Origin of the sequence: Zobellia uliginosa (assembly GCF_900156625.1) — a bacterium.
GTDB lineage: Bacteria > Bacteroidota > Bacteroidia > Flavobacteriales > Flavobacteriaceae > Zobellia > Zobellia uliginosa.
Genome location: NZ_FTOB01000001.1, coordinates 749,731 through 980,416 on the forward strand (window position 1 = coordinate 749,731; position 230,686 = coordinate 980,416).

General features: G+C 43.6%; 196 protein-coding genes and 1 tRNA gene (2 of these 197 running past the window's edge). 86 read left to right on the forward strand and 111 right to left on the reverse strand.

What is annotated here, in order from left to right:
• A protein-coding gene (gene aat / locus BW980_RS03115) for a leucyl/phenylalanyl-tRNA--protein transferase (RefSeq protein ID WP_076453465.1) crosses the window boundary here: on the forward strand, positions 1-577 show its 3' portion. It extends 104 nt beyond the left edge of the window; only the last 577 of its 681 coding nucleotides appear in the window; its start codon lies beyond the left edge, outside the window; the stop codon is at positions 575-577.
• Here the strand turns inward: aat and BW980_RS03120 are convergent.
• Genes BW980_RS03120 through BW980_RS03130 form a run of 3 tightly spaced genes read right to left on the reverse strand, consistent with a single transcriptional unit; the run spans position 548 to position 2,401 of the window.
• Positions 548-1,228 carry a DUF2490 domain-containing protein gene (locus BW980_RS03120; protein WP_083690329.1) on the reverse strand — a complete coding sequence of 227 codons (681 nt, stop codon included), beginning with the start codon at positions 1,226-1,228 and terminating at the stop codon, positions 548-550. The two genes, aat and BW980_RS03120, sit on opposite strands and share 30 nt — an antisense overlap.
• On the reverse strand, positions 1,215-1,805 hold the full coding sequence (locus BW980_RS03125; protein ID WP_076453466.1) for a hypothetical protein: 591 nt from the start codon (positions 1,803-1,805) through the stop codon (positions 1,215-1,217). Before BW980_RS03125 ends, BW980_RS03120 begins: the two co-directional genes overlap by 14 nt.
• 32 nt (positions 1,806-1,837) lie before the next feature.
• The gene (locus BW980_RS03130) at positions 1,838-2,401 is read right to left on the reverse strand and encodes a DNA-3-methyladenine glycosylase I (protein ID WP_076453467.1); all 564 of its coding nucleotides are present in this window, start codon (positions 2,399-2,401) and stop codon (positions 1,838-1,840) included.
• Positions 2,402-2,720: 319 nt separating this feature from the next.
• Between BW980_RS03130 and BW980_RS03135 the strand changes: the two genes are divergently transcribed.
• Positions 2,721-3,347 carry a thioredoxin family protein gene (locus tag BW980_RS03135; protein ID WP_076453468.1) on the forward strand — a complete coding sequence of 209 codons (627 nt, stop codon included), beginning with the start codon at positions 2,721-2,723 and terminating at the stop codon, positions 3,345-3,347.
• Here the strand turns inward: BW980_RS03135 and BW980_RS03140 are convergent.
• The 5 genes from BW980_RS03140 to BW980_RS03160 form a co-directional block, all read right to left on the reverse strand.
• Complete coding sequence (locus BW980_RS03140; RefSeq protein ID WP_317042172.1) at positions 3,324-4,007, reverse strand: energy transducer TonB; 684 nt, start codon at positions 4,005-4,007, stop codon at positions 3,324-3,326. The two genes, BW980_RS03135 and BW980_RS03140, sit on opposite strands and share 24 nt — an antisense overlap.
• 117 nt (positions 4,008-4,124) lie before the next feature.
• The gene (truB, locus tag BW980_RS03145; RefSeq protein WP_076453470.1) at positions 4,125-4,838 is read right to left on the reverse strand and encodes a tRNA pseudouridine(55) synthase TruB; all 714 of its coding nucleotides are present in this window, start codon (positions 4,836-4,838) and stop codon (positions 4,125-4,127) included.
• Positions 4,839-4,879: 41 nt separating this feature from the next.
• Complete coding sequence (locus BW980_RS03150; RefSeq protein ID WP_076453471.1) at positions 4,880-5,674, reverse strand: undecaprenyl-diphosphate phosphatase; 795 nt, start codon at positions 5,672-5,674, stop codon at positions 4,880-4,882.
• A gap of 1 nt (position 5,675) precedes the next feature.
• A complete protein-coding gene (locus tag BW980_RS03155) occupies positions 5,676-5,945 on the reverse strand; it encodes a DUF3098 domain-containing protein (RefSeq protein ID WP_076453472.1) in 270 nt (89 codons plus the stop codon).
• Between the two features lie 88 nt (positions 5,946-6,033).
• Complete coding sequence (locus BW980_RS03160) at positions 6,034-6,912, reverse strand: cell division protein FtsX (RefSeq protein ID WP_076453473.1); 879 nt, start codon at positions 6,910-6,912, stop codon at positions 6,034-6,036.
• Between the two features lie 80 nt (positions 6,913-6,992).
• Between BW980_RS03160 and BW980_RS03165 the strand changes: the two genes are divergently transcribed.
• The 3 genes from BW980_RS03165 (at position 6,993) to BW980_RS03175 (ending at position 11,210) form a co-directional block, all read left to right on the forward strand.
• Complete coding sequence (locus BW980_RS03165) at positions 6,993-10,022, forward strand: leucine--tRNA ligase (protein WP_076453474.1); 3,030 nt, start codon at positions 6,993-6,995, stop codon at positions 10,020-10,022.
• Positions 10,023-10,049: 27 nt separating this feature from the next.
• Positions 10,050-10,304, forward strand: coding sequence for a SemiSWEET family sugar transporter (locus tag BW980_RS03170; RefSeq protein WP_076453475.1), 255 nt, complete (start codon positions 10,050-10,052; stop codon positions 10,302-10,304).
• A gap of 210 nt (positions 10,305-10,514) precedes the next feature.
• A complete protein-coding gene (locus BW980_RS03175) occupies positions 10,515-11,210 on the forward strand; it encodes a zinc metallopeptidase (RefSeq protein ID WP_013992682.1) in 696 nt (231 codons plus the stop codon).
• 76 nt (positions 11,211-11,286) lie between these two features.
• On the opposite strand, the gene BW980_RS03180 is transcribed toward BW980_RS03175, so the two are convergent.
• The 4 genes from BW980_RS03180 to BW980_RS03195 all read right to left on the reverse strand — a co-directional run bounded on the left by BW980_RS03180 (position 11,287) and on the right by BW980_RS03195 (position 14,220).
• The gene (locus tag BW980_RS03180) at positions 11,287-11,799 is read right to left on the reverse strand and encodes a ferritin (protein WP_076453476.1); all 513 of its coding nucleotides are present in this window, start codon (positions 11,797-11,799) and stop codon (positions 11,287-11,289) included.
• Positions 11,800-11,906: 107 nt separating this feature from the next.
• Complete coding sequence (locus tag BW980_RS03185; protein WP_076453477.1) at positions 11,907-12,233, reverse strand: hypothetical protein; 327 nt, start codon at positions 12,231-12,233, stop codon at positions 11,907-11,909.
• Positions 12,234-12,273: 40 nt separating this feature from the next.
• Positions 12,274-12,744 (reverse strand): Lrp/AsnC ligand binding domain-containing protein, encoded by a 471-nt coding sequence (locus BW980_RS03190; RefSeq protein ID WP_076453478.1) that lies wholly within the window; start codon positions 12,742-12,744, stop codon positions 12,274-12,276.
• Positions 12,745-12,840: 96 nt separating this feature from the next.
• On the reverse strand, positions 12,841-14,220 hold the full coding sequence (locus BW980_RS03195; RefSeq protein ID WP_076453479.1) for a saccharopine dehydrogenase family protein: 1,380 nt from the start codon (positions 14,218-14,220) through the stop codon (positions 12,841-12,843).
• Between the two features lie 81 nt (positions 14,221-14,301).
• On the opposite strand from BW980_RS03195, the gene BW980_RS03200 reads away from it, so the two are divergent.
• Complete coding sequence (locus tag BW980_RS03200) at positions 14,302-14,688, forward strand: DUF423 domain-containing protein (protein ID WP_076453480.1); 387 nt, start codon at positions 14,302-14,304, stop codon at positions 14,686-14,688.
• A gap of 85 nt (positions 14,689-14,773) precedes the next feature.
• Positions 14,774-16,372, forward strand: a complete 1,599-nt coding sequence (gene pckA, locus BW980_RS03205; RefSeq protein ID WP_076453481.1) for a phosphoenolpyruvate carboxykinase (ATP) — start codon at positions 14,774-14,776, stop codon at positions 16,370-16,372.
• Positions 16,373-16,454: 82 nt separating this feature from the next.
• On the opposite strand, the gene BW980_RS03210 is transcribed toward pckA, so the two are convergent.
• The 3 genes from BW980_RS03210 to BW980_RS03220 are packed head-to-tail and all read right to left on the reverse strand — an operon-like array spanning position 16,455 to position 19,532.
• A complete protein-coding gene (locus tag BW980_RS03210) occupies positions 16,455-17,201 on the reverse strand; it encodes a uroporphyrinogen-III synthase (RefSeq protein WP_076453482.1) in 747 nt (248 codons plus the stop codon).
• A 6-nt stretch (positions 17,202-17,207) separates the two neighbouring features.
• Positions 17,208-17,864 (reverse strand): DUF4271 domain-containing protein, encoded by a 657-nt coding sequence (locus tag BW980_RS03215; protein ID WP_076453483.1) that lies wholly within the window; start codon positions 17,862-17,864, stop codon positions 17,208-17,210.
• Positions 17,865-19,532 carry an ArnT family glycosyltransferase gene (locus BW980_RS03220; RefSeq protein WP_076453484.1) on the reverse strand — a complete coding sequence of 556 codons (1,668 nt, stop codon included), beginning with the start codon at positions 19,530-19,532 and terminating at the stop codon, positions 17,865-17,867. It abuts the gene before it with no gap.
• Between the two features lie 162 nt (positions 19,533-19,694).
• Between BW980_RS03220 and BW980_RS03225 the strand changes: the two genes are divergently transcribed.
• Genes BW980_RS03225 through BW980_RS03235 form a run of 3 tightly spaced genes read left to right on the forward strand, consistent with a single transcriptional unit; the run spans position 19,695 to position 22,183 of the window.
• Positions 19,695-20,423: a polyprenol monophosphomannose synthase gene (locus BW980_RS03225; protein ID WP_076453485.1), complete on the forward strand. Its 729-nt coding sequence runs from the start codon at positions 19,695-19,697 to the stop codon at positions 20,421-20,423.
• Position 20,424: 1 nt separating this feature from the next.
• On the forward strand, positions 20,425-21,759 hold the full coding sequence (locus BW980_RS03230) for a dihydroorotase (RefSeq protein ID WP_076453486.1): 1,335 nt from the start codon (positions 20,425-20,427) through the stop codon (positions 21,757-21,759).
• 1 nt (position 21,760) lies between these two features.
• On the forward strand, positions 21,761-22,183 hold the full coding sequence (locus BW980_RS03235; protein WP_076453487.1) for a DUF4296 domain-containing protein: 423 nt from the start codon (positions 21,761-21,763) through the stop codon (positions 22,181-22,183).
• On the opposite strand, the gene BW980_RS03240 is transcribed toward BW980_RS03235, so the two are convergent.
• Positions 22,164-23,171 (reverse strand): NAD-dependent epimerase/dehydratase family protein, encoded by a 1,008-nt coding sequence (locus BW980_RS03240; RefSeq protein ID WP_076453488.1) that lies wholly within the window; start codon positions 23,169-23,171, stop codon positions 22,164-22,166. The genes BW980_RS03235 and BW980_RS03240 overlap by 20 nt on opposite strands.
• A gap of 104 nt (positions 23,172-23,275) precedes the next feature.
• Between BW980_RS03240 and tyrS the strand changes: the two genes are divergently transcribed.
• Together tyrS and BW980_RS03250 are read left to right on the forward strand one after the other, a co-directional pair.
• Positions 23,276-24,571 (forward strand): tyrosine--tRNA ligase, encoded by a 1,296-nt coding sequence (gene tyrS / locus BW980_RS03245; RefSeq protein ID WP_076453489.1) that lies wholly within the window; start codon positions 23,276-23,278, stop codon positions 24,569-24,571.
• Between the two features lie 86 nt (positions 24,572-24,657).
• The gene (locus BW980_RS03250) at positions 24,658-25,188 is read left to right on the forward strand and encodes a hypothetical protein (RefSeq protein WP_076453490.1); all 531 of its coding nucleotides are present in this window, start codon (positions 24,658-24,660) and stop codon (positions 25,186-25,188) included.
• Here BW980_RS03250 and BW980_RS03255 read toward each other — a convergent pair.
• Positions 25,185-26,162, reverse strand: a complete 978-nt coding sequence (locus BW980_RS03255; protein WP_076453491.1) for a LuxE/PaaK family acyltransferase — start codon at positions 26,160-26,162, stop codon at positions 25,185-25,187. The genes BW980_RS03250 and BW980_RS03255 overlap by 4 nt on opposite strands.
• 269 nt (positions 26,163-26,431) lie before the next feature.
• On the opposite strand from BW980_RS03255, the gene BW980_RS03260 reads away from it, so the two are divergent.
• Positions 26,432-26,863, forward strand: coding sequence for an FKBP-type peptidyl-prolyl cis-trans isomerase (locus BW980_RS03260; protein WP_076453492.1), 432 nt, complete (start codon positions 26,432-26,434; stop codon positions 26,861-26,863).
• 97 nt (positions 26,864-26,960) lie between these two features.
• Here BW980_RS03260 and BW980_RS03265 read toward each other — a convergent pair whose 3' ends face one another.
• From BW980_RS03265 to BW980_RS03280, 4 genes are all read right to left on the reverse strand, one after another.
• Positions 26,961-27,284 carry a T9SS type A sorting domain-containing protein gene (locus BW980_RS03265; protein WP_013992664.1) on the reverse strand — a complete coding sequence of 108 codons (324 nt, stop codon included), beginning with the start codon at positions 27,282-27,284 and terminating at the stop codon, positions 26,961-26,963.
• Positions 27,285-27,475: 191 nt separating this feature from the next.
• Complete coding sequence (locus BW980_RS03270) at positions 27,476-27,784, reverse strand: T9SS type A sorting domain-containing protein (protein WP_076453493.1); 309 nt, start codon at positions 27,782-27,784, stop codon at positions 27,476-27,478.
• 251 nt (positions 27,785-28,035) lie between these two features.
• The gene (locus BW980_RS22485) at positions 28,036-30,267 is read right to left on the reverse strand and encodes a hypothetical protein (protein WP_175609840.1); all 2,232 of its coding nucleotides are present in this window, start codon (positions 30,265-30,267) and stop codon (positions 28,036-28,038) included.
• Positions 30,268-30,317: 50 nt separating this feature from the next.
• Positions 30,318-33,161: a TonB-dependent receptor gene (locus tag BW980_RS03280; protein ID WP_076453495.1), complete on the reverse strand. Its 2,844-nt coding sequence runs from the start codon at positions 33,159-33,161 to the stop codon at positions 30,318-30,320.
• Positions 33,162-33,339: 178 nt separating this feature from the next.
• Here BW980_RS03280 and BW980_RS03285 point away from each other — a divergent pair, with 178 nt between their 5' ends.
• The 5 genes from BW980_RS03285 to BW980_RS03305 all read left to right on the forward strand — a co-directional run bounded on the left by BW980_RS03285 (position 33,340) and on the right by BW980_RS03305 (position 36,896).
• On the forward strand, positions 33,340-34,026 hold the full coding sequence (locus tag BW980_RS03285) for a response regulator transcription factor (RefSeq protein WP_076453496.1): 687 nt from the start codon (positions 33,340-33,342) through the stop codon (positions 34,024-34,026).
• Between the two features lie 137 nt (positions 34,027-34,163).
• Entirely contained in the window at positions 34,164-35,240 is a 1,077-nt protein-coding gene (locus BW980_RS03290; RefSeq protein WP_076453497.1) for a sensor histidine kinase, read from the forward strand.
• A 10-nt stretch (positions 35,241-35,250) separates the two neighbouring features.
• Complete coding sequence (trmB, locus tag BW980_RS03295; protein WP_076453498.1) at positions 35,251-35,919, forward strand: tRNA (guanosine(46)-N7)-methyltransferase TrmB; 669 nt, start codon at positions 35,251-35,253, stop codon at positions 35,917-35,919.
• 3 nt (positions 35,920-35,922) lie between these two features.
• Positions 35,923-36,552: a LysE family translocator gene (locus tag BW980_RS03300; RefSeq protein WP_076453499.1), complete on the forward strand. Its 630-nt coding sequence runs from the start codon at positions 35,923-35,925 to the stop codon at positions 36,550-36,552.
• On the forward strand, positions 36,552-36,896 hold the full coding sequence (locus BW980_RS03305; RefSeq protein ID WP_076453500.1) for an MGMT family protein: 345 nt from the start codon (positions 36,552-36,554) through the stop codon (positions 36,894-36,896). Before BW980_RS03300 ends, BW980_RS03305 begins: the two co-directional genes overlap by 1 nt.
• A 2-nt stretch (positions 36,897-36,898) precedes the next feature.
• Here the strand turns inward: BW980_RS03305 and BW980_RS03310 are convergent, their stop codons facing one another.
• Together BW980_RS03310 and BW980_RS03315 are read right to left on the reverse strand one after the other, a co-directional pair.
• Positions 36,899-38,245, reverse strand: a complete 1,347-nt coding sequence (locus BW980_RS03310; protein ID WP_076453501.1) for a sensor histidine kinase — start codon at positions 38,243-38,245, stop codon at positions 36,899-36,901.
• A 12-nt stretch (positions 38,246-38,257) separates the two neighbouring features.
• Entirely contained in the window at positions 38,258-39,625 is a 1,368-nt protein-coding gene (locus tag BW980_RS03315) for a sigma-54-dependent transcriptional regulator (protein WP_076453502.1), read from the reverse strand.
• 292 nt (positions 39,626-39,917) lie between these two features.
• Here BW980_RS03315 and BW980_RS03320 point away from each other — a divergent pair, with 292 nt between their 5' ends.
• The 11 genes from BW980_RS03320 to BW980_RS03365 all read left to right on the forward strand — a co-directional run bounded on the left by BW980_RS03320 (position 39,918) and on the right by BW980_RS03365 (position 51,757).
• Entirely contained in the window at positions 39,918-41,228 is a 1,311-nt protein-coding gene (locus BW980_RS03320; RefSeq protein WP_245799925.1) for a TolC family protein, read from the forward strand.
• A gap of 38 nt (positions 41,229-41,266) precedes the next feature.
• Entirely contained in the window at positions 41,267-42,517 is a 1,251-nt protein-coding gene (locus tag BW980_RS03325) for an efflux RND transporter periplasmic adaptor subunit (RefSeq protein ID WP_076453504.1), read from the forward strand.
• 66 nt (positions 42,518-42,583) lie between these two features.
• Positions 42,584-43,279 (forward strand): ABC transporter ATP-binding protein, encoded by a 696-nt coding sequence (locus tag BW980_RS03330; protein WP_076453505.1) that lies wholly within the window; start codon positions 42,584-42,586, stop codon positions 43,277-43,279.
• Between the two features lie 74 nt (positions 43,280-43,353).
• Entirely contained in the window at positions 43,354-45,789 is a 2,436-nt protein-coding gene (locus tag BW980_RS03335; RefSeq protein WP_076453506.1) for an ABC transporter permease, read from the forward strand.
• A 33-nt stretch (positions 45,790-45,822) separates the two neighbouring features.
• Entirely contained in the window at positions 45,823-48,222 is a 2,400-nt protein-coding gene (locus BW980_RS03340; RefSeq protein ID WP_076453507.1) for an ABC transporter permease, read from the forward strand.
• 259 nt (positions 48,223-48,481) lie between these two features.
• Positions 48,482-49,621, forward strand: a complete 1,140-nt coding sequence (locus BW980_RS03345; RefSeq protein WP_076453508.1) for an Mrp/NBP35 family ATP-binding protein — start codon at positions 48,482-48,484, stop codon at positions 49,619-49,621.
• 1 nt (position 49,622) lies between these two features.
• Positions 49,623-49,862: a NifU family protein gene (locus tag BW980_RS03350; protein WP_013992654.1), complete on the forward strand. Its 240-nt coding sequence runs from the start codon at positions 49,623-49,625 to the stop codon at positions 49,860-49,862.
• A gap of 71 nt (positions 49,863-49,933) precedes the next feature.
• Positions 49,934-50,992 carry an NAD(P)/FAD-dependent oxidoreductase gene (locus BW980_RS03355; protein WP_076453509.1) on the forward strand — a complete coding sequence of 353 codons (1,059 nt, stop codon included), beginning with the start codon at positions 49,934-49,936 and terminating at the stop codon, positions 50,990-50,992.
• A 43-nt stretch (positions 50,993-51,035) separates the two neighbouring features.
• Positions 51,036-51,221, forward strand: coding sequence for a four helix bundle protein (locus BW980_RS22885; RefSeq protein ID WP_083690330.1), 186 nt, complete (start codon positions 51,036-51,038; stop codon positions 51,219-51,221).
• A 43-nt stretch (positions 51,222-51,264) separates the two neighbouring features.
• Positions 51,265-51,330, forward strand: coding sequence for a hypothetical protein (locus tag BW980_RS23000; RefSeq protein ID WP_394333488.1), 66 nt, complete (start codon positions 51,265-51,267; stop codon positions 51,328-51,330).
• Positions 51,331-51,427: 97 nt separating this feature from the next.
• Complete coding sequence (locus BW980_RS03365) at positions 51,428-51,757, forward strand: 2Fe-2S iron-sulfur cluster-binding protein (RefSeq protein WP_013992651.1); 330 nt, start codon at positions 51,428-51,430, stop codon at positions 51,755-51,757.
• Here the strand turns inward: BW980_RS03365 and BW980_RS03370 are convergent.
• The gene (locus tag BW980_RS03370) at positions 51,754-53,490 is read right to left on the reverse strand and encodes an ABC transporter ATP-binding protein (RefSeq protein WP_076453510.1); all 1,737 of its coding nucleotides are present in this window, start codon (positions 53,488-53,490) and stop codon (positions 51,754-51,756) included. The genes BW980_RS03365 and BW980_RS03370 overlap by 4 nt on opposite strands.
• A gap of 343 nt (positions 53,491-53,833) precedes the next feature.
• Between BW980_RS03370 and BW980_RS03375 the strand changes: the two genes are divergently transcribed.
• Together BW980_RS03375 and BW980_RS03380 are read left to right on the forward strand one after the other, a co-directional pair.
• A complete protein-coding gene (locus tag BW980_RS03375) occupies positions 53,834-54,088 on the forward strand; it encodes a hypothetical protein (RefSeq protein ID WP_076453511.1) in 255 nt (84 codons plus the stop codon).
• A gap of 45 nt (positions 54,089-54,133) precedes the next feature.
• Positions 54,134-56,314 carry an acylase gene (locus BW980_RS03380; RefSeq protein ID WP_076453512.1) on the forward strand — a complete coding sequence of 727 codons (2,181 nt, stop codon included), beginning with the start codon at positions 54,134-54,136 and terminating at the stop codon, positions 56,312-56,314.
• Positions 56,315-56,316: 2 nt separating this feature from the next.
• Here the strand turns inward: BW980_RS03380 and BW980_RS03385 are convergent, their stop codons facing one another.
• From BW980_RS03385 to BW980_RS03455, 15 genes are all read right to left on the reverse strand, one after another.
• A complete protein-coding gene (locus BW980_RS03385) occupies positions 56,317-56,970 on the reverse strand; it encodes a hypothetical protein (protein WP_076453513.1) in 654 nt (217 codons plus the stop codon).
• Between the two features lie 61 nt (positions 56,971-57,031).
• Positions 57,032-57,787, reverse strand: coding sequence for an SGNH/GDSL hydrolase family protein (locus BW980_RS03390; protein ID WP_076453514.1), 756 nt, complete (start codon positions 57,785-57,787; stop codon positions 57,032-57,034).
• 15 nt (positions 57,788-57,802) lie between these two features.
• On the reverse strand, positions 57,803-59,119 hold the full coding sequence (locus BW980_RS03395) for a gluconate:H+ symporter (protein ID WP_076453515.1): 1,317 nt from the start codon (positions 59,117-59,119) through the stop codon (positions 57,803-57,805).
• Positions 59,120-59,221: 102 nt separating this feature from the next.
• Positions 59,222-59,623, reverse strand: a complete 402-nt coding sequence (locus BW980_RS03400; RefSeq protein WP_076453516.1) for an ACT domain-containing protein — start codon at positions 59,621-59,623, stop codon at positions 59,222-59,224.
• A gap of 218 nt (positions 59,624-59,841) precedes the next feature.
• A complete protein-coding gene (locus BW980_RS03405) occupies positions 59,842-60,045 on the reverse strand; it encodes a (4Fe-4S)-binding protein (RefSeq protein WP_076453517.1) in 204 nt (67 codons plus the stop codon).
• Positions 60,046-60,050: 5 nt separating this feature from the next.
• Complete coding sequence (locus BW980_RS03410) at positions 60,051-60,929, reverse strand: pirin family protein (protein ID WP_076453518.1); 879 nt, start codon at positions 60,927-60,929, stop codon at positions 60,051-60,053.
• Between the two features lie 68 nt (positions 60,930-60,997).
• The gene (locus BW980_RS03415; protein ID WP_076453519.1) at positions 60,998-61,591 is read right to left on the reverse strand and encodes a Crp/Fnr family transcriptional regulator; all 594 of its coding nucleotides are present in this window, start codon (positions 61,589-61,591) and stop codon (positions 60,998-61,000) included.
• 78 nt (positions 61,592-61,669) lie between these two features.
• Entirely contained in the window at positions 61,670-62,803 is a 1,134-nt protein-coding gene (locus BW980_RS03420) for a PAS domain-containing sensor histidine kinase (protein ID WP_076453520.1), read from the reverse strand.
• Between the two features lie 307 nt (positions 62,804-63,110).
• Positions 63,111-63,494: a DUF3037 domain-containing protein gene (locus BW980_RS03425; protein WP_076453521.1), complete on the reverse strand. Its 384-nt coding sequence runs from the start codon at positions 63,492-63,494 to the stop codon at positions 63,111-63,113.
• Entirely contained in the window at positions 63,484-64,263 is a 780-nt protein-coding gene (locus BW980_RS03430) for a HipA family kinase (RefSeq protein WP_076453522.1), read from the reverse strand. Before BW980_RS03430 ends, BW980_RS03425 begins: the two co-directional genes overlap by 11 nt.
• Positions 64,264-64,334: 71 nt before the next feature.
• A complete protein-coding gene (locus BW980_RS03435) occupies positions 64,335-65,213 on the reverse strand; it encodes an endo alpha-1,4 polygalactosaminidase (RefSeq protein ID WP_083690332.1) in 879 nt (292 codons plus the stop codon).
• A 70-nt stretch (positions 65,214-65,283) separates the two neighbouring features.
• Positions 65,284-65,688: an OsmC family protein gene (locus BW980_RS03440; protein WP_076453524.1), complete on the reverse strand. Its 405-nt coding sequence runs from the start codon at positions 65,686-65,688 to the stop codon at positions 65,284-65,286.
• Positions 65,689-65,790: 102 nt separating this feature from the next.
• Entirely contained in the window at positions 65,791-67,215 is a 1,425-nt protein-coding gene (locus BW980_RS03445; protein WP_076453525.1) for a DUF1593 domain-containing protein, read from the reverse strand.
• Between the two features lie 152 nt (positions 67,216-67,367).
• Entirely contained in the window at positions 67,368-68,018 is a 651-nt protein-coding gene (locus BW980_RS03450; protein WP_076453526.1) for a hypothetical protein, read from the reverse strand.
• 45 nt (positions 68,019-68,063) lie between these two features.
• Positions 68,064-68,969, reverse strand: a complete 906-nt coding sequence (locus tag BW980_RS03455) for a metallophosphoesterase family protein (RefSeq protein ID WP_076453527.1) — start codon at positions 68,967-68,969, stop codon at positions 68,064-68,066.
• A gap of 116 nt (positions 68,970-69,085) precedes the next feature.
• Here BW980_RS03455 and BW980_RS03460 point away from each other — a divergent pair, with 116 nt between their 5' ends.
• Complete coding sequence (locus BW980_RS03460; RefSeq protein WP_076453528.1) at positions 69,086-71,464, forward strand: GAF domain-containing protein; 2,379 nt, start codon at positions 69,086-69,088, stop codon at positions 71,462-71,464.
• Here the strand turns inward: BW980_RS03460 and BW980_RS03465 are convergent.
• Positions 71,461-72,663: a Pycsar system effector family protein gene (locus BW980_RS03465; protein WP_076453529.1), complete on the reverse strand. Its 1,203-nt coding sequence runs from the start codon at positions 72,661-72,663 to the stop codon at positions 71,461-71,463. The genes BW980_RS03460 and BW980_RS03465 overlap by 4 nt on opposite strands.
• A 39-nt stretch (positions 72,664-72,702) precedes the next feature.
• Between BW980_RS03465 and BW980_RS03470 the strand changes: the two genes are divergently transcribed.
• Entirely contained in the window at positions 72,703-76,428 is a 3,726-nt protein-coding gene (locus tag BW980_RS03470; RefSeq protein WP_076453790.1) for a metallophosphoesterase, read from the forward strand.
• 7 nt (positions 76,429-76,435) lie between these two features.
• Here BW980_RS03470 and BW980_RS03475 read toward each other — a convergent pair whose 3' ends face one another.
• Genes BW980_RS03475 through BW980_RS03500 form a run of 6 tightly spaced genes read right to left on the reverse strand, consistent with a single transcriptional unit; the run spans position 76,436 to position 89,598 of the window.
• A complete protein-coding gene (locus tag BW980_RS03475; RefSeq protein ID WP_076453791.1) occupies positions 76,436-77,302 on the reverse strand; it encodes a hypothetical protein in 867 nt (288 codons plus the stop codon).
• Between the two features lie 38 nt (positions 77,303-77,340).
• Positions 77,341-78,240 carry a GyrI-like domain-containing protein gene (locus tag BW980_RS03480; protein ID WP_076453530.1) on the reverse strand — a complete coding sequence of 300 codons (900 nt, stop codon included), beginning with the start codon at positions 78,238-78,240 and terminating at the stop codon, positions 77,341-77,343.
• Between the two features lie 7 nt (positions 78,241-78,247).
• Positions 78,248-79,600: a phosphatase PAP2 family protein gene (locus BW980_RS03485; protein ID WP_076453531.1), complete on the reverse strand. Its 1,353-nt coding sequence runs from the start codon at positions 79,598-79,600 to the stop codon at positions 78,248-78,250.
• Positions 79,601-79,607: 7 nt separating this feature from the next.
• Positions 79,608-82,913: a VCBS repeat-containing protein gene (locus BW980_RS03490; RefSeq protein WP_083690333.1), complete on the reverse strand. Its 3,306-nt coding sequence runs from the start codon at positions 82,911-82,913 to the stop codon at positions 79,608-79,610.
• Entirely contained in the window at positions 82,914-86,273 is a 3,360-nt protein-coding gene (locus tag BW980_RS03495) for a VCBS repeat-containing protein (protein WP_076453532.1), read from the reverse strand. It lies immediately after the preceding gene.
• 1 nt (position 86,274) lies between these two features.
• Positions 86,275-89,598 (reverse strand): VCBS repeat-containing protein, encoded by a 3,324-nt coding sequence (locus tag BW980_RS03500; protein ID WP_076453793.1) that lies wholly within the window; start codon positions 89,596-89,598, stop codon positions 86,275-86,277.
• A 172-nt stretch (positions 89,599-89,770) separates the two neighbouring features.
• On the opposite strand from BW980_RS03500, the gene BW980_RS03505 reads away from it, so the two are divergent.
• Positions 89,771-91,423, forward strand: coding sequence for a solute:sodium symporter family transporter (locus tag BW980_RS03505; protein ID WP_076453533.1), 1,653 nt, complete (start codon positions 89,771-89,773; stop codon positions 91,421-91,423).
• Positions 91,424-91,537: 114 nt separating this feature from the next.
• Here BW980_RS03505 and dinB read toward each other — a convergent pair whose 3' ends face one another.
• From dinB to BW980_RS03520, 3 genes are all read right to left on the reverse strand, one after another.
• Positions 91,538-92,755, reverse strand: coding sequence for a DNA polymerase IV (gene dinB / locus BW980_RS03510; RefSeq protein ID WP_076453534.1), 1,218 nt, complete (start codon positions 92,753-92,755; stop codon positions 91,538-91,540).
• Entirely contained in the window at positions 92,748-95,726 is a 2,979-nt protein-coding gene (locus BW980_RS03515) for a DNA polymerase III subunit alpha (RefSeq protein WP_076453535.1), read from the reverse strand. Before BW980_RS03515 ends, dinB begins: the two co-directional genes overlap by 8 nt.
• A gap of 276 nt (positions 95,727-96,002) precedes the next feature.
• Positions 96,003-98,849, reverse strand: coding sequence for a glycoside hydrolase family 2 protein (locus BW980_RS03520; protein WP_076453536.1), 2,847 nt, complete (start codon positions 98,847-98,849; stop codon positions 96,003-96,005).
• Between the two features lie 211 nt (positions 98,850-99,060).
• Between BW980_RS03520 and BW980_RS03525 the strand changes: the two genes are divergently transcribed.
• A complete protein-coding gene (locus tag BW980_RS03525; protein ID WP_083690334.1) occupies positions 99,061-100,212 on the forward strand; it encodes a hypothetical protein in 1,152 nt (383 codons plus the stop codon).
• A gap of 108 nt (positions 100,213-100,320) precedes the next feature.
• On the opposite strand, the gene BW980_RS03530 is transcribed toward BW980_RS03525, so the two are convergent.
• Together BW980_RS03530 and BW980_RS03535 are read right to left on the reverse strand one after the other, a co-directional pair.
• Positions 100,321-101,895 carry a RagB/SusD family nutrient uptake outer membrane protein gene (locus BW980_RS03530; RefSeq protein WP_076453537.1) on the reverse strand — a complete coding sequence of 525 codons (1,575 nt, stop codon included), beginning with the start codon at positions 101,893-101,895 and terminating at the stop codon, positions 100,321-100,323.
• Between the two features lie 10 nt (positions 101,896-101,905).
• Positions 101,906-105,034, reverse strand: a complete 3,129-nt coding sequence (locus tag BW980_RS03535) for a SusC/RagA family TonB-linked outer membrane protein (protein WP_076453538.1) — start codon at positions 105,032-105,034, stop codon at positions 101,906-101,908.
• A 346-nt stretch (positions 105,035-105,380) separates the two neighbouring features.
• Between BW980_RS03535 and BW980_RS03540 the strand changes: the two genes are divergently transcribed.
• From BW980_RS03540 to BW980_RS03570, 7 genes are all read left to right on the forward strand, one after another.
• Positions 105,381-106,415, forward strand: coding sequence for a LacI family DNA-binding transcriptional regulator (locus BW980_RS03540; RefSeq protein ID WP_076453539.1), 1,035 nt, complete (start codon positions 105,381-105,383; stop codon positions 106,413-106,415).
• A gap of 75 nt (positions 106,416-106,490) precedes the next feature.
• The gene (gene pgmB / locus BW980_RS03545; RefSeq protein WP_076453540.1) at positions 106,491-107,153 is read left to right on the forward strand and encodes a beta-phosphoglucomutase; all 663 of its coding nucleotides are present in this window, start codon (positions 106,491-106,493) and stop codon (positions 107,151-107,153) included.
• Positions 107,154-107,188: 35 nt separating this feature from the next.
• The gene (locus BW980_RS03550; RefSeq protein ID WP_076453541.1) at positions 107,189-109,492 is read left to right on the forward strand and encodes a glycoside hydrolase family 65 protein; all 2,304 of its coding nucleotides are present in this window, start codon (positions 107,189-107,191) and stop codon (positions 109,490-109,492) included.
• 3 nt (positions 109,493-109,495) lie between these two features.
• Complete coding sequence (locus BW980_RS03555; RefSeq protein WP_076453542.1) at positions 109,496-111,274, forward strand: alpha-amylase family protein; 1,779 nt, start codon at positions 109,496-109,498, stop codon at positions 111,272-111,274.
• A 60-nt stretch (positions 111,275-111,334) separates the two neighbouring features.
• Complete coding sequence (locus tag BW980_RS03560; RefSeq protein ID WP_076453543.1) at positions 111,335-112,030, forward strand: glycerophosphodiester phosphodiesterase; 696 nt, start codon at positions 111,335-111,337, stop codon at positions 112,028-112,030.
• Positions 112,030-113,316 (forward strand): BaiN/RdsA family NAD(P)/FAD-dependent oxidoreductase, encoded by a 1,287-nt coding sequence (locus BW980_RS03565; RefSeq protein WP_076453544.1) that lies wholly within the window; start codon positions 112,030-112,032, stop codon positions 113,314-113,316. Before BW980_RS03560 ends, BW980_RS03565 begins: the two co-directional genes overlap by 1 nt.
• The gene (locus tag BW980_RS03570) at positions 113,313-113,852 is read left to right on the forward strand and encodes a DUF1697 domain-containing protein (RefSeq protein WP_076453545.1); all 540 of its coding nucleotides are present in this window, start codon (positions 113,313-113,315) and stop codon (positions 113,850-113,852) included. Before BW980_RS03565 ends, BW980_RS03570 begins: the two co-directional genes overlap by 4 nt.
• Before the next feature lie 7 nt (positions 113,853-113,859).
• Here BW980_RS03570 and BW980_RS03575 read toward each other — a convergent pair whose 3' ends face one another.
• A complete protein-coding gene (locus BW980_RS03575) occupies positions 113,860-114,333 on the reverse strand; it encodes a TspO/MBR family protein (protein ID WP_076453546.1) in 474 nt (157 codons plus the stop codon).
• Positions 114,334-114,425: 92 nt separating this feature from the next.
• On the opposite strand from BW980_RS03575, the gene BW980_RS03580 reads away from it, so the two are divergent.
• From BW980_RS03580 to BW980_RS03600, 5 genes are all read left to right on the forward strand, one after another.
• The gene (locus tag BW980_RS03580; RefSeq protein ID WP_076453547.1) at positions 114,426-115,511 is read left to right on the forward strand and encodes a diphosphomevalonate decarboxylase; all 1,086 of its coding nucleotides are present in this window, start codon (positions 114,426-114,428) and stop codon (positions 115,509-115,511) included.
• Positions 115,512-115,793: 282 nt separating this feature from the next.
• Positions 115,794-116,732 (forward strand): mevalonate kinase family protein, encoded by a 939-nt coding sequence (locus tag BW980_RS03585; protein WP_076453548.1) that lies wholly within the window; start codon positions 115,794-115,796, stop codon positions 116,730-116,732.
• Between the two features lie 12 nt (positions 116,733-116,744).
• Positions 116,745-117,650 (forward strand): geranylgeranylglycerol-phosphate geranylgeranyltransferase, encoded by a 906-nt coding sequence (locus tag BW980_RS03590; protein ID WP_076453549.1) that lies wholly within the window; start codon positions 116,745-116,747, stop codon positions 117,648-117,650.
• Entirely contained in the window at positions 117,650-118,600 is a 951-nt protein-coding gene (locus BW980_RS03595; RefSeq protein ID WP_076453550.1) for a carbon-nitrogen hydrolase family protein, read from the forward strand. Before BW980_RS03590 ends, BW980_RS03595 begins: the two co-directional genes overlap by 1 nt.
• 25 nt (positions 118,601-118,625) lie before the next feature.
• The gene (locus BW980_RS03600; RefSeq protein ID WP_046287369.1) at positions 118,626-119,471 is read left to right on the forward strand and encodes a pseudouridine synthase; all 846 of its coding nucleotides are present in this window, start codon (positions 118,626-118,628) and stop codon (positions 119,469-119,471) included.
• Positions 119,472-119,665: 194 nt separating this feature from the next.
• Here BW980_RS03600 and BW980_RS03605 read toward each other — a convergent pair whose 3' ends face one another.
• From BW980_RS03605 to BW980_RS03700, 20 genes are all read right to left on the reverse strand, one after another.
• Positions 119,666-121,270 (reverse strand): M1 family metallopeptidase, encoded by a 1,605-nt coding sequence (locus BW980_RS03605; RefSeq protein ID WP_245799928.1) that lies wholly within the window; start codon positions 121,268-121,270, stop codon positions 119,666-119,668.
• A gap of 31 nt (positions 121,271-121,301) precedes the next feature.
• Complete coding sequence (gene argH, locus BW980_RS03610; RefSeq protein ID WP_076453552.1) at positions 121,302-122,582, reverse strand: argininosuccinate lyase; 1,281 nt, start codon at positions 122,580-122,582, stop codon at positions 121,302-121,304.
• Between the two features lie 149 nt (positions 122,583-122,731).
• Positions 122,732-122,968, reverse strand: a complete 237-nt coding sequence (locus tag BW980_RS03615; RefSeq protein ID WP_317042174.1) for a four helix bundle protein — start codon at positions 122,966-122,968, stop codon at positions 122,732-122,734.
• A gap of 30 nt (positions 122,969-122,998) precedes the next feature.
• Positions 122,999-124,063, reverse strand: coding sequence for a M20 family metallo-hydrolase (locus tag BW980_RS03620; protein WP_076453553.1), 1,065 nt, complete (start codon positions 124,061-124,063; stop codon positions 122,999-123,001).
• A gap of 2 nt (positions 124,064-124,065) precedes the next feature.
• A complete protein-coding gene (gene argB / locus BW980_RS03625) occupies positions 124,066-124,839 on the reverse strand; it encodes an acetylglutamate kinase (RefSeq protein ID WP_076453554.1) in 774 nt (257 codons plus the stop codon).
• A 4-nt stretch (positions 124,840-124,843) separates the two neighbouring features.
• Complete coding sequence (locus BW980_RS03630; protein ID WP_076453555.1) at positions 124,844-125,779, reverse strand: N-acetylornithine carbamoyltransferase; 936 nt, start codon at positions 125,777-125,779, stop codon at positions 124,844-124,846.
• A 58-nt stretch (positions 125,780-125,837) separates the two neighbouring features.
• Positions 125,838-126,614 (reverse strand): glutamate 5-kinase, encoded by a 777-nt coding sequence (proB, locus tag BW980_RS03635; RefSeq protein WP_076453556.1) that lies wholly within the window; start codon positions 126,612-126,614, stop codon positions 125,838-125,840.
• 63 nt (positions 126,615-126,677) lie between these two features.
• A complete protein-coding gene (locus BW980_RS03640) occupies positions 126,678-127,877 on the reverse strand; it encodes a glutamate-5-semialdehyde dehydrogenase (RefSeq protein ID WP_076453557.1) in 1,200 nt (399 codons plus the stop codon).
• Entirely contained in the window at positions 127,877-129,001 is a 1,125-nt protein-coding gene (locus BW980_RS03645) for an aspartate aminotransferase family protein (protein ID WP_076453558.1), read from the reverse strand. The genes BW980_RS03640 and BW980_RS03645 overlap by 1 nt, the downstream gene beginning before the upstream one ends.
• Before the next feature lie 54 nt (positions 129,002-129,055).
• A complete protein-coding gene (proC, locus tag BW980_RS03650) occupies positions 129,056-129,856 on the reverse strand; it encodes a pyrroline-5-carboxylate reductase (RefSeq protein ID WP_076453795.1) in 801 nt (266 codons plus the stop codon).
• Between the two features lie 71 nt (positions 129,857-129,927).
• Positions 129,928-130,902: an N-acetyl-gamma-glutamyl-phosphate reductase gene (argC, locus tag BW980_RS03655; protein ID WP_076453559.1), complete on the reverse strand. Its 975-nt coding sequence runs from the start codon at positions 130,900-130,902 to the stop codon at positions 129,928-129,930.
• Positions 130,895-132,085, reverse strand: coding sequence for an argininosuccinate synthase (gene argG / locus BW980_RS03660; protein WP_076453560.1), 1,191 nt, complete (start codon positions 132,083-132,085; stop codon positions 130,895-130,897). Before argG ends, argC begins: the two co-directional genes overlap by 8 nt.
• 54 nt (positions 132,086-132,139) lie before the next feature.
• Positions 132,140-132,760, reverse strand: a complete 621-nt coding sequence (locus tag BW980_RS03665; protein ID WP_076453561.1) for a GNAT family N-acetyltransferase — start codon at positions 132,758-132,760, stop codon at positions 132,140-132,142.
• 218 nt (positions 132,761-132,978) lie between these two features.
• On the reverse strand, positions 132,979-134,316 hold the full coding sequence (locus BW980_RS03670; RefSeq protein WP_317042175.1) for an MptA/MptB family glycosyltransferase: 1,338 nt from the start codon (positions 134,314-134,316) through the stop codon (positions 132,979-132,981).
• Positions 134,317-134,407: 91 nt separating this feature from the next.
• Positions 134,408-135,892 (reverse strand): cellulose synthase family protein, encoded by a 1,485-nt coding sequence (locus tag BW980_RS03675; protein WP_076453563.1) that lies wholly within the window; start codon positions 135,890-135,892, stop codon positions 134,408-134,410.
• Position 135,893: 1 nt separating this feature from the next.
• Positions 135,894-136,589, reverse strand: coding sequence for a glycosyltransferase family 2 protein (locus BW980_RS03680; RefSeq protein ID WP_013992589.1), 696 nt, complete (start codon positions 136,587-136,589; stop codon positions 135,894-135,896).
• A gap of 9 nt (positions 136,590-136,598) precedes the next feature.
• Positions 136,599-138,998: an alpha-L-rhamnosidase-related protein gene (locus tag BW980_RS03685; protein ID WP_076453564.1), complete on the reverse strand. Its 2,400-nt coding sequence runs from the start codon at positions 138,996-138,998 to the stop codon at positions 136,599-136,601.
• Positions 138,995-139,456 (reverse strand): toxin-antitoxin system YwqK family antitoxin, encoded by a 462-nt coding sequence (locus BW980_RS03690; protein ID WP_245799930.1) that lies wholly within the window; start codon positions 139,454-139,456, stop codon positions 138,995-138,997. The genes BW980_RS03685 and BW980_RS03690 overlap by 4 nt, the downstream gene beginning before the upstream one ends.
• Positions 139,457-139,570: 114 nt before the next feature.
• On the reverse strand, positions 139,571-141,151 hold the full coding sequence (locus BW980_RS03695) for a 4Fe-4S binding protein (protein WP_076453566.1): 1,581 nt from the start codon (positions 141,149-141,151) through the stop codon (positions 139,571-139,573).
• A 13-nt stretch (positions 141,152-141,164) separates the two neighbouring features.
• On the reverse strand, positions 141,165-142,511 hold the full coding sequence (locus tag BW980_RS03700; protein ID WP_076453567.1) for an NAD(P)/FAD-dependent oxidoreductase: 1,347 nt from the start codon (positions 142,509-142,511) through the stop codon (positions 141,165-141,167).
• Positions 142,512-142,744: 233 nt separating this feature from the next.
• Between BW980_RS03700 and BW980_RS03705 the strand changes: the two genes are divergently transcribed.
• The 5 genes from BW980_RS03705 to BW980_RS03725 all read left to right on the forward strand — a co-directional run bounded on the left by BW980_RS03705 (position 142,745) and on the right by BW980_RS03725 (position 147,501).
• Positions 142,745-143,464: a DUF547 domain-containing protein gene (locus tag BW980_RS03705; protein WP_076453568.1), complete on the forward strand. Its 720-nt coding sequence runs from the start codon at positions 142,745-142,747 to the stop codon at positions 143,462-143,464.
• Positions 143,465-143,497: 33 nt separating this feature from the next.
• Positions 143,498-144,385 (forward strand): hypothetical protein, encoded by an 888-nt coding sequence (locus BW980_RS03710; RefSeq protein WP_076453569.1) that lies wholly within the window; start codon positions 143,498-143,500, stop codon positions 144,383-144,385.
• A 46-nt stretch (positions 144,386-144,431) separates the two neighbouring features.
• A complete protein-coding gene (locus tag BW980_RS03715) occupies positions 144,432-145,433 on the forward strand; it encodes a glycoside hydrolase family 113 (RefSeq protein WP_076453570.1) in 1,002 nt (333 codons plus the stop codon).
• A gap of 1 nt (position 145,434) precedes the next feature.
• Positions 145,435-146,154, forward strand: a complete 720-nt coding sequence (locus BW980_RS03720; protein ID WP_083690336.1) for a hypothetical protein — start codon at positions 145,435-145,437, stop codon at positions 146,152-146,154.
• An 81-nt stretch (positions 146,155-146,235) separates the two neighbouring features.
• Positions 146,236-147,501: a POTRA domain-containing protein gene (locus BW980_RS03725; protein WP_076453572.1), complete on the forward strand. Its 1,266-nt coding sequence runs from the start codon at positions 146,236-146,238 to the stop codon at positions 147,499-147,501.
• On the opposite strand, the gene def is transcribed toward BW980_RS03725, so the two are convergent.
• The 3 genes from def to BW980_RS03740 form a co-directional block, all read right to left on the reverse strand.
• Complete coding sequence (gene def / locus BW980_RS03730; protein ID WP_076453573.1) at positions 147,502-148,032, reverse strand: peptide deformylase; 531 nt, start codon at positions 148,030-148,032, stop codon at positions 147,502-147,504.
• Between the two features lie 103 nt (positions 148,033-148,135).
• Positions 148,136-148,942: a DUF6503 family protein gene (locus tag BW980_RS03735; protein ID WP_076453574.1), complete on the reverse strand. Its 807-nt coding sequence runs from the start codon at positions 148,940-148,942 to the stop codon at positions 148,136-148,138.
• A gap of 8 nt (positions 148,943-148,950) precedes the next feature.
• The gene (locus BW980_RS03740; protein WP_076453575.1) at positions 148,951-149,598 is read right to left on the reverse strand and encodes a VOC family protein; all 648 of its coding nucleotides are present in this window, start codon (positions 149,596-149,598) and stop codon (positions 148,951-148,953) included.
• A gap of 135 nt (positions 149,599-149,733) precedes the next feature.
• On the opposite strand from BW980_RS03740, the gene BW980_RS03745 reads away from it, so the two are divergent.
• The 5 genes from BW980_RS03745 (at position 149,734) to BW980_RS03765 (ending at position 154,133) form a co-directional block, all read left to right on the forward strand.
• Positions 149,734-150,480, forward strand: coding sequence for an SDR family NAD(P)-dependent oxidoreductase (locus BW980_RS03745; RefSeq protein ID WP_076453576.1), 747 nt, complete (start codon positions 149,734-149,736; stop codon positions 150,478-150,480).
• Positions 150,481-150,499: 19 nt separating this feature from the next.
• Positions 150,500-150,880: a carboxymuconolactone decarboxylase family protein gene (locus BW980_RS03750; protein ID WP_245799932.1), complete on the forward strand. Its 381-nt coding sequence runs from the start codon at positions 150,500-150,502 to the stop codon at positions 150,878-150,880.
• Between the two features lie 2 nt (positions 150,881-150,882).
• Positions 150,883-151,926 carry a flavin monoamine oxidase family protein gene (locus BW980_RS03755; RefSeq protein ID WP_076453578.1) on the forward strand — a complete coding sequence of 348 codons (1,044 nt, stop codon included), beginning with the start codon at positions 150,883-150,885 and terminating at the stop codon, positions 151,924-151,926.
• 60 nt (positions 151,927-151,986) lie between these two features.
• Positions 151,987-152,868: a helix-turn-helix domain-containing protein gene (locus BW980_RS03760; protein WP_076453579.1), complete on the forward strand. Its 882-nt coding sequence runs from the start codon at positions 151,987-151,989 to the stop codon at positions 152,866-152,868.
• Positions 152,869-153,059: 191 nt separating this feature from the next.
• Positions 153,060-154,133, forward strand: a complete 1,074-nt coding sequence (locus BW980_RS03765; RefSeq protein WP_083690337.1) for an N-acetylmuramoyl-L-alanine amidase family protein — start codon at positions 153,060-153,062, stop codon at positions 154,131-154,133.
• Here the strand turns inward: BW980_RS03765 and BW980_RS03770 are convergent.
• The 8 genes from BW980_RS03770 to BW980_RS03805 form a co-directional block, all read right to left on the reverse strand.
• Entirely contained in the window at positions 154,130-154,834 is a 705-nt protein-coding gene (locus BW980_RS03770; protein WP_076453580.1) for a TIGR04283 family arsenosugar biosynthesis glycosyltransferase, read from the reverse strand. The two genes, BW980_RS03765 and BW980_RS03770, sit on opposite strands and share 4 nt — an antisense overlap.
• The gene (locus BW980_RS03775) at positions 154,821-155,591 is read right to left on the reverse strand and encodes a DUF547 domain-containing protein (RefSeq protein ID WP_076453581.1); all 771 of its coding nucleotides are present in this window, start codon (positions 155,589-155,591) and stop codon (positions 154,821-154,823) included. The genes BW980_RS03770 and BW980_RS03775 overlap by 14 nt, the downstream gene beginning before the upstream one ends.
• 89 nt (positions 155,592-155,680) lie before the next feature.
• Positions 155,681-156,496, reverse strand: a complete 816-nt coding sequence (locus tag BW980_RS03780; protein ID WP_076453582.1) for a purine-nucleoside phosphorylase — start codon at positions 156,494-156,496, stop codon at positions 155,681-155,683.
• Positions 156,493-157,170 (reverse strand): TIGR04282 family arsenosugar biosynthesis glycosyltransferase, encoded by a 678-nt coding sequence (locus BW980_RS03785; protein ID WP_317042176.1) that lies wholly within the window; start codon positions 157,168-157,170, stop codon positions 156,493-156,495. The genes BW980_RS03780 and BW980_RS03785 overlap by 4 nt, the downstream gene beginning before the upstream one ends.
• 59 nt (positions 157,171-157,229) lie before the next feature.
• Positions 157,230-157,727 carry a rhodanese-like domain-containing protein gene (locus tag BW980_RS03790; protein WP_076453583.1) on the reverse strand — a complete coding sequence of 166 codons (498 nt, stop codon included), beginning with the start codon at positions 157,725-157,727 and terminating at the stop codon, positions 157,230-157,232.
• A gap of 66 nt (positions 157,728-157,793) precedes the next feature.
• Positions 157,794-159,098: an ADP-ribosylglycohydrolase family protein gene (locus BW980_RS03795; protein WP_076453584.1), complete on the reverse strand. Its 1,305-nt coding sequence runs from the start codon at positions 159,096-159,098 to the stop codon at positions 157,794-157,796.
• Complete coding sequence (locus BW980_RS03800) at positions 159,095-160,069, reverse strand: phosphotransferase (protein WP_076453798.1); 975 nt, start codon at positions 160,067-160,069, stop codon at positions 159,095-159,097. The genes BW980_RS03795 and BW980_RS03800 overlap by 4 nt, the downstream gene beginning before the upstream one ends.
• A 66-nt stretch (positions 160,070-160,135) precedes the next feature.
• Positions 160,136-160,208 (reverse strand) — tRNA-Phe (locus tag BW980_RS03805).
• A gap of 102 nt (positions 160,209-160,310) precedes the next feature.
• On the opposite strand from BW980_RS03805, the gene BW980_RS03810 reads away from it, so the two are divergent.
• The 6 genes from BW980_RS03810 to BW980_RS03840 all read left to right on the forward strand — a co-directional run bounded on the left by BW980_RS03810 (position 160,311) and on the right by BW980_RS03840 (position 168,230).
• Complete coding sequence (locus tag BW980_RS03810) at positions 160,311-161,039, forward strand: type III pantothenate kinase (protein WP_076453799.1); 729 nt, start codon at positions 160,311-160,313, stop codon at positions 161,037-161,039.
• Positions 161,039-162,325, forward strand: coding sequence for a BamG family beta-barrel-assembly machinery protein (locus tag BW980_RS03815; RefSeq protein WP_076453585.1), 1,287 nt, complete (start codon positions 161,039-161,041; stop codon positions 162,323-162,325). Before BW980_RS03810 ends, BW980_RS03815 begins: the two co-directional genes overlap by 1 nt.
• Positions 162,326-162,568: 243 nt before the next feature.
• On the forward strand, positions 162,569-163,942 hold the full coding sequence (locus tag BW980_RS03820; protein WP_076453586.1) for a tetratricopeptide repeat protein: 1,374 nt from the start codon (positions 162,569-162,571) through the stop codon (positions 163,940-163,942).
• A gap of 4 nt (positions 163,943-163,946) precedes the next feature.
• Positions 163,947-164,555 (forward strand): LPS export ABC transporter periplasmic protein LptC, encoded by a 609-nt coding sequence (lptC, locus tag BW980_RS03825; RefSeq protein ID WP_076453587.1) that lies wholly within the window; start codon positions 163,947-163,949, stop codon positions 164,553-164,555.
• Positions 164,556-164,753: 198 nt separating this feature from the next.
• A complete protein-coding gene (locus BW980_RS03835) occupies positions 164,754-166,043 on the forward strand; it encodes a hemolysin family protein (RefSeq protein WP_076453588.1) in 1,290 nt (429 codons plus the stop codon).
• Positions 166,044-166,112: 69 nt separating this feature from the next.
• Positions 166,113-168,230 (forward strand): peptidylprolyl isomerase, encoded by a 2,118-nt coding sequence (locus tag BW980_RS03840; RefSeq protein ID WP_076453589.1) that lies wholly within the window; start codon positions 166,113-166,115, stop codon positions 168,228-168,230.
• Positions 168,231-168,288: 58 nt separating this feature from the next.
• Here BW980_RS03840 and BW980_RS03845 read toward each other — a convergent pair whose 3' ends face one another.
• Together BW980_RS03845 and BW980_RS03850 are read right to left on the reverse strand one after the other, a co-directional pair.
• Positions 168,289-169,203: a GYDIA family GHMP kinase gene (locus BW980_RS03845; RefSeq protein ID WP_076453590.1), complete on the reverse strand. Its 915-nt coding sequence runs from the start codon at positions 169,201-169,203 to the stop codon at positions 168,289-168,291.
• Positions 169,200-170,564 carry a hydroxymethylglutaryl-CoA reductase, degradative gene (locus tag BW980_RS03850; protein ID WP_262508137.1) on the reverse strand — a complete coding sequence of 455 codons (1,365 nt, stop codon included), beginning with the start codon at positions 170,562-170,564 and terminating at the stop codon, positions 169,200-169,202. The genes BW980_RS03845 and BW980_RS03850 overlap by 4 nt, the downstream gene beginning before the upstream one ends.
• A 111-nt stretch (positions 170,565-170,675) precedes the next feature.
• On the opposite strand from BW980_RS03850, the gene BW980_RS03855 reads away from it, so the two are divergent.
• Together BW980_RS03855 and BW980_RS03860 are read left to right on the forward strand one after the other, a co-directional pair.
• The gene (locus BW980_RS03855) at positions 170,676-172,856 is read left to right on the forward strand and encodes a S9 family peptidase (protein WP_076453592.1); all 2,181 of its coding nucleotides are present in this window, start codon (positions 170,676-170,678) and stop codon (positions 172,854-172,856) included.
• 128 nt (positions 172,857-172,984) lie between these two features.
• Positions 172,985-174,355, forward strand: a complete 1,371-nt coding sequence (locus BW980_RS03860; RefSeq protein ID WP_076453593.1) for a peptide MFS transporter — start codon at positions 172,985-172,987, stop codon at positions 174,353-174,355.
• 21 nt (positions 174,356-174,376) lie between these two features.
• On the opposite strand, the gene BW980_RS03865 is transcribed toward BW980_RS03860, so the two are convergent.
• The 5 genes from BW980_RS03865 to surE all read right to left on the reverse strand — a co-directional run bounded on the left by BW980_RS03865 (position 174,377) and on the right by surE (position 179,340).
• Positions 174,377-176,395, reverse strand: a complete 2,019-nt coding sequence (locus BW980_RS03865; RefSeq protein WP_076453594.1) for a ComEC/Rec2 family competence protein — start codon at positions 176,393-176,395, stop codon at positions 174,377-174,379.
• A 10-nt stretch (positions 176,396-176,405) separates the two neighbouring features.
• Positions 176,406-176,960, reverse strand: a complete 555-nt coding sequence (locus BW980_RS03870) for a C40 family peptidase (protein ID WP_076453800.1) — start codon at positions 176,958-176,960, stop codon at positions 176,406-176,408.
• Positions 176,961-177,006: 46 nt separating this feature from the next.
• On the reverse strand, positions 177,007-178,119 hold the full coding sequence (lpxB, locus tag BW980_RS03875) for a lipid-A-disaccharide synthase (protein WP_076453595.1): 1,113 nt from the start codon (positions 178,117-178,119) through the stop codon (positions 177,007-177,009).
• A gap of 92 nt (positions 178,120-178,211) precedes the next feature.
• Entirely contained in the window at positions 178,212-178,496 is a 285-nt protein-coding gene (locus tag BW980_RS03880; RefSeq protein ID WP_013992551.1) for a hypothetical protein, read from the reverse strand.
• Between the two features lie 64 nt (positions 178,497-178,560).
• Entirely contained in the window at positions 178,561-179,340 is a 780-nt protein-coding gene (surE, locus tag BW980_RS03885; RefSeq protein WP_076453596.1) for a 5'/3'-nucleotidase SurE, read from the reverse strand.
• Between the two features lie 198 nt (positions 179,341-179,538).
• Here surE and BW980_RS03890 point away from each other — a divergent pair, with 198 nt between their 5' ends.
• Entirely contained in the window at positions 179,539-181,662 is a 2,124-nt protein-coding gene (locus BW980_RS03890) for a carboxy terminal-processing peptidase (RefSeq protein ID WP_076453597.1), read from the forward strand.
• 106 nt (positions 181,663-181,768) lie between these two features.
• Here the strand turns inward: BW980_RS03890 and BW980_RS03895 are convergent, their stop codons facing one another.
• From BW980_RS03895 to msrB, 5 genes are all read right to left on the reverse strand, one after another.
• Positions 181,769-183,109, reverse strand: a complete 1,341-nt coding sequence (locus BW980_RS03895; protein ID WP_076453598.1) for a polysaccharide lyase family 7 protein — start codon at positions 183,107-183,109, stop codon at positions 181,769-181,771.
• A 327-nt stretch (positions 183,110-183,436) separates the two neighbouring features.
• Positions 183,437-183,925 (reverse strand): peptide-methionine (S)-S-oxide reductase, encoded by a 489-nt coding sequence (locus BW980_RS03900; RefSeq protein WP_076453801.1) that lies wholly within the window; start codon positions 183,923-183,925, stop codon positions 183,437-183,439.
• Positions 183,926-184,051: 126 nt separating this feature from the next.
• Complete coding sequence (locus BW980_RS03905) at positions 184,052-184,465, reverse strand: DoxX family protein (RefSeq protein WP_076453599.1); 414 nt, start codon at positions 184,463-184,465, stop codon at positions 184,052-184,054.
• 106 nt (positions 184,466-184,571) lie between these two features.
• Positions 184,572-185,129, reverse strand: a complete 558-nt coding sequence (gene msrA, locus BW980_RS03910) for a peptide-methionine (S)-S-oxide reductase MsrA (RefSeq protein WP_076453600.1) — start codon at positions 185,127-185,129, stop codon at positions 184,572-184,574.
• Positions 185,126-185,584: a peptide-methionine (R)-S-oxide reductase MsrB gene (gene msrB / locus BW980_RS03915; protein WP_076453601.1), complete on the reverse strand. Its 459-nt coding sequence runs from the start codon at positions 185,582-185,584 to the stop codon at positions 185,126-185,128. Before msrB ends, msrA begins: the two co-directional genes overlap by 4 nt.
• A gap of 262 nt (positions 185,585-185,846) precedes the next feature.
• Between msrB and BW980_RS03920 the strand changes: the two genes are divergently transcribed.
• Complete coding sequence (locus BW980_RS03920; RefSeq protein ID WP_076453802.1) at positions 185,847-186,653, forward strand: DNA/RNA non-specific endonuclease; 807 nt, start codon at positions 185,847-185,849, stop codon at positions 186,651-186,653.
• 47 nt (positions 186,654-186,700) lie between these two features.
• Here BW980_RS03920 and rodA read toward each other — a convergent pair whose 3' ends face one another.
• From rodA to BW980_RS03960, 8 genes are all read right to left on the reverse strand, one after another.
• A complete protein-coding gene (gene rodA, locus BW980_RS03925; RefSeq protein WP_076453602.1) occupies positions 186,701-187,984 on the reverse strand; it encodes a rod shape-determining protein RodA in 1,284 nt (427 codons plus the stop codon).
• On the reverse strand, positions 187,974-189,842 hold the full coding sequence (mrdA, locus tag BW980_RS03930; RefSeq protein WP_076453603.1) for a penicillin-binding protein 2: 1,869 nt from the start codon (positions 189,840-189,842) through the stop codon (positions 187,974-187,976). Before mrdA ends, rodA begins: the two co-directional genes overlap by 11 nt.
• Before the next feature lie 46 nt (positions 189,843-189,888).
• Entirely contained in the window at positions 189,889-190,398 is a 510-nt protein-coding gene (locus tag BW980_RS03935) for a rod shape-determining protein MreD (protein ID WP_076453604.1), read from the reverse strand.
• Positions 190,388-191,209 (reverse strand): rod shape-determining protein MreC, encoded by an 822-nt coding sequence (gene mreC / locus BW980_RS03940; RefSeq protein ID WP_076453605.1) that lies wholly within the window; start codon positions 191,207-191,209, stop codon positions 190,388-190,390. Before mreC ends, BW980_RS03935 begins: the two co-directional genes overlap by 11 nt.
• A gap of 86 nt (positions 191,210-191,295) precedes the next feature.
• Positions 191,296-192,324 (reverse strand): rod shape-determining protein, encoded by a 1,029-nt coding sequence (locus tag BW980_RS03945; RefSeq protein WP_076453606.1) that lies wholly within the window; start codon positions 192,322-192,324, stop codon positions 191,296-191,298.
• A 67-nt stretch (positions 192,325-192,391) separates the two neighbouring features.
• Positions 192,392-193,921 carry a bifunctional phosphoribosylaminoimidazolecarboxamide formyltransferase/IMP cyclohydrolase gene (gene purH, locus BW980_RS03950; protein WP_076453607.1) on the reverse strand — a complete coding sequence of 510 codons (1,530 nt, stop codon included), beginning with the start codon at positions 193,919-193,921 and terminating at the stop codon, positions 192,392-192,394.
• A gap of 173 nt (positions 193,922-194,094) precedes the next feature.
• Entirely contained in the window at positions 194,095-194,553 is a 459-nt protein-coding gene (locus tag BW980_RS03955; protein WP_076453608.1) for a GAF domain-containing protein, read from the reverse strand.
• Positions 194,554-194,656: 103 nt separating this feature from the next.
• Positions 194,657-195,733: a hypothetical protein gene (locus tag BW980_RS03960; protein WP_076453609.1), complete on the reverse strand. Its 1,077-nt coding sequence runs from the start codon at positions 195,731-195,733 to the stop codon at positions 194,657-194,659.
• A 239-nt stretch (positions 195,734-195,972) separates the two neighbouring features.
• Here BW980_RS03960 and BW980_RS03965 point away from each other — a divergent pair, with 239 nt between their 5' ends.
• From BW980_RS03965 to BW980_RS03985, 5 genes are all read left to right on the forward strand, one after another.
• A complete protein-coding gene (locus BW980_RS03965) occupies positions 195,973-196,386 on the forward strand; it encodes an HYC_CC_PP family protein (protein ID WP_076453610.1) in 414 nt (137 codons plus the stop codon).
• A gap of 97 nt (positions 196,387-196,483) precedes the next feature.
• Entirely contained in the window at positions 196,484-197,050 is a 567-nt protein-coding gene (locus tag BW980_RS03970) for a helix-turn-helix domain-containing protein (RefSeq protein WP_076453611.1), read from the forward strand.
• A 72-nt stretch (positions 197,051-197,122) separates the two neighbouring features.
• Positions 197,123-199,618: a heavy metal translocating P-type ATPase gene (locus BW980_RS03975; RefSeq protein WP_076453612.1), complete on the forward strand. Its 2,496-nt coding sequence runs from the start codon at positions 197,123-197,125 to the stop codon at positions 199,616-199,618.
• 17 nt (positions 199,619-199,635) lie between these two features.
• Positions 199,636-201,873 (forward strand): TonB-dependent receptor, encoded by a 2,238-nt coding sequence (locus BW980_RS03980; protein ID WP_076453613.1) that lies wholly within the window; start codon positions 199,636-199,638, stop codon positions 201,871-201,873.
• A gap of 24 nt (positions 201,874-201,897) precedes the next feature.
• Entirely contained in the window at positions 201,898-202,254 is a 357-nt protein-coding gene (locus BW980_RS03985) for a heavy-metal-associated domain-containing protein (RefSeq protein WP_076453614.1), read from the forward strand.
• A 422-nt stretch (positions 202,255-202,676) separates the two neighbouring features.
• On the opposite strand, the gene groL is transcribed toward BW980_RS03985, so the two are convergent.
• From groL to miaB, 7 genes are all read right to left on the reverse strand, one after another.
• Complete coding sequence (groL, locus tag BW980_RS03990) at positions 202,677-204,311, reverse strand: chaperonin GroEL (RefSeq protein WP_076453615.1); 1,635 nt, start codon at positions 204,309-204,311, stop codon at positions 202,677-202,679.
• Between the two features lie 105 nt (positions 204,312-204,416).
• On the reverse strand, positions 204,417-204,695 hold the full coding sequence (locus BW980_RS03995) for a co-chaperone GroES (protein WP_013992527.1): 279 nt from the start codon (positions 204,693-204,695) through the stop codon (positions 204,417-204,419).
• Positions 204,696-204,840: 145 nt separating this feature from the next.
• The gene (gene secG, locus BW980_RS04000) at positions 204,841-205,203 is read right to left on the reverse strand and encodes a preprotein translocase subunit SecG (protein ID WP_013992526.1); all 363 of its coding nucleotides are present in this window, start codon (positions 205,201-205,203) and stop codon (positions 204,841-204,843) included.
• Between the two features lie 7 nt (positions 205,204-205,210).
• On the reverse strand, positions 205,211-206,131 hold the full coding sequence (locus BW980_RS04005) for a hypothetical protein (protein WP_076453616.1): 921 nt from the start codon (positions 206,129-206,131) through the stop codon (positions 205,211-205,213).
• A 64-nt stretch (positions 206,132-206,195) separates the two neighbouring features.
• Positions 206,196-206,714: an LptE family protein gene (locus tag BW980_RS04010; RefSeq protein WP_013992524.1), complete on the reverse strand. Its 519-nt coding sequence runs from the start codon at positions 206,712-206,714 to the stop codon at positions 206,196-206,198.
• 46 nt (positions 206,715-206,760) lie between these two features.
• On the reverse strand, positions 206,761-208,029 hold the full coding sequence (locus tag BW980_RS04015) for a sigma-54 interaction domain-containing protein (RefSeq protein WP_076453617.1): 1,269 nt from the start codon (positions 208,027-208,029) through the stop codon (positions 206,761-206,763).
• Positions 208,030-208,058: 29 nt separating this feature from the next.
• Positions 208,059-209,504 carry a tRNA (N6-isopentenyl adenosine(37)-C2)-methylthiotransferase MiaB gene (gene miaB, locus BW980_RS04020; protein ID WP_076453618.1) on the reverse strand — a complete coding sequence of 482 codons (1,446 nt, stop codon included), beginning with the start codon at positions 209,502-209,504 and terminating at the stop codon, positions 208,059-208,061.
• A gap of 142 nt (positions 209,505-209,646) precedes the next feature.
• On the opposite strand from miaB, the gene BW980_RS04025 reads away from it, so the two are divergent.
• From BW980_RS04025 to BW980_RS04065, 9 genes are all read left to right on the forward strand, one after another.
• Positions 209,647-210,375, forward strand: a complete 729-nt coding sequence (locus BW980_RS04025) for a hypothetical protein (protein WP_076453619.1) — start codon at positions 209,647-209,649, stop codon at positions 210,373-210,375.
• 113 nt (positions 210,376-210,488) lie between these two features.
• Complete coding sequence (locus tag BW980_RS04030; protein WP_076453620.1) at positions 210,489-211,787, forward strand: LVIVD repeat-containing protein; 1,299 nt, start codon at positions 210,489-210,491, stop codon at positions 211,785-211,787.
• 121 nt (positions 211,788-211,908) lie between these two features.
• Positions 211,909-214,401 (forward strand): type I DNA topoisomerase, encoded by a 2,493-nt coding sequence (gene topA, locus BW980_RS04035; protein WP_076453621.1) that lies wholly within the window; start codon positions 211,909-211,911, stop codon positions 214,399-214,401.
• Positions 214,402-214,512: 111 nt separating this feature from the next.
• Entirely contained in the window at positions 214,513-215,670 is a 1,158-nt protein-coding gene (locus tag BW980_RS04040) for a formimidoylglutamase (RefSeq protein ID WP_076453622.1), read from the forward strand.
• Between the two features lie 123 nt (positions 215,671-215,793).
• Positions 215,794-217,149 (forward strand): T9SS ring complex lipoprotein PorK/GldK, encoded by a 1,356-nt coding sequence (porK, locus tag BW980_RS04045; protein WP_076453623.1) that lies wholly within the window; start codon positions 215,794-215,796, stop codon positions 217,147-217,149.
• A gap of 145 nt (positions 217,150-217,294) precedes the next feature.
• Positions 217,295-217,951: a type IX secretion system motor protein PorL/GldL gene (gene porL / locus BW980_RS04050; RefSeq protein WP_013992516.1), complete on the forward strand. Its 657-nt coding sequence runs from the start codon at positions 217,295-217,297 to the stop codon at positions 217,949-217,951.
• A gap of 56 nt (positions 217,952-218,007) precedes the next feature.
• Entirely contained in the window at positions 218,008-219,567 is a 1,560-nt protein-coding gene (gene porM / locus BW980_RS04055; RefSeq protein ID WP_076453624.1) for a type IX secretion system motor protein PorM/GldM, read from the forward strand.
• Between the two features lie 59 nt (positions 219,568-219,626).
• Entirely contained in the window at positions 219,627-220,529 is a 903-nt protein-coding gene (porN, locus tag BW980_RS04060; RefSeq protein ID WP_013992514.1) for a type IX secretion system ring subunit PorN/GldN, read from the forward strand.
• 89 nt (positions 220,530-220,618) lie between these two features.
• On the forward strand, positions 220,619-221,671 hold the full coding sequence (locus tag BW980_RS04065) for an NAD(P)/FAD-dependent oxidoreductase (protein ID WP_076453625.1): 1,053 nt from the start codon (positions 220,619-220,621) through the stop codon (positions 221,669-221,671).
• Here the strand turns inward: BW980_RS04065 and BW980_RS04070 are convergent.
• A complete protein-coding gene (locus BW980_RS04070; RefSeq protein ID WP_076453626.1) occupies positions 221,649-222,065 on the reverse strand; it encodes a DUF983 domain-containing protein in 417 nt (138 codons plus the stop codon). The two genes, BW980_RS04065 and BW980_RS04070, sit on opposite strands and share 23 nt — an antisense overlap.
• A 136-nt stretch (positions 222,066-222,201) precedes the next feature.
• Here BW980_RS04070 and BW980_RS04075 point away from each other — a divergent pair, with 136 nt between their 5' ends.
• The 5 genes from BW980_RS04075 to BW980_RS04095 all read left to right on the forward strand — a co-directional run.
• Positions 222,202-224,112 (forward strand): ABC-F family ATP-binding cassette domain-containing protein, encoded by a 1,911-nt coding sequence (locus tag BW980_RS04075; RefSeq protein ID WP_076453627.1) that lies wholly within the window; start codon positions 222,202-222,204, stop codon positions 224,110-224,112.
• Between the two features lie 175 nt (positions 224,113-224,287).
• Positions 224,288-225,160 carry a leucine-rich repeat domain-containing protein gene (locus BW980_RS04080; RefSeq protein WP_076453803.1) on the forward strand — a complete coding sequence of 291 codons (873 nt, stop codon included), beginning with the start codon at positions 224,288-224,290 and terminating at the stop codon, positions 225,158-225,160.
• Between the two features lie 175 nt (positions 225,161-225,335).
• Positions 225,336-226,472: an efflux RND transporter periplasmic adaptor subunit gene (locus BW980_RS04085; RefSeq protein ID WP_076453628.1), complete on the forward strand. Its 1,137-nt coding sequence runs from the start codon at positions 225,336-225,338 to the stop codon at positions 226,470-226,472.
• A complete protein-coding gene (locus tag BW980_RS04090; RefSeq protein WP_076453629.1) occupies positions 226,472-229,783 on the forward strand; it encodes an efflux RND transporter permease subunit in 3,312 nt (1,103 codons plus the stop codon). The genes BW980_RS04085 and BW980_RS04090 overlap by 1 nt, the downstream gene beginning before the upstream one ends.
• On the forward strand, positions 229,780-230,686 hold the 5' portion of the coding sequence (locus BW980_RS04095) for a TolC family protein (RefSeq protein ID WP_076453630.1). Its footprint extends 458 nt past the window's final position; 907 of the gene's 1,365 nt are visible here — the first part of the coding sequence; the start codon lies at positions 229,780-229,782; its stop codon lies beyond the right edge, outside the window. Before BW980_RS04090 ends, BW980_RS04095 begins: the two co-directional genes overlap by 4 nt.

Below are 230,686 nucleotides of genomic sequence, written 5' to 3' on the forward strand. Positions count from 1 at the left end.
CGATCTGTCGGTCGAACGTTTGCTGTTGGCCTACAAAAGCGGCATCTTTCCGTGGTTCAATAATGATGCGCTATTGCTGTGGTGGAGTCCCGACCCTAGAATGGTACTTCACCCAAAGGATGTGAAAATCTCTAAAAGCATGCGTAAAGTATTACGCGACGGCCGGTTTAAGTTGACCAAAAACCAGTCTTTTGAAGCGGTCATCGAAGCCTGTTCCAGCATAGAAAGAGAAGATCAAGACGGCACGTGGATAACCGATAAGATGAAAAGGGCCTATCTGAAAATGCATGAAAAAGGATATGCCATCTCATACGAAGTCTGGGAAAACGATAGGCTTGTGGGTGGACTCTACGGGGTGGACCTAGGGACTATTTTTTGCGGTGAAAGCATGTTTAGCAAGGTAAGCAATGCCTCAAGGTTTGCCTTCATCAAAATGGCTCAGGAACTGGAAGCTAAAAAGTATAGGCTCATCGATTGCCAGATCTATACGTCCCATCTTGAGAGTTTGGGGGGGCAAGAAATCCCCCGTTCTGAATTCATTCAAATTCTAGAGGCTGAAAATAAGCGAGGTGAGTAAGAAGAAGATGTGTTCCGTGGTATGTGTATAGTCTTCCGCGCGGTACTCGGCACCGATTTCCAGTTTTGTTCCCTGTCCGAGCAACCAGCCCACATGCGATGTCAGGCGTTGGTCGTACTCGGGTTTATCGCCCTTGGCCACACTGAGAAGCGCTTCCGCGGAAGCTGAAAAATAGGGGTCCCCTACCGCAAGTTCTTCGCCTTTTAACGGAAAGTCGATGGCAAGGCGATATCGGAATCGATGAATGGTCAACGAGGGACTGATGCGCTGTTCGGCCCGAAAACGGCTGCCCATATTAAGGGTTTCGTTCCTATGCGAATATTTGTATTGCTCCACTATCCTTAGTTCGTTCTCTTCCGGCTCGTCGAATGATTCCCTAAACCGGTACTGTACCCCAAGGGCCAAACCTTGTTTGGAATCGACCTTAAAAGAGGAAAAGTGAACAAGGTCAATCTGTCTGATACGGTACGAAAAATCATCTTCGTAAATATAGGCGCGCTGGGCCACCTTAAAACTATGCGAGTAGTGGGTGTTCACCTTATATTTTAACGAAATATCGGGCTGAAAGTAGCCTGTGAGATTCTCTTGGCAGTAAGCCAAACTGCCCATCAATACCCCGAAAACGATAAAGAACCTTTTAATATAGTACATGGTCGTAATTTGGAGGTAGGGCCTTTTTGATCAGTTCCAATTTACCTTCGGCATTAAAGATGATTTCAAATTTTTCAACGTTCTTACCACTTTTCTTGCCTTTGACGGCAAATTTGTAGGTAATGGAGGGGAGCATCAGGTTTTGAAAGGCATCTTTTAGACTTTGGTCTATGTCATTACCTTTGGTAAGATATTGTTGATGAATTTTTTGTACGCGGTATTTTTCGAAATTCTTTTCGAGATAAGCGATGATTTGGGAATAGGAATCGTTGGGAATGTCTACCGGCTTTATTTCAAATTCAATGCCTTCGATCTTGCTGTCGTTGTTGAATTTTATACCGTAGCGCAAACGGTCTTTTTTAAACTTGACCTTGTAGCTGACCTCGTTGCTGTCTATTTCCTTGTAAAAACGCATTTGCCTGGCATCTTCCACTTTTTTTTCAATGGTCAATAGCGGCTTTTCCGGAAATTGCGATTTTCGGATGCGGTGTTCCCGTTCGCTCTTGACTTGGGCAAGGAGTGAAGCTGAACTAAAGGCCAAAATAAATACTAAAAGGAAAATAGACTTAACATTCATATTGCTATACTTTCTGTAAGGTTCATTTTTAACTACACCTGCCCATACCTAAAACATGAGATTTCATGGTCGTTGACCATACCTACGGCCTGCATAAAGGCATAGGTTACGGTACTGCCCACAAATTTGAAACCTCGTTTTTTCAGGTCTTTGCTCAGGGCATCCGAAATTTCTGTGGTGGCAGGGGCGTTTTTGTAATTTTCTACCCTGTTCTTTATGGGGCTATGGTTTACAAACCCCCAAACATAAGTGCTAAAACTCCCAAATTCATCTTGTACCTTCATAAACGCCAAAGCATTGGAAACTGTTGCACCTACCTTTAATTTGTTTCTGATGATACCGGCATCGTTCAGCAAGGCCTGGATCTTATTTTCTTCGTACCGCGCTATTTTCCGGTAATCGAAATTATCGAAGGCCTTTCTGAAATTTTCGCGCTTCCTTAAAATGGTAATCCAGCTCAATCCGGCCTGAAAGGTTTCCAAGACCAAAAACTCGAAAAGGGTATCGTCGTCCTTTACCGGTGCCCCCCATTCTATGTCATGGTAGGCCTCGTAAAGGGCGTCGCCTTTGCACCAACCGCATCTTTGTTTTTCCATTTTGTTTTTTGAATCGCGAAAATACGCCTTTATGAACAAAAGGTTATACTTGTGTTACTTTCAATCGATGTTTTACAGTCCAATATTAAGAAATTATGAATCAAGGTTTGTGTGCTAATGGTTTTTTTGGTGGAAGGCGCCCTTTGGATCAATGCATTGAAAGTGCGTTTTAGTAATGTAAATCGAACTTTGTCTTTTTTGAGGCCCCGTTCAGCTGGGGAGATGTAAGTTCTTGTGGGAAAGTGCTACCAATGTTACCCAAGTTACGCATGCTGTACCGACGGAGTGTTAACTTTGTAATGAATTAAAGAAGATTGAAATGGCAATACCTACAACATTGAACAATACCCAGCAATTACTTGAAAAAGCCTTGTCGCAAGCAATTTCTTACGACGATTATCGTGCCATGGTTGGCCAATTGGCCTTAGAGGGGAAGTCTACCGGACCGAACCAGACCGAAGCCTTGGCCAATTATACCATGCTTAACGATAGGCGGATGAAACGTTTTGATAAGACCGTTAAACTCAGTGATGAACATGTTGCTCAAATTGCCAAGCTCGATAAAAACTTGCAACTGATCGTTTTGACTGAAAGTTGGTGTGGGGATGCGGCCCCGGCCTTGCCCGTTATCAATAAGGTGGCCCAGTTGAGCGAACATATCGATTTCAAAGTGGTTTTGAGGGATGAGCATATAGACCTTATGAACCAGTTTTTGACCAATGGCGGAATGTCTATCCCTAAATTGATTTTTTGGGACCGTGAAAACCAAGAAGTACTTGCTGATTGGGGACCCCGACCTGAGCCTGCCGCAAAATTGGTGGCCGACCATAAGGCAAAACACGGAACGCTGTTACCTGAAATCAAAGAGGAAATACAGCAGTGGTACAATAAAGATAAGGGGCAAACAATGTTGAAAGAGCTCTTAGCGCGCCTTCCCTTGAAATAGGTAGGTGATCGTGCCTTTTTGTATGGACTTTTCACCAGAGCTGAATTTCGCCTTTAAAGCGTAGGCTATGGCGTTGTCTATAAGACAACCGTTAGTGGTTCCGGAGCTTTTGGCGTTGTAATCGGCATCGACAACATTACCTGTGGCATCTACTTGAATGTTTATGACCACTTTTCCTCCTTCTATACAGGTGTATATGGGAGGGGGTAATTTGTAGTAGCTGCGGTTTACCAAAGAATAGGAAACCGAAGTTCGGCGTTTGGCCAAGTTATTGGTGAATTCTTTCTTTTGGGCTTCTTTTTCGCCTAATAGCTGCTTGGCTTCCTCGCGCTTCTTTTTTAGTTCCTTTACGCGTTCGGCATATTCGGAATCGGAAAGCATGCCCGTTGGGTCGTCGTTATTCTCGGCGGCCAATTTTTCCTCCATCAACTCCTCAAGGGTTTTCAAGGGTTCTGGGTTGCCGTAGCTGGGCTTTGCCGCTTCGTTATACGCCATATGGCTTTTAAGGGGGTCCGATTTTTCAATTTCCTCCTTTAGCTCTTCCTTTTTTTCGAGAAGTTCTTCAATGTCTTCTTCCAGCATCATTTCCACCACGTACTCGTCCTGCTCCTTTTCTTGCCCTAAATGAATGTTGTACAAGGCCAACACGATTATGGACATCGAAAAGATGGTGATAAGAAACGATAAGTGTTTACGGTTCAAGGTCATGGTGGTATAACCACAATTTTAAAAAAATATTTTAATTATTCGTTGAACGGAAAGGCTAAGGTGTTCTTTTTACGATTTTGTCGTTTTTCCCAGTAGATTTTCCGCAAAAACATTAGGGTCTGTGGCTGTATTTACGTTGTATCCTCCTATTTTGGTTCTTCTGAGTTCAGATAAATGGCCTCCGCTCCCTAATGCTTGTCCCAAATCGTGTGCCAAGGATCTAATGTAGGTGCCTTTACTGCAAACAATCCTGAATTTTAGCTCGGGCAGTTTCATTTCGGTGATTTCAAAAGTTGAAACGTTTACGGTCCTTGTTTTTATTTCCACATCCTTTCCTTCTCGGGCATATTCGTAAAGGCGTTTACCGTCTTTTTTTAGGGCTGAAAATACAGGGGGGCGTTGCTCGATATCGCCTATAAACTGTGAGAGGGTCTCGTTGAGCAAGGCTTCGGTGATATGTTCGGTAGGGTAGGTTTGGTCGACTTCGGTTTCCAGATCGTACGAAGGGGTCGTGGCGCCGAGGGTAATGGTGCCTGTATATTCCTTTACCTGGCCTTGAAGCTCCGGTATTTTCTTGGTGAACTTTCCGCAGCAAATAATGAGTAGTCCCGTGGCTAAAGGGTCTAAGGTTCCCGCATGGCCGATTTTAAACTTCTTGAGCTTGAATTTTGAGCGAATGGCCCATTTTAATTTGTTTACGGCTTGAAAAGACGACCATCCTAGCGGCTTGTCTATAAGCAATATTTGTCCGTCAAGAAAGTCTTCTTTGCTACGCGAATCCATGTAAAAAATATTAATCCCTTTTTAGCGAAACTGAAATCGCTCTAACTCATAAAACCGTAGGCAATGGCGATCAGACCTACAACAAAGCAGTAAATGGCGAAGTAAGAAAGCTTGCTCTTCTTGACCAATTGGATCATCCAGGTACAGGCGGCGAGACCGGCTACAAAGGCAGCGATAAAACCTGCGCCCATGGCAACATTGTTTCCGCCGTCAAAGTTAAGGTCACCGCTCATAAGGTCTTTTGCTATTTTTCCAAAAATCAGGGGTACGACCATCAAGAACGAAAAACGGGCCGCCTTGGTCTTGTCTACGCCCAGAAGTACCGATGTGGAGATGGTGGCACCACTTCTTGATATACCCGGCAACATGGCTATGGCCTGTGAGATACCTACGATCAGTGCGTTGCCGAAACTAACTTTTTTATCCGTGTCCTTGGCCTTGTCGGCAAAATATAAAAGAACGGCCGTTATCAATAGCATAAAGCCTACGAAGCGAACGTTGCCCCCGAAAAAGGCTTCCAGTTGTTCTTCAAAGAAGAGACCCACGAAAACGGCGGGCAACATAGATATGATAATCTTTACCGAGAATTGGGCTTCTTCGTTCCATTTAAAACTAAAAAGACCGCTGATGATTTCCCATATGTCTTTCCTGAAAACCACAATGGTACTCAAGGCGGTGGCAAAGTGTAGTACCACGGTAAACAATAGGCTTTCTTCGGGTACGGAATGGTCGCCCAAAATGGCTTTTCCCAATTCTAAATGTCCACTTGATGATACAGGTAAAAATTCGGTCAATCCTTGAATGATACCGAGAATGATGGCGTCTAGCGTCTCCAAATTAGTCTTTCTTCTTGTGCGGATTCAACAATATGGCGTATATCTCAATACCCAGGCCTATGAGGACAAGGGTCGGGGCCAGACGGATTCTCCTAAAACTGTAGATGTCTTCGTTGAATACATTGGGGTCGTCACTACCGCCACCGCTCATGAGTATAAAGCCTATGGCTATAAATGCAAGACCGACGAAAAAGAAGGTGTAGTTCTTTTTCTGAAAAATAAATTCTTGCGTGACCTGTTTGCCTGTCTGTTCTTTTTGTTTCTTACCCATGCTGCAAATTTAACGAAGTTCTATTTAAAAAAGTTTATGGTCGTAAAGGTTTATTGTATCAAGGGCGTTTCTGCTAGTATTGGCGGGCCTAATAATAGAGTTCATCGGTTCTGAGGTTCAAGAACCGTTGTGTTGCGAAAAAGGTGCTGATCAGTGATATGAAAATACCCAAGACAAAAATTGCCGTATAGAGCAAGCCCAGTTGTTCCATATCCTTAAAGAGTTCCAGTTCCGGAAAGTTTTGGTCTAAATAATACAAGACTCCGGTCAAGGCCAAAAGCGCGGTTAGGGCGCCGAACATGCCCAGTTTGATGTTCATCCATATAAAAGGACGGCGAATAAAGGTCTTGGTGGCCCCTACCATTTGCATGGTCTTGATGATAAAGCGTTTCGAGTAAATACTCAATCGTATAGAGCTGTTGATGAGTAAGATGGCGATAAAGGTAAGCGCGCCACTGGCGATCAAGATCCAAAAACTGATCCGTTTTACGTTTTCGCTCAAAAGGCCGACCAAGGGCTTGTCGTAACTTACTTCTTCAATATAGGCTTTTTGGGCAAGGGTGGTGGCCAATGAATCGATTTCTTGGGGGGTGACATAATCGGCCCGTAATTGTAGGTCGATGGAGTTTTTAAGCGGATTGTACCCTAAGAAATCCTGAAAATCCTCGCCTATTTCCTCACTGTGCTGTTCGGCAGCCTCTTCTTTTGAGACAAATACCGCACTTTTGGTATGTTCGGCCTGTAAAAGGTTTTTTTGTAATTGGTCTATTTCCGACTCTTTGGCTTCATCCTTTAGGAAAATGGAAATGGTAATCTGTTCTTTAAAATGATCGGCCATCTTCTTGGTGTTAATGACCAGAAGACCCAAAATTCCCAATAAAAATAGCACCAATGCAATGCTCAATACCACCGAAAAATAAGATGATATCAATTTTTGTTTCTGATATTGTTCAAAAGACTTACCCATAATCGCGTATACGGGCGTAAATTTAGGAAAGTAAATTGAATAAACTTATTTTTGCGCCACATTGAAAAGAAAGATATCAGATGCACTACGATTTTAGGAAAATAGAGAAAGATTGGCAAGACTTTTGGGCCAAGAACGAAACCTTCAAGGCCGAGAACAATTCCGATAAACCAAAGTACTATGTGTTGGACATGTTTCCTTACCCTTCAGGTGCCGGATTACATGTGGGGCATCCGCTCGGGTACATCGCCAGCGATATCTATGCACGCTATAAAAGGCATAAAGGTTTTAATGTCTTGCACCCGCAAGGCTACGATTCTTTTGGTTTGCCGGCGGAGCAGTACGCCATCCAGACCGGACAGCATCCGGCCATTACTACGGAAGCCAATATAAAAACCTATAGGAGGCAACTGGATCAGTTGGGCTTTTCTTTTGATTGGAGCCGTGAGGTACGTACTTCCGATCCCCAGTATTACAAATGGACGCAGTGGATCTTTATTCAGTTGTTCAATTCGTGGTACAACAAAACTTCCGACAAGGCGGAAGCTATCGATAGTTTGGTTGCCATCTTCGAAGCGGAAGGAAATGTGAATGTGCAAGCGGTTTGTGACGAAGATATAGCGCAGTTTTCGGCGGCCGATTGGAAGGCCTTTTCAGCTAAGGAAAAACAAGAAATTTTATTAAAATACCGCCTGACCTATTTGGCGGAAAGCGAGGTCAACTGGTGTCCTGCCCTAGGTACGGTCTTGGCCAACGACGAGATTGTCAATGGGGTTTCCGAACGCGGGGGGCATCCGGTAGTCCGTAAAAAAATGACCCAGTGGAGCATGCGTATCACGGCCTATGCCCAGCGTTTGCTCGATGGCTTAAATACGGTAGATTGGCCGCAGCCCCTGAAAGATTCACAGACCAACTGGATCGGTAGAAGTGAAGGTGCCGAGGTGGAGTTCGCCTTAAAAGGATCGGAACATAAGATAGCCGTATTTACGACCCGCCCCGATACTATTTTTGGGGTGAGTTTTATGACCTTGGCCCCAGAACACGAACTGGTCACCAAGATAACCACGCCCGAACAGAAGGCGGAGGTAGAGGCCTATATAGAAGCTACAGCCAAACGTAGCGAACGTGAACGTATGGCCGATGTAAAAACCATTTCGGGTGTCTTTACCGGAGCCTATGCCGAGCATCCGTTTACCAAAGAGCCGATTCCGGTTTGGATCGGTGACTATGTATTGGCCGGATATGGTACGGGAGCCGTAATGTCAGTGCCTTGTGGAGATCAAAGGGATTACGATTTTGCCAAGCATTTCAATATTCCCATCCCAAATATTTTTGAAGGGGTCGATATATCGGAGGAAGCCTTTGCCGATAAGGCGACCACCGTTATCGCCAATTCCGATTTCTTGAACGGCTTGGGCTATAAGGAGGCTACTTCAAAGGCCATTGCCGAATTGGAAAAATTGGGTGTGGGAACAGGTAAGGTCAACTACCGCCTGCGCGATGCCGTTTTTAGCCGTCAGCGCTATTGGGGCGAGCCCTTTCCTGTGTATTATGTAGATGGAATGCCGCAAATGATCGCTGCTGAATATTTGCCCATAAAATTACCGGAAGTCGATAAATATTTACCTACCGAAACCGGGGAGCCGCCTTTGGGCAATGCTGCCGTCTGGGCTTGGGATACGGAGAAGAATGAGGTTGTTGCGAATGATAAGATTGATAATAAGACCGTTTTTCCTCTTGAGTTGAATACCATGCCGGGCTGGGCGGGAAGCTCACAGTACTTTAACCGTTACATGGATCCACATAATGAAAATGAAATTTTCTCCAAGGAAGCCATTGACTATTGGCAAGATGTGGACTTGTACATTGGGGGAAGCGAACATGCTACGGGGCATTTGCTATATAGCCGTTTCTGGCAGAAGTTTATGTTTGACCTAGGTTTGGTGCCTAAAGATGAGTTTGCTAAAAAGCTGATCAATCAGGGGATGATTACTGGTACTAGTGCTTTTGTTTATAAGGTTGCATATGAGGTGAGTACAATTGTTGATGGAGGTTATGATGAAAAGGAGATAAGTGATTTTCAATCAAAAGTTATAAGTGATAACCCAGTATTTGTTTCTAAAAATGTTAGAGACAAAATTGTAAGTTGCGACAAGGCTGAGTTCAAAAACTTAACTGAGTCCGTAAAACAGGTGACAAATAGGATTGGAGAAAAGTTGACTGAGAAGTTTCCTAAAACACAAGTCGAAATCCGTTTGTGGACAGGGCGGAGTTTTGACATGCCTCTACATGCAGATGTATCATTCGTTAACGCTTCGGATGAATTAGATGTCGAAGCATTTAAAAATTGGCGAGAAGAATATAAGAATGCTCAGTTTATAACTGAAGAAGATGGAACTTTCAAAGTATCTCGCGAAGTCGAAAAAATGTCCAAGTCCAAATACAACGTGGTCAACCCCGATGCCATTTGTGAGGAGTACGGGGCCGATTCATTGCGTCTGTACGAAATGTTCTTGGGGCCCTTGGAGCAATCCAAGCCTTGGAATACTGCAGGTATCACGGGGGTACACAGCTTCTTGAAAAAACTATGGCGTTTGTACCATTCGGGCCCTGAAGGTGCCTTTGAGGTGTCGGAAGCCGAACCGTCAAAAGACAGTTACAAGACCCTGCACAAGACCATTAAAAAAGTTGAGGAAGATATCGAGAACTTTAGTTTCAATACCTCGGTGTCTACCTTTATGATCGCAGTAAACGAATTGAGTTCGCAGAAATGCAACAGCCGTGCGGTGTTGGAACCCATGGCAATTTTAGTATCGCCCTACGCGCCCCATATTGCCGAGGAACTTTGGAGTAAATTAGGTCATGAGGGTTCGATCGCTACGGTAGCCTTTCCGAAATTCGAAGAAAAATACCTAGTGGAAAGCAGTAAGGAATACCCGGTTTCCTTCAATGGAAAAATGCGTTTTAAACTAGAGCTTCCGCTAGACTTGAGCAAAGATGAAATTGAGGCGGCGGTAATGGCCCATGAAAAAACACAGCAGCAATTGCAAGGGCGTACGCCTAAAAAAGTGATCGTGGTGCCCGGTAAAATTGTTAATATCGTAGGCTAAGCTATACGGCCATCAACTTGGTGTAATATGGACTATATTGAAATTCTCGGGTTGGTGGCCGCTATTCTGACCACGGCCGGCTATGTGCCCCAGGTCTACAAAACCTGGGTAGACAAATCTACCAAAGACATTTCGCTTACGACCTATCTGGTGCTCTTTGTAGGGGTAGTACTGTGGCTGATCTACGGTTTGATGATCAGTAGCCTACCTGTTACCTTGGCCAATGCCGTAACGGCCTGCCTCCTTTTTTTAATGCTCGTTTTAAAGTTCAAGTACAAATAGGCCAAAGACATTTTGGCAGAATTTATTTAGCAAAACCTTGTCAATTTCTTTTGGCGGGGTTTTTGCTTTTGATAAGCTAGCGGATTGCAGAGGGTCTGCGTTCGTGTGGATTATGAAAAGCCGCACTTCATGTGTACGGGAAGTGAGACGGTATTTGAAATGAAGAGTTTTTGATTATCTTTAAATTTAATTTAAAAAAGGAATATAGTTATGATGGGATATTATATTTTGATAGGAGCCATAGCTTTAGTAAGCTGGTTGGTGAGCAGTAAGCTCAAGAGCAAGTTTAAGTATTATTCCAAGGTGCATTTGAGCAATGGAATGAGCGGTGCCGAGATTGCCGAAAAAATGTTGGCCGACCATGGTATTCGCGATGTTAAGGTTGTTTCTACCGCCGGTATGCTTACCGATCATTACAACCCAAAGAACAAAACGGTAAATCTAAGTGAGGGTGTGTATAACCAAAGAAATGCAGCTTCTGCAGCGGTAGCGGCGCATGAATGTGGACATGCCGTGCAACATGCGCAGGCATATGAATGGTTGACCATGCGTTCTAAATTGGTGCCTGTAGTAAGCGTTACCTCAGGAATGTCTATGTGGGTCGTTTTTGGCGGTCTGATGCTTGGTGCTGCCGCAGGTGTTGGTCTTGGGTACTGGATCGCGGTTGCCGGATTGGTTATGATGGGCATGGCCACCCTGTTCAGTTTTATCACCCTACCTGTAGAATACGATGCCAGTAACCGTGCCCTGGCCTGGTTGAAGGCAAAGAACATAGTGACCCCGCAAGAATACAAGGGCTCAGAGGATGCCTTAAAGTGGGCTGCAAGAACCTACTTGGTTGCGGCTATCGGTTCTTTGGCCACCTTGGTCTATTGGGGAATGCAAGTACTTGGCGGAAGGGATTAATTCAAGAAACCATAAGCATATAAAAAAGGCTGTCTAACTTGTTAGACAGCCTTTTTCTTGAGTTAGCCTGAGTGTGTTATGCTGCTTTGATGCGTTCGTCGATCAGCTTCAAGGCAATACCGTCGCGGCCCATCAGTTCAAATAGGTCTAAGATGTCGCGTATGGATTTTTCTTCTTCCAATTGTTCGGTAACGAACCACTGCATAAAGTTTTCAACGCCAAAATCGCTATTCTTCCTAGCGGAGGCAACTATTCGGTTGATCGATTTACTTACTTCTATTTCTTGGGTCAAGGCCGTTTCGAAAACTTCCTCCAAAGAAGAGAAATCATGGTTGATATTCGCTACTTCAGGTGAAATGGCATTTCCGCCACAATCGTTGACGAACTTGAAAATCTTCATCATATGCTCCCTTTCCTCGGCCGCTTGTTGGTACATAAAGTCCGCACTGCCTGTATAACCCCGTTGATCGCACCAAGAGGCCATGGCCAAATAAGAGGCAGATGCTTTTCCCTCCATTTGTATTTGGGCGTTAAGCATATCCATGCTTTCCACCTTTATACTCATCTGTTGTCTCGCTATATCTTTCATTGTCTTTTTCTTTATCTGTCTAACGTAAAGTTATCACAAAAGTATGTACAGTGCTAGTGGGTTAACCAATTTATAACTGGTTTTAGACTGGTTAAAAATAGAAAGGTTTAAATTTTAGAGGTAAGGGAAGGTGTTTGGGCGGCAATACCGAGTACAAAAAAGACATCGCTAAGTAAGGCCTTAAGGTCGAGAATTTCCAAGGTGTTCAACACGAAAAGGTGTTCTCTGTTGCAAAGGGTCAGAATCTCTAGTCCATGGGGGTTGACCTCTTCGTCAAAGTGATGTTCAATGGTGATTCCCCACACTTTTTGACGTAGCGATAAGAGCTGGCAAAACGATAAACGCACCAACTTCTGACCGAGGTCTATATAAAAGCATCTCTCCTTGTCCGATTGGAAAAATGTATAGTATTGTGATGAATGAATGCGTTCCATTGAAGACAAAAATAATCCTTATTTAGATTTAATACAAATATTAGATCTGAATTTGTCGATCAATTTGCTGGGCCAAGGAAATAAAGGTTTCGGTACGCGATACCCCTTCTATTTGTTGAATTTCCTTGTTCAGTACGTGCATCAGGTGTTCGTTATCTTTACAGAGCACTTTTATAAGAATAGACCAGTTACCCGTGGTGTAGTGGCATTCGAGTACTTCGGGAATCTTTTCGAGTTGTTTTACCGCAACAGGGTTGCTCATGGCCTTGTCGAGATATATACCAATATAGGCCATGGTGGTGTAGCCCATGACCTTGGGGTTGATTATAAATTTTGAACCGGCCAGTAATCCCGATGACTCTAATTTTCGAAGGCGTTGGTGAATCGCCGCCCCAGATATGCCAATGTTTCGGGCAATCTCCAGAATGGGCTTTCTCGCATCTTCCATCAAGTACCTTAGAATCTTTTTGTCGATACCGTCAATTTTTACTTTATCGTTACTTGGTTTCATGGGTAGAGTTTCAATTTGATGGTAAAAGTAGCTATTATTGTTTTAATTTTATACTGATAGAAAATGCCGTTTTAGATGGAGTCTAAATGAGGGTGTCTAATCTTCATTGGACACGGAATCAGGATTATAGCCTAGGTATGGCACTTTGTATTCCTTAAAATAGATCCCATACGATTTGAGTTCTTCTAGTATGGGTTCGTATACTTCTTTTTTGATGGGTATTTGCACGCCGGGGCTACTTATCTTTTTATTCAGGATGGCCAAGGTGGCAATGGCTACGGGTAGTCCTACCGTCTTGGCCATGGCCGTATGGGTGCGGTTCTCACCAATGACGACCATATTGGCATCGATTTGGTATTTGTGGCCTTGTAGTTCGTAACCTATTTTGTGGTACATAACGATCATGTCCTTATCATCGTCGTTGAGGTTCCAGCTTTTTTCTAGTATGTATTGAAGAATTTGGGCCGGACTGGCATGTTTTAAAGGAATGGATTTTTGGTCGTTTAAAAGGTCGAGCTCCAAGAGCTTTTCCCACATAATGTCGTCTTGATCGATTTTAAGGTAGTGCCTAAGTTTTAGTTCTACAGAATCTGTTGGGGAATACGGTAGAAATAGGTTGGTAAACTCGCGGTAAGACATGTTTTCGGAGTTCTCAATGGTATAACTATCGTCGGTCATGCCCAGTTGCACGAACATGTTCCAGGCTTTTGAAAATCCCACTCGGCGCATCGTACCCCGATAGAGGGTGAGTACATCTTGAAGACCATAGGCTTCCCTGTAATTTAAGGAGTTGCGATTGGCGTAGCCTTCAAAACGGCCATAGCCTTCGATGTCGAAAAATTCGGTGCGACGAAACAGTTTATGGTAGGGAAGATATTTGTAGGTGCCTTCCTGAATAAACTTTGCCGCGCCACCTTGACCTGCAAGGACGACGTTTCGTGGATTCCAGGTGAACTTGTAATTCCATAGGTTGTCGTCACTTTCAGGGGCGACCAATCCCCCACAAAACGACTCAAAAAGCAATATTTTTCCACCTTGGTGCCTTATTCTGTCAATAATCTGCATGGCGCTCATGTGGTCGATACCGGGATCGAGGCCTATTTCGTTCATAAATACCAGTCCCTTCTTCTTTACCTCTGCCTCCAAGTCCTTTAGGCTATCGCTTACATAGGAAGCCGTAACCAAGTGCTTGTTCAGCGCCAAACAATCAACGGCAACCTTACTGTGCAAGAATGCGGGAAGCATAGAGACCACAATGTCGCTTTCGCCTATGGCTTTTTTTCTTGCGGCTTCGTTCTGTATGTCGAGTTGAATTACCGTACAGTTTTTATGGTCTTTGACGGTTTTGGAAATGGACTCTGGATTGAGGTCGCCAATGGTAAGGTAAAGTTGCTCTTCATTCGATTTTTCGAGAAAATAGTCCAGAAGATAGGAGGTAGATTTACCTGCTCCGATAACAAGTATATTTCGCGACATTTAGTTTTGTACTTTTAATTGGTGTAACGAGAGACTAAGGTAGTGATTGTTATATTTATAAAAAAATACATCGTATAAGTTATGAACAAAACAATATTTCTAACTGGAATCGTCTTAGGGGCTATGGCTGTCATTTTGGGTGCTTTTGGTGCTCATGGCTTGGAAAAATTAGTGGATGCCGATGCGATTCAAACTTTTGAGACCGGGGTAAGATACCAAATGTACCATGCCTTGCTTTTGTTGGTTTTGGGTAATATAAAAGCATTGCCCGAAGCTAGTAAAAAGTTGATTTTTTATTTTGTGTTAGCGGGAATTTTTTGTTTTTCTTTCTCTATTTACCTGTTGGCGATGAACAGTCTGACCGATTTTGATTTTCGGGTAATCGGTCTGGTAACCCCATTGGGCGGCACCTTGCTTATTATAGGTTGGGGCCTATTTGGATATCGGGTTTATAAATATTTAAACTAATAAATTCTCATTTTTAGGTATATAAAGTTATTATTTTGATAATTTTATACCCTAAAACGAACTCTGAATTAACAATTCACAAAAAATGAGAAAATCTATTTCTTTAAAATCGTACGGTATCACGCACGATAATCTGCATTATCAGCTGTCTCCTTTCGAGCTGCACGCCATTGCTCTTGAGAAGAAGATGGGAAAGGAGGCCTCTTCTGGGGCCTTGGCGGTAAATACCGGGGAGTTTACCGGTAGGTCACCTAAGGATCGGTTTATCGTAAAAGATAAGATCACCGAAAAAAAAGTATGGTGGGGAGATATCAACCTTCCCTTTGAGCCCTCTAAGTTCGATGCGCTTTATGACAAGGTAATTGCCTATCTGAACGAAAGGGAGTTGTACGTGCGCGATTGTTATGCCTGTGCCGATCCCAATTATCGAATGGATATTAGGGTTATCAATGAGCACCCTTGGGCGAATCAATTTGCCTATAATATGTTCATCAGGCCTACGGAGGAGGAATTGCGAAATTTTGACCCGGAGTGGACGGTAATAAATGCCCCAGACTTTAAGGCCGATGCCGAAATAGATGGAACGCGACAACACAATTTTGCGATTTTGAACTTTACCCGAAAAATTGTGCTTATCGGGGGTACGGGTTATACCGGCGAAATAAAAAAAGGGATTTTCTCTGCGCTGAACTTTATACTTCCTGTGGAGAAGAAAACCTTGCCGATGCACTGCTCCGCTAATGTGGGCAAAGATGGCGATACGGCTATATTCTTTGGGCTTTCTGGTACGGGAAAAACAACTTTGTCTACCGATGCGTCACGAAAACTTATCGGTGACGATGAGCACGGTTGGAACAATGAAAATGCCGTTTTTAATTTTGAGGGCGGTTGCTATGCCAAGGTCATCAACCTTTCGCAAGAGAACGAGCCTGAAATCTTTGGTGCCATAAAGAAAGGTGCAATTCTCGAAAATGTGGTGATGGATGAGGCCGGTAATGTCGATTTTGCCGATACTTCCATAACACAAAATACAAGGGTGAGCTATCCTATCTACCATATTGAGAATGTGCAACGACCTTCCATGGGTAAGAATCCCAAGAATATATTCTTCCTTACGGCCGATGCGTTTGGCGTATTGCCTCCCATATCGAAATTGACCCCTAGTCAAGCGGCCTATCATTTTATTTCGGGCTATACGGCCAAGGTTGCGGGCACCGAAGCAGGGGTAGTCGAGCCTGTTCCTTCTTTTTCAGCTTGTTTCGGAGCGCCGTTTATGCCCTTGCATCCGGCCAAATACGCCGAAATGCTAAGTGCGAAAATGAAAGAGGCCGGAGTGAACGTTTGGTTGGTCAATACGGGTTGGACAGGAGGTCCTTACGGAGTAGGTACGCGTATGAAGCTAAAGTATACCCGGGCAATGATCAATGCCGTGCTCAATGGTGACTTGGGGCTGTATACCTATGATGACTACCATATCCATTCGGTGTTTGGTGTTGCACAGCCTAGGGAATGCCCAGGAGTGCCTACCAGTGTGTTGAGCCCGCGTACGACATGGAACGATGACGAAGCTTATTATACTACGGCCTTTAAGTTGACGAATGCCTTTAGGGAAAACTTTAAAAAGTTTGAATCTTATGCCAGCGAGGAAATCCGAAGGGGTGGACCGCAGCGCTATGGGTTTTAAATATTGACCGAAAAGGCTGGAAATATAGAAAGCCCCCTGTTCACGAACAGGGGGTTTTTATGTGTCGTTGAATCAAGAAATCTTATTTCTTGTTTACCGTAGTGATGTACTTTTGAAGGGCCATGGTCATAGACGGAGTTTCAGGCGTTGGAGCCTTGATGTCTATACGTAGGCCGGCTTCGGTAGCGGCATTTATGGTCGAGTTGCCGAATACGGCAATGCGCGTATCGTTTTGCTCAAAATCGGGGAAATTCTGTAGCAAGGATTCAATGCCCGATGGGCTAAAGAATACCAAGATATCATAGTATACATCGCGAAGGTCCGATAGGTCGCTTATCACGGTCTTGTAAAAAATACCACGCTTCCATTCAATGTCCAATCCGTCCAAAATTTCTGGAATGATGGGTTTTAGGGCATCGGAGGAAGGTAAAAGGAATTTTTCGCCCTTGTACTTTTTGAACAAAGGAACCAAATCGGCAAAATTGCGCTTGCCGACGTAGATTTTACGCTTCCGGTATACTACGTATTTTTGTAAATAGTACGCTACGGCTTCCGACTGGCAAAAATACTTCATAGAGTCGGGTACCTTAAAGCGCATTTCTTCGGCAATGCGGAAGAAATGGTCAACGGCGTTGCGGCTGGTCAAGATGATAGCCGTATAGTTTTTGAGATCTATTTTTTGCTGGCGCACATCTTTAGCGTCCACACCCTCAACATGAATAAAAGGCCTAAAGTCTACTTTGACTTTTTCCTTGTCAATCAGTTTCGAATACGGTGAGTTTTCCATCTTCGGTTCTGGTTGCGAGACCAAAATCGTCTTTACTTTCATATAAACCTATTGTTTAAGATAACTGCCAATGATAACAAATGGGGAAATTTCGAGAGCGCAAAGGTACAAAATAAAATAGAAAAAGTAGTTGGTGATGAATTTTTGATGATTCCTTAATACTGTAACCCACCCGATTACATTGATTAAGAGAACCAACAATATGGCGACATACACCACAATTTTCGAGCCCTGCGCAACGTAGGCCAATATAACGTTGGCCAAAAACATGATAATACCACTATAATTTAGGTACGATAATTTTTTAAAAATAAGTTCACCTATGGTCTTTATGGAGCCAAAAATGAAGCCGTTTCCTAGCTGTAAGATGATTTTTACGACAATAAAGCCTAAAAGACACGCTAAAATAATGGGATACATAAATGGGTAAACGTCGTCGGTGCCTTCCCTTAAAATCTGTCTGGCCAAGAAAATGAACAAGGCAAAGTTGATGACCTGAAAAATGGTGAAAAAGATATGAAACCAGTTCATCAGTTTTTCTTTTTTGCTGTACATGAAAATGTACTTGTTGTTGAAGGGCAGTATAATAAAATTCAAGAACCGACTATAGAACAAACCCTTGGCCAAGACTAAGAATAAGATACTGCCGATAAGTATTATCGTAATCCAGTCGGCTGTTCCCGCGGTGCGTAGTATCGGTTCCATTTATTTGATTTTGGTGTTTTTTCCGTTGATGCCGTAATTCATTCCGTTATCCATAATACCTATTCTAACGTATTTTGGATCTTTTAATTTTTTCGGCTTTGGAAATTTAAAGGTGTAGGTGATCGTATCCTTTGCCCCGATACTCGTTAGGTTGGGGTCATTGAGTTTTGGGCTAATAGGCAAGCGGTCTATAACAATCTTAAAATCGGTCATATACGCTACATTAAAACGGAGCTTGCCCAGGTCGATATCAAAATCGTAGGGATTGTACAGTTGAAAGGTCTGTTCTTTTTCAAGGTTGAAATCGATTGGACCATCGAGCAAGGTTTTTAGCTTCCTGAACGATTCAAAGTTGTCGATGTATTTACCGTAGATTTTACTGCCATTACTTTTTGTGAAAGTAAGGTCGGCATTCGAGGCACGACCAGAAAGGTAAAGTACTTTTTGGTGTTGTACCTTCGATTCGGAATCGTCTATGGAATATTGGTTTCGGCGATAACTTTCGTTGTTGAGCGAATAGGTAGTATTGCCCGAATAAAAAGCGAACATAGGGGCTTTTCTGTAAGAGTTTTCAAAGACCAAGGGCATGTCGCCTACGGCTGCCCGTACGTCTTCGGCCAAGGCTATGTTCCCATGGGTTTCATAATAAATGGGCGACATGGGTTCGTATACCAGTCCTACCCTAAGGTATAAGATCAGGGCGATGTTTGTCAGCCCCATTCTGTAGATCCATTTTTTCGCCACCTCGTTTTCCATCATAAAACGGAATACGATTATGACAAGCGGAATGGATACAACAATGATCCATTGGGTCTGTATTCTTCGGTTAAAGCTTGAGATAAAGAAGAAAATAAGTACCCCGTAAACGAGAAACAACAGGGCCCTTGTAAATTTGTCGTTGGCCTTGGTCTTAAAAAGGGCCCAATACACCCATGGAAAGGTGAGGCCGAAGAGCGCCAGTAAGTTTACAAAATAGCCGAGGGTGTATTTGTTGAAATTATAAGGGTCGTTAGGACGGTCGAAAAGATGGTAGTTAATGGTAACGAACTCATTTTCGTAAAGCCAAATGAAATGGGGGGTATAGCATAATAGGGCTATGAAGACCGAGAGCCACGCATATTTGTTGAAGACCAGTTTCAGGTTAGACAACAGAATAAAGATGATGACCAAGGCGGCATGGTATTTACTGTACATCAAGCCGGCCATGGCAATACCCATAGCAATGCCCCATAATAGCCCGGGCTTTTCCAGGAATTTTTTATAGAGGTAGAGCAAGAGTGCCGTAAAGAACAACAATGGGGTGTCGGGCAGTGTAAAAAAACCATAGGCGTTCAAAAGCGTCATCGAGTAGACAAGTACAAAGTAATGCACTACGTATTGGTTTTTTTTCGGGTGGTCTATGGTGTTCCATAAAATCAGTAATGTGGCGGTAGACAGTACGCAACTCATAAAACGAACCCCAAGCTCGCCATCAAAGAAAAAACTACTGATCTTAATGAGCAGGGCCACTAGGGGTGGGTGGTCAAAATAGCCCCAAGACATCTTTTTTGCGAAATGCCAATAATAGGCCTCGTCAAAAATGAGCGGTGTAAAATACGACTGAAGCAGGTTGATCAGAAAACCAATTCCTAGTATGATTAAAAATATTCGGGGTAGTTTAGTCTTCATTCTTGGTCGGGATCTCGGGTTTAGGCTTGGCCTGTCACAATTAACAACGCTCAAAATTACGAATTCTGATAGATAGCCAACCTTTAAAAATATCACAATTCGATAGTTGTCATTTTTCGGTGACTTTTAAAATGCTATTTTTGTCAAAACTCAATCGTATCCGTGTCAGACAGTCTAGTTATAATCCCCACCTACAATGAGATAGAGAATATTGAAGCTATAATTCGGGCTGTCTTTGTTCTCAATAAGAAATTTCATGTTTTGATAGTTGATGACAACTCTCCCGACGGGACATCTGCAAAGGTAGAGGAGTTACAGCACGAATTTCCGGAACAACTCTTCCTAGAAGTGCGTAAAGAGAAATCGGGTTTGGGTACGGCCTATATTCATGGGTTCAAATGGGCCATTGAAAGAAAATACGATTATATTTTTGAGATGGATGCCGATTTTTCACACAATCCCGAAGACCTACCAAGGTTGTACAGGGCTTGTGCCAATGGGGCCGATGTGGTGGTAGGTTCCCGGTATAAAAAAGGAGTGAACGTAGTCGATTGGCCGCTTCAGCGTGTGTTGCTGTCCTATGGAGCTTCATTTTATGTAAAGATGATTACCGGAATGCGCATACATGATCCTACGGCAGGTTTTGTGGTCTATAGGCGTCATGTCTTGGAAAATATCAATTTAGATTCCGTTCGCTTTGTAGGTTATGCTTTTCAGATAGAAATGAAATTCAGGGCCTATTTAAAGAATTATAAGATAGAAGAGGTCTCTATTATTTTTAGGGATAGGGTCAGGGGTAAATCAAAAATGTCGGGCTCTATTATAAAAGAGGCCATCTTTGGTGTTTTCATGATGAAAATACGGAGCATGTTTCAAAAATCCAGGTTTTAGTATGGGAAAAGTGTTGATAAAGAATGCCAGAATCGTAAACGAAAACTCGATTTTTGAAGGAGACCTTTTGATAAAGGGCGACTTGATAGAGAAGATAGCCGTCAATATCTCAGATGATACAGCCGAAGTAATCGATGTTCAGGGCAGGTACCTTTTACCGGGAGTAATCGACGACCAGGTGCATTTTAGGGAGCCGGGCCTTACCCATAAGGGCGACATTGCCTCAGAAAGTAGGGCGGCCATAGCCGGAGGTATTACCACTTATATGGAACAGCCCAATACAACACCTCAGACGACGACCATTGAAAAGCTCGAAGAGAAATTTGAAATGGGCGCCCGGTCTAGCTTTGCCAATTATTCTTTTCTCTTTGGGGGTACCAATGACAACTTGGAAGAATTAAAGCGATTGGATAAAAATGCCTGTTCGGGAGTGAAACTCTTTTTGGGGTCTTCTACAGGTAATATGTTGGTCGATGACGAAGAGGTCATAGAGAAGATTTTTAAGAACACCGAAATGGTGATTTCCGCCCATTGCGAAGATGAGGGGACTATAAAAAGAAACCTCGCCGAGTATAAGGCGAAGTACGGAGAAGATATTCCCGTAAAATACCATCCTAAGATCCGTAGTGTAGAGGCTTGCTACCTCTCGTCTTCGAAAGCCATAGCACTGGCCGAGAAAACGGGGGCAAGACTGCATGTATTTCATTTGTCTACCGGAAAGGAAACGGATCTTTTTAGAAATGATATCCCGCTAGAGCAGAAAAAGATAACGGCCGAAGTATGTGTGCACCACCTTTGGTTTTCCGAAGAGGATTATGACACCAAGGGCACCTTGATCAAGTGGAATCCGGCCGTAAAGGCCGCAGAGGATAGAGACCGCTTGTGGAAGGCCTTGCTGGATGATCGTATAGATGTGATCGCTACCGACCATGCCCCTCATTTGTTGGGCGAAAAAGATAATGTGTATACCAAAGCCCCTTCGGGCGGTCCTTTGGTGCAACATGCGCTTCCCGCCCTGTTGGAAAAGGTTAGGGAAAAGGTGATTTCACTGGAAAAGGTAGTACAGAAAATGAGCCATAACCCGGCCATACTTTTTCAAATTGAGAAACGAGGTTTTATCAGGGAAGGGTATTTTGCCGATTTGGTAGTGGTAGATCTAAATGCGCCTTATCAAGTGACCAAGGAGAACATCGCTTACAAGTGTAAATGGTCGCCTTTTGAAGGTACTACGTTTAAATCGACCGTTACGCATACCTTTGTAAACGGTCATTTGGCCTATGAAAATGGAAATTTCTCTGCCGAACGCAGGGCAAAGCGACTAACCTTCAATAGATAATATGAGATTTTTAGCAATAGCCTTGATGTTTTTGGTTTTGGTCTCGTGCAACGAAACACTTTTAGAAAAGCCGGAGAACCTCATTCCTCAAGAAAAAATGGTTGAGATACTCCAAGACCTGGCTATTGTCAATGCCGCCAAGACGACCAATTTGGAAGTGCTTAGGGAAAACGGCATTGAGCCGATGGACTATATCTTTCAAAAATACGACATTGACAGTTTGCAATTCGTGGAAAGCGACCGTTACTACGCTTCACTTCCCGTAGAATACGAGGAAATCTATAAAAAGGTAGAGACCAACCTTGAGAAAAAAAGCAAGGAGCTGGAAGAGCAGAAAAAACTGAACGACAGTATTCGGGTAGCCAAGGAAAAACTCGAAAGGGAAAAAGCAAAGGCCAAAAAGGCTAAAGACACTCTTCAGTAAACCGCTTACAGCAAAACGATATAGCTTCGTCTATGGGTTCGAACTCAAAACCAAGGTCGGTCTTGATTTTTTGGTTGTCGTATATTTCCCGGTTTTTTAAGGAGCGGATGGAGTTTTTTGTTATCCGGCGCCCATTTTGAAGGAACAGGTTTTTAAGCCAGTCGAACCATCTTCCTATTTCAAGTTGCCAATATTTTAATTGGGTAGTGGGGGGCTTGATACCCAATTCAGATGTAATCTTTGTAAGGATTTCTTTGAACGTCAGGTTCTCGGCCACGGCAATATAGCGTTCATTGCTGATTTCGGAATCCATTAACGCCACCATCATTTTAACCACATCGTACACGGTTATAAAGCCTGTACCCCCAGGGGGGTAAAAACGATATCCTTTTTGGGCGACGGTAAAAAGGTCGCCACTGCCACTGTTCCAAAATCCCGGGCCTATAATTACTCCCGGATTTACCATTGCCACCGATAATCCTTCTTGTGAGCCGCGCCAGACCTCCATTTCCGCAGCCTGTTTTGTGAGTCCGTATACATTGGCCTCTCGTGAGGTCCACGGGTTGTCTTCGTTGGCCATGGCATTGCCCATGCTTTTGCCAATAGCCCCGATCGTACTGGTGTAGCACAGTTTTTTGATCTTGTGGGCAATACAGAGGTTGACCACATTGGCCGTGCCCTCGGTGTTTATTTTTTCGAGGATGTCGAATTTTTTCGGATCGAAGGAAATAAGGGCAGCGGTATGGTAGACATGGCTGACCTGGTCAAAGGCATTTTCAAGGGCGGGAATGTCGGTAATATCGGCCTCGACCCATTCTATTTTATTGAAAAGGGCTTGGGCATCGTCGGTATAATAGGCAAAGACCTTGGCCACGCGCTCAAGATTACTGCCCTTTCTATATATGGCCCGAACGGAATTGCCGTTCTGCACCAATTTCAATAAAAGATGTGAGCCTACTAACCCCGTTCCGCCCGTTACCAATACCATGCCTCAAAGTTAGCAAATCGCCGGGAATAATTTCCGCTATTATTCGGGGGTTGGCCGATGATTTACTTTTATATTTGTAGCTCAATTTTCAGAACAGAAAGAACATGACTTCAAACTTTGTAGAAGAATTAAAATGGAGAGGCATGTTGCACGATGCGATGCCCGGAACGGAAGAACACCTGATGAATGAAATGCAATCGGCCTATGTGGGTATAGACCCGACCGCAGATTCTTTGCACATCGGTCATTTGGTAGGGGTAATGATGCTCCGCCATTTTCAGTTGGCCGGCCATAAGCCTTATGCCCTTATTGGCGGTGCCACGGGTATGATCGGTGATCCTTCCGGAAAATCGGCAGAGCGTAATCTGTTGGATGAGGCTACCCTTCGACATAATCAAGAAGCCATAAAAGGGCAGTTGTCGCGATTTTTAGATTTTGATGGCGATGCCGAGAATGCCGCCATTTTGGTCAATAATTACGACTGGATGAAAGATTTTACCTTTTTGGATTTTATCAGGGATGTTGGAAAACACATTACCGTGAACTATATGATGGCCAAAGATTCCGTAAAAAAACGACTTTCGGCCGAATCTAAAGAAGGAATGTCCTTTACCGAGTTCACTTATCAAATGGTACAGGGCTACGATTTTCTATACCTCTATCAAAACTATAATTGCACCTTGCAAATGGGAGGTAGCGATCAGTGGGGGAACATTACCACAGGTACTGAGCTGATTCGAAGAATAGGAAATGGAAAAGGCTATGCCTTGACCTGTCCGTTGATTACCAAGGCCGATGGAACCAAGTTCGGTAAGACCGAAGGCGGTAATATTTGGTTGGATGCGGAGCGGACGTCCCCCTATAAGTTTTATCAATATTGGTTGAACACTTCAGATGTCGATACCGAGAAATACATCAAGATATTTACTTTTCTTAGTAAGGACGAAATAGAAGCATTGATTCAGGAGCATCAGGAAGCCCCACATATGAGGGTCTTGCAGAAACGCTTGGCCGATGAAATCACCGTGATGGTGCATTCCCAGGAAGATTTGGGAAATGCCCAAAAAGCAAGTAATATCCTTTTTGGAAAGTCGACTTCGGAAGACCTTAAAAACCTGGACGAAAAGACTTTTTTAGATGTTTTTGACGGTGTGCCACAGGCTGAAATTTCGAAGTCTGAGCTCACTCCCGGATTGGATATGATCGGGGCATTGGCCGATAAGACCGGATTCTTGGCTTCCAACAGCGAAGCCCGTAGGGAGCTGAAACAGAATTCCATTTCCGTAAACAAGGAAAAAGTAAAGGCCGATTACCAGATTACCGAAAACGATCTGATCAATGGTAAATTTGTACTCTTGCAACGGGGCAAAAAGAACTATTTTGTTTTGGTAGTGAACTGATCGGGCAATGTTAATTGTCAGATAATTAGAATAAAAGGGGTTTAAATGCGTTATCGAACAGTAACGTTTTTTAAACCCCTTATTTGATGCGTATTTTTATATTGGTTCTCGCCGTCTTTGTAACGCTCGTTTCTTGTGATAAGTTAGATGAACTCACTAAGTTCGATCTAGAATATAAAAGTCAGGTAACCATCCCTTCTACGACGGGTGTGGACCTTCCGTTCGACATGTTCACGCCGGACATGGAAACCAATTCAGATTCGCAGTTTGAGGTAAACGATACCCGTAAAGACCTTATCGAAGAAATTAAATTGACCCAGTTACAGTTGGTGATCACCTCGCCTGACGATAGTGATTTTAGTTTTCTTGAGTCCTTGGTAGTTTATATTTCCGCAGAGGGCCTAGATGAGATTAAAATAGCTTCAAAAGAGGTTGTCGATGAAAATGTAGGTGCTGTTTTAGATGTAGATGTGCTTGATGTAGACTTGAAAGAATACATTAAAAAAGACAAGTTCAACCTTCGTTTGAAAACGGTAACGGATGAATTGATCAGTACGGATCATGAAATTGACGTGAATTCTACTTTCTTTGTAGATGCCAAGATTTTAGGGCTTTAAAGCACCATTAGATTGCATCCCCTTACATCGGAATGGTCAAACCGGCCGAGCACCTCAAAGCTGCCGTTTGCGTAGGTTTTTCCTAGGTCTTGTGTTGCGATAAAGGCGCAAGAATCTATATTGGCCAAATCGATGACGTTTATGCCTCCCGTTTTTTTATGCCCTTGATAGGTCAATGGATCTTCGGTATCGCGTATTAGTATTTTCATCCAAGGTGGGGTCTCGAAAATACCGTTTCCCTTAGAGTAGCCCTGTGACAGTAGTTCGGTCATTCCGTATTCGGAATGTATGGACTGAACACCGAATCCTTTTTTTAGGATGTGGTGCAATTCTTCGCGGATCAATTCTTTTCTACGTCCTTTCATCCCTCCAGTTTCCATAACAATGGTATGGTTAAGCCGAAGCGAGTGGCGCTCTGTCATATCGAGAAGGGCAAAAGACACTCCTATCAATAGGACTTTCTGGCCGCTGGCATCTAGGGCGAACAATTTTTCCCGCAGGCCATCAAGGTCATGAAGGTAGAAGCCGCTGTCAGGGTGTTTGCTCTTTTGTATCATATCGTCTACCATGTAGATGAGCGAGGATCCTTCACGCTCAAGATAAGAAGGCAGTAGGGCCAATACGCAATAGTCTTCTACGTTTCCGTAAAACAGGTCAAAAGCTCTTCGAAAACTCTGCTCGTAAAGGGCAATCCGGTTTACGAAATGCTGGCTGGTTTGGCTTCCGGTGGTGCCACTACTTGTAAAAATGGCTTCCGGGTGTTTTTTTCCGGAAATAATCTCCTTCGATTTGAAGAAGGAAATGGGAAGGAAGGGAATTTCGCTTATATCCCTGACGTTCTTGGTAGATTTTCCCAAATACGAACAAAATTCACGATACACCTCATTTTGGTCATATTGATGCCTAAAGACTTTCAGGGCCTGTACATCAAATTCGCCTTGTGATTTGATATTGAAGATTTGCTTACCGTCCATAATTGAAAATACTTTGGCAAAAGTAGCGATATCCTTTGCCGTATAAAATAAACGATATGGGTAAAAGTGGATAATTTTGTTTACAAAGGCTAGGCGCTTAAAACCAATTTCTTTAAATGTTAATTATTTTAACGAATGCAGGGAATTGTGTTAATGTTTTCTAAATACCTAGTGGGCTGGGGTTAAAGATTTTGTAGCCGTTTTTATACCTGTACCTTTACCGAAATAGTTAAAAATGGCATTTTGCTGTTTTTTTTTAAAATGATAATATGAGTCAAGTTAAAGAGAACGATAAAGTAAAGGTACATTATACGGGCAAGTTGGCCACTGGAGAAGTTTTTGACAGCTCTGTGGAAAGGGGAGAGCCTATTGAGTTTACCCTAGGTCAAGGCCAGTTGATACCAGGTTTTGAAAAGGGACTTATTGATATGAAGGTCAATGAGAAGAAAACCGTTAACATCCCTAAGGAGGAAGCTTACGGTTTGCCTAGAACCGAGTTGATACAAGAAGTGCCTAAAAGTCAATTGCCTCAAGATATTGAGCCAAAAGTGGGAATGGGACTTGTTTCTCAGACGCAAAGTGGGCAAGAGATCAATTTGGTCGTAACCGATGTAAAGGAAGAGACTATTGTAGTGGATGGGAACCATCCATTGGCCGGTAAAGATTTGATATTCGATATAGAAGTGGTCGAAATCTTGTAAGCTGTACATTATCCCTTGTTTGAGGGTAATGCAAAACATAATATTTGTTTTTTCAATTTGATTGAAGAGCTCCTGAAAGGGAGCTTTTTCTTTGGGATTACTTTATCACCAACTTTCTGTTGCTCGTCTTTTTGTTTTCGGTTACTTGTAAAACGTAAACGCCAGGAACCAAGCCGGATATGTTCAGGTTGCTTCTTGATATTTTTTCAGAGAGTACAATTTCCCCGAACACGTCGTAGACCCTTACCTGTTTTAAATGGTTGTCTCTGGTTATGACATTGACAACATCGGTGAAGGCCGGATTGGGGTATATTTTAAAGCCTGGGATTTCTTCGCTTTTCTGATTTTGAAAATCGAAAGCATCTTGGGCGGACGCACCAAGGGTGAATACACACATAAGTATGAAGTAGGTTATACGCATAATTATTGATTTGGGATCAACGGTTCAAAGGTAGCTAATGAAGGTTGTAGGTCGGCTAAAATGTTGTGAAAATAGACGAACTGTATGGTGAACGGTAAAGGGAGGTCCGTTCGTCGCAATTTTTAGGCCGTTTATCGAAAGAAGGTAGTTTGTTGCTCAAACGGAGAAAACAGGGGTGAAATCGCTATTAATTACTTGACTATCAGTTTTCTTGTCGCTACTCTGTTGTTTTGGTAAACCCGTAGGACGTATACGCCGGCATCAAGCTCGGAAAGATTGAGTTCGGTACCGCTAATCTGTGTTTGTAGCACCTGGGTTCCTAAAACATCATATATGGCAATCTGCTTGGGCGTACTTTCTGAGGTGCTAATATATACCTTACCGTTCGTGACGGGGTTGGGGTAAAGTTTAAACCCTTTAATATCACCATTACCTTTGGTGTCTTGGCCATAGGAAAAGGAGATGCATAAAAAAGTAATTACCAAGTAAAAGTGCTTCATATGATTATGTGAGCAAATAGTATACCACAAATATACGAAATCTTTAGTTTGATCGTTGTTTGATTTTATATTTTGTAGGAATATATGTATGAATGGTAAAAGGGAAAGAAGAACGGAGTGTTCTTTGCCCCTGGTTGAATTGGTAGATTTATAGCGATTTGTTCTTTAGAAGAAATGTGCTAGTGTGGTTTTGTAAAAGAAAAGCACCCCGTGAAAACGAGGTGCTTGCTTTTTTTAATAAGGAAATCGAATTACAAACCAACGGTCCAGCCGGCCGCCCATTCAGGCTCTCCCGCTTTGTTGCCTGCACCGGTCGCATCTCCTTCTGTATAGAAGTCCGTGTTGGCACCAGCATAATTCGTAGCGCTGAACTCGGCAGCAGGGCTGGCAAATTCAATAGTCGTAATTGAAAGCGCATCTGAATCAATCCTAGCGTTGGCTTCGGTATCGGTATCTTTTACGTTGATACCTAAATCAACACCCTCTGTGTAGAAGTTCTCAATCGTAAAGCTACCGCCACCTTCTTTAAAGAAAAGGGCTCCTTCGCTTACGGGGCCTACAACAGTTATGTTTTTCAAGGTAGTAGTGGTAACCGGAGTGGCATTACCATCGTCACCATTGTTAGAACCTTCAATACCGGCTTTGGCACCATCCTTAATGTACCAATTTGTTCCGTTACCTGTCCATCCATCCGCAAAATCGATTGAATCGTCACCACTTCCTATAGAAACAAGGTTTACACCGTCAACGGCTCCACCGAAAAATTCGATACCGTCGTCACCGCCCTTATAAGACTCAACGTTTTCGAAAGTAGTACCTGAACCCACACCGAATAAGGAAACCCCGTTAAACTCTTTGTCGTTAGAGAAAGTAGCACCGGTATATTCAACTCTCAAGTAAGTAATGCTACCTGAGTTGTCTTCGGCATTGGCACCACCGTAAGTAAGGTCACCTACCTCTGTAGTAACGTCAACACCTTTGTTGGTAGGGGCGTCACCGGCAATAACCAAACCACCCCAGTCACCTTGGGCAGGGTTCTCGGCACCTGATGTCATTACAACAGGATTGGTAGCGGTTCCGTTAATGTTTATTTTGGCACCTCTTTCAACACCGATAAAAGCTGCCGTACCACCAGTTGCAGTAATAGTTGTACCGGCAGGAATCGTAAGCGAACCTCCTTCTTTAACAACAAATCCACTTGTCAAAAGATACTCTACGTTGGCGTCTAACTCAACATCACCGGTTACTTCACCGGCTAGGTTTAATTGAGAGGCAGCTGCACTATTGCTTAGGCCGGTAGTCCAACCAGCGGCCCAGTCAGGAGCGGCAGCACCGTTACCCGCACCTGTAGCTACACCTTCTACGTAGAAGTCGGTATTGGTGCCGGCATAATTTGTAGCAGCGAATTCTGCGGGAGTATCGGCGAATTGAATGTTAGAGATCATCAGATCGTCACCATCGATCCTTGCATTGGCCTCGGTATCGGTATCCTTTACGTTGATACCTAAATCGGCACCGCTCACAAAGAAGTTCTCAACGGTAAAGTTACCACCGCCTTCTTTGAAGAAAAGGGCACCTTCACTTACAGGGCCTACAACAGTTATGTTTTTCAAGGTAGTAGTGGTAACCGGAGTGGCATTACCATCGTCACCATTGTTAGAACCTTCAATACCTGCTTTTGCACCTTCGGCAATGTACCAGTTTGTACCGTTACCTGTCCATCCATCCGCAAAATCGATTGAATCGTCACCACTTCCTATAGAAACAAGGTTTACACCGTTAACGGCTCCACCGAAAAATTCGATACCGTCATCACCGCCCATGTAAGACTGAACGTTCTCGAATTTAGTGCCTGAACCCACACCGAATAAAGAAACCCCGTTAAACTCTTTGTCGTTAGAGAAAGTCGCACCAGTGTACTCAACCCTCAAGTAAGTAATACTACCTGAATTATCGGCAGCGTTGGCGCCACCGTAAGTAAGGTCACCTACCTCTGTAGTAACGTCAACACCTTTATTGGTAGGGGCGTCACCGGCAATAACCAAACCACCCCAATCACCTTGGGCAGGGTTTGCGGCACCTGAAGTCAGTACTACAGGGGCGGCAGCTGTACCGTTAATGTTTATTTTGGCGCCTCTTTCAACACCGATAAAAGCGGCAGTACCACCTGCAGCTTTGATAGTTGTACCGGCAGGAATCGTTAAGGTAGCTCCTGACTTCACTATGTAAGCACCTGTAAGGTTATAGGCGGTAGCGGCGTCCAATTCTGTATCTTCGGTAATATCTCCTTCCAAATCTTCGGACGTTCCGGTTGTGCTACAGGGCTCACAAGAACCACCACAATCAATATCGGTTTCATCCCCATTCTTTATCCCATCACTACAAGTGGGGTCATTTGTTGGTAGATTGTCATCATCGCTACAAGACACGACGAGGGTCATGGTAGCTAGACTTAGCATTAAAGAGAAAATTGTTTTTTTCATCATCAAAGGTTTAAATAGTTAGGGTAATAGGTTATAATCAGTATTTCTGTTTAAAAACTAAATGTTAGCGTAAGGGATAGATCCGACCCTCTTTTGTAGGAAAGGTCTGTTACCGGGCCATCTTCCAAAAATCCGGGGACCGCAGGGTTTACCGTATCTAATTTTCCTTCTGCATTTTCAGTAACCCTTTCAATAAGTGGATTCAATAGGTTTTTGGCACTGATGCCAATGCTGAAGTGTTCGTTCAGTTGCATAGATGAGATAAAATCAAGTGTTACGAAGCCTTTATCCATCAAATGTCCACGTCCGGTACTGCCAAGTGCATAAAGCCTTTCTGAAAAATAGTTTGCGGCTATGGTGGCATTAAGGTCTTTGTTGTTCTTAAGTTCTTTGTAGAAACTAAGATCCCCGTTTACAATGATGTCCGAAGCACCTTGTAATGGGGCTTCCGTATTGGTAAAGGCCGCGGCTAAACTGGTTTCGCTGGCCACTTTTTCCGATTGTAATTTCTGGTTGGTGTTCAGGTAAGAGATATTACCGCCAAGACTTAATCTTTCTTCAAGAAAATCATCGGCAGTTTCAATCTCATTTTCAAATAGGTTTACCCTAGCTTCCAATTCCACACCAAAAGCGGTAGCGCTATCTCCCGTGTTCGCATAACTCAAATCGTTAGCTGCGGAAACTACAAGGAAAGTGTTGATAGGGTTTTCTATGTACTTGGCAAATACGCCAAAAGAAAGAATCTCGCTCGAAGTAGGGAAAAGCTCCCACCTTAAATCAAAATTGTAATTGGTAGAGTTTTGTAAATCGGGATTACCGTAAGAATCTTGGGTAATGTCTTCTTGGAACAAGAAAGGCGCCCTTTCCTTAAACTGTGGTAAGGTGTATGTTTTACTTGTTGCAAACCTTAAGTTCTGCTTCTCGTTCAATTCGTATTTCAGGGCCAACGAAGGCAGAAACTCAAACGTATCCAATTTACTTGAATCTTCCCCAAAGGTGGTATTCCAATTTATGTCTTGGGTTATTTGCTCTCCTCTAAGGCCGGCAAATAAAGTAAGTTTAGGATTGAACTTGTACTCTAAAGTAAGGAAGGCCGCATTAATTTGCTGTTCCCCGCCAAATGTTTGTGGGTTCAATGCCCCTGGAATAGAAGCACCTCCTCTAAATGTTCCAATTTGATAAAGTCCGGAACTCAATGGGTTTTGCTCAAAGTACTCATCAATTTGTCTGATATCGACCTCGGGTTGGTCATTAGGTCTTAAAAAACGATAGTTGAATTGCGTTGCGTCAAAATCGACCGATTTGAACCTGCCATTGTAGCCAAGGGTCAATTTTCCGTCAAAGCCATCGTCTTCGTTCTCCTTGAATTTGTAGGTAGCGGACAAGTTTGCCGCAATTTCCTCTTCATCCAACTCTTGAAAAAAGCGATGGTTTTCAGAAGCCGCCGAAACCAAGGCAAAAGACTTAGGGCCGTCAGGTTTGTAGTTTCTTACGGGCAACACCGTATTTTGACGCCTGTCCGGAACTAGGTTTTTTACGTAGTTGTAAGCTCCTCCCCAGTTCACATCAATATTCTCAGAAAGATTATGCTCTCCCAATAATTGATGTACATATAAGGTGGTTCTTTCAAAAGTGGCACGCTGTATAAAACCGCCACCTTCCGGTGCATCATCTTCCCTATCTAAAATCCCGAAAAACTCTTGTTGTTTTTGACTTGAGTTGTTTAAGACCAACAGGTTGTACTTAATGTTATGCTCGTTGTTGATTCTATAACCTACGTTACCCATTAGGGTCGTAGCCGTAGAATAATCGAAAGTGGTAAAGTCAAAAGCCGAGTTCGGAAGACCGTTACCTACGTTGGGCTGACCGTTATTGATTCCTTCGTTATAGCTATGCTTGTTACTAAAAGACGCTACCCCAAAAATGCTCAATCTAGATTCTTCACCTATAGTATAAGAGTCACCCCCTTTAAGTGAAAAGCTTGAATTGACCGGTGTGCCTACGGTTTCCCTGTTCCAACTGGTATCGAAAGTATCGGAAAATGGATTGTTGGGAATATCCGCGTTATAGAATCCTGAAAAGTCGGGACCGTCGTTCAAATAGAAATCTTCAATGCCCAAGGCTTCGGTGTTTCCGCCAACAGAGGCGCTGACATCAAAAAAACCGTCTCCGTTGTAATTTCTGGAAACGATATTGACGTTTGCCCCGCCGAAGTCTCCGTAATTGGCGGCATTATACGTCTTGTCGATTCCGATAGATTCAATAATACTTGACGTAAAAACACCTAGGTCGATGTTCTTTTTAGAAGTGTTGTTGGAAGGCAACGGAAGACCGTTCAAGGTGGTGATGTTGAATCGATCTCCTAAACCTCTTACATAGACGTTTCCGGAGCCTTCTTCCTTAGAGATTCCGGTTACTTTGGTAACGGCAGTGGCGGCATCACTAACACCTTTACGGGCCAATTCTTGGGCGCCAATAGAAGTTTCAAGGGTGATGGCTTTTTTCTGGTCAAGTAAAAGCGCGGCTTCAGAGTCTTTTCTTGAAACCGTAGTTACGACGACCTCGCTTAGTTCGAATCCGCCTCCGGCACTCATAGGTACGTTAATTGTGGTTACCTTTCCGGCTACAATGGTTACATCGGGGATGTCTACGGTCTCATATCCCAAATAACTATAGGATACAGTGTAGGTGCCCGGCTCAAGATTTGCTATCTCATAAAGGCCGTCAAAATCTGATGTGGTACCTATGGTGGTACCTTTTATAACAACATTGGCAAAGGGTAATGGGTCGTCATTTAACTCTTTATCAGTAAGTTTGCCAATGACGCTTCCCGTATCTTGGGCACAGAGGTGAAATGTGAAAAGGAAAAGGGTAATACAGTATATTAGTCTCATTATCTAGTTTTATAACGCCGCAAATAACGCTACGTGAAGTAAAAGTCGAGTTATGTGCATGTTAAACCTTTATTGCGATAAGGTTAGCCTAATGTTACTATATTAAATCAACGTTAAGAGGCCCCAGAATGTCGGTATTATATTTACTTTTGACGAAATAACCATCTTTACACACCTTATGAAAAAGAAAGACATTAAGATATTATTGGTAGACGACGAGCCGGACATTCTAGAAATTGTCGGCTACAATCTTACTACCGAAGGCTATCAAGTCTTTACGGCCAAGAATGGAGTTGAAGGCGTAGCCATGGCAAAGAAGAAGCAGCCCCATTTGATAATACTGGATGTGATGATGCCCGAGATGGACGGTATAGAGGCTTGTGAGACGATTAGAAACACGGCCGGACTGGAGAACTCTATCATAACCTTTCTTACGGCACGCGGCGAAGACTATTCGCAAGTGGCCGGTTTCGATGCCGGGGCCGACGATTATATTACCAAGCCCATTAGACCGAAAGTTCTGGTCAGCAAGGTGAAGGCTCTTTTAAGAAGGTTAAAGGAAGAAAGTGCCCCGCAGGATGATATTGTTAAGGTGGGCAATATTGTCATCAATAGGGAAGAATACAAAATAATGAACGATGGCGAAGAGATTGTTCTGCCCAGAAAGGAATTTGAACTTTTGGCCTTGTTGACCTCAAAACCCAATAAGGTTTTTAAAAGGGAGGTCATACTAGATAGGGTCTGGGGCAATGAAGTCGTGGTCGGGGGACGTACGATCGACGTGCATATTAGAAAGCTTCGTGAGAAAATCGGGGAGCATCATTTCAAGACCGTAAAAGGTGTAGGCTACAAGTTTGTGCTCTAATAAAATCTACATCGTTAAGTAATACGTCTTTTTTATAGTAATTTTGGGCCGTTCTCCCCTTGATTAGGTTTTGAACGCCGAAAAATGCCCTGAAATGACGTATAAAGTTTCCGTAGCGAATATTAAACACTTTTTTTATGCCTCCTAGATTAAGAAGGTCATACCGCTTTGCGCTACGGTCTTCTTTTATGATTACCGTAATCTTTGTTTTGCTGTTGGCGTTGTTTTTGCTCCTCTTCAATGCTTTTAATTGGGTAGTCATTATCGTTACCTCTTTTTTATTGTTTCCTATTAGTTTTACCGTTTTACAGGTGCGGATAGAAAAATTTATTTACCGCCGGATAAAGAAAATTTACGATGATGTAGCTATGTTGGAGACGTCGTCAATTGTCTCCGGTCCTATTACCACCGACATGAAAACCCTTACCGAGGAAATCGGGAAATTTGCCAAAGACAAACGTATAGAGATCGATACCCTTAAAATTAGGGAGGAGTACCGAAAAGATTTTCTTGGCAACGTATCGCATGAGCTTAAAACACCGCTGTTTACCGTTCAAGGTTATATAGAAACCCTTTTAGATGGGGCGATAGACGATAAAAATGTACGCCGAAAGTACCTTCAAAGGGCCAGTAAGGGGGTGGATCGGCTTATCTATATCGTGAAAGACCTTGACCTTATTACCAAATTGGAGGTAGGCGACCTTAATCTGAAGAGGGAGCCTTTTGATATTATTGAGCTCATTCAAAATGTCTTCGACCTTTTGGAAATGAAATCGGCCAAAAAGAAAATCATACTTACTTTTGATATGGAGTATGACGAGCCTATTATAGTATTCGCCGATAAGGAAAAAATACAGCAAGTTGTAACCAATTTTCTTGTAAACTCCATAAAATACGGACATACCAACGGTACTACCGAGGTAAGTGTGGAAAACCTGATCAAGAACAAGGTGATCGTAAGGGTGACCGATAACGGCGAAGGTATTCCCAAACAACACATACCCCGCCTTTTTGAACGTTTCTATAGGGTGGATAAAAGCGGTAGCCGCAGCGAAGGTGGTTCAGGTTTGGGCCTTGCTATTGTAAAGCATATTGTTGAGGCACACGGGGAAAAGATATATGTGGAAAGTGAAATGGGTGTAGGTTCGGAATTTTCTTTTACTTTGGAAAAAGCAAAAGAGAAACACCTGGCCAAAGCCTCACCAAAAATTTAATTTTATACCATTGGGAAGTAAAAACAAACTGAAGCGCTTTAAGGAAAACGAGACCTTTTCAAATGTCATTCAACCTAGTAGGGAGGCCGTAAAACAAGGTTTCGAGTTAAGGGGCAAGTGGAACGATTTTTTTAAGAACGACAACCCTATTGTATTGGAACTGGGCTGTGGTAAGGGCGAATATACCGTGGGCTTGGCCAAGCAGGATCCCAATAAGAATTTTGTAGGTATCGATATCAAGGGGGCAAGGTTGTGGCGTGGGGCCAAGACGGCACTCGAGGATGATCTCAAGAACGTAGCCTTTTTAAGAACACAGATCGAATTGGTAGACGAACTCTTTGCCAAAGATGAGGTTTCCGAAATCTGGATAACCTTTCCCGATCCCCAAATAAAGTACAAACGCACCAAGCATCGCATGACCAACCAAAGTTTCTTGGCCAAATACAAGAAAATATTACGTCCTGACGGACTAATGCACTTAAAGACCGATAGTGAGTTTATGCATGGTTATACCTTGGGACTCTTGCATGGTTTAGGACTGACGGTGAATTACGCCAACCATGACGTATACAAGAATGAAGGAAGCCCAAAAGAGGTTTTGGAACTTCAAACTTTCTATGAAAAACAGTATCTTGAAAAAGGAAAACCCATAACCTATATCCAATTTAAGGTTCACTAGGCCATGTTGCATCTTTTGATTCTATTTTTTGCTACTTTTTCGGCGGCCTTTGTAGCGACGGTACCACCTGGGCTGTTGAACATGAATGCGGCAAAGGTAAGTGTGGAAAAAGGTAAGCTGAACGGAATTATTTTTTGCTTAGGGGTGGCGACCGTAGTCATTCTTCAGGCTACCGTTGCGGTCTATATTTCAAGGTTTTTGCATAAAAATCCCGAAGTAATAGATGTGCTTTTAAGAATTGCCCTTGCGGTCTTCGGCTTTTTTATGGTGTATTTTTTTATCGCAGGGCGAAAAAACAAAAAGAAGGCGCCGAAAATTGTAAAGGTCAGCAAGAAGAACAGTTTTTTTAAAGGAATGTTGTTGGCCGCATTGAACCTATTGACCATACCCTATTATAGCGGACTCAATATCATGTGGAACGCCTCCGGCTGGATCAAATTTCAGGCTTGGGATATCCTTGTATTCATTTTGGCGGCAGGTAGCGGAACCTTTACGGTACTCTATATGTACGCGGTGTACTTCAATAAACTTGAGCATAAATCGAACCGGTTTTCAAAGAATAGTAACTATATTATCAGCGCGCTCATGTTGGTCTTGTTGATTATAACTATTTTAAGAATCGTATTTCGGTAATGAATCCTGACAATAAAAATTTCTTTCAGAAAGTATATGAAGTGGCCCGGCTCATACCCGAGGGGCGCGTGACGTCTTATGGGGCCATTGCCAAATATCTAGGGGCCGCCCGTAGTGCGCGAATGGTCGGTTGGGCCATGAACGGAGCCGGTAGTATGCCGGAAATACCCGCTCATAGGGTGGTCAATAAAATCGGGTTGCTTACAGGGAAACACCATTTCGACGGTACCAACCTTATGCAGCAGTTGCTCGAAAATGAAGGGATAACCGTAGTTGACAACCAAATTGTCGACTTTGAAAAGCACTTTTGGGATCCCTTCAAGGAGTTGGGTGGCCCGGCTTAGGGCTAGTTGAAGGTGAGCGTGAAAACCGTGTTCTCTTTTGAATTAACTTGAATGGTACCTCGATGTAGGCGCATGATCTGTTTTGATAGACTAAGGCCTATTCCCGTACCTGTATTTTTGGTGGTAAAGAAGGGCACGAAAACTTCATTGATCAGCGCTTCAGGTATTCCTGCGCCATTGTCAATAACCTGAACGAATTTCTTATCTTTTGAATTAAGGCCAGCTTTGAATATGATTTTGCCATTGGGGTTGTCGGCAATGGATTGTTGGGCGTTTTTACCTAGGTTTAATAATACCTGAACCATCTGTTTTACATCTACGTAAAGTTCTAAATCGTCGGGGAGTACGTTGGTTTCTATGGTGATATTTTCGTGTTCCGATTTATTTTCCAATAGAAGGCTTACTTTATCGAGTAGGGTCTCGGCGGGTATAAGTTCTCTTTCCGGTTCCGGTACGCTTAAGAACTTGCGGTACGACTGTACAAATGTCATAAGGTCGCTACCTTGGTCTTTAATGACTTCCAGTCCTTTTACCGTACTGCGTAAATGTTCTTCCGACAATTCCCCGATATCCAATAAGGTTTCCTCTTTTTTATAGTACTTGAGAATCGATTCGGAAATTGAGGTAATCGGGGTTATGGCATTCATGATTTCATGGGTGAGTACCCGAATCAATTTTACCCAAGAGTCCGTCTCTTTTTCTTCCAGCTCTTTTTGTATATCCTGTACTATGACCAGCAGCAGCGCTTGGCCGTCTACACTTATGGAGCTTGCTTTTAGCGCCAGTTCCCTTTTTTCCCTTTCATTGACAAGTTGGTATACATTGCTTTCAAAGGGCTTCAATCTTGAGAACAGCTCATATAGTTTTTCGTCTATTTGGTTCAACTGCTTCACATGGTTCAAGGGGTGATAGTTGAACAGCGTTTCTATAGTAGGGTTGGCGAAGAGAATATGGCCTTGGGGGTTAACGGTCATAATACCTATGTCGGCCTGTTTTAATATTTCTTGATAGAACTGTTCTTGGGCCTGTTTTTTTATATGGATATTTTGAATGGCAGAATTGAGTGTATTTAAGCTTTGGTTCAGTTCTTTTAATGATTTAACACTGAGTTTTTCGGGGAAACGAAGCGTAAAGTCTTCATTTTTGATCGCATCGAAGAAATAAGCGATTTTACGATTGGTCTGGTTGACAAAATGGATTAAGGAAAAGGTTTGTAAAATGAGTAGGAGGAAGAAGAGACCTGAAAAAATATATCGTTCCGAAAAAAATAAAAATCCTAGGCCAAGGGCAGTGACTGTAAGTAGTACAATGCGCAAGACCAATTGAATATAAATGTGTTTGCTTACCATTTTAAATACGGCTTACTTTCCTATTTTCTTTAGTTTGTTGTAGAGTGTTTGTCTAGATATGCCTAACTGTTCCGCTGCGGCACTATAATTGCCTTCGTTTTGTTCTAGGGCATTGTTGATCATCAAAATTTCCATTTGCTCCAATGTGGCAGGAACATTGGTGTCGACCATTGGGCTTGGTTTATTGCTTAGTAAAAAATCTTCGGGCTTGAGTACGTTTGCTTCCGATAAGATTACGGCACGCTCTATGGTGTGTAGCAATTCCCGTATGTTGCCCGGCCAGCGGTATGCCATTAGTTTTTCCTGTGCCGCTTGATTGATTCGTAGGCGGGGCTTTCCGTATTTCGCGGCAAACTTGTTTAAATAAAAATCGGCCAAGACAAGAATATCGGTATCTCTGTCTCGGAGCGAGGGTACTTCAATTCGAATGGTATTGATGCGGTAGAGTAGGTCTTCCCTAAAAAGTCCATCGGCAACCATTCTGTCCAAATCTTCGTTAGTGGCACAGATAAGCCGTATATCTACGGGGATGGGTTTATTGGAGCCGACCCTGATTATAGTCCGATTCTGAATGGCTGACAGTAGTTTGGCCTGTGCTTGTAAAGATAGGTTCCCTATTTCATCTAAAAATAGGGTGCCCCCATGAGCCGCTTCAAATTTACCCACCCTATCTTCTTTGGCGTCGGTAAACGAGCCTTTGGTATGGCCAAAAAGCTCACTTTCGAACAAATTTTCGGATATAGAACCCATGTCCACCGAGATAAAGACCTCGTTACTGCGATTTGAAAGCTTATGTAGCTCACGCGCAATTAATTCTTTCCCTGTGCCGTTTTCACCGGTTACCAATACGTTTGCATCGGTTTTGGCAACTTTTGAAGCCAACTTGAGTACGGCGTTCAATGCCTTTGAATTACCGATAATATAGTTCTTGTTCTGGTTGATGACCTGTTTTAACTGACTTTCTTTCTTTTTGAGTTGGGTAACTTCTTTCTTTGATTTTCTGAGTTCATAGGCGGCCTTGACCGTAGCCAATAGTTTATCGTTGTTCCAAGGTTTAAGGATGAAATCGGAGGCCCCTTCCTTTAGGGCCTTAACGGCAAGATCTACAGCTCCATAGGCGGTCATCATAACCACCGAGGTTTGCGGTGCTCGTTTTTGTAGCTCTCTCAGCCAATACAGGCCTTCGTTTCCGGTATTGACGCCGGCAGAAAAATTCATATCCAATAATACGATATCTATCCCCGATAGATTGGGGAAAGACGGGATTTGATTTGGGTTTGAAATGGCTTCTATATGTTTGTATTCAAACTGCAATAGAATTTCCAGAGCACTTAACAAGCTCTTGTTGTCATCAACAATTAAAATTCTTGCGTCTACCATAAATAGGTGTTTTTGTCCGGTCCGTTCCGGAAATATTCAAAAATTATTGGAACAACGGTCCCGTTGGGTATAGTTAAAACTACAATTAGAATTTTAAAAACTATATGCACTGTCAAAATTTTAGACAATAGTTGTACAAATATTTTACAATACAATTCGTGTTACATGAAAAAATAAAATGTAATTTGCTGATAATGAGTTATTTGTTATTTCGGCATGAGGATCGCTTTAAGTTTGGCACACTTAAAAAATTATGATTCACATATTTAGATTTTTAGTTATAATTATTCTTATGATTACCGCAAAGATGGCGGGCCAAGAAGTATATACGTTGGATGAGTGCGTCACCTATGCCTTAAAGCATAATTTACAAATGAGGGATTATGACCTTAATGCATTATCTGGCCGTGAATCTTATCGGCAATCTATTCGCGACCTTTTGCCTTCGCTCATTGGGTCTTCCAACTATGTAATCAATTTTGGCCGTAGTACGGATCCCTTTACAAATGATGTGGTTACCACTGATTTTTTTTCCAATAGGTATACCCTAGAGACTTCGGTAGATCTTTATAGGGGGTTTCAAAAGCAGAACACTATCAGGGCCACCAAATTATTGTATAAGGCGACACAAGAAGAAGCTTTGCAGCAACGTTACTTGTTGGCATTTAGGGTTATGCAAGCCTTTTATGATATTAAGTTCTTTAAGGGCTTGGTGGCAATCTCAAAGGAACAGGTGGCGGTATCGCAGGCCAATTACGATCTGGTAGTAAAACAGATTGAATTGGGGATGAAGGCGGGTGCTGACCTTTACGAAGCCGAGTCGTTGTTACTATCCGATAAGTTGAACCTTACACAAAGCGAAAATCGGTTGGTCTCGGCCAAACTTCAATTGATACAAGAAATGAATCTAGAGGGTGCAAACGATATTGAGATTCGTCCAAATCTAGAATTTGAAAGTGCGTTGTACGATGAATCCCTTGTACAATCCGATAGTATTTATGGTAGGGCTAAAGAGTTTTTGCCCTTACTAAAGGCACAGGAATTGAGGGTGAAGGCGGCAAAAAAACAATTGGCGGCCGAAAGGGGCGCTTTGTTTCCTTCTTTGTCTTTGTTTGCGGGTACGGCTACTGGTTATTTTGAGACTACCCGTGATAGCTTGGCAAATACGATACCCTTTCGTGATCAGTTTCGCGACAATACTTCACAATTTGTTGGATTTAGCCTTAATGTGCCTATTAGTAATATTTGGGCTGCCCGTGGGCGTATTAAGCAACAAAAAATTGAACGATTAAGAGCGGAAAACAATATGGAAATCCAACATCAGGTCGTGTTTGAGACCATTCGGCAATTGGTTCAGGAATACCGATCGCTCGAGATTCAACGAGAGCAGAGTTCCCAAAAGGTCAAGGCCCAAGAATTGGCGTTCACCATCGCTCAAAAACGGTATGAAAAAGGGTTGATCAATGCCCTTGAGCTATTTACGGCAAAGAATCTTTTTGCCAGTGCCCAAAACGAGAACCTTCAAGTTAGCCTTCGTTCCGAAATAAATAGAAGCACCTTAAATTTTTACAAAGGCCTGCCCGTGTTCAATATTGGTCAATGAAGCATAAAACAAATTAACAAGTATAATTTTAGAGTAGGATGGATATACAATTGGAAAAGAAAAATGGATTACGCCCTAAACATTACGGTTACATAGCCTTAGGGGTGTTGTTGCTTTTTGTAGGCTACCAAATAATATTTGCGAGTTCGGTATCTACCTTTCGTGTAGATAAGGAAAAACTTTCCTTGGCAACCGTTTCCCAAGGGAAGTTTGACGATTATATCACCATAAGTGGTAATGTGGCCCCTATAGCGACTATCTATATGGATGCCTATGAAGGGGGAAGGGTTGAGGAAAAACTAATAGAGGAGGGTTCTATGGTCAAAAAGGGGGATATCATTCTAAGGCTTGATAATATTAATTTATACGAGCAAATACTGCAAAGCGAGAGTGGATTGGCCCTTAAGCAAAACGATTTACGGTCTACTAAGCTAACCTTTGACTCTAGACAAGTTGAAGGAAGAAGGTCCTTAGCTACTGCTGCGACTGAACTACAACGGTTAAAGCGCAATTTTGAACAAAACCGTGCCCTGTATGAAGAGGAGTTGATCTCTAAGGAAGAATACTTGACTTCAAAAGAGAACTTTGAACTTTCGCAAAAGCAGTACGATATCATCAAAGTACAGACTGAAAACGATGATCAGGTTCGAAAAACTTCCTTGCCCGTCTTGGAGGCCGATTTAAACCGCATGCAAAAAACGTTGGGGATGGTCTATCAGCGATTGGATCACTTGAACGTACGTGCGCCCGCCGATGGTCAATTGGGCTTTCTTGATGCGGAAATAGGTCAGAATATTGCTCAAGGGCAGCGTATCGGCCAAATTAATGTGCTGACGGATTATAAAATCGAGGCCCATATTGATGAACATTATATCGACCGGGTAAAAAGAGATTTGGTGGCTGAATTGCAACGTAACGGAAAACATTTTCCGTTGAGGGTGAGAAAGGTATACCCCGAAGTACGCAACGGCAGGTTCAAGGTCGATTTGGTATTTATTGCCGAGAAACCGGAGACCATACGTACAGGCCAGAGTTACAATATACGGCTACAATTGGGTGAGTCTAACGATGCTTTGCTCTTGCCCAAAGGAAGCTTTTTTCAGAGTACGGGCGGTCAGTGGGCTTTCGTTGTAGCGGCCAATGGCGACGAAGCTAACAAGCGAAATATAAGGATCGGAAAACAAAATTCGCAGTATTATGAAGTTCTAGAAGGGCTTGAAGCCGGTGAGAAGGTAATCACGAGTAACTACGATGCTTTTGGTGAAGCGGAAAAAATAGTTTTGAAATAAGTATAAACTGTCACTTTTGACCGAATTGCTAGTCTTATAATATAAACATAGAAATCAATCAAAAACATGATACAAATACAGAAATTAAAAAAGAGCTTCAGAACGGAAGAAGTAGAGACCTTGGCGCTAAATAAGGTGAGCCTAAAAGTTGAGGATGGTGAGTTCGTGGCCATCATGGGCCCATCAGGCTGTGGTAAATCTACACTATTGAATATTATAGGAATGCTCGACAACCCGACGGAAGGCACCTATAACTTTGCAGGCCATGAAGTAAGCCGGCTTAAGGAACGCCAACGTACCGAACTGAGAAAGGGTAATCTGGGCTTCGTGTTTCAGAGCTTTAACCTTATCGATGAGTTGACGGTCTATGAAAATGTAGAACTGCCCCTAATTTATTTAAAGATGGCAAAGGCGGAACGAAGGCACAAGGTGCACGAAGTTTTGGAACGGATGAAAATTGCCCATAGGGAAAGACACTTTCCACAGCAATTATCGGGAGGCCAACAGCAACGTGTGGCTATTTCAAGGGCGGTGGTAACCAATCCAAAACTGATCCTAGCCGATGAACCTACAGGAAACTTAGATTCAAAAAACGGCATAGAGGTCATGAACCTATTGACCGAATTGAACCAGGAAGGTACGACCATAGTAATGGTGACACACTCTGACCGAGACTCACATTACGCCCATAGGGTTGTGAATCTATTTGACGGTCAAATTGTTACGGAAAGTCAAAATAGGGCCATAGGGGCCATCATGTAGCGGAGTTTATTCATCAATCAAAGTATATCAAAAGGTCCCCTAATCAAGGACAACCAATTATAAATACGAAAATCATGTTCAAAACATACCTTAAAATAGCATGGAGAAGCCTTAAGAAACAAGCATTTTTTACTTCGTTGAACATATTTGGTCTTGCCATCGGTATGGCCGGTGCATTGCTCATATCGTTGTACATATATGAGGAATTGAGCTATGATAAAATGTTTCCTGATGCTGAACGGATCCATCGTGTAAACAATGATATAAAATTTGGCGGAGACGAACGTCAATTTGCCGTTACCCCTGCCCCTATGGCTGAAGCCCTCAAATCCGACTTTTCCGAAATTGAGGTGGTAACGCGCTTTAGAACACGTGGTAGCGCCCTTGTGCGCAAGGCCAATGATCTGGCAAACGTAAAGGAAGAACATACCACCTATGTCGACCCCTCTTTTTTTGAAATGTTCGGTGTAACGTTGTTGGCGGGTGATGTAGGTACTGCCTTGAAAGACCCGAATACCTTGGTCTTGACCAGAACGGCCGCCGAAAAGCATTTTTCCATTGACAATGCGGTGGGGCAAAATATGGTGCTTAACAATGAGGAAAACTATACCATTGTCGGGGTTATCGAAGATTTTCCACAAAATTCCTTTCTGAGAGGGTATACCGTTTTTGAGGCAATGGCCGGATACGAAGATGCCGTAGTGGGCAATTGGGGAAGCAATAATTACCAGACCTTCATCAAATTACTTCCTACGGTCAATGCAGACCAAATTCAAGAACAGTTGCGCGGCTTTTTGGGTAAATATGTTATTCCCGGTGTCCAACAATTTATGCCCGGGATCACCGAAGAGCAATTCAAGGCGGCAGGCAACCATTTGATATATAGTACTATTCCTTTGACCGATATTCATTTGAATTCGCATAGGGTGGCGGAAATGAGTGCGAACAACGACATACAGAGCATATATATCCTTTCTTTTATAGCTGTTTTTCTTTTGGTCTTGGCCAGTGTCAATTTTATGAACCTCTCTACCGCCCATTCACTGAAAAGGGCAAAGGAGGTTGGGGTTAGAAAGACTCTGGGATCCAATAAAAGGGACTTGGTACGTCAGTTTTTGGTGGAATCGGGGTTGGTGTCTTTTCTGGCCTTGGTTTTAGCCTTGGTTTTGGCCCGTGTAGCCTTACCTTTTTTTAATACCCTTGCCGATAAAAATATTTCAATACCTTTTCAAAATCCCGTTTTTTGGTTGATTTTGTTGGCTTCAGGTATTGTCTTAGGATTGTTTTCAGGAAGTTACCCTGCTTTTTTTATGTCGCGATTTATGCCCGCAACGGTGCTGAAGGGAAGTGGCGAACGCAGTGTGGGGGGAGGTAAAATCAGAAACTCCCTTGTGGTATTCCAGTTTGCCATTTCGGTTTTTTTGATCGTTAGTACCTTGGTGGTATACCAACAGTTAAAGTATATACAAGGCAAAGATTTGGGCTTCTCAAAAGATCAGGTCTTGATCGTAAATGACGTTTATACGGCAGGAGACAAGGTGTCGTCACTCAAAGAACAGGTGAAACAATTGAGTTTTGTCGAAAATGTGACGTTGAGCAGTTATTTTCCTACTCCCTCGTCCCGTAGTGATACCACTTTTCTTCCTGATTCGGGTGAAACCAGTGTGGAATCTTCCATTAATATGCAAACCTGGGACGTCGATTACGATTATGTTTCCACTATGGATTTTGAATTGGTGGCAGGCCGAGATTTTGATAGGTCCTATGGCAATGACTCTACGGCCATCATTTTAAACGAAACGGCTACAAGAATAATGAATTTGAGTCCGCAAGAGGCCCTAGGCAAGCGCTATACCCCAGATTTTGATTCTGATACTCCAACGTATTATACCGTTGTTGGGGTGTTAAAAGATTTCCATATAGCTTCACTAAAAGAAGATATCGATGCCGTAAGCTTGCACTTGGGAGGTGAGGCCTATGCCATGGCAGTAAAAATTAAGCCTGGCGATTTTACCAATGCAATTGCACAAATTGAAGGAATCTGGAATACTATCGTACCCGGTGAGCCATTTGATTATTACTTTATGGAAGACGCCTTTAACGACATCTACGCAAGCGAACAAAGGTTGGGCGATATCTTTATCATCTTTACGGTACTTTCCCTTTTGATTGCCTGCTTGGGACTCTTTGGCCTTGCGGCCTTCAATGCCCAAAAACGCACCAAGGAAATAGGGATTCGCAAGGTTTTGGGGGCTAGTGTGGGCCAGGTCGCCTATGGCTTGACCGTGGACTTTTTAAAATTGGTCGGACTAGCTATTCTAGTGGCCTTGCCTTTGGGCTGGTATGCCATGAACCGGTGGCTCGAAGATTTTTCATATCGCATAGACATTCCGTGGTGGGTCTTTGGGCTAGCAGCATTTCTGGCCGTTTTGATATCGGTGATAACCGTGAGCTATCAAAGTATAAGGGCGGCCATAGCAAACCCTGTAACAAGTTTACGTACCGAGTGAAATAAGGACGCTGAACATCAAAAAACGAAAACCATGTTTAAAAACTATCTGAAAATTGCTTGGCGTAACCTCTTGAAAAATAAGGGGTATTCCGTTATTAACATTGGAGGTCTGGCATTGGGTATGGCCGTAACGCTTATCATTGGGCTCTGGGTGTACGATGAGCTTTCGTACGACGATTATTTTAGCAAGAAAGACCGCATCGCTCAAGTGTTCCAATCGCAGACCTTCAACGGGGAGACCAGCACCGGCCCCGCTATACCACGGCCCCTGGAAATGGCACTTCGAGATGGGTACGCCGATAATTTCAAGCATTTGGTCATGTCGTCTTGGAGCAACCCCGTCTATCTTAATTACAAGGAGAAAAGCCTTTCTAAAATCGGAAACTTCATGCAGAAGGAAGCCCCTGAACTTTTGGGCCTTAAAATTCTGAAAGGAGAGAAAAACGGTTTGCGAAAGGTTAACTCGATTATGCTTTCGGAGTCTTTGGCCCATGCCCTTTTCGGGGATGAAGACCCCATAGGAAAGGTCATAAGGGCCAATAGCCAGTACGATATGGAAGTATCGGCCGTCTACGAAGATATACCTCAAAACAATTCGTTCAGTGAGATGGAATATATAATGCCATGGGAAAAATACCTTTCCCTGTTCGAGTGGATCAAGAATGCGGAAGACCAATGGGGTAACAATTCGTTTCAAATGTTCGTTCAGATTGCCGATAATGCCAGTATGGCTCAGGTGACGTCGAAAATCAATGACGTTAAAAAGAACGTTAGTGAAGCGGAGGCCGAATACAACCCCCAGTTGTTCTTGCTGCCGATGAAGGACTGGTACCTGAGTAGTAGCTTTGAGAACGGAAAACAGGTGGGCGGACGTATCAAGTACGTGTGGATGTTCAGTGTCATCGGAGCCTTTGTACTGCTTTTGGCCTGTATTAATTTTATGAACTTGAGCACCGCCCGCTCCGAAAAGCGTGCTAAGGAAGTGGGAATACGAAAGTCTATTGGATCGCAGCGCAGTCAGTTGGTATATCAATTTTTGAGCGAATCTTTTTTGGTGGTCTTGTTCGCTTTTGCCATTGCCGTACTTATTGTTTTGTTGTCCTTGGACGGGTTTAACGATTTATCGCGAAAAGAAGTCGTTTTTCCTTGGGGCAATCCGCTTTTCTGGTTGTTTTCCTTGTTCTTCGTACTGGTTACCTCGCTATTGGCGGGAAGCTATCCTGCTCTCTATCTGTCATCGTTCAAAGCTGTGGACGTGCTAAAGGGTACATTTATGGCGGGTCGGTATGCAGGGCTTCCCAGAAAGATTTTAGTAGTACTACAGTTTACGGTTTCGGTTGCCTTTATTATAGGAACGGTCATCGTTATGCAACAGATCAATCATGCCAAGAACCGTCCCGTAGGATATGATAAGAAGGGCTTGGTGCAGATACCGGTTATGAGCCAAGACTTTACGGGTAAGTACGATTTAATGCGAAACGAGTTTTTAGCTTCCGGTGCGGTGGTCGAAATGTCAGGGTCGAGCAGCCCAACGACCGAAGTATGGTCGAACAGGGCCGGTTTTAATTGGGAGGGCAAACCGGAAGGCTTTCAGGAAGATTTGGCCTGGACGCAAGTAACCCCCGAATACGCAAAGTCGTTGAACCTTGAAATTCTTAAGGGACGGGATTTTTCGAGGGAATTTGCTTCTGATTCCAATGCCGTTCTTATCAATGAAACGGCAATGAAATACATGGGGCTTACCGATCCGATAGGAAAGTTCATTACAGATGACGCTATTGAAGACCCCTTTCCTCCCCTAAAAATAATCGGTGTGGTACAGGACATGATTACACAATCGCCATACGAACCCGTAAAACAAGGTATTTATGCCTATGATAAACATGGCAACACCAGTTTTTACAATTTACGGCTCAATCCCGAAAAGAGTGCCGGCGAAAATATTTCGATTATAGAAAGCGTCTTTAAAACACATTTTCCGGCCATCCCTTTTCAGTACGATTTCGTCGATTCGGAATACGCGGAGAAATTTGCCGCCGAAGAACGCATCGGTGCGCTTTCGGCCATTTTTACGGCACTGGCCATATTGATCAGTTGTTTGGGACTATTCGGGCTTACTTCTTTTGTGGCTGAGCAACGCCGAAAGGAAATAGGGGTTAGAAAGGTATTGGGCGCCTCGGTTTTTAATGTTTGGAACATGCTTTCAAAAGACTTTTTAAAGCTTGTGGCGATTTCTTGTTTTATAGCCGTTCCCATTTCTTACTATGTCATGAACGGTTGGTTGCAAGGTTATCCGTATCGGGTGATTTTGGAATGGTGGATTTTCCTCTTGGCCGTAGTAGGGGCCCTCGCCATAACCATTCTTACCGTAAGTTTTCAGGCAATCAAAGCGGCGAATTCGAACCCGGTAAAAAGTCTGAGAATGGAGTGAATGGTGGGTAGTATGCAATAAGAAAGTGTGAATTCCTTCAACCAATTTGTCCTAATTTTTGAAAAATTAGGACAAATTGAAAAAAACGGCTTCTTTTCTGCTCTGATCCAGATAATAAGCTAAGCCGAAAAATCGCCTCTCCCCCTAAATAGGAAAGCCCTAATCAAGAATACCTATCGCCCCATATTACATTTCAATACAAACACTTTAGTTTCTTGCCCTTATGACCTATCTTTGTTCTTTAGAATGAGTTTATATAATGAAGATTGATAAAAAGGAAGTTTTAAAGGCACTAGAGAACATTACCGTACCCGGTGAGGGGCAAAATATGGTAGAAAGCGGTGCGGTTAAGAATATTCAAATTTTTGGTGATGAGGTTGAGGTAGATATTACCATTGGTAATCCTAGCCTACAGGCACGTAAGAAGACCGAAGTGGAAATCTTGAAGGTCATACACCAGAAGGTGTACGAAAAGGCCAAGATCAAGGTGAACATAAAGGTAGATGCCCCGGCAAAGCCAAAGACGAACGAAATAAAGGGGAAGCCCATACCCGGTATACAGAACATTATTGGAGTCGCCTCGGGCAAAGGTGGGGTAGGTAAATCTACCGTCACGGCCAATTTAGCGGTGACCTTGGCAAAAATGGGTTTTAAGGTAGGGGTTTTAGATGCCGATATTTATGGGCCTTCGATGCCTATTATGTTCGACGTGGCCCTTGAGAAACCCTTGGCGGTCAATGTTGATGGTAAATCAAAAATGAAACCGGTAGAGAGCTACGGCGTAAAACTGTTGTCTATCGGGTTTTTTACCCAGCCCGACCAAGCGGTCATCTGGCGTGGTCCTATGGCGGCAAAAGCATTGAATCAAATGATATTCGATGCACATTGGGGCGATCTTGATTTTATGCTGATCGACCTTCCGCCCGGAACCGGGGATATCCACTTGAGCATCATGCAGGCCATGCCCGTAACCGGTGCCGTAGTGGTCAGTACACCACAGAACGTGGCCCTGGCCGATGCCAGAAAAGGTGTGGCCATGTTTCAACAAGATTCTATAAACGTTCCCGTATTGGGAATTGTGGAGAATATGGCTTATTTTACACCTGAGGAGCTTCCCGATAATAAGTACTATATTTTTGGTAAGGAAGGGGCGAAAAATCTGTCTGAAGATTTAGGCGTACCTTTCTTAGGGGAAATACCCTTGGTGCAGAGTATACGCGAAGCAGGTGATATAGGAAGACCGGCGGCAATGCAAACGGCCACGGCCGTAGAGGAAGCTTTTGAAGAACTGACCAAGAACGTGGTTCAAGAGGTTGTGGGCAGAAATAAGAGCCTGCCTCCAACGGAAGCAATTAAGATAACTACAATGGCGGGCTGTTCCGCTGTTAAGAAAAAGTAATATGACATCGGAAGAACTAAGGCAGAATGTAGAAAAAGCGCTTGAAGAAATTCGCCCTTTTTTACAAAGTGACGGCGGAGATATATCGTTAATCTCTATAGATAACGAAAATTCCGTAAAAGTAAAGCTCGAAGGGGCGTGTGTGGGGTGTAGTGTCAATCAGATGACTTTGAAGAGCGGTGTTGAAATGACCATTAAAAAATATGCCCCACAAATCGAAGAGGTGATAAATGTTGCCTAAGAGGCTGACCTTTGTCATGTGCTTACCCATCTTTTAATCTTAATTTCGTCCGAACTTTAATGTAAAACTCAATGATCAAAACAGACATATTGATTATTGGAGCTGGCCCAACTGGGCTTTTTGCCGTTTTTGAGGCAGGCCTGTTACAGCTCAAATGTCATTTAATCGATGCGCTACCTCAAGCAGGTGGACAATGTTCCGAGATTTATCCTAAAAAACCGATTTACGATATACCTGGTTTTCCAGAAGTATTGGCTGGCGATCTGGTCAACAATCTAATGGAGCAGATCAAACCCTTTGAACCTGGTTTTACCTTGGGCGAAAGGGCACAGACCATCGAAAAATTGGAAGATGGTACCTTTATCGTAACAACGAACAAAGGAACTGAACACCATGCCCCTATTGTTGCCATTGCAGGTGGACTTGGTAGTTTTGAACCCCGAAAACCATTGCTTGAAAATCTGAAAAAATACGAAGATAACGGTGTGGCCTATATCATAAAAGATCCCGAGGTATACCGCGATAAAAGGGTGGTTATTGCCGGAGGAGGCGATTCCGCACTTGACTGGAGTATCTTTTTGGCCGATGTGGCCTCGGAAGTTACGCTTGTACATCGTAGAAACGAGTTTAGGGGAGCACTTGATTCGGTGGAAAAAGTACAGCAGCTTAAGAATGAAGGTAAAATCAACCTGATTACGCCTGCGGAGATAACGGGTCTTATAGGGGAAGATAAACTGGAAGCCGTTACTATTAGAAAAACAACAGATTCAAGTGAGGATGTTACCTTGGAAGTTGATAATTTTGTACCCTTGTTCGGACTTTCTCCCAAATTGGGGCCGATTGCCGATTGGGGTCTTGAAATCGAGCGGAATGCCATAAAGGTAGATACCTTCGATTATCAGACCAACGTGCCGGGAATTTATGCCATTGGCGATGTAAATACGTATCCCGGTAAGTTGAAACTGATTCTTTGTGGCTTTCATGAAGCGACCCTCATGTGTCAAAGTGCTTATCAGCGTATTTATCCTGATAAGAAGTATGTAATGAAATATACGACCGTAGGCGGCGTAACCGGTTTTGATGGAAGTAAAAAGGAGGCGCCAAAGGCGGTTGTTAAAAGTATAAATTAAGGACTTAGGTGTTAGGAAAATATAACTAGCGTAACTGAAATAAATGGCTGTTAAAAAATTTGAGGATCTATTGGTGTGGCAAAAAGCACAAGATTTTGCAGTAGCGATTTATCAAAATTTTTCGGATTCTAGAGATTACTCCTTTAAAGACCAAATCCTAAGAGCTTCCATTTCTATTTCCAATAATATAGCTGAAGGTTTTGACCGAAGTACGAACCCTGTTCATTAGATTTTTATATTTTGCAACAAACTCAAATAGTGAGGTAAGGTCAATGCTATATTTATCAAAAAGACTGAATTTTTTGGACTCTGAAGAGACATCTAAATTAATTGAATAATCAAACGAAATTTCAAAAATGCTTTTCGGGCTCATACAATCAATGACCCAAAGCAAATCAACTAACTCCTAACTACTTACTACTAATTCCCTTATCAATGAGTGACATAAAAATAAAAATAACCGACCGTGATGGTGTAACCCATGAGGTAGACGCCCCAACCGATATGAACATGAACCTTATGGAAGTCGTACGTTCGTACGAATTGGCCCCAGAGGGAACCATTGGTATCTGTGGAGGAATGGCCATGTGTGCTTCTTGTCAATGCTACGTGCAGTCTGACCATCAGCTTCCTGAGAAATCGGATGACGAAGATGCTATGTTGGCCGAAGCTTTCAATGTGGAAGACAACAGTCGTTTGGGCTGTCAGATCCATATGACTCCTGATCTGGATGGTTTAGTAGTGGAATTGGCTCCTGAGAGTTAGATTCTTGCCTGATAGGTAAATAGGTTAAAGTACCGGCCTTCTTTGGCAATCAGCTCGTCGTGGGTGCCTTCTTCGGCAATTCTACCGTTTTCTATAACCAAAATCTGGTCGGCCTTGCGAATCGTGCTCAATCTGTGGGCGATTACAAAGGTCGTCCGCCCTTCGGTCAAGGTAGCCAAACTCTTTTGGATCAAGGCTTCACTTTCAGTGTCTAAGTTAGAGGTCGCCTCGTCTAGGATCAAGATTTTAGGGTCGGCCAAAACGGCTCGGGCTATGGCAATACGCTGGCGTTGCCCTCCCGATAGTTTTACGCCCCGCTCCCCGATCAAGGTGTCGAGTCCGTCTTCGAACCTGTCGGTAAACTCGTTAACGTAGGCAGCTTCCACCGCTTGTTGTAATTGCTTCTCTGTAGCCTTGGGCCGTGGGAAAAGAATGTTCTCGCGTATGGTGCCCTCAAAAAGAAAATCGTCTTGTAAGACTACACCTAGATGCTGTCTAAAACTGTTTAGATTGACTTGTGCCAGGTCTTTTCCGTCAATGGTGATTTTACCCGATTGGGGGTTAAGGAAAGTAGCGGCCAAGCCGGCTATGGTAGATTTTCCGGAGCCTGAGCTTCCTACCAATGCGACCACGTTACCCGGTTTTACCTCAAAACTGATATTGTGCAACACTTCCTTGTCTTCTTCATAGGCAAAGGAAACATCGTCGAAAACAATATTTCCCTGAATTTCATCGAGAACAATGGTCCGGTTTTCTTCATCGGATTCCGGTACCATGTTCATTAGTTCCTCGGTACGGTCTAAGCCGGCCAAGGCCTCGGTAAGCTGGCTTCCGATGTTGCTCATCTGCACAATAGGGGCCACCATCAAGCCTAATAAAAAGGTGAAGGTCAAGAATTCACCTATGGTCAGCTCGTCCATCATGATCTTATAGCCGCCAATACCCATTATACCTGTTGTGGCAATACCTAAAAGAAAGGTAGATGAACTGGTCATAAAGGCCGTGGCGGTCAAACTCTTTTTTACGTTCTGGAAAAGTCGGTCGACCCCCTTTTCGAAAATTTTGTTTTCTTGTTCTTCGGCATTGAAACCCTTGATAACACGAACGCCTCCCAAGGTTTCGGTAAGCCTCCCCGTAACTTCGGCATTTATCTTTCCTCGATTTCTAAAAATAGGACGAATGATCTTAAAGGCCTTTAGGGCGATCAGGGCGAAAATAGCCAAGGGTACCAAGGTGAAGATGGTCATGGTCCAACTGATGCGCAGAAGCAATATAAGTGATACTACGGCCGTGATGGTGCCGCCTACGAGTTGCACCAGACCCGTGCCGATCAAGTTTCGAACGCCCTCGACATCGCTCATGATACGTGAGACCAAGGCACCTGATTTGGCGTTGTCGAAAAAACTAATAGGGAGGGAGAGTACTTTTTTCTGCACTTGTGCCCTGAGTTCCGAAATGAGGAATTGGGCCTGTACACTCAATATCTTGGTCAATAAGAAAGAGGTGACCGCCTGCACCAGTATAGCCAATGCTACCGCACCAACTAGCAATTTTAAGAAGTCAAGGTCTTTGTTGGGGATAATGTCGTCCATTAAATACTTTAAGGACATAGGGGCTACAAAACTTGCCGCCTTACTGATGACAATGAGTACTAGGCCAATAAATACGAGGTTTCGTCTAGGCCAAATAATGGTTTTGAACGCGGTAAGGATACTGACTTTTTTTTCTGACATATAGTGCTGGATAATACAGGTGCAAGTTACTTTAAATATAAAGAATCAGGAGAGGTGTTGTTTTGAAATAGGTCATATACCTTGATAAAGGATTTATATTTGGCTTGGGTATTGTATAACGCATGGGGAAAAAAGCCTTTGCACTTGTTTTTTTCTGGGTTATCTATTCGTTACCGCATAAATATTTACCGATGCCCAAGTTTTTGGCCTGAACCAAAAGCTAGTCGATTTTGAAAGGAAAATGCCCCCGAGGTTTCGGTCGACTTTGAAAATGAAAATGCCGAAAGTAAACGTCATGGGGAAATTATTGGTTATATTTTCTTAGGTCCGTTTACCACGATTTTTGTGGCGGTCGGCGGCTTCTTATTTCATTGGGGCTATAGGGGTTGTTGAAAGTCTGCTCGTTCGGTTCTGGGGGCTTGTATCCTTTTTGGGAATAGCCGCTTGTATCGCCTTTGTAAAAATACAACTACGGGGTAAGGTAGATTTTGACCTATCATGGATTAAAAATGACAAGACCTATTACAGAAAAACATTCTCTTCAACGGGAACCCATTCCTTTGGCTCCGGCAGTAGTGGAACCGGTGGAAGCTGGTAAAACTAAGTGCAAAAGTGTAACTTCATACCTCGTAAAACCATTTCGATGAAACGTATTCTATATTTTCTTGCTTTTATACTGATTTTTGCCTGTAAGTCTGAAACCAATGACACTTCAGAATTGGAACAATGGAAGATACGGGCATCTAATGTCGAAATTATCAGGGATGATTTTGGGGTGCCTCATATCTATGGTAAAACGGATGCCGATGCCGTTTTTGGCCTCTTGTACGCCCAATGCGAAGACGACTTTAACAGGGTAGAGCAAAACTATATATGGGCTACCGGAAGATTGGCAGAGGTAGAGGGGGAAGAAGCCATTTACAGCGATCTAAGGGCCCAATTGTTTATGACCGAGGAAGAGGCCAAGGCCAATTATAAAAAAAGTCCCCAATGGTTGCAAGCGCTTTGTGATGCCTTTGCGGACGGGATAAATTATTATTTGTACACCCACCCAGAGGTAAAACCAAAATTACTGGATCGTTTTGAGCCTTGGATGCCCATGTATTTTAGTGAAGGTAGTATTGGTGGCGACATTGAAAGAATAGCTACCAAAAAAATAAAGGCTTTTTACGAAAGTGGTATGGAGCTGCCGGAAATGGAGCTTTTGGAAATGAAGAAAAAAGAAGAAATGGAAGAGCCCCAGGGTTCTAACGGCATTGCCATTTCAGGAGAATTAACGCAATCGGGCAATACCATGTTGCTCATAAATCCACATACTTCGTTTTATTTTAGGGGCGAGGTGCATGTGGTAAGTGAAGAGGGTTTAAATGCCTATGGTGCGGTTACTTGGGGGCAGTTTTTTGTGTATCAAGGGTTTAATGAAAAGACCGGCTGGATGCACACTTCGACCTATACCGATGTGATGGACGAGTTTAAGGAAACCATTGTAAAAAAGGAGGACAAGCTGTTATATCAATATGGGGAAGAACTGCGCGAAGTAGAATCATATGAAATTGTTTTAAAGTATAAGGATGGGGATTCGCTAAAGGAAAAATCCTTTCCCGCCTATCGAACCCACCATGGCCCCATTACCCACTTGGAGGATGGCCAATGGACGGCCTCCGCCATGATGTGGGAACCGGTAAAGGCCTTGGAACAATCCTATATCAGAGCCAAACAAGATGGGTATAAAGGTTTTAGGGAAATGATGGACATTAGAACAAATTCTTCCAATAATACGGTATATGCCGATGCAGAGGGCAATATTGCCTACTTCCATGGAAACTTTGTTCCCAAACGCGACGTACGGTTTAACTATTCCGAACCAGTAGATGGCAGCGACCCTGAAACCGATTGGCAAGGGCTGCATACCGTGGATGAGAATATTTTGGTGTTAAATCCCCAAAACGGTTGGATCCAAAACTGCAATTCCACACCCTTTACCTCGGCAGCGGACTTTAGTCCCAAGAAAGAGGACTACCCGTATTACATGTCCCGTGATCAAGAGAATTTTAGGGGGGTGCATGCCATAGCCTTATTAACCGATAGAAAAGGCTACACTTTAGATAGTTTGATCCAATTGGCACACGACCCATATCTGCCTGCTTTTGAAGCCTTGATTCCCGGGTTGGTAAAAGCCTATGACGCCCATCCAAGGCCAAATTTGAAAGGAGCTATTGAGGTGTTGCGGGAATGGGATTATAAAACATCCAAAGCGTCCGTAGCCATGACCTTGGCCCATTTTTATGGCACTATTAGTTATAAAAAAGCCAAAAGACCGGAGGGACTTACCAGTATGGAGTTGATCGAATATTGGGGAAGTGATTCGCCCGATAGCGAAAAACTGGGTTTGTTCGAAGAAGTAGTGGGCAATTTGGAAACCGATTTTGGTTCGTGGGAAATTCCATGGGGAGAGGTCAATAGGTATCAAAGATTGAACGGCGATATAAAACAAGCCTTTAACGATAGTCTGCCCAGTGTAGGGATTGGTTTCGCTTCCGGTACTTGGGGGGCTTTGGCGGCATATGGAGCAAGATATACGGCCCCGGGCGCCAAAAAGATATACGGCACAAGGGGCAATAGCTTTGTGGCGGCCGTTGAGTTTGGCGATAAGGTAAGGGCAAAGACCATTTTGGCAGGGGGACAAAGTGGAAATCCAAAATCGCCCCATTTTGACGACCAGACCGAAAAATATATCAATGTGGATTGGAAGGATGCGGCCTATTATCGTGAAGATGTATTAAAACACGCGGTTAAAATTTACACCCCGGGTGCCAGGGAATAGCGTTATTCCTTGGTAATGATCAAGGTAGCTTTTGATCCCTCTGATAGCAACCATTTATTGGCGTAGATAAGTTCTCCCTTGTCATCATAGACATTGATTTGAGCGGTGTTCGGGGGAGAGGAGCCAACGTTAAGGGCTTCAAAATCGATACGATTGAATCCTTTTTTTAAATCGACGTTTACGCCTTTAAAAGAGCTGGTTAAAAGAATGTTGGGATCTACGACATCGCCGTTGACATATATCTTTACACGGTCGCCGTCTACAAATTCATGGTCGCGGCAGACGATACCGACAAACTTTCCATTGTTCTTGACGTCGCCCAAATACATATCGGCAAAGTGTTGTTTAGAACCTTCCTTGGGTTGTCTTGGTCCTACCTTTGGGTCGATTTTCATACCGGCGCCGGCTTGGACCAGTTCGCGGTCATCGATCATTTTAACGGGATTGCGCTTCGCAAAATCAAAATCGACTTGTGGTTGGTCGTCTACAACGGATGGAATTTTTAAGGAAGTGCCTTGATTGGGTTTTGCGGTATCATCGATTTTGTTGGCCGTATCGATTTTTAAATCTTTCTTTTGGGGAATATCGGTCTGGGCCATTCCCGAAACGGAAAACAGCATTACAGTGAATAACAGTGCCGAATAGTTTTTGATCATCGAATAAAAAAAATCCAAGATAAAGATAACAAATACCTTGCCATGGGGGCTTAAGGCAATGTTAAAACGCTAGTTTCGAGAAAATCGTATCGGCAATCAGGCGTTGTCCGACTTTATTCGGGTGAATAGGGTCTTTGTCGTAACATTGGTCTTGGTCGTAAAGTACCTCGCGGATGTTTATGCGCGCATTGGCATAGGGGTGTTGCATATTGAGTATGATACGGCTAAACTCTTTTAAGACTTCTTCGTCATATTTTGGATAAGGGTTCTTGTAACCGAAGGAGGTAGCTTTGGGGTCTTTTCTAGGGGCTATGGCGAGTGCCAATGGAGGAGGGGTGATCAATACGGTCTTGATGTCTCTTTGCCGCATTTTTTCAAGAAAGCTATATACCCCTATTTTAAAACTGTTGAAGAGGGCTTCCGAAGGTTTGCCATATATGCCGTCGTTCATGCCGTAACAGAAGAGGGCAACGTCTATTTTGTTATCGTCAAGGGCTTGGTCCAGCCGTTCAAAGAGATAAGGCCTTGGTCCAGGATGGTCTTTTTCCGTAAGGCCGGTTACGGTTTCACTGTTTTTTCCGAGGTTTATAAATTTTAGCTGTAGTTCGGGCCTTTCCTTATCGAATTTTTCCTGAAGCATTTCTACATAGCCCTTACCTTGGGCAAAGGTAATGCTATCGCCAAAGCAGCCTACGACCTGATTTTTTTCAAATTTGAACCGATTGTTGCTGAAACAGCCAAAAAACGTGGTTCCGGCCAGGGCCCATACCGATCTATTAATGAATTTTCTTCTGTTCATGCTACTGAAATGCGCCATTGACGTCTAATCTTTTTAAATAAAAATGTCCAATACAAGAACACCTATAAGTCCCATTACACCGACCGTCGTTTCCATGACGGTCCAGGTTTTTAAAGTATCTTTCACCGATAGGTTGAAATATTCCTTGTAAAGCCAAAAACCGCTATCGTTCACATGCGAGAGCATCAGGCTTCCCGATCCGATGGCGAGCACCATCAACTCCGGACTTACGGTTGTATTGGCGATCAATGGTAAAACGATACCGGCGGCGGTTAATCCAGCTACGGTTGCGGAGCCTACGCAAACCCTTATAACGGTAGTGATCAACCAGGCCAAGATGAGTGGTGAAATAGTGGAACCTTTGAGCATTTCGCCGATATACTCACTAACGCCACTGTCTATGAGTACTTGCTTTAGGGCGCCGGCACCTGCTATGATCAAAAGTACCATGGTTATGCCCGAAACGGCACTCGACACCGAATCCATCACATCTTTCATCTTTTTGCCACGGGCCAGTCCTAGTGTATATATGGCCACCAAGACCGAAATAAGCATGGCGATAACGGGATTGCCCAAAACATCGGTCGCTTTTCTAAATAGGTTTTCCTCAGGAAGTAATAGAGCCATTACGGAGGCAAAACCAATAAGGATAACGGGAAGCAATGCCGTCAGCATACTGGTCGAAGTACTAGGCATTTCTTCATCGGTCAAAATTCTTGGGTTTAAAAATTCCTTTAGCGGGGTGGCCTCCACATTTTTGATAAAGCGCGATAAAATTGGGCCGGCAACCACAATGGCAGGTATGGCTACAAGAATACCGTAGAGTAACGTTTTGCCTATGTCGGCTTTAAAAATGACCGCAATCCCCGTTGGGGCGGGATGGGGAGGAAGGTAGCCGTGGGTAACCGAAAGGGAGGCCAACATGGGAAGACCTACATATATCAAGGGTAACCCCGTGGCCGCGGCAACCGTAAAAACCAATGGGATCAATATAACAAAACCCACCGTATAGAACATGGGGATACCCACGATAAAACCAGTGAGCACTACGGCCCATTGAATGTGTTTTTTTCCGAATTTCTCTACCAATTGGGTGGTTATGCGCTGTGCGGCACCGCTATCGGCCACCAATTTTCCCAACATGGCGCCAAGGCCCAAGATGAGAATAAGGTAGCCTAAGGTATTACCTATGCCCGTTTGTATAGACTGGCTAACCGTTTCAAAATCTAAGCCTTGGGCGACCCCGACCAAAAGGGATACGATAATAAAGGAAATAAAGGCGTTGAGTTTGAAATGGGCAATAAGGATGAACAGAATAAGAATTCCGGTGGTAACAATAACAATTGGCATGGGTTAGATAGGTATTAAGGCTTCTAAGATACTAAAATAGATGACAAGTAAAGATGGTGGGCATTAGCCTAAAAGTGGATGCTAAAGTATATTGGCATCAATTTATGAATAGCTCTTAGACAGGCGTTCTAACACCTCAATAGCCTTTGTGCCATCCTTGCGGTCCACAAAAATATGGTCATGGTAATAGGCGGCTATAACGTTACAGCTAATATTGTGTTTGGCCAATTCCGAAGAAAATAAGGCCGTAAGTCCTACTCCTTCTAGCGATGAATGTATCGATAGGGTAATCCAAGATGCAATATAATCATAGGTGAGTCCTAGTTCCTCGGCTTTTTGTTTTGTGATTACTAGGGTAATACCTTCGTGTTCCTTGAATTCGCAGAGGATATCTTTAGGTGCGATATGGTCGGCGTTTTTGAGGGTTACGAATACAAATTCCCCAGGGTTCAACTTGGGGGTCATTCCCTTTACCATTTCCGCAAGGTTCTTTTCTCCAGCCATAGTGTTCTATTTTTATTTGGATATAAGGTTTTTCAAGATATGACCTTCTTTGTGAAGTACTGCTATCCTATGGGATTTTTTTCGCTCATATCTATTTTTGGAAAGAGGTTTTGTTTTTTTTAATTATTTTGAAACGCGTTGTATGTCAAACGTATAAAATTAGTATTTCCGGAACATAAAAAAAACGGCAACTTTTTAGGGATGCCGTTATATAGGGGCTATTTTATACTTAAAGCGCCCGAAGGACATTGGGCCACTTGGTCGCGTAGTGCTGCGGTGCTGACGTTAGCTATATTGATCCAAGGTTTTCTTTTTGGGTCGTACACTTGGGGCAGCGTTTTTACGCAAATGCCCGCATGTATGCATTTTTCCGGTTTCCAGAGAATTGTAATCTCACTATTGCCGTATTCTTTTGTTTTCATGTTTTTTAGTTTTCCAAATATCCGAATTTACCATTGTTAAAATCATGAAAGGCTTGCATAAGCTCTTCCTTGGTGTTCATTACAAAAGGGCCATGGGCAGCTATGGGCTCGTTCATAGGTTCTCCGCTCAAGACCAATACCACGGCGTTTTCTGTAGCTTCGATGGTGAAGTTTTCACCTTTGTTTTCCATTAATGCCAAGTGGTCGGTAGGGGCTTCTTCTTTCCCGTTTACCACAATGCTACCTTCAATAACCAATAGTACGGTATTGTAATTTTCCGGGAAGGAGAAATCGGCCTTGCCTCCTTTTTTCAACCTTGCGTTGAGCATGTTGATCGGTGTAAAGGTAGAGGCCGTACCTACGGTATCATTGTATTTTCCGGCAATTACCTCAATTTCCCCCGTTTGATCGGGTAAAGGGTAGCGGTTGATATCTTCCTTTTTAATGGCCTGATATTTTGGGGCGCTCATTTTGTCTTTTTTGGGCAGGTTTACCCATAGCTGTACCATTTGGAATTCACCTCCTTTTTTGGCCCATTCCTCTTCGTGGTATTCTTTGTGGAGTACACCGCTTGCCGCGGTCATCCACTGCACGTCGCCTTCACCTATGACACCGCCGCCGCCACTGCTGTCATGGTGGGCTACTTTGCCCTTATATGCTATGGTTACGGTTTCAAATCCTCTGTGTGGATGTACATCTACCCCTCTTGGCGAGTCGGTAGGTGAAAAATAAAACTTAGAGTTGTAATCCATCATAATAAACGGATTCATGCGCTCCATGTCTAACCGAAAGCCGCTCGGAATAAAATTATGTACCCTAAATCCGTCACCTACAAAGTGTGGCGCTTTTGGGCTGGCCACTAATTCTACTGCTCTTGTTTTCATATCTTTTAGATTTAATACCACAAATTTATCATCAGTGACCAAGCTGTGCATTGATGTATGGTAAGAACCTATTTTACTTGGTTTTTGCGGGCCAGTTCTCGGCGTACCCTGCTCAGGCTTTCGGGTGTGATGCCCAAGTATGAGGCTACCATGGTTTGGGGCACGCGCAGGAGAATGTCGGGATATGTCTTTATAAATTGGAGGTAGCGTTCTTTGGCAGAATCGCTCAATAGGGTGTTTACCCTTCTCTGCAAATGTCGTATATGATTGTGAAGCAGCCTATTGTTGAAATTGGTAAAAGAGGGCACTTTTTCAGAGAGACCTTGAATAAAATTTTCGTCGATCAAAACGATTTGACTGTCTTCAAAGGCTTGTATGTAATAGGCGGAAGGAGCATTGAAATAACTACTTTCACGATCGGTAACGAACCAACTTTCGGGCGCAAAGGCCAATATGTGTTCTTTGCCTTTTTCGTCTATGGAATACTGTCTCAGTAATCCTTTTTCAACGAAGAAGGTATGGCTACAACGTTCGTTCTTTCGCAATAGGAAGGTGTCTTTTTTGACTTCTTTGGTCGTACAATGGGATAGTAAGGTCAGAATATCTTGCTCATCAACATTCAGGTGACTGGTTAAAAACGATTTCAGGCTCGTACTGTTCATATACTTCTTTAGTTCTAACACTAAATTAAGCTAAATATGAACCGATAGGAAGCACGAAGGCCTCTTAATCTCCATTGTTCAACTTAGGGCCTCTTCTGTTTCGGTTCGGAGGGGAATGGTGAATTTAAATTCGCTTCCCTTTCCTTGGGTGCTGTCCGCCCATATTTTACCCCCTATTTTTTCTACCAAGTCTTTACTGAGTATAAGACCGAATCCGGAGCCTTTTTCTTTGGCCGTACCTATGCGCCCATGGTCTGAATTTATATTGAATAATTTTTGACAGTCCTCTTGGCTCATTCCTACACCATTATCGGCAACGGTTACTTCGATCTGTTCGTTGTTAGATGCCGTAGATATGTTGATATGGCCCCCGGAAGGGGTGAATTTGATGGCGTTGGAGACTAAGTTGCGTATGATGGTCTTAATAACCTTTGGGTCGGAAACGACTTCAATATTTTTATTTTCAGTAAAGCTCACGCTGATTTTTTTGGTCTTTGCAATGGCCCTTGATAATTCTAAGGTTTCATTGACGATTTGGTCGAGGTTTATTTTTTCAAATTTAATATCGATTTGTCCCGATTGCGATTTGGCCCAGCTCAAAAGGTTGTCGAGCAGGCAAATGGCATTTTGGGTGGTGGTATCGATCAGTTCCAGACACTCTTTGCACTGAGACAGATTGTTACTTGTTATGGCATTCGAAGCCATGTCGGAAAGCATGGTGATATTGTTAAAAGGACTTCTGAGGTCGTGGGCGATTATAGAAAGCAATTTGTCTTTGGTCGCCCCTATTTTTCTTAATTCTGCCTCATTTTGGTGTAGGGTTTCCTCAGCCTTTTTGCTTTCTGTAATGTCACGTACTACGCAAATGAGGAACTTTTCCCCGTTTTCGTCTATGAATCGTGATTTTCGGGTCGATATAATCCGTTTTTCACCGCCCCGAACGGTCATGGTTTCCTCTTTGATACATTCAATACCTTCGGATAAAACCTGTCGGTCGATTTTTAGGAAGCCTTCGCGTTCTTCCGGGGTAACCATTTCGGCGAGGGTCTTTCCGATTATGTTTTCGCGAGAAAGATCGACCATTTTGCAAAAAGCATCATTGACCATTACAATATTACTATGTATATCTTTTACAAATACGGAATCACCCATGTTGTTAAGTATGGTCTGGGTATATTTTCCGTCATGATAAATATCGTGATTCACTTCCATTTTTTTTAGCAAGATAAGGGTTCGTGATGTCGGGTTTCGGGGTCCTACATAAGAGGGGGATGTCTGTTTTTTATTGGTTCTACACCATATTCAGTGTTTTGATCTGAATGTTAATTTCGTATTCTAAAATTCTGTAAACCAGCTTGTAGTGATGGCTACAATTTAATGTTAAAAACACTAAATTGAAAATTTATGATGAATTTAATTTGGGTGGTCAAGGGTTTTTGGGGAATGTCTACAAATGCTAGGTGGGGTAAAGGGAAAGTGTTTTCGGTGTTGAAAGAAGGGGTATGGATAGGTGTTTTGTTTAGAGCACGTACTTGTTAAAAATGTCGTGCAATTCTTTTTCCGGGTCGAAGCAAAGACCTGGGTGTGGTTCGGAACTTTGAATAATCGTACTTCTTGAAGCGGTGAGCCAACGAAACCTTGAAGGTAGGTCGAGTTTGCCGATAGCCCCGCCCTGGGGGGCGCCCATACATACTTCTTTCCATGCTTTGAGGTATGCCTCAACGGTATTAGGGTCTATCTCACAGGCAAATGCGTTGAGGCGCGCCCTGTCAACATGGTATCGCATGTCTAAAAACTTCTTCCTTTTAGAGAAAAGAATGGCTCCTACGTTAATGAATTCTTCACGTTCTACCCTGGGCACCAACCTAATGATGGCAAATTCGTAAACAACCCTATCTTGCATTCTTTGCCTCTTTTACCAGTAGATTCAATTGGGAAAGTCTTGTCTCTAAGAATTGTATATATGCCGCCCTAATGGCATCGGGGGTTAGGGTGTCCGTTTCACTGTTCAACCATTCTTCGGGTATTTTAGAAACAATTTCGGCAATGGTGCCGGGGTCTATTCGGTTTTCGATTTCCATTGCGGCCTCTTCCAATTTTGTGGCCCGTTCCAAGAGCACATGATCTTTAATTGCCGGGAAGGTCCTAGATAGGTGGGTTTCCCATGTCGCCCAATTGTGGTGAAAATAAAAACTGGATCCGTGGTCAATAAGCCATAGTTCTTTATGCCAATTCAAGAGATTGGTATTTTTTGCGGTTCGGTCTATGTTGCTGATCATACTGTCGAGCAATACCACTTTCGACGCAGTCATGGGGTCGGCGATAGAGACCAGGGGATCGTAAACAATGGCGCCCGATAAAAAGTGTAAGCCTAAATTGAGCCCGACACTGAACTTTAATAGATCTTGTATTTCTTCATCGGGTTCGGTCTTGCTAAAGGTGTCGTCTAGGTTCATAAAGACGATTTCGGGTACGTGAAGACCAGTGGCACGAGCAAGTTCCCCACCTATAAGTTCGGCTATAAGGGCTTTTTTTCCTTGGCCTGCGCCCCTAAATTTTATGACGTACAAGAATTCGTCATTGGCCTTGACAAGGCCTGGTAACGAACCACCTTCCCGTAAAGGTTTTAGGTATTGTACAACATCTACCGTTCTGATTTCAATGGGCTTCATGGTGCTAAGGTACTAAAAGAAGTATTTTGAAATCATTCGGAGGGTGTTTCTGGGCTATTTTCATGGTTTTTCTATTGCTCGTTGTAGTGAACGTACTTTTTTACTCGGGTGTCTTCACAGATAAAAGCCAAATCTTTGTTGTATAAATTTGTATAATCTGAGTAAACTTGATCACAGTTGCTTTCGTTATAATGAACGATGATGACCAGTTTCCCATCTTTCAAAAAGCTTTGGGCGCCCGATGTCTCCCACCAATTTTTTTCATCGTGGTATGACTCGTATGTGACCCCGTCAAAGTTTTCTGCATTTTCCACAAAATTTTTCGCCATGCATTTCATGCCTTTTTCGTGGACATAGGCGCAGAGTTCTTGAAAATAGGCTATGCTTTCCTCTTTGGTAACTTCTAAACCGTAGGCTTCCCTTGCATCTTCGTACAGGGCCCAGTCCATATTGTCAAATTCCACCCAATCAAAACCCCAGTCCGCAATTTGGTCGATGCGCGATTTCATGAGGTCTACAATTCCGGTAGTCGTATTATTTACAAAATATTCGCCGGGCCATTCATTCCATTGCTCGGTGGTCAAGTAGGGCTTAAGGTCGTCAAAATCATCTCTCCAATCTTCACCGGTGCCAATACTGATATAGGCCGCCAATTGATTTCCGTTGGCCTTTATTTTCGGGATAGATTCAATGACGCCATCTTCATAGGGGTCTAACAGAACATAGGCCTCCTTTGCATTTAGAACAATTTCACCTACCTGGTCGCCAGTATAGTTTTCGATATATGCATGGTTATAGACCGCTATGGCGCCTGTGTCGCCAAGCGTTTCTTCTGCAACAATGGTGTCGTCTTTGTCGCTACATGCCACTTGGGCACAAGCTATAAGAACGGTGAGTAAAATTTTCATGGTTCGTGTACTTACAATAAAGAAATTCAGTGTTTTTTGCATGGTCAATAGAGTGTTAAGGGCTTATTTTTTCTTCTTAACACATAGGGGCAATGTTCATGCCGTTTGCTTTTTATTCCGATATTTTTTTGATTTCACCCTCTATGGAACAGATAGACTTAACGGTGTTGTAGATAGTCCCGAACTTTTCAATATTCTTTTTGAGCAAATCTATATTTAGATTTTGGTCTTTGCTGTATATATTTAATATATAGCTTATGTTATCCATCCTTGGGGGTTTTTCAAGGCGGGTCGCTTTTACCGATATTTCGGCGGAGGAGTATTCAAAATTCATTAAAATGGAAAAGCGTTCGACATTTTTAAGAATGCAAGAGGAGAAGGAACCCAGAAATAGCTCGGCAGGATTAGGCAGGCTATCGGCTGATTCAGGGGTGATCCCAAAACTGATTTCAGAGTTTTTGATGCCGATATGCGCATTGCTTTTTGAACTAGAGGAGGCCTTAACGTGATATACCATAATTTAAATTCAATTAATTGGACTTAAAGACAAAGATAAGGTTGTGCCTTCCATTTTTCTTAGTGTACCGATGTTGTCAAAAGGTTGAAAATTAGGGGGCTGTTATTTTGGGGTTATGGTAACGATGACCCTTTTGTATCGCGTCAATGGGAGTTCGGCTTTGTCCGTTACTTTTACTATAAAATGTGCGGTTTCCTTTTTCTTCACTTCCGGGGCCGTAAAATAGGCCATATGAACATTCTCGGCTCCGTTGACCTTTATTCGTTTTTTATAGGAGCCGGCCTCTGGATAATTAAACCATAGAAAACTAATGTTGTCACCGTCGGGATCGGTACTTTCAAAAGCATCTAGGGTAAAGCCTTGCCCCGATTTTACGGTGATGTGATCTGGATGGCTCAATACGGGAACAGGGGGGTGGTTGGCTTCTTCGTAAGATAGGGTACACCAATCCATACGGGAGGCAAAATCGTTTTGAAAATCATCTCTCCAACGCCATAAGGTAACTTTATCATTGGTAAATGAAACGGTGTCCGGCTTTACGGATCGGCCATACGCCTTGGCTATATAAGGGGTGTAGTGATCGATGGCATTGGTCCATATAGGCCTAGTCTCAGGGGCGATGTTTACAATTGAGTTTCCCTCCTTGGTTTTTGAAAAATCGGGCTTGTACAGTTCGTATCGGCCGCCCCAGCCACCCCATTCAGGATGTTCTGCTACATTGAGCCCATTTGTTATGAGGGATAAAAACGCAGGGGTGTCGCCTTCTACGCCCCATGCCACATCAGGGTATACCGCACCCAAGGGACCGTGATCTTGTTGTATGTTCTTTGCTATCCAGTGGTTGCTGATACTACTGTTGTCAATACCTTTTACATAGCTGTTCACACCGGTCCAAGTGGCGCTTTCATAATGGTCACCGGGACTAACGATATAAAACAGGTCGGGAAAATTGTTCCTGATCCAAATTCCACTGTCATCTTGGTCGGATATCGTATAGACCCTAAGTTTTGAAATCAACTTTTGGGCCTCTTTTTCTTTTTTGGTGTGTTTGATTTTGTACAATGCTTGGGCAAGGGTGTTGACACCTCCCCATGTAGATATCCATAAGGGACGGTCATCATCTTCTTCCAGTACTTTTATGATCCAGTCGGAGCCTTCCGAGTCCATTCCTTTGCCAACGCCTTTCATACCGTATTTGGGCAGGCCTTTCTTGACTAGGGACGATAGGGTTTCTGCATCGGGAAAACCAGCTTCGTGTTTTATAAGGTTCGGCTGTACTTTGCCATAGGCCGCAATTACTTTTTCAATAGATTCAGGATGTATATTCGAAGTGAGCCAACAAGATGTGGTAGCAACGATCCCTTTGATGTCAATTTGGTTCGCATATAAGAACAAACGGACCAAAGACTGGGTGTCATCGGGGTCGGCTTCAATATCGGTCAATATAATTACCCTGTTTTTTTCTTCTTGGGCAGAAGCAGCAGTAAGGGGCAAAGAAAATAGAAGGAAAAGGATAACGCCTCTCATGATAATAGCTGTTGGTTGGTTATATACAAATATATCAAATAAGTTGTTGGCCTTCTGGGTTTTCTAAATCCTTACCATATGGGCTTGCCGGTTTAGCCTGTAATTTCTTTTGCTTGGTGCTCTTGTGAAGCGTAGTGGCGATGAAGTATATCTTATTCCCCTAATTCGGTAATCTTCTTTTCGTAAAGTTTTTTGCTCTCGACAACCGCCACGTTGAGTTCTTGCATAATACCGTCTACACGGCCTTCTATACTTTTCATCTGGTTGTTTATGTTGTCAAAGGAATTAAGGGCAGCGGCAACCTCTAGGGCTTTTACCACTTCTACGGCATCACCGTGCAGCAGTTTTAGCTTGTCTATGGCCTTCGATGTGTTGGCCAAGGTACCGTTGTATTTGGTGCGGGCCTTTTCAATAGCCTTTAAAAGGGTCTTTTTACTGGTTTCGTCGCTTAGGCTATTGGTCTGTTTTTCCATGGCGGCAAACAGGTTTGAGGCCTTTTCTTTTAAGTCTTCGTACTCCTTGTTCAGGTTTTGTACGCGACGGTCCACTTTTTCCCAATCGCCATAAACCTTAGCAAATTCCTTGTCTTCGTTCTTAGTGTCTTCCAAGGCACTTTTTAGTGCATTTAAAGATTCGAGGCCTTTGTTGACGTTTTTGTTGGCGGTTTCTTTTTTGTTTTCAAAGGCGTTGACCTGCGATTTGAATTTATCTTTTAGACGGATCAGGTCTTCGGGACTTTTGTCTTTCCAGCAAGAGGTAAGGGCGAGCGCAATTAAGGCAAGGGATAGTGTTCTTTTAAACATGAAATGTGATTATTAGTTAATGGTGGCGTAAAGGTACGTATTCTTCTAAGCTTTTTTTGCCCTTTGGTAATCGGTCAGCTTTTGTGGGCCTTCCAACAAAACCCTGACCACTCGTAAGGTGCCGTCATCGGTAGTGGAAATCTGCCATTTGATCAGTGAAATGTTGCCCTTTTCAATTTCAATGCCCGTAATGCTGCGGGGATGTACACAGCTGCCATCGTTAAAAAAAGGAATGTCGCCGGGTTCGGGAAAACGAGGCCTGTGGGTGTGACCTACAATGGTAATCATTAATTGGTTCTTCAGTATCCACCGTTTGATTCGGCGTTCCATTTTAATAAGTTCCTTGTAGTTTTTTGCCGGGCTTGTCGGGTCGGCAATGCCCCATACTTGAAGGGGCTTCCAAAGTACACGTACCAAAAATCGGCTCCAACGCCAAAACGTGTAGTTCCACCAATCGGCTTGGTGACCGTGGGTCAAGAAAATTTCTTGTTCGGTGATTTTGTGTTTCAGAATGATCCCTTCGTGGTAGGTGATGCCTTCAAAAAGCTCCTTAGATTCACCATCAATAGGTTCGAAATAACTGCCTAGGTTCTTTTTTACATATTCGGGGTCTTTGTAGACCATGTCGTGGTTGCCCCATATCATATGTAGCCTGCCGGACAAATGGAATTTTCGCAATAGGCCATATACGTTTTTGTGGGCCTCGAAAATAGATTCGAAAAACCGGTTTTCCCAAAGCTCGTCACCATCTCCTATTTCGCAGTAGTCGAAGCCTTCCTTATAGTAGAAGTTAAGTGCGTGGTAATAGATATTCCGGTTGTTGGCGAAGTCATCGGCAAAACTATTGTCGCCCCTATGACAATCACTGAAGAGAATAAACTTCGAGTCATCGTCAAAAGGTACCGTTTTGGCACTTTGGTACGCTCTGGATAACCGGGTATTCGACGACATATTGTAAGTTTGCATAAATATCTGAAAAAAGAAGGGAACATCGTAAAGATTGCTCTGACAAAACTTTATTGTCCTCTGTAACATTTCACAGGTATTTACGACTGACTAGAGGTATGATGAAAGACTGTTACGAAAATAAATTGCCTATTCAACAGCTCATTAGTTTTGATAAACTTTTGCGGCAGTACGATGCTATGGCCGAAAGTGACGATGTAGCAATGGCCAAAAAGGCAAAACGTATCTTAAAAATGGCAGAACCTTTCCCTGAGTTACGCAAAGGGTTTAGTGATGTTTCCTTGCTCAAAAAGCACAAAGAGGTCATTAATGTTATTTTGCAGGATATCTTTCCAGAGGTCTTGACCGACAATGAGATCAAAACGGCTTCTTTACCTTATAGCGATGTGATTTTTAATTCATCGCAGCGGTTTAGGGATATATTGAAAAATGCGGGGGGCGAAAATTTCAGGCCACAGATGCGGAACCTGCCCGAAGACCAAATGTATATAGTGGCCTCAACGGTAATCCTTAATTTTCATTACGGCTTTAGTTTTGACTTCAAAAGGCCCTTCTTTTACGATATTCCCGATAAGCATGGGGTAATGCGGCATTATAGAATTTTGTACAATGCCGATTTTATTGAAATTGCACCTACGGAGAAGGCCAAGGAGCTTACACAGGAAGATGTGGATGAACTTCTCGATAATTTTGACAATATCGAGCTTTGGAAGGAAAAAATACCACCCCATAGTTTCGTTGCAAAAGGTTTCGTTGTTTCCAATATGTTCGATGTTACCGCCGAGCATTCGATTTCTGAAATAAAGTCGAGCTTGATTGCCAATGACAAACGGAACGGTGAAAACTTCTTAGGTAATTTGCAGGAAACTTTTAGGTCTTTCTTCAATGTACCCAATATCAAGGTGGGCTTTGTTGAGTTTAATCCTAAAGATAACCGCTTTGAAAGGGTCTTTGTCAATGGAATGCAGAGTTTTCTTTTAGGGGATAACGAGGCCTTGCCCTGTACGAGTGCCCTATGTAAAAGCTCTTACAACAAGCTGATAGAGGAAAATAGTTATTTTGCCATATCCGATGTGGATCGGTACTATAAGAGTTCGGGAGAAATATTGCTCTATAAAGGGCTAAAGGAGAAAGGAATCAAAAGTGCCATTTTAGCACCTATAGCCGAAAACGGTAATCTTTTGGGGGTGTTGGAACTTGTGGCCTATGAACCTAATGTACTCAATAGTGTAAATGCCAATAAGTTGGAAGATGTAATGCCTTTTATCGTATCGGCGGTACTTCGCTCCAAAAACGAGGAAAGCAACTTGATCGATGCCGTGATTCAGAACGAATGTACTTCTGTTCACGATTCGGTATACTGGCGTTTTGAAGAAGAGGCCAAGCGCTTTATAAAAGATAATATAGAAGGGCGACAGCCCACGTTCAAGGAAATCGTCTTTAAAGATGTATATCCGTTATACGGACAAATAGATATTAAAGATTCGTCGCATGCGCGTAACGTTGCCATTCAGCGCGATCTAATGATCCAACTCTCTACCATAAACGAGGTGTTGGAGTCGGCTTGGCAAAAACGAAAGCTGCCTATTTACGAAGAGTTGATGTTTAGGGTGAACAACCACATCGACAGTATTAAGGAAACCCTTCATACCAATAGTGAACAGGCGATCTTTAATTTCGTTATGGAAGAGATCAATCCCGTATTCACCCATTTGAAGAAGTCCGATAAGGCCTTGGGGAAGTTGATTCTTGGCTATGAATCTTCGATCGACATGGGTACCGATTCATATTACGATCACCGTCGGAATTACGATGAAAGCGTTACGCGGATCAATATGCGCCTAGCTTCCTTGATCGATAAAAAACAAAAGGCCGCCCAAGCCATGTTTCCCCATTACTTTGAACGATATAAGACCGATGGTGTAGAGCATAATATCTATGTCGGTAAGGAAATTGTCGACGATCAAGAGTTTGATATGCTCTATTTGAACAACCTTCGGTTGTGGCAGCTACAGGTAATGTGCGAGATGGAAAATGCACACTATGCCTTAAAGCCAAAGCTTCCGGTGCCCTTGGATGTGGCTTCGCTGATTTTGGTGTACAGTACTTCACTATCTATCCGTTTCCGAATGGACGAAAAGCGATTTGACGTAGATGGCACCTATAATGCACGTTACGAAATTATCAAGAAGCGTATCGATAAATCCTATATAAAAGGAACCAACGAACGTTTGACCCAGGCCGGTAAGATGGTCATTGTGTATTCGCAGAAAAAAGATGAGCTAGAATATTTGCGCTATATCAAGTTTTTGCGTACCAAAGGCTACTTTACAGGAAAGGTTGAAATCGTTGAATTGGAAGGACTTCAGGGAGTCAGTGGAATGAAGGCCATACGTGCCGATATCCTCTACAAGAATGGACAGAAAGACCATGAAAAAAACTATACCTACGAAGACCTTATGAACGAGTTGAAGGCCTAGTGGGGCAATTCGATTATTCTTTCGGGGCCGTAGAATTTCAAGGCCACGAAAAAAGCGATAACCGATAGCGTCATTCCGATCATAAATACGGTATACGTCCAACGCAAAAGTTTATACTTCCTATCTAAAACAAGTCCGAGAAAATATAGATCCTTGGTCAATGAAGCATATACGTACTTCTGGTCTTTGATCAATTCTTGAATGGCCCACTCATAGTCTTCGAGCTTCATCTTATGGAAGTTGCCGAAGAACAAGAGGTTTACTTTTTTCTGGTTGACATCCTCTTTGGTAAATTCCCCACTGGTAACGTTGGGGCGCGTCGCCATAACCGACATGATCATGGAGGTAACGCTAAAAAGCACAAAGATGCCTGCCGGAATGACCAAGTAATCATTGGAAGGGTTATCTAGTTTTGGGATGAGATTGGTAAGCATCAACGAAATGATAATCGCGTTGACCGACAAAAGGATGTTGGCCTTGGTATCGGCAATATCACTTAACTTTAGATGGTTCCGCATGGTTACCCTGAACATGGTCTGTATGCCCCTTTCCGGACTTTGGTTCTTTAACTGGACCTTGAGTTCTTCTTTTTTACGGACCTTTTTTTGCTTTTTATCACGCTTCACCAATTTTTTGAGGTTTGCGTCCTTGCCTTCTTGCCAATGTTTTATGGCATAATCGGTATAAAAACGATGTTCGGTCTGGAACATTTTAATGTTGGCGCGGCGCCATTCCTTTGGTGTGATATCGGCAATGCCCAATAAGTTTAACTCTTCCCGTAACATTTCACAGGTTTCCTCATAACTTGATCGGGCCAAATGCGATGCATCGGCATCACGCATTATTTCTTCCATCAGGTTTTGTGGCTCGTAGCCCTTCTTGGTAGCCATAATAAGACTGCAGACCGTTTCTATAGTCTGTGGGTCGCAATTTTGGTCTGTAAGAAATTCTCTGGCTATAATGCAGCTATTTTCCTCGTGGTTTTCTGCGCCTTTTGTGTATCCGGTGTCATGCAACCACGCGGCAAGGGTTATTGCATCACTATCCTTGGTATTTAAGTTATAATAGTCCAGTAATTCTTTAGTACTTTTGACCACGCGTTGCGTATGTCTAAGATTGTGGTATAAGTAGTTGGTATCTAAATCTTTGACGAGTAGATGAGTTGCAAATTCCTCGGTTTTCGATAGTAAATCCGGCATGAAAAATGGTTTATGGATCCAAATTACAAAATATTGAGAATGAATAGTCTCCTATTGGGCAAACATTTTGCTCTAATAGTCTTAATCGCCTTATTCACGGGTTGTGCCACATATAAGACCAAGTACGCCGATATATCCGGTGCGCAAGATGTGTCTTCCGACAAAAAGGTGGCCCATACGTTCTACCTGATCGGCGATGCCGGTCTTTCCCCTATGAACGATATGAACGATGCCTTGAAAGTTTTTAAAAAAAGCCTCGACAATGCCAATGAAAATAGTACGGCCATATTTTTGGGCGATAATATATATCCGGCAGGCATGCCCGATCCCAAAGATTCTACGGCTGCTTACTTAAAGGCCAAGAATGATTTGGATGCCCAATTAAAGACGCTCGAAAACTTTAAGGGAAAGCCGATTTTTATTCCGGGAAACCACGATTGGTATACCGAAGGCCTTGTAGGCCTTGAACGCGAACAAAAATATATTCAGAAAAAACTCGATAGCAAAGAGGTCTTTTTTCCTGAGGATGGATGTCCGATAGAGACCATTGAAATCAATGATGATGTTGCGGTTATCGCCATTGATACGGAGTGGTACTTGACCAATTGGAACAAAAGACCCGATATCAACGATAAATGTGATATTAAAACACGTGACAAGTTTTGGTTGGAACTAGAGGATGAAATTAAGGATAATCGTCAACGTACTACCATTATAGCCATGCATCACCCGATGTTCAGCTACGGTACCCATGGCGGGCATTACCCTTTACGGAATCATTTTTATCCCAAAGGAAACATTGGTCCTTTGCCCATTTTGGGCACCCTTATCAACGTCTTGAGAAGAACTACGGGAGCTTCTATAGAAGATATGCAGAACAAGCGCTATACCGAGTTGCGAAAACGTTTGTTGACCTTGGCGCAGTATTCCGAGAAGGTGATTTTAGCTTCAGGCCACGAGCATACAATGCAATATATAGTAGAGGAGAACACTCCGCAGATCGTAAGCGGTTCGGGCGCGAAGACCGGAGCTACCCGCTTGTTGAACGGAAGCCGGTTTTCTACGGGGCACCGGGGTTTTGCCGCTTTGGAAGTGTATACCGATGGTTCTTCGCGTGTGCGGTATTTTGGCGTGGCACCTAATGATGAAAAGGAATTTTTGTTTACAACGGAAGTGCTGCCCCCAGATCGAACGTTTTCCGAAAATAAATACCCTGAAAAATTTCCGGCTACCGTTGAAGCTTCGGTATATTCACCGGAAGAGGTAGAGCGAAGCGGTTTTTTTAAGTTCCTATGGGGCGACCGTTACCGTAAATACTACGCAACCAAAGTAAAGGCCCCCACCGTAAACCTAGATACGCTCATGGGCGGACTTGTACCGGTACACAAAGGGGGGGGGCATCAATCAAAATCGCTGAGGTTAAGGGATAAGGAAGGCAAGGAGTTTGTTATGCGGGCCTTGCGCAAAGATGCGGAGCTTTATCTGCAGGCGATGGCCTTTCAGGAGCAATACGTGATGGGCGATTTTGAAAATACCTATACCGAAAAGTTCCTTTTGGATTTTTATACGGGTTCACATCCTTATGGGCCTTTTACCACAGGGGTGTTGTCCGATGCGGTGGGACTGTTCCATACCAATCCGGTCTTGTATTATGTACCCAAACAACCGGCCTTGAAAGAATATAACCAATCTTTCGGCAACGAACTCTATATGATCGAGGAGCATGCCGGGGACGGTCACGGCGACTTAGAGAGTTTTGGCTATTCCGACGAACTCAAGAGCACGGATAGCATGCTCGAAGACTTGCGCGACGACGAGAAATACTCCGTAGACTCACAGCTATATCTAAGGGCGCGGCTTTTCGATATGGTTACGGGAGATTGGGACCGTCATGTAGATCAATGGAGATGGGCCGAATTTAAAGACGAGGAAAATGATAAGGTTATCTATAAACCGGTGCCTAGGGACCGTGATATGGTCTATTCAAAACATGGCGATGGCTTTTTTATGAACTTGGCCACGAGGATCATACCTGCCCTACGTTTAATGGAAGGCTTTAATGAAGACATACGAAACGTAAAGGGGTTTAACTCTTCGCCAAAAACCTATGTGCTCGATATGGCCCTTTTAACGGAAACGACCTCTCAAGAATGGCAAGAACAGGCCCAATTTATACGGGAGCATCTTACCGAAGAGGTTGTTGATAGGGCATTTGCCTATTTTCCTGAAGAAGTGAGAGACGAGACGGTTGCCGAAATCAAGCGTATATTGTTGGCTAGGGCGGCCAAAATCGAAGAGACCGCAGAAATCTATTATGGGGTATTGAATAAATACGCGGTAGTTTCAGGGACGGATAAAGACGACTGGTTTGAGGTGAATGTCCTTAACGGGAAGGAAACCCAAGTAAAGGTATACCGTAATATAAAAGGGAAAAAAGACAAATTATTCTTTGAAAAGGTATTTCAAAGGGATGTCACCAAGGAAATTTGGGTCTACGGCTTAGATGACGACGATATTTTTGAAGTGAACGGCGATGTACCCAGTGCGATTAAGGTTCGATTGATAGGAGGGCAGAACAATGATACGTATATCGTGAACGAAGGACGCAATATTGCCATCTACGACTATAAATCGAAAAAGAACACCGTAGTGTCGAAAAATGGGGCCAAAGTGAAGCTGACCGATGATTACAACACCAATAATTACTTGCCATTGCAAATTCGCAATTCGGTAAATCAAATTATCCCGACCATCGGTTATAATCCAGATGATGGGGTTAAGATCGGGTTGAGCGATACGTATACCTTTAACGGTTTTAGGCAGAATCCGTTTTCGCAACAGCACAAGGTAGATGCTTCGTTTTACTTTGCTACAAGCGGGGTGGAATTGGGGTACAGTGGTGAATTTGCCCATGTTTTTGAAAATTGGAACCTGCTGTTGAACGCACGCTTTACGAGCCCGAATTTTGCAATCAATTTCTTTGATTTTGGAAACAGCACCGAGAATTTTGACGATGATTTGGGAATGGACTATAACCGGGTGCGCCTGCAGACCTTAAAGTTTGCACCTGCCTTGGTTTGGCGTGGCCAGCTGGGCGGAAAGTTCAGGGCAGGTGTGTCATATGAGTCCATAGAGGTAGAGGAGACCGATAATAGGTTTATCAATACGTATTACCAAGCGAACGGAGCGGAAACAGCCAATAAATTCGTTGGCTTAGATGCCGAGTATTCATATGCCAATACCGACAACGAGGCATTCCCTACCATGGGTATGTCAACTTCATTGCTGGCCGGTTATAAACGTAGTGTCGAGAACGGTAATACGTTTGGGTATGTTGTGCCCAGTCTAGGCTTCGATTATAAATTAATACCTAGCGGTAGACTGGTCTTGGCCACAAAATGGAAGGCGCATTTTAATATCGGAGACGATTATGAGTTTTATCAAGCAGCCAGCATAGGTGGGGTAGATGGATTGCGAGGCTTTAGAAACCAGCGTTTTACCGGTAAAAAATCATACTACCAAAATACCGATATCCGTTATAGCCTTAGAAAAATAAAAACACAGTTATTACCCTTGTCAATGGGACTCTATGGAGGTTTTGACTACGGAAGGGTATGGTTGCCCAAAGAAAATTCCAAAGAGTGGCATACCTCCTATGGAGGCGGATTTTTCCTGAACGGTGCTGACATCGTAACGGCACGTTTGGCACTGTTCAACAGTGATGACGGATTGCGTTTTTCCTTTGGGGTAGGTTTTGGTTTCTGACCCTAACTTATTTGAGGACGTATTTGTACAAATTTCTGCCCTGTTTGTTGCTTTGCTCATCGGAAAGCAATAGGGTAACGTTATCTATGAAACTCACCGATTCCAACTGGGTGCGAACCATTAGGTCGGTTTCTTTTAAGCGGCTTTCGGGAAGGTTTTCCAAATCGAAATCGGTGATAGTCCAAATTTTTCCGGAACCCAATAGCACTATGGTCTTTCCATCAGGTGAAATATCCGCTGAGGTAAGCTTACAGCTGTCCCAATCGTCGCAGGTCGTTAACTTGCCCAAATACTCGGCATCGTAGTCTCCTTTCCTATCGGGTACCCGGTAAATAAGTGATTCGCCGGTGAAGGGGTCTGCCCTGTTCTTTGTGAAAATATAGAGGTAATTGTTGTAATGGAAAAAGGCCTCGGCGTCGTAAAGACGTTCGCTTTTTTTGGCAGGAAAGTGTTTTTGTTCAGGATATCTGAAGTTTATTTTTTCTGCGGTGATATGGTCGCCCGATTCCGTTTCCGGATTGGGCAACTTGTAGATGACCAGATTTTTTCGGTCACTATCGTTGTTTCCAAAGTCGCCTATATACAGATGGCCTTTTTTGTCTTCGGTCAAATCTTCCCAATCGTGGTTTTTGGCATTTTTGACCTTCAGTTCCCTTAAGATATTCCCTTGGTAATCTACCTTGGTAATGTCGTCGTCATTGCCGCTGTCTTCTATAAACCATGCAGAATCGTTGTTGTAGATGGCTATTCCGGAGTTTTCCTTTAGGCTTTTTGGCAGTTTGGTCACATAGGTCAGTTGACCATGGTTGGAGCAGCTGTAGAAAAGGAAGGCAAATATAATATGGATGGATAGGTTCTGCGGGCGTATTTTCATCAGGTAAATTTTAATACCTGCAAAGGTAGGCACTATTCCTATTTTCGCTCTTTTATCGGTATGAAAATTTCCGTTTTCCAGTCCAATTCGTTTCCACCCATATTGGGATTGGAGTGGAAGACTTCCAAAGGCGTTTTTACAAGGGGTATATCGTTCCGTTCGGCATAATCGAGCAAAGCGTACCAAGCACGATCGGAAGTCAGGTAATTACCGTTGTAAATGGCTTTTAGGGCCTTTCTTTCCTTGATTTGTTTATAGATGATGCCCTTTTCTTGGGGTAGGCTGTCGGTTTTAACGATGGGAAAACAAAAGTTGTAGGCGATACTATCGTTTTCGGTATTCCAGTTTTCGACCTCTACCATGGGGCGGCCATTTGGTTCCATACCGTTCTTGGCCACGAAGTTGCTTAATTTCGAGTAGTACTGCATCATACCGGTCACCTTCTTTAGCTGGGTGTTCTCCAAGGGCACACAGAGGCAGTGTTTTTCAGGGATGACGGCCTTGCCCACAACTTTGGTCTTAAACTCGGAAAGATGTTCCTGTAAAAGCGTGTATACTTCCTTTACGGTGCTTTTGCTCCGCTTTTCAAAATCGGTGTCGGAGAAGGGAAGCCCTATTCTGTTTTTTAAGCTGTGCGCATGGTCGGAAATCTTGACTTTTACAAGGGAAGTCGAGTCGTTTTTTCGGCTTATTTCCCAACGAAAGGTCAGAGTGGTATCTGCTTGGGTAAGTGTGCTGGTGAAGTCTCCCAGGTTTTTTTGCTCCACAAAGGAAGCATTCTCCCTTTGGGCGGACCAGAATTTTACGATTTGGTTCACCGTGCCGGGCAAGGCCTTTGTGTGAAAGCGGACCAGATAATCTTGGGGCATGATAAAGAGATACCAGAGGAGTCCCGCCACCAAAAGGGCAGTTGCCGTCAAGGCTATTTTTTTCGCCATAATACCCCTAGTTTTGGGCTACTTTCTTATCGGACAGCATATGAAGCTTGTTTACTACGAAGGTACCTAGGTCCCTGCCTTGTTTTACCCCTACTTCAATAGCGGCGCGGTAGTGTATACCTCCGTACATGCGACTGATCGCTGCTTCATCGGCAGCTTGCTTAAAGGATTTAAAGCTTCGGATAGGAAGGCCGTAAGGTACTTCCGTATCGTCGTCAAAAGAGAAATTGTCACCGAATACCTCGGTCAGTACAACCGATGCCGCCCCTGAGACCACACTATGTCCACTGGTGTACTCTGGAAACGGAGGGGTTTGTAGAACCGGTTTCCAGCTGTCGTCTATGTGCTGGTTGATCACGGTTTCCGGACGAATGAGGTTGCTTCTGTACTTTTCGTCCCAACAACTGATAAAGGCATCCGCCATAGCTACCGAAGCCTTGGTATAGGCGAAAAGGGTTTTGGCAAAATCACTCTTGGTCTTACGTGCAGCAATTTTGGCAATTCCCATCCAATGCGCACCTGGGGTTATTTTCTTGGTGGCGAACATCAAGTGGCCCCGGGTAACCGATACATAAGGGTTACAATCCCAAAAGCGGGCAATCTGAATTTCTTCGGAACTATCGCCTTCCTCGGTGATTTTGTTCCTGACGTCATAGACTTCTTTTAATTCTTTATAAAACGCGGAGTCTTCTTCAAGTGAATATGCCGGAGGGGGAACGGGCTTGAATTGTGCGGCCGAATCCAAAACAAATGGCCTGATTTTGTTCCAGTGGGGCTCAATACCGTCCATGTAGGCAGGTGGGGTGGGTTGCCAGCGGCCGGGGTCGTCCGCATCTACCGTAAATTTGGGCATGGTACGGGTTTGGGCGTAATTGTCCTTATTCATCCATTCGCCAATATGGTCGGCCACTTGTAGGCCGTAGGCTTTGGAATCGGAGAATAGAACGGGATTTTTTCCTTCCCAAACCATATATAGGCTATCGCGCAGGGCTTCCATTCGATCTTCTGAGAAAATCAACCTTTTGCTAAGCTCCATATGGGCGACGAGGGCGGCAAGCTCGTAGTTGAGGGTCTTAGTCGTGTCGGGTTCGGGTATGGCGGTCAGCCCGTTCAATTGGCCGGCCAAAGAGTTATAGTTGTCGTTGGTGGCGGCTACAATTTCGTAGGCGGCAATGTTGGGGTAGGCAAAGATCCTACTTGCTACGGGCGGGGAAAAGATATCGTGGATCATAATTTCCGTTACCCTGTCTATTGAAGCGTCAAGCTCTTCGGGGGTAATGTTAATAGGTTCTTCTTTTTGTGGGGCTTTGCACGAAACCGCAAAAGCAAGCGATAATAGTGCGATAAGAATCTTCTTCATTGGTCTGTTATTTTCTTTTTAGCCGATAAATCTGCGCGTTGGAATTATTTATGGTGATCAAGAGATAATTTTCTCCGTTTATATGTAAAAGGTTTAAATGCCTAACAGATTTTTGGCTAAGGTCTAAACCGATTTGGGAGCTTAAAATTACATTATTTTCCCCTTTTATCAAGGCGCCGCCAAAAGAATCAAATCTTCCGTGATATGGTTTAACCCCAAAATAGTTTCCGGCCGCCAGCACTTCTTCTTTTCCGTCCCCGTCAAAATCATGGCGAAGCATGGCCATAAGGGGGGAAACTTGTAGTTCGTTCGGAAAAGGGACAAAGCTAAATCGTCCGTTTTCGTTCTTTAGGAAGCCGGAACGTAGCTCATGTACTTCCCGTATTTTTGCATTTTTCAGGGCTTCCTTATCAAGGATCGATTCAATGGGGGAACCTGCGAAGGACTTATAGGTGTTGAATTTCTTTTTAAGGGAAACCAACTGAGATGAAAGTCCGTCCAAGCCTTCCAAAGGATAATATTTTCCATCTTTTTCTATGGTCGTTATGGTTTCGGTCTGTCTGTTCTTGTCGAAATCGCCATAGTACATTTTCATTGGGTGTTCTGCCGAGGCCTTGAACTTGGTGTTGCTTCCCCAGTTGCCGAGCAGGTAATCGGTATCTCCATCGTTATCGATATCAAAAGGGACGATACTTCGCCAGAGACCGTTCAGATTTTTTTGTACGGCATCGATCTTGGTAAGTTGTCCTTCGGTATTCTTGAAAAAAGTAGGGGACATCCATTCGCCCACTACAATCAGGTCTTTATTGCCATCGGCATCAAAATCGTGCCAAATGGCATTGGTGACCATGCCTATGTTTTTAAGGTCGTCAGGGGTTTGGTCCGTAAAGCTTCCATTGTCGTTCAAGAGTAGGGCAGACTCTGGAACCTTTCCGAAGTCGTTCGAAATCGCTTGGCTTCCGACGAACAGGTCAAGGTCTCCATCGCCATCAATATCGTAAGGGGCAAGTATGGAGGTGTTTTGAAAGCTTTCCGGCAGGTTGGCTGCATTGAAACCCGTGTCATTTTGAACGTAATACGAGTTGAGCAAAGGTTTCATTTTATTGTAAAAGTCCCCTCCGCCGGCACCAAGGATCAAATCGTTTTTTCCATCCGAATTAAAATCCCCGATTACGGCCGCTACATCTTCCTTGATAGAATCATTGGCAATAGTACCGATGTGCCAAGGGGAAAATGCCGTATCGTTTTGTACAAAGACTTGTGAAGGAATATATTTTGAGCCTCCAAAGAAAATATCCTCCTTTCCGTCACCGTTCAGGTCGCCAATGGCAGTGGCGGGACCACGGTCGGATATCTGGTAGGGAATAAGTTTTTGGCGATTAAAATCGGTGTAGTTGTCTTCAATATGCTGAAAATCGATTCCCAGATTATTCTCGACCTTTTCAAAAAGAAGCTTTTGCCGTGGCCGTAAATTGGAATAGTTGAACTTTTTGGGGTTTTCGGGTTGTATCACCAGACTTTGGTTAGTGGCAATGTCGGTTAGGGTTTGATAGGTTCCATCGGGCCATACTATTCGAAGGGAGTCTATTTTTTCAGTCTTTCCATATCCGAAATGGAGTATGGGTTCCGAGGACGCCTGAAATCCTCTGACCGTGTACAGTTCTTTGTATTGTAATTGGCCTTGGTTATACGAGAAAACCTTGGTTCCCAAACCGAAGGAATTGTGCTGTCGGTACTTTAATCGTATTTTGAGAAAGTTGGCATTTTGGTCGGTCTTGTTAATGTAGAGTGCCGGGGTGCCGTTCAGGTTGTTGGTTATCAGGTCGAGGTCACCGTCGTTGTCAAGGTCGCCCATGGCCGTGGCGCCTGAGACCAAGGTGTCTTTTGATATCCATTGGCCCGATTTGTCTTTAAAGGTCAAGTTGTCGGAGCCTTTGAATACGTAATTGTGAATTTTTCCGGCCGGCATTTTGTCCAAGGCTTGCTGGTCCATAAGCTTGGTATTGTTCATTTTGTTCCGGATTTGTTCACTGCTGACAAAATTGATGAAGTCTAGGTCGTTGGGACGCTTGGGTATGCCATTGGAGATAAACAAATCTTGTTCCCCGTCTTGGTCATAGTCACCGAAAAGAGCGCTCCAGCTCCAGTCGGTGGCGGCTACCCCGCTCATTAGGGCCGTTTCTAGAAAGCTGCTGTTTTGTTGGTTGACGTTCAGCATGTTTCGGGTGAACTGATAACCGTATCCATAGCGTTCGGTGCGTAATTTTTGAGTCTGTACGTTATCGTCGCCTTCAGAAGATTTGAGCGTATGTTCGTCTTGCGGAAGCATATCTAGGGAAATAAGGTCGGGCCAACCATCGTGGTTAATGTCGGCCACATCGTTACCCATCGAAAAGCGCGAGGTGTGTGCGAAAAATTGCTTTGAACTTTCGGTAAACGTGCCATCCCCATTGTTGAGATAGTAGTAATCGTCTTCATGAAAATCGTTACCCACATAAATGTCGGGATAGCCGTCTTGGTTGAAATCTGAAATGGCCAATCCGAGTCCGTAACCGTTTACGCCGCCATATATACCGGCAGATTCACTGATATCTACAAATTTGTCGCCATCGTTGCGAAGAAGTTTGTCACCCGTTTGGTAGTTCCGTTTCAAGCGCAGATCCGCCTTGCCAAAAGATTCTTGGGTGTGTACCGCATGGTTCAAGAGGTAAATATCTAAATCGCCATCGAGGTCAAAATCGAGAAAGGCCGCATTGGAGCTGTAGGAGTCGAAATCAAGTCCGTATTTGGCGGCACTTTCGGTAAAGGTGCCGTCACCGTTGTTCAGGAACAGTTCGTTATGTCCGTTGAAACCGTTGATGCCTACAACGGCACACACGTAAATATCCAAAAGCCCGTCTCCGTTTACATCGCCCATTACCGAGCCGGTGTTCCAGGTGCTGTTGCCTTCAATGCCCGCACTTTTACTGATATCCTCAAATTGAAGGTTGCCCTTGTTTCGGTAGAGTTTGTTCTTTACTTGGTTGCCCGAAAAGAAAATATCGGGTAGGCCGTCGTTATCAATATCGCCGACGGCTACACCGCCCCCGTTGTAAAAGTACAGGTAGTCTAAAATATTGAGGTCGTCGGTTTCGGTTAGGGTGTTCTCAAAGGTAATGCCCGTTTCCGATGCGGGGAGAAGCTGAAATAGCGAACCCTGTTTGTCATCGCAAGCCGTAAGGATCGATAGGGCAAAACAAAGCGTAATGTACGTGTTCTTTAAATGCACGGGACTATAGGTTTTTCTTGTGGATTCTTGCTTTGGTAATGACATCTAATCTAGCGCGTAAATTTTCGGTGTGCCGTTGTTTATGGCGGCAATGAGGTAGCTTTTGCCGTTCTTGTCCTTAAACTGCTTCAGGTGTTTTACTTCCTCTTTAATGAAAAAACCACTGGTGTTGTAGTCTTGCCATTTGAAGTTTAGGTTTCCGTCACCTAAAAGCACATTGCCGTAGCTGGCGTCTAAACGGGAGTATTGTGGCTTGAACTCAAAATTGTTCCCGGCCATAATAAGGTCTAGGTTTCCGTCTTTATCGATGTCGGCACAACTGATGCCGCATACGCAGGAGAGCTGCACCCGTGAGGGCAATTTCTTGATGGTGAACTTGCCACCGCCCTCGTTTATGGCGATTACCGATGCCATGGTATTGGCCTGCTTAACGATACTCCTGTCGAAAATTTCCTTGGGGAAGAGTTCGTCGATGGTCTTTTTTGCGTATTCTGAAGCTTTGAGGCTTTGTTTTTTGAGCGATACAATTTGCTCGGTCAATTCTTTTTTCTGGTGGATGGGATAATCTTTTCCGTCAAAACCACGGGTAGTGATCTGCTCCAAGGTGCCGTTGTTGTCATAATCGTTGATCCATAGCTTCATAGGATGCTCTTCGGAAGCCTCGTAAGGTACGTTGGTGCCTTGGTTGCCCAATACCAAGTCCATGTCGCCATCGTTATCTAGGTCGACGGCTTCTATAGCGTTCCACCAGCCGAAGAGACTGTCGAGGTCGGTCGGTAGCCTGCTCAGGCGTCTGCCCGAATTCTTGTAGATATTCGGTCGGCCCCATTCCGATACGGTCAGGAGGTCTTTTTTGTTATCACCGTCAATATCGGCCCAAACGGCACTGGTTATCATACCGGCATCCTTAAGGTCGTAGGCTAATCTTTCGGTGGCATTGACGAATTTTCCATCACCTTGGTTCTCTAAAAACAGATGGTCAGGGTCTATGCCGTAAGTACCCACAACGCTTCTGGAACCGACAAACAAATCAATGTCTCCATCTTGGTCGAAATCATAGGGGGAAATAACCGAAATATTCTTGAATACCGATGGTAGGTCTTCGGTGGTTTTACTGAAGTTTCCCCTGCCATCATTGAGGTATAATCGGGGTTTATAAGAGTTTTCTTTGTTGATCCGGTTGCCGCCCGTGCCTACGACCAAGTCTTGGTCGCCATCACCATCGGCATCAAAGAATGCGGCTGCCGTATCTTCCAGGTCGATATCGAAATCCAATGTTTTTTTCGAAAGCCTTCCATTGCCCGAATGGATGTAGATTATTCCGGGATGGCCACTGGCGCCTCCTAAAAAGATATCCTCGTTGCCGTCGCCGTTTATATCACCGACGGCCAAGGCCGGTCCTTCTTGAGAAATAAGTTTGGAAATCAGGCTTTCGTAATCAAAATCGGTATAGGGGTCCTCTTTGTGGGCCACTAATTTTCCGGCCTCTATTTCCTTGAGCAAGGTTTTGGTATTGGACGGTTTTTTCGGGATGAATTTTTCTGTGGCATCCGATCGTTTTAGGGTCAAAAGTTGGTCGGCGGAAACCTTTTCCAGCTTTTGGGTATAGTCATCGGGCCAGATTACCCTAAGGGAATCGATAGTGGTGGTCTGGCCCAGGCCTATGTCCATTATGTAATCGACCGACGATTGAAAGCCCCGCGAAGGAATCAACTCTTGAAACACGACTTGGTCGTTATAGTACATTTTGATGCTGGCACCCACGGCAAACGGATTCTTTCCTTCTCCTATGAACTTTAATTTGATGTAATGGTTGTCGGTAAGTTCATTGGTCTTGTTTTCATATACGAAGGACTGCATGTTAACATTGTTTACCACGAGGTCTAGATCACCGTCATTGTCAAGGTCGCCATAAGCTGCCCCGTTCGAGAGGCTGGGTATTTCAAACCCCCAGTCCACCGCGGCATTGTCAAAGGTAATATCGCCATTGTTGCGGTAGGCATAGTTGGGCTGTGGTACCACTGGCATTTTGTTGATAATGGAATCAATGGATTCCTTTTTACCCGTAAGGGCCATTTTTTGAATGATTTCATTGGCAAAGAAGTCGACGAAATCAAGGTCGGTAAGGTCGTGGTTTATACCGTTGGTGATATAAATGTCGCGTAGTCCGTCATTGTCCATGTCGAATAACAGACCGGCCCAGCTCCAGTCGGTTTTTGCCACACCGCTATGGTATGCGATTTCAGAAAAGGAACCGTTGCCGTTGTTGAGTTGTAGCGTGTTTTGAATGTATTGTTGGTAAAAATCTTTGCTTTGTTTGAGCTTGAAAACGTTATAACCCTCAAATTCCATGACCGATTTTACACGTTGGTCGCCCTCGGGAAGCATATCGGTAATGAAAATATCGGCATTACCATCATTGTTGATATCGGCCATATCTATACCCATGGCCGAAAGTGATAGGTGGGAGGTCCATTCCTCTATTTCCTCTTTGAAGGTGCCGTCTTTTTGATTGATGTAGAGGTAGTCGCGCTCGTAAAAATCGTTGGAAACATAAATATCGGGCCAGAGGTCGCCGTTAATGTCACTGACCATGACCCCAAGGCCAAAGCCTATCAAACTTCCGAAGATACCTGCCTCTTCACTGACATCGGTAAATTTACCGATGTCGTTTCGCAAAAGCATATCACCTACGCCCCTAAAAATATGGGGAACGCCCTCCCAATCTTGGGCCCTTACGCTACGTTGTTCGGCATATCCCAAGCTACTGACGGGGATATTGCTGTTGTTCAAGATGTAGGCATCAAGATCGCCGTCTTTGTCATAATCGAAAAAGGAGGCATGGGTAGAGAAACCGGTCTCGGCAAGGTTGAATTCTTTTGCCCTTTCGGTAAAGGTAAGGTCGCCATTATTGATGTAAAGGTCGTTGTCATGGTTGTTGCCTTCCATGTTTCCGGCGTTACTAACATAGATGTCCAAGAGGCCGTCAGCATTGATGTCGGCCATGACGACCCCGGTAGACCATGGTTTGTTGCCCGTAACACCTGCTTTTTCGGAGATGTCCTCAAACTGAAAATCCCCTTTGTTCAGGTAGAGTTTGTTGGCCCCCATATTGGCGGAAAGATAAATGTCCGCTAGACCATCATTGTTGATGTCCCCTATGGCTACGCCTCCACCGTTATAAAAATTACGGTACTTGAATATGTTGAAATTCTTTTGGTTCTGTACCGAGTTGATAAAATCTATGCCGGTTTCTTCCGAAGGAAGCATGCTAAATAGCGTTTCTTTTTCAGGTTCTTTGGAAACCTCTTCCTTGGTCTCGGAATGGCACGAAATCATAAGAATCATCACGGGAAGGAATACCCGAACCGGGGCAAAAAAAACCTTTTTGACTGTTGATCGCATATTAGTTGTTGCTTTTTCTTGATAAGAAAACCGGAACGTCGTTGTTTATACCAACGATATAGACCGGGTGGTTGTTAATTCTAATTTTTGCAATGCTCCTTGCTGACCCTTCAATATTGAAATCTTGGCCGTCTGACCACTCGAAATCGCCCTTGCCATTATTGCGTAAAATGATACCGTGGGAGGCATCCATTCGGCCCAGTTGGGTACTTATTTCGGTAGAGTTGCCTACAATTAATAGGTCTTTAAAGCCGTCATTGTCAAAGTCATCTACTGCAATATCATGAATTGTGGAGGCTTGTGCAATAGTTGGGAGCGCTTTTATATTAAAATTGCCAACTCCATCGTTTTCGTAAAACGAACTTTGTAATTCGTAGACCTTTTTTTGGTCCGATTTTGTCAATTTCTCTTTTGAGAAGAGGTCGAAAACCGAAGCTTGGGCAAAGTCTTTATAAGATAAAAACCGTTTGTTCAAATAGGGCAATTGTTTGACGAGTTCGTCTTTTGAGGCAAAGGGAGTTTCCTTGTGGTGGTGAAAATAGGTGACTATAGGGTCTATGTTTCCGTTTTCGTCAAAATCGGCATTGTAAAGGGTGATCGCTTCGGTGGCGGATGCCCTGAACTTGCTGTTGAGTCCCCAGTTTCCTGAAACAAAATCGATATCGCCGTCATTGTCAAAGTCATCGGCCACAACTACGTTCCACCAGCCATTGGTGTTTTTGAGTGCAGGGTCTTTCCGGGGTTGTAAATTTTTTCCATCATTGTAAAAGATGCTGACCGGCATCCAATGCCCTACGGCTATAAGGTCTTGAAACCCATTGCCGTCCAAATCCGTCCAAATAAAATCTTTTACGTTACCTACGCCTTTAAACGCCTTTCCGAAGGTGTCGGATATGTCGGTAAAATTTCCTGAACCATCGTTTTCAAATATGTATTGCGAAGGCGTGGTGCCGAACTGGTGCGGAACCTGGTCGGAGGCTATGATGAGGTCGAGGTCGCCGTCATTGTCAAAATCTACGGAGCCTACCTTTGAAGCATTGAGAGAAATATTGGAGAACTGCCGGTCTTCTTTTTTGAATTGCCCCTCGTGGTTTCGATAAAACCTTGGCTGTAGGGCCTTTCCCGATTGAAATTCGTTACCGCCGCTCACAATGATGAGATCTTGGTCGCCATCGCCATCGGCGTCAAAAATGAGCTGTGATAGGTCTTCGTTAATAGCGTCTTCCTCAAAGAGCTCGATTTGCCCTTCTTTGAATACACCGTTTGGTCGTTGCACGAACAAAGCCGTAGCTTGGCCCTTTCCACCACCGATTAAAATATCGTCAAGACCATCTGCATTGATGTCGGCTATCGAGATTTCGGGACCTTCATTGGTATTGGCAAAAGGGACCAAGGGACTCCGGTTGAATTCAAGGGTAGGACTGTCTTTATGGTAGAAACCAAGGAAGTCGTTAGTGTTATGCAGTAAGCTGGTCGTAGGTGCTTTAGGCGTTTCGTAATAGTTTCCACGGGCCTCTGAAATGCTCAGTTCTATTTTTTGATCGGCCTGCAGTTTTTTTAGGGTTTGGAATTTTCCGCCCGGCCAAATCACCTTTACCGAATCGAGAACCGAATCTTTGCCTATACCCAAATGCAGTCGGGGCGGTACCGATGACAAGTATCCCCTGCTGACGAAATTTTCGGCGCTTATAGCCCTATTCTTGTGATAGGCGATGACTTTTGCCCCAATCCCGAACAAGTTGTTCGGGGCTCCTTTAAAGCCGATATTCAAAAAATGGTTTTCCGTAGTTGTTTCACTGGTGTTTTCCATAACAAAGGCCTCTTGGTCAACATTGTTCACTACAATGTCTAAGTCGCCGTCATTATCAAGGTCGGCATAAACACTGCCGTTGCTGTAACTTTTCTCTAGGTCGGACCAAGTTTCGGATACGTTTTCAAAAGTCAGGTCACCTTTGTTCCTAAAAAAGTAATTCGGTTCTTTTTTATGGGGCATTTCATCAATAAAGGCTAGGTCTTCTTTGGTCATGCCTTCCTCAATACGTTTTTGAATATTGTCGTTGGCAATAAAGTTGATGAAGTCCATATCGTTGGTGGCGCCTTTGATTCCGTTTGAAACGAAAAGGTCTTTTAGCCCGTCGTTATCATAGTCCGCTAGCAGGGCGCCCCATGACCATTCGGTAGCGGAAATACCGGCTAAATGGGCTATTTCACTAAAGTTGGCGTGGCCGAGGTTGAGGTGTAGGGTATTCTGCATGTATTGGGGCGCATAACCGTTCCGTAAGTAGTTTTGATAGGTGGGATAAGGATATTCCAGTCCTGATGTTTTGTAGGTTTCCAGGTTTTCGGGAAGCATATCTAGGGAAACAATATCCGTGAGACCGTCGTTATTGATATCGGCCAGGTCATTGCCCATTGAAAAGTGGGTGGTATGCCCTAACTTCTTGTCGTTTTCAGAGATGACTTCTTTAAAAGTACCGTCTTTTTGATTGATATAGAGGTAGTCGTTCTCAAAAAAATCATTGCCTACGTATATATCGGGATAGCCATCATTGTTGACGTCGCTTATGCCAAGGCCAAGGCCGTACCCGATTTCACCTTGAAAGATATGGGCTTCGGAAGAAACATCTACAAATTTTCCGTTTTTATTTTTGTAAAGTCGGTCGCCGGATAAGGGGGCTGTCTTTTTTCTTTTGCTTCCCTTTCCATAGGTGCGGTTGGGGTGTACCGAGTGGTTGAGGAGAAACAGGTCTAGGTCGCCATCAAGATCGTAATCGAAAAATGCGGCTTGGGTCGAAAATCCCGAGAAGTCAAGTCCGTATTTCTTTGCTTCCTCCTTAAAAACAGGGTTTCCGTCTTTGTCATTACCCTGGTTTACATAGAGCAGGTTCGAGCCTTCCATATGTTTGTACCTGCCGACTTTACAGATGTACAGGTCTAGCAGTCCGTCATTGTTGATATCGACATGGGTGACCCCGGTGGTCCATCCCTCGGTATTGTTGATGCCGGCTTCTTGGCTTATTTCCTTGAATTTGAAGCCGCCCTGGTTCAGGTAAAAATGGTCTGCCGCCTCATTGGCCGTAAAGTAGAGGTCTACCCTTCCGTCATTATTAAAATCCGCTGCCGCTATTCCAGCCCCGTTATAATAGTAGAGATAGTTGAGTATGTTGAGCTCGGGAGTGTTCTTGAGGGCGTTTTTAAAAGTGATTCCCGTCTGGGAATTCTTACGTTTTTGAAATAGGGGAGGGGTTTCTTGCTTTTTTTCTGAGCAGGAAAGTATAAAAAAGGACAGCGTCCCGACCCAAATTAAAACCAGTGCTTTTTTCATAGTAAAAATCATCTGCAAGATAATCAAAGCCCAGAGGTATAGAAAATTACAGGCCTGTGAAATTTTATCTTAATTTATAAGGTATATGTGATATCGCATATATTGTCTGTTAAACCTTGAGTTTTTCGCAAATAATCCAATATATTTAGCCGAAATATCAAACCAGTTTATAATGATAGGAATTTTGTCTTTTGTTGGCTTTACCGCTTTGGTGGCCATAATATCTTACTTTGCTACACGAACGACGGACGAGAAATCATCTGATGGTTATTTTTTGGGAGGAAGGAGCCTTACGGCCGGTGTTATTGCCGGATCCTTATTGTTGACCAATCTTTCCACCGAACAAATTGTAGGTCTTAACGGGCAGGCATATACCGAGGGAATCGTTGTGATGGCCTGGGAAACCTTGGCGGCCATAGCCATGGTGATAACGGCTATTTTTTTGTTGCCGAGATATTTAAAAGGGGGGATTACCACGGTTCCCCAGTTTCTTAAGGATCGCTACGATGTTACTACAAAGACCCTTACTTCGGTTTTGTTCCTTACGGGCTATGTGGTGGTATTATTGCCGACCATTCTTTATTCGGGCGCGCTTGCTATTAGCACCATGTTCGATTTGCCCACTATGTTGGGAGTTTCCGATAGTACGGCCCTAAACCTCAGTATTTGGGGAATAGGTATTATTGGTTCTATCTATGCAGTGTTTGGCGGACTTAAGGCGGTTGCCGTTTCGGATACGATAAATGCAGTAGGGTTGTTGATAGGGGGACTTTTAATACCTGTTTTCGGGCTTATGGCCATAGGGGATGGAAGTGTTTTCGGAGGTTTAGACGTATTATACCAGTCCAATCCCGATAAATTCGATTCTACCGGGGAGATTACCAATAGTGTGCCGTTTTCTACCCTTTTTACCGGTATGATGCTGATCAACCTGTTTTATTGGGGTACCAACCAGCAGATCATACAGAGGGCACTGGGGGCGAAGAACCTGGCCGAAGGACAGAAAGGATTGTTATTGGCTTCCTTTATTAAAATTTTAGGGCCTTTGATCGTAGTGCTTCCGGGTATTATCGCCTTCCATTATTTTCAGGGCGGATTGGAAATGCCGGATCAAGCCTATCCTGCATTGGTAAATGCCGTATTGCCGAAATATTTGGTCGGTTTCTTTGTGGCCGTACTTTTTGGGGCGATCCTAAGTTCTTTTAATAGTGTATTGAACAGCTCGGTAACCCTTTTCGGTCTTGATGTTTACAAACAGCATATCAATCCTGACGCAACGGAGCAAACGGTAGTGCAGTACGGTAAGATTTTTGGTATTGTACTGGCCATTGGGGCAATGCTCATCGCTCCTTTGATCTCTAATGCCGGTAGCCTTTTTGCATACTTGCAAGAGTTGAACGGTATTTATACCATTCCGATATTTACCATAATCGTAGTGGGTTATTTGACCAAGCGTGTACCTGCCATTGCAGCAAAGATCGGTATCATTGCCGGTGTGGTCCTGTATTGTTTCAGCCAGTTCTACTTACAGCCAATGTTCGTTGATAGTGCTTTGGAAGAGGCCGCCGCTGCCGGAATAACCGATCCTGAGGCCTTGGCCTTGATAAAGGCGGAAGCTTACCCTCACTTTATACATATCATGGCCATTTTGTTTGTGTTGAATGCGACTATTATGTTGGTCATCGGTAAAATATGGCCGAACGAAAAACCATTTGAACTTGAGTACACGGAACAGGTATCTATTGAGCCTTATAAATATGTAAAACAGGTAGGTATCGTTATCTGTTTGATCGTTGTGGCACTGTACGTGTATTTTGCCAAGTAGGATATATTTTTAAAAAGAAAAGGCCTTGCGCTAGTTTTAGACGGTGCAAGGCCTTTTTGTTTTAGGAAGATCTTTTTTGGGAAGGAGGTATATGGCCGTAGGGATGGCTGTAAATTACCTTCTTCTATTTGGTAGGAGGGGAGGGGGCTCCCCGGAAAAGGGATTCCATCGGCTGATGCTTTTGGCCTCCATGCCAGCGGCACTTATAACGGAACGGTCTCCGTAACGCTCGCGCATTTTGTCTATGGCAAGGCTAAGGCGTATCAGTTTTTCATTGTCTTCAAATAAGTTGATCTGGTGTCCGCCCTCTACTAGGTGACTGAACCGAACACCGATCAGACGAACTAGCAGGCGCCTGTTGTACAGTTTTTCGAATAGGTTCAGAACAACGGGCAATATGCTGCTGTCGAGGGAGCTGTAAGGTATTTTCTGTTGTTGTGTATAGGTTTGAAAATCGGAATAGCGTATTTTAAAGGTGATGCAGGCCGTTAGTTTATTGCCCCTCCTCAACTGATAGGCTAAGTTTTCGGCCATGGCTATAGTGATGCTTTTTAGCTTTTTAACGTCTGTGGTGTCTTTGTCGAAGGTGCGTTCCGTAGATATCGATTTTCGCTCGTGATATTGAATTACGGGGCTGTTGTCTATGCCGTTGGCTTTCTTCCAAATACTCAATCCGTTTTTTCCCAATACCTTATGCATTAATTGCATGGGCATTTGTTGTACGGTGACAATTTTTTTGATTCCCAGGTCGCATAGCGATTTATAGGTAACCTCGCCGACCATGGGTATTTTCCGTACGGATAAGGGGGCCAAGAAGGGTTTTTCAGTACCCTTGAAAACCCTGATTTGGTTATTGGGTTTGGCCTGTCCCGTGGCTATTTTGGAAACGGTCTTATTGGTAGATAGCCCAAAGGAAATCGGCAATCCCGTTTCCCTGATGATCCGTTGCCTAAGTTCGATGGCCATTTGATGGCATCCGAAAAATTTGTCCATTCCCGTTAGGTCTATAAAAAATTCATCTACCGAACTTTTCTCATATAGGGGAACACTGTCTTTGATTACCTCGGTAACCAGATTTGAATATTTGCTGTATGTGGCGGCATTGCCCCTTAGTACGATGGCTTCGGGACAGAGTTGTTTGGCCATACGCATGGGCATGGCCGAATGAATACCGAACTTTCGGGCTTCGTAACTGCATGAGGCTACTACCCCTCGGTCTGATGTGCCCCCTATCAATATGGGTTTGTGGTTTAGGCGACTGTCTTGCAGACGCTCGCATGACACGAAAAATGTATCGAGGTCCATGTGTACTATAGCTCTTTCTTCAGACATGGGACAAGGTTGTGTTATGGTTATCCGAATATCTTGGGTCTTCAATAATGGCCTGGCGGTACATGGTCGTTACTTCAATATTGATGCACTCAAATTCTTCCGTTACTTTTCCGGTGATGGAGTAGATGCCCTTTCCCCTAAATGGAAATTTGGCCGCTACGGGAGGAAAGTGAACGGTATCTATAAAGTCGCCGCTTCGATCTAAAAATGTACCGAAGTACATGGGTTTTCCGTTTGAGGTAGCGGTATTTTTTGTAGCTACCAAATAGCCTTCAATAGTAATGGTCTTGCCTTTATAAGAAAGTAGCTCGCTAGCCCTCAAAGTATTTTTTTTTGGGGCGGCGAGTAAATCGAACGGATTGCACAATGGAAAGCCTAATAGTTCATATTCGTCAAAGGCGTTTTCTAGTTCGGTACTTTTTAGTTCAGGGGTTTTGTACGATATTTTTTCTGAACGGAACAAGGTGTTGACATGCTCTTCTTTGGGAATCTTGCTTGTTTGTAGGTAGGCAGACCAAAGAAGTTCCCTTTTATTGCTTCCGGTAAAACGAAATGCATTGATTTTAATGAGTATGGCCACCTGCTCTGTTGAAATGGAGACCCTATCGATAAAATCGTCAAGGTTTTTGTATGGCCCATGTTGTGCCCTGTCGGCAAGTATTTTTTCAACCGTACGGATTTCCAAATCTTTTAGAAGGCTAAAACCGAGATAGACTTTTTTTCCTTGTACCCGGGTCAGGAATTCACTATGGTTGATACAGGGCGCTTCAATAAGGGCCCCGTGCATCTTGGCCTCGTGTACGTACAGTTCCCGATTGTAAAAACCACCGCCATTATTGAGCGTGGCCACCATGTATTCTATAGGGTAGTATGCCTTTAAGAAGAGGCTCTGATAGCTTTCAACGGCATATGAGGCAGAATGCCCCTTGGCAAAGGCATAGCCGGCAAAACTTTCGATTTGCCTCCAGATATCACGGGTTACCGCATCGGGCTTGCCATCAGCCTTGCAATTGTCGAAAAACCGTTGTTTTACTTTTAGGAACTCGTCTCGGGAGCGAAATTTTCCAGACATCCCCCTACGTAGCATATCGGCCTCGCCCAATGTTAGTTTACCAAAGTGGTGTGCCACTTTAATGACGTCTTCTTGGTAGACCATAACGCCAAAAGTTTCGGGCATAATATGCAATAGAACAGGATGGGCGTCTTTTCGGCGTTCGGGGTAACGGTAGCGTAAAATATACTCCCGCATCATTCCTGACTTTGCCACTCCCGGTCGAATGACCGAACTTGCGGCGACCAGGCCTAAGTAGTTGTCGACCTGCAATTTTTTTAAAAGCATTCGCATGGCGGGCGATTCTACGTAAAAGCAGCCTATGGCCTTGGCATTTTTCAATAAGTGTTTAATGCGTCGGTCTTCCTTGAACCGTTTGATGTCATGAATATCTATCGACTTTATGTTCCTGTGGTTTTTTGTTATGATTTCAACGGCGTCCTTAATCTTTCCTAGGCCACGTTGACTTAGAATGTCGAATTTGTACAGACCGATATCTTCGGCGGCCACCATGTCGATTTGTGTAGTGGCGAAGCCTTTGGGAGGCATAAAAGTGGCGCAATAATGGTGTATGGGCTTTTCCGAAATTAAAACACCTCCGGCATGAATGCCCAAGTAATTAGGGAAGCCTTGTATGTACCGACTGTATTTTATGACCAATTGTGAAAGTCTATCGAGCTGGTTGATGTCATATTTGCCTTTGCTAAGTATATCTATCTCTGATTTAGGCAGGCCAAAAACCTTTCCCAGTTCACGTACCGATGCCCTAAACTTAAAAGTATTGTAAACGGTAATGAGGGCGGTATTCTTAAACCGTTCGAACATAAACCGGGTGATGTCATCCCTGTCCGACCAAGAAAAGTCAATGTCGAAGTCAGGGGGATTTTGGCGGTATAGGTTGATGAAGCGCTCAAAATACAGGTCAAGTTCTATGGGGTCTACATCGGTTATCCGCAGTAAATAGGCAATGATGCTATTGGCCCCACTGCCGCGACCTACATAAAAATAACCTTTGCTTCTTGCGTATTTTAAAATTTTCCAGTTGATCAAAAAGTAAGAAACGAAGCCTTTCTCTTTTATAATGTTCAATTCTTTTGACACCCGGTCGTATATGGTTTCGTCTATTTTTTTATAACGGTAGGGTATGCCTTGATAAGCAAGCTTTTGAAGCAAGCGAAAATCCAGTTCTTCGTTTTGGGTATACGAACGTTGGTTGTTGGGCGTAGTTTTTGAAAAATCAAATTTAATATGGCAACTATCGAGTAATCGTTTTGTGTTTTTTGTCAATTCAGGAAAATCGATGGCAATACGCTCCCTTGCTTCAGCGGTTAAGAAGCGGTCGGTTTCACGGCCTTGTTCGTGCTCTGGCAATTTGCTCAACAAGGTGTTGTTGTCGATGGCCCGCAAAAGGCGGTGGGTGTTGAAACCTCTTTTGTCGCGAAAGGATACTGTGTGCAATAGCACTAATTTGTCCGTTTCAAAAGTGCTTTTCGAAAACTTTAAATGGCGTAATTTTTTTGGTGTGACCCCTAGGTATTCGTTTTTGTTCAGAAGACGGTTTTTTCCTTTTTCAAAGGGGTAGATCACAAAACAGTCCTCCATTTCAATAGGGCTTTCCGGTATGACCGACCCTGGTCGGTGTAAAAAGGAAGATAGATAGGCATTGATGCGCCTAAAGCCATCATTGTTCTTGGCTAGGAGCACAAATTGCTGGTCGACCCCGTTTCTGAAGTCTACACCTAAAACCGGTTTGATACCATAATTGGGGGCCAGACGTACAAAATCGAGGCAGGCTGAGGTATTGTTGATATCGGTCAATGCCAAAATCCCATTGTTGTTCTCGGCCGCCAAAGCCAAAAGTTCCTCTGGTTTTAACGTGCCGTAGCGAAGGCTGTAATAAGTATGACAGTTCAAATACATACGCAAGGGGTTTTGGGAATGGCGGATGTATCTGTGTTTATGGTAACGAGCAGGTTTGCAGTTGTTTCTGCAGGTATACTAAAGTATAAAAGGACGGACGGTGAGAGTATCTTTTGCATAGCTATCCTTTAAAAAATTGGATAGCTAAATTATGGAATAATTCCTAATATATGGATTATATCCAATAAATGATAGTGTTAAAATTGAAAAGCCCTGCGTTACACAGGGCTCTCGGTTATAGATATGTTTTTTGGGTCTTAATGAAAGGGTGTATATCTAGAATTCGAAACTCAGATGTATAGTTATGGGGTCATCGTCGTTTCCAAAGTAATTTTCCGAATTTCCTTGAGGTCCCATTTTGTCTCCTGTTTGAAATTTGGTTCCAATTGCGGGAATGTTTTTTACGAAGGAGATATCGCCTTCCGGAAAATCTACCGAAACCCTATGATTGGGGTCTTCTTTAGGTTGCTGGGGGGTAAGCATGCGCAAAAAGGTGTTTTCGGAATTGCAATATACCGTAAAACCGTTGTTGTTTTTCCCTTTTACTTTTACCCAATACAGGCTCGAAAAGAATCCTTTGAATTCTGGGTATACAAAACCGGATTCACCGGTAACGGTATTGTTGTAATCGTTTTCCCAAACTTGAAATTTGGTGCCCTTCATTCGGTTCCGCCATACGCGATAGGGGCCGTCACCCAGCCATTTCATACCGCTAATTTCAGATTCGGGAAAAGAAAAGGTAATGCCCTTAAATCCCTTTACTATTTTTTTGCCTTTAATTTCTACATGTAGGTCCAACAGGCCGTTGGAGTGTACGGTCCATTTGATGACATCGGAACTATACTCTTTATGGCTGGCCCAATTGGGCGACTTGTCCGATGCTTCAAAAACGGTAAGGATCTCTACCTTGCCTTTAAGCTTGTTGATCTTTACGGATTCGATTTTGTCTTTATGGTCAAAAATTATCGGTCCATTATTGAAAGGAATAATTTTATCTGCCTTCTTCACCTCTTCTAACAAAGTTGTTTTTTCTGAAAAGCTATACTGGATTCCATTGGCTACAACCTTTATTCGTCCGGCTTCGGTATGGGTTGAGATTTCCCCTTCTTCCGATAGGTCGATATGGGTTTCGTTTATTTTCTTAGGAATTTTTATGGGGTAAGACCATGTAAATATTTCGGAGCCATTAGGTGCCGTTGCCGTTAAGTACAAGGCATCTGCGGTTTGCCAGTTATTGGGGAGGTCAACTTTAAACTCACCTTTTGTAACAGGGGCCAGATTTGGTAATGCAACTGTGGTTTCGGATATGGTTTTAATCTTACCCGTTCCTTTGGGGCCGTCGAACCGTACCCATTTGGCCGCCATTTTGATTTCGTTTAAATGGGTAAAGTGATACCTGTTCTCTATCCTAAAAACACCGTTGAAATCCGGTTTTATATAGCGGTCTTCTATGTATATCGGAGACCAGATTTCCTTAATGCTAAAGTAACTGGCCTCTTTTTCGCCATAGGGTCCGACGATACCATCGGCTGCATGATTGCCATCGGTGTCTAGTATTCCTTCTTTGTCTGTTCGAACCACGGCCTCATCTGCAAAATCCCATAAAAACCCTCCGGCGGCTAGGGGCATATTCCACATCTGTTTCCAATAATCGTCTAAGCCTGCACCGTGTCCACCGTCGTATAGGCCGTGCAAAAACTCGGTAGGGAAGTATATTTTGTCTTTTGCATAGGTGTCGTATGCAAAAACGTGATAACTGGGGTAGTGCATTGTATTGGTCTTTCTGAAGATGTTCCATGGGTGGATGACTTCCCGTTGTTGAATGTCCCATTTGGCATAATCATCATCGAGGGCGGTATTCCATCCGGTTTCATTGCCATTGGCCCAAAGGAGAATGGAGGGGTGGTTGACGTCTCGGACCACGGTTTCCTTAACAATTTTTCGGCCCACTTTGGTATCTAGATGGGGCGAATGCCAAGTACACACTTCATCTATAACAAAAAGGCCCAGTGAATCGGCAACGTCTAAAAAGTGGGTGTCTGGTGGGTAGTGCGACATACGAACGGCATTCATGTTCATGTCTTTCATCATTTTTACATGTTCTATACTTAGTTCTTTAGATGTGGTTCTACCGGAAGACGGATAGAATGAATGCCTGTTCACCCCTTTGAACTTTATGCGTTGTCCGTTTACGTATATACCGTCACCTTCAAGAACTTCAACGGTTCTAAACCCTATGCGTTCTAGGGTCTTGTGCAGAATCTCCCCTTTTTTGTTCAAAAGTTCGATGTTCAAGAAGTACAGTTGTGGTGATTCTGGGTTCCATGATTTGATGTCATGGGCCTTTGTTGAAACGTGCCATTTTCCTTGTTCCTTGCTGATATCGGTAAGGGGAAGTTCTTGCAGTTTGTTATGGTCGAGGTCCGATAGGGAAAGGCGTAGCGATTGCGCCTTTTTAGATGTTGTAAAGATATCGGCTTCTAGACTTCCGTCGGCTTTGGCGTTGATGGCGACACGTTCTATGTTTTCTTTTGGAAAAGCTTGTAGGTAGACCGGTCTAAAAATTCCACCGAAAATCCAGAAATCGGCTTCGCGCTCGGCGTGATTGATGGAGGAGTTGGAAGAAGCCTTGTTGACCTTGACTTCCAACATATTTTTTTCACCGTATTTCAAAAGGTGTGAAATAGAGTACTTGAATTCATAAAAGGCCCCTTGGTGCACCTCGCCGGCCAATTTTCCGTTGATCTTGACCTCGGCATCGGTCATAACACCTTCAAATACGATTTTTATTTCCTTGTTCCTCCATTTTTTAGGAAGGTCAAATTGGTATTTGTAGCGTCCGTATTCGTTCTTGCGTACCTTGAAATCGTCCTTACCGTAGTTGTAGTGACCAAAACCCTGTAATTCCCAACAAGACGGAACACCGATGGTCGTCCATTTGCCGCTGTTCATTCCATCGGAACAGAAGAACTCCCAGTCTACCATATCGTCCTTTCCCGTGCCGGAAAGGTACATTTTTTCGGTTTCGACCTCGTTGGGTTCCGTATTCGACTGTAGGGCATTCGCCCTGAACATGCAGAGCAGGGTGAATAGTAATACGCTATAGCTTATATTCATTTTCATGGCTAGGATGTATTAATGGCATGAATGCCGTGTTGGTTTGTTTTATCGATTGCCTATGCCCTTGCCAAAAGTGTATTGGGGTAGGGAATGGCATTGAAATCAATGGGGTAAATGTATATTTTACGCTTTATTCTTAGTACTTTAACCCTTCTTTAACGGTAGCTATAACGGTTAAAGCAGATTTGAAACTACCCATTTTATTGTACTTTTCATGCATTTGAGCGAAAAACTTGAACAAGAGATTGTTTCTAAAATTAAGGAAAGTGAAACCTTTAAAAATGCCCCGACCAGTAGGGGGTTGCTTCAGTATTTGTATGAGGCGACCAAGAAAGGAACCCATTTGAAGGAAGCCGTAATTGAACTTGAATTCTTTAAGGATAGTCAGGTCGAAGAAAAGAACAATCCGAGGGTCAGGGTCAATATATACAACTTGAGGAAAAAGTTACTGGCCTATTACGAGGGCGAGGGCAGTGCCGAAGCTTGGCAGTTAAAAATCGATAAAGGGCAATATAAAGTGCGGTTTGTCAAGAAACAGGCACCGGTAGGATGGGCAAAAAAAATAGGCTGGAGGCAAGTACTCCCGTACGGATTGTTGCTTATTGCGTTGCTAGCCTTGTTGGTGGCCTACATGCCTCCTAAAACACCATCGCTATGGAGGTCTTTTCTCGGTTCCAGTGCTTCTACCAACCTTGTTCTTGGAGATCATTTTGGGGCTATGGGGCAAACCTTGACCGGAGGCAAGGGGTGGACCCGTGATTTTGAGATCAACAATATTGATCAATTCTACGATTTATTGGAAAGAAAACCCGAGTTGAAGGGAGTGCTCCATCCTGCGAAGTATAGTTATACTACCCGTATGGCGGCAATGGCCTCGCAACGGTTTCAGCAGTTTTTTCAGCACTATGGCAAAGGGTTTTCCATCAGGTTCTCTACCCAGACTACCTTGCCTGAAATCAAAGAGGGAAATGCCATTTATGCCGGGCCTTTGAAAAACGAGAACCAATTCATAGGGTTTTTTAACGATGCAAACCCGTTTTTTACCTTAACATCGCGAACATTGGTACTTTCGGGGCATCCTAGCCTAGAGGATACCTCGTGGAGCATGGGGTCTACCTTGGTAGATGAAGAATATGCGATTGTCTCAAAATACCCGAGTATAGGCAATACCGAACACTTTGTGTTTTTCTCCCAACACGATATCGGCGTGAGTGCCACTGCGGAATATTTTACGGATAAGGATAGTCTTCAGAAGTTCGAGACCGATTATCTAAAAGGGAAAAAGTATTTTACGGCCCTGTTCAAGGTTAAAGGGAAGCATAGGGTCGACACAGATTTAAAACTGGAAATGGTCGTTGGCTTTTAATAGTTGTGAAAGGCTGTTATTGAAGTAGGATATATTCGCTTCAATTATATAAAAAAAAAGGCCCCGACTGTTAAGTCGGAGCCTTTTTAAACACTTAAATCGTAAACTCTAGTATCCTGGATTTTGAACTAGGTTGGGATTGGATAGAAGAGCGGTTTCGGGTATCGGAAACAAGTTCGTCGTTTCATCTCCACTAACTTCTTTCAGACTCCATGGAGCGGTGAATTGACCAAAACGAATCAAATCGTTTCTTCTCCAGTATTCTATAAATAATTCTCTTCCTCTTTCTGCAAGCAGCTCTTGTTCGCCAACGGATGTCAAATCAGGAGTATCGGTTCTTTTTTGTCTCAGTTCGTTTACTATTGCAGTAACATCATCTCCCATACGCATCATAGCTTCTGCTCTCATTAAATGGGCATCTGCATAGCGGAACATTATTTGATGTCTTCTAAAAGAATTAATTTGATCTTCCTCATCGGTAGGGTCGTATGGGTGATATTTAATGACCCTTACACCTTCTACCTCGGTATTACCTACTAGGGCAGGAATTTCTTTGGTAAAGACCAAGGGATTGCCTTGACGATTGGTAAGAGGCTTGCCGTTTTGATCGTATTGCTGACCGATCAAGAAGCCATACCCAATTCCCAAGTTTTGATTGTTGGCGTTATTGGCGTCAGGTACAAAACCTCGCCGTTCTTCTTGTCCGTCACCTACATAGTTCGTATTTGGAGCTCCTTCAAAACTATTGTAAAAATCGGAAAGGGTGGTAAACCCGTTCCAACCACCACCATCATTGTCAGGTGAATTCTGATTGTAGTGAAGCGTATTCCAAATTCTTCCTCCAACCTCACTATTCAAATGCCAAATGGTTTCGGTATCATCAGTAGGCTCAAAAATTTGGAAATAACCTTCTTGTATGGCAAAGCCTTTTGCTTCAATAGCGTCAACAGCATCTATTACCTTTTGCATGTCAGCTGTATCAAATGTACCTGTGCCTTTGTATACTGAAGCATTTAGATAAAGTTTGGCCAATAAAAAGTTAGCCGCCTCTTGTGTTGCTTTTCCTGTATTGTCAACACCTGGTGTTACAGATGGTAAATTAGGTAAGGCATCAAGTATATCAGCTATTATAAAATCAAAAGCTTCTGATCTGGTCATTACCATAGGGTTAACATCTGGACCTTCGTCTACACCTCTAAAAGGAACCGAGCCAAAAAGATCTACAACGAAAAACATGTTAAACGCACGAAGAAATTTTGCTTCCGAAACAACAGCTGCAGACGGATTACTTTCAATAATTTCTGTAGCCCTAAAAATATTTTCATTCAAATTGTTCCAAGAGTTTTTTACGTAAAGGTGAGATGGAGTCCATGTATGGGTGTGTAATTGTCTCCAAATACCGTTATCGCCCCAGTCAGTTCCTCTAGTGGGGACCAATAGTTCATCTGTGGCCACCTCGGAAAGTGCGTACATGTTTTCTTGGCCCTGAAAATCTCCTCCAACTTTGATGTAAAGGTCGCTAAGGGAAGATTCTGGGTCACTTAAGCCCGTAAAACCTGTAGATCCGGAATCTTCGCTTATTAAAGAATCGGTCTCTTCTATTTCAAGATCGGTACAGGAGACTGTTAAAGCCATCGTCAAGACCGAAAATAATATCGGAGTTATTTGTATATTTATTTTCATATCTATTTTTTTAAAAAGTTACGTTGATTCCAACCGTTAAAGTTCTAGGTCGTGGAAAAGAACTATAGTCAATACCGGCTATTGGTAGACCGTTTAAAAGGTCTGCACCTGCAGGGCTTACACTAACTTCTGGATCAAGACCGCTATAATCGGTAATCACGAACAAATTCTGGGCATTTAAACTTAATCGCATAGTGTCAAAGCAACCTTCTCCCGAAAGAGGAACGTTGTAGCCAATGGATGCGTTTTGAAGTCTAACAAAATCGCCTTTCTCTAAAAATCTTGTCGAAACAGATGCTTCTGCAAAACGACCCTCTTCACCTGCTAATCCAACGACATCTTGGGTTACGTTGTTTCCGCTGCCAATAGCACCACCTGTAAAGAAAGCATTGGCCGTATTGTTGTAAATGTAGTTGCCAAATTGACCGTTGAAGTATAAAGAGGCGTCCCAGTTTTTATAATTTAAACTTGTTGAAAAACCACCTGTAAAATCAGGTAGGGCACTTTTACCTACAAATTTTTGATTGTCGTTACCACCTTCGTGAACAGGGTTTCCGTTTTCATCAAAACCTATAAACTCGCGCAAGTAGAATGAAAATAAAGGCTGTCCTGATGCTAAACGTTGAGAAAAGGCATTTGAAAGGCCTGCACCACGTATTGTTCCTGCGGCAATTTCACCATCAAAATCCTGTATTTCGTTTTTGTTATAGGCAAGGTTGAAGCCAGCAGACCAGTTGAAATCTTCACTTTGTACAAAATCATAGTTTAATGCAAACTCTACCCCTTGATTAAGAACCAAGGCATCTAGATTCTGAAAAAACGTTGGCTGTGGTGATGGTTGCGCCGCTTCAATATTTAGGAGAAGGTCTTTAGTTTCTTTACGGTAAAAGTCAATACTTCCGTTTAATCTATCGTTGGCAAAACCAAAATCAAGTCCAACACCGTATTGTGTAGTTTCTTCCCATTTCAAATCGGGATTCGCGAATTCTACAGTGGCAATTCCAGGTATGTTGATTTCACCGGCATCGTTAATGTTACTGTCTCCGTCAGTGGTTTTAGTAGAATACCTTTCCCTTCTTACAAAACGTCCATAACCAAGACCGTCTTGGTTACCGGTAATACCATAATTCAGCCTAAGTTTTAAAGTGGAGACCGCATCGCCAATGAAATCTTCCTCGTTGATTTTCCAGGCAAAGGCTCCGGAAGGGAATATACCATACTGATTATTGTCACCAAATTTAGAAGAACCATCGGCTCTTACGGTAGCCGTAAATAAATATTTGTTAGCTATGGTGTAGTTAACTCTTGCAAAATAGGATTGCAATTCATCTGTATTGTCAAAGGTGTCGGTAAAAATTGAACTGACAGGAATTGAAGCTTCACCAAGAAAATCTACCTGTGGATTTGGGAATAGCCTGTTGATAAAAACTCCGTCAGCTATATTTCCAGCATATCCATATTGCTGATAAGAACCTGAAATTTTCGACTCTAGAATGTCTGAAGCATTCGATAAGTCTCGGGCCATGGAATTCAAATCGGTTGTCGAGTAGCCCCAGCCCTCAACATTCCTTCCTCTTACATTAAAATCTTGGTACGAGAAACCACCCAGTACATCTAGAGTTGAATTTGCAAACTCTTTTTTGTAGTTCAGTGTAAATTCAAAGAGTCTATTCTCATTAATTAAGTCGTTTAATGCTCCACGGCCATTGCCGGCAGCACCTCTGGATACGTTGAAGGAGTTAGCACTTAACGAAGCTTCTCTTGTCGCGTCCGCCTTGTCATAACCGAAGGTTGCCTTGGCGGTCAGGTTGTCAAGAATGTCATAAGAGGCGGAGAAGTTGACCAAGTAACGGTTTGTGTTGTTTAAACTTTGCCAGTTTTCAAGTAAGTTCAAGGGGTTGATTCTATCCCCAGGGTTAAAGCTTGAGCTCGCTGGCCAAGTCGGGTTCGCCGAATATGCAGAACCTAAAAGGTCACCGGTAGAGCCGGCGCTACCACTTAATGGTGGGGCTTCATCGTTAACCCTTGAAATGGTACCTTGTAAATCTAATCTCAGTTTATCGTCTAGAAGTCTTTGAGAGATATTCAATCTACCCGTAATACGCTCTTGCGATGATTTTTTGATAACACCGAATTGCTTTCCGTAATTGAAGGTGGCCCTTACGTTACCTGAACCATAATTTTGTGAATAGGCCAAGTTGTTATTGGTAGAGGCTGCGCTTCTGGTTACTAAATCCTGCCAATCGGTATCATTACCGTAATCGGTAGCCGATCCGCCAAAAGCGTCTACGGCAGAAAGAAACTGTCTTCTGTTAAGCAGGTCATATTCTTCCGCAGGTTCTGAAAAACTTAGGTCTGAAGAAAATTCCCAAGTTCCACCTTCGGCTCCTCCTTTTCCACTCTTGGTCGTGATGATTACAACACCGTTGGCACCCCTTGAACCATAAATGGCGGTAGCGGAAGCATCTTTCAATACACTCATGCTTTCAATATCGTTGGGGTTAAGGAAACTTAAAGGGTTTCTGGCCGAACTGGAACCTACACCAATATTGGTTCCTTCAGAAGAGGTGTCTCCAGAGGGCAAGGGAACGCCGTCAACAACGAATAATGGATTGTTGTTCGATCGTACCGAAGAAGTACCTCGAATACGAATCGAGACACCTGAACCGGGTTCCCCACTTCCTTGTGAGATTTGCACACCGGCAGTTTTACCTTGTATCAATTGTTCCGGGGAAGAAATCACCCCCTTGTTAAAGTCTTCAGAGGTTACGGAGGCAACCGATCCCGTTGCATCCTTTACGGTTGTAGAACCGTATCCTATTATTACGACTTCGTCCAAAGCTTGGGCGTCTTCCTGTAAAGTTACGTTGATCGTAGATTGGCCGTTTACAGGTATTTCCTGAGAAGCATAACCAATATAGCTGAAAACCAAAGTAGCGTCTTCGGGCACTCCGCTCAATGTGTAATTTCCATCAAAGTCTGTTTGTGCCCCAGTGGTGGTGCCTTTTACCACAATACTTGCTCCCGGTAAAGGGCCACTGGCATCGGAAACGGTTCCCGATACCTCTTGGGCCTGTGCTATGCCAAAGCTTAAAAAAGCCGCAAGCATAACCAGGTTTTTTAGTAGTGTAATCTTCATAAATGAATTGTTTTAAGTTGAGTTAATTAGAGTCTTAAAAGTTAAATATATGCAAAAACGAGGTTAATTTTCGTACAGAACGGTTCGTCCAGACTACGAAAACGGTTTCGTGTTGATAACTTTTTTATTATTCGATACTAATAATAATTATATCGAATAAATATCAAATTAATAATAAGTGAAGGTTGAAATCGGGGAGTCGGTATGTCAACCAAAGATACGTTTTTCTTTTGAATAGAAAAATGGCCCAAATTCGAGAGTAAAAGATTAAGATTGTTAAAAATTATGGAACATTCTTATTTGCCCATATTATAGTTTAATTTCACTACATAAAAGTTATTAAGATTTGAAGCGAAAAATCACTCTAAAACAAATAGCAAGAGAATTAGAGGTGTCGATCTCCACGGTTTCAAAAGCGTTAAAGGACAGTGACGAGATAAGTAAAGATACCAAACAGAAGATACAGGCCTTTGCCAAACTGTACAATTATAGACCAAACAACATAGCCTTAAGTCTAAAAAATAGAAGGACGAAGAATATAGGGGTCGTAATTCCCGATATTGTCCATCACTTTTTTACCACTGTATTCCGCGGCATAGAAAAATATGCGAACGAGAGGGGTTACAACGTCATCGTCTGCGTGTCGGATGAGTCTTATGATAAGGAGGTGGTAAATATGGAGCTGCTCGCCAATGGGAGTATCGATGGTTTTATAATGTCGGTCTCTGCCGAAACACAGCAGAAAAACGACTTCCATCATTTAAGGGAGGTCATGGATCAAGGCTTTCCCTTGGTGCTGTTCGATCGGGTCATAGATGAGATAGAATGCGATAAGGTGGTGATGAACGATGAGGAAATAGCATATGAAGCTACCTGTAAATTTTTGGAAGAAGGAAAAAAGAAAGTAGCTTTGGTGACTACCGAGAGTTATTTTAATGTAAGCGAAAAAAGAGCGGAAGGCTATAGGCGGGCCCTGGTCGAACAAGGTGCCGATTACGATCCCAAACTTACTCTTGTAGTCCCTTTTAGGGGCGGGGAAGAATCGTGTATCGATGCCTTTTTTGAAGAGGAAGAGTTCGACGCGGTACTGTGCGTAAACGAGGTCTTTGCGGTTCAGGTTATGGGCATAGCACAAGAAAAAGGATATAGGGTGCCGGAAGATATTTCGGTTATTGGTTTTACCAATGGCCTTTTATCGCGATATTCCTCCCCAACATTGACCACCATAGCCCAGCACGGTGAGCGAATGGGGGAAGTTGCGGCAGAAATGCTGATCGAAAAACTTGAAAATGAAATAGGGTTTGAGGAAGAGGAAACCTATAGGACCGAGATTATAGAGGCTACCCTAATAGAGCGAAATTCTACGGGCAAAAAAAAATGAAATGACCAGACACCTAGAATGGTGGCTGGGTCGGGTTGATGTCGATTGATTTATAATTAAAAACTTTAAAATTATATGAGAGCATCAGCGTTTGTATTCGATCTTGACGGTGTTATTGTCGACACCGCAAAATATCATTATTTGGCTTGGAAAAAACTGGCCAATGAACTTGGGTTTGAATTTACAAAAGAACAGAACGAACTCTTTAAAGGGGTGAGTCGTAAACGATGTCTTGAGATTCTTCTTGATATAGGGGGGATTACCGCTGCCCAAGAACAATTTGATCGATGGATGGTCGAAAAAAATGAGGACTATCTTGAGTATATAGAAAAAATGGACGCTTCGGAAATTTTGCCCGATGTGCCCAAGGTCGTAGGTTTTCTGAAGGATAGAAATATTCCCATTGCCCTAGGTTCGGCAAGTAAAAATGCGCGCCCTATTTTGGAAAAGGTCAAACTTTTACCTTCTTTTGATGCCATTGTCGACGGTAATGACGTAAGCAAGGCAAAACCGGACCCCGAAGTGTTTTTGATCGCGGCCCAAAAATTAAACGTGGCCCCCGAAAACTGTGTCGTATTTGAAGATGCGGTTGCGGGCATACAGGCGGCCAACAATGCCGATATGATAAGCATTGGTATCGGCGATGCCCAGATTCTTTCTGAGGCGGATTATAATTTCAACGACTTTACCGAAATAAGCCTTGCTTTTCTCGAAAGCTTGATGTCGGTTCAAGCGTAAGTTCATCATTTTTTTACCCTTAAAACTTTAATCATATGCAAGAGTATATAAAAGCCGACCCTTGGTCGATAATCGAAGAGGGGTTTGATAAGGAATTGGTCAAGTCTTCCGAAAGTATTTTTAGCATCGGCAACGGGGCTATGGGGCAACGGGCCAACTTTGAAGAACAGTATTCGGGCGAAACTTTTCAAGGTAGTTATATCGCAGGGGTTTACTACCCCGACAAGACCCGTGTCGGATGGTGGAAAAATGGCTATCCCGAATATTTTGCAAAGGTTTTAAATGCGCCTAGCTGGATCGGTATTGATGTCTATATCAATGGGGAGGCCTTAGACCTGAACACGTGTAAAAAAGTAGGTCGATTTAGTCGGGAACTGAATATGAAGGAAGGTTGGTACCGGCGTGTTTTTAACGCTGTGCTGCCCAATGATGTTCAGGTTTCGGTAAAGGTTACCCGTTTTTTATCACTTGATTTAGATGAGGTAGGGGCAATCAATTATGAAATTACCCCCGAAAATACCGATGCGGAAATTAGGTTCGTTCCTTATTTAGATAGCGGTATCACGAACGAAGATTCCAATTGGGACGATAAGTTCTGGAACACCACCTCGGTCAGATCCGAAGCTGATCAGGCCTTTATAGAGGCCCATACGATGAAAACCCATTTCGAGACCTGTACGTTCATGGAAAACAGATTGTTCCTTAATGGGCAGGCCTTAACCGCTAAACCCGGGGAACATACGTCAGACATGCGCGTGACCCATGAATATTATCAAATGGTCAAGCAGGGTGAGACTTTGGCGCTCCGTAAATTTGGAGGGTATACCGTGTCGAGAAATCACCGGGCCTCCGCTTTGGTCGAAGCCTCAAAGACAGCCTTGGGCAAAGCTTTAGAACTGGGTTTCGATACGCTTCTCGAAAAGCAAAAACAGGCATGGGCCAAAATCTGGGAAATGAGCGATATCACCATTGAAGGCGATATTAAGGCGCAACAAGGTATCCGTTTCAATATTTTTCAGTTGAACCAAACCTATCTGGGGAAAGATTCCCGGTTGAATATTGGCCCTAAAGGGTTTACCGGGGAAAAATACGGAGGTAGCACCTATTGGGATACCGAAGCGTATTGTATCCCTTTCTATATGGCCACCAAAGACCAGAACGTTGCCCGGAGTTTGTTGAAATATCGATACAACCACCTTGAAAAGGCTATCGAGAACGCGCAAAAATTAGGTTTTTCCAATGGCGCAGCCCTTTATCCCATGGTTACCATGAACGGGGAGGAGTGCCATAACGAATGGGAAATTACTTTTGAGGAAATCCACCGTAACGGGGCCATAGCTTTTGCCATTTACAACTACTATCGGTTTACGGGCGACTATTCGTATATCCCTGAAATGGGACTTGAAGTGCTTATTGGCATCGCACGTTTCTGGCACCAGCGGGCGAGCTTTTCAACCGCAAAGGACAAATACGTTATCTTGGGGGTTACCGGACCCAACGAATACGAGAACAATGTCAACAATAACTGGTACACCAACTATTTGGCCAAGTGGTGCATCGATTTCGCCGTAGAGCAATTGCAGAAAGTCGAAGACGGCTATAACGATGACTACCGCAGAGTCGTAGGAAAGACCAAATTGAACGCTGGCGAGGTCGAGCAATGGAAGAAGGTGGCCGGCAATATGTACCTTCCATATTCCGAGGAAAAAGGTGTGTTTTTACAACAGGATGGCTTTTTGGACAAGGAGTTGATTACGGTAGACGAGCTTCCTAAAACACAGAGGCCTATCAACCAAAAATGGAGTTGGGACCGCATTCTTCGCTCCCCTTATATCAAACAGGCCGATGTGCTACAGGGTTTCTATTTCTTTGAAGACCATTTTACGGAAGAAGAACTCGAAAAGCATTTCGATTTCTACGAACCTTTTACGGTTCACGAATCTTCATTGTCGCCCTGTGTGCATAGTATACAGGCGGCAAAGCTCAATCGTATGCAACAGGCCTATATGTTTTACTTAAGAACATCGCGCCTAGACCTTGATGATTACAACAAAGAAGTGGAAGAAGGCCTACACATTACCTCTATGGCCGGTACCTGGATGAGTATCGTAGAAGGTTTTGGGGGGATGCGGATCGTAGACGATAAACTTTCGTTTGCACCGAAAATACCGGAACAGTGGGAAGCCTATTCCTTCAAGATCAACTTCAGGAACCGAATCCTTAAAGTGACGGTAAAAAAGAATAGTACCGAATTCTTATTGAACGGTCAAGATGATATGTCAATTCGCTTAAATGGCGAGCGCATCGTTCTAAAGCCGAACAAGCTTAAAGTCGTTTAAAGCATGGGCGTAAATAAAAAAAAGGTCGTTTATCAGGTGTTTGCCAGGTTGTTCGGTAATACAAATACGAACAATAAACCATGGGGTACGATTGAAGAGAACGGGGTAGGTAAATTTTCGGATTTCTCAAAAAAGGCCCTGCAAGAAATCAAAAACCTGGGTGTGACCCACATATGGTACACCGGTGTGCCCCATCATGCCGTTATCAATGACTATACGGCCTATGGTATTTCAAACGATGACCCCGATGTGGTCAAGGGCAGGGCGGGTTCGCCCTATGCCGTAAAAGATTACTACAACGTTAATCCCGATTTGGCGGATCGGCCCGAGAACAGGTTGCAAGAGTTCGTCGATTTGATAGACCGTACGCATCAATCGCAACTTAAAGTGATTATTGATATCGTGCCCAACCACGTGGCGCGAAATTATGAGGGAAAATCTACACCTGAAGGGCAAGAACCTTTTGGGGCCTCCGACGATACTTCGGTAGAATACCACCGGGATAACAACTTTTATTACATTCCCGGCACGCCTTTTCAAGTGCCCGAATGGCGTGATGGTTATTTGCCCTTGGGCGGGGAAAAGCATAAAGGGGTCGATCATAAATTTTATGAAAATCCGGCAAAATGGACCGGTAACGGTTCGCGTTTGGCACAACCCGATTTTAACGATTGGTACGAAACGGTCAAAATAAATTATGGCGTACGACCCGATGGTTCTTACGATTTTGAAGTTTTGCCCGATGATTTTGGGGCAAAAGACCATAAGGCCCATTATGCGTTTTGGCAAGAAAGGTCGGTACCCGACTCTTGGGTGAAATTCAAGGATATAGCCTTGTATTGGATAGATATGGGCGTAGACGGATTTCGTTATGACATGGCGGAAATGGTGCCCGTAGAGTTTTGGAGCTATATGAACTCGAACATCAAGATGAAAAATCCAGAGGCCTTTTTGATGGCCGAAGTCTACAACCCCAATGAATACCGCAATTATATTTTTAAGGGTAAGATGGACTACCTCTACGACAAGGTGGAGATGTACGATTCCTTAAAACACATCATGCAGGGCAACGGATGGACAGACCATATCCCCGTAGTTAAAAACGGAACCAAGGATATTGAACATCACCTGTTGCATTTCTTGGAAAACCATGACGAGCAGCGTATTGCTTCCCCAGGGTTTGCAGGTGATGCCAGAAAGGGAAAGCCGGCCATGGTGGTGTCGGCAACGATGACCACGGCGCCTATCATGGTTTATTTCGGGCAGGAAGTAGGCGAGCCCGCCGCGGAAAAAGCGGGCTTTGGAGGGCCTACCCGAACTTCCATCTTCGATTATATCGGTGTACCCCATCATCAAAGGTGGTTGAACGATAAAAAGTTCGACGGTGGACAGCTTTCTGAAAGTGAGGCGGAATTACGCGATTTCTATCGGCGTTTGTTGACGTTTACGGTCACGAGTGATGCCTTGATGGGGGCGTACCAAGACATTCATTTTTATAATAAAGACCATACCGAATATTATAACCACCACGTACTTTCCTATGTACGGTGGTCCGAAAACGAGAAGTTGATCATTATCTCTAATTTTGATGCCAACGATTGGTTCGGTTTTGAACTGAAACTTCCTGAAAATATAGTTCGCGAATGGCAATTGTCAGATGGCGAGCATACCATTGTAGATTCGCTTTACGGCGTTGAAAAAACTTTAAGGGTAGAGAATGCCTTAGCCCAGGTGCGTATCGATATCGATCCGTTGGAATCCTTTATTTTCGTTGTAAAATAATATATCATGAATAAGTTGTCCGTTCTGGCTATCTTTTGTGTTTTAGTTGTATCGAGTTGTATGGAAAATAAAAAACCGCTTGTTATTGGTCACCGTGGGGCCATGGGGCATGAAACCGAGAATACCATAGCCTCTATTGAAAAAGCTATGGAAATGGGGGTAGATATGTTGGAAATTGATGTTTTCAAGATCAAAAGCGGTGAAATCGTAGTGTTTCACGACGATACCGTAGAGCGCTTGACCGATGGGGAGGGGGCAATAGAGAGTTATACCCTGGCCGAACTGAAAGCTTTGACCCTAGAGGGCGGCCATAAGATACCTACCCTTCAAGAAGTCTTGGATGTTATGGGGGGAAGGACCCAGCTCAATATCGAGCTAAAAGGAAGAAACACCGCAACCGATGTAAATACCATGATGGAAGCTGCTGTAAAGACGGGAAAATGGAAGTCGGACGATTTTATCATTTCCAGTTTTGAGTGGGATGAACTGCGGGCCATGCGCGCGCTGAACACCAAGGTCCGTATCGCTATATTGACCGAAGGCGATCCCTTAGGTGGGCTTGTCATTGGTAAGGATTTGAATGCGGAAGCCATCAATCCTAGTTTTAAACGGCTCACGGCCAAGAATACCCAAAAGATAAAGGAAGCAGGTTTCAAGATCTTCCCTTGGACGGTAAACGAACCCCAAGATATACTGCAAATGAAACGATTGGGCGTAGATGGTATCATTACCAATTATCCTGAACGTATAGAATAATGTTCGATATAATAGTCATAGGTGGTGGTGCAGCCGGGTTTTATACTGCAATACATGTAGCGGAGGCAAGGCCCCATTTGAAAATTGCGATTCTCGAGCGTGGTAAAGACGTTTTGGGCAAGGTGAAGGTTTCTGGCGGCGGCCGGTGCAATGTAACCCACGCCGAATTTGACCCAAGGGAACTGGTAAGGAACTACCCTAGGGGAGAGAAAGAACTTTTAGGTCCCTTCCATACCTATTGCAGTGGCGATACCGTAGCCTTTTTTGAGGAAAGGGGAATAAACCTAAAAATAGAACCTGACGGGCGTATGTTTCCTACCTCCGATTCATCGCAGACCATTATCGATTGTTTTTTAGGGGAAGCGGCCCGTTTGGGTATTAAGGTTTTAAAACATAGTGCCGTTTCCGAAATTGAGTCCCTTCCCGCGGAAAATCATGAAACGGCTTGGCGGATTACGACCATCAAGCATCAATATCAATGTAAAAAAGTAGTGGTCGCTACAGGAAGCAATCCCAAAATATGGAAACTTTTAAAAAACCTTGGCCACTCCCTAGTTCCTGCCGTACCTTCCTTGTTCACCTTCAATTGTAATGACAAGCGTATTTCCGGTATACCCGGGGTTAGTACTATGGCCGAGGTCGAGGTGTTCGAAAATCGGGTGTATCAGTCAAAGGTCACCACAAAACTGAAAAGTAACAACGGAAAATCGGCTATTTTGGTTTCCGATGGCCCCTTGCTAATAACCCATTGGGGGCTGAGCGGACCTGCAATTTTAAAACTGTCGGCATGGGGAGCCCGTGTGTTGAACGAGATGGGGTACCGCTTTAAGATTCGGGTAAATTGGTTGCCCGAATATAATTTTGAAGGTTTAATGGGCCTCTTCTCTGAAATCAAGGAAGTAGAGGCGAAAAAAACCGTTTTGCGTACCAAGGCGGTGGAAGTGCCCCGCCGTTTATGGACGAACCTAGTTAGGGCTTCCGATATTTCCGAAACCGATAAATGGGCCGATATCACCAAGAACCAATTGGAGAAGTTGGCCCGCCAGCTTACGGAATGTGAGTTGAAGATTGACGGAAAAAGTACCTTTAAAGAGGAGTTCGTTACGGCCGGGGGAATCGATTTGAAGGAAATCAATTTTAAAACCTACGAGAGTAAAAAATTACCTGGAATGTACTTTGCAGGTGAGGTTATCGATGTAGATGCCATAACAGGGGGCTTCAATTTTCAAAATGCATGGACCGGGGGGTATATTGCCGCACAGGCCATCGCAAATGCTTTTAAATGAAAGTATATATCGCTCTTTTAAGGGGAATAAACGTCGGTGGAAAGAAAAGGCTTCCTATGGCCGACTTGCGGGCCATGTTGAACGATAGGGGTTTTTCGAATGTAAAAACTTATATACAAAGCGGCAATGTGGTCTTCCAAAGTCATGAAGAAGATACGGGCGCCCTAGAGGTTTCAATTGCGGAAGGCATCAAAAGTAGCTTTGGGTTTGAAGTATCCGTTCTCGTGAAAACGAAAAAGGAATTCGAAAACATAGTTATGGGCAATCCATTTACCGACTCAGGGTCTGTTTCAAGGAAACAAGTGTATTTCGTATTGTTGAAAAACCCACCCGAAAAAGAACGGTCGGCGACTTTTGGAAGGGAAACCTATGCCAACGAAGATTTTACAATTACCGATTATTGCGTGTACTTACTTTGTAAAGCCGGGTATGGTAAGGCAAAATTGAATAACAATCGTATCGAAGGAAAATTAAAGGTTGAGGCTACTGCCCGTAATTACGGTACCATGGTCAAGTTGCTGGAAATGGTCCCGTAGGGCGATGCTAGTTGAGTTTCCAGAGTTTGTAGTTCAGAACGGTGGCAAAGCAAACCCACAAGAGGTAGGGTACGAGCAGCCAAGCGGCGGTTTTGCTCACCACCTTGAACCATTTTATGGTCAAGGATAGTACAATGACCAGTGCGATAATTACGAGAAGGGCCCAAAGCGGTTCTTTTAATCCGAAGAAAACAATGCTCCAAGCGGCGTTGAGCAATAACTGAAACCCGAAATGGTACAAAGCCGTCTTTACCCATAGGTGATAAAATCCCTTGGCCCAGACAATGCCGGCCGCCACTCCCATCATGATGTAAAGTACTGTCCATACGGGGGCAAAAAGCCAACTGGGCGGGTTAAAACTCGGTTTGTTCAGCGTAGTGAACCAATCGTTTACCGAACTTTGGGTAGCGAAACTTGATAAAAAGCCAATGGCCAGACAAATACTTATGGCATAGGTAATATAGAGGGCTTTCTTTTTCAAAACGAGAAGCTTTAAGCTCTAAAGTAGTGATTTATTCTTTTGGCTATTCTAACATTTGATGTAAAAACTATCTTTGCACAAAATATTTCCCGATGACCGTAAAAGAATTTATTCCTTCGCCCTATACTAAGTCCGTTGCATCTGGAAAAACAACGTACAAGTCTCCCAGTAACATTGCTTTGGTGAAATATTGGGGAAAAAAGGAAAACCAAATACCCGCTAACCCATCCATCAGCTTTACACTGAATGAATGTGCCACGGTAACGACCCTTTCATATAGAAAAGTCGATGGGCCAAACGATGCTTTTTCCTTTGAGGTTTCTTTGGACGGTAAGAAGGAGGAAGGCTTTAAGCCAAAAATCAAAACGTTTTTTGAACGGGTATACCCATATCTTCCGTTTTTGAAGGAATATCACTTTGAAATAGAAACCTCCAATTCGTTTCCGCATAGCAGTGGTATTGCGTCTTCGGCTTCGGGTATGAGCGCATTGGCGCTTTGCCTTATGGAAATAGAGCGGAATTTAATCCCTGCCATGCCGGCCGAATTTTTCAATCGGAAGGCTTCTTTTTTGGCGCGGTTGGGTTCGGGAAGTGCCGCCCGCAGTATCAAAGGTAGTTTGGTGCAATGGGGCGAACACGCGGGAACCGAGGGTAGTTCTGATCTGTACGGTATTGAATACCCATATAAAGTCCATTCGGTTTTTAATGATTATTGCGATACCATTCTTTTGGTCGATAAGGGTCAAAAGCAGGTAAGTAGTACGGTAGGACATGATTTGATGCACGATCACCCGTTTTCAAAACAACGATTTGACCAAGCCCATGCAAACCTTTCGAAACTACGGTCTATTTTTGAGGGCGGTGATCTAGATGGATTTATAGGGCTTGTAGAAAGTGAGGCACTAACGCTTCACGCCATGATGATGACCAGTCGCCCCTACTTTATACTGATGAAACCGAATACCCTTGAGATCATCAATAGAATATGGGCTTACCGTGAGGCAACCAAGACCCATGTGTGTTTTACCTTAGATGCCGGGGCCAACGTTCACGTACTCTATCCTAAAAACGAAAAGGTCTTGGTGGAAGGGTTTATTGCCGATGAACTGGCGGGCTATTGTCAAAACGGACAGTTCATTCACGACCATGTTGGAAGGGGTGCCCAAAAAATTAATTAAAACTTCATAATTAAAAGCGGCGGTTGCCGTTAGTGCTTCAAGAAGTACGTACCGTTTTAATCCATAGCGGAGGAAAAAACGTATATAGGGCATGTCTTTATTAAAAGCGGATAACCAATTGGGCCAGTGATAGGTAAGAATTGCTCTTTAGATTCGACTTATTGAAAGCAAGTTGTGGGTTTTAATAGATAAAATTGTAGCTTTAATCGTGTTGTGGGGCAGAATTATAGAAGCATCAAAGGGATATTTCGTATTTTTGCAGCATATCTAATCAACTAGATAATGAAAGGACCATTGTTTTATTCTAAAATACTTCTCTTCGGGGAATATGGGATCATCAAAGATTCGAAAGGACTTTCTATTCCCTATAATTTTTTTAAGGGAGCTTTGAAGACCGATGAAAATCCGTCGGATACAGCTAGGAAATCCAACGCAAGCCTTCGTGAGTATGTGGGCTATCTTGAAATGGTGCATAAAAACAGTCCTGATTTGGTTTCTTTTGATTTTGATGCGCTGAAAGCCGATGTGGCCAGAGGTATGTATTTTGATAGTTCTATTCCGCAAGGTTATGGTGTAGGCAGTAGTGGTGCGCTCGTGGCGGCCATTTACGATAAATATGCGCAAGATAAGATTACGGTTTTAGAGAACCTGACAAGGGAGAAGTTGTTGAGGTTAAAAGAGATTTTTGGTAAAATGGAGTCCTTTTTCCACGGAAAATCTTCAGGCCTTGATCCTTTGAACAGCTATTTGAGTATTCCTATCCTGATCAACTCAAGAGACAATATCGAATCAACGAGTATACCTACCCAAAACCCTCAGGGCAAGGGTGCCGTATTCTTGTTGGATAGTGGGTCAACGGGCGAAACCGCGCCCATGGTCCAAATCTTTATGGAAAAGATGAAGCAAGAGGGTTTTCGCAATATGCTCAAAGACCAGTTCATCAAACACACCGATGCCTGCGTAGAAGATTTTGTAAGCGGTAACGTAAAATCACTTTTTGGCAACCTGAAGCAATTGTCTCATGTTGTACTCGATAATTTTAAGCCTATGATACCTGTTAAATTCCATGACTTATGGAAAAAAGGTATAGAGACCAACGACTACTACCTCAAACTTTGTGGTTCTGGTGGCGGTGGTTACATCCTAGGTTTTGCACAAGATTTGGAAAAAGCAAAAAAAGCATTGAAAGGCTATAATTTGGAAGTGGTCTACAACTTCTAAAAAGACATACACATGCTTAGTAGAAAACATAGGCTTTTACTATTAAAGGTATTTGGTCTGTTTTCTGTGGTACGCGGCTACAATATCTTAATGGTCATTTTAGCCCAATATTTGGCGTCCATTTACATATTGGCCCACCAATTACCGGTTCGTGAGGTAATTTTTGACCTAAACCTTTTTCTTATTGTCGTATCATCGGCCTTGATCATTGCCGGAGGTTATATCATCAACAATTTTTACGATGCCGAAAAAGACTTGATCAACAAGCCGAGAAAGAGCATGATCGACCGGTTTATCAGTCAGCAGTTCAAGCTCAGTACTTACTTTATCCTTAACTTCTTGGCGGTCATAGCGGCAAGCTATGTTTCGTTTAAGGCCGTGTTTTTCTTTTCGGCCTATATTTTTGGCATTTGGCTGTATTCGCATAAGTTGAAGCGACTGCCGTTTGTAGGCAATTTTGTTTCCGCAACCTTGGCCATTGCACCCTTTTTTGCGGTATTTGTCTATTACAAGAATTTTGAAACGGTCATATTCGTACACGCCATGTTCTTGTTCCTCCTCATTTTGGCCCGTGAGATGATAAAAGATCTTGAAAATATAAAAGGGGACTTGGTACACAACTATAAGACCATTCCTATTTTATACGGGGGAAAGGTTTCTAAGATACTTATTTCGATTTTGATCTTGCTCACCTTGATCCCTTCCCTGTTATTGATCCTTAAGTTTGATGTAGGGTATATGAATTACTACTTTATGGCCTGTGTGCTACTTTTGATCTTGTTCTTGGTGTTGTTGGTTAGGTCGCAATCAAAGAAAGATTATGTGTGGTTGCACAACATTCTTAAACTGATTATCATCGTAGGTGTTTTTAGCATTCTATTGATAGATGTAGACCTGGTATTAAATAGGATTTTATAATGGAAAATATACTGAAAGTGGCCATGGCCCAAATCGCTCCGGTGTGGTTGGACAAGGAAGCGACGCTTAAAAAAATAGAGGCTTGCATTCAGGAAGCCGCGGTTGAAAAAGCCGAGCTTGTGGTTTTTGGTGAAGCCCTTTTGCCCGGTTATCCGTTCTGGTTGGCCTTGACCGATGGTGCCGCTTGGGACACCAAGGTGAATAAAGAATTGCATGCCCACTACGCCCGCAATGCCGTACAGATTGAAACGGGCGAACTTGATTCGGTATGTAAACTGGCGCAAGAGAACAAGATGGCCGTTTATCTGGGAATGATAGAAAGGGCCCGGAATAGAGGAGGGCACAGTTTGTACTGTTCCTTGGTATACATTGATGCAAATGGTAAAATCAGGTCGGTACACCGTAAATTGCAGCCGACTTATGACGAACGTCTGACGTGGGCGCCGGGTGATGGAAACGGACTTCAGGTTCATCCCCTAAAGGAATTTACCGTTGGAGGACTCAACTGTTGGGAGAACTGGATGCCATTGCCGAGAACCGCCCTTTACGGCCAGGGAGAAAATTTACATATTGCCGTTTGGCCAGGGAGCGATCACAATACAAGGGATATTACACGTTTTATAGCACGCGAGTCCCGCAGTTTTGTAGTTTCTGTTTCTTCGTTGATGAAAAGGGAAGATTTTCCTGAAACGACCCCGCATTTATCTGAAATATTAAAAAAAGCACCCGAAGTGATGGCTAATGGCGGGTCGTGTATAGCGGGTCCTGATGGGGAATGGTTGGTTGAGCCTGTGATAGATAGGGAAGGCCTGTTGTATCACAACCTTGATTTTAACAGGGTTTACGAAGAACGCCAAAATTTTGATCCCGTAGGGCACTATTCAAGACCGGATGTAACGAAGCTTACCGTAAATCGGGAGCGTCAATCTACCGTAGAGTTCAAAGATTAAAGCTACCTTTGCATAAATTATAGATATGGGCAGATCAGATTCCAACAATGATAAGAGAGCCTCAGGGAGGCAAGGTGGTACTTTTCGAAAGAAGAGTTATGCTCGTGGCAATTCACCTTTAAAAAAGAATACGGAAGCACCTAAGGCGCCATCCGACCCCAACGTGATGCGTTTGAACAAATATGTGGCCAATTCTGGCGTATGTTCACGTAGGGAAGCTGATATTTATATTTCCGCAGGCAGTGTGACGGTAAATGGAAAACCGGTAACCGAGATGGGGTATAAAGTGAAAATTACCGACGAAGTAAAATTCGATGGTCGCTTGTTGAACCCTATTAAAAAAGAGTACGTACTGCTGAATAAGCCGAAGGACTTTACCACTGCCAGCAGAAACGAGCAGGGGAGACGTACGGCCCTAGGCCTGATTTCCAAAGCGACAAAAACAGAGCTCAAGCCTGTTGGTAAACTGAGTAAAGATACGACAGGACTCCTGTTGTTTACCAATGACGGCGAATTGACCAAACGTCTGAACAGTCCTAAAAACGGACTGCGGAAGATTTTTCATATCGAATTGAACAAACCTTTGCGTAGTGCGGACATGAAGAAGATCCAAGATGGTCTTACCGTTGACGAGAAAGTGGTGAGGGTACAAGATATCAGTTTTGTAGACAAGGCTCCTAAAACCCAAGTTGGGATGGAGATTTTCAGTACGCGAACGAATATCGTTCAACGTATTTTTGAGACCTTGGGTTATGATATCATAAAACTGGACCGTGTGGTTTATGGAAGCCTTACCAAAAAAGATTTGCCTAGGGGACATTGGCGCTACCTGACCGAACAGGAGGTCGTGAATTTGGGTATGATCAAGTAATCGATACTGGAAATAGATTGGATTCGATAACCATAAAGTAAGGTTAAGCTAACTTTTGAAAGTTACAAAAGCTACATCTTTGTGTCATAGTTTATTTGTATGAGTAAACAGCAACAAGCCTTAAGACCGATATTCGTATCGGTTTTGTCTTTTCTAGAACTTTTTTAACCGAAAATCTAAATTTTACCGTTTTTCTAATCCTTCTTTTCCTCAAACAACAACCAAGATTCCGGGTCTAGGATTACCTTGTCGGGTTTAGAATCCATTTTTATGGTATGCTTCTTTACGGCCGTATCGATCTCTGTTGTGTAGGTCGTAATCTTACCGTCTTTTATGACTCCTATTTCCAAGGGAAACTTAAAAATATGATGTTTTTGGAGCTGCGCTATGTTGATTTGTAGCTTCCTCTTATTGTAACTCCACTCCCATTTGAGTTCTGGATGTCCTTTGGTGAAAAGCCATTGCTGAAAGAAGGTCTCTAGGTCTTCACCGGAAGCCTCCTCCATTATTTTCTGGAAGTCGCCCGATAAGGCGTTCGAGTTCTGAAAGGCCTTGTAGTAGGCCCGTATGCCTTTCCAAAAGGTTTCGTCGCCTAGCTTATGGCGTAACATGTTCAAGACCCAACCACCTTTTTGATAGGTGTTGACGCTCAACACCTTCATCGGGTCGGTAATGCTAGGGTCTATAATGGGCGAGGGGTGCTTTAGGTAGTAGTCGATGATCTGCTTGCGGTCGAGCTCCAATTCCTCTTTTCGCTTCTCATTGCCGTATACACTTTCCTGATAGAGTATAGCGAAGTAGGTAGCAAAACCCTCGCTGAGCCACACGTGGTTCCAGTCCTTTTCACTGGCCGAATTGCCAAACCATTGGTGGGCGATTTCGTGGGCGATCAAGCCTTCCACTTCGTTTTTTCCGGTTACGGAATTTTCGAAATAGGCAATGGTGCCTGCGTTTTCCAAGCCGCCCCATTGGGTCTTGGCCTGCATATTCGCCAGTTTGGCGTAGGAATATGGACCAATGTTGTCGATAAAGTATTTTAATACTTTGGTGGCCACCCCGTAATCGGAAAAGCCCTCGAGTCGGTTTTCGGGGTATACCCAGGCCGAAACGGGAATATCGTAAACCTCGTCCAACAGTTTGCTCGCAAATTTGGTAACACCTATGGTCATTACCTTCATGGCTACCGGGGCCGGTTCTTTATAGCTGGTGAGCTTTAGGCCCTTGCCTAGGTTACTTTCCTCTATTTTTTCGCCTGTGGCCACTACGTCGTAATGGGCGGGAGCGGTAATCCGAAACTCTACCGATGCCTTGTCGTAAGGGTGGTCTACCGAAGGAAGCCAATGCCTTGCCAAGTTCGGCCAGTTATCGCCAAAGAAGGAGCGTTGTCCGAATTTGGTAGTGTCGATAACGAGTCCCCTTTCGGGAATGCCCTCGTAAACCACTTTATAGGTGCGGGTTTTTTCTTCGGATGGGGCTGGGACAATTTTTATTTTATTGCCCTCATAACTGTAGTTCGCAGGGCGGTCTCCTTCAAAAACACTGGAAACATCCATGCCGTAAGTTCCCGATTGGGCGATGAGGTCCAAGGCAAAGGGATTTACCCCGTTTTTAAAGGCCACCGTAATTTCGGCCTCGCCCTTTATCTCGTTCGATTCATCCGAAAGTGTAAGGGCGAACACATAGTGCTGTACATCGGCGGACGTATTCCTTTGATAGGTGTCTTGGGCGCTTATACTTGGCGCCATCACCATTACTAAAATCAAAAAAAAGAAATGAATGTACTGTGTATGCGTTCTCATGAAGCCTTATTTCTGTGATACCTTGTCCAATTTAAGAAATCTTGTCCATCTTCCCTTTAATTTCCTTTAAACACAAATTCCCTAAACTACCTTCATGGGTATGATGAATGTCGCGTTTTGGACTAAAGGTGCCTTCCTGGATTTCCATCCCCATTTTTTTGTAGGCGTCCCTAAAGGGCATGCCGCTCTGTACGAGTTCGTTCAGTGTATCAACACTAAAGAGGTAGTCGTATTTGGGGTCTTCCAATATGCCCTTGTTTACCTGCATTTCCTTAAGGCTAAAAGTCAATATTTCCAAACAGGCCTTCATGTCTTGAATGGCCGGAACGATAATTTCCTTCACCAATTGTAGGTCGCGGTGGTAGCCACTGGGCAGGTTGTTGATCACCAGGGTCAACTGGTTCGGAATGCTCTGTAGCTTGTTGCACTTTCCTCGAACCAATTCAAAAACATCGGGGTTCTTTTTGTGGGGCATAATGCTGCTACCGGTCGTCAACTCGTCGGGGAAGGATACGAAGTTGAAATTTTGGCTCATGTATAGGCAGATGTCCATGGCTAGTTTGGATAAGGTCGCAGCTATGTTCGCCATACCAAATGCGGTAGCTTTTTCTACCTTGCCCCGGCCCATTTGGGCGGCGACAACGTTGTATTTCAAGGTTTCAAAGCCCATTTCTTGGGTCGTAAAACTACGGTCTATGGGGAAGGAACTTCCGTAACCCGCAGCGCTGCCAAGCGGATTCTGGTCGGCCACTTTATAGGCGGCATCGACAAAGTATAGGTCGTCTATCAAACTTTCGGCATAGGCCGATAACCATAGGCCGAATGATGACGGCATGGCAATTTGCAGGTGCGTATAACCGGGCAACAAAACGTCTTTGTATTTTTCGGCCAGCTGCAACAACAAATCGAAAAGCTCTTTTGTGCCCGATTTTATTTCCGAAAGCTCGTGTTTTAGGTAGAGGTGCATGGCCACCAAAACTTGGTCGTTTCTTGATCGTGCAGTGTGTATTTTTTTACCGGTATCGCCCAATTTTTCCGTGAGTACGTACTCGATCTTCGAGTGCATGTCCTCAAAGGAATCCTCGATTACAAACTCGCCCTTTTCAATGGTTTCGGCAATGGCATCCAATTCTTTGACCAAGTCCGAGGTTTCCTCATCGGTCAACAATCCTATTTTGCCCAGCATCTTGGCGTGGGCCTGCGAGGCGATTACGTCGTATTTTGCCAAGTGTAAATCGAGTTCACGGTCGTTTCCAACGGTGAAATGGTCTATTTTTTTATCGGTACTAAAGCCTTTGTCCCAGAGTTTCATTTTTTAAGTTATAAGTTTTAAGGTTATAGTTAAAAGTCACTATACTTTTTGATTAGGGTAAATGTCATTCTTTGGATTTCATCGCATAAGCTAAAAGTATCTTCTAAATCTTCTTCAGATAGAAATCCGATTCTTTTGGATAATTCCAATTATGTTTTTAGTTCATTCATAGATCCGTTCGAGATTTCTAAAAAACTCCTAAATGCCTTTTTTGATTTTCTCCCCGTACCTTCCGCGATATTGCTCGGTATGGAAACGGCACATCTTCGAATTTGACTCGTAAAGCCAAATTTTTCCTCCGGAGGAAAAGAAGCCGTCAAGGTATAAACTTTTTCAACTAGGACCATCGATTTTTGCCAAACAATAAGCTCCTTGTAATTATACATTTCTACTAACTTTTAACTATAAACTTAGTACTACAAAAGAAATCCTTTTAATAATTTAATGTACAAATCTATACCGTCTTCAATTTCCTTTACATATATAAATTCATCGGCAGAATGCGAACGGGTACTATCGCCAGGACCCAATTTCAACGATTGGCAGCTTAAGGCCGCTTGGTCGGAGAGTGTAGGCGAGCCGTAGGTCTTTCTTCCCAAGGCGATTCCCGACTGCACTAAAGGGTGGTTTATATCAATGGCCGAAGAGTTCAGTTTTAAAGAGCGCTCCTTTAGTTCGCAAGGTGCTTCCTTTTTTAAGATTTCGGCAATTTCACCATTCGTATATTTATCGTTTACCCTTACATCTATAACCAAGTCTACCTGTGCAGGAACTACATTGTGTTGGGATCCTCCGTTAATTTGCGTGACCGTTAATTTTACCGGTCCGAGTGCGTCGGAAACCCTGTCGAACTTATAATTTTTAAACCACTCCAAAACTTCTATGGTGTTGTAAATGGAGTTGTTGTCGTTCGGATGTGCGGCATGCGAAGGTGTACCTTTGATGACTGCATCAAAAACGACCAATCCCTTTTCGGCTATGGCCAAATCTAACAGCGTAGGTTCGCCCACTATGGCTACATCGATCTTGGGGAGGTGTGGTAAAAGTCCCCTAAGGCTATTGGGCCCTGAACTTTCTTCTTCCATAGAAGCTACCATCAAAATATTGTGGTTCAGGTTTTCTTCGGCGTAGTAGTGGGTAAAGGTAGCAATAAGGGAAACCAAGGCGCCACCTGCATCGTTACTGCCCAATCCATAGAGTTTGCCATCCTCGATATGCGGAAGGAAGGGGTCTCGCGTATAGGCCGAATTCGGTTTCACCGTATCGTGGTGCGAATTCAGAAGAAGCGTGGGCTTGTTTTTGTCAAAATGCTTGTTCACCGCAAACACGTTATTAAGGTGTCGTTTAAAGGGAATATTAAAAGCTTTGAACCAGTTTTCAATGGCGTCGGCGGTTTTGTCTTCCTCCGATGAAAACGACTGTATCGAAATCAGTTCCTTTAGTAATTCTATCGCTTTTTGCGTTAATGCTGCTTGTTCCATTTTTATAGGGTGAGGGTCGTGAATAAAGTAGATTTAGGGTCGAGCATGCCGATATCGCCAATACGTACTTGGTGTACGTTTCGCTTTAGGGCGTGAAAGCAATTTTCCATTTTCGGAAGCATGCCGTCGGCGATAATCTTTTGCTCAAGTAGGCTCTGGTATGATTGGCTATCGATGTGTTTTACCACCGATGCGTCATCGTTTACATCCATTAAAACCCCCTTTTTTTCAAAACAATAATACAGGGTGGTCTCGTAATTTTCGCTCATGCCAATGGCCAATTCAGAGGCAATGGTGTCTGCGTTGGTGTTCAATAATTGTCCCTTTCCATCATGTGTCATGGCACAGAAAACGGGAGTAAGGCCAGCTTCCAAGAGTGTGGATACCGTTGGGGCGCTTACGCCGTCAACATCTCCGGCAAAGCCGTAATCGATATCCTTTACGGGGCGTTTATGGGCCTGAATCGTATTGCCGTCGGCGCCACTGAGTCCAATCGCGTTACAATTGAGCGACTGCAATTCGGCCACGATGTTCTTGTTTACGAGTCCGCCATAGACCATGGTAATGAGTTCGAGGCTTTGGGCGTCGGTAATGCGGCGTCCGCCGATGAGTTTCGATTCTATGCCCAGCCTTTTGCCCAGTTGGGTGGCGAGTTTTCCGCCGCCATGGACCAAGATTTTTGGGCCTTCCCATTCGGAAAACGCCTTAAGGAACTTAGAAAGTTCTTCTTTGTTTTCGATGACGTTACCGCCTATTTTTATGATGGATAACTTCATGGGCTTATTGTTCCAAGATTTTTTTCAGTACGATCTGTGCGGCATAGGTTCGGTTATTGGCCTGTTCAATGACCAGTGATCGGTCGCCGTCTAAAACGGCATCGGCCACCACAACGTTTCTTCGTACCGGTAGACAGTGCATAAATTTGGCCTTACCCACTTTTTCAGGGGTCATCGTCCAATTTTTGTCTTGGTTCAGTATTTTTCCGTAGTCGGTATAACTGCTCCAGTTCTTTACATAGATGAAATCGGCTTCTTCACAGGCTTTTTTCTGATCGTATTCAATGGTCGCCCCTTTGGTGATTTCAGGATTGAGCTCATAGCCTTCGGGATGGGTGATCACAAAGTCGGCGTCCTGTAAATGCATCATTTCTACGAATGAATTGGCTACGGCATGCGGTAGGGCCTTCGGATGCGGAGCCCATGAAAGCACTACTTTAGGACGTGCCTTGGTATTCTGTTCGGCCAGGGTAATGGCATCGGCCAAGGCTTGTAAAGGATGGCCTACCGAACTTTCCATATTCACGATGGGTACGGAAGCGTATTTTTTAAAACCGTTCAATACCTTTTCGGCTTCGTCTTCCTCTTTGTTCTTTAAGCCGGCGAAGGCCCTAATGGCGATAATGTCACAATACTGCGAAACCACTTGTGCGGCCTCTTTGATATGTTCCGAAGTACCTTGGTCCATGACGGTGCCATCGGCGTATTCCAGTGCCCATCCTTCGCTTCCAAAGTTCATGACAATAACTTCCAGGCCAAGGTTCATAGCGGCTTTTTGGGTGCTTAGGCGGGTGCGGAGACTGTTGTTGAAGAACAATAGCCCAATCGTTTTGTCGGAACCTAGGTTCTTGTGCTTTTTGGGGTCTTCTTTTAGGTCTCGGGCTTCTTCCACCCAATGGTCCAATGAATCTATGTCTTGTACGGAAAGGTAATGTTTCATCTGTGTTCTATTTCTCTGGCTGTTTTAATTTTTTCTATGGATTTCCTTTAGTGGCCTTCTAAAAAGTGGCGTCCTTGGTTTTGATCTTCGTATGCTTTCCCGATCCCCCAAGGGCATCGCTTATAAAATTGTCCTTAAGGCCGTTGACAATCCAGGTTTCAATACCGGCATTTTGGGCAATGGTAGCGGCCTCTACTTTAGATTGCATACCGCCCGTGCCGTGTGACGACTTATGCGAGCTGATCTCTTGTTGCAGGCTATCGATGCCCAAAACTTCAAAAATCGTTTCAGGTTGCCCGTTTTCAATAGAGGTTTTGGTGTAGATACCGTTGGTATTGGTAGCGATCAACAAAAGGTCGGCCTTGAGCAATGCCGCGGTCAATGCGGCAAGCTTGTCGTTATCGCCAAATTGGATCTCATCGGCGGCTACCGTATCGTTTTCGTTAATAACGGGAATAAAATTGTTGCTGGCCAAGATATCTATGGTGTTCTTGATGTTGGCCTTTGATTTCGGATTCTCAAAATCGGAGTATGATAGAAGGCACTGGGCGGCAAATAGGCCGAGTTCCCTAAAACTCTCCTGAAACATACGCATCAGGTGGGGCTGCCCAATGGCGGCCAAGGCTTGCTTTACGTTAATATCCTCTCCGTTGTGCTCCAACTTTACGAACTGTTTGGCGGCGGCAATGGCCCCTGAGCTTACGATGATGAATTCATAGTCGTTTTTGAGCGAAGCGATCTGCCTGCCTATATCCTCTATCTTTCCCCTAGAAATCTGATCGGTTTCCTTGGTTAGGGTGTTCGAGCCTATTTTTAATAAGATCCGTTTTTTCATCGGTGTTCTGTTTCATCGTTTATGCCGAGGCGCGAATGTCGGTCAAGCGCTCGGGGCGTATTCTTACTTTCGGGTTTGGCCGTCTCCTTTTACATACCATTTATTGGTGACCAAATGCTGAAGTCCGATTGGGCCTCGCTGGTGCAATTTGTCGGTGCTGATGGCCAGTTCGCCTCCTAGGCCAAATTGGCCTCCGTCGGTAAAACGGGTGGAGGCGTTATGGTAGACGGCGGCCGTATCTACATTGTTCATGAAATATTCTGCCGTCTTGCTGTTGGCGGTGATAATGGATGCGGAGTGTCCTCCGCCATAAGTGTTTATTTTAGATATGGCATCTTCGATATCGGAGCTTTGTCCGATGGCGATCTTATAATCTAAAAACTCCTCGTACCAGATTTGTTCGTCGTCTATGGTCTTTGTGCCTTCCATACCTGAAATGGCCTCGTCGGCCAGAATTTCGACATCGCTCTTTTGCAACTCTTGTATCAAGTGTTGGAGGAATTGCTGTTTTCGGGGCAAGTCGGAAGAAACAAGTACTTTGTCCAAGGCATTGCAGGCCGATATTTTCGTCGTCTTCGCATTGATGATGATGTCTATGGCCATCTCTAGGTCGGCCTCATGATCGATGTAGACGAAGTTGTTTCCGCGTCCACTTACAATAACGGGACAGGTAGCGTGCTCTTTTACGAAGGCGATCAGCCTTTCGCCTCCCCGTGGTACGATAAGGTCTATTTTTTGGTCGGGCTTTTCGAGAAAAGCCTGCGTTTCGGTTCTGTTGAACTGCAAATAAGTCACCCAGTCCGTGTCGGCTTCATTGGCCTCTAGGGCCTTATGCCATAAATCGACTAGGAATAAATTGCTGTTCAACGATTCCTTTCCTCCCTTTAATAGAATTTTGTTGCCCGATTTAAAGGCGATTCCGGCCGCTTCGATGGTAACATCGGGCCTTGATTCGTAAATGATAAGGATGGTTCCGAAGGGTGCCGTTTTGTTGCTTACCTGCATGCCGTTTTCGTGGGTGAAACTAAAGCGTTCAACACCCAAGGGGTCGTCTTGTGCCGCAAGTTGCTGTAGGCTCAAGATCATGCCGTCTATTTTTTCTTGGTCGACCTTAAGGCGGTCCCTCATGGCAAGGTCATCGCCCGAATAGCTGTCCAAATCTATTTTATTGGCCGCCAAGATGGCGGTCCTTTCTTGTTCGAGCAATTGGGCCATGTCGGAAAGTACGGCGTTGCGTTGTTTTATGTCCAATAATAAACTCATTACAATTCTGCTTTTAAGGCGGTGAAAAAAGTGTCTAAATGGGCTTTGGTAATATTTAAGGCGGGAAGTACGCGCAACACATGTTTGTTTTTTGCTCCCCCTGTGAATAGTTTTTGGTTGTGGATCAAGTTTTTTCTTAGGCCGGCCACCTCAAAATCGAATTCAAGGCCTAGCATAAGGCCTTTTCCCTTTACTTTTTTGATTTGTGGGATATCTGCGGCCAAGGCCTTGAAGTAGCCTTCCAGATGGGCGGCATTTTCAATGAGTTTTTCGTCTTCCAAGACTTCCAAAACGGCCAATGTGGCCGCACAGGCCAAATGGTTCCCCCCAAAAGTGGTGCCTAACATTCCGTGGGAAGCCTTAATGTCTTCGTGAATCAAAATACCGCCTACGGGGAAGCCGTTCCCCATACCTTTGGCCACCGAAATAATATCGGGTTGAATGTCGTGGTATTGAAAAGCAAAGAATTTACCGCTTCGGCCGAAACCACATTGTACCTCGTCTGCGATCAGTACCGTTTTATGGGCCTTGCAAAGCGATGCCACCTCTTGGTAAAACTCGGTGCTAGGTTCGTCTAGACCGCCAACCCCTTGTATGGTCTCTATGATAACGGCGCAAACATCGCCCTTTTCAATTTCCGATTGAAAGGCCTGTAAGTCGTTAAAGGGGAGAAAGGTAACCTTCTGTTGTAAATTGATCGGTGCGTTTATCTTGGGATTGTCCGTAGCGGCAACAGCCGCGGAAGTACGCCCGTGAAATCCGTTGGTGAAGGCAATGACCCTAGATTTTCCGGTGTGGAAAGAAGCTAGTTTTAAGGCATTTTCATTGGCTTCGGCCCCTGAATTGCACAAAAACAGATTGTAATTTTCACAATTGGAAAGCTGTCCGAGTTTTGTGGCCAATTCCTCCTGCAAGGGGTTTTTTACGGAATTGCTGTAAAACCCTATTTTGTTCAACTGCTCGGTGATGCGCTTTACGTAATGCGGGTGGGAGTGGCCAATAGAGATTACGGCGTGACCTCCGTAAAAATCTAAGTATTCCTTTCCCTTGTCATCGGTTACTACTATTCCCTTTGCCGAGACTGGGGTTACATCGTATAATGGGTAAACGTCGAATAAATTCATAACTTTTACTATGGTGTGATGCTTGAGCCCTACACCTAATTTTAGCGAGATGTCCTACAACTGATTCTCTTTGATTCTACTGATTTTTTCATAGGAAGCCACAATCCCTTGGATAAGGGAGGAGCTTAGCCCCTGGTGTTCCATTTCGTTCAAACCTTGAATGGTACAGCCCTTAGGGGTGGTTACCTTGTCGATTTCCGCTTCCGGGTGGCTGCCCGATTCAATTAACAAGCTGGCAGCACCGTTACAGGTGTGCATGGCCAATTCCTGAGCTTCCTTGGCGTCGAAACCCAGTTGGATGGCACCTTGGGTCGTGGCGCGTATCAAACGCATCCAAAAGGCAATTCCGCTTGCGCAAATAACCGTAGCGGCCTGCATTTGTGTTTCGGGTATTTCCATGGAATGCCCCATACGGTTGAAAATGGCCTTGGCCAAATCGATTTTCTTTTTGCCCTTTTCGTTACTGCAGATACAGGTCATTGACTGCCCTACCGAAATAGCGGTGTTGGGCATGCTTCTGATAATCGTGTGGTCGCTACCCAGAATGCTTTCCATTTTTGCAATGCTGAAACCGGTAATGGTAGAGATCACCACATGGTTTTCGGTAAGCAGATCCTTGGTGCTTTCCAGGATATTTTCGAGCTGACTGGGCTGCACGGCCAAAATAAGGATGTCGGAATTCTTAACGGCTTCCCGGTTGTCTGAAGTGATGGTCACATTTCCATACTTTTCATACTCTTCTATCTCGGCAGTGTTTCTCTTCGTGAGATACATGGTCGTGGCACCGTTGGAATTTAAAATTCCCTTTGCAATGGAAAGGCCTAAATTCCCGGCTCCTATGATGGCTATTTTCATTTTTGATATTTTGGTTGTTTCCACTTTATGGTTGACGTAAACTTTACGCCACGGAGCTTTTTTCTTCTGTTCTAAAATACGCCCGCCTTAAGGTTAAGGCCAATGCCTTCGCCCAATCCGAAAATCAGGTTCATGTTCTGTACCGCCTGGCCCGATGCTCCTTTCAATAGGTTGTCTATGGCCGAGGTGATAAGCAAGGTGTTTTCATGCTTGTGCAAGTGAACGTGGCACTGGTTGGTGTTTACGATCTGTTTTAAATGGATGGGCTCTTCGGCTACCTGTGTAAACAGTGCATCTGAGTAAAACCCTTTGTACAGGTCGATGGCTTCTTCTAGGCTGCCGTCGAATTCGGTATAGGCCGTCGCTAAGATTCCCCTTGCGAAATTACCGCGGTTCGGAAGGAAAAACAGCTCGCCCGAATCGGCTTGCAAGAATTTTAAATTCTCGTTGATCTCGCCCAAATGTTGGTGGGTAAAGGGCTTATACCAGCTAACGTTGTTGTTCCTCCAGCTGAAATGCGATGTGGCCGACGGACTAACGCCCGCACCCGTACTACCGGTAACGGCATTGATATGTACCGTATGCCCCAGTTTGTTCGCTTTGGCCAAGGGAAGGAGCCCCAGTTGAATGGCCGTTGCAAAACAACCCGGATTGGCAATGTAGCTCGCCTTTTTTATCTCGTCCTTTCTAAGTTCTGGGAGTCCGTATACAAATTTTTTACCTTCGAAAACGGCATCGGCCTGCAACCTGAAATCGTTGCTGAGGTCTATGATCTTTGTGTTTTTCGAGAACTCGTTTTCCTGTAGGAACTTAGAAGAATTGCCGTGGCCCAGACATAGGAATACGACGTCTACATCGGGATTGATGCTTCCGGTGAATTCCATTTCGGTCGTGCCCAACAGATCGGCATGGGCCGTTGTAATTTTCTTGCCCGCCCGGGTAGTGCTGAAAACAAAATCTATTTCGGCCTCGGGGTGGTGCAGTAGAATTCGTATCAATTCCCCACCTGTGTAACCCGAACCACCTATAATACCTACTTTAATCATTACTTGGGTTTACGTGGTTATATATTTTTCCGGCGTTGGACTGTATTTTGATAAAGCCCTTGGCCTCGTCGGCCGTCCAACCTTTGTTGATTTCGCCATAGCTTCCAAAGGAGGCGTTCATTAAATCGTGTTTCGACGAAATACCGTTCAATCGGAACTGGAAGGGGTACAATCCTACGAAAACGTCGCCCGAAACCGTTTTTTGGGTGTCGGTCAAAAAGGCTTCGATATTTCTCATTACGGCATCTAGGTAATTGCCTTCGTGCAATAGCATTCCGTAGAAGTTGCCCTGCTGTTCTTTTTGGAACTGTTGCCACTTGGTCAAGGTATGTTTTTCCAAAAGGTGGTGGGCCTTGATAATGATCAAGGAGGCGGGGGCTTCAAAACCGACCCGACCTTTGATCCCGATAATGGTGTCGCCCACATGGATGTCGCGTCCGATGGCGTATTTAGAGGCCAGGGCATCGAGTTTAATGATGTTGTTTACAGGAGTGTCTTCTTTGTCGTCTATGGCCACAAGCTCGCCCTTTTTGAAGGTGAGTTTCACTTCGGTCGGGTTCTTTTCCTGTAACTGGCTCGGGTAGGCCGAATCGGGCAATGGTTTTTCAGAGGTCAAGGTTTCTTCCCCTCCAACGGAAGTCCCCCAAAGTCCCCTGTTGATAGAGTATTTTGCCTTTTCCCAAGAATATTCGACACCGTTTTGTTTTAGGTATTCGATTTCTTCCTCCCGTGCCAGTTTGTTGTCCCTGATCGGGGTGATGATTTCGATTTCAGGGGCGATGATCTGAAAGATCATATCAAAACGGACTTGGTCGTTTCCTGCACCCGTACTACCATGGGCGATATATTCGGCGCCTATTGTTTTGGCGTAGTTTACAATTTCAATGGCCTGTACGATGCGTTCGGCACTTACCGAAAGCGGATAGGTATTGTTCTTAAGGACATTGCCAAAGATGAGGTATTTTACCACCTTGTCGTAAAAGGTTTGAACGGCGTCTATGGAAGTATATGAGCTAGCGCCCAATTGTAGGGCCTTCTCTTCGATTTCGGCAATTTCCTCCTTAGAGAAACCTCCGGTATTTACGCTTACCGCGTGTACGTCAAAACCTTTTTCCTGTGATAGATATTTAGCGCAGTACGAAGTGTCTAATCCGCCGCTGTATGCTAAAACTAATTTTTTCATATTAAAAGATGTATTGTCTGGGCCATGATCGTATGATTTGCTGGCCTATTATGATTATTGGTTCGTTTTCTTTTTTAGAAAAAGCGATTCTTTAATGCTTTTGAGTCTTTTGAACGCTTTGCTGTTCACTTCCTTTTTGATCACTTTTTTTTCTTTTTCCCCATCGTAGAGCATGCCGGTACAGAGGCACATTTTGCGCTCGGTACGGGTAAGGATGTCAAAATTCTTGCAGGTCTGACAGCCTTTCCAGAATTCGGGATCATCGGTCAGTTCGGAAAATGTAACCGGTTTGTATCCGAGTTCGTAATTCATTTTCATTACGGCCAGTCCCGTGGTTATGCCGAAAATTTTGGCATCGGGGAACTTTTCCCTCGAAAGTTCGAAGATTCTTTTTTTGATTTTTTTGGCCAATCCTTGATTTCTATAATCGGGATGGACAATAAGGCCAGAGTTGGCTACGAATTTTTCGTGCCCCCATACTTCTATATAGCAGAAGCCAGCAAACTTGTCTCCGTCTAAAGCGATAACGGCATTGCCGTTTTCCAAGCGTTTCTGAATATATTCCGGTGTACGCTTGGCTATGCCCGTGCCTCTTACCTTAGCGGATTCCGTAATGGTATCGCTAATGATCTGGGCGTATTTAACATGTGACTTGTTAGCAATAATTAATTTCATTGCCAAAAGGATTTAAACTGTAAAAAATAATGAATTGTTGGTTGTTGTGCGGAAATGGACTCACCTATTCCCATGAAATATGAAACACCCTTACGGGCGACGGCGACGAGAAAACGGGCGAACGGGAGCAAGGTTGCTCAAGGTATTTGATATGTGTCTTTGTCCTTTCATGGAAGGTCAAATGTACAAGATTAGGTCGAAAGTATAACGTTTGCGGCTTATTTTTTACGAAAAAAAGGTATTTGCCTCTTTGAATTAAGAATTTCATAAATCAAAAACGCATATACGGAAATATATTCAACGGCAATTAGCCCTAGGTTTTCCTTGAAGTCCGCCTTAGCATACGCATAATAGCTGAGTACGACCGTTGCCGACCAAAGTAGGGCATATCTGTAGGGGCTAAAGACACCCAGTACCAATAAAAATATAATGTACCATGGGTGAACCGTAGCCGACATAAAATAGTATAGGGTGAGTACGGCAAGCATTGAAGTTATGAGCACGGCTATTTTTTGGTTGTCCCTGAAAAAAGTAAACAAGAGCACTGCTATAACGGTAATGATCGGTGTTATTTTTCCATAGGTTTTTATGAGTTCCCAAGGTTTGCCGTCAAATTGGATGGCCATCTGTTTGATCGCATTGTATAGTCCGGCGTTGAATTCGAAATTCGAAAACCAAAGGCCTACGGTCTTTGAATAATTTGCAATAAAATCGGCGGAATAAAAAGGAAGGAACAGCAGCAAACAGCTCAGCCCGATCAAGGCATAGAACCCAGTACTTTTTTTAAAACCCAAGTGTTTTAGGAAGAAGGGTAGGAAGAGCAAGGGTACCAGTTTTACGCAGATGGACAGGGCGTAAGGAATGGCGGCCAAGCCCCATTTTTTTTCAGATAGCAGGTAAAGGGCCCAAACGAAGAAGAAGAGCATGACGCCTTCAAAATGAAGGTTTCCCGTAAGTTCTATAATGACCAAGGGATTCAGGAAGTACCAAAAAATAAGATGGGGAGCACGGTTCAGCTTTTTCAAGAGCTTTCTTCCAAAATAAAAAATACCGATATCCGATAAGATGATCATAGTTTTCATGACGAGTACAGATCCCATGATACTCTTGCCGCCCAAGAGCGCCGCAATAGCAAAAAGCAACTGGTTCAATGGGGGGTAGTTGCTGAAGTGTTTGGCGCTCAGGTCGCCCATGCCGTCGTAAAGCAACTGGGCATTGGGTATGGCCAGGTCGCTTTGTAAGATAAGGTCGTTAGGTACCGCTAAATAGGGGTTGATAAAATTGCCGACCAAGTGCCCGTCCCAAATAAAACGATAGTAATCTTGAGAGAGGTTGGGCTCTGCGGCCAAGAAGATCAGCCGAAAAAGAATACCCGTAATGATCAGAAATTTAAAGTTCCATTTTTCGAACTGTATGAGTTTGTAACAGATAAAAAAGGAAGCGGCAAAGAGCGTCAATAGCTTAATGAAGTCCGTTCGCTCAAGTTGATAGGCAAAAGTGTAATATAAAAATGCACTCAATAGGGCCAAGATAATGGGCACCTTGTGCAGTTTCAAATATGTAGTAGGCTGGTTGGGCATTTATCGGTGTGTTCTTGCAACCGAAAAAATAAGAAAATTAAATGACTTGTGGATGTGAATTATTTCTTTAAGCCCGAGCCGTTAAAGATTTGGTGAAAACAAATCCAAAGCCCACAAAAAGCATAAAGTGAAACGGAAACAGTCCGAAGTCGTTCAAAGGAATGGCGCTATACATTCCGAATAGGAAGTAGACCATAAGAACGGCTTCAAGAATCATGTTCGGCGACAATTTTTTGGTCAGGTACTTGTTCCCTTTCCAAGAGTCGGTAAGACTGTTCAAGTTGAATTTCGGTGTACGTACAAATTCACTACGCTTGCCCATATGCCCTTCAAGAACGGCAATGGAGTTGTGTAGTGAAAAGCCTAGGGCCACTGAAAAGAAGGTAAAGAACAGTTTTATATAATCTACAAAATTGTCAAAGCTGCTACCCTGTATGCTCTTATAGGTGAACCAATAGCAAACAAAGAGTATGATCGTGCTCAGAACAAAGAAGCTCAACATGGTAAAGACGATATCCAGTTGCGGGAACATGGCCTTGATGTACATGGCGGGAATACTCAATAGCGAGACCAAGAATACACAAAGGAACATTGAGCTGTTCAGCAAGTGCATGACCCCGTGAAATTTCGTCTTGAACGAAATGTTCTTGGCGGTAATAACGCTCCATACCGTTTTCCTGAAGTTTTCGGCCCCTCCCTTGTTCCAACGGAATTGTTGTGAACGGGCGGCGCTTATGACCACCGGCAGTTCTGCTGGGGTCTCAACGTCTTCAAGGTATTTGAATTTCCAGTTCTTTAGCTGGGCGCGGTAGCTAAGGTCAAGATCTTCGGTCAAGGTATCGCCTTCCCAGTTTCCGGCATCGAGAATACATTGCTTTCGCCATATACCGGCAGTACCGTTAAAGTTGATAAAGTGACCTTTTGCGTTTCTTCCGACCTGCTCAAGGGTAAAATGGGCATCCAAGGCGAAGGCTTGGATACGGGTCAATGTTGAATATTCGCGGTTGATATGTCCCCAACGGGTCTGTACGACCCCTATTTCGGGATCTTTAAAGTAAATAACGGTTTTTTTCAGCCAGTCGGCGGAAGGCATAAAATCGGCATCGAAAATGGCAATGAACTCGCCTTTGGCGATTTTCAAGCCCTCTTTTAAGGCGCCGGCCTTAAAGCCTTGGCGATTTTCGCGCCGTATGTGCTGAATATCGAGACCGGTTTCCTGAAGGGCTTTTACCCGTGCGGCCGTATCGATTACCGAGTCGTCGGTAGAGTCGTCAAGCACTTGGATCTCAAGCTTACTTTTGGGGTATTCTATTTTTGCAATGTTTTCCAATAAGCGCTCCATAACGTATTCTTCGTTATAGACAGGCAGCTGAATGGTTACGTAAGGAATTTCTTTTGGATCTAGAAGATTGTACTTTGGTGCTATTTGGTTACGTCTTTTGTAGCTCAAGTAGTTCACCAAGAGGTTGAGTTGTGCTAAACTGTAAAAAAATATCAACAATAGCGCGATACTGTAGATTGCGATAATAATGTAAGCGATCAATAAACCCATATTATTTTATGCTATATTTAAAAATCCAACCTAATATTTTTATGCCCGCAAATATACTACCTTTTACGGTTCCCGATACTTTTGACACACCAATTCTTTTTTTGTAACGTACTGGTACTTCGGTGTATGTCAATTTTTTTTTCAAAGCCTTCAATTGCATCTCTACCGTCCATCCGTAAGTTTTATCCTCCATGTTGAGTTTTAATAACTTATCATAGGCTATTGCTCTAAACGGACCAAGGTCGGTAAATGTTGCCCCAAAAAACAATTTCATTAAAAAAGTAGCCAACCAATTGCCAAAAATCTGCTGTGGCGTCATGCTTCCCTCTTCTCTAAGTCGCTTTACGCGGGCGCCAATTACAAAATCGAATTCTTTATTGCGTATCGGAGCTACAAGTTTATCAAGTTCTTCAGGATAATCGGAATAGTCTCCGTCAACAAATACGATAATATCGGGTGCTTTGGATTGTTTAGCGATATAGTCCATTCCTTTCAAACAGGCGTACCCATATCCCATCTTGCTCTCAGTCAATACAGTAGCTCCGGCATCAGCGGCATTTTTCGCCGTATTATCGGTAGAATTGTTATTAACAACGATGATTTCAGAGACCGATTTCGGAATTTCTGCAATTACCGAAGCGATGGAGTCGGCCTCGTTAAAGGCGGGAATTATGACTTTAATGTCTGTTGTTGGCATTATTGAGACTTATTTTAGAATGTAGGTATGTTGGCCTTGTTTTAAAGGGATTTGTTTTCCGTTCCAAACCAGTTTGCCCGACATTTCCTTAGGAACTGTAATTTCTGCGGAAAGTTTCGATCTTGTTTTTTCTAGCTTGAAAAGGATGTTTCCTTTTGAGGTAGGAAGCAATCCTTCCATCTCTTCGAGAATGCCGAAAACGGGAGCTATCTCAATTTCCTGAAAATCGTTCTTTACCGATTTTATTCCCGCTAAATAATTAAAATAAAAATAGGCAGGGGAAGCACTCCATGGATGTACTTCAGAGCGTGTGGGCTTTTTATCGCTTTCAAAACGTTCAAGGGTAGTGGTCATATGGTTGTCGATCATATCTTGCCAGGGTCGTTGGGCAAGGTCGAAAAGCTCGGGTGCCCCGACTTTTTTTATGGCTTCAAATAAATAGTAGCGATAATAATAAGTGGCCTGCAACAGTTTGGGGTCGCTCAATATTTTTGACAACAGAGCCTTTTGTTCGCTTTCGGCAATGGCATCGGTGAGTGCGGCCATGATATTGGTGTGCTGGTCGTAAACGGTCTTGTCGGGCCGTTCGGCAAAAATATTTTTGTTCGGGTCAAAACAGAGTTTGTAGACCGAGTTTTTAATGGCTATCGCCCGGTCGAGGTAGGTGTCGGCCGTGTGTTTGTCCCCTATGGCGTTGAACAGGCGCGCGGCGTTTTGAAGTGCATGTACATAATGAAGGCTTACTACGGCGGAATTCTTACCATTGTTCTTGGTGGCCGTACCGCCTCCGTTGTTGGGGCCGGTATACCAATCTACAAAATAGCGGTACTGGGTTTCGTTTACCAAATTCAGCTCGTTCATGTTCTTTTCAAAACCGGCCAAGGTGTGTACTATACCGTCTTTATAACTGTTGATAAAGTCGGTGTCCTTCGTAAGTTCGTAATAGTCATAGACCATATCTACCCAAACCAAGGAATAGGTGGGATAAATAAAGGTTGATCGCAGGGGATAGGCGCCCAAGATATTGCCGTCGGCATCTCGTGACCGATGGAACTGTTCAATGGCGTTCTTGGTATGTGCGAGGTTACCGCTCATAGCCTGCCAAAGAAGCGCGTGGATTTTGGTGTCGCCAACATATTGCATGGTCTCGTAATAGGCATCGCTCAAGAAATAATCTTGGGTACAGATGTCTACCGTTCTTTTACAGATGTCGAAGATGGCATTGTACGTTTCGTTGCTCGATGAAAACCGGGCTATGGAGGGGATGTGGGTCCGTGACCGGTAGTTGATAAAACTGTCGAGTACCAATTCTTGCCCCTTGGTTTCTATCTCAAATTCTACAAAGCGGAAGGTGCGCATCCAATTGGGGGTGAATTTTTGCCGTTCTTTTCCGTTCGATACAATATGGTCGTAATACCCTAGCAGCTCTTTTCCTTCTATAATATTTCGGTCTCCCTTGGTGTCTTTGGGTCCAAAAAGGTTTTCGGCGTATTTGATTTTGATATGGGCGTTTTTTCCTTTACTGAAAATAAGCTCGGGAAAACCATTGGTGACATACTTCCGGTCGATGAGAAAGCGTATTTTTTTATGCTCGGGAACCACGGTTTTGCCTGAAACCGGAAATTCGGAAACGTCAATGTCGGTGCTTCTTACCGTATGTCCTATGCCTTCTTTTTCCCAAGTGAGCAAGGGTAGGTTTCTCGGTTCAAGCAAATAGGCCATGGATCCGCCCATACTGCTGGCCCCTTCAAAAAATTGGGTGTCAACCCATTCGGAATCATCAAAATCGGCCTGTTCCCAGTCGGTAGGATAGTGGTTTTTGTCTACAAAATCAGTGGGGTTGTTCGCGTAAAAACCACCTACGATAGATTTAGGGCCGCCACCTCTCCAATTTACTTCCAAGGCTCGGTACGAATCGTCTATGGAGCATTTCCATCCATCGTCTTTGCCCGAGGTGTTCAGTACTTTTGCATTTTCGGTCGCCCCGTTTACCATAAGTGAGGTAAAAATCGATTGCATGCCGTAAAATCTACGTTTACCATAATTGACCACCTTTATGGCGATCAGGTTTTTGCCGGTCTTGAGATAGGTCTTGAGGTCTATGGTTTCGTATTTCCAATGGCGTATATCGCTCAATTGGGGGCCATGCGTCACCAAATTGCCGTTTACGAACAAGAAGTAATGGTTGTCCGCTGAAATATTTATAATGAATGCTTCCGAAGGGTCGTCTACCATCCATTCGTTTCGGAACAATATAGCCCGGTCTTCCCCACCCTGAATGTCGGGATGGCTCACCCAATTGGCCTTGATGGCCTGAGGTGGATATAGCACTTCCGGATAGTTAAGTTCGCTTTGCCCTAAGAGGAATAGTGGCGAGCAAAAAAGAAAGATGGAAAGATATAGGTTCATTTTAGGTCGGAGAGCTTGTTTTCGCGTCTAAAGCTACTAAAACTAAACCACTCGTTGATTTTTTTGCCATTTCTGTATTTTTCTGCGGAAGTTAGTTTTTCGTTGATATACTTAAGGCAATATCCGTTTTTTAGGCCGTTGCTCAGCTGACATTTATGGTTGACTTTGCCCTGGGCGTCGTAGAACAACCACCAGTCCCATTTCTTGCCATTTTTAAAATGTCCTTCTTGAACCGTTTTTCCGTTACGGTCAAAGAAGTGCCAGTAGCCGGTACGTTGGTCGTTTTGATAGTGCCCCTGTTCGGCAATCCGTCCATTGTTGTGGTAAAACTTCCAATAATCGACTTTTTTTCCGTTTTGTAGCCAACCTTCGGCCTTTAAGGTCCCGTTCTGAAAATACGCTTTGTGGTATGTGCCGTCCTTATCGGGTGTAAGCCCCGACAGCACTAGAAGAGCCATGACAAAGAGTTTTACGAACATTTTCTATAGTGTTGCTAATTGGTCGCTAAGGCAGGGTACTACTTACGCCTTAGGGCAATTTCATTTAAGGGCTTCTTGTTTTGAGCTAACGTATTATTTTTTGTTGACCAGCTCCATTAAATCAACATCGTTGCCCAATAGTACTTCGGTTGGGTTGATACGTCCTTCTTCCGGGCCATTCTCCAATTTTAGCACACCTCTTGGGCATACGGCGGAACATATGCCACAACCTACGCAGCTAGAGCGTACAATATTCTCTCCCTTTTGGGCATAGGCCCGTACGTCAATACCTTGTTCGCAATAGGTGGAACAATTTCCGCAAGAGATACACTGTCCGCCATTGGTCGTAATTCTAAAACGTGATTTAAAACGTTGTACGAAGCCAAGGTAGGCGGCCAAAGGACATCCGAACCTACACCATACGCGGTTACCGAAAATAGGGTAGAACCCGGTGCCGATAACCCCCGCAAAAATGGCTCCGATCAAAAGGCTATAGGTATTTTGAACACTTTGGGTCTTTATGCCGAATATGGTGCTAGACTCCGTAAAGAAACTATATAGCGTCATACCGGTCATCACTATGGCAAAAAGCAAAACGCCGTGTATCAGCCAACGCTCTACCTTCCAAGAAAACAATGATTTGCTCGAATGCTGACGGTAAGGGTCACCTAAGGTTTCGGCCAATCCTCCACAGCCACAGACCCAAGAGCAGTACCATCTTTTTCCAAAGAAATACACCATTACGGGTACGATAACCAAAGTGAGAACAATGCCCCAAACAAGAATGAACAAGCCAATGCCTCCGCTATTGAGAAGTTCTTTTAAGTTCCACTGAAAAAAGAAATCGTAGTCTAGGGGAAAGGCATTCTTGAAGTCGTAATAGGGCATTTGTAAACGCACCATTATTTCAGGAATCAAGAAGGCAAAGACAATTTGAAAGAAGAGTACCGATGTGGTCCGAACCACTTGGTACATATTGTGTCGGTATTTGATGTACATACGAACGGCCATTACCGTCATGACTACACAATACATAAAGCCGTATACAAACCAATGTCCCGCAGGGTTTCCACTTAGGCTTTCGCTTATGGGGTCTACAAGAAAGGTCCAGTTTACGGCAAATTCGGGCCTGAAATATAGAACTAGGTAAAACGAGACCAGAAATATAAAGACCATCCACGCGATCCAACCTCGGTTCGTGGCGCTCTCATGGTAGATGCCGTTGTTCTTGATTCCCTTTTTGCCCAATAAAATAACATTGGGCAGAATGAACATTAGTGCACCGATAATGCCCAGGCCAAAGGTAAAGAACCACATCAGGCCTTTGTTTTGGGCAATAAACCCGGTTCCGGATTTCTTGCCGACCAAGGCGGCCATATCATGACCGGAGGTATAGATTACCTTATTGTATTCTTTGTTTTTTCTGTGCTGACTATTGGCCGCATCTATGGCCGAACTGACTACTGGCGATAGGCTTAACATGCCCTTGAAATCTTTGCCGACTACATTTTCGTTTATAGATTGAATAAAACCATCACTCTTGATGTTCTTCTCCTTTACGATTTCGTCAAAGGTGCCCTGGTCTAACCTGAACGTGCCCAATACAGGAATGGCTGTAAAAATGGCAAGTCCTATTAAGAAAATAATTAGACCTAAGTTTTTTATTGCTTTCATTTTTTATTTTGGGTTAAGCTTTGCTGAAAATTCGTTTCCAGCTCTTTTTCTTTACGGATAGGCTGGTTTGCATTACCGAGTTGTATTTTGAGATGATCTGCTCTTCGTAATGTGAATAGAATTCTGGGTCGAAATTGGCGTCTTTTAGATATTGCATGACGTAATCGACGTTACGTTCTTCGGTGAGCCATCGGTCAAATATTTCGTGACGCATGCGAATACCGAAGGTGTTGATGCCTAGAAATTTTTTGGAATCTTTATCGTAGGCTACGGTAATACAGATTTTTTCGGAAGGATGCCGCCAGTGAAAATGGCTTTCGTGTTCTTTTTTTGTTCTTTCGCTAAAGACCCACCCATAGGTTTGGTACTCGATGTCGAGAAACTTGGCGGAATTGAACCAATGGCCCGGGCTATATTTTCGGGGTTTACCGCAAATGGTCTGTGCCAATGCCTCGCCCATCATTCGTCCGGTATACCAAACCGCCTCTATGGGACGTCGGTTTCCTATGGGTTCGTGCTGTTCGGCACAATCGCCGATTGCGTAAATTCCCTTTATATTGGTTTCAAGAAAGCGGTCTACTTTCACGCCTCTTCCCAGTGCAATGCCCGAATCTTTCAGGAAATCGATATTGGGGGTTACACCCGCCGTCAAGCCTACCAGGTTGCAGGCAATGGTTTCTCCCTTGTCGGTAACTACGGCCTTGGCCCGACCGTTTTCATCGGGCAGGATTTCAACAAGATTCGTGCCTAACTTAAGGTCGATATGGTGTTCTTTAATATGTTCATTGATCATCTGAGATTCACCCTTGGGTAAAACCCCGTTCCAGAAACTTTCCTCACGGACCAAAAAGGTTACCGGTATTTCCCGGCTTCTGAGCATTTCGGCCAATTCTATACCGATCAATCCCCCGCCGACGATTACGGCACGATTGCAAGCATCTTTGTTTGGGGCATCGGCTTCGAGCTGATCAAGGTCTTGTTTGGAGTATAACCCTTGAACCCCCTTGAGATCTTGCCCTTTCCAACCGAACTTATTAGGTTTAGAACCCGTAGCAATTATCAACTTGTCAAAGTCCATGGTTTTCCCTTCGGTAAGAACCAAACGTTTGTTCTCGGGGTCGACTTGGGTGACGTAGTCTTTTACCAATTCGATTCGGTTTTTTTTCCAGAACCAGTTCTCGTAGGGCTGGGTGTGTTCGAACTTCATATGGCCCATATATACATACATTAAGGCCGTTCGCGAAAAGAAGTAATCGGTCTCTGCCGAAATGATGGTAATTTTCTTGTCCGAGAGTTTACGAATGTGCCTTGCGGCCGTTACGCCCGAAATTCCGTTGCCAATAATGACGATATGCTCCATATTATTCTGATAATTGTGTGTTCTGTCGTTTTTAAAGATAACTACTTAACCTACCTTTCTAATTTAGAACCATTTTAAATTTTTATTTTTCTGTAAGGTTCAGAGGTGAAAAACGAACATGTAATGCCTTGATTTCTAAAATTTTGAACAATATGTAAAAAAAGGTTCTTTTTTGTATGGATGTTGAAATTGTCTCGACGAAGCCTCAAGTATAACAACGAAACTATCAAATCATGAAGTATTCAATTTTGGCCTTAGCATTTTCTTTGGCCACCATATCGGGGGCTTTCGGACAGAGCACTACTGATTTTTTTACAAAGGCGGATGCCTTTTTTAAGGCCAATGTTTCAAATGGTCGGGTTCATTATCGGGCGATAAAGGAAAATCCATCGGACTTGAACGAACTACTCGAAGAGGCTAAGCACATAACCGTGTCGGAAACCAATGCCAACGAATACCAAGCGTTTTATATTAATGGTTACAACTTGCTTGTGATCAAGGGGGTCATAGATAATTATCCGTTGAGGTCGCCTTTGGATGTGGGCGGATTTTTCGATGGGAAGAAATACGAAATAGGGGGTAAAAAGACTACCCTTAATGATATTGAGAACAAATTGTTACGTGCAAAATTCCCTGAAGAGGCACGCTTTCATTTTGTCTTGGTATGCGGTGGTCTGGGATGTCCTCCGATTATCGCTGAAGCCTATCTGCCCACAACTTTGGATGCGCAGCTTGATAAGCAGACCCGCTTGGCACTGAATGACCTGCAGTTCATTCAATTGAATAAGAACAAAGTAAGGGTTTCCCAGATTTTTGAATGGTACAAGGGCGATTTTACACAAAACGGCCAAGGCTTGATAGACTTTATAAACAAGTATAAAACTGAACCGCTTCCTGAAAAAACGAAGGTTTCCTATTATCCATACGATTGGACATTGAACGAAGTCAAATAAGTTCCACCAACTTTTAACTATAAACTATATTTTATGAAATCAATACAAAGAAATCTTGTTCTATCCGCCCTGCTTTTGACTACGGGTATAGCCTTTTCCCAAAACGATAAGGACCAAGACGAAAGCGCGCAAAGCAATATTCAACAATATACGCCCTCAAAACTAATAGGCAAGGGGCAGATAGACCTCAAGTGGTTCAATAACCTCTACACCCAAACAGAAAGTACTTTTACCGATGGTAAAGAACCACGGCAGACGTTTTTTACTTCTACCTTGGAAGCTTACACCGGAGTGGGACAGAACAAACGCTGGAACGTAGGGGCCATTTTCGAATTTCGTTCGAACGTTATAGGCGACCGCTCGGCCCTAGATGTGTTTTCTTTTGACGGTGACCGTGATACGGCCCGTTCAGGACTTACCTCTATAGCGCCATCGGTCAAATTTGTGCCCTTTAGGTCGATCAGTAACTTTTCGATTCAAAGTTCCTTCTTTATTCCCTTGGTAGACAATGAAACCGAAAATGGGGTTTTTCTGGATCAGAAAGGGTATGTGTGGCAGAACCGTTTTTTCTACGATTATACCTTTCCAGGAAACAAATGGCAATTGTTCAGTGAACTGAATTCGGAACTGAGTTTCGGCGATAAGGAAGAAAGTTTTGCCAATAATAGCCTGAACTTGACCCCTGGGGTTTTTCTGAGTTATTTTCCCAGTTCAAAATTTACCGTCTTGGCCTTGGCCCAACATTCGCAACGCATCGATTTGGGCAATGACTTTTCGCAAGACTTTACGGCTTTGGGTGGAGGTGCCAAGTATCAATTGACCCAAGCCCTAAACCTAGAGGCGCTATATACCAACTTTGTACGTGGTAGCAACACAGGGCTCGGACAAACCTTTAATTTGGGCTTAAGGGCTATTTTTTAAAAGCTGATCATAAATACCGTATTTTAGGAGTCTTATTCAGTGATACATGCGTATAGTAAGACTCCTTTTTTTATGTTTTCTCCAGTTTTCGTGTACGAGCCAAGTCCCCGAAAAAATAAACGGGGTAAGTTTCGTGGCTTCTAGAAGTGAAGCTTTGCAAACCCACCTTGAAGAGGTAAAACAGGTGTATGCCAACCATGCCGCCGTAATGCCCTTTGGTTTTATCAGGGATGTCAATTCGCCCGAAATAATCTTCAATACCGATAGACAGTGGTTTGGCGAGACCAAGAAAGGGGCCATGCAGTATATCGGACTCTTGCATCAAAATGGTATAAAGACCATGGTAAAGCCGCAAATATGGATATGGCGTGGTGAATTTACCGGAACCCTGCACATGAATTCCGAAGCGCACTGGCAAGAACTCGAAGCTTCTTACGAAAAATTTATAATGACCTACGCCGAAATGGCGCAAGAAACAGGCACGGAAATATTCTGTATCGGTACCGAACTTGAAAAATTTGTAACGAATAGGCCCGAATACTGGCATAAACTGATTGCAAAAATCAGAACGGTCTATAAGGGAAAACTGACGTATGCGGCCAATTGGGATGAGTATCCGAGGGTGCCTTTTTGGAAAGATTTGGATTATATAGGAATAGATGCGTATTTTCCGCTGTCGGATGAGAAGACCCCTTCGGTCAAGCAGTTGCGTGAGGGCTGGCAACGTTGGAAACCTGATATGGCAGCCTTGGCCGAAAAAACCGGAAGACCTGTACTCTTTACCGAATTTGGGTATAGAAGTATGGATTATACGGCAAAGAAGCCGTGGCTGGTGGATCGTAACCAAGAAAACGTGAACCTAAAGGCGCAAGTAAATGCCAAACAGGCACTTTTTGATGAGTTTTGGGGGGAAGACTGGTTCGCGGGCGGTTATGTCTGGAAATGGTTTATCGACCATGATAAAGCAGGTGGGGAAAACGATAATCGATTTACACCACAGAACAAACCGGCACAAGAGGTGATTAAAAAAGTCTATAAAAAGTATTGATATGCGTTCCCTTGTTCTTTTTACTCTTTTGGCCTTGATTGTCGGATGCTCTTCCGATCTTGAAAATCAAGACGTAACCCTTAGCGATGCCCTGAAGCAAGACGCTCCCGTACTCGATAATGTAATCGCATGCGCCGCAAGTAATGAGAACGATCATATGGTAAGCGTTTTTTTCTACCCGAGGGACGGGGCGGGCAACGTACGCTATTATGAAACCGAAAACATAAAGGTTCCAAAAGATGACTTTGAACAGTATTACCGCATAGACAACCCTGTGTTCGACGTCTTTAACGGATATCTCAAAAAGTTCGAAGTAGTGGTGACCGAGGAAAAATGGGTCATTGTTTCCTTTGAAGAAGGGGGGAAGATCCATTTGTCAAACCCCATCCGGCTAAAACATCATACAAAGCCTACGGAATATACCGAACAGAGTATTGTTGTTGATTCGACGGATACTGGCTCGCCCCTTTTTAATTGGACCGATGGGAAATATACGGATTCAAGGATTTACTTTGGAGTCGTTTCCGATAGCGATGATAATTTTATTTCAGGAACCTATACCTATGAGCGTCGGTTTCAATATTACGACCTTGAAAACGTAGTATTGAACATTACTAAAGGTACCCCTCCGACATTGAAAGCCGATAATACCTATAGTTTTACTTTGATGGCAGTAAGTGAAGATAATTGGGTGAACCTTTTTTCTGAAATAGAATTCTAAAAAAATAAACCGCCCCCTATCGCCTACTGTGATAATTTTATGAAGAATACAATTTACATTTATGGCGTTACACACTAGGGCATGGTTTTAAGAATACTCGTTTTTCTTCTTGTTATCCTTTTAGGGTGGCCTTCTAGGGCGCAAGAAGGAAGGGTGCTCGAGGTCTATATCAAGGGAACTAAGCGGACTAAGGTCTCTTTTTTGAAAAAATTGGTAGGGCTTCAACCGGGTATGCCTTTAGATTCTGTGCTGTTGAAAGAAGATGTGGCGCGGCTTCAAAGGCTTCCGTCTATTTCACATGCGTATTATCAAGTGACCGTATCTCGGAACAATGGGTATGAGGTGTCTTACAACGTAGAGGAAAATTTCACTTTAATTCCCTATGCCAATCTCTTTTCCTCTTCTAACGATGCCTTTGCATTTAGGGTGGGACTTCAGGAGTTTAATTTTTTGGGAAGGGGGATTACCATAGGAGGCTTCTACCAGTATGATACTTTTAATTCTTTTGGTGTGGGACTGAGGGCCCCTCATCTATTTAGTAAAACTACAGGATTATCGGTCAGTTATAACAATTTTACTACCCAAGAGCCCGTGTTTTTTGAAAATACCACGGCCGATTATCGGTACAATAACACAGGTTTTGAGCTTATGGGATTGCATGAGTTCAGTTTTAACCATCGGATAGAGCTGGGTGGAAGTCTTTTTTCTGAAGATTACACCTATCTGTCGGGGGCGACGAGTACGAGCGTGCCACAGGCCTTAAAAGTAGATAAGCATCTTATGAAGTTTATCTACAATTACGAGAACATCGTCTATTATTTCTATTATTTAGAGGGGTTTAAAAGTACCCTTAACTTTCAATATGTGGGCAGTAGCAATAGCAAGCTGCCCGAATTTTTGATCGGTTTCAACGATTTTGTTTACTACAAGCGGGTAGGGAAAAAAGGCAATTGGGCAAATCGGTTGCGACTGGGGCTGGCCAGTAACGTAAATAGTCCCTTTGCACCATTTACGGTCGATAATAACCTCAATATTCGTGGGGTGGGCAATACCATTGACCGCGGTACGGGGGCCATCGTTTTTAATACCGAATACCGGCATACGCTGATCGATGAAAATTGGTTCGTACTACAGGGCAATTTTTTTGTCGATGGGGGGTCTTGGCGTAACCCTGGCGGTAGTTTTAGCGATTTTTCAGACGACCGAAACATTCGTATCTACCCTGGGATAGGACTTCGATTGATGCACAAGCGCATCTTTAATGCTATTTTCAGGATCGATTATGGCTACGGCATTACAAAAGATGCTTCGAGGGGATTAGTATTCGGAATCGGGCAGTACTTTTGATCAAACATTCCAATAGGTGTCGTACTCTTCTTGAAAGGTAAGGGTTTCCATAGAAGGCATACGGTCGACCAATAGTACTCCGTTGAGGTGGTCGAGTTCATGTTGGGCCACTATGGCCGAAAAATCGTCAAGAACCATCTCGAACCTATTTCCTTTTATATCGTATCCGCTGAGTTTTACGGTTTTGTAGCGTTTTAACCGGCCGCGTATTCCAGGTATGGAAAGGCAGCCTTCCCAACTATCTATCATTTCATCCGATAGGGTTTCGATCGTAGGGTTGATCACTACCGATAAAGGAAAGGACTTTTTGTCGGGGTAGCGCTCGTTCTTTTTCGCTTCCATAGTAAACACCCGTTTAAGGACGCCCACCTGCGGAGCTGCTATACCCACGCCCGATTCATTGCGCATGGTAGTGATGAGGTCATCTACAAAGCCTTGGAAATCATCGGACTTTATTTCATCGATGTCTACCGCTTCGGATACTTTCCGCAATAGGGGGTTGCCCATTTTAATTACCTCAAGAACTGCCATGTTTTATTTTTTTTACTCTATAATCGAGATTAAATGTTCCGAGGTTGGCCTCGAAATCAAGGTGTACTCCTTTTAATACCTCACCGGCTTGCCCCGAGGTAATTTACTGGGCTAAATTTACAACCTTCTCCGTTTCTATTTTCGATAGCTCTTCTAGTGCTCCCTTTTCGTAGAGCTCGGGCAGTTGTTTTAAGGGAGTGCCTATTGGGGCCTTGTAGTTGATATAGTCTTGAAATACGATTCCGTCTACATTTCTTCGGTTATAGGCGCTTCTAAAGCGTACTCCCCCGTTATTGGTGCTGTATTTATAGGCCAAATAGTCTACGGTCTTTGTTTTTGGGTTGATCCAATACATAAAGACGTCATCATGGTCGGTGCCGCCCCCATTTTGATCAAAGGTGATTTTTACGGCCTTGTAATCTCCGCCCTTGACTTTTGTTCGCCCTATTAGGGTTTTATTTACGGCCTTGTCTTTTAGTTTGTGGGGCAGGGTTGCAAAATAGATGACCGAGTTTAAGGCTTCGGTGTGTTTTATGACGTCTTTTTCCGATAGTGTTATAGGCTTGCCGTTTACCTTACGGACGAACTTTCCGTTGTCAAGAACATCTAAGGTGTCTTGTCCGTTTTTTCCAAATGTAACCGAGTAGGTATATGCTTTTCCCTTGTTGTGAAAAGTGTATTCTTTTCCCCTGAAGGTAAACCCGTAGAAGGCCGTGTCATAAGCTTGGCCTCCATGGGCATCAATGGCTTCGTTGACCAAAGCATCGGCCTTGTTTATTTCCCTAAGGGTGCCACGGTCTACCGGTTGTATGGTTCTAGCTTTTGTTTCTTCTTTTTTTTTAACCTCCTGCTTACAGGACGATAGGCCTATCAAAAGGCTCAGACTTAAAAAATAGAGGGAATTCTTCATATTCGAAATTAAATTTCAACAATGCCCTTAGGGCTTTGTATGATTGCTTTTAGGCTTGTGTTTTTATCAAGTTCTATTCGGAACCGTACACCCAATTCCGTAAATATATTTACTAATAGGTCGGGATTTGGATGTGTACCATACAGTTCAATTAACTTACACCCCATATTTGGTAAAGCCTCATGAGGGTGTGTTTCCGTTTGGCTCCAGTCTACCATAAAGGGAGCAAGTTCTACTTCGGGTGTGGACAAAGGTAATATGAGTTGCCATTTTAATAGGGTTCCTTCTGTCGTATGGCGGCTTCCTGCGCTAATATTTCCCATTTTCGCCTTGTATTGGCCCAAAATATCGGCATCTTTTTTAAGTTGTTCCGACTTTAGTGCCCAACGGGTAATTTGGTCCTTTGTAAGCATATCTACGCCCATCCACCTTGGTGGCGCTATGTTTTGATTGCTTTCGTCAGCGGCCAAAAGTTCAAGATAACTGCCCTTATCTAGGTTGATCAGTGCGTTTTTAGTGCCTTGCGTGGAGTGATGGCCCCCAAAGATGGCCCTTACGCCCAATTTCTTTTCCAAGGCAATAACGGCCGAGTCTAAATCACGTACCGTATAGACGATATGGTCTAATAATCTATGCTCAAAAGTTTTAGGCTTCATACATTCAAAGATATTTCAAAAGAGGACAGTTGGGGCATATGTTTCCGAAAATTACCATGGATTCTCCGTAATGTGCCGTTCTTGACCAAAGAACCTAAATACTTTTGTTCCAAAGAAAAATCTAAAAATAATACTATGAAAAGAGCATTAATAATTGGAGGTAGTAGCGGAATTGGGAAAGCAACGGCACAAAAACTGTTAAGTGATGGCGTTGAGGTACACGTTGTTGGAACAAACCAAGAAAAACTAGCGGCTTTTAAAGAAGAAGCTACGGGGGATTTAACGACCCATAAAGTAGATATTACCAATGCAACCGAACTGGACGGTTTGAATGCGGAAATCAGCGGTTGGGATAATTTAGATTACCTGGTGAACGCTTCGGGTATTTTTGGACCAAAACCATTTTTGGATCACACTGTGGCAGACTACGATTCATATATGGATTTGAACAGAGGGTTCTATTTCATTACACAGAATGTAGCTAGAAAGATGGCGGCTACAGGTGGTGGGTCTATTGTAAATGTAGGCTCTATGTGGGCTAAGCAGGCAGTGAAAGCTACGCCTTCAACGGCATACTCTATGCAGAAAGCAGGTTTACATTCCTTAACGCAACATTTGGCCATGGAGTTGGCAGATTCTAAAATCCGAGTGAATGCCGTGTCTCCAGCAGTGGTCCAAACTCCTGTTTATGACAGTGTTTTTGGAGGGAAGGAAGAAGCGCACGAAGCTTTGCAGGGTTTCCACGGTTTTCATCCAATTGGGCGATACGGAAAACCGGAAGATGTGGCCAATACCATCTCTTTTTTACTTTCTGATAAGGCTTCGTGGGTAACGGGTGCTATTTGGGATACGGATGGTGGTGTAATGTCTGGAAGAAACTAAGTTTGTTAACCATTGATGGATGATGGAAACGGTTTGTTGTCTCAAAGGAAACATACGAATTGCTTCACCCTCTTCTATTTTTAAAATACGTAAAGTTATGTACGACATGAAGAATCTAGGGAAGTTAAAAGCTCTAGGGGAAGGATCGGAAAAGGCAATGAAAGCATTTTGGGCCTTTGATCAAGCTGCTCTAGCAGAAGGTGCCATACCAAAAAAGTATAAGGAATTAATGGCAATTGCCGTAGCTTTGACAACACAATGCCCATATTGTCTTGAAATACACAAAGATGCGGCAATAGCCGCAGGTGCAACACAAGAAGAGTTGGCAGAAGTTACTATGGTTTCTGCGGCATTAAGAGCAGGTGCGGCAGTGGTGCACGGAACCCATTTAATGAAGTAAGTTTGAAAGAGAATTTTTCTAAATATATCATAATAGGGGCGGGGCTCTCAGGTCTAACATCGGCTTATAAATTGTTCGGTCAGGGCGTAAGTAATTTTACAGTGTTAGAATCGCGAGATCGTATTGGGGGCCGCATTGTAACCCAAGACGGGATTGATTTTGGCGCTACTTGGTTCCAGACACATCACGAAGCGGTAATTGAGCTTTTAAATGAGCTGGGTATAGAAAAGTACCACCAATATAATAAAGGGAAGAGCGTATTGGTCTATAGCACCATGGCACCCGAACATTATTTTGAGAATGACCCGAACACCCCATCTGCCTATCGTATTAAGGGAAATTCGCAGGCTTTGATTCATGCATTGGCTAAACCTGTGTTAGACAAAATACAGACCAATACTAATGTTTTAAGCATTTCAGAAACAGAAGAAGGAGTACGGGTAGAAACGGATAGAGGTTTATTTTATGGAGAGAAGGTTATTGTTACCATTCCGCCTAAAATAGCTACCCGTATTTCCTTTTCTCCTGAATTGCCTGTTGAGGTCGGAGTTGTTATGGATAAGACCCATACCTGGATGAGCAATGCCATAAAAGTGGGGTTGACATTTAAAGAGCCGTTTTGGCGAAACAAGAATTTTTCAGGGATGCTTATTGGTCAAGTGGGGGCCGTTACGGAATTGTACGATCATAATGATGCGGAGAATTCTCATTTTGCCCTAATGGGCTTTGTAAATGAAGGGCTAAGAGATACTTCCGAAGCAAATAGAAAACAACGGATTCTTGACTACTTATCTAAATATCTAGGGCCCGAAGTTTTGGAGTACCTGACGTATGAGGAAAAAGATTGGTCTAAAGATAAACATACTTCTTGCGAGACTATAAAGTCTATTTACATGAGTCCTTCTTACGGAAATCCGGTTTTTGATAAAAGCTATTTGAACGGAAAACTTAGGTTTTCAGGTGCGGAGACTTCTCTTGTTCACGGTGGGTATATGGACGGTGCCATTATCAGTGGAATCAATGCGGCACAAAAAATTATGGGATAGTCGTTAGTGTTCTGTTTCTTTTGCGACGAAGTATTCGTAAACCTGTACCAACCCCGATCAATGCAACGTTCGAAAACAAAAATTGAACAGTACCATCTGCATAAAATGCATCCGCGTAAGCTTCAGTTTGAGTTGTACGATTTGAATAGCTATAGGAAAAAAAGTGGCGATTTGGCTGCTATACCCCATTCCCATAGCTATTATCAAATTATCTGGTTTTTTAATGAAGGAGGCACCCATGTGGTAGATTTTAAGCGGTACGCCATTAAAAAGGATACCCTGATGTTCATTACAAAAGATCAGGTGCACGCTTTTGATGAAAATGAGAACGTTCAGGGTTGGCTCATACATTTTAACGAAAGTTTTTTTAAGCATACAGATGTAGATATGTTTCTTAAATTCAACATATTCCATATGTCAGAGAAGCCTTGCTATACTATTCAGGGCGATACCGTAACCCTAGCTTCAACCTATATTTCTCTCATTAAAACCGAATTGCAAGAGCGAAGTCGTTTTGGTTATGAAGACAGTATTCGTTTTTTGCTGAAGGCTTTTTTGATACAGTTGGAACGTTTTCATCAAGAGGACCCGCAAAGTCCCATACAGCTTAACAGTCTTTATGAACGGCAGTTTTTTGAGTTTAAGGAATTGGTGGAGGCCAATTTTAAGGAGGGACTTTCAGTGGGGGGCTATGCCGATACTATGAATATTTCCACCAAAACCTTGTCCACACTTACAAATGCTGTTGTGGGCAGGTCGCCATCGCAACTTATTGCCGAGCGTACCATGTTGGAAGCCAAACGTCTAGTGCGGTTTACGAGTCTGCAAATCAATGAAATCGCGTTCCGTTTAGGTTTTGAAGATGCTTCCTATTTTGTAAAATACTTTAAAAGACATTTAGGGCAATCGCCCAAAAGCTATCGACAAAGTCAATTGGTATAAAGAAAAAGAGGGGGTATAGACCCACTGTTGAAGAAATCGTTAACTAAATTGTTCAAGGTCTTGCTGTTTTGTTCTTTGGTTCTTTAATTTTGTAGCGGATTCCCATAATTTTAGGCATTATTTTTGATTTTCAAGGAAAGAACGGTTTTGCGTTGAAATTTATGAATGTCGATTTTTATACAGATCATTGAATGGATTATAGTTTTTCTTATCGCTTAAAGATGGCAGGTTTCCTCATCGCTGCCATCGGTTATACAATATCGTCTTTTTCCCAAGATACGGTGCAGACCGTTGTTGCGGAAAAGGGAGATGGCATACTCTCCTTACTGAGAAAGCAAGGTGTAAACCCTTATGAGCACTACGACGATTTTGTTTCCATGAATATTGAAAACCTGCGTGATAGTATTCATTTGTATGCGGGAAGGACCTATCGGATACCTGTGGCGGATCTTGATACGGTGAAGGTGGTCGATTCGATCCAAAGGAAAACCAAGGAAATCAAGAAAATCGAAGGCAAGCGATATGCCATTTTTGGAAAAGACCATGAAATGGTACTACCGAATAGTGAAAAGCTCAAAGGCGCGGTCTATTATCTGGTTTCGGGGCACGGTGGTCCTGATCCGGGGGCGATGGCCACTTATGGGGGCAAATCTATTGCCGAAGATGAATATGCGTATGATATAACATTGCGTTTGGCCAAAGAATTATTGTCGCACGGGGCTACGGTCTATATCATCATCAGGGATGAGAACGATGGGATCAGGGATGAACGTATACTCGAAATCGACCATGACGAAGTAGCTTATCCGAACAAGACTATTCCGCTCAACCAAGTGGCGCGGTTAAGACAACGGGTAGATATTGTAAACAAACTTTACAAAAAAAACAGGGGTAAGTATCAACGCCTTATAGTGACCCACATAGATAGTCGTAGCGTGGGGCAGAACATCGATGTGTTTTTCTATCATCATGAAAAGAGCAAAAATGGTAAAAAATTGGCCGAAAGCATACATAAGACCTTTCAAAAAAAATACAAAAAATACCAACCGAACCGGACGTATTCAGGGACTTTTGAAGATAGAACCTCCTTATATCTCGTAAAAAAGACCCACCCGGCCATGACCTTTATAGAAGTGGGGAATATCAGGAACAAGAAAGACCAAAGGCGTATTCTTGAGCCCGACAACCGACAGGCATTGGCCAAGTGGATAAGCGAGGGTATCTTGCTCGACCATAAGTTGGGCGAAATCGGGCCTATTCGTTAAACTGAGATTTTGCGTTTGTAGTAATCGTATAACTGCTCGGGACCTGCGCCCAAATAATTTTTTAGGTGCATGATGCCGAAATGGTACTGTAGTTTTATCATTCCCCTTTCTTCATACCTTCTGGCCGAAGTCTTTACATGTCTAGGCAAGACCTTAAAAAACGTGCTTTTGTAAAGTCGGCCGATAAACTCATTGTCTTCGTAAACTACGTAGGCCTCGTTAAAGCCACCGGTGTTTTCAAATAGCGCTTTTGTGATGAATAAGGATTGGTCACCGCCACGGCACAATTGATGGTTCAAGCGTGTAAACCAAGCGAAAAATCGCAAAAAGGCACTGTTACTGTCGAATTTCATTTGGAAGCACCCTGTCTTAAAACCCTCTTCTACGGCCTTGATGATAGATAGGTCAAAGTGTTTGGGAGGAAGGGTGTCCGCATGTAGAAAATAGAGAATGTCGCCTTTTGCGTGTTTTGCCCCAAGGTTCATCTGTCTTGCACGTCCTTTGGGGGAAAGGACGGTCTTGGCGCCGTTCTTTTCCGCAATAGGGGCGGTGTTGTCTGAACTTCCGCCGTCTATGACCAAGATCTCCTCAATGTTTTCGGGTGAGCTGTTAGCGGTCAGGTACTGAAGTACCTTGGCAATGCACTCGGCTTCGTTCAAGACCGGAATTACGATACTGATGCGAAGTTTATTTTTTTTCATTTAGGCTCCAATCATAAGTAAGGTATTCAATATCGGCCTTAGCGTCAATGTCTATCTTGCTATAGGGCCTTATGTATTCTATGAGGTTGCCGTGGGTGGTAAAATCGCTTTTATACCATTTGAAGATATTGGAAAGCTGTAATTTTTCTTTTGAAATGATATTTCTGGTGGGGTCGTTCACAAAATCTTCGGATGCTTTTTGCAGCTGACGCTCGAGTTGTGATGCCGTATAGGCCTCGTTGAGCAATTTTGGGCATGAAAATGAGGCGCAATTGATAGCGAAATGAATACGGGGTTCGTCCATTTTGCGAAGTATCTTGTGTTCAATGTCTCCTAGGGAGTATGTTTTTTTACCGATTTTCACCCAATCGTTGCTCCAAGGTCTTTTAATGTCCTTGATGCTCTTGGTGGGGTAATGGTTCAATATTAATTGAACGGTAGCCGCGTTGTATAGGTTGATGTAATAGGCTAGGCCTTCCTCTTTGGTCCAATTGTCAGACGGGGCATTATTGGCTAAATGGTCAAGATATGCCGTTAACGATTGCTGTTCGTTTTTGAAGTTCTTGTAATCGACGTTGCCGCTGAGGTCTACATATTTTTTGAGCAAGGCGTTCCAGGCTGAATGGTCTAAACTGTTGCTTTGAACCTTACTCTCAAATTGATGCTTGGGCATTTCCTTTCTTCCGAAAAAAGAACAAAGGCCTGCCAGTGAAAAAAGTGAAAAAACAGCCGTTTTTGCCATTAGTTTAAATTGCATAGAACAAAAGATTTCCTAATAAGTAGCGCCTTTTGGTCAAAACTTACACATTGCTCCCTGTCATTTTTTAGGAAAAAGAAAGCCTAGGTCTATAAAGTCTTGATCAGTTCTTTAAAGAGTTTGACCATTTTTGGTTCCGCCACTTCCGCCGTTTTTATGATCCGATCGATATCTACGGGCTTCAGGTTTTCCGGGTTGCATTCGTCGGTAATAACCGAGACTGCGACTATGGGAAGCTTCAAGTGGTTCGCAACGATAACTTCCGGTACGGTACTCATTCCTACGGCATCGGCACCGATAATTTTAAGCATGCGGTATTCCGCTTTGGTCTCTAGTTGAGGTCCCACCACGGAAGCGTAAACGCCTTGGTGAAGGGTGATGTTTTCTTTGTCCGCAATTTTCAGCAAGCTTTCGCGCATGGGTACATCATAGGGTTCTGACATGTCGACGAAACGTTCGCCGAACTGGGCAACGCTTTTGAAGGCCAAAGGCGAGCCACCCTGAAGATTGATATGGTCTTCAATGAGCATTAAATCGCCCTCCTTGTAGTTTAGGTTGATCGCACCGGCCGCATTCGAGATAAAGAGCTTTGTTATTCCCAATTGGTGCATGACCCGAATAGGGTAGGTGATGTCTAGAAAATCATAGCCTTCGTACAAATGAAAACGTCCTTTCATGATTACCGCTTTTTTGCCCTCGAGCGTGCCGTATATAAGTTTTCCCGAATGGAATTCTACCGTGGCAAGGGGAAAAAAGGGAATATGGTTGTAGTGTGCCTCAATGGGGTTTTCTATTTGGTCGGCCAATTTGCCCAGACCTGTGCCGAGTACGATACCGATTTCGGGTTGGTCAAATCCTTTACTTTGTAAATAGGCGACGGATTCGTCTAATTGTTTTCGCATCATGATGTTAAATGTTTTAAATAAGGGTGAAACGCATCGATATGTTGTATGTCTTCGTAAACATCAACATCGTTTCGCTCGTCTAAAATATGATGTTTTTCGTTCTTAAGGTTTTTCAGCGTATCGGCCAAGACACTTTCTTGGCCCCAAGCTTTGTTGGAGAACAGTTCGGGTTTAAAACGGTTCATGCCTAAGAGATAATAGCCTCCATCTTGTGCCGGCCCAATAACGAAATCGTTTTTTTTCAATTCGGTAAAAGCCTGTTGCAGGTCATTTTGGTCGAGGTCGTACATATCGCTTCCTATTACGATAATGCGCTCGAAACCCGAAGCGAATCCCTCTTGAAAAGCGTGGGCCATACGCGCACCCAAATCAGGGCCTTGCTGTAATTTTTTATCGAATATGATCGGACTCCAAATATCATCGGTCCAAATTTCCTCTGAATACCAGACCTGCTTGGCCGTATTCAGGTTTTCGGTGATTTTTACGGTGTGGCTGAGCAAAAGCTTGTAAATGTCCAAGGCCGCTTGGTCGCCAATGGTAGCGGCTAAACGGGTCTTGCATTGGCCCAATTGGGGGTTTCGTGTAAAAATGAGCAACAGCTCTTTGGAGGCTACATTGGTGTAATTGACCGTTGCGTCCTCTTTTTGTTTTTTGTTAGGGGTTATAAAACTCAAATAGCTATAGTTTTAAGGTTCTAGGTTTGGTGAAAAAGTCATGGGGAAAGGTTGCTGTGTTACGGTCCGTATACTTTCTGGCCGTTTTTTAGCAATTTGCCCCACTGCTTGTTAAAGGCGTGTACTTGTTCGGTTTCGTTACCTGATGAATCGAAGACGGGGTTTCCACGATTTTTCCATTCGAATATACCTCCATAAAGGTTTTTGACCTTGGTGTAACCCGCCTGTTGTAACTTTTCCCCAATATCTTCGGAGCGTACGCCTATGGAACAGTAAACGACTATTTCGCTGTTTTTATTTTTAATTTTTTGAACGATGGAATCGAGTTCAAACGTATCGTAGCCGACCCATATGGCGTTTTTTAGATGGCTGACCTCGTATTCCGATTTCTCGCGGGCATCGAGCAGCACTGCGTTCGACGCGTTTTTAAGGGAATCGGCATGAATGTAGTCTACCGATGCTTCGTTCAGCTTTTTTAAGGTCTTGTCAATTTTGCTTTGCGCGAACGAAATCGAAGTAAGCCAAAGAAATAAAAAGACGTTCAAGGTAGTTTTCATGGGTATGTTGCAAATGGTGCAATTACAAATATACTATTTAAATAGCCCTGTTTTGTTAAGTAAAAACTAAGGCTTGATTGAATTAGGATACTTTTTTTCGGTAATCTCACGGGCAAGTGCTTTGAGGTCGATTCCCATATTTTCTTGGTTGACCTTAAGGGCTTGGGTACGGAGCGATACCGGTAGTCGAGAGTAGCCGTCCTTGGCGCCTAGTATCATTCCGGCCACGGCGGCCACGGTGTCGTTGTCTCGCCCGTAGTTTACTATAAACTGTAAAGTCTTTTCAAAATCGCCTTCCGCATACTGAAGGGCCGTAATCAATATCTGATAGATTTCCCCCGAGTGAAAGGGTGTGGCCTTTTTGTGCTTCTCCAAGAAGGCATAGGCCATTTCTTGGCGCATCCATTCTTTCTGGTTTCCTTGGAATCCTAAGGGAATCTTATAGAGCGAGCTGTCTTTTGTCGTTAAGGAGTCGGGTAAGGAGCCTTGTTTTATTTGCAATATCGTTTTGACCGAAGCATCCGCCATTTGATAGGCAATACGCCCAACCAATCTGCTGTCTTGATAGCCCAATGGGTCGACAAAGGTGGTGGTATTGATGATGGAATCGATGTCTTGGGTGCGAAGGGCCATATGGGTCATGGCCGAAACCAAGGCCGAAATGTCTTTGGCATAGCCCAGATCGAACAAGCTGTGCTCGTAAGCGAGCTCATAGGCCTCTTCAGGCGTTTCGGTTATCAGTCCGAACATTGGGGTGTACAATTGTCCCGCGCATGACATTTCTCCCCCATAAAAGCGGTTCATGGCTTTTAGGTAAGCCTCGGGGCTTTCTTGATAGGCCATAGAGACCCGTGCCCATTCTTTGATCCAGTCGATTTTTTCGATTTGGGTATCTAGAAAATCCGTGTCGGGAACCTTTTTTCCATCGCTTATGCTTCGGGTTAAGGTAGAATAATAGGAGCTTATAAAATCGGCGAAACGGTCAGCGGTCAGGTTTCCCTCATTTTTTGAAAGGTATTTGACCATGGTGTACTTCCATCGGGTATCATCGGTGGTCGCACCTGCGATAAGGTTGTGGCCCCATGTGCCTTCGGGCGACTGTTGCCGTACCGCCGGGGTCAAGCTGCTTATGTAGCCGTATTTGAGCTGAATGTCTTTTCGGTGCCACATTTCGGTAGAAGCTCCCATGGCGTCACCTATGGCGGAACCTACCAGTGCACCTAAAACCTTATCGTAATAAATGGATTCCGAAAGTTCCAATGTATCGGAGGTGTAAGCGTTTTTCGTGGGTGCCGGTAGATCTACGGGGGAAGTCGTCTCTTTGCAGGCTAGAGAGAGAAAAACCAAAAAACAAGTGAAAAGGCGTTTCATGGGTTTAAGATGAGTTTTCGTGCCTTTTTTAAGAGTTTGCCCTTTTCTTTTAGGGAGCGGTCCAAGGGAAGTTGGGCAAGTCCGATCAACCGGCGCATAATTTCTATACCTGCTACTTGTGACATTAGTTCAAGGTTGGCTTCGCCCTGATAGGCCGCGTGAATACGCTTTATATATCCTTTTTTGCCCGTGGCGATAATAATATGGGCCGCCATGACGCCCAAATCGAATTCGGGAAAGCCTATAAAGCCGAACTCAGGGTCGATAATGTAAAGGTTTTCGGCTTCGGTCATCCAACTTCCAGGGTAGTAGTCGCCATGTAAGAGGGTGTTTCCCGGGGCTAAATATTTCTTGCCTATTTTTTTGACCACCTTCCTTATTTTTTTGTCTTGTTTGTAGGGTAGGGAAAGTTCTTGGAGTCCGGGCTGTATATTGTCGAGTTGAAAACCGTTGTCTTCCATAAAGGGAAGTACAAAAATATGTTGGTGGTTCAACTGGCGCATTTCTAGGTTCTCTGGAAAGTCGCTTGAAACTTTTTTTCTGTGGATCAGGCTCAGAATAAAAATGAGAAGATTTAGCTGCTTGTTTGAAATTTCTCTTTGTTGATAGATGAGGGTCATGTCTTCACAATGGCCCAAATCTTCCAGGAGCAAGAGGTTTTCTTCAACGTCAAAGCCTAAAATAGTGGGAATGTGGGCGTGAACCGCATTGTCTCGAACCGCTTGATAAAAGTTTTTTTCTACCGCGATCCGGTTTAAGGGGGCCTTTATTTCTTGGTATTTTTCAACGTAGGGCCTAGACTGTTTTAAGATGAAGGAACGCTGGTCGGTAATAACGCGAATGACCACGTTCATGTTACCGTCGCCCGGTTTTTCTATGGATGCGATTTTTTCTCCGGAACGCAACCATTCTTTAGATTGTAGGTAATTTTGAAGCTCCTCTAGTGACGTATTGGTATCTATAATGGTCAAAACAGTAGTTTTTTGCAAGATAGGTCCAAAAACAAAAAAATCCTTACAGATTGTAAGGATTTTTTGTGGTGCCTCCAGGAATCGAACCAGGGACACATGGATTTTCAGTCCATTGCTCTACCAACTGAGCTAAGGCACCATACCCGTTTGCGGGGTGCAAATATAATTTCAAATTTGCGATATGCAAACAAATTTCGAAAAAAAGATGTTTGTTAGACTGCATTTTTTGATCTTTGTATCTATGAACCTAGTAATCGATGCCGGTAATACTTGTGTGAAACTCGCCGTGTTCGAGGGAGATACCCTCGTTTTTAGGCAGAATTCCGAGGTGAGTAATGTAGCCAGGGAAATAAAGGCAATTTGTGACCATTATCCGAGAATTAAGCATGGAATAATAGCTTCGGTGGGAAATTTAGACCGAAAAGTGATGGCCGTCTTGACGGTTTTCTGCGAGGTTCACGAATTGACGCCCATGAGTAAGTTGCCTTTTAAGAACTCTTATGCTACGCCTCAGACCTTGGGGGTAGACCGTATTGGTTTGGCCACGGCGGCATTTTACCGCTACCCGAAAAAAAATGTATTGGTCATTGATGCGGGAACCTGCGTTACCTACGATATGGTCAATGACTATGGCGAGTATCTGGGCGGGGCCATTTCACCGGGACTGCATATGCGATATAAGGCCTTGCACGACCAAACTTCAAAATTACCCTTGTTACAACCCAAAGAATTTTTAGATTATATCGGAAATTCTACGGAAACCAGTATCCATAGTGGTGTGGTGAACGGTATTTGTCAAGAAATTGACGGTGTAATCGACCAATATGGATCCCGTTTTGCAGATTTAACAGTTATTTTAACAGGCGGTGATGCGCTATTTTTGTCTAAACGGTTAAAAAATACCATATTTGCGGACTCCAAATTTCTCCTTGTAGGATTAAATTATCTGTTGGAATACAACAAACGCTAATGATCAAAAAAATAGGTTTTGCCATAATTTGCCTTTTAGTAACAGGCACATACGCTCAAGATGGTTCGGTTTCCCCATATTCATATTTTGGTTTAGGAGAGTTAAGAAGCGGTTCCACCGTAGAAAACCAAATGATGGGAGGGATAGCTATGTATGCCGATAGTATACATGTCAACCTTCAAAATCCCGCCGCCTATAGCCAGTTGGGCGTACAGATGCGGGAAGATTTTGGTATAACGACCTATACTGCGGGTATCTCGTATAAGCAAACGCGATTGAAGAGCTTTACCGAAGAGCAGAGTAGTGCTGTGTCTAATTTAGACTACTTGGCATTGGGGCTCAGTTTGAAAAAAGGTCTTGGCCTTGGCTTCGGTATTCGGCCCTATTCTTCGGTCGGATATAATTTTCAAGACCAAATCGGTACCGAAGGGTCCCGTGAGATCAATCAGTATTCCGGTGATGGTGGCCTCAACAAGGTATACGTTTCTTTGGGCTACGAGTTTGCGAAAAACTTTAGCGCCGGGGTTACGGTAAACTATAACTTTGGTAGAATCGAAACCTTAAAGGTCCAAAGTACCGAAAACGTTCTCCTTGGTTCAAAAGACGAAAGGGTTTCGAAAATCGGTGGGATAGATCTTAACTACGCCTTGAGCTATACGCCGGCGATAGGTGAGAATCATAGGTTGCATACCTCCATTCGTGTCAACACCCAGGCGAATCTTTCATCTAGAAATACGCAAAGAATCGGTTCTTTTATCGGTTCGCCCGATCTGGAACGCTTTGTAAACGATGTTGATTTATATGCACAGGGCTTAAAGGAAACAGAAGTAACCATTCCTACAATCACCACCTTGGGTGTGGGTTATGGAAAAGATATGCAATGGTTTTTAGGGGTTGAATACAGTTTTCAAAAGCTTGGGGATTTCTCCAACGAGTTCTTGGAATTGGATAATTTAATCTATAAGGATGCGAGTACACTGGCCTTGGGCGGTTTTTATACCCCTGAACGAAATTCTTTTGGGAGTTACCTTAAGAGAGTGACCTATAGGGCTGGGGTGCGCCTTGAAAAGACCGGAATGTACGTTAATGATAAAGATATAAATAACTTTGGCATAACTTTTGGACTAGGCTTACCACTAGGAAACAATCTCTCAAATTTGAATCTTGGTTTCGAGCTTGGTAAAAAAGGAACCACCTCGGCCGATTTAATTGAAGAGAGCTATTTTAAAGTTAATGTAGGATTGTCTCTTAGCGATCAGTGGTTTCAAAAAAGAAAGATTTATTAAACGTTGTGGAATATTGAATATTTGCTAGAATTTACCTTGGTAGATAACGAATTTTTCATTTAACGTAAAAATAAGCTGTTGTGCAGGAGATTTCTAATTTTTACCGTAGATGTCTTGGTAAAAAATTAGTACATTACCCCTCCAAAAAAAATGGAACACTAAATAAGCCATAACAATTCTGGGCACTAACCGAAATTTTGATTGGCAATTTGTAATTTCAAAAAAACAAGTAAAAATTAAAAAATGAAAACAAAACTTTACTTCACGGCGATTATGCTTTTAGGGTTTATGGGAGTAAGTAATGCCCAAGCTCAAAATCAAGAATGTATGACCAACTTATCTATATATGTTGAGCATGCAAAAGTGAAAAATTATGAGGCGGCATATACACCTTGGAAAATGGTTTATGATAACTGTCCCGATATCAATAGGGCTAACTTTATCTATGGCGAAAAAATATTGGCCGACAAAATAGAAAAATCTTCTGGAGCCGAAAAAGACGGCTATGTGAAAGATATGTTGGCTTTGTATGATAATAGCGCCAAGTATTTTCCTAAAAAATATTCGCCGGCAACAGTTGCTATAGACAAGGCTTTGTTTTTGTATGATAATAAAATGGCTTCCGATAGCGAATTGTATGATATGTTAGGTGGAGCTTTCGAAAACGATACCAAAAACTTCAAGAACCCTAAGGCTCTTTATCTTTACTTTTCAAGTTTGGTAGACTTGCATAAGGCGGGAAAGAAAGATTTGCAAGAGGTTTTTGACGTATACGATAACGTAAACGACAAAATTGAGGAAGAGAATAAAAAGCTTACCGATGTAATCACCAAGTTGCTTCCTAAAGATTCTACTGGAACCATTACATCAAAGGAAAAAAGAACTTTGAAGATTGCTACGACCAACTCTACTTCTTACGGTAAGATTGCCGGTAGTGTAGATTCTAAGCTTGGAGCCTTGGCCGATTGTGATAACCTTATTCCTTTGTACGAAAAGAGTTTCGAAGAGAAGAAGGGTGATGTAAACTGGGTAAAGAGAGCTGTGGGTAGAATGTTCAACAAAGAATGTACTGACGATCCATTGTTCCAGAAATTGTTCGAAGCGCAGTTGGCCTTAGATCCTTCGGCAAGTGCCTATGTTTACGGTGGTACCTTGAAAATGAAGAATGGCGATTCAAAAGGGGCCTTGGCCGATTTTGATAAGGCAATGAGCTTGGAGACCGACAATTATAAAAAATCAAATATTGCTTATAAGGTTGCGGTTATCAACAAAAGAAAAGGTAGTAAGTCTACCGCTAGAAAATATGCCCAAATGGCCATTAACGCCAATAAAGCGAATGGTAAGGCGTATTTGTTGATTGCCAACCTATATGCTTCTAGTGCCAATGATTGCGGTAGTAGTGCTTTTGAAAAGCGTGCTATTTACTGGAAAGCGGCCGATATGGCCCGTCAGGCCGGTCGAGTGGATCCGGCTATTAGCTCTAGTGCCAATCAGGCGGCTAAAAGCTATGCTGCCAAGGCGCCTTCAAAAACAGACATATTCAACTCGGGTATGGCAGGTAAGACCGTTAGCTTCAACTGTTGGGTTGGAGGTAGTGTAAAAGTACCGAACTTATAGAGAGATGATTTCATCTTACGGATATAATCTTAAAAGTATTGCCATGGTTTGTGCCATGGCAATACTTTTTTTTTCTTGTCAGGACAACTATAAAAGGTCTGGGGAGGAAAAAGTGCCTTTGGTATACCCCATGGGTATAGCCGAGAATTTTACGGCTACCTATACCGAGGCAAGGGAGATGTTAGAGAGTGAAGACTCTACTTCTACTAGGGTGATAGCGGTATTGACCAGTCCGTTAAACGAAGATTACAACAATCTTAAGTTTCCCCACCGTATTTTTCCAAAGGGTTTGTTGGTCGATTATTACAATGAAGAAGGGCTAAAAAGTATTATTAAGGCCGATTACGGTATTATTTATTCTGCTACAAATGTGATAGATTTACAGGGAAATGTGGTTATAGAAAGCCATGATGGTAAAAAACTTGAGACCCCTCAGTTGTATTGGGATCAAAATGACAACTGGATTTTTACACAAGAAAAGTTTAAGTTTACCAATCCGGAAGACGGTACTATTATGGATGGTGAAGGCATGGATTTTAATCGAGATCTAAGTTTTTTTATTGCCCATAAGACCTATGGTTTAATGACTATTAAAGAAGAGTCTGATGATTAAAATTTTAAAGTATACTGAATATTTGTACTTGGCGGTAGCCTTCTTTTCGCTTTATAGAATATTTACGGATTGGAATACTAACCGTGAAGGTACCTACCTTTTTATCTTTTTTGCCTTAGTTTCTATTGGTATGTTTTTGTTCAGAAGAAACTATCGGAAGAAATTTGAACAGCGCAAGCAAGATAACCAACAGTAATTTTGGAGGCTTCCATTTTTATTATCGTTTTATCGCTGATATTTTCGGCCTTCTTTTCGGGCATGGAAATTGCATTTATTTCCGCCAACAAAATTCATATTGAAATAGAAAAAAAGCAAGAGGGCTTTTTGGCTAAGGTGCTCACGCGTTTGACCAAAAAACCATCGAAGTTTATTGCTACCATGCTTATCGGCAATAATATCGCCTTGGTCATATACGGCCTTTTCATGGGTGACTTGCTTATGCTTTGGTTTAAGGGTATGGTGCCTTCGGGCAGTGAGGTCCTCAGTCTCTTGTTGGGCGATTTTAGTTTGGTTACCCAAACGGTAATATCTACCTTGATCATTCTTTTTACCGCGGAGTTTCTTCCTAAGGTGCTCTTTCAGATCTATGCCAATAAGTTGTTGAAATTTTTGGCTATACCGGCCTATTTCTTTTATGTGGTATTCTCGGTAATCTCCGAATTTGTCATTTGGATTTCCGATGCCATACTCAAGGCTTTCTTCAAGACCGATGGCGATGAGGTCCAATTGGCCTTTAGTAAAATTGAACTCGGTGATTATATTACCGAACAGATGGAAACCGTTGAGGAAGAAGATGAAGTGGACTCAGAGATTCAAATCTTTCAGAACGCCCTTGAGTTTGCCGCTGTCAAGGCACGTGAGGTTATGGTGCCGAGAACCGAGATAATGGCCGTAGAGCTTCATGAGACCCCTAAGAACCTTGCTAAGCTCTTCACCGATACCGGATATTCGAAAATCTTGGTCTATAAAGATACCATCGATAATATCATCGGCTACGTGCACTCTTATGAACTCTTTAAAAAACCGAAGACCGTAAAGAGCATTTTGCTACCGGTGGAGTTTGTGCCCGAAACCATGCTTATACAAGATATTTTGAACGTTTTGACCAAAAAGCGCAAAAGTATAGCTGTCGTTTTAGATGAATACGGAGGTACCTCGGGTATTGTGACCGTTGAAGATATTGTTGAGGAACTTTTTGGGGAAATAGAAGACGAACACGATACTACCGACCTAATTGAGGAGCAACTCGAGGATGGGAGTTATAAATTTTCGGCCCGGCTTGAGGTCGATTATATTAACGAGGTGTATCGGTTGGAACTTCCAAAAAGTGAAGAGTATGAGACACTTGGCGGTTTGATCGTCAATGAGACCGGGGAAATACCCGAAAAAGATTCTGAAATACGGGTCGAAAATTTTTTATTTCAAATAATTGAGGTTTCAAATACTAAAATCGATTTGGTATCCATGCAAATCGTTGAAAAAGAATAGTTTTTCAATTCTTTTATAATTTGATGGAAAATGGTAATTTCGCAAACTGATTTAAAAAAATCCTAATTAATGGCAATTTTAGAAAACATACGAAAACGGACAACTGTTCTAATACTGATTATTGGCTTGGCCCTTTTCGCATTTGTAATTTCCGGGGTGTTTACCAATGGAGGTGTTAGCGGGGGAAAAGTAGGCTCTAGTATAGCTGAAATCAATGGAGAGGAAATTTCAATCGACGCATTTCGTCAAAAAGTGGATGTCGCTTCCCGAAGGTCGGCGAACCCTTCTACCATGCAAACAGTGAACCAAGTTTACGAACAAGAGGTTCGCAATGCCATTTTAGGGCAACAGTTCGAAGAGTTGGGGGTTGATATCGAACAAGATCAAATCTTGAACTATATCGGTACCATTCCTTCTTACTCGCAGAGCCCTCAATTTCAAAACGAGAGCGGTGTGTTCGACCAGAACAAGTTCAGGAACTTTATCGCGGAGCTTAAAGTGAACAATCCCGAACAGTACAATTTGTGGTTGCAAGATGAGCAGGCCATCATTCAGAGTGCCAAACAGCAAACGTATTTTAACCTTATCAGGGCAGGAATAGGGGCAACCTTGAAAGAAGGGGAGTTCGATTATAAGTTGGCCAACGATAAGATGGATATCAAATATGTCCGCATTCCGTTTACTAGCATTGCCGATAGTACCATCGCGGTGTCAAAAAGTGAAATCCAATCGTACATTAACGAACATAAGAAAGATTTTAGGCAAGAGCCCGCTAGGGATATTCAGTTTGTCTATTTTCAGGAAAAGCCTTCTGTCGAAGATGAGAATGCCGTAAAGGGGGAAATAGCCAAGTTGATCGAAGATGCCGTAGAATACAATGCGCAGACCGATAAGACCGATACTATTGCCGGTTTTAGGACTACCAAGGATATAGCGGAGTTCTTAGACCGTAACTCGGATATCAAATTCGATACGATCTATAAATCGAAAAGGGAATTGCCCGCCAAATTTGCCGACACCTTAATGAGCTTGAAGGTAGGGGAGCTTTATGGTCCTTACAGGGATGGCGATTACTTCAAGGTTTCCAGAATGGTTGGAAGAAAAATAAATGGTACGGTAAAGGCCAGCCATATTCTTATTACATATGAAGGAGCGGATCGTGCCAATCCTGATATTACCCGTACCAAAGAGGAGGCCGAGACCGAGGCCAAGCGTTTGCTTGCGGAAGCCCGAAAGAAAGATGCCAAATTTGTTGAGTTGGCCCGCGATAACTCCGATGGTCCTTCAGCGCCTAACGGAGGAGATCTTGGATATTTCCAAGAGGGAAGAATGGTACCTGAGTTTAATGATTTCGCCTTTCAGAACAGCGTAGGAACCATTGGTATGGTAGAAACCAGCTTTGGTTTTCACGTGATAAAAATCGACGATAAACAAGATATTGTTCAAATAGCGACATTGGCCCGTGAAATCGAGCCATCCGAAGAAACAACTAGCAAATTGTTTACCGATGCCACCAAATTTGAAATGAATTCAATAGAGTCCGATAAGGCTTTTGGTGATTTGGCAAAGGAAAACAAATACGTTGTTCGCCCAGTGAACAAGGTCAAGGCTACCGATGAAAACTTGCCGGGCCTTGGTGAGCAAAGAAGTATCGTACAATGGGCCTTTAATGAAGAAACCCAAATTGGTGATATCAAACGTTTTGATTTGGTAGGTGGATACGCCGTGGTGCAATTGACCAAAACATACGACGAAGGCTTGATGTCGGTAGAGGATGCATCGGCAATTGTACTGCCTAAAATCAGAAAAGAAAGAAAAGCCGAGCAAATTATCGCCGCTAATAAAGGCAAGTCTATCGATGATTTGGCCAAGGATAACAATGTGAGCGTTTCGACGGCTACCGCTTTGACCGTAAAGTCACCGACTATTCCCGGAGCAGGTTCGGAACCGGCCGTTGTAGGTACTGCCTTTGCGATGAAAGAAGGTGCTACTTCAGGTTTGATTGAAGGCAATACCGGGGTTTATATGTTGACCGTGACCAAAAGGACCGAAGCGCCTAAATTGGATAACTATAGTACATATGCGAATGCTGTAAAGTCTTCTCGTGAAGCTAGGGTAAGCACAGCGGTTTATCAAGCCTTGAAAGATGCCGCCGAAGTTGAGGATAACCGAGCGGTTTTCTATTAAGAAAATACACTTATCGATATATAAAAAAGGCCTTTCTCAAGAAAGGCCTTTTTTATTATTACAAAACCATTTGGGTGTAATTCAAGGTCGTAGGATATCCTTTTTTCTTGAAGTATTCGGGGGTGCTTTGGTTTCCAGATACCAGAACAAAGTCACCGCCCCATGCCCCTAAGCTTTTTATGGTTCCCGGATAGTCTTGAAAAAGTTGTTGCTTGATAGTTGGTGTCTGGAGTGTTCGCGATAATAAGGCTTCATGGCGCTCTAGAAGGGTTTTAAAAGTGGGTAGGTCTTCGCACTTCAATATTTCTTGGGTAAGCCGGGTCACGCTCTCGGTCAGCCTAAGTTTGTCGAATTCCATCTTTCGATATTGGGAGATCCCTTCGCGACTGTTCTGTTTTTTATCCAAATGCACGAAAAAAAGGCGGTCTAGGAATTTCGGGTTGAATTCAACGGGCTTCACTCTAGGTTTTTTTTCTTTTACTTGGTAGAGGATCGGACTGTTGTTTTGGGCGCAGGCAATGTCATATCCACTTCCTGAAAAAGCATTCCACAATAATTGAAAGGCATCCACTTTGGCCCATTGGGCTATGTTGTTGATTAGGGTAGACGAAGAACCGAGTCCCCAATCCCTTGGGAAATCCAGTCGGGTCTCTACTTCAATTCCTTGGCTTTCTGAAAGAAAATCGGGGTTCAGTTGATTTGCTTCCTGCAAAAGTCGGATCAATACCTCGTCTACCGATTCGCCCGATGGTCTGTTTTTAGGGTTCAGTACTTTGTCGATGTCCAAGGTGGTCTTGAACCAAGTGTCTCCCTTTTCATCAAGACTCTGCCATGAAAGTTCACGCGTGGTGTTCGGACTAATTTTTAGGCTCTGTCCGAATTTTGTGGGTACGGCCAGTCCGCATGCACCGTCAAGTATGGCATATTCGCCGGTTAGAAGCAGTTTTCCGTTACTGTAGAACTCTTTTGTCATTTGGTGTTCCTCAGCTTTTCAAAGGCCTCTACTACTGCATTGTGTGTGGCCGAGTGTTTTTTAAAATGGTGGGTCAAGGTTTTCTTTTCATCTTCCGTGGCCCCGAGCTGGTTCAAGATGTTCAATAGGTGCATTTTCATATGGCCTTCTTGAATACCGGTGGTGACCAAAGAGCGTACTGCCGCAAAATTTTGCGCTAGGCCCGCAACGGCAACGATCTGCATCAACTCTTGGGCCGATGGTTTTCCTAATATTTCCATGGCCAATTTTACCAATGGGTGAAGACTTGTGAGTCCGCCAATGGTGCCGAGTGCCAGGGGCAGCTCGATCCAAAATTTGAAGGTTCCGTTTTCTATGGCGGCATGGGTGAGGCTTGTGTATGACCCGTCTTTTGAGGCATAGGCGTGTATGCCCGCTTCAACCGCCCTAAAATCGTTGCCTGTAGCAAGAACAACGGCATCTATACCATTCATGATACCCTTGTTGTGGGTAACGGCCCTATGGGGCTCTACCTTGGCTATATTGACGGCCTGTACCATTTTTTCGGCGAATTGCCGTGACGATTCGCTGTTTCCGCCTTTCAATTCTTCCACTGGGCAGCTTACTTCCGCGCGTACCAAACAATCGGGGACATAGTTCGATAAGATGCTCATTACAATTTCTATGGCCTTTTCTTCCTCCGAAAAAAGAGGGTAGGATCGGGCTTCGGCCTTAAAGGTCTTGGCAAACTGCTCGAGGCAAGAATTGATGAAGTTGGCCCCCATGGCATCGAGGGTCTCAAAGGTGCAGTGCAGCTGGTAATAGTGGTCGAGGGCATCGGTTTTGTCGCGTAGCTCGATCTTGTTGATGCCGCCGCCCCTTTTTTCCATGTTCTTGGTAATGGCCGAAGCATCGGAAAGAAGCTTGGGGTGTGCCTGTTCAAAGAACGCGGTAAGCCGCTCTTTGTCGCCGTGGTACATAAAGTGTACCTGTCCAATTTTCTCCGTTCCTAGAACCTGGGTTTTAAATCCGCCCTTGTCGAGCCAGAATTTGGCCGCCTTGCTAGCTGCCGCTACGACGGAGCTTTCTTCTATGGCCATTGGAATGGCGTAAAGCTTGTTGTTGATCAGGAAATTGGGGGCGATACCTAGGGGAAGGTAGTAGTTGGTAATGGTGTTTTCTATAAATTCGTCGTGCAACTGCTGAACGTCCTCGGCTACATTCCAGTACCGTTTAAGCAGTGCCTTTGCCGCTTCCGGGTCTGATGTGTAATGGGTCGTTAGCCAATCTATTTTTTGCTCTTTCGTCAGTTTTGAGAATCCCTCAATGGGCTGGGTCATAGCTTTTGGTTTCGGTCGGTAAAGATAATGATAATGGTTTATACCTGAGATTGAGATAAAGCACGATAAAACAAGGGATTTTTATGATTTAAAGTTTAAATCTTTGTAAAATTATCACTAAACTTGGGCGATTTAATCTTTTTATAACATTCTATGCGAAAATTAGTTTTAAGCTTCTCTTTTGTCTTCGCCTTTTTGGCGTTTTCATATGCTCAAGAGAAACAAGTTATTACAGTAGAGGCAGTATATGGTGGGGAATTTTCTATTGAAAGGCTTGATGTCCTTAGGTCGATGAAAAATGGGAAACAATACACCATTTTAAACAGAGGGGCGAATGGGGCTACCACCATTGATAAATTTGATTATGCCAGTCAGAAAAAGGTCGAGACCATCGTCAGTTCGGCCGATTTGTCGGGAATAGATGGTTTTAGCTCGTACCAGTTTAGTGATGATGAATCACAGGTGCTCTTGGCTACGGAATTAGAGTCTATTTTTAGACGCTCTACCCTTGGTATTTTTTATGTATATGACCTAAAGTCGAAAAAGTTGACCAAGGTTTCAGATACCAAGATACAAGAGCCTAAGCTATCACCTGACGGAACAAAAGTGGCCTATGTGAGCAAGAACAACCTGTATTTGTTCGATTTACTTTCGGGAAATACAAAGCAACTTACAACGGATGGGGAGAAGAACAAGATTATTAACGGGGTTACCGATTGGGTCTATGAAGAGGAATTTGCCTTTGTCCGAGCTTTTGATTGGAATACCGATGGAAGTAAAATAGCCTTCTTGCGTTTCGATGAAAGCGAGGTACCCGAGTTTTCCATGGATGTTTTTGGAGCCGACCTGTACCCAAGTCAAGAAACGTTCAAATACCCTAAGGCCGGTGAGGCCAATGCCAAGGTGAGTTTGCATTTGTACGATGTGAAGTCCGGAAGCACGGCAGCGGTAGATTTAAACGACCCCTATTACATTCCGCGTATCAAGTGGATGAACAACCCGAACTATCTTAGTGTCCAGACCCTGAACCGTCATCAGAACGACTTGAAGCTTTATTCGGTAAACGCAAAGAACAATACGGCTTTGGTCTTGCTTGAAGAAAAAGACAAGGCCTATGTTGATATCACCGACAACTTAACTTTTTTGGCAGACGATAGCTTTATATGGACCAGTGAGAAAGACGGATATAACCATATTTACCTTCATGATCAAGATGGGCGTCTAGTTAATCAGATAACCAAAGGCCCATGGGAGGTCACCCGATACTATGGGTATGACCAGAAGGAAGACAAGGTGTATTATCAATCTACCGAGAACGGCTCTATCAATAGAGGCGTATACAGTATTGAAAGTAATGGAAAGAAGAAAAAGGCCTTGGCCGTCGAAGCAGGTACGAACTCGGCTGATTTCAGTGCTGATTTTACCTATTTTATCCATACCTATTCCAATGCCAAAACCCCACCTGTATATACCTTGCGAAAAGCACTTAGCGGTAAGGAGGTAAAGGAAATAAAAAACAATGAGGCCTTAATGGCCAAATTGAAGGCTTACGAACTTAGTGAGAAAGAGTTTTCCACCATAACCATCAATGGTAACGAGTTGAATATGTATATGGTGAAACCAAAAGATTTCGATCCTTCTAAAAAATACCCTTTATTGATGTACCAGTACAGTGGCCCCGGATCGCAGAGCGTTTCCAACAGTTGGTTGGATGCCCGTGATCTATGGCACCAACAATTGGCTTCCCAAGGTTATGTAGTGGCTTGTGTAGATGGCAGGGGAACAGGCTTTAAGGGTGCCGACTTTAAAAAATCGACCTACCTAAACTTGGTAAAGTATGAAACGGAAGACCAAATCGCAGCCGCAAGGGAGCTGAGTAAATTGCCTTACATAGATGAAAACAGAACCGGAATTTGGGGCTGGAGCTTTGGCGGGCATATGGCTACCAATTGTATTCTAAAAGGAAACGATGTCTTTGAAACGGCCATTGCCGTAGCACCCGTTACTACTTGGCGTTTTTATGATACCATTTATACGGAGCGCTTTTTGCGTACGCCCGCGGAAAATCCGGCAGGTTACGATGAAAACTCCCCGCTGAACTATCCTGAAATGTTAAAAGGTGATTTTTTATTGGTTCACGGATCGGGTGACGATAACGTACATGTGCAGAATTCAATGCGTATGATAGAAGCACTGGTACAGGCCAACAAACAGTTTGATTGGGCCATTTATCCCGATAAAAACCACGGGATTTACGGAGGGAACACCCGAGTACATCTTTTTAATAAAATGACGAACTTTTTGGGCGAGCACCTTTTGCAGCCCAAAAAATAAACGACCAAAGCAACAAAGATTAGTAAAGGAAGTTCTTGCGATAAGAAGGAGGACCCGATAAAAAAGGCTATTTTAATCGGCTTTTAAGCTAATCTCGATAGAAATCAATTTAACAAATAACAAATTTTATGGCATTAGTAGAAAAGGCACCGCATGAAAAAGAGCTGTTCGGGCATCCGGTAGGTTTATACATCCTGTTTTTCACTGAAATGTGGGAACGGTTTTCATATTATGGAATGCGGGCTATTTTGGTTTTGTATCTGGTCACAAAGACCTCCGAGGTCAATCCTGGTTTGGGTTGGACCAACAATGAGGCGTTGGCGCTTTTCGGTTGGTACACTATGTTGGTTTATGTGGCCTCTATACCGGGCGGAATTATTGCAGATAGGATCCTTGGGCAAAAGAAGTCGGTAATTCTAGGGGCGATTCTTCTTGTTATTGGCCATAGTATTTTGGCTATTGAGGAAATGTGGGCGTTTTACACAGGTCTGGGATTCATTATTTCGGGTGTTGGTATGCTAAAGCCTAATATTTCCACTATGGTAGGAGGTTTGTACAAAAAAGATGATATAAGAAGGGATAAGGGATTTACCATTTTTTATATCGGCATCAATATCGGGGCATTTCTTTCTAGTTTAATAGTTGGGTACGTAGGTGAGGTTTATGGCTGGCACTACGGTTTTGGACTGGCGGGAATTTGTATGTTCTTTGGCCTGGTTCAATTTGTTCTTGGTCAAAAATACCTCTACGGTGTAGGTGACTATTTAGGAAAATCGAAAAATGTAGAGGATCGGGAATCATTGAAAAGACCCTTGACGAAAATTGAAAAGGATAGGGTTGTTGTCTTGATCATATCTTTCTTGATGGTAATCGTATTTTTTGGAGCCTTCGAACAGGCAGGGGGCTTAATGAATCTGTATGCCAAGGATTACACGGATAGAATGCTGTTCGGATGGGAAGTTCCGGCTTCATGGTTTCAGGCGGCTAATTCATTTTTTATTATTACCCTCGGAACGGCAGTTGCCGGCTATTGGGCTAAACGAAAGTTGAAGGGCAAACATGCATCCTCACTGTTTAAAATGTTAATGGGGCTTATTATCATGGGTACGGGATTTTTGTTCATGACAGCGGCAACGGCACAGTATCAAAGTACGGGATCATCAGCTATGTACTGGTTGGTTTTGGCGTATTTGTTTCATACCGTTGGCGAATTGAGCCTGTCGCCCGTATCGCTTTCATTCGTGACCAAATTGGCTCCGGCGAAATATGCTTCATTAATGATGGGGCTATACTTTGCTACTACAGGCCTAGGAAATAAATTGGCAGGTATTCTAGGAGAGTCCGCATCGCAATTTGGAGAATATAAGGTGTTTACGGGTATTGCTATTTTCTGTATTCTATTCGGTGCTTTGGTATGGTTGTTTTTGAGCAAACTAAAAGCTTTGACACATGGGGCGGAAGATAACGAAAGGAAAATGACAAGTGCCGATGCTTCATAAGAAATTGAGACGCGGATCATATCAATAGAAATAATAAGCTCCCTTTTCGCCAGTAGCGTGAAAAGGGAGTTTTCTTTTTAGGCAGGTCTGCTTCCACCGGTCTATATAGCTTTTGTAATTGCTGCCATCCGCAATAATACACTGTGGTTCTAATTTGGCGATGACCCTTTCAAGGTTGAGTTTGGGCGATTGGGTAAGGATAAGATAATCGACTTGCCTATTGTCTTCGGGATAGACGGCAAGACTGTCTATGACCAAAAGCTTTTTATCCTTCCATACATAACTGTTCTTAAGGTTGGGGTAGGAGATGTCGGAAATTCGCTCAGCAAGGCTGTAATCGCGGATAATGCTGCCTAGGCGGGCGGTGTCCGAGCTTATGGCCCGTAGTTCTTTTCCCGTTTGGAGAAAGAAGGCGGTGTTCTTGGTTTGATGGACTAGAAGTAGAACATTTTTTTCTGAAGCGTGGTAATGGCAATATAGCAGCCACAACTGAAATGCTATGACCGTCATGGCAAGGGCGAGCACCTTTTTGAAATTTGGCCGGACGATCAGTAAGGCGAGGCACAAAAGTCCGGCATAGGCCAGTACCATTTGAACCCCGTCGAATGGGATGTTCTTGAAAACAAAGGTCTCTTGTTGTGCTACCCAGGCAATGATGGAGTTCATATATCCGATTAGGGTGTCGTAAGCGCTGATCAGGAGGTCAGGATAGATGTCTGCCAGGGCCAATAGAATGATCAAGATACCGATTCCCAATAGGGCACCCAGTGCTGGAACGATCAGCAGGTTGCTTATGAAGAACAAAGCCGGAAATTGATGGAAATAGAATAGGCCTATCGGGAGAACGCCCAACTGTGCGGCTATACTTACCGATAGTAGCTCCCAAGCCTTGCGAACGACCAAGTTTTTGGGCAGCCACAACTTTTGTAGCCGTGGATAGAACCAAACGATGGCCAGCACTGCCGTATAGCTCATTTGAAAACCTACCTGAAAGAGCAGGTTCGGGTCAATGGCCAACAGAATGAAGAACATGGATAGGGCCAAAATGTTGAACGTATTGTTCGGTCGGTTGAGATACATGCTATAGGCCAAGAACGAAAACATGGTCACCGCCCTTACGACCGAGGCCGATAGGCCCGAAAGAAAGGCAAAGCCCCATAGTAAAATTACGGTCAAGGCCAGTTTTATACCTTTTCCCTTAGGAAGCCGCTCAAGGGGGCGTAAAAGAAACTGTAGCAATAGCAACAAAATACCGATGTGTAGTCCCGAGACTGCTAGAATATGAACGGCGCCCGCGTTTTTGTAATCTGTATAGGTTTCTTCGGAAATATCGTTGCGTTGCCCAAGGAGCAAGGCTTGGATAATGCTTAGTTCGTCTTTGCCAAAACGGGCTTTCCGTAATTGGGAGATGATGTGGTTACGCGTCTTTGCGGCCAGACCGTATAGGCTTGAAGAGGCATTTTCAAGAGGGATAAATGTCTTGGGCGTCATCTGTATTTGATGGGATATGCCCAGACCGTTTAGGTATGCTTTGTAATTGAACTGATGCGGATTCAAAGCCTCTCTCGTTTTTGCAATGCTTCCGTACCATAGCAATTCGTCATCGACTTGAAATTTTTGAAGGGTGGAATCAGGGATAAGGTTGAGCAGTATCTTACCTCTGGCCCTTTGTTGGTCAAACCCTCGAATTTCGCCAATATATCTATCGGAAAAGGACGTGGGCTTCAACACCCTCGAAATCTTGATGTGCCAAGTGTGATTTCCCTTAAAATCGTGGTTGAGATAGTGGTTTGCCTGGTTTTCAGGGCGAGCCAGCGACGTGGCGAAAACACCGATGGAAAGTGTGGTCAAGACAGCTAGGTAGCCAAATAGATGCGATTCGTTCCATTTATCATTAAAACGTAGTATGCCTAAAGCTACGAGCAGGCCAAGGCAAGTTGTCATAGGGTAAGGAACGGGAAGTTGAAGATAATTGCCCACTATAATACCCAAAATTAAAACCAGTGTCAGTTTAATGGGTATGAAGCGAAGCAACTTCATTGTTTAGCGACTATAGAATTCGATTGGCTTTTATGAATGCGCTGCTCCAATAACCTTCCCTCAGGGAGGAAACGATTACGCCTCTAGAAGTCGAGGCATGTACAAATTTGATGTCGTTGTTCTTTACGGAAACCACCATGCCCACATGGTTAATACGCTTGCTCCGCTTGCTGGTCTTAAAAAAGAGGAGGTCTCCCTTCTCAATATCGCCCTTACGTATGGTCTTGCCTTCTTCGGCCATGTGGTATGAGGTACGGGGCAATTTTATGTCGTTTTCGCCAAAGGCCACGTAAAGCAAGCCAGAGCAGTCCATTCCTTTTTTTGTGGTACCGCCATATTTATACCGGACACCTGAAAATTTAAGGGCCGTGTCGATAATGTCATCGGCTTTCGAGCGCTTGGATGCAGCTGTTTTTTTAACGCGCCTAGGTTCTCTTTTAGGGGCGTCAGTGTCTTTGGCCGCTACGGTTATTTTGCGCGGCTCCCTCTGGGCGGCTTTCTTTTTTGAGCTGCCACAACTGGCAAGCAAACAGACGAACAGAATGTAGAAAATTTTACGAAGCATGAACACAAATCCTTTTCTTGATAGGGTACCAAGGGTATACCCAAATTTAAACATTTTCTATTATACGGCTAGCGGCATTCTCACTAGCCCCTTTACCGCCCAGTTTTTTTTCAAGCGCATCATAAGCTTGAATTTGTGCCGTACGGGCCGGCCCTTTAAGTATTTTATTCAGTTCGGTTTGGATATTCTTGGTGGTCAGGTCGTTCTGGATCAGCTCCTTTACGACTTCTTTGTCCATGATCAGGTTTACTAGCGAAATGTATTCAAGGGTAATGATACGTTTGGCAATCTGATAGGAGAGCCAGTTGGCCCGATAGCAAACCACTTGGGGGACTTTGAAAATCGCGGTTTCCAATGTGGCGGTTCCGCTGGTGACCAAGGCGGCATGGGCTATGCTCAAAAGGTCGTAGGTTTTATTGGCAACAAAACTTACGTTCGGGTTTTTGAGAAAAGGCTGGTAGAAATCGTGGTCGAGACTGGGTGCCCCGGCAATTACGAATTGATAGTCGGAAAAATCTTTGATGACCGATAACATTAAGGTCAGCATCTTTTGAACCTCTTGTTTCCGGCTTCCGGGCAGTAGGGCGATAATCTGTTTGTTGGGATCTAAATTGTTTTCCTTTCGGAAATTTTGCTCGTTAACGGGATTCCGATCGCTAATGGCATCTATAAGCGGATGACCCACAAAGTTCACCGGATAGCCGTGTTTCTTTTCGTAGAAATCTTTTTCAAACGGAAGAATAACGTGCATGGCATCGATATCCCGTTTTATGTCTTTGATGCGTCCTTCCCTAGAGGCCCAGATTTGAGGGGAAATGTAGTAATTGGTCTTGTAGCCCAATGCTTTCGCCCATTTGGCTATACGAAGGTTAAAACCCGAATAGTCGATAAAGACAATGACGTCGGGCTGAAATTTCTGGATGTCGGCCTTACAGAATTTAATGGCTTTTGCAATGGTACCTAAGTTCATCAGCACCTCTAAAAACCCCATAAAGGCCATTTCCTTGTAATGTCGTACCAAAGTGCCTCCGGCTTGTTGCATAAGGTCGCCTCCCCAAAATCGGATGTCCGCGTTCGGGTCTTTGGCCTTAAGGGCCTTCATCAGATTGGAACCGTGAAGATCGCCCGATGCCTCGCCTGCAATTATATAGTACTTCATTACAAATTGAATACAGTTAATACCTGTCCTGTAAAAGAGAGAACTCGGTTAAGGTAAAATTCGTATACCCTTGCCCGAGTAATTTTTATGGTTTAAAAAACTTTATAGTAAAGAATGGCCAGTGCCGTTAGGATCGTGGCGATAAGAACACCTTTGGCCCTATTGTCACGCCTAATGCGAAGAAAACCAAAAAAAGCGATAAGGTTCAAAATAGCGCCCAAGGCCAAAAGGCTGCCAATGTGGCCTTGTTGTATTGCTGCCTCAAAAGTTTCGGCTATACCGAAATCTGAAAACAGTAGAATGTAGAGCAAGGTGCCGATGGTATTAGCTATAATTCCTACCAAAAAACCAATGGCAAGTTCTTTTTTAACGTTCATGCTTTTTTAGTTTAGTCGATTCTTTTCGGTGGTGCAAAGGTATACTTCTTTAGCGTTCTTTTGGTTATTGGTCAAAATGCCAGCCGTTCAGTTGCTGGATGACATGGTGGGCCGTAAGGTCGAACTGGGTAGGCACTACCGACACATAGTTGTGGGCCAAGGCCCATTCGTCGGTATCTTCCCCTTTGTCGAGCAATTCAAATTCACCGGTTAGCCAGTAGTAATCCTTGCCTCCGGGACTTTTGCGTTTATCGAATTTTTCCTTCCAGTTTGCACGGGCCTGCCGGCAGATTTTTACCCCCTTGATATCCTCCTTTTTCGCTTTCGGTATGTTTACGTTTAAAACCACACCTTTAGGAATGCCATTGGCCAAAGATTCACTCACGATTTTTTTGATGATATCGCCGGCAGGTTCAAAGTCGGCGTGCCATGAATAGTCGCAGAGCGAAAAACCTATGGCGGGAATACCTTCGATTCCGGCCTCTATGGCAGCACTCATGGTTCCTGAGTAGATTACGTTTATAGATGAGTTGGATCCGTGGTTTATGCCACTGACACAGATGTCGGGTTTGCGGTCGAGCAATTCTTGAAGTGCCATTTTTACACAATCCGCAGGGGTGCCGCTACAGCTGTATTCTTCTCGGGCGCCATGCTCCTTGTCGACCACGATTTTTGCTGAAAATAGGGTGTTGTCTATGGTTATGGCGTGTCCTTGGCCCGATTGGGGCCCGTCGGGAGCTACCACCACTACGTCGCCCAACTCTTTCATATAACGAATTAGGGCCCGTATTCCCGGAGCGGTAATGCCGTCGTCGTTCGTTACTAAAATCAAAGGTTTTTTCATGCGGAATACTTTATAGCGCAAAAATACGTTTTACAGAACATATCGGCCTAAGTTCGTTTAACAAAAAATTAGTGCCTTTGCTCAAAGGGTGGCATGGTTTTTTCAGTATCTTAGGGAATTCATTACTTTTAAGTGTGAAAAGTACAATCTTCACCCTTTACCAGGGTTGGTTATTAAAAATAAAACGAAAATAAATATATGAAAAGGAATCTTGCCTATTCACTTTTGGTAATGCTCATATCCGTTGCCTCATGTAGCTTTACCAATAAGTCTTTTGAGAATGATGATAAAGACAAATTGCTTTTAGACCTTATTACCTATGTCTTGGAAAAAGGACACTACGAACCTAAGAATATCGATGACGATTTTTCGGTCAGTGTATTTGAAGATTTTATAGATGTTCTTGACCCTACCAAAAGATATTTTTTGGAGGAAGATATCAAGGAGTTTGAGCAATACAAATTTCAACTTGACGACCAGATCAAGAGTACCGATATCTCTTTTTTCAATTTGGTCTATGCAAGGTTAAGGCAGCGTATGACCGAGGCGGAAACCTTGTACAAGGAAGTATTGGAGAAACCTTTTGACTATTCAAAAAAAGAGAGCATCAATATCGATTACGAGAAGATGGCCTTTGCCAGTTCAAAAAAGGAACTAAGGGAGCGTTGGAGGCAACAACTAAAGTACGCCACCTTGGGAACCTATGATTCTAAGATGAAACTGGTAGGCGAAAAGCCGGAAGAAGGCGGAAAGCCAATGACACAAAAGGAAGCTGAAAAGTCCGCCAGGGAATCTACCAAGAAAACCTTGGACGAGTTTTTTGATTTTGTCAACGACCTGCAACGTAAAGATTGGTTCGTACAATACATCAATACCATTGTTGACGAGTTCGATCCACATACCTACTATTTCGCTCCCGATGAAAAGGATAAGTTCGATACCAGTATGTCGGGTAAGTTTGAAGGTATAGGCGCACGATTGCAAAAAAAGCCCGAAGGGGCCAAGATTGTCGATATTATCTCTGGAGGACCAGTATGGCGTGATGCGCGTTTGGAAGTCGGAGATCAAATCTTAAAAGTGGGCCAAGAAGGTGAAGAGCCTATCAATATTGTGGGTATGCGTCTTGACGATGCCATTAAATTGATCAAGGGGCCTAAAGGTACCGTGGTTGAATTGACAGTGCGTAAAATAGACGGTTCATTGGAAACCGTACAACTTACCAGGGATGTGGTAGAGCTTGAAGAGTCTTTTGCCAAGTCGGCGAATATCATCAAGGACGACCGTAAGTACGGAATCATCGATTTACCCAAGTTCTATGTAGATTTTGACGATTATACCGAGAGAAACGCGGCTACCGATGTGGCCAAGGAAGTTGAGCGCTTGAAACAAGAAGGGGCCGAAGGACTGATTCTTGATTTGAGGGACAATGGTGGTGGATCTCTGAAGACCGTAGTTGAAATGGCCGGACTCTTTATTAAAGACGGTCCGATCGTTCAGGTAAGGTCTTCGGGCAAGGGCAAGGATGTGTATGATGATAAAGACGAACGTATTCAATGGGATGGACCTTTGGTTATCTTGGTGAACGAACTTTCGGCTTCAGCCTCTGAAATTTTGGCCGCTGCCATGCAAGATTATAAAAGGGCCATTGTTATAGGAAGCAAGCAGACCTTTGGTAAAGGTACCGTTCAGAACGTGATTCCGCTTGATAACATCGTACGCAGTAACGAGCATGGCGATTTAGGGGCCATAAAAATCACGACACAAAAATTCTACCGTATCAACGGAGGCTCTACCCAGCTCGAAGGGGTAAAGAGTGACGTGGTGGTTCCGGACAAATACAGCTATATCGATCTAGGGGAAAGGGATCAGGCGAATCCACTGAAATGGGATAAGATCTCGCCGGCCGATTATAAGCCATGGGATGGTTATATCGATTACGAGAAGACCATTGCCAATAGCACTAAAAGAATGGCCAACAACCCACAGATCAAGTTGATCGAAGAAAATGCAAAATGGTTGAAGCTGGAAAGTGACGAAACCGAGATTTCCTTGAACTACGATACGTACAGAGAAGAAGAAAAGGAACACAAGAAAAGGTCCGATTACTTTAAGGCGATAAGCGAATACGATTCTAAATTGACTTTCGAGTCATTGAAGTATGAAGAGCAATTGTTTACAAAAGATTCGGTCTTGCGTGAAAAGCGTGACAGATGGCACAAGGCCTTGGCCAAAGATGTGTATGTTGAGGAAGCCGTGAATGTTTTGGAGGACTTACAAAAAAATAATATAGAGCAGAGTAAATTGGCCGCTGTAAAAGGATAATAAGAAGAGTAGTTTATATTGAAAAAGCCCTGATGTACTAACATCAGGGCTTTTTTTGTTAAAGCATGGGCCGCCCATCGTAAAAAAAGAGAGGGGGTAAAGCTTCTTAGTTGTGGGTTACGCTTAGGTTTTTGATACGAACTAAACCGTATGATCCCGTATAACTTGCGCCTTTAACGGATTGCAAGTAGTTACCGACTTTAAAATAGTTTTCAGATAGATCGTCAACTTCCATTTTCTTTCTGAATACGCTAGAGCCGTTCATAAAGAGCTCTACATAAGCTCCGGAATATACCAGTTTACAATTGTAAGTGGTGTCAAGACTGTAGCCGCTGAAGGTTTGGCTGCCTCCTTGTTCTTCGGTAACATAGCCGCTAATCTTTAGTTTTACCGATCCCGATGATTGGTTTTCTTCACCAATGAACTGAACCCTTACTACATCATCGACTTCAACACCGTCTGAATTTTTACTGGGACCATGTATTTGACCAAAGCAGAGTACCCCGCCATCGCCGTCGGTATCTTGTGGGAGTTGGTTGACCTGTACGGTCCATTCCATGGTGTGGGTGCCGCTATCGCCGGTCCAACTTGCCAAGTTGCCGTTGTCCATCTCACGTAGCTCTACCCTTGGATTTTGTGAATTGGCCGAACCGCCCAAACCTCTGTAGCATTTAAAGTATACCCATTCGCCATCGGTATAGAAGTAATTGTCATCGGAGTAGGTGTTGTATGAAATGCCACTGGCATCGGTAATGTCATCGTAATAGGTGGCAGATGAGCCTGGGCTTCCTACAAAACTGTTGATTTTCCAAGTGTTTGCCGTGATGCCTAGAACTGAGGCGGGTGAGTTTCCGCTTGTAGGGGGAGTGGACGAACCACCGGAGCCCCATGCTTGGAATTTGGTAATGCTGTTCCATAAAACGGTGCTTCCACCGCTGTTAAGCACATAGCCCTTACCGACAATCCTGATATAACGGGCGGTAGAGTTGGGGAGGTCGATAGTTTCGTAATCCGAAGTAGAACCTGAACTGGTTTTCGATTTGATTTTCGTCAGGCTAGAAGTAGAATTACCTACCCAAACTTCATACTTGGTCTTTCTGCTGTCTCCTTTATAGAAGGCAATTTTCACATAATCAATGTTGGCCGAACTGCCAAGGTCGTATGTGATGGAAGCCCCATCACCATAACCTGACCAACGGGTAGACGTAGATCCGTCTAGGGTATTACTGGCTACGTTCGGTGATTGTGAGGTGCTGGCCGAGACCGAAGAAATTCCAATGGCCGTGGAATTGGTGGAAAGTTTGGTAAGGACCGCTTCTTCATCTGGGTCGACTTGTTCTTCCGAACAACTTCCTAGACATAAGGCCAGGAAAAATACGGGAATAAGCTTCCACATAATGTCTCCGTTGAAGGCCGTGCGCACCGTCGTAAATACATTTTTTTTCATAATAGTTCAATATTAAATTTAGGGTTATTGGTTATCCACTTTGGTTAACCAGTTGTGTAATGTTATTAATTAATTTTATATTAACAAAATATTAGTAGGTAAATTCTATTAAAAGATAAAGTCTTGTCCGTTTGTTTTGTGAATTGATTTTGTAGGTTAATTGTTTGAAGTTAGTGTTTGTAAGGGGTGGGTTCTTTTGGCTTCTGTAAGAAAAAAAAGGAAGGTGAGGGCTAGATAGTGAGATACAGCTGCACTTCCTTTGATAGTAGCGGAATTGCTGTAGGTTTTTTGGAAGGTGTAGATAGGCATTTTTCGGTCTAAGTCCTTTTAGTCGACTGAGACGACCAAGGTTCTAAACTGGTTTAATAGCAACTGTAGTTTAGGGGCGATATACGCTTTACAAAATGGTTTTTCAGGGTTGCTGATATAGTAATTTTGAAAGTGGGCCTCTGAAGGTTTAAATGAGACAAAAGGTAATACCTGGGTTATTAATGGGGCGCTAAAATCTTTTTGCAATAGTTTTAAAAGGCCAATGACATCAAGGTGCTGGCGCTGCGAAAAGCTATAGACTGCCGAGCGGTACTTATCGCGCATACTATGGTTAGAAGTGCTTTTATGGGTGTGAAGATGAATTTCGACCAAATCTTTTAACGTAATGCGTTCTGGCTTGAAATGTACAATGACGGCTTCGGAGAAAGTATTATGGCTTGCTGTTGATGCCACAAAGCCCTGCTCTACCCTGTCGACTCCCCGTAAGGATTGAAAAACTGCTTCCGTACACCAGTGGCAACCTCCGCCCAAAGCTATTTTTTCCATAAAAACGCATTTGTATCCTTTCTTTTTGTCGCTGTATGGGGCCAATACTTGCGAGGGGGGTAAAATAAAAAGACCCACTGGGAAAGTAGGTCTTTAAATCGCGAATGTAAAGCTGTAGCGCCCAAATCATGCTACAGTTTCTAGCGTAGGTCGAGTTTGAATATCGTTTATGGCCAATTTGTTTTGTTCGTTCAGTTTTCTGTTCTGTACGTAGGTTATATAAAGGGCTACGATACAGAAAACCGCAGCTGCGCCATTGCCATCTTTGACCAATAGGTGGGCAATGATTCCGAAAGTAAGGTTGAGGAAAAATCCGGCATAGGCCCATTCGCGGACCCAGCCACTTTTATTGAAAACAAGAACGGCCAGCCCCAATAATTGGGCGCTTCCTAAAACAAATATTAAGTAGGTTGGGTATCCTAATTCTTCAAATTTGAGAACTACGGCCTCGTAGTTGAAGAAAGAATTGGCTACGGCATAAATGATAGCCAATGAAAAAAAGGAGAGGGCAATACGGTAGTAAAGCTTTGTGGTTTTCATAGAAATGGGTTTTAAGATAGTTTACCGAAGTTACTTTCTTAAAACCCAATTTCTTATGAATGATAGGTCAATTGCAATTTACTGTAGATTAATGGCAAGAATCTGGTTACGAGCTCGTTTGTCCCTGTTTTAACTTGTCGGCGTGCATTTTCCTTAACTTGGCCAACTTTGGGGTTATTACGGCGCTACAGTAACCTTGAGAGGTATTGTTGCGGTAATAATCTTGGTGATAATCCTCGGCGTCGTAAAACGTGGGAAGCGGGCTCAATTCGGTAACGATCGGGTCTTCAAAGTAAGACGATAGTTCTTGTATTACGGATTCGGCCACCGTCTTTTGGGTATCGTTGTGGTAGAAGATTACCGAACGGTATTGGGTGCCCACATCGCCGCCTTGTCGGTTGAGGGAGGTGGGGTCATGGCTTGTCATAAATACGATCAATAGATCTTGATATGAGATTACCGAAGGGTCAAAACTGACCTGTACCACTTCGGCATGGCCCGTAAGCCCCGAACAGACCTCTTTGTAGGTGGGTTTTCCGGGGGCATTGCCCCCAGCATAGCCTGAAACGAGTTTTTCAACCCCTTTCAATTCTTGTAACACTGCTTCTATACACCAAAAACAGCCACCGCCTAGGGTAGCAATTTCTAAATTTTTATCGCTCATTCTTTAACGCTTTCTTTTTGTAGTTGCATTGATTCGGAATTGACACAGTAGCGGAGGCCACTCGGTGGAGGGCCGTCTGGAAATACATGGCCTAAATGCGCATCGCAAGTATTGCACATGACTTCAACCCGTATCATACCGAAGGAAGAATCCTTTTCGTATTTGATGGCATTTTCCTTAATGGGTTGTGTAAAACTGGGCCAACCTGTGCCCGATTCAAATTTAATGGTGGAGTCGAACAAAGGCGTATCGCAACAGATACAGTTGTATTTTCCAGCTTCGTGGGCACTACATAGGGCTCCGGAATGCGCACGCTCCGTTCCTTTTTGACGGGTGATCCTGAATTGTTCGGCCGTGAGGAGCTCACGCCACTCGGCCTCGGTCTTCTCGACCCTTCTGTCGGGCTCCGGATTTCCCTTTACACTAAAATTGATTACATCTTTCCATGTAAGCATAAGCTTCCTTTCTATTTAAACGAATTCATTCTAAATAATGATAGTACAAAATAAATACATTGTACTATAGCAAATGTGCTTATTCGTCGAAATTTTTAGCCTTTACTTACAGTGACACATCAAAAGCCCGATCGGTGTGTTGGTCTTGCTTTGATTGTTGTTCTAAGTTTTGTTTTTGGTGTTGGGGTATAAGGGCGCCCAAAATGAATCGGACATCCAGTCTATCGGCCCGAACCTAAAATTTACCGTATTTTTGAAGTGCATGAATAGAAAAACGATCTATACCATTTTAACCATTTGCTGCGTGGTCGGCTTTTGGTTGTTCGATAATTTTTATACGCCCGCAACCTATTCGGATACGTCGGGGGATGGGGCTAAAACTGTAATAGCCTCCAGTTTGATGCCGAGCTCCACAACGGGGGAAATTGTCGAGCACAGCCATTTTACGCTTTCGTACAACGAAGCCTACGAACAGGCGGAATGGGTGGCCTATTCCTTAAAAAAAGAACACCTGACCAACGATGATCGTAAAAGGCCCTACTTTATAGAAGATCCCAAGGTGCGCACCAAATCTGCCGACTGGCGAAATTATAAAGGCTCGGGATATGATAGGGGGCATTTGTGCCCGGCAGGTGATCGAAGGTTTAGCGAACAAGCGTATAACGAGACGTTTTACACTAGTAATATCAGTCCCCAAGACCGTGATTTCAATGCTGGAATTTGGAATAAGTTGGAGAAGCAGGTACGTATATGGGCCAAGCGACATGGGGAAATTTTTGTAGTTACGGGCGGAGTTTTGGAAGAAGGCCTTGACGAGATCGGTGAAGAAGATGTCGATGTGCCAGAGTACTATTATAAAGTAATAGCCCGGGGCGATGGCGATGAGATAAAGATGTTGGCTTTTTTGTTGGAAGGAAAAGAGCGTTCGAAGCCTTTGAAGCAATTTAGCGTTTCCGTTGACGAAGTTGAAAAACGTACGGGAATCGATTTTTTCCGGAAGCTTCCTAAAAAAATACAAGACCAAAAGGAAAGCGAGGTCGATACCGGAAGCTGGAAGTTCAGTTTTTAGCCATCCAAAGCAATAGTCCTAAAAAAAACAGGCGTGGGCCTATCATCTTAGATACCTTCCTTAAGACGGTTGGCATCCAACTTCAGGAAAATAAAAAGTAGGGCCGTAAAAAATAGGAGTCCCGATCCACCATAACTAAAGAAGGGCAGGGGAATACCAATGGTAGGCAATACGCCTATCACCATGCCGATGTTTATAAAGTAGTGCACCAATAGAATGGATATAACGCCGTAACCGTACATACGTGCAAAGCCGGTTTTCTGACGTTCCGAAAGGTAGACCAGCCGTAATAATAGAAAGGTAAATAGCAATACTACGGTAGCGGTGCCCAAAAAGCCCCATTCTTCACCCACCGTACTGAAGATATAATCAGTATGTTGCTCTGGTACGAAGTCGCCTTTGGTTCGTGTTCCTTCCAAGAAACCCTTTCCCCAGAAACCACCCGATTCTATGGCTTTTTCAGATTGATAGGTATTGTAGCCAATGGTTTTTCGGATCTGCTCCAATTTAGCAGGGTCTTTCTCTAATCGTAACCACAGACTGAATCGGTCTCGGTGACGTTGTTCAAAAACGTTGTTGAAGACAAAATCAACAGAGAGCGAAAACAAGATGGTCAGTACCACGGCTATGGTCGTAGGGATGACCGGAACCTTGAATTTCTTCTTTTTGAGCAAAAAGAAGAGTATTAAGATAAGGGCGATACCGATGGTGATCCATATTGTACCGAACATTAAGGTCGTCACAAAAATAAGAATGGCAAAGAAAGCAATACCCAAATAGTATATAGGAAGCCCCTCCCTAAAGATAACAAAGGATAGGGAGAAAAAGACCAAGGCGCTACCGGGATCCGGTTGAGGGATGATCAGTATGGCCGGAATCAAGATGATCAAGAAAGCATAGAGCTGATCTTTATTGCGTTTGATGTCCGTTTGAATATCACTGAGATATTTGGCCAAGGCCAAGGCCGTAGCCACTTTGGCGAGCTCAGAGGGTTGAAGGTTGAAAAAACCCAGGTCGTACCATGAAGTAGCTCCGGCAATGGTCTTTCCGAAAGCGAAAAGGCCGAGCAGTAGCACCATGGAGATGATATAGAGTACACTGGAGAAGCGTTCGTAAAAGTTGGCTTCGAGGGCCAACAGGATTACAATCGATGCAAAACTGGTAAGGATAAAGAAAAGTTGTTTACCGTGAAGGGTGCTGAAATCGAATATAGACGAATCGCTTTCTGAAAAAGTACTCGAATAGATATTGACCCAGCCAATGGTCAGTAGCAATACATAAAAAAGAACGGAAAGCCAATCGATACGTTTGAGGACGCTTTTACCAGACATACTCGTTTATCTTGAATTCTTTGCCGCTATAAGGTTTGGCATATTCCTTTTCCAAAGTTTTCTCTAACATACGTTTTTCAAGGTCTTTTCTGGTGATTTCTCCCTTGATGTATTTTTCGATCATAAGCGAAGCTATGTGGCCCGCATACCTAGATCCGTAGTAGCCGTTTTCAATGTATACGGCAATAGCTATCTTAGGGTCTTCTACTGGGGCGAAAGCAACAAATACCGAGTGGTCGGTAAGCTGTACGCGAACACTGTCTATTTTGGTGTAATTCTCTACCGTACCGGTTTTACCGGCAATTTTGACGTCGGGAATCTGAAGCCATCGGGCCGTTCCCTTTTCGTAAACGTCGGCCATACCTTGAATGACCGGTTCAAAATGTTTTTTGTCGATCGTAGTATGTTTCGGCTCTACAAAATCGGGTATGCTAATGTCTTTTCCGTCAACTTTCTTTAAGATATGAGGGGTAAAATAGTGTCCGCGGTTGGCAATGGCCGCCGTCATATTGGCCAATTGTATGGGGGTCGCGGCTACCTCGCCTTGGCCTATGGAGTTGGATATGATATATGAAGATGACCATCGGTTGTCTCCGTACCATTTGTCGTAATACTCCTTGCTGGGGATCCTCCCTTTCTTTCCTGTCGGCAGATCATAGCCCAAGTATTGGCCGAGACCAAAACTCTTCATGTGCTTTTCCCAAACGTCCATACCGTCGTCAGTGGTCTCGAATTTGTCATATATCTTACGGAAGGTCGCGGCAAAATAGGCGTTACATGATTTGTAGATGCCGTCGTTCAGTTTGCGCAGGCCGCCTCCACAGTGGCATCCCCTTTTTTTCCTTCCAACATAAAAACCGTTGTAGCATTGCACCGTTGTGTTTGGGGTAATCACACCTTCCTGTAGTGCGACCAAGGCGTTTAGGGTCTTAAAAGGGGAACCGGGTGAACCTTCGGCCAAAATAGATCGGTCGAACAATGGTTTTGATATAGAATCGTAATGCAGTTTGCTGTAATTTTTTGAACGCTCCCTGCCTACCAATAGGGAAGGGTCGTAGGTGGGCCCTGATATCATGGCCAAAATCTCCCCGGAGGAAGGTTCTAAAGCGACAATGCCTCCACGCTTACCGTTCATGAGAAGTTCTCCGTATTCTTGAAGGGTTTTGTCTATGGTAATGTTTATTTCCAAGCCTTGTTCGGGAAGGGTATCCATTATTCCTCCTTTATACTTGCCTATATCGCGATTGTAGCGGTCTTTTTGAATGTACTGCACCCCTTTTCGACCACGAAGGATGTCTTCGTATTGTTTTTCCACGCCGGTGCGCCCAGTGAGCTCACCCTGTACATAATACGGGTTTTTGGCCAGGTCACGATCGTTTACCTCACTGATATATCCAAGTACATTGGCGGCACTCTTGGTATCGTAATAGCGCAATGAGCGTTTTTGAATATAGAATCCGCGATAGTGCCTCATTTTTTCTTGAAGCCTGGCGTAATCTTCTTTTGAAAGTTGGGGCACAAAAACTGAAGGCAACCTAGGGGAATAGACTCGTGCTTTGTGCAGTTCCTTTTTGAACTTGGCCTTGTCGATACCGAGCAAGCTGCAGAATTCAAGGGTGTCGAGTTCCCTTACTTCCCTGGGGATTACCATTACATCATAAGCTGGATCGTTACCTACAAGTAGCTTCCCGTTTCTATCGTAAATATAGCCGCGCTCAGGATAATCGTAGACCCTTTTTATGGCGGGGTCTTCCAATACCTGGTCGGGCGAGAAACTGAATATCTGTAGATAAGACAGTCTGCCGAGAAACGTAATGCCAATGATTACGATTATAGATGATAATAGCAACTTTTTCATCTAAGATGAAATTTATGATTTAAGAAGTTCAAATTAGCGATTTGATCTATTCTTTCCTTACACTAAAAAGTGAGCCAAAAAGCAAACAAAGAATTAAGGTTCCGGTACCTGTAGCCAATACTTTCTTCAAAATTAAGAGGAAATTGTCCAAACTAAAAATTTCCAACGTAAAGAAAACAAAGTGATGTACTATAATCAATAACGCTAAAAACGTAATTTGTTGTACCCTAGTGGTATTACTTAGTTTAAAACTTTGAAATTCAAAATTTACCCCAAAGACAAAACGCATAATGGCCGGCCTCATATAGGCGATTGTAATGGTCGATGCGGCGTGAATGGCCATGGTATCGGAAAAGAAATCTATGGCTATACCGAGTAAGAAACCGAGTCCGATAAAGGCGGCCCTGTTTTCTTTAATAGGGTACCAATAAAGAAACAGTATGTACACCATGGGGTTGATAAACCCGAAAAAATTCAGCTTGTTGAACACCAGCACCTGAACGAGCACCAGAAGCAGAAAACGAACGACATTTAAAAAATAGTAATTACTGACCATTAGTCTCCGTTTGTTTTTCGAGTTCTAAAATTTCTTCGCGATAGGTGTTTTTTACAATGTAGACATTTTTGATATTGGTCATATCGTTAAATAAGGCCACGTCTATATTGTAAAAACTTTTAGAGGTGTTGAGGTCAAACTTTCGTATGGTCCCTATAGGTATGCCTTCGGGGAAAATACTGCTCATTCCGCCCGTAACAATGGTATCGCCGATCGTAAGTGGGACCAATCGGGGAATGTCGACCAATTGCACTATGTTGTATTGCTTCATGTTCCAGACCAAGGAGCCGAAATGGTCGGTGTTCTTGATCTTGGCGTTGATGTTCGATTTCTCGTTCAGGATAGATTGTACGGTAGAGAAATTGTTGGAGGTGTTCTCTATGATGCCTAAAATACCCTTGCTGGTAATTACCCCCATATCGGGTTGAACACTATCTTTTCGGCCCTTGTCTATGGTGATGTAATTGCGTGGGTCGGCAAAGCTGTTTTTTATGACCTTGGCGGTAGTGATGGTATAGGTTTGTTGAACCGAATCAAGCACGGTCGTATCGATTTGCGTTCTGTTGAACAGCAATTTTCGGAGATAGGTGTTCTCCTCCATGAGTTTTTGGTTCTCTTGGTCAAGGCCGAAATAGGTAGAAACGTTATTGGATGTTCTTAAGATGTTTCCGGTAACCCAGTTTGATGAATTAAAGAACCGCGATTGGTGGTACGAATGTGACTGAATAGTGAAACCCAAAGAAACAATCATCAAAAAGACATAAAGAAGGAAATTCTTATATCGAATGATAAAATTGATGATCTGCTGCATTCACTTGTTGTTTGGTGAAAACTGCGAAGCAATTCCGAATGGCAATAAAATTAAAACCCTTGAAATCGCCCCGAAATCTTTAGGTTTTATTTGATAAGGATGCTTTTGTAACGCTCTAAGTTCTTGAGTGCAATACCTGTTCCCCTAACTACGGCCCGTAGGGGGCCTTCCGCAATGTATACGGGTAAATCCGTTTTTTGCGATAACCTTCTGTCAAGTCCGCGTAACATAGAACCACCACCGGCGAGATAGATACCGGTATTGTAAATATCGGCAGCTAATTCTGGGGGGGTCTGCGAAAGCGTTTCCATTACCGCATCTTCTACACGAAGAATCGATTTGTCCAAAGCCTTGGCGATCTCACGGTATGAAATCTGAACTTGTTTAGGTTTACCGGTCAATAGATCTCGACCTTGTACGGATTTTTCGTCCGGAGGGGTCTGGAGGTCTTCGGTAGCCGAACCTATTTCGATTTTTATATTTTCTGCGGTAGCCTCACCCACATAAAGGTTGTGTTGGGTACGCATGTAGTATATAATATCATTGGTGAAAACATCACCTGCAATCTTTACTGATTTGTCGCAAACAATACCACCTAAGGCAATTACGGCAATCTCGGTAGTACCGCCCCCTATATCGACGATCATGTTCCCTTTGGGCTGCATAATGTCAAGGCCGATACCGATGGCGGCCGCCATCGGTTCGTGAATCAAATAGACTTCTTTGCCGTTCACACGTTCGGAAGATTCCTTAACTGCACGCATTTCTACCTCTGTAATGCCCGAAGGAATACAGATGACCATGCGCAAGGCCGGTGGAAACCACTTTTTCTTTAGGGCAGGTATGTTTTTGATAAACATATTGATCATCTTTTCAGATGCATCAAAATCTGCGATAACCCCATCTTTTAGCGGACGGATCGTCTTAATGTTTTCGTGGGTCTTGCCCTGCATCATATTCGCCTCTTTCCCTACGGCAATAATTTTGCCTGATATTCGGTCGCGGGCGACAATGGACGGACTGTCAACAACTACTTTGTCCATGTGAATGATTAGGGTGTTCGCCGTACCTAAATCGATGGCGATTTCCTCTGTCAAGAAATCAAAAAATCCCATTTGTAATCTTCTTTGGTTATGTTACTAGCTTGATAAGGGGTGTATTTCATCGGTAAAAGTAGTGAAATTAATGCTTGAAATGACGTGTTCCCGTCATTACCATAGATACATTGTTTTCATTACAATAATCGATACTTAATTGGTCTTTTATAGACCCGCCCGGCTGTATAACGCTAGAAATACCACTTTTATTGGCTATTTCTACACAATCTGGGAAAGGAAAGAACGCATCGCTCGCCATTACGGCTCCTTCAAGGTCGAAATTAAATGTTTTTGCCTTGTGAATCGCTTGGTTTAAGGCATCTACGCGAGAGGTCTGTCCGGTTCCGCTAGCACATAATTGTTTATTTTTTGCAAGCACTATGGTGTTCGATTTGGTGTGTTTGCACAATTTTGAAGCAAAAAGAAGATCTTCCAATTCGCGTTCCGATGGTTTTGAGTCGGTTACGTACTGTAATTCGTCAAGGGTGTCGGTTCTGTAATCTTTGTCTTGGACCAAATATCCGTTAAGGCATGTCCTGACCAAAGTCTCTGGCAAGGCCACGTCGTTTTGAATCAGAATGATCCTGTTCTTTTTACCTTTTAATATTTCAAGGGCTTCGGCCGAATAGCTCGGTGCGATGACCACTTCGCAGAATAGGCTGTGGATTTCTTCGGCCGTAGCTTTGTCGATTTCTACATTGCTGATCAAGATGCCGCCAAAAGCCGATACCGGGTCACCGGCCAAGGCATCTACATAGGCTTGGTGAATGGTTTCGCGCTGGGCAAGGCCACAAGCGTTGTTGTGTTTTAAAATGGCAAAGGTAGGGGCGTCGTTCTTGAATTCGCCCATAAGGTTGACGGCTGCATCAACATCCAAGAGGTTGTTGTACGAAAGTTCCTTTCCGTGCAATTTGTCGAACATAGAGTCGAAATCGCCAAAGAAAAACCCTTTTTGGTGGGGATTTTCCCCATAACGCAATACCTGGCCTTTAGATTCGCTTATTTTGAGTGTGGCTTCTTGCTGCTCGCCGTTAAAGTAATTGTAAATGGCGGTATCGTAGTGCGAGGAAACATTGAACGACTTGGCTGCAAATCGTTTGCGGTCTTCAAGACTGGTACTTCCGTTGCCGTTCGAGATGACCTCAAGGAAGTCTGAATAGTCTTCCATTGAAGAAACGCAGAGTACGTCTTTGAAGTTTTTGGCGGCTGCACGGATAAGCGAAATGCCACCTATGTCGATTTTTTCAATAATATCTTGTTCCGAAGCACCACTGGCAACGGTTTTTTCAAAAGGATAGAGGTCTACGATAACGATATCGATCTGGGGTATTTCAAACTCTTCCAACTGGGCAACATCACTTTCGTTGTCTTGTCGGTTCAAGATTCCCCCAAAAACTTTGGGGTGTAATGTTTTTACCCTACCCCCTAAAATGGAAGGGTAACTGGTTACATCTTCAACGGGTATTACATCAACGCCAAGCTCTTTTATAAATTTTTCCGTTCCCCCGGTGGAGTATATCGTGATGCCGAGTTCTTGAAATTTTTTGATAATCGGTTCCAATCCATCTTTATGGAATACGGAAATAAGTGCGGAAGAAGCTTTTTTGATGCTCATTTTGATAGGATGTTGTTACTTGGTTAAAAGACACGCAAAAGTAATTTTTTTGAAAGAAAAAACAGGCGAGGTTATCAACAAAACTTCTAAAGTTTTGAACCGATAAGGCCGAAATTACGGGGTCTTTAGGCCCAATTGGGGGAATTTGTCCAAAAAGAGCTCGCTCAACAGGCCTAGAAAGTGTAGATTTTGGCTACTTCGGCATTGATGAATTCTAGAAAACGCTCGTCTTCTTCCGTAAATGGGTCGGGGGTGTTCGAGTCGATGTCGATCTGCCCCACATTCGCTCCGTCAATGAACAAGGGGACGACAATCTCTGCCTTTACCGTAATGCTGCAGGCTATATAATTGTCTTGGGCCTGTACGTCCGGAACCACGAAATTCTGATTAGATACGGCTACCTGTCCGCAAATTCCCTTGCCGAAAGGTATGATGGTATGATCTGTAGGTGCACCGGCATAGGGGCCGAGTTTCAGTTCTTCCTTGTCGCCGTTCTTAAAGTAGAATCCTACCCAATCATAGTGGGGTACGGTTTCCCTTAATAGCTCGCAAAGCTCTTGAAGGCGTTGGTCTACGGTTATATCGGTGGTGTTGAGGATGGCGCTGGCCTTGGTGCGTAATTCGTTGAACATGCTATTTTTTTGTGCAAAAATAAGCTTTTGGAAACAAAACTATGGGAAACAAAAAAAGGGATGTCGAATCAACGACATCCCTTTTCAATTGCTTTTAAAAATATTAAGGTTGGATCTTCACGTCAAAGACAATGTAGTCTTTAATGCCGTATCCGGCCTTGATCTCTGTAATTTTAATAAGGCCTTTTTTGTTGTATTCATCAACAAATTCGATAACATCTCCAACATTAAGGTTGGTTGTCTTTTCAAAATTAGGTTTGCTAATATTGTTTAAGTCTCCCGAAAGGGTAATGGCGTCAAAATCGGCCGCAGTTTTGCTAGAGAGTTCCAAGTAAAAATTATTCAGCGTTTCCGTTGCGGCGTTTTCTTCCGTTGCATCGGCTTCAAGTCCTTCAACGTCAAATGGGAATACATCGTTATACGTGGCGGTAGAGGCAAATGAGGCTTTGTCGTTGGCCGAATCCCCTGAGGCGCCATAGTAGTATCCGAAATCCCAAAAAGCTCTATATTCAGGTCCTTTGTCTATTCGGTATGCGGAACCGTTTAGAAGGGAGAAGAATGTTTCGGTAGAACCATCTTCAGCTGGGGCATATAGCTTGATATCTGTAAATTCACGTACGTTAGCGGTAGGGTTGGTTCCGTTACCGACTTTAACGGTAATCGTTCCTACGCCTAGGGCTTTTCTTTTGGTAGGATCCCTAAAATCCCCTTTTCCCGTTGTGGTCCAGAATTGGTAAACGATTTCCCCGTTGTCAATATCGGGCACAGGAAGTTCAAAAGTAAAGTCAATGGCTTTTTGGGTATCTCCATCCAAATCTACCGAACCATCGCCTTTAAGGGCTTTTTTAAGGTCTTTACCTTCAATGTTGAAGTTGTTGAAAGGCATCTCTCCGCTACCGGAGATGTTTTGCGTGATGTATAATCTCTTCTGGTTTTTGGTAGACGTGTAAATGATGCGCCCAGGTACGGTCGTACCTACTTCGCCAGATGCTTCGGCGACCAAAATATCATTGGAGCCGTCGTTTTCGTTAATGACTAGGGTGGCTATTGTGGATTCATCCCCGGTATCTATTGGGGAGTCGAAAACAGAGCCTTCATCCGTGCTACAGCTTGTTGCTAGAAAGGCTAATGCAAATACTGCAAATCCTGATTTTACGACTGATCTTAATTTTTTTTTCATTTGTACTGCTTTATTTTTTTAATACTAATTGTTCGGGGAGAATGTTTAATCCGTCATGCCATAACTCAAAAAACGGACTATAAGTATGTCAAGTGGTAAAAAAAATACGATGAGAGGCTATCTTTTACGGCAATAATCAAATGTGTATGTCGTAGGATAGAGGTCGTGAAATCTCTAAATTTTAGTTAAAGCGAGCTGTTTGGGCCGGGCTAGGTCGTTTATTTCATAAATTTGCGTTAATGAAAGAAAAACTACATCGTTGTCTTTCTTGCCTTATGGCAATTGTACTCTTGCTTTCTACCACTTCGTTCAAGGTAGAGAAGCACTATTGTATGGGGCATTTGGTAGATGTTGCTTTTTTTGTCGATGCCCAAGATTGCGGTATGGACATGCCTTTGGGTGATGATATGTCCGCATCTGTTGAAAAATCGTCATGCTGTGCCAGCGAAGTAATCGCCATGGAAGGGCAGAACGATGTAAAACCTTCTTTTAACGACTTCCAGCTTGACCAAAAAATGTTTTTGGTCGCTTATACATATGCTTATATTGGTTTGTTTGAACCTTTGGCAAAAAGGAAGCAGACGTACGCACAATATCATCCTCCTAAAATCGTCGAGAACATCCAGTTGCTCGACCAGGTTTTTCTGATCTGATTTATTTTTAGTTTCCTTTCCAACCTATTCTTGAAGTAAGTGCGGCCAAGCTGCCTATGTACTTCAAATTGTTTTGAATTTGCTAAAAAAAGTTCTGATGAAAACAGTTTTTCATATAAAAAATATGGTCTGCGATCGGTGTAAAATGATTGTTTCGCAGTCGTTTGAGGCCTTGGGCGCAACACTTCTTGATGTGGAGCTGGGTGTGGTTACCATTGCTTCCGACAAGGTTTTGGATCACCGGCGACTTGGTCAGGTCTTGGAGGGTAAGGGCTTTGAATTGATGTCCGATAAAACCGATATTATAATCGAGCAGGTCAAGGCCGCACTTATCGATTTTGTCGACTCCGAAAAGTCGGGCGACGAGATCAATGTTTCCGTTTTCCTGTCGGGGAAAATCAACCGCGAATATTCTTATGTAAGCAAGCTTTTTAGTAGAAGGGAAGGCATTTCCATAGAAAAATATGTCATTAACCTAAAAACGGAAAAGGCCAAGGAACTGATCCAGATGAAGGGATTGAACTTTTCTGAAATAGCCTATGCCCTAGGTTATAAAAGTAGCAGCCATTTGGCCCGACAGTTTAAATCGGTTACAGGGTATTCAATGACGGAATACAGGAACATGGGGAATTGGGAGCGCAAATCCCTTGACCAAATTGTATAAGCCTTAACCATAACTAGTCAAAAGTACTCTGTATTAACGGTGTAATTTTGTGGTGTATTTAAGATTGTAATAATGAAACAGACCTATCATATACACGGAATGAGCTGTAATGGCTGTAGGGGCCATGTAGAGCAGACCTTGTCGAACGTCGAGGGGGTGACCAAGGTGTCGGTCGATTTGGAAAAGGCCGAAGCGGTTGTGGAAATGACCGATCAATTGTCCTTGGTCGATTTACAAGAGGCCATGGAGAAGGATGGTGGGCACTATTCCATTCACGAGCAGGGGGCGCACCATCATAAAGTTGAAAAACCAAGGAAGGTAGAAAATGGCAATGGGGTTTTTTATTGCCCCATGCACTGTGAAGGCGATAAAACCTATACCGAACCCGGTGATTGTCCGGTTTGTGGAATGGATTTGGTGGAAGAGGTAAGTGCGGTGCCAAGCCGTGCCCAAGAATACACCTGCCCAATGCATCCTGAAGTTATACGTGATGCCCCTGGCGATTGCCCAATTTGTGGTATGGACTTGGTGCCGAAACAGGCCGATATTTCGGCAGAGGAAAAGACCTATAATAAATTGTTGAACAAGTTTAAGGTTGCCGTGGCCTTTACCTTGCCCATTTTTATCATTGCCATGTCCGATATGATACCGGGTAATCCGTTGCAAGATGTTTTGGGACGGAAATATTGGAATTGGATCCAGTTCGGTCTTTCGCTTCCAGTGGTTTTTTATGCTGCATGGATGTTTTTTGAAAGGGCCTACCGATCGGTAAAAACGTGGAACCTGAATATGTTCACCTTGATCGGTATCGGCGCAGGGGTAGCATGGTCGTTCAGTGTCTTTGCCATTTTGGTGCCCGATTTTTTTCCGCCCCAGTTTAAAACGGATCAAGGTACGGTACATGTGTACTTTGAGGCGGCCACGGTTATCTTGACCCTAGTACTTTTCGGCCAGCTTTTAGAGGCCCGTGCCCATAGCAAAACCAACAGTGCGGTGAAAGAGTTGCTCAAATTGGCACCCAATAAAGCCGTTCGTATCGTTGGTGGTAAAGAAGAGGCCATTACCATCGATCAGATCGTAAAGGGCGATTTGCTTCGTGTAAAGCCAGGGGATAAAATTCCTGTTGACGGAATTATTACCGAAGGTGAAAGTGTGGTGGACGAATCCATGATTACGGGTGAACCGGTGCCTGTTCAAAAAGAGGAGGGGGCTACGGTGCATTCGGGAACCATAAACGGCAAGGGGTCTTTTGAAATGAAGGCCGAAAAAGTGGGTGCGGAGACCTTGCTTTCACAGATTATCGATATGGTCAACAAGGCTAGTCGTAGTCAGGCACCTATTCAGAAACTGGCCGATAAGATCTCGGGTTATTTTGTGCCGACGGTAGTCTTTGTTTCGGTGGTTACCTTTATAGTTTGGGTCATTTTTGGTCCCGAACCCGCATATGTTTATGCTTTGGTAAATGCCATTGCCGTATTGATTATTGCCTGCCCTTGTGCTTTGGGTCTGGCTACGCCGATGTCGGTAATGGTAGGTGTTGGCAAAGGGGCGCAATCGGGCGTCTTGATAAAAAATGCCGAGGCCCTTGAGCGTATGGCACGGATAGATACCCTAGTCATAGATAAGACAGGGACCATTACCGAGGGAAGGCCTTCGGTGGAAGGGATGTATGCAGTTGCCGACTTTGACGGCAGCAAGGTGCGGCAATATGTCGTTTCCTTGAACCAATACAGTGAGCACCCGCTGGCCGATGCTACCGTGCAATACGGTAAGGCCCAGGGCGTAACTGTCTTAAAGGTACTTGATTTTGATTCCGTGACCGGAAAAGGGGTGCGGGGGAAAATTGGTGATGAATCCGTGGTTTTGGGCAATGAGCAAATGATCGTCGGGTCCGGAGTCCTTATTTCCGAGGCCTTAAAATCCGAGGTCGAGGTATTCCAAAAACAAGGTAAAACGGTGTCGTATCTGGCAGTAAATGATAAGGCGGCAGGATATGTGGTGATTGGCGACAAGATCAAGGAAACCAGTAAAAAGGCCATTCAAAAATTGAAGGATTCCGGTATCACCGTGGTTATGTTGACAGGTGATAACAGGAATACGGCAAAGGCGGTTGCCGACGCATTGAACCTGGCCGATTTTAAGGCGGGTATGCTTCCGCAAGACAAACTTGCCGAGGTAGAGCGCTTACAGGCCCAAGGAAAAAAAGTGGCCGTGGCCGGAGATGGTATCAATGATGCGCCGGCATTGGCCAAGAGCGATGTGGGCATCGCCATGGGCACGGGTACCGATGTGGCTATCGAAAGTGCGGCGATTACCTTGGTAAAAGGCGATTTGCACGGTATTGTAAAAGCTTATGGGTTAAGTCGTGCGGTAATGGAAAATATCAAGCAGAATCTCTTTTTTGCCTTGATCTACAATACGGTGGGCATACCGATAGCCGCTGGGGTCTTGTACCCGGTATTTGGCTTGTTGTTGTCGCCCATGATTGCGGCCTTGGCCATGAGTTTTAGCTCGGTTTCGGTCATAGCGAACGCCTTGCGTTTGCGGACCAAAAAAATAGATGAATAGTATTGAATAAAATATAAATGAATAAATATATAGTAGTATGGGTAGCGGCCCTGTTGCCGTGGTTGGCTTTTTCACAGGAAAAAGTTGAAGGAATAGTCATCGATTCGGGGGCATCAAATGAACTGGGGCTTCCGGGGGCCAACGTGTATTGGATGAATTCCCAGATCGGGGTGGTAACCGATATTGACGGAAAATTTTCCATTCCTTATAACAAAGAACACAATAAATTGATTGTGAGTTATGTCGGATATGAGGCCGATACCTTAACGGTCAACGCTCCCAAGACACTTCGGTTGCGCTTAAAGGCTTCCAATACCTTGGATGAGGTGGTAGTGCAGCAAAAACGGGACGATATTCAAAAAGCCTATTTTAGTCCGCAGAACGTGGTTACGGTAAACAGTGCCGAACTGCTTAAGGCGGCTTGTTGTAATTTGGCGGAGAGTTTTGAGACCAATCCCGCCATAGATGTGAACCTATCCGATGGTTTAACGGGAACCAAGCAAATCCAAATGTTGGGATTGACGAGTCCGTATTTGTTGATTACCCAAGAAAACATTCCTATGGTCCGTGGGGCTTCACAGGCATATGGCCTCACCTTTACGCCCGGAACCTGGATCGAAAGTATTCAGATTACCAAGGGGGCCGGAAGTGTAGTTAATGGATATGAGAGTATTTCGGGCCAGATCAATACCGAGTTGGTAAAACCCCTTACCGACAATACCATTTTTGTGAATGGGTATGGGAATGAAAACGGACGCTATGAGCTGAATGCGCACTTCAATAAAAAGCTTAACGAAAAGTGGAGTACGGGACTGTATGTTCACGGAAACAAAAGAACCCAAAAGGAAGATGATAAAGGAGACGGCTTTCTCGATGCTCCCCTGGCCGACCAGATCAATGTAATGAACCGATGGCAGTATCAAGATCCCGAAAAGGGATGGGTGAGCTTTTTTAACGTGCGTTTTTTGAATGATGGGAAGCAGGTCGGTCAGGTAGATTTTAATCCTGATGCCGATAAGTTTACGACCAATGCATGGGGTAGTGAAATCAACACCCGAAGGTTCGATACTTCCTTGAAACTGGGCTACGTTTTTCCTGAATTGCCTTTTCAGAGTTTCGGCTTTCAAACGGCCTATAGCCTCCATAAACAGGATTCGTACTTTGGGTTTAAGACTTATGATATCAATCATGAGAGTATATACACCAATTTGCTTTTTAATTCGATTATCGGCGATACCCGAAATAAGTTTAAAACAGGACTATCCTTTGCCTATGATGGCTATGATGAGTTGGTGAATACAACGGATTATTCACGGGAAGATAAGTCCGTTGGTGCTTTTATGGAGTACAGTTACGAGAATATGGAAAAGGTAAGCTTAACGGCAGGCCTTCGTGTAGACAACCATAATAGGTTGGGTACTTTTGTAACCCCGAGGTTTCATATACGTTATACCCCATGGGGGAAAGGGAGTCTAAGGGGATCTTTCGGACGGGGCAAGCGTGCAGCCAATATTTTTGCCGAAAACCAACAATTGTTTGCATCGTCGCGGCAAATCAATATCTTAAGCGAAGGAGGGGAGGTTTACGGTCTAGAGCCTGAAGATGCCTGGAACTACGGAGTGAGTTTCTTGCAAGGCTTTAACTTTTTGAACAAGAAGGGTAATATTGCCCTCGATTATTATATAACCGACTTTAAGAACCAGGTGGTCGTCGATTGGGAAAATCCACAAGAGGTGTCCTTCTATAATTTGGATGGCGATAGCACGGCGGAAAGTTTTCAGGTAGAGGTAAATTACGAACTCTTAACGGGACTTGATTTGCGTACGGCTTATAAGTATTACGATGTGTCTACGGATTACAAGAGCGGTAATCTGCAAAAACCTTTGCAGGCCCAGCATCGGATTTTTGCTAATTTAGGGTATAAGACCAAGGTAAAGGAAAACGGTTCGCAGTGGAAATTTGACTATACCTTGCATAGTATGGGAAAAAAGAGATTGCCCAACACCGTCTCAAATCCAGTGGCCTATCAATTGGCGGCATATTCATCGCCGTACAACCATATGAACGCCCAGATAACAAAAGTGTTCTCTAATACGTTTGAAGTATATGTAGGGGGTGAAAACCTGTCGAACGTACAGCAAGATAATCCGGTATTGGGTGCCGATAATCCTTTTGGCCCTAATTTTGATACCACTATCATATACGCGCCAATAATGGGTCGAATGTTCTATGGCGGATTCAGGGTTAAAATTTAATAACTATAAACAAACACAAGTAAAATGAAGACAACGATCGTAACAATGGTAATGACCCTTATGGTCATGGTGACATTTGGACAAGACAAGAACAAGAAAATGACCTTTGATGTCAATGGTAAATGTGCCATGTGCAAGGCGCGTATAGAAAAGGCGGCCCTTAATGTAAAAGGGGTCAAGTATGCTTCATGGGATATAGCTTCACATCAATTGTCCCTTATCATGGATGAGCGAAAAACGGATCCCATGAAAATTAAATCGGCTATCGTGGCCGTTGGACACGATACCAAGGAGCTTAAGGCTACCGAAGAGGCCTATGAGAGTGTGCATCCTTGTTGTAGATATAGGGAAGACAATACCGATGATAGTGGGCATCACTAAAGTTATGGTGCTGTAAATTCGTTTCTTATGTCGGGTGTCGGGCAAGGTTGACCTGTGCGAATTATTTTTGGTTCGTTTTTTTCCAAAGTGGATATCACGAGACAAAAAGTAGTCTACCTTAGATTTACTTTATTTAATTGTAGAAACTATGACACAAGCAAAAAATACAGGTAAACCATCTGCTAAGCCTTCACCGGCAAAGTCCGGTAAAATGGTAGCTCCGATAGCTGGTGTTAGAAAGAAGTAGTCGGTCGACCCGGTAGGGTCTAGATATCGGACAGGAAAACCATCCCTTAAAAAAGGATGGTTTTTGTTTGTTTGTATAGGGTATAAAAAAAACCGCTCTTGTACGTTCAAGAGCGGTTTAATATTATATAATATGAAGCACAAACCAATTCATAATCGGCTGTGGTGCCTCGCTACTACATCATGCCTGGCATTCCACCTCCACCCATTGGTGGTGCAGCGGCAGGAGCATCTTCTTTAATGTCTGTCAAAGCACATTCGGTAGTTAAGATCATACCGGAAACAGATGCGGCATTTTCCAATGCAACACGGGTTACTTTCTTAGGATCGATAATACCTGCTTTGAACATCTCAACGTATTTTTCAGATTTGGCATCGTAACCGTAATCAGCCTTGCCTTCCAATATTTTGGCAACTACTACGGAACCTTCGCCTCCAGCATTGGAAACAATGGTACGAAGTGGAGATTCAATGGCACGGGCAACAATCTGTAGACCAGTTTCCTCGTCTGCGTTTTCAACGCTTACTTTTGAAAGAACGGTTTTGGCACGAACCAAGGCTACACCACCACCGGCAACAATACCTTCTTCAACGGCTGCTCTAGTGGCGTGCAAGGCATCGTCAACACGATCTTTCTTCTCTTTCATTTCAACTTCAGAAGCGGCACCGACATAAAGTACGGCAACGCCACCGGCCAATTTGGCCAAACGTTCTTGAAGTTTTTCTTTATCGTAATCCGAAGTTGTAGTCTCGATTTGAGATTTGATTTGGTTTACGCGGGTCTTGATGTCTTTTTGAACACCACCTCCATTAACAACGGTTGTGTTGTCTTTGTCGATAGAAACTTTTTCGCAAGTACCTAGCATATCGATAGTGGTATTGTCTAAAGAGAAACCTCTTTCTTCAGAAATTACCGTACCACCGGTCAAGATAGCGATGTCTTCCAACATGGCCTTTCTTCTGTCACCGAAGCCTGGAGCTTTAACAGCGGCAATTTTTAGGGATCCGCGAAGTTTGTTTACTACCAAGGTAGCCAATGCTTCACCGTCAACGTCCTCGGCAATGATCAATAAAGGTTTACCTGATTGGGCAACTGGCTCCAATACGGGAAGCAAATCTTTCATTGAAGAGATTTTCTTGTCGAACAACAAGATGTACGGGTTCTCTAGGTCCGCAGTCATTTTTTCAGAATCGGTCACAAAATATGGGGAAAGATAACCTCTGTCAAACTGCATACCTTCAACAACGTCAACGTAAGTATCGGTTCCTTTGGCTTCTTCAACGGTGATTACACCTTCTTTACCAACCTTTCCGAAAGCTTCGGCGATCAATTCGCCAATGGTCTCGTCGTTGTTGGCGGAAATAGAAGCAACTTGCTTGATTTTTTCCGAAGAATCGCCAACTTTTTTAGATTGTTTGGCCAGGTTTTCAACAATGGCATCAACGGCTTTGTCTATGCCCCTTTTCAAATCCATTGGATTTGCGCCTGCAGCTACGTTCTTCAAGCCTTCTTTTACGATAGCTTGGGCAAGAACGGTAGCGGTAGTAGTACCATCACCCGCAAGGTCGTTGGTTTTGGAAGCAACTTCCTTAACCATTTGCGCACCCATGTTTTCAAGGGCGTCAGCCAATTCAATTTCCTTTGCAACTGTAACCCCATCCTTGGTTACCTGTGGTCCACCGAAAGATTTACTGATGATTACGTTTCTACCTTTTGGTCCTAAAGTTACTTTAACTGCATTTGCCAATGCATCGACACCTCTTCTAAGGCCGTCGCGTGCATCGATATCAAACTTTATATCTTTTGCCATAATATATATTACTATTAGTTTTTTCCACCAGGGTGGATATTTTTTAAATTGATCTTATTGTTTCATAAAAAATTCCTGTGGTTAACAACAGGAATGACAAAAAAATTAGATAATGGCCAAAACGTCACTTTCGCGCATCATAAGATAATCAACGCCTTCAAGCTTAAGCTCTGTGCCAGCATATTTACCATACAATACAGTATCGCCAACTTTTACTGTCACCTTTTCGTCTTTGGTGCCAGGCCCTACGGCAACAATTTTGCCTTGTTGAGGTTTTTCTTTAGCCGTATCTGGAATGTAGATACCCGATGCTGTTTTGGTTTCAGCAGCCATAGGTTCGATAAGAACCCTATCTGCCAATGGTTTAATGTTTACTTTTGCCATATTTTTAGTTTTTAGTTTGAAAAATTATATTCTCGAATTCCTATTGGGCAGAAATTATGCCATTAGCTGAAAACTGACACATTGTTAAACCAAAAATGCCAGCTTGTCACTAAGCTGGCATTTTCGTATATGATTATGTATGTTTTTATAAGCTGTCGGCAGGACTACTTGTCGGTGCAGGTGCCTCTTGTGGCACAGTTTCCGGTAGAGCTTCTGGAACAACGGTCTCAATGCCGTCTCCGTTTAAGAGTTTAGAATCCATGTCGCTATAGTTACCTTTAAGGGCAACATTAGAGGCTAGAATTAAAACAACCAGTAGTATGGCTAACGTCCACGTACTCTTGTCGAGAAAATCCCCTGTCTTTTTTACACCGCCTACGATTTGACTGCCGCCACCACCAAAAGAAGATGATAGTCCGCCACCTTTAGGGTTTTGAACCATGATGACCAATATCAGCAAAAAGCAAACTATAATGATAAGTATTAAAAAAATGGTAAACGTACTCATAGCTACCTTACTTGTTTTCTTGTTGTAATTTTTCCACCGCTTTTATTCGGTCTGCAAAGAAACCACTTTTTTCCGGATATTTCAAACTTAAAATTTTGTAAGATTGAATTGCTTTTTTATATTTTTTTTGTTCCAAATAAACCTTAGCCAAGGTTTCGGTCATCAATTCCTTTTTGTCAAGGGTGAGCGAAGTTTCAATGGCTACCTTTTGAACGTCTTTTTTGGGTTTGATTTTTGGGTTGTCGGCAATGAACTTGTCGATCAGTTCGAATTTCTTCCTTTTTAAGATTTCTTCCTCTAAGGGAAATTCTATAGCCTTGGGCTCTTCCTTGGCAGACGTTGGTGTTTCTTTTTTCACTTCAATTTTATCGGTGTCGCGGTTTACCGATTTAAAGGTGGTAAGCTGTAACCATTCGGCAAAGGAGTATTTTTCCCTTTTGGTAAAGGGTAGGGGTTCGCCAAGCTCCAGGTTTTCGGAGGCATTTCTTTTCGCTTCCGCAATTTCCTCGTCGATCTTGGGGTCTTTTGATTGAAAGAGCTGAGGGTCTAAGAGTTTTTCGGCATCGGCCGATGTTAGTGGGATAGGGGTTTCGCTCTTTTCGACCGGAACCACTTCTTCCGAAATGGTCTCGGTGTCGGCTAGGCCCATCGTCTTACCCAAAATTTTATCGGCAATGGTGTTTTGTAAAAATTCTTCCGAAGTAATAAAATCAAAAAGAACGTCGCGATCCGTGGTATAGGCCGCCGTTACCTTTAGGGCGTTGTTGTATTTAAAACTGTTGAGGTTTTTTAGGCCCTTTAAGTGTAGCGCCCGTGCCGCTTGAAAGTACGGATACTCTTCAAGCACATCTTCCAGTTGCTTGGTCTGAAGCGGAGAGACCACCTTGTCTGGGTGCTGTAAAAGGTATGTAAAGTCTTGTACATTCATTTTTAAGGGTACTATATATAAGGTATAAGCGTGCTCTTGATTTTTTGTGCCTAGCGAAAAAACTTTACCAATCGGCCAATGAGGCGTTGAATATATCTTGGGTGATTCTTTCAAAAATTACTTCCAAGGCCTCCGTCTTTACCGCCGAGAGTTGTGAGTTGGCCGGGTAGTCATAGAAAAATGAAAAACGTTGTTCGAAATCGGCATCTTCTTTTGTCTTATTGTAGAAACGGACGTTTACAGCCATTGATAAGCGGTTTTGGGCCGCGGTCTGCTGGGCCGTGGCACTCATGGGCGATATGCGGAACTCTACAATTTCACCTTCATAAAGCAGGTCGCCATTGGAAGATGTAAGGTCAAGACTGGTCTGGTTCAAGATACGGTCTTGAAGTGCCAATGTAAAGTCTCTTTCGAGTCCGGGCTCAAAAGTAGAACCAGGATTCTGTGTGGCGTAGTTCTGAAAGGTGGGTATCGTAAAAGTAGTGGCGGTACCCACGTTGCCCCCCGTAAAATTGTAGACGCCACAGCCGCTTAGGCTTAAGCATAGAACTAAACAGAGTATGGTGTATGTGTTTTTTTTCAAGGTTTCGTTTAAATATTAAGGTTGAAACTGTATCGCTTTAGGGGTGTTACAGGTCGTATTGTTTTATTTTACGGTATAGGGTGCGCTCGGAAATGCCAAGTTCGGCAGCGGCCGCCTTGCGTTTTCCGCGATTGCGTTCCAGTGATTTTTTTATAAGTTCAACTTCCTTTTCCTGTAAAGATAAGGTTTCTTCTTCTTGAATTTCTTCGGCAAAATGATACTTGTCTTCCACCACGGGCTTTGGCGTGTGCTTTTCCGTGCGGGATTCGGGTAAGTGTAGTACTTCTAAAGGGGTGCGCTCGTCTTCCTTGACTTCTTCACCGTTGTTGCCATAAATCTTTCTGATAAGGCCTTCGTTTTCCTCTTGTACCTTTTCGCCATCGCTGTTCTTCATCAGCTCCAAGGTGAGTTTCTTTAGGTCGTTAAGGTCGCTTTTCATGTCGAACAAGACCTTGTAGAGAATTTCCCTTTCGTTGCTAAAGTCGCTTTCCGATTTTTTTTGGCCTATGACCGCAGGTAGGTTTGAGCTATTGGCATTGGGTAAATATCCGTTGAGGGTTTCCCATGATACATTTCTGCTCTCTTCCAGTACCGAAATCTGTTCGGCTATGTTTCTTAGCTGACGGATGTTTCCGGGCCAGCGGTATTTTAATAAAAGCTCTACGGCATCGTCGTCGAGGCGTATGGTGGGCATTTTGTACTTCTGTCCGAAATCGGATGCGAATTTTCTAAAAAGCAAATGAATGTCGCCCTGTCGCTCGCGCAAAGGAGGAATGTTGATTTCGACCGTACTCAACCTATAATATAGGTCTTCCCTGAATTTTTCCTTTTTTATGGCATCGAGCATATTCACGTTGGTTGCGGCTACAATACGCACATTGGTCTTTTGAACCTGGGAAGACCCTACTTTTAGGAATTCGCCGTTTTCTAAAACCCGAAGTAACCTTACTTGGGTGGTTAGGGGCAATTCGCCCACCTCGTCCAAAAAGATCGTACCCCCGTCGGCAACTTCAAAATAACCGCTTCGGGTTTGGGTGGCACCGGTAAAGGCTCCTTTTTCATGTCCAAAGAGTTCGCTGTCGATCGTGCCCTCGGGTATGGCCCCACAGTTTACCGCAATATACTTTGCGTGCTTTCTATGGGAAAGGGAATGGATGATTTTCGGAATGGCCTCTTTACCCACACCACTTTCGCCCGTTACCAAAACGGAAATATCGGTAGGGGCCACTTGAATGGCTTTCTCTATGGCACGGTTGAGCTTGGGGTCGTTACCGATAAGCTCAAATCGTTGTTTTATGGCTTGTATGTTTTCCATCTTAGTCTGCAATTCGTGGGCTGTTGGATTTAGTTGTTTTCTGAATATCCCACGGCCTCTCCAATGAGGGTGGCAGAGGTACAATCGTCCATTCGTACCATGACAAAATCACCTACTTTATAATTTTCTTTAGGGAAAACGGCAACGGTGTTCTGTGAGTTTCGGCCCATGAAATGCTCGTCCGATTTCTTGGAAGTGCCTTCGATCAAAACCTCCTGAACCTTGCCAAGGTGCTGTTCGGTGCGCTCTTGGCAATGTTGTCTTTGAAGGGCGATGATTTCGGAAAGCCTTCTTTTTTTGGTTTCTTCGGGAACGTCATCTTCCATTTTGCGTTCGGCCAATGTTCCCGGTCTTTCGGAATAGGCAAACATGAAGCCGTAATCGTATTTTACATACTCCATCAATGACAGGGTGTCTTTGTGGTCTTCTTCCGTTTCCGTAGGGAAGCCGGTAATCATATCCTGTGAAATGGCACAATCGGGAATGATGTTGCGAATGTTGTCTATAAGCTCAAAATATTCCTCACGGGTATGTAGCCTGTTCATGGCCTTTAAAATGCGATTGCTTCCACTCTGTACCGGAAGGTGGATGTAGTTGCAGATATTGTCGTACTTGGCCATGGTGTGTATGACGTCAAGGGTCATATCCTGGGGGTTCGAAGTTGAAAATCGAATACGCATTTTGGGCTGGGCCAAGGCTACCCTTTCCAGCAATTGTGAAAAGTCTACCGCGGTGGCCTTTTGCATGTCCGATGCTTTTTCGAAATCTTTTTTCAAACCGCCCCCATACCATAGGTAGCTGTCTACGTTTTGTCCGAGTAAGGTAATTTCCTTAAAACCTTTGCTCCAAAGGTCGTTGACCTCGTCTATGATAGACTGTGGGTCACGACTACGTTCACGGCCGCGGGTAAAGGGAACCACGCAAAACGTACACATATTGTCGCAGCCTCTTGTAATCGATACAAATGCGGTTACTCCGTTAGTGTTGAGCCGTACCGGGGCAACATCGCCATAGGTTTCGTCTTTGGAGAGAATGACGTTTACGGCACTACGGCCTTCGTCGATTTCTTGGATCAGATTGGGCAGGTCTTTATAGGCATCGGGACCTACGACCATGTCCACTATCTTTTCTTCCTCTAAAAATTGGTGTTTAAGGCGTTCGGCCATACAGCCCAGTACACCTACTTTCATATGTGGCCTGTTTTTCTTGATGGCATTGAATTTTTCCAATCGCTTGCGAACGGTAAGTTCGGCCTTTTCGCGTATCGAACAGGTGTTTACCAATACCAAATCGGCCTCCTTTAGGTTTTGTGTGGTATTGAAACCTTCGTTGGCCAATATCGATGCGACGATTTCACTATCTGAAAAATTCATCTGACACCCATAGCTTTCAATATAGAGTTTTTTGCTATTGGCGTTTTTATCTTCAATGGTCAGGGTAGTTCCCTGAAGCGATTCGTCTATTATTTTCTCCATATCTAAGCTTACCTTTCTAATATAACGGGCAGCAAATATAGGGCTTAATACAAGTTTATGACAAATTGACAGTGAATTTTAATATTATTTTACAACTGTACTCGTGCGAAGATCTTTTTATCTTAGGCGAAAACTTAAAATTATGACCTTGAACCAGCTTACCGAAAAAATAGAACAGAACCATATCCTTGATTTTGGCACCGTATTTAGTAGCTCTATTGAGCTTTTTAAAAAAGTATGGTTGCAGGGGTTTATAACGATTTTGTTGACTTTGGTGCTAATGATTCCTCTTTACCTGATTTTTTATGTTCCCTTTGTTGTACTAGGGGTCAGTAATCCCGCTACGTTCGAAAGTGATTTGATGGCGCCTGTAATAGGTTTGGCCATGTCTCTTATGGTACCTGTGTTGATTTTGGGGGTTATGACCATATCCGTGGCCCTTAATGCGGCCTTTATGAGAATTTGTAGGATGAAAGACCTAGGGATTTCAGAGCCCGAGGATTATTTTTATTACCTGAAAAATGGCAGGTGGAAGAAGAGTTTGGGGCTGGGACTTTTAATGTTGTTGGTGGCCATAGCGGGAATGTTGCTTTGTGGTGTTGGTTTGATATATGCCATGGTGCCCCTGTCCCTGTTACCGGCATTTTTTGCCTTTAACGAAGAATTGTCATCGATAGATATATTAAAGGCTTGCTTTAAACTGGGCAACAAGAATTGGTTCATTATTTTCGGGTTGATCATTCTTTCGGGTATAATGGCCGAGCTTGGTATTGTGCTCTGTGGGGTGGGGATATTCTTTACCGCCATGTTCTCTAAGGTCCCTACCTATTATATGTATAAAAACGGTGTCGGTTTCACAGATGGGGTCTAGTCTATCGATGTAACTTTTAGGGAAGGAACGCAACGTTACATGGCTTGGTGCATCTATTTGGTAGATAGGTCGGTAGGGTATCGACCGTTTCTCAATCAGTCAAACCAAAAACTATGAAAAAGACCTTAGGTTTAATGTGGGTAATTGCTGTGCTGGCCTTTGTCGGCTGTACCGATGATAAAGACGATGCCCAAGGGGGCGAGTATCTTGTGGCAACGCCCATTACTGCCGATTTAAAAGAATTTAAGGAGGAGGCCGTTGCGGTTACCGAGCCCATACCCATCAAAGAATCGGGTAAGATTTACGCCTATAAAGATTATGTTTTCGTTAACGATGTAAATCGGGGCTTTCACGTAATCGATAACAGTAATCCCGTAAGCCCGCATGCCATTTCGTTTATCAAGTTGGAGGGGAATTATGATATCTCCATTAAAAATGACCACCTATATGCCGATAGTTATGGCGATTTGGTTATTATGGATATTTCGGATATCAATGCAATTAAGATGGTGAAGCGAATGGAAGGGGCCATCTACCAGCAATTTTGGTGTACCGTAGGTTTTGATGTAGATTGGCCACAGGCCGATTTCTATGATTATGAGGGTTTCGATGCCAGTAAGGAAGCTATCGTTGGTTGGGAAGTAAAGTCGCAACGCCTTTCGGAAGAAGAGCTTCAAGATAAATACGGGGTGGGTGATCCCAATATCGATATCGCCCTTAGTAATACTAGTTCCGAATCGGCGACACCTAGTAGCTCAGATACGGGGCAAGGCGGGTCATTGGCGCGGTTTAAGATCGTAGACGATTATCTGTATGCCGTAGAGTGGTCTAGTATCAGTGTTTTTGATATTTCCGATTTAAGTGACCCCAAGACTTTAGACGATGTCTATGTCAACGGGGCGATCGAGACCATATACAATCAAGGGGATATATTGTTTGTAGGAGGTGCCCAAGGTATGTATATCTACGATATCTCATCGCCTGATAAACCGAAGTACGTTTCAGAATTTGTCCATGGCACGGCCTGTGACCCGGTAGTGGTCGATGGCGATTATGCCTTCGTTACCCTAAGGGGCGAAAACTCCTGTGGGAACACCGAGAGCGGACTCTATATCGTTGATGTTTCAAATTTGACGAGTCCTGAACTGGAGAGATTTTATCCATTGGAAGGTCCTTATGGTATAGGTTTTAAAGATAGTTTGCTTTTTGTTTGTGATGGGGATGATGGCCTAAAGGTGTACGACAAGACCGATGTCAATGATTTAAAATTAATAAGTCACTTTAAGGATATTGTGACCTATGATGTGATTCCTCTAGAGAAATCCCTGCTGATGATAGGAGATAAAGTGCTGTATCAATATGTGTATTTGAACGATAGTATTCGCTTGTTGAGTACCTTCGATTTGAAGTAGATTTGTTATAAATGAATTTGAAACACCCCTATTTACGGGGTGTTTTTTTTATGCCTATTATATAAGGTATGGTAGCTAATAAAAAAAATCAATTACTTTTGTTTTATCAAACAAACCATGAATGGCTAAGAATTTAGTAATAGTAGAGTCACCTGCAAAGGCAAAAACGATAGAAAAGTTTTTAGGAAAGGATTATAAGGTAGAGTCCAGTTTCGGACATATTGCCGATTTACCTTCCAAAGAACTAGGGGTAGATGTCGAGAATGATTTTGAGCCCAAATATATTGTCGATAAAGACAAGAAAGCCTTGGTGAAAAAACTTGGGGATTTGGCCAAGAAAGCGGAAACGATATGGCTCGCAAGTGATGAAGACCGCGAGGGGGAGGCCATTTCGTGGCATTTAGCGGAAACTTTGGGGCTAGATAAAAACAAGACCAAACGTATTGTCTTTAACTCCATTACCAAGTCTGCCATACAGAAAGCGATAGAAAATCCACGAGAGATCAATTATAACTTGGTCAATGCCCAACAGGCCAGAAGGGTTTTAGACCGTCTGGTGGGGTATGAGCTTTCTCCCGTATTGTGGAAAAAGATTAAACCGGGACTTTCGGCCGGTAGGGTACAATCCGTTGCTGTTCGCCTTATAGTGGAACGGGAAAGGGATATAGAATCCTTTACCGCACAAGCATCCTTTAGGGTGTCGGCAGAGTTCAAGACCCTTGAAGGTAGTGTGTTTACGGCGAAATTGAACAAAACCTTCCCTACAAAAGAAGAGGCGCAGGCCTTTTTGAACGAAAACATAGGGGCTGATTTTTCAGTTGGAAACCTAGATAAAAAACCGGCAAAAAAGTCGCCATCCGCACCTTTTACCACCTCTACCTTACAACAGGAAGCAGCAAGAAAGCTCTATTTTTCGGTAGGGAGAACAATGCAAGTGGCGCAACGTCTGTATGAGGCGGGGCTTATTACCTATATGAGAACGGATAGTGTGAACCTTTCGGGGGAAGCCATAGCCGCGGCCAAAGACGCCATTATAGGTAACTACGGCGAAAAATACAGTACCGTCCGTAACTTTAAAGGGAAGTCAAAAGGGGCACAAGAGGCTCACGAGGCCATTCGACCCACCGATATAACCAATCAGTCGCCATCACTTGAGCGCGACCAGTCCAAATTATACGAATTGATTTGGAAGCGTACCATAGCCTCGCAGATGAGCGATGCCCAATTGGAACGTACGAACGTAAAAATTAAGGCAAGTACCCATTCAGAGCTATTTACGGCCAATGGGGAGGTCATTAAGTTCGATGGTTTCCTTAAGGTGTATATGGAGGGCCTTGATGAAGAAGATGTGGCCGAAGAGCAAGAAGGAATGCTTCCTGCCATGAAAGTGGGCGAAGCCTTAAAGAACAATTATATTACCGCGACCGAGCGTTTTTCAAGACCGCCATACCGCTTTACCGAAGCATCTTTGGTGAAAAAGCTCGAAGAACTGGGTATTGGCCGACCGTCTACATACGCGCCGACCATTTCCACTATTCAAAATAGGGGCTATGTAGAAAAAGGAACGGTTGAGGGTACGGAACGAAATTATGTGCAGTTGCTTTTGGAAGCTGGTGCCGTAAAAGAGAAAAAACTTTCTGAAATGGTCGGTTCCGACAAAGGTAAGCTGGTGCCTACCGATATCGGTATGATCGTAAACGACTTTTTGGTAAGTCATTTTGCCACTATACTTGATTACAATTTTACCGCCAAGGTAGAGGAAGATTTTGATGAGATCGCCGAGGGGGAAGAAGATTGGCAGAAGGTGATGAGGGATTTTTACAAAGATTTCCATCCGAATGTGCTCGATGTGCAAGAAAATGCCGATCGAGCCAGTGGCGAACGTATTTTAGGCGAAGACCCTAAAACGGGCCGTCAAGTGTCCGTTCGTTTGGGCCGTTTTGGGCCTATGGTTCAAATGGGTACCGTTGATGATGAGGAAAAACCCAAGTTTGCAAGCCTTTTGCCCGAACAGTCCTTGACCACTATAACTTACGAAGAGGCAATGGAGTTGTTCAAGCTTCCGCGAAAGTTAGGGGTTTATGAAGGAGAGGAAATCGAGGCGAATGTAGGTAGGTTTGGACCTTATGTGCGTTTTGGGAAGAAATTCGTGTCCCTGGAAGCGGGAGAGAGCGCCTTTGACGTAAACTTTGACCGTGCGGTCGAGTTGATTAAGCAAAAGCAAAAGGCCGATGCCCCCATCTATACCTATGAAGGTAAGGAGGTCACTAAGGGAACCGGAAGGTTCGGGCCTTTTATCAAATGGGACGGTATGTTTATCAACGTCAACAAGAAATATGATTTCGACAACCTTTCGAATGAAGACCTTATTGAGTTGATCGAAGCTAAAAAGCAGAAAGAAATCGATAAGGTAGTGCAAAACTGGCCTGAAGAAGGTATCCGTATCGAAAAGGCACGTTGGGGCAGGCACAATATAATAAAAGGTAAGGTAAAGGTAGAGCTTGCCAAGACCGTTGATGCGGCCAAGATGTCTTTGGACGAGGCCAAAAAAATGATCGAACAGAAAACGCCGAAGAAAAAAGCAAAGGCCAAGCCCAAGGCCAAAAAGAAATAGCTTGTGCCGATAGTTTCGTCCCTTAGGGCGGATTTTATAGAAGAAAATGAAAAAACGGAGGCGCATTATATGCGTCTCTATGATTTAAACACAAATAATCTTTCAAGATAAATGGCATTTGATTTTTTGGTTCCAGTAGAAGATAAAGTAATTGCCCACTGTGAACTATTTGCGGCCCAGTCTTTGGGCAAGCACACAAGGTTGCACACCAAAAGGGACGGTATTCCCGACCTCGAGGGGGTGTCTATTGCCATTCTAGGCGTGAAAGAATCGAGAAACGCTTTTGAAAAGAAGACCGAAAAACTAGATGTCTCGGCTATACGGGTCCAATTGTACAAGTTGTTGTTGGGCAACTGGGATTCAAAATTGGCCGATATGGGCGATATTGAGGAAGGTGCAACGGTAGAGGATACGTATTTTGTGGTAAAGAATACCTTGGCGGCCCTTCTAGAGAAGAAAATCATACCTATAGTAATAGGGGCGACCCAAGACATTACCTACCCGGCTTACCGATCGTTCGACGGTATTATCGACTTGGTCAATCTTGTGGCGGTAGACAGTAGGTTCGATTTTGGAATGGACGATGAGCTGATTTCCTCGCATTCGTACATGAGCAAGATCATTACCGACAAGCCCAATAACCTTTTCAACTTCTCCAATATCGGCTATCAGAGCTATTTTAACGCGCAAGAAGAGATCGATCTGATGGAGCGTTTGTTTTTTGATGCCTATCGCTTGGGTGAACTAGGGTCCGATATTTCCTTGGCGGAGCCGGTGCTGCGCAACGCCCATATGATCAGTATGGATGCCCGTGCCGTAAGGGCAAGTGAAATAGGGTTGTCCGATAATTTTTCGCCCAACGGTTTTACCGGACGCGAGATATGTGCCATTGCCAGATATGCGGGAATAAGTGATAAAGTAAGCATATTTGGGCTCTATGAAATGGAGAATACCAATCAATCGTGTCAGCTGATGGCCCAGATAATTTGGTATTTCATCGAAGGTTATAATTTCCGAAGAAACGAATCTCCATTTGAGAGTAGTGAAAACTTTACCAAGTATATTGTTCCAACAGACACCGAGGAGCTTACCTTTCACAAGAGTCACCTGACCGATAGGTGGTGGGTGGAGGTCCCTTCTATTTTGACGCCGCATACTAAATCAAATTCAGTGGCGTTATTACCATGCACCAAAAAGGACTATCTGGAAGCATGCGACCAAAACATTCCTGAGCGGTGGTTCAAGGCCTATAAAAAAGGTTTTAATTGAGTTGAAAAAAAATATAGTATAATTGCCTTCAATACAATAATTTGATCAAATCACAGTTTTAGAGTGTAGAATTAAATCATAGTATTTGCAGTTAGTAACCAGAATCGAAATTTAACCTAAAGTATGAAAAAGCTATTGTTATCATCTATAGCGTTTGTTTTTTTGCTCAGCAGTTGCGGGTCAAAAACCAAAGGAGAGCTAGTCGGGGTCCAAGGAAAGAAATGGTACCCTGAGAAACCTTATGGTATGGAGCTCATTCCAAGAGGTTCCTTTATCATGGGTAAAACCGAAGAAGACCAGGCTAAAGTTCTGAACGCACCAACAAAGACCGTTACGGTCAGATCGTTCTACATGGATGATACCGAGATTACGAACAGCGAGTATCGTCAGTTCGTAGAATGGGTGCAGGATTCCATTACCAGGACACGATTGGCCATATTGGCCGATGAACTAGGTTTGGGGCCGGAAGACGGAGGTATTGGTGAGTATGCGTTCAAGGATGCGGACACAACGAAACTTTCAGCTTACGACAAGTACATGTTGGATAATTATGCCGGCATGGGCGAAACTGGTTTTGAAGGTCGCGCTTTGAACAAAGAAGAAGATTTGATCTGGGATATCTCTGAGTACCCAGATGAGTATTATACCGAGGTTATGGATTCCTTGTACATTCCCGAGGAGGAATCGTATAACGGTCAGCGTACTATCGATGTAACCAAATTGAAGTACAAGTACAGCTGGATGGATATCGAAGCTGCCGCCCGTTCCAGAACCGGAAGCAGAAAAGATTTTATCCGTCAGGAAGAACTTGAAATCTATCCGGATACAACCGTTTGGATCCGTGATTTTGAATACTCGTACAATGAGCCGATGCACAACGATTATTTTTGGCACGATGCGTACAGCGAGTATCCTGTAGTGGGTGTGTCTTGGCAGCAAGCCAGGGCCTTCTGTAACTGGAGGACCAAGTTCAAGAACGATGATCAAAAAAGTAAAGGCAAGCAATTTGTAAACCAGTTCAGGTTACCTACCGAAGCTGAATGGGAATATGCTGCCAGAGGTGGTATCGAAGGAGGAACCTACCCATGGGGCGGACCTTACGTGATAAGCGATACAGGTTGTTTTATGGCAAACTTTAAACCACAACGAGGCGATTATGCGGCCGATGCAGCTTTATATACTGTAGAAGCGAAATCATATGAGCCTAATGACTTCAACCTTTACAACATGGCCGGTAACGTGTCTGAATGGACCAACTCCAGCTATGATCCATCATCTTACGAATTCGTTTCTACAATGAACCCTAACGGTGGCGACGGGGCAAATGCTAGAAAAGTAATACGAGGTGGTTCTTGGAAAGATGTTGCTTACTTCCTACAGGTAAGTACAAGAGATTACGAATATGCCGATTCGGCACGTAGTTACATCGGTTTCAGAACGGTACAGGATTACATGGGAGAAGAAGATTCAACACAATAGAACACCTACGTTTTATAGTTTATTTCAAATACACAAATACAAATACACCCTCTGATTCTTCAAGCCATTGGAGATGACGAAAACAAATCAAACAGTAAACCAAATCTTTATTATTAACATTAAATTTCAAATTAAATCTTAAATTATGGCACAGTCAAAATCAACAAAAAAGTTATTCAACATGGCCTACGGTCTTGGAGCGTCGGTAGTAATTATTGGTGCGTTATTCAAGATACTTCACTGGGAATTCGGACCTTTAACAGGTGGTCTTCTTTTGGCGATAGGTCTTATCACTGAAGCTCTTATTTTTGCCATTAGTGCATTTGAGCCTGTAGATGACGAGTACGATTGGTCTTTAGTATATCCAGAATTGGCCGGCGGTGCTTCTTCAGGAGTTGCTAGAAGTAACGAAGCCCAGGAAATCAAGGAAGCTGAAGCTTCATTGTCCGCTAAATTGGACAACTTGCTAAAAGAAGCCGGTGTCGATGCCAGCTTAATGGAGAGCCTTGGTTCTAGTATCCGCAACTTTGAAGGTGCTGCCAAAGGTATTGCCCCAACGGTTGATGCTATGGAGTCTACAAGAAAATATTCTGAGGAAATGGTTCAGGCCGCAGCTCAGATGGAGTCTTTGAACAGCTTGTACAAAGTACAGTTGGAGAGCGCTAGCAAACAAGCTTCGGTAAACGAAGAAGTTGTACAAAATGCATCTGCCCTTAAAGATCAAATGGAGTCATTGGCTACCAACCTTTCTTCTTTGAACGGAGTCTACGGAGGTATGTTGACTGCAATGAACAGAAACTAATTAGAGATTAGTTAACCCCAAATCGAACAATTAATCAAATCTAATTAGAAAAAAACATGGCAGGAGGAAAAGCAACACCACGTCAGAAGATGATCAATCTTATGTATTTGATCTTCATCGCTATGCTGGCGTTAAACATGAGTAAAGAAGTACTTGCAGCTTTCGGTATTATGAACGAAAAGATGGAGGCTTCTAACGCGAAGACCACAGAAAGTAACCTAGCTTTCTTAGACGGTCTAGAAACTAAAGCTTCCGAAGATTCGGAGAAATACGGAAAGCTTTATCAAGATGCCCAAAAAATCAAGCAATTGTCGCAAGATTATTACGACTATCTTGAGGGTCTTAAACAGGGAATGACAGAAGGTCTGGAAGATGCAAAAGATTATGCACGAATGGACAATTCCGATTTCTTAGATCAAAAATTCTTTCAAGGCGATAATCTTTCCGAAGGAGGAAAGGAGTTCATGAAAAGAATCAATGATTACCGTACACAAGTTGCGGCTATCGTACCAAAAGATTTGAAAGAATCTGTAAATGTCCGCTTCAAGACCGGTGATGAAAATGGTCAGGAAGTAAAAAGGGACGGTACAAAACAAGATTGGATCAATTACCACTACGAAGGATATCCTTTAGTAGCTTCTTTAGCCAAGATTACTGCGCTTCAAGCAGACGTTAAGGCCACTGAGGAAGACGCTCTGAAAAGAATGTTGGAAGGTGAGTTGACCAGCCAAGTATCACTTAAGAATTTTGCAACATCGCTACAGGCTAGTAAGTCTGCCTTTTATGCCGGTGAGAAGTACGACGGTAAGATTATCATTAGTAAAACCGATAATTCTTCTACACCAGTTAAAGCCGAGTTGACCCTTGATGGAAGAAAACTTTCTGAAGGTACCGACTATAAATTAGAGGCCGGTGGTGTTAAAATGTTGATCGGTGCAGGTGCTGCAGGTGATCACGTTGTAGAAGGTACATTGTACTTTAAGCAAGATGGCGAAGAGATTCCCGTACCGGTTAAGAATAGTTTTGCTACCATTAGCAAGCCTAATGCTGCTTTGATCGCTGCCGATAAGATGAACGTTGTTTATCGTGGTGTAGCTAACCCAATGAGTATTTCTATACCGGGTATACCTAATAACAAAGTTAACGCTTCTGCGCCTGGTTTGAAATCCGTAGGTGGTAGCAAGTATGTTATGAACCCTGGTAAAGGTAGAACGGTTACGATTACCGCATCCGGTAAATTGCCCGATGGTCAGACCGTATCTTCTAAATCTGAGTTCAGAATTAAGGATATTCCAAGACCTGCCGGTTCTGTAAGTAAGCAGACAGGTAGTGCTAAAATGCCTAGGGCTAACATGGAAATCGCCACTATCGGTGCAATGTTAGAGGACTTTGATTTTGACTTGAACCTTGCCGTTAGCGGATTTAAGTTCAAGGTTCCTGGTCAGCCTACCGTAAGCGTAAACGGAAACAGATTGAACGCTAATGCCAAGTCGGCCCTTAAGAGAGCCAAAAGAGGTGACGCTGTTCAGATATTCGATATCCAAGCTTACATTACAAATAACAAGAGTTATAAATTGAAGAAAGTATCTCCGGTTGTAGTGGAGATAACAAACTAATAACAACTAGTAAAACCGAGCGGTCTTTTGATCGCTCGGTAATTTAAAATTTTACAAACATGAATTGGAAAAATGCTTTAGTAATTGGTGCAGTAACTTTGTTACCGGTTTCCATGATGGCCCAGGCGAACATCTTGAACGCCAAAAAGCCCGAGGAAATAGGTGTCAAGACCGAAGCTCAGAAAGCTTTGGACAATGATGCTCCCCTTGAGTATGGTTATGTTGATGATCGTGACATCCTTTGGTCTAAGACCGTTTGGGAAGTTATCGACCTTGACGAAAGGGTGAACTTCCCCTTGTATTACCCTACAGACACTATCGACATAGGCAACGACAGAAGATCATTGTACGATGTGCTTATTAAGAACATCAAAAATGGTAGACTGAAAGATGTGTATGCAGATTCTTACTTTACCGATAAACGAAAGTTTAGTGATCTTGAGAGTACACTGCAAAAGGTAGATACTACCGATTACGGTTACGAACAGATCAATGCTGGGGAAGAATTATCTCCCGAGTATGTAATGAAGAGAACCCTTACCGCAGCCGATATTGAGGAGTACCGAATTAAAGGTATGTGGTATTTTGATAAACGTCAAGGTGAGCTAAAGTACCGCTTGTTAGGTATAGCCCCGGTTGCCCCCGATGTTAACTTTATTGATGATGACTCTATGGATCCCAGTGATGCTAAAGTTGAGCTTTTTTGGGTATGGTACCCAGATGCCCGACAGATATTGCATGAGGCCAAAGTCTTTAACCAAAGAAACTCTGCACAGCCTATCTCTTTCGATATGTTGCTTAACGCAAGACGTTTCAACGGTGTAATCTATAGGGAAGACAACGTTCATGGCGATCGAAAGGTAAACGATTACATAACCGACAACGCCTTGTTCCAATTGCTTGAGGCCACTAGGATTCAAGAGGTCATTAGAGACCGTGAACAAGATATGTGGGCTTACTAGACCCTAGAACATTCCAATTCAAATAGTATTTAGCGCCCCGACATTTTTGTCGGGGCGCTTTTTGATTGTCAATTTTCTACCTTTGGGGCATGGTAGATTATATAATTGTAGGCCTGGGTTTGGCCGGTATTTCATTTTGTGAACAGCTAGAGGGGCACAATAAGACTTTTAAGGTCATCAACGATGATTCACAAACCTCTTCCAAGGTTGCGGGAGGGCTTTATAACCCTGTCATCTTAAAGCGGTTTACTTTGGCCTGGCAGGCCGATGAACAGTTGAAGGAGGCAAAGACCTTTTATGCCGATTTGGAGGCTAAACTAAAGGTGAGGCTTGACTACGGGCTTCCGGTGTACCGGCGCTTTCATTCTGCGGAAGAGCAAAACCAATGGTTTGAAGCTTCCGATAAAAAAGGCTTGGGAAAATTTTTGAGTACGCAGCTCCAACCCAATACCAATGCCTGTATAGATGCTCCTTTCGGATTTGGCGAGGTGAGGCATACGGGAAGAATAGATACCGAAGCGCTCTTGTCTTCCTATAAAAAATACCTCCTTGAAAAAGCATTGTTGCTAGAGGAGACTTTTAATTTTGACATCTTACGACAGGTCGGGGAAGGCGTGGCCTACGGAACCCTAAAGGCCAAGCATATTGTTTTTGCCGAGGGCTATGGTTTAAAGAACAATCCTTTTTTCAACTACTTGCCCTTGCAAGGCTCCAAAGGTGAATATTTAATGATCAAGGCACCCGACCTAAAAGAGGATAAGGCCATTAAGTCGGCCATATTCATTATTCCTCAAGGGGGCGATGTATATCGGGTAGGGGCCAATTATGAACGGAACGACAAGACGAATACACCTACTGAAGCCGCTAAGAACGGTCTGTTGGATAAATTACGGACCGTGTTAAAATGTGATTTTGAACTTATTGGTCAGGTTGCGGGTATACGCCCTACGGTCGAGGATAGGAAGCCCTTGGTGGGCAGGCATCCCAAAATGGAGCATATGTATGTGCTTAATGGCTTTGGCTCCCGAGGAGTGCTTATAGGGCCATCGGCATCGAAGCAATTGTACGGTTTTATCGAAAACAGGGAGGCCTTAGACCCACAGCTCGATATAGCCCGTTTTACGCAGAAGTATTTTCGGTAACTTTTTTATGGTGTTCGGCCACGGCGTTGGGATCGTAGCCAATGAAGAAATTGATCCAGATGTTTCTTGAGAGTCGAATGATCAGGGGCATAAATACAATCATCGTACAGACGATGGCAATAAAGGTGTTGACCAAGTTGGCCCCTACGAATAAAAAGCTGATAACAAATGCCGCTACGGCAAAGGCAATACCCACGGCATAACTAACATACATGGCCCCGTAAAAGAAAGAGGGCTCTATCTTATATTTGGTGCCGCAATGTGAGCAACGTTCGTGCATGTCGAAAATTTTACCCAAATGATAGGGGTTTTTGTCTTCGTACATGCTCTCTTCATGGCATTTGGGACAACTTCCTGTTAAAATGCTGTATAGTTTGTTTCCTTTTTTTAACATTTGCAAAACTTTGGACAAAAGTACGATTTTGACTTTTTATTCAACGTAACGATCATTACAAATAATAGTTTTTTCTTAGTAATAAAGTAAACCACCTTTTAGGCACGAAGCCTATCTTAATCTAGAATTTTAAAGTATGTTGAACGTTCATAATCTTTCCGTATCCTTTGGCGGAGAATATCTTTTCGAAGAAATTTCATTTCGTTTGAACGGGGGCGATCGGGTAGGTCTCATCGGCAAGAACGGGGCGGGTAAATCAACACTCTTAAAATTGCTGTCAAAAGATATGCCCATTGATTCGGGTACGATCGCTACGGAAAAGAATATCAAGATCGGCTTTCTTCGCCAGGATATTGATTTTGTCGTGGGACGTACGGTTTTGGAAGAGTCGTATCAGGCTTTTGAGGAAATAAAGGCGTTAGAGCTCAAACTTGATGATATCAACCATCAATTGGCCGAACGAACCGATTATGAAAGTGAGATCTACCATCAGCTAATGGTCGATTTGAGCGACATTACCCATCGGTATGAAATTTTAGGGGGGTATAACTACCAGGGCGAGACCGAAAAGATATTACTGGGCCTTGGTTTTAAGCGGGAAGATTTCGATAAAAAGACCGATACCTTCTCAGGAGGGTGGCGTATGCGAATAGAATTGGCCAAGCTATTGCTCCAGAGTAACGATGTATTGCTTTTGGATGAGCCCACCAACCACTTGGATATTGAATCGATCATTTGGTTGGAGCAGTTCTTAAATGGTTATACGGGAGCTGTGGTCATCGTATCGCATGATAAGATGTTTTTGGATAACGTGACCAACCGAACCATAGAAATTTCTTTGGGACGGATCTACGATTACAATAAACCGTATTCGCAATTTCTAAAACTCAGGGGCGAGATCAAAGAACAACAGCTCAATGCCCAAAAGAACCAAGAAAAGGAAATACAACAGGCCGAACGTCTGATCGAAAAGTTTAGGGCCAAAAGCACCAAGGCTTCCATGGCGCAATCGCTTATCAAGAAACTGGATAAAATGGAGCGCATTGAGGTAGATCAAGATGACAACGCCGTAATGAACCTGCGTTTTCCGGTTTCGGTAACGCCCGGTAAGGTGATAGCCGAGATAGAAGGCCTCTGTAAAAGCTACGGGAGCAAAGAGGTTCTAAAAGACATCAACCTGCTTTTGGAACGCGATAGTAAAACCGCTTTCGTGGGGCAAAACGGACAGGGAAAGTCCACATTGGCAAAGATAATGGTCGGAGACCTTGATTACGAAGGTAAAATGAAGTTGGGGCACAATGTGCAAATCGGGTATTTTGCCCAAAACCAGGCCGAGTATCTTGATGGGAACAAAACCATATTGGATACCATGATCGACGCCGCCAACGAAAAGAACCGAAGTAAGGTGAGGGATATATTGGGATCCTTCCTGTTTCGGGGTGATGAGGTGGAAAAATATGTAAAGGTGCTTTCCGGAGGGGAGAGAAACCGTTTGGCTTTGGCTAAAATGTTGCTACAACCCTTTAATGTGTTGGTTATGGATGAACCTACCAACCACTTGGATATACAATCAAAGAATGTACTGAAACAGGCATTGCAAAATTTTGACGGTACCCTGGTACTGGTTTCGCATGATAGGGACTTCCTTCAAGGGCTGACCAACAAGGTATATGAGTTTAAGGACAAGGGGATTAAAGAATATCTGGGCGATATCGATTTTTACCTTGAGCAACGCAAGGTCGAAGATTTTAGGGCCATTGAAAAAAAACAGGGCCAACAAAAAAAAGCCGTAGCGCCTAAATCAAGTGGCAACGATTTTAAGGATCAAAAGAAATTAAAATCGCTTAAGAATAAGTTGAGCAATGTAGAAAGTGATATTTCTAGACTTGAAAAGGAGATTGGCGAAATAGACCATCAGTTGATGATGGATTACGACGCTACCATTGCCAAGCCTAATTTTTTTGACGGTTATCAGAAGAAGAAAAAGCAATTGGAGCAGCTGATGTCCAAATGGGAAGATATTACCTTGGAACTTGAAAATTTCTAAAAAAAAGGGCTGGATCTAGGGGCCCTGTTTGTTCTCACAACAGATTATCGGGTTTTCACAACATATTCAAGCACTTAATCGATATTTTTTGTTTTTCGACCATGTTTAGCCTTACTTTGTAGGGTAATTCTCAGTGACTTACGCCCATCTTACTGTCAATCGAAAAAAACATGATATGAAAAATCTATTTAGTTGTCTGATTCTTTTCTTCATTACCGTGCATACGGTATTGGCCGAAGTACCGAACAAAGAGAAAGAATTTCTTGTAGATCTTTATAATGCTACGGATGGGGATTCGTGGGAAAGAAAGTGGGATTTGACTGCTGATATAGAGACATGGCAAGGTGTTACTGTGAGAAACAATCGTGTGGTAGAAATCAATTTGTTTAAAAATAACCTACAAGGAACGATTCCGGCCAGTATTGCCAATCTTGAAAAACTTGAGAAATTGAATTTGGCCTTTAATGGAATTACTGGCGAAATTCCAAAAGAAATTGCCCAGTTGTCAAGACTTCAGGTGTTAAAATTGGAAATGAACCGAATTAAGGGGGAATTGCCCGAAGAATTAGGTGGAATGCGCAGCCTTAGGGAATTTACCGCATTTAATAATTTCTTGACAGGAAGTATTCCAGAAAGTATTGGGGAGATCAAAAACTTAAAGGTGTTGAACCTTTCCAGTAATAATTTAAAAGGAAATATTCCTAAATCGGTCGGTGGTTTGGCACAATTGGAGAGCCTGGGCCTTTTTGAAAACACCTTGGATGGAAGTATTCCTTCCGAAATAGGAGGTCTGACCAAGTTGAAAGAACTTGTACTGGCCAATAACCAATTAGGTGGAGATGTACCCGAAGAATTCGGTCAGCTTGCAAGTCTAGAGGTATTACAGATACAAAACAATAAGTTTGATTCGTTCAAGAACCTTAAATCGTTGGAAGAGAAAGAATTCTTGGTATTCGATTACGATAGGGAAGACGCTAAAATCGATTTCAAAAATGTAAAGTACGGTAAAACAAGAATGGCCGATACGAAATTTGAAGACGAAGAATAGAAAATATAGATTTCCATAATTTATTAGTTAGTTTGGTTAAAGGGATGCTGTACAGTATCCCTTTTTTTATGCATACTGCAAAAAACAATGTTTTAAGATAGATTTAACTTAACGGGCTTAAACTATTAAATAGTTTTGTGGTCCAACCTTTTTTTGACAAATAGCCCAACCACTTATGAATACAAGAAAGATTATCTTGACCATTATTGGTGTTTTACTGATTATTGTTTCCATCTATGGAGCCATAACCATTGTAAATAATAAGAAAAGACCAAGGCCTCGACCTGAAAAAATTGTCAAAACGGTTTTTGTAGATACGGTTAAAAACGGAACGGTTTCCATAGTTATTCCGGCTAACGGTAATCTTAGGGCAAAACAAAGGGTAGAACTCTATTCTGAGGTCCAAGGCGTCTTTAAAAGAGGACATAAACTATTCAAGGCCGGGCAGGTGTATCGATCGGGCGAGACCATTATCGGTATCGATGCTTCCGAATATGCCGCAAGTGTACAATCGGCCAAAAGCAGCTTGTACAATTTGCTTACTTCCATCATGCCCGATTTAAGACTCGATTATCCAGAGGTCTTTCCAAAGTGGCAAAAATATCTCAGTGATTTCAATATGGATAAAAGTACGCCGGCTTTGCCCGAAATGACTTCTGAAAAAGAAAAGTACTTTATTTCCGGCCGCGGTGTATTGACCAGTTTTTACAATGTTAAGAATTTAGAGCAACGCTTGTCCAAATACAGAATATCCGCACCTTTCAACGGGGTGCTCACCGAAGCCTTGGTTACCGAAGGTAGCTTGGTAAGGTCGGGCCAAAAGCTGGGCGAGTTTATCAATACCGATGTTTACGAATTGGAAGTGGCCATAGGTAAGGTCTATGGAGACTTGCTGAGGGTTGGAGAGAGCGTAGAATTAGTCAACTTGAACCGAACAAAGACCTATACGGGTAAGGTAACCCGAATCAATGGAAAGGTAGATCAGGCCTCACAGACCATCAAGGCTTTTATCGAGGTAAAAGATGCCAATCTTAAAGAAGGAATGTACCTCGAGGCGAGCCTCGATGCCAAGGAGGAAAAAGATGCCATAGAGATCGACAGGGGGCTCTTGCTCGAGAACGATAGGATTTTTGTGGTTAGGGACACCATTTTAGATGTCATTGATGTTAAGCCCGTTTATTTCTCCGAAAAAAAGGTGGTACTGAAAAATGTGCCTGACGGGTTGACCATTGTTTCCAAACCTGTGGTCGGGGCGTATGCCGGTATGCTGGTAAAGGTCTTTGATGAGACTAATGTAAAAACAGCGGAATAATGAGGAACATCATCTCATATTTTATAAAGTACCATGTAGCGGTAGATGTCTTTGTCTTGGCCTTTATGATATTTGGTATAGTCGGGGCGCTTTCATTGAAATCGAGTTATTTTCCGCTTACCGACTCCAAGAACATTACCATCAATATAACTTATCCGGGAGCTTCGCCTCAAGAGGTGGAAGAGGGTATCGTACTGAAGATCGAAGACAACCTCAAAGGCTTGGAGGGCGTAGATCGTGTAACCTCTACTGCTCGGGAAAATAGTGGAGTGATCAATGTTGAGATCGAGAAGGGGCGCGATATCGATTTTATGCTTCTCGAGGTAAAGAATGCGGTAGATAGGGTGCCTTCGTTTCCTACGGGGATGGAGCCTTTGATCGTTTCAAAACTTGAGGCCGTAAGGGAGACCATAACCTTTGCCATAAGCGGAGACCATATCCCATTGGCCACATTGAAGGAAGTCGGTAGGCAAGTCGAGAACGAATTACGGACGATCGATGGCATTTCCCAAATACAAATGAGCGGTTATCCCTTGGAGGAAATAGAGATTGCCGTTAACGAAAATAGCTTGCTGGCCTATAACATGTCCTTTAGCGAAGTTTCGCAAGCGGTGGCCAATGCCAATATTTTGGTAACGGGGGGAAATATCAAGACCGATGCCGAGGAGTATTTGATACGGGCCAATAACCGGGCCTATTATGGCGATGAGCTCTCCAATCTGATTATTCGGGCCGATGCTTCGGGCAGTACGGTGCGGTTAAAGGATGTGGCCATCATACGCGACCGTTTTGAGGAATCGCCCAATGCGTCGTATTTCGACGGGAACCTTTCCGTTAATGCCTCTATCACCAGTACCAATACCGAAGACCTTTTGGGCTCTGCGGAAAAGGTGAAAGAATACATAGAAGATTTCAACCATAAGCATAACAACATAAAATTGAGCGTGGTCAGTGATCGTAGTATCACCTTGAACCAACGTACCGAGCTGCTTACCGAAAATGCCATAGTAGGTATGATCTTGGTGCTCATATTCTTATCGTTGTTCTTGAATACGCGCCTGGCGTTTTGGGTGGCCTTTGGTCTGCCTATTTCCTTTTTGGGAATGTTCATTTTTGCCGGTTATTTTGATGTAACGATCAATGTACTGTCGCTTTTCGGTATGATTATCGTAATCGGTATACTGGTCGATGACGGTATTGTAATTGCGGAGAACATTTATCAGCATTACGAAAAGGGCAAGTCGCCTATACAGGCCGCCATTGATGGTACTATGGAGGTAATCCCTCCCATAGTTTCGGCCATTATTACCACATTATTGGCTTTTTCCATATTCCTGTTTTTAGATGGAAGGATAGGGGAGTTCTTTGGAGAGGTGTCGGTTATTGTTATACTGACCTTGGCAGTTTCGCTAATTGAGGCCCTGATTATCCTGCCGGCGCATTTGGCCCACTCAAAGGCCTTGAAGACCATAGATAAGGAGCCTACGACGGCCGTAGGGAAAGCTTTTGCAAAGTTGCGTGTTATCAATGAAATGGGGGACCGTTTTATGGTCTGGATGCGAGACAAGCTATACAGTCCGGCCTTGCGCTTCGGATTGCGTTACAAGGTGCTGATGTTTGCCTTTTTTGTAATGGCCTTGGTGCTTACTTTGGGTTCTGTAGGTGGTGGGATCATTAGAACCGCCTTTTTCCCAAGAGTGGCCAGTGACCGTGTTTCCGTAGAACTTTTGATGCCCAACGGAACCAATGAAAAGGTGACCGATTCCATTATTTCACTAATTGAGGAGAAGTCGATAATCGTCAATCAAGAGCTTACCGAAAAGTATTTAAAGGGAACGGGTAAGGTCTTGTTTGAGAACACCATTAGAAAAATTGGTCCGGGTAGTGCGGCGGCATCATTGGATATCAACCTTTTGCCAGGCGAAGAAAGACCTGATGAAATTAGTTCCGATATGGTGACCAACCGCCTGCAAGAATTGATGGGGCCGGTAATCGGGGTAGAAAGCCTTATCTATGGTTCGGGAGGAAATTTTGGGGGCAACCCTGTGTCGGTTTCCCTTTTAGGAAACAATATAGCCGAATTGAAGGCAGCCAAAAAGGAACTTAAGGCCGTACTGGAAAATAATGCCTTGTTGAAGGACGTAGCGGACAATGATCCAGCGGGAATCAAGGAAATAAGACTTGAACTAAAGGAAAACGCCTACTTGCTAGGTCTAGACCTCCGTACCGTAATGAACCAGGTAAGGGCAGGTTTTTTTGGTACACAGGCCCAACGCTTTCAGAGAGGGCAAGATGAAATTAAGGTTTGGGTGCGATATGATCGGGAAAACCGCTCATCGATCACCGACCTTGATGAAATGCGGATAGCCACCCCAAGTGGTGACCGCGTGCCATTGAAGGAAATCGCCAGCTATATCATCGAACGGGGCGATGTGGCGATCAACCACCTTGAAGGGCAGCGTGAAATTCAGGTTTCAGCCGATATTAAAGATGCTAAGAGCACGAGTGCTACGGATATTATGGATGAAATCCGTACCGAGGTAATGCCCGAAATTCAATCGAAATACCCTACCGTTAGCGCTTCTTATGAAGGGCAGAACAGGGAAGCCAATAAGATGACGAGCTCATTAAGGGTAGTCGGTCTTTCGGTCTTGTTATTGATTTACATTACCATTGCGTTTACGTTTAGAAGTTTCAGCCAACCGTTACTGTTGCTTTTGTTGGTTCCGTTCAGTTTGACTGCGGTGGCTTGGGGGCATTGGATCCATGATTTTCCCGTAAACATCCTATCGATGTTGGGTATTATCGCCCTTATCGGTATTATGGTGAACGATGGCCTTGTGCTTATAAGTAAGTTCAATGGCAACCTGCGCGATGGAATGAAATTTGACGATGCGATTTACGAGGCAGGGCGTTCGCGTTTTAGGGCCATATTTTTGACGTCTATAACCACTATAGCGGGTCTGGCGCCCCTATTGTTGGAAAAAAGTAGGCAAGCGCAGTTTTTGAAGCCCATGGCTATATCCATTGCTTATGGTATTGCATTCGCTACGGTGCTTACCTTGTTGTTGTTGCCTTTGTTCCTGGCCTTTAGCAATAGGTTTAAAGTGACCGCCAAATGGCTGAAGACGGGTGACGATGTGACTAAGGAAGAGGTTGAGCGCGCCATAAAGGAACAGAAGGAAGAAAAACATATGTCTGAACGGCCAGAGCCCTTACTGAAGGAGGTGTCAGACGATACAATGGGAAGCACACAAACTGGGGAGGATATACCTACGACTACCCATCCAAAGAAACCAGAACAAGAATGATACATAAAATTGTAACTAGCCTTATTTTTCTTTGCCTTACGGTTGGGCTGAGTGCCCAAGAAAAACGGCTGTCTAAAGAAGAGGCCGTACGGTTGGCCCTCGAGCACAATTTTGGTATAAAAATGGCCAAAAACCTGACCAAAATTGCCGATAATAACCAGGGGATACTGAATTCGGGATACCTTCCCAGTTTGACCGGTACTGCCGGTGCCAATTACAATGACCTGAACAGTACTACGGAATATCCCGGGCAGTTCGATACGTCGGGCGGCGCACGTGAAGACCTAGAGATCGATCATGCCGAATCGCAAACCTATAACGCCGGGTTGAACTTGAATTATACCTTGTTCGATGGACTAGGAAGGTTGTACAATTACAAAAGGCTAAAAGAACAATACCAGCTTACCGAGCTTCAGGCTAGGGAAACCGTAGAGAATACCTTGTTGCAGTTGTTCAGCATCTATTTTGAGGTGGCGCGACTTACAGAGAACGAAAACGTGCTCAAGCAGGCCCTTGAAATTTCACTGGACCGTATTACACGGGCGGAATACGCTTTTGAATACGGACAAAACACCAAGTTGGATATTTTAAACGCCCAAGTTGACGTTACCAATGACAGTATCAACCTGTTGAATACCAAACAGCAATTGGCCAATACGAAACGCGATCTGAACGTAGTGCTGAACCAAAGTTTGAGCGAGGACTTTCAGGTAGATACCATTGTCAGGTTTATTCCTCGTTTGCAATTGGACGAATTGATCGCCCAGGCAAGGGAAAACAATGTGTCCATACTTCAGGCGGAACGTAACTTGAACATTAATGAATACGACATTAAGGTCAATCGTTCGGGATATTTGCCGCAAATCGGTCTGACCGGTTCCTACGGATGGAACTTAAACCAAA

What these genes read in the sequence shown, in the direction of transcription:
- argB (WP_076453554.1), bottom strand. Translation starts at nt 124,839, where the DNA reads ATGAAGTTATCCATCATAAAAATAGGCGGTAACGTCATCGAAAACAAA.
- BW980_RS03980 (WP_076453613.1), top strand. Translation starts at nt 199,636, where the DNA reads ATGAATAAATATATAGTAGTATGGGTAGCGGCCCTGTTGCCGTGGTTG.
- BW980_RS03490 (WP_083690333.1), bottom strand. Translation starts at nt 82,913, where the DNA reads ATGTCATTACCAAAGCAAGAATCCACAAGAAAAACCTATAGTCCCGTG.
- BW980_RS03450 (WP_076453526.1), bottom strand. Translation starts at nt 68,018, where the DNA reads ATGTTTAAAAGAACACTATCCCTTGCCTTAATTGCGCTCGCCCTTACC.
- BW980_RS03480 (WP_076453530.1), bottom strand. Translation starts at nt 78,240, where the DNA reads ATGGCGAAAAAAATAGCCTTGACGGCAACTGCCCTTTTGGTGGCGGGA.
- BW980_RS03750 (WP_245799932.1), top strand. Translation starts at nt 150,500, where the DNA reads ATGATGGAAACGGTTTGTTGTCTCAAAGGAAACATACGAATTGCTTCA.
- BW980_RS03840 (WP_076453589.1), top strand. Translation starts at nt 166,113, where the DNA reads ATGGCAATTTTAGAAAACATACGAAAACGGACAACTGTTCTAATACTG.
- purH (WP_076453607.1), bottom strand. Translation starts at nt 193,921, where the DNA reads ATGAGCATCAAAAAAGCTTCTTCCGCACTTATTTCCGTATTCCATAAA.
- BW980_RS03690 (WP_245799930.1), bottom strand. Translation starts at nt 139,456, where the DNA reads ATGGCTCTTCTAGTGCTGTCGGGGCTTACACCCGATAAGGACGGCACA.
- BW980_RS03535 (WP_076453538.1), bottom strand. Translation starts at nt 105,034, where the DNA reads ATGAAGATTACACTACTAAAAAACCTGGTTATGCTTGCGGCTTTTTTA.
- BW980_RS03565 (WP_076453544.1), top strand. Translation starts at nt 112,030, where the DNA reads ATGTTCGATATAATAGTCATAGGTGGTGGTGCAGCCGGGTTTTATACT.
- def (WP_076453573.1), bottom strand. Translation starts at nt 148,032, where the DNA reads ATGGCAGTTCTTGAGGTAATTAAAATGGGCAACCCCCTATTGCGGAAA.
- BW980_RS03255 (WP_076453491.1), bottom strand. Translation starts at nt 26,162, where the DNA reads ATGGACGGTAAGCAAATCTTCAATATCAAATCACAAGGCGAATTTGAT.
- mreC (WP_076453605.1), bottom strand. Translation starts at nt 191,209, where the DNA reads ATGCAGCAGATCATCAATTTTATCATTCGATATAAGAATTTCCTTCTT.
- BW980_RS03465 (WP_076453529.1), bottom strand. Translation starts at nt 72,663, where the DNA reads ATGCCGGATTTACTATCGAAAACCGAGGAATTTGCAACTCATCTACTC.
- BW980_RS03735 (WP_076453574.1), bottom strand. Translation starts at nt 148,942, where the DNA reads ATGAAGAATTCCCTCTATTTTTTAAGTCTGAGCCTTTTGATAGGCCTA.
- BW980_RS03440 (WP_076453524.1), bottom strand. Translation starts at nt 65,688, where the DNA reads ATGGTATATCACGTTAAGGCCTCCTCTAGTTCAAAAAGCAATGCGCAT.
- BW980_RS03210 (WP_076453482.1), bottom strand. Translation starts at nt 17,201, where the DNA reads ATGAAAGTAAAGACGATTTTGGTCTCGCAACCAGAACCGAAGATGGAA.
- BW980_RS04075 (WP_076453627.1), top strand. Translation starts at nt 222,202, where the DNA reads ATGTTGAACGTTCATAATCTTTCCGTATCCTTTGGCGGAGAATATCTT.
- msrB (WP_076453601.1), bottom strand. Translation starts at nt 185,584, where the DNA reads ATGCTTACATGGAAAGATGTAATCAATTTTAGTGTAAAGGGAAATCCG.
- BW980_RS04015 (WP_076453617.1), bottom strand. Translation starts at nt 208,029, where the DNA reads ATGGAAAACATACAAGCCATAAAACAACGATTTGAGCTTATCGGTAAC.
- BW980_RS03140 (WP_317042172.1), bottom strand. Translation starts at nt 4,007, where the DNA reads ATGTCCATAATCGTGTTGGCCTTGTACAACATTCATTTAGGGCAAGAA.
- BW980_RS03455 (WP_076453527.1), bottom strand. Translation starts at nt 68,969, where the DNA reads ATGTCGTCGAATACCCGGTTATCCAGAGCGTACCAAAGTGCCAAAACG.
- porL (WP_013992516.1), top strand. Translation starts at nt 217,295, where the DNA reads ATGGCACAGTCAAAATCAACAAAAAAGTTATTCAACATGGCCTACGGT.
- BW980_RS03845 (WP_076453590.1), bottom strand. Translation starts at nt 169,203, where the DNA reads ATGACAAAAGAGTTCTACAGTAACGGAAAACTGCTTCTAACCGGCGAA.
- BW980_RS03605 (WP_245799928.1), bottom strand. Translation starts at nt 121,270, where the DNA reads ATGAGAACGCATACACAGTACATTCATTTCTTTTTTTTGATTTTAGTA.
- proB (WP_076453556.1), bottom strand. Translation starts at nt 126,614, where the DNA reads ATGAAAAAACGGATCTTATTAAAAATAGGCTCGAACACCCTAACCAAG.
- BW980_RS03770 (WP_076453580.1), bottom strand. Translation starts at nt 154,834, where the DNA reads ATGAAAAAAAATAAACTTCGCATCAGTATCGTAATTCCGGTCTTGAAC.
- BW980_RS04090 (WP_076453629.1), top strand. Translation starts at nt 226,472, where the DNA reads ATGAGGAACATCATCTCATATTTTATAAAGTACCATGTAGCGGTAGAT.
- BW980_RS03520 (WP_076453536.1), bottom strand. Translation starts at nt 98,849, where the DNA reads ATGAAAATGAATATAAGCTATAGCGTATTACTATTCACCCTGCTCTGC.
- BW980_RS03665 (WP_076453561.1), bottom strand. Translation starts at nt 132,760, where the DNA reads ATGAAATTAATTATTGCTAACAAGTCACATGTTAAATACGCCCAGATC.
- lpxB (WP_076453595.1), bottom strand. Translation starts at nt 178,119, where the DNA reads ATGAAGTACTATATAATTGCAGGCGAGGCATCGGGCGATCTTCACGGT.
- BW980_RS03640 (WP_076453557.1), bottom strand. Translation starts at nt 127,877, where the DNA reads ATGAGTTTATTATTGGACATAAAACAACGCAACGCCGTACTTTCCGAC.
- BW980_RS04080 (WP_076453803.1), top strand. Translation starts at nt 224,288, where the DNA reads ATGAAAAATCTATTTAGTTGTCTGATTCTTTTCTTCATTACCGTGCAT.
- BW980_RS03865 (WP_076453594.1), bottom strand. Translation starts at nt 176,395, where the DNA reads ATGAAGTTGCTTCGCTTCATACCCATTAAACTGACACTGGTTTTAATT.
- BW980_RS03470 (WP_076453790.1), top strand. Translation starts at nt 72,703, where the DNA reads ATGAATAGTCTCCTATTGGGCAAACATTTTGCTCTAATAGTCTTAATC.
- BW980_RS03880 (WP_013992551.1), bottom strand. Translation starts at nt 178,496, where the DNA reads ATGAACGTTAAAAAAGAACTTGCCATTGGTTTTTTGGTAGGAATTATA.
- BW980_RS03270 (WP_076453493.1), bottom strand. Translation starts at nt 27,784, where the DNA reads ATGAAGCACTTTTACTTGGTAATTACTTTTTTATGCATCTCCTTTTCC.
- BW980_RS03820 (WP_076453586.1), top strand. Translation starts at nt 162,569, where the DNA reads ATGAAAACAAAACTTTACTTCACGGCGATTATGCTTTTAGGGTTTATG.
- argH (WP_076453552.1), bottom strand. Translation starts at nt 122,582, where the DNA reads ATGAAACTCTGGGACAAAGGCTTTAGTACCGATAAAAAAATAGACCAT.
- BW980_RS03170 (WP_076453475.1), top strand. Translation starts at nt 10,050, where the DNA reads ATGGACTATATTGAAATTCTCGGGTTGGTGGCCGCTATTCTGACCACG.
- BW980_RS04085 (WP_076453628.1), top strand. Translation starts at nt 225,336, where the DNA reads ATGAATACAAGAAAGATTATCTTGACCATTATTGGTGTTTTACTGATT.
- BW980_RS03550 (WP_076453541.1), top strand. Translation starts at nt 107,189, where the DNA reads ATGCAAGAGTATATAAAAGCCGACCCTTGGTCGATAATCGAAGAGGGG.
- porN (WP_013992514.1), top strand. Translation starts at nt 219,627, where the DNA reads ATGAATTGGAAAAATGCTTTAGTAATTGGTGCAGTAACTTTGTTACCG.
- BW980_RS03390 (WP_076453514.1), bottom strand. Translation starts at nt 57,787, where the DNA reads ATGGCGCATTTCAGTAGCATGAACAGAAGAAAATTCATTAATAGATCG.
- BW980_RS03380 (WP_076453512.1), top strand. Translation starts at nt 54,134, where the DNA reads ATGAAACGTATTCTATATTTTCTTGCTTTTATACTGATTTTTGCCTGT.
- BW980_RS03700 (WP_076453567.1), bottom strand. Translation starts at nt 142,511, where the DNA reads ATGGAGCATATCGTCATTATTGGCAACGGAATTTCGGGCGTAACGGCC.
- BW980_RS03795 (WP_076453584.1), bottom strand. Translation starts at nt 159,098, where the DNA reads ATGAAACGCCTTTTCACTTGTTTTTTGGTTTTTCTCTCTCTAGCCTGC.
- lptC (WP_076453587.1), top strand. Translation starts at nt 163,947, where the DNA reads ATGATTTCATCTTACGGATATAATCTTAAAAGTATTGCCATGGTTTGT.
- BW980_RS03220 (WP_076453484.1), bottom strand. Translation starts at nt 19,532, where the DNA reads ATGAAGACTAAACTACCCCGAATATTTTTAATCATACTAGGAATTGGT.
- BW980_RS03260 (WP_076453492.1), top strand. Translation starts at nt 26,432, where the DNA reads ATGAGTCAAGTTAAAGAGAACGATAAAGTAAAGGTACATTATACGGGC.
- BW980_RS03760 (WP_076453579.1), top strand. Translation starts at nt 151,987, where the DNA reads ATGCAACGTTCGAAAACAAAAATTGAACAGTACCATCTGCATAAAATG.
- BW980_RS03415 (WP_076453519.1), bottom strand. Translation starts at nt 61,591, where the DNA reads ATGAACAGTACGAGCCTGAAATCGTTTTTAACCAGTCACCTGAATGTT.
- BW980_RS04025 (WP_076453619.1), top strand. Translation starts at nt 209,647, where the DNA reads ATGACCTTGAACCAGCTTACCGAAAAAATAGAACAGAACCATATCCTT.
- BW980_RS03485 (WP_076453531.1), bottom strand. Translation starts at nt 79,600, where the DNA reads ATGAAGAAGATTCTTATCGCACTATTATCGCTTGCTTTTGCGGTTTCG.
- BW980_RS03810 (WP_076453799.1), top strand. Translation starts at nt 160,311, where the DNA reads ATGAACCTAGTAATCGATGCCGGTAATACTTGTGTGAAACTCGCCGTG.
- BW980_RS03975 (WP_076453612.1), top strand. Translation starts at nt 197,123, where the DNA reads ATGAAACAGACCTATCATATACACGGAATGAGCTGTAATGGCTGTAGG.
- BW980_RS03180 (WP_076453476.1), bottom strand. Translation starts at nt 11,799, where the DNA reads ATGAAAGATATAGCGAGACAACAGATGAGTATAAAGGTGGAAAGCATG.
- BW980_RS04005 (WP_076453616.1), bottom strand. Translation starts at nt 206,131, where the DNA reads ATGAATGTACAAGACTTTACATACCTTTTACAGCACCCAGACAAGGTG.
- BW980_RS03935 (WP_076453604.1), bottom strand. Translation starts at nt 190,398, where the DNA reads ATGGTCAGTAATTACTATTTTTTAAATGTCGTTCGTTTTCTGCTTCTG.
- BW980_RS04065 (WP_076453625.1), top strand. Translation starts at nt 220,619, where the DNA reads ATGGTAGATTATATAATTGTAGGCCTGGGTTTGGCCGGTATTTCATTT.
- BW980_RS03505 (WP_076453533.1), top strand. Translation starts at nt 89,771, where the DNA reads ATGATAGGAATTTTGTCTTTTGTTGGCTTTACCGCTTTGGTGGCCATA.
- BW980_RS03280 (WP_076453495.1), bottom strand. Translation starts at nt 33,161, where the DNA reads ATGAGACTAATATACTGTATTACCCTTTTCCTTTTCACATTTCACCTC.
- proC (WP_076453795.1), bottom strand. Translation starts at nt 129,856, where the DNA reads ATGAAAATAGCCATCATAGGAGCCGGGAATTTAGGCCTTTCCATTGCA.
- BW980_RS03945 (WP_076453606.1), bottom strand. Translation starts at nt 192,324, where the DNA reads ATGGGATTTTTTGATTTCTTGACAGAGGAAATCGCCATCGATTTAGGT.
- argC (WP_076453559.1), bottom strand. Translation starts at nt 130,902, where the DNA reads ATGATTAAAGTAGGTATTATAGGTGGTTCGGGTTACACAGGTGGGGAA.
- BW980_RS03560 (WP_076453543.1), top strand. Translation starts at nt 111,335, where the DNA reads ATGGAAAATAAAAAACCGCTTGTTATTGGTCACCGTGGGGCCATGGGG.
- BW980_RS03615 (WP_317042174.1), bottom strand. Translation starts at nt 122,968, where the DNA reads ATGTATAATTACAAGGAGCTTATTGTTTGGCAAAAATCGATGGTCCTA.
- BW980_RS03185 (WP_076453477.1), bottom strand. Translation starts at nt 12,233, where the DNA reads ATGGAACGCATTCATTCATCACAATACTATACATTTTTCCAATCGGAC.
- groL (WP_076453615.1), bottom strand. Translation starts at nt 204,311, where the DNA reads ATGGCAAAAGATATAAAGTTTGATATCGATGCACGCGACGGCCTTAGA.
- BW980_RS03870 (WP_076453800.1), bottom strand. Translation starts at nt 176,960, where the DNA reads ATGCTTCGTAAAATTTTCTACATTCTGTTCGTCTGTTTGCTTGCCAGT.
- BW980_RS03715 (WP_076453570.1), top strand. Translation starts at nt 144,432, where the DNA reads ATGCGTATAGTAAGACTCCTTTTTTTATGTTTTCTCCAGTTTTCGTGT.
- rodA (WP_076453602.1), bottom strand. Translation starts at nt 187,984, where the DNA reads ATGTCTGGTAAAAGCGTCCTCAAACGTATCGATTGGCTTTCCGTTCTT.
- BW980_RS03395 (WP_076453515.1), bottom strand. Translation starts at nt 59,119, where the DNA reads ATGCCAATTGTTATTGTTACCACCGGAATTCTTATTCTGTTCATCCTT.
- BW980_RS03525 (WP_083690334.1), top strand. Translation starts at nt 99,061, where the DNA reads ATGCATTTGAGCGAAAAACTTGAACAAGAGATTGTTTCTAAAATTAAG.
- BW980_RS03530 (WP_076453537.1), bottom strand. Translation starts at nt 101,895, where the DNA reads ATGAAAATAAATATACAAATAACTCCGATATTATTTTCGGTCTTGACG.
- BW980_RS03250 (WP_076453490.1), top strand. Translation starts at nt 24,658, where the DNA reads ATGCGTATTTTTATATTGGTTCTCGCCGTCTTTGTAACGCTCGTTTCT.
- dinB (WP_076453534.1), bottom strand. Translation starts at nt 92,755, where the DNA reads ATGTCTGAAGAAAGAGCTATAGTACACATGGACCTCGATACATTTTTC.
- mrdA (WP_076453603.1), bottom strand. Translation starts at nt 189,842, where the DNA reads ATGAAAAAGTTGCTATTATCATCTATAATCGTAATCATTGGCATTACG.
- BW980_RS03970 (WP_076453611.1), top strand. Translation starts at nt 196,484, where the DNA reads ATGAAAACAGTTTTTCATATAAAAAATATGGTCTGCGATCGGTGTAAA.
- BW980_RS03290 (WP_076453497.1), top strand. Translation starts at nt 34,164, where the DNA reads ATGCCTCCTAGATTAAGAAGGTCATACCGCTTTGCGCTACGGTCTTCT.
- BW980_RS03765 (WP_083690337.1), top strand. Translation starts at nt 153,060, where the DNA reads ATGGATTATAGTTTTTCTTATCGCTTAAAGATGGCAGGTTTCCTCATC.
- BW980_RS03740 (WP_076453575.1), bottom strand. Translation starts at nt 149,598, where the DNA reads ATGAAGCCTAAAACTTTTGAGCATAGATTATTAGACCATATCGTCTAT.
- pgmB (WP_076453540.1), top strand. Translation starts at nt 106,491, where the DNA reads ATGAGAGCATCAGCGTTTGTATTCGATCTTGACGGTGTTATTGTCGAC.
- BW980_RS03265 (WP_013992664.1), bottom strand. Translation starts at nt 27,284, where the DNA reads ATGCGTATAACCTACTTCATACTTATGTGTGTATTCACCCTTGGTGCG.
- surE (WP_076453596.1), bottom strand. Translation starts at nt 179,340, where the DNA reads ATGAAAAAACCTTTGATTTTAGTAACGAACGACGACGGCATTACCGCT.
- BW980_RS03905 (WP_076453599.1), bottom strand. Translation starts at nt 184,465, where the DNA reads ATGAAAACCACAAAGCTTTACTACCGTATTGCCCTCTCCTTTTTTTCA.
- BW980_RS03335 (WP_076453506.1), top strand. Translation starts at nt 43,354, where the DNA reads ATGTTCAAAACATACCTTAAAATAGCATGGAGAAGCCTTAAGAAACAA.
- BW980_RS03230 (WP_076453486.1), top strand. Translation starts at nt 20,425, where the DNA reads ATGGGAAAAGTGTTGATAAAGAATGCCAGAATCGTAAACGAAAACTCG.
- BW980_RS03125 (WP_076453466.1), bottom strand. Translation starts at nt 1,805, where the DNA reads ATGAATGTTAAGTCTATTTTCCTTTTAGTATTTATTTTGGCCTTTAGT.
- BW980_RS03645 (WP_076453558.1), bottom strand. Translation starts at nt 129,001, where the DNA reads ATGAATTTATTCGACGTTTACCCATTATACGATGTAACCCCAGTCTCG.
- BW980_RS03305 (WP_076453500.1), top strand. Translation starts at nt 36,552, where the DNA reads ATGAATCCTGACAATAAAAATTTCTTTCAGAAAGTATATGAAGTGGCC.
- BW980_RS03570 (WP_076453545.1), top strand. Translation starts at nt 113,313, where the DNA reads ATGAAAGTATATATCGCTCTTTTAAGGGGAATAAACGTCGGTGGAAAG.
- BW980_RS03215 (WP_076453483.1), bottom strand. Translation starts at nt 17,864, where the DNA reads ATGGAACCGATACTACGCACCGCGGGAACAGCCGACTGGATTACGATA.
- BW980_RS22485 (WP_175609840.1), bottom strand. Translation starts at nt 30,267, where the DNA reads ATGAAAAAAACAATTTTCTCTTTAATGCTAAGTCTAGCTACCATGACC.
- pckA (WP_076453481.1), top strand. Translation starts at nt 14,774, where the DNA reads ATGAGAAAATCTATTTCTTTAAAATCGTACGGTATCACGCACGATAAT.
- secG (WP_013992526.1), bottom strand. Translation starts at nt 205,203, where the DNA reads ATGAGTACGTTTACCATTTTTTTAATACTTATCATTATAGTTTGCTTT.
- BW980_RS22885 (WP_083690330.1), top strand. Translation starts at nt 51,036, where the DNA reads ATGGCTGTTAAAAAATTTGAGGATCTATTGGTGTGGCAAAAAGCACAA.
- BW980_RS03340 (WP_076453507.1), top strand. Translation starts at nt 45,823, where the DNA reads ATGTTTAAAAACTATCTGAAAATTGCTTGGCGTAACCTCTTGAAAAAT.
- BW980_RS03330 (WP_076453505.1), top strand. Translation starts at nt 42,584, where the DNA reads ATGATACAAATACAGAAATTAAAAAAGAGCTTCAGAACGGAAGAAGTA.
- BW980_RS04070 (WP_076453626.1), bottom strand. Translation starts at nt 222,065, where the DNA reads ATGTTAAAAAAAGGAAACAAACTATACAGCATTTTAACAGGAAGTTGT.
- BW980_RS03890 (WP_076453597.1), top strand. Translation starts at nt 179,539, where the DNA reads ATGAAAAGGAATCTTGCCTATTCACTTTTGGTAATGCTCATATCCGTT.
- BW980_RS03630 (WP_076453555.1), bottom strand. Translation starts at nt 125,779, where the DNA reads ATGAAACATTACCTTTCCGTACAAGACATAGATTCATTGGACCATTGG.
- BW980_RS03385 (WP_076453513.1), bottom strand. Translation starts at nt 56,970, where the DNA reads ATGATCAAAAACTATTCGGCACTGTTATTCACTGTAATGCTGTTTTCC.
- BW980_RS03675 (WP_076453563.1), bottom strand. Translation starts at nt 135,892, where the DNA reads ATGGGTTTATTGATCGCTTACATTATTATCGCAATCTACAGTATCGCG.
- BW980_RS04040 (WP_076453622.1), top strand. Translation starts at nt 214,513, where the DNA reads ATGGCATTTGATTTTTTGGTTCCAGTAGAAGATAAAGTAATTGCCCAC.
- porK (WP_076453623.1), top strand. Translation starts at nt 215,794, where the DNA reads ATGAAAAAGCTATTGTTATCATCTATAGCGTTTGTTTTTTTGCTCAGC.
- BW980_RS03190 (WP_076453478.1), bottom strand. Translation starts at nt 12,744, where the DNA reads ATGAAACCAAGTAACGATAAAGTAAAAATTGACGGTATCGACAAAAAG.
- BW980_RS03960 (WP_076453609.1), bottom strand. Translation starts at nt 195,733, where the DNA reads ATGAAAAAAAAATTAAGATCAGTCGTAAAATCAGGATTTGCAGTATTT.
- BW980_RS03130 (WP_076453467.1), bottom strand. Translation starts at nt 2,401, where the DNA reads ATGGAAAAACAAAGATGCGGTTGGTGCAAAGGCGACGCCCTTTACGAG.
- BW980_RS03165 (WP_076453474.1), top strand. Translation starts at nt 6,993, where the DNA reads ATGCACTACGATTTTAGGAAAATAGAGAAAGATTGGCAAGACTTTTGG.
- BW980_RS03780 (WP_076453582.1), bottom strand. Translation starts at nt 156,496, where the DNA reads ATGATGCGAAAACAATTAGACGAATCCGTCGCCTATTTACAAAGTAAA.
- BW980_RS03460 (WP_076453528.1), top strand. Translation starts at nt 69,086, where the DNA reads ATGAAAGACTGTTACGAAAATAAATTGCCTATTCAACAGCTCATTAGT.
- BW980_RS03405 (WP_076453517.1), bottom strand. Translation starts at nt 60,045, where the DNA reads ATGAAAACAAAAGAATACGGCAATAGTGAGATTACAATTCTCTGGAAA.
- BW980_RS03445 (WP_076453525.1), bottom strand. Translation starts at nt 67,215, where the DNA reads ATGAGAGGCGTTATCCTTTTCCTTCTATTTTCTTTGCCCCTTACTGCT.
- BW980_RS03580 (WP_076453547.1), top strand. Translation starts at nt 114,426, where the DNA reads ATGACCGTAAAAGAATTTATTCCTTCGCCCTATACTAAGTCCGTTGCA.
- BW980_RS03195 (WP_076453479.1), bottom strand. Translation starts at nt 14,220, where the DNA reads ATGTCGCGAAATATACTTGTTATCGGAGCAGGTAAATCTACCTCCTAT.
- BW980_RS03955 (WP_076453608.1), bottom strand. Translation starts at nt 194,553, where the DNA reads ATGTTCAACGAATTACGCACCAAGGCCAGCGCCATCCTCAACACCACC.
- BW980_RS03430 (WP_076453522.1), bottom strand. Translation starts at nt 64,263, where the DNA reads ATGAAGCCCATTGAAATCAGAACGGTAGATGTTGTACAATACCTAAAA.
- BW980_RS03860 (WP_076453593.1), top strand. Translation starts at nt 172,985, where the DNA reads ATGGCATTAGTAGAAAAGGCACCGCATGAAAAAGAGCTGTTCGGGCAT.
- BW980_RS03695 (WP_076453566.1), bottom strand. Translation starts at nt 141,151, where the DNA reads ATGAAAGCAATAAAAAACTTAGGTCTAATTATTTTCTTAATAGGACTT.
- BW980_RS03495 (WP_076453532.1), bottom strand. Translation starts at nt 86,273, where the DNA reads ATGCGATCAACAGTCAAAAAGGTTTTTTTTGCCCCGGTTCGGGTATTC.
- BW980_RS03620 (WP_076453553.1), bottom strand. Translation starts at nt 124,063, where the DNA reads ATGGAACAAGCAGCATTAACGCAAAAAGCGATAGAATTACTAAAGGAA.
- BW980_RS03815 (WP_076453585.1), top strand. Translation starts at nt 161,039, where the DNA reads ATGATCAAAAAAATAGGTTTTGCCATAATTTGCCTTTTAGTAACAGGC.
- BW980_RS03315 (WP_076453502.1), bottom strand. Translation starts at nt 39,625, where the DNA reads ATGGTAGACGCAAGAATTTTAATTGTTGATGACAACAAGAGCTTGTTA.
- BW980_RS03985 (WP_076453614.1), top strand. Translation starts at nt 201,898, where the DNA reads ATGAAGACAACGATCGTAACAATGGTAATGACCCTTATGGTCATGGTG.
- BW980_RS03775 (WP_076453581.1), bottom strand. Translation starts at nt 155,591, where the DNA reads ATGCAATTTAAACTAATGGCAAAAACGGCTGTTTTTTCACTTTTTTCA.
- BW980_RS03725 (WP_076453572.1), top strand. Translation starts at nt 146,236, where the DNA reads ATGGTTTTAAGAATACTCGTTTTTCTTCTTGTTATCCTTTTAGGGTGG.
- BW980_RS03745 (WP_076453576.1), top strand. Translation starts at nt 149,734, where the DNA reads ATGAAAAGAGCATTAATAATTGGAGGTAGTAGCGGAATTGGGAAAGCA.
- BW980_RS03320 (WP_245799925.1), top strand. Translation starts at nt 39,918, where the DNA reads ATGATTACCGCAAAGATGGCGGGCCAAGAAGTATATACGTTGGATGAG.
- BW980_RS03355 (WP_076453509.1), top strand. Translation starts at nt 49,934, where the DNA reads ATGATCAAAACAGACATATTGATTATTGGAGCTGGCCCAACTGGGCTT.
- BW980_RS03895 (WP_076453598.1), bottom strand. Translation starts at nt 183,109, where the DNA reads ATGAAAAAAAATGTATTTACGACGGTGCGCACGGCCTTCAACGGAGAC.
- BW980_RS03325 (WP_076453504.1), top strand. Translation starts at nt 41,267, where the DNA reads ATGGATATACAATTGGAAAAGAAAAATGGATTACGCCCTAAACATTAC.
- BW980_RS03705 (WP_076453568.1), top strand. Translation starts at nt 142,745, where the DNA reads ATGAAGTATTCAATTTTGGCCTTAGCATTTTCTTTGGCCACCATATCG.
- msrA (WP_076453600.1), bottom strand. Translation starts at nt 185,129, where the DNA reads ATGAGCGATAAAAATTTAGAAATTGCTACCCTAGGCGGTGGCTGTTTT.
- BW980_RS03590 (WP_076453549.1), top strand. Translation starts at nt 116,745, where the DNA reads ATGCTTAGTAGAAAACATAGGCTTTTACTATTAAAGGTATTTGGTCTG.
- BW980_RS03585 (WP_076453548.1), top strand. Translation starts at nt 115,794, where the DNA reads ATGAAAGGACCATTGTTTTATTCTAAAATACTTCTCTTCGGGGAATAT.
- topA (WP_076453621.1), top strand. Translation starts at nt 211,909, where the DNA reads ATGGCTAAGAATTTAGTAATAGTAGAGTCACCTGCAAAGGCAAAAACG.
- BW980_RS03995 (WP_013992527.1), bottom strand. Translation starts at nt 204,695, where the DNA reads ATGGCAAAAGTAAACATTAAACCATTGGCAGATAGGGTTCTTATCGAA.
- BW980_RS03370 (WP_076453510.1), bottom strand. Translation starts at nt 53,490, where the DNA reads ATGTCAGAAAAAAAAGTCAGTATCCTTACCGCGTTCAAAACCATTATT.
- BW980_RS03600 (WP_046287369.1), top strand. Translation starts at nt 118,626, where the DNA reads ATGGGCAGATCAGATTCCAACAATGATAAGAGAGCCTCAGGGAGGCAA.
- BW980_RS03555 (WP_076453542.1), top strand. Translation starts at nt 109,496, where the DNA reads ATGGGCGTAAATAAAAAAAAGGTCGTTTATCAGGTGTTTGCCAGGTTG.
- BW980_RS03500 (WP_076453793.1), bottom strand. Translation starts at nt 89,598, where the DNA reads ATGAAAAAAGCACTGGTTTTAATTTGGGTCGGGACGCTGTCCTTTTTT.
- BW980_RS03300 (WP_076453499.1), top strand. Translation starts at nt 35,923, where the DNA reads ATGTTGCATCTTTTGATTCTATTTTTTGCTACTTTTTCGGCGGCCTTT.
- BW980_RS03365 (WP_013992651.1), top strand. Translation starts at nt 51,428, where the DNA reads ATGAGTGACATAAAAATAAAAATAACCGACCGTGATGGTGTAACCCAT.
- BW980_RS03435 (WP_083690332.1), bottom strand. Translation starts at nt 65,213, where the DNA reads ATGCAAAAAACACTGAATTTCTTTATTGTAAGTACACGAACCATGAAA.
- BW980_RS03475 (WP_076453791.1), bottom strand. Translation starts at nt 77,302, where the DNA reads ATGAAAATACGCCCGCAGAACCTATCCATCCATATTATATTTGCCTTC.
- truB (WP_076453470.1), bottom strand. Translation starts at nt 4,838, where the DNA reads ATGGATTCGCGTAGCAAAGAAGACTTTCTTGACGGACAAATATTGCTT.
- BW980_RS03240 (WP_076453488.1), bottom strand. Translation starts at nt 23,171, where the DNA reads ATGGTATTGGTAACGGGCGGAACGGGGTTAGTAGGCTCACATCTTTTA.
- BW980_RS03900 (WP_076453801.1), bottom strand. Translation starts at nt 183,925, where the DNA reads ATGGAAAAAATAGCTTTGGGCGGAGGTTGCCACTGGTGTACGGAAGCA.
- BW980_RS03135 (WP_076453468.1), top strand. Translation starts at nt 2,721, where the DNA reads ATGGCAATACCTACAACATTGAACAATACCCAGCAATTACTTGAAAAA.
- BW980_RS03420 (WP_076453520.1), bottom strand. Translation starts at nt 62,803, where the DNA reads ATGGAAGTGAATCACGATATTTATCATGACGGAAAATATACCCAGACC.
- BW980_RS03720 (WP_083690336.1), top strand. Translation starts at nt 145,435, where the DNA reads ATGCGTTCCCTTGTTCTTTTTACTCTTTTGGCCTTGATTGTCGGATGC.
- BW980_RS03175 (WP_013992682.1), top strand. Translation starts at nt 10,515, where the DNA reads ATGATGGGATATTATATTTTGATAGGAGCCATAGCTTTAGTAAGCTGG.
- BW980_RS03515 (WP_076453535.1), bottom strand. Translation starts at nt 95,726, where the DNA reads ATGTATTTGAACTGTCATACTTATTACAGCCTTCGCTACGGCACGTTA.
- BW980_RS03965 (WP_076453610.1), top strand. Translation starts at nt 195,973, where the DNA reads ATGAAAGAAAAACTACATCGTTGTCTTTCTTGCCTTATGGCAATTGTA.
- BW980_RS03855 (WP_076453592.1), top strand. Translation starts at nt 170,676, where the DNA reads ATGCGAAAATTAGTTTTAAGCTTCTCTTTTGTCTTCGCCTTTTTGGCG.
- BW980_RS03920 (WP_076453802.1), top strand. Translation starts at nt 185,847, where the DNA reads ATGAATAGAAAAACGATCTATACCATTTTAACCATTTGCTGCGTGGTC.
- BW980_RS03685 (WP_076453564.1), bottom strand. Translation starts at nt 138,998, where the DNA reads ATGAACCTATATCTTTCCATCTTTCTTTTTTGCTCGCCACTATTCCTC.
- tyrS (WP_076453489.1), top strand. Translation starts at nt 23,276, where the DNA reads ATGACTTCAAACTTTGTAGAAGAATTAAAATGGAGAGGCATGTTGCAC.
- BW980_RS03345 (WP_076453508.1), top strand. Translation starts at nt 48,482, where the DNA reads ATGAAGATTGATAAAAAGGAAGTTTTAAAGGCACTAGAGAACATTACC.
- miaB (WP_076453618.1), bottom strand. Translation starts at nt 209,504, where the DNA reads ATGGAGAAAATAATAGACGAATCGCTTCAGGGAACTACCCTGACCATT.
- BW980_RS03285 (WP_076453496.1), top strand. Translation starts at nt 33,340, where the DNA reads ATGAAAAAGAAAGACATTAAGATATTATTGGTAGACGACGAGCCGGAC.
- BW980_RS03400 (WP_076453516.1), bottom strand. Translation starts at nt 59,623, where the DNA reads ATGGCTGGAGAAAAGAACCTTGCGGAAATGGTAAAGGGAATGACCCCC.
- BW980_RS03310 (WP_076453501.1), bottom strand. Translation starts at nt 38,245, where the DNA reads ATGGTAAGCAAACACATTTATATTCAATTGGTCTTGCGCATTGTACTA.
- BW980_RS03350 (WP_013992654.1), top strand. Translation starts at nt 49,623, where the DNA reads ATGACATCGGAAGAACTAAGGCAGAATGTAGAAAAAGCGCTTGAAGAA.
- BW980_RS03410 (WP_076453518.1), bottom strand. Translation starts at nt 60,929, where the DNA reads ATGAAAACAAGAGCAGTAGAATTAGTGGCCAGCCCAAAAGCGCCACAC.
- BW980_RS03120 (WP_083690329.1), bottom strand. Translation starts at nt 1,228, where the DNA reads ATGTACTATATTAAAAGGTTCTTTATCGTTTTCGGGGTATTGATGGGC.
- BW980_RS03680 (WP_013992589.1), bottom strand. Translation starts at nt 136,589, where the DNA reads ATGCCAACAACAGACATTAAAGTCATAATTCCCGCCTTTAACGAGGCC.
- argG (WP_076453560.1), bottom strand. Translation starts at nt 132,085, where the DNA reads ATGAAAAAATTAGTTTTAGCATACAGCGGCGGATTAGACACTTCGTAC.
- BW980_RS03790 (WP_076453583.1), bottom strand. Translation starts at nt 157,727, where the DNA reads ATGAAAACTACCTTGAACGTCTTTTTATTTCTTTGGCTTACTTCGATT.
- BW980_RS03710 (WP_076453569.1), top strand. Translation starts at nt 143,498, where the DNA reads ATGAAATCAATACAAAGAAATCTTGTTCTATCCGCCCTGCTTTTGACT.
- BW980_RS03425 (WP_076453521.1), bottom strand. Translation starts at nt 63,494, where the DNA reads ATGCAAGATAGGGTTGTTTACGAATTTGCCATCATTAGGTTGGTGCCC.
- BW980_RS03235 (WP_076453487.1), top strand. Translation starts at nt 21,761, where the DNA reads ATGAGATTTTTAGCAATAGCCTTGATGTTTTTGGTTTTGGTCTCGTGC.
- BW980_RS03155 (WP_076453472.1), bottom strand. Translation starts at nt 5,945, where the DNA reads ATGGGTAAGAAACAAAAAGAACAGACAGGCAAACAGGTCACGCAAGAA.
- BW980_RS03595 (WP_076453550.1), top strand. Translation starts at nt 117,650, where the DNA reads ATGGAAAATATACTGAAAGTGGCCATGGCCCAAATCGCTCCGGTGTGG.
- BW980_RS04030 (WP_076453620.1), top strand. Translation starts at nt 210,489, where the DNA reads ATGAAAAAGACCTTAGGTTTAATGTGGGTAATTGCTGTGCTGGCCTTT.
- porM (WP_076453624.1), top strand. Translation starts at nt 218,008, where the DNA reads ATGGCAGGAGGAAAAGCAACACCACGTCAGAAGATGATCAATCTTATG.
- BW980_RS03160 (WP_076453473.1), bottom strand. Translation starts at nt 6,912, where the DNA reads ATGGGTAAGTCTTTTGAACAATATCAGAAACAAAAATTGATATCATCT.
- BW980_RS03200 (WP_076453480.1), top strand. Translation starts at nt 14,302, where the DNA reads ATGAACAAAACAATATTTCTAACTGGAATCGTCTTAGGGGCTATGGCT.